Raw genomic sequence first — 224114 nt, forward strand, 5'->3', positions numbered from 1 at the left:
GAAGCAGTCGCTACCTCCGTTGAGGCGGGCGATTTCGAGCATAGATCACTCAAAGATCGTTCCGCCTCACTCTTCATCCTTATCTGAACACCGCCCCGATCGGCCGAGGAAGGTATTTGCGGCTCCATCCCATAACGATGGTACCTTGAACGACCGTTCGATCGGAGCGGCCGCGCTCGTCGCCGCCCTCCTCATCGCCACCTCGGCGCTCGCGCCGTTCGTCGGCGTCGCCGGCGCGGTGCCGGACGCCCGCGTCGCGGTGACCGACGCGACCGTCGCGCCCGCCACCCCGACCGCGGGGGCGCCGATCACCGTCGATGTCACCGTCCGCCTCTCGGCCGGCAGCGACTCCGCGGCCGATCTCGACAGGGTCGCAGTCCGCGACGCCAACGGCACCGTCCTCGGGGTCGCGACCGGTCTCGGAACGCTCTCGCCCGGCGAGACGCTCACGGTCCCGGTGACGTTCACCGTCGACGACCCCGGCGCGTACGACCTCTCGGTCGTCGCCACCGTCTCCGATTCGGATGACGAGACGGCGACGGCCAGCCGCCCGCTCTCGCTCGTCGTCGAACGGGGCGCACCGCTGGTGGAGATCGCCGCGCCCGCGGCCGTCGCCGGCGACGACTCCGCCGTCGAGGTCACCGTCTCGAACCCGACGGCCGCCGCCCTGCGTGACCTCGCGGTCACGGTCGTCTCGCCGCCCGACGGCGAGCGGCTCCGCCGGGCCGTCGCGACCCTCCCGGCGGGCGCGAGCCGGACGCTCAACTTCTCTGTGGTGCCCGCCGCTCCGGGCGAGCGGACGATCCGCGTCCGGGTCGACTACACGACCGTCGCGGGCACCCGCGCGACCGTCGCCCAAGAGCGCGGCGTCACGGTCGACCCCCTGACGGCCGACGTGGGCGTCCGGGTCGCGGCCGCCAGCGCCGACGGGGCGGGCGACGCCGCCACCGCCGGCGGCGGCGCGGCCGGCCTCGCGGGCCTCATCGGCGTCGGGGGCGGCGGCGCCCTCCAGCAGTCGACCGGCGGGAGCGGCGGGGACGCGAGCGGCGACCGCCTCGCGGTGACCGTGACCAACTTCGGTAACGCCGCGATCGAACGGGTCGTCCTCGTCCCCCGGGGCGACGACGGGACGACCGTCTCCGCGATCGGTCGCGTCGCCGTCGCGGACGCGCTCGCGCCCGGCGAGGCGGCGACCGTGACCGTCGACCTCTCGGACGTGGAGACCGCCGGCGAGGTGGCGTTCGTCGCGCGGTACGACCTCGGCGACGAGCGACGATCGGCGGTCGCCGGCTACGAGTTCAGGCCGAAGCGCGGCGCCGTCGAGCTGACCGGGCTGAACGTCAGCATCGCCGACGACGGGTACGTCACGATCGACGGCAACCTCGGCAACGTCGGCGGCGGCGAGGTGTCCGGCGTCGTCGTCGGCGTCGCCGCCGCCGAGGTCGCCGCCCCCGCGTATCCGCAGCGGAGCTACTTCGTGGGCACCGTCGGGGCCAGCGAGTTCGCCCCGTTCAGCGTGACCGGCCGCGTCGACGCCGCGAACGCGACGGCGATCCCTGTCCGGGTGGCGTACACCACCGGCGACGACCGCGTCACCGAGGTGATCGAGGTCCCGCTCCCCGCAGACCAGCCGTCCGCGAGCGGGCCGCTCGGTGCGCTCGCGGCGATCGACCCCGTCGGCGGGCTCCTGCTCGCGGTCGGGTTCGCGGTCCCGATCGCGGTCGCCGTCGCCGTCCGCAGGTACGTATGACCGGGGACGCGGACGCCGACGCGGGCGCCGCGGGCGTGTCGGACGTGGTTCCGCCGCTGCGCCTGGCGGAGGTGACGAAGCGCTACGAGGGCGGCGGCGGCACCGTGACCGCCCTGTCGGACGTGGACTTCGCGGTCGGCACCGGCGAGGTCGTCGCCGTCGTCGGGCCCTCCGGGTCGGGCAAATCGACGATGCTGAACCTCCTCGGCCTGCTCGACGATCCCACGGAGGGCCGCGTCGAGCTCCACGGCGAGCCCGTCGCCGGCCGGTCCGAGCGCGAGCGCACCGACGTGCGCCGCGAGACGATCGGGTTCGTCTTCCAGGACTTCCACCTGATCCCGACGCTGTCGGCGGTCGAGAACGTCCGGCTCCCGACGGCGTTCCTTCCGGCGGACGCCACCGACCGCGCGGTCGACCTGCTCGAACGAGTCGGCCTCGGGGAACGGCTGGAGCACACCCCCGACGAGCTGTCCGGCGGGCAGAAACAGCGCGTCGCCATCGCGCGCTCGCTGATCAACGAACCCGACGTGCTGCTCGCCGACGAGCCGACCGGCAACCTCGACCGCGACACCGGCGTCTCCGTGCTGGAGGAGGTCCGCGCGATCGCAGCCGGCGGCGTCGGCGTCGTCGCCGTCACTCACGACGACCTCGTGACCGAGTACGCCGACCGCACCGTCGAACTCGTCGACGGGGTGCTTCGAGATGCCTGACTGGTCCCGGCTCCGGGCGTGGCTCCGGGGCGCCCGTCGGCGTGCGGACCGCGGTCGCCGTGGCGTCAGCGACGCGGTCGCGGGGGCGGTCGCCGCCGCGGTCGCGGCCGCGCCGTCGACGGTCGTCGACCGGACCCGTCGGACGGCGGCCGCGCTCGGTCGTCGCTTCCCGGCGGTCTCGCTCGCGCTGCGCAACCTCTCACGTCAGCGCCTCCGCGCCGGGCTGGCCGCGCTGGGCATCGTCATCGGCGTGTTCGCGGTCGTCGCCCTGGGGATGCTCGGCACCGCGCTCCAGACAGCCGCGACCGAGGAACTCGGCGGCCTGGGGAACCAGGTGATCGTCAGCCCGGCCGCCGAGTCCGGCCGGGAGTCGCTGAACAGCCGCGACCTGGCGGCCATCGAGCGCGCCGCCGCCGGTCGCGGGACCGTGATCCCGCTGAAGTCGACCGGCGCGACCGTCAGCGGCGGCGGCGGCCGGACGGTCGCACAGGTGTACGGCACGACGAACCCCCGACCGCTGTTCGGCGACGCGCCAGGCGTCCCCGACTACCACCGTCAGGGCGCGCTCGTCGGCGCCGACGTGGCCGACGCGCTCGACCTCCGCGCCGGCTCGCAGGTCACGATCGAGTCGAACACCTACCGCGTCGTCGCGGTGCTCCCGCCGCAGTCGAGCATCACCCCGCTGCGAGCCGACTCGGCCGTCGTCCTCCCGCCCGACGAGTTCGCGACCGAGGAGTTCTCGCAGGTGGTCGTCCAGGCCGACTCGGGGAGCGACGCCGACGCCGTCGCTCGCGAGGTGCGCGAGCGGCTCAACGCCCGCGAGCGACGGGTGTCGGTGTTCTCACTGACGAGCGTGCTCGACCGGATCACGGAGTTCTTCGCGCTGCTCAACGGCTTCCTGCTCGCGGTCGCGGGCGTCTCGCTCGTCGTCGCGGGCGTGTCCATCTTCAACGTCATGCTGATGACCGTCTCCGAGCGCCGCGGGGAGATCGGCGTCCTGCGCGCGGTCGGCATCCACCGCGACCAGGTGCTGCGGACCCTGCTGGTGGAGGCGACGCTGCTCGGCGTCGCCGGCGGCGTCGTCGGCGTGCTGCTCGGAACCGCCGGCGTCGTCCTCGTGGCGCTCAACACCGAGCTCCCGATCGACGCGGTGCTCGTGGCGGCGAACGCGCTGGTGGCGCTGGGGGCGTTCGCCTTCGGCGCGACGGTCGCACTCGTGGGCGGCCTCTACCCCGCGTACCGCGCGGCGTGGGAGCCGCCGGTCGATTCGCTGCGCGGCTGAGTCGTCGCCGGTCGACGCCGACTGGCGGCGACCGACCCGAAGACACTTGCGGCCGTGTTCGCTCCTGACACCCATGTCCACCTGCGTGGGCACGATCGACGAGGACCGCGCCCCGGAGACGACGACGCTGGTCACGATCCAGGGCGCGCGCGCCGGCGAGAAGACCGCATCGCTCATGGTCGGGTTCGCGCCGAACGGCTCGGTCGTCGGCGTCCACAACGACACCGCAGCAGGCCGGTGGTGGCAGTACGACGTTGACCCGCTCCCCAACGGCGACCTGCTCGTGGCGACGACCGAGCCCGGCATCACCGTCGTCGAGCGCGTCGACCCCGCCACCGGCGAGCACGTCGAGGTGACCCGCCTGGAGCACGTCGAGGACGCCCACGACGTGGACTACCTCGGCGACGGCGAGTTCGCGACCGTCGACAAGGGCGACGAGCGCAACCGCGTCGTGATCTACGACGAGTCGGGCGAGCTCGTCTGGCAGTGGCGCTTCGGCAATCACACCGACCGATTCCCCCGCGACGGCGGCGGCCCCTACGGCAAGGACTGGACCCACGTCAACGACGTGGACCAGATCGGCGACGACACGCTGCTCGTCTCCGTGCGCAACTTCGATCAGGTGATCGCCATCGACCGCTCGACGAAGGCGGTGAAGTGGACGCTCGGGGCCGACGACGAGCACGACGTCCTGAACGAGCAGCACAACCCCGACTTCATCGAGGGCGCCGACGGCCGCGCGACGGTCCTCGTCGCCGACTCCGAGAACGACCGCGTCGTCGAGTACAGCCGGACCGCCGACGGCGAGTGGGAGCGCACGTGGTCGCTGTCGGGCGGCGGCCTCCACGAGCCGCGCGACGCCGACCGCCTCCCCAACGGCAACACGCTCGTCACCGACCGCCGCGGCCACCGCGTGCTGGAGGTCACCCCCCGCGGGGAAGTCGTCTGGGAGGTGTACACCCCGTGGCAGCCGTACGACGCCGAGCGCGTCGGCACCGCCCGCGGCTCTGACGGCCCGACGATGCGGCAGGTCGGCGCCGAGGGCGACCAGACGATGACCGGCGGCACGAGCTTCGACACCGCGGCGATCGAGGCGTGCTACGAGTACCTCACCGGCGTCGAGCGCGACCGGCTCGTCCCCGAGGACGAACTGTGGGGCACCGGCGGCGAGCTGGGCGATGCGGGGACCGTGACGCCCGGCGGAGCCGGCGCGGACGGCGACAGCGCAGGCAACGACGGGGACGCCGGCACCGACCGCGCGTGGACGACCGTCCCGGACGAGTCGATCGTCGAGACGCCCGGCCTCGGCGTCCCGGCGGCGCTGACGGCGCTCGCGGCGGCGGTCGCGCTCGCGGCGCTGGTGGCGGTCCGGCGTCGCCCCTGAGCCGACCGCCGACGGGGCTACCCGAACCGGTCCAATCCCGCCTGCCGGCGCGCGACGCCCGGCGGGTCGCGCTCCCACGGCGTCCGCGCGTCGCGAAGCGCCGCGGCGTCGTCGTCGCCGGAGGCCGGGTCTCCCGGCTGCCACCCGGAACACGACTCCCCGCAGTCGCTCGCGGGGTCGACGACGCGGTCGAAGTGGGCACAGCGTGGCCGCCCGTCGGCGGTCGCCCCGCAGTTGTCGCAACCCGGGAACGCGTACGTCCGCCACCCCTTCCCGTAGGCGCGCTCGGCGATCCGGCGGCGCTTCTCGGCCTTCTCGTCGGCGCTGACGATGGCCACGTCCGTCCGTCCGGGGTGTTCAGCGAGCAGTTCCACGCCGGGACCGTCGGTATCCAGCGGGGTCGCCTCGCGGATCACCTCGTGCTCGCCGGCGGCGGGGCGGAAGCGCCAGACGCCGACCGACTCGGGGATGCGGTTCAGGTGCGCGCCGGTGACGTGGCTCTCGGTCGCGAGCACGACGCGGTCGAACAGCGCGAGGCTGGCGTCGACTCGGAGCTGGCGCCGGAGGTCGCCCGGGCGACCGAGATCCGGCTTGTTCTCGATGGCGACCAGTTCGTCGACCCAGTCGTCGGGGTAGCGCGTCGCCTTGCGGACGTAGCGCGTCCCGCCGTGGCGCTCCTCGGTGAAGAAGCCGCGGTCGACGGCGGCGTCGGCGATGCCGCGCGCGCGGTCGGGGCGGGCGTCGACGGCCTCGGCAACGGGAACCGCCTCCCCGACGCCCGCGTCGCTCTCGACGGCCTTCGGCGGGATCGTTCGGTCGGTGATCCGCGTGCGCTCGTCGAACGCCGGACCGGGGACGAGGCCGACGATGTCGACGATGCGGCTTCCGGGGGCGGCGACGGCGCCGCCGAGCTGGCGCGCGAGCACCCAGTCGGTCGCCGCTTCGAGGTGGGCACACAGCGCCAACTCGAAGCCGAACTCCATACCGGGGCGCGGGACCGGACGGGCAAAAGCGCTCGCACGCGGCGGCGGCGGGACGGGTCGCGGCCGCGTCGCTGCGCCGCGGCGGGACCGACCGCTATCGGGGGTGATACGCGCGACGACGGGCTTTTGTGTCGGATCGACGCCTCAATCGCATGGACAGACGACGATTCCTCGCGGGCGCGGCCGCCGCCGGCGTCGCGGGACTGGCCGGCTGCGGAACCGCGTCGGGGACGGTTCGGCCGCCGTCGCTCCCCGAGGACCGACTGGACGAAGGGGGCTGGGAGCGGACGCGCACGGACACCCGGGAGGTACTCTCGCGGACGGTCGCCGGCGTCGACGTGACCGCGACGGCGGTCACCCGCGTGTACGACGACGCGGCGCTGCGCGCGGCGGTCTCGGAGAAGACGCTGGGCGCGCTCGACGCGCCGCTGTCGAACGTCTTCGCCAGCCGGATCGCCTTCTCGCCGAACCTCGCGGAGATCCCGCTGGAGTCGGCGCGGGAGGAACTCGCCGCCCGCGCGGGTGCGGTCGCGCGCGACCAGTTCGAATCGCAGCTCTCGTCGGCCGGGCTCACCGACATCTCGGCCAGCGACGCCGGGACGCTCACCGTCGAGACGGGCGAGGACGCCTCGCTCACCGAGTACAGCGCCGCCTTCTCGTTCGACGCGCTGTCGTTCGACGTGCGCGGCGAGACGGTCACCGTCGAGGGCGGCAGCGCCGCCGTCGAGGGGTTGCTCGCCTCGTGGATCCACGACGGCGGCCTCCTGATCGCGGGCGGGGCGTACCCCGCGGAGAGCTTCGCGCGGACCGTCGAGCAGGATCTCTCCGGGGCGATCACCGTCACCGTCGACGTGGATCTGGGGCTCACCCCCGACGCGTACCGCGATGAGGTCCGCGGGATCGTGACGCACGTCGAGTAGGTTCGACTCCCGTGGCCCGCCATCGCTCTCGCTTCACCCCGCGGACCGCCGGATGCACAAGCGGTTAGTCGCGCCCCGCCGAGGCGACCGGTATGCGAACCACCGACGCCTTCGTCGCGCTGCGCTGTATCGACTGCGACGCGCGCCACGACCCCGGCGAAGTCACCCACCGCTGCCCCGACTGCGGCGGCATCACCGACCCTGAGTACGACCTCGACGCGGTCGACCTCACTCGGGCGGACCTGGAGTCGCGCCCGTTCGACTCCCTGTGGCGCTACGAGGAGCTGCTCCCGTTCCCCCGCGAAATCGCCGTCTCGCTGGGCGAGGGCGCGACGCCGCTGGTCGAGTGCCCGACGCTGGCCGATCGGATGGGCGTTGGCGCCGTCTACATCAAAGACGAGGGCCGAAACCCGACGGGGACGTTCAAGGACCGCGGGCAAACGGGGGCCGTCACCGCCGCCGTCGAGCACGGAGCGAGCCAGATCGCCTTGAACAGCGCCGGCAACGCCGGGCAGGCCGCCAGCGCCTACGCCGCCCGGGCAGGGCTCGACTCGCACGTGTTCCTCCCCAACCGCGCCGGCTTCACGCAGAAGGGGATGACGGAGGTCCACGGCGGCGACCTCCGGGTCGCCGAGGGAGAGATTACCGACGCCGGCGCCGAGTACGCCGCCGCGATGGAGCCCGGAAACGAGGGCGACGAGGCGGGCTGGTACTCGACGAAGACGTTCGTGACGCCGTACCGCCACGACGTGAAGAAGACGATGGCCTCCGAGACGATCGAGCAGTTGGACTGGGACGTGCCCGACGCGGTCGTCTACCCGACCGGCGGCGGCGTCGGCCTGATCGGGATGCACAAGGCGGCGCTGGAGCTTCGCGAGCTGGGGTTCACTGACGACCTGCCAGGGATGTACGCCGCGCAGGCGGAGGGCTGCGCGCCGGTCGTCCGCGCGTGGGAAGACGGTGCGGAGGCTCACGACGCCTGGGAGGAGATCACCACCGTCTGTAACGGCATCGCCGTCCCCGACCCCGGCGCGTCGTCGTGGATCCTCGACGCGATCGAGGCGTCCGGCGGCGGCGCGGTCGCCACGAGCGACGGGGCGATCCTCGACGCCGCGATCGAGGTCGCGCAGGCGGAGGGCATCGAGGTCGGCGCGACGTGCGCCTCGGCGGTGTCGGGCGCGTTCGAACTCGCCGAGCGGGGCGATCTCGGCGCCGACGACACGGTCGTCCTGCTCAACACGGGCGCCGGGAACAAGGACGTGGACACCCTGCGGAGCCACCTCAGGTCGCGCGAGGAGGAGTCCGAGCGCGACGCGGCGGCGTAGCCGGCGAACGCGGCGCCGGCGGCGAAGGTTTTTGTCCGAAGATGGGGGCAGTCACTCGCGATGTAAACGCCACACGAGCCCCTCCGTGTACGCCACACAGCCGCGGCTCGCGGGTCGGTATCGGGCGGCTCGGGTGAATCCCTCGTCACACGGGGCTCGGTGGGGGTAACCCTCGTCACGGCCGCCCGGGCCGACGTAGCCGACCGGCGCGTATCACTCCTTCCCATCGTCGCCGCGAGCGTCCGCGTCGTCGGCGCGGTCCCACGCCGCGAGCGCGCGGTGCCGCTCGGCCGCCGCGCGGACCGCGTCGGCGTCGAGCACCCCGTCCTCGGTCACGATCGTCACGGTGTCATCGGGGGCGCAGTCGAACAGCGGCGCGTAGGGGTCCACGCCCTCGGGCGCCTCGAAGTCGGCCCGTTCGGGGTGGAACGCCGCACCGTCGGGAGCGATCTTGTCGCAGGCGGTCACCGCGTACACCGGCACGTCCTCGCGGGCGGCAGCCAGCGCCAGTCCGCGCGTGCCGACCTTGTTGGCGACGCCGCCGTCGGGCAACACCGCGTCGGCGCCGACGAGCGCGGCGTCGACGCGGCCCTCGGCGAGCAGCGACGCGACCGCCGAGTCGGGGAGCAGGGTGACACCGCGGTCGTCGTGAGCCGCGCGGTCCGTCCCGGCGTCCGCCGCCAGCGACGCGGCCACCTCGCGTCCCTCGCCGCCCGGCTCCGATTCGGCGACGAAGGCCGGACCGTTGAGGCGTTCCAGCGCCGCGGCGACGGTGCCCGAACGCGACAGCGTGAGCACCGCCGCCGACTCGCCGTCGTCGCCGTCCCCGCGATCGGCCAGCAACGCGGTCGCCTCTCGCGCCGCGCGGTCGTCGGCGTCGGCGGCCGCGTCGACCGCCCGGATCGCGCGGTCGCGAACCGCGGTGGGTGTCCGACCGGCCTCGCTTCGCTCACGGGTCACTGTGTTCCCCGTTCGTGTCGAGGCCTCCCTGCGGTCGGCCTCGCTCATCACCCGGTTCACCCGCGTCGCCAGCGCGGTCATCCCCGGCCGAGCGTCCCGCAGGGCGCGGGCGGTGTCGGCGACGCGCGCCCAGCCGTCGTCATCAGCGTTGTCGCCGTCGTCATCAGTGCTGCCGCCGTCGTCGTTCGCGAGCGTCGCCTCCGCGGCCTCGTCGCGTAGCGCCTCCAGAGCCCGCAGCGAGATTGACGCGGAGCCGTGCGTCCGGTCGCCAGCGACCGTCGCGACGGTCGGGCCGACCGCCCGGTAGGCGTCCCACAGCGACGGCACCGTCTCGCGCTCCAACATCGCGATCGGCTGGATCCACTCGGTCTCGGCGAGTTCCTCGTTCGGTCGCACGCGACGGGTCGCGCAGTCGAACAGGAACGGGTGGACGGTGAACGAGTCCTGTTCGTCGTCGACGGCGATCGGGTCGCCGCGGCGAACGGGGGAGAGGTCGCCCTCCGCGATCCCCGTCTCCTCTCGGATCTCGCGGAGCGCGTCGTCCAGGGCATCGTCGGCGTCGCCCTCGACGTAGCCCGAGATGCCGCCCCAGCGACCGCGGTACGTGCTGACGGCGTCGCTTCGTCGGACGAGTAGCACCGCGCCGCGGTTCCGGAGGAACGCGGTGACGACGTGTGCCATATCGGCGTGTCGGCCGCCTGCGACTTCGAGCTACCGGCGGTGGTGCGGCGCGAACACCGGCCACGTGTACCACCACCGGCGCGCTTTTGCGGGCGACGGCCGCAGGACGCGTATGGAGCTCTTCGCCGTCCCCGACCTGCCCGAGATCCGGGAGGGGGACGACCTCGGGGCGCTGATCGACGATCGGGTCGACCTCCGGCCCGACGACGTGGTCTGCGTCGCCTCGACGGTCGTCTCGAAGGTCGAGGGCCGCGCCTTCGACCTCGACGACTTCCCCGCCGGCCCGCGTGCCAGAGAGATCGCCGCCCGCCTCTCGGAGATCTCGGGCGACGAGAAGGACCCCCGGTTCGCGCAGGCAGTGCTGGAAGAGTCGACAGAGGTGATCATGGACGCGCCGTTCCTGCTCACGGAGTCGCGCTTCGGGCACGTCGGCGTCAACGCCGGCATCGACCGCTCGAACGTCCCCGGCCACGACCTCCTTCTGCTCCCGGAGCGCCCCTCCGACTCGGCCGAGCGCATCCGATCCGGGCTCTCCGCCGACCGCGTGCTCGTCACCGACACGTGCGGGCGGCCGTTCCGCCACGGCCAGCGCGGCGTCGCGATCGGCTGGGCCGGCATGGCCCCCGCCCGCGACTGGCGCGGCGAGGCCGACCGCGACGGCCGCGAACTCGGCGTCACCGTTGAGAGCGTCGCCGACGAGCTCGCGGCCGCCGCTAACCTCGTCGCGGGCGAGGGCGACGGGGGAACCCCGGTGGTCGTCGTCCGCGACTTCGAGTGGGGCGACCACGGCGAGCACGACGCCCACTTCCGGGACGTGGACGGCGACCTGATCCGGCAGGCGGTTCGGGGGTGGGAGTTCGATGAGTGACGAGGTCGGAGGCGGCGCTCACGCCGCCGACGCGGACGCGCCGATGATCGGCGTCGAACTCGCGCCCGAACACTCGGTCGACCGCATGGTCGAGTTGGGGACGCTCGCGGCGGATGCCGGTTTCGACTCGCTGTTCGTCTCCCACCACTACAACAACCGCGACGCGTTCTCCGTCCTCTCGCGGCTGGCGGCCGCGACGGAGACGGCCCGCCTCGGCCCCGGCGTCGTCAACCCGCTGGAGTTCCACCCGGCGACGCTCGCCTCGAAGGTGGCGACGCTCGACGAGGCCAGCGGCGGCCGCGCCGTCTTCGGCGTCGGTCCGGGCGACCCCTCCACCCTCCGGAACCTCGGGCTCGCCGACGACCGCGGGCTCCGACCGGTGCTGGAGGCGTTCAAGACCGCGCAGAAGCTGTGGGCCGGCGAGCGCGTCGACGGCGGGTCCACGTTCGACGCGGCCGACGCGGGGCTGAATTACGAGCCGCCGCAGGGCGCCGACATCCCGGTGTACGTCGGCGGCGAGGGGCCGCACATGTGCCGGATGGCGGGCAAGCACGCCGACGGCCTGCTGTTCAACGGCTCGCACCCCGACGACCTCGCGTGGGCCAGAGAGCAAGTCGAGCAGGGCACGGCCGACCGCCCGGACTCGCGCGGGGGCTTCGACCTCGCGGCCTACGCGGCCGTCAGCGTCGCCGAAGACGCGGCAGCCGCGCGGGAGGCCGCCCGCCCTCCCGTGGCGTTTATCGCCGCCGGCGCGGCCCCGCCGGTGCTGGAGCGCCACGGGGTCGACGCGGACCTCGCGGGCGACATCGGCGACCTGATCGCCGCCGGAGAGTTCTCTGAGGCGTTCGAACTGGTCACGCCCGCGATGGTCGACGCCTTCTGCATGGCCGGCGACCCCGAGGCGGTTGCCGAACGGATGGCCGCCGTGCTGGACCACGCCGACTCGCTGGTCGTCGGGTCGCCGCTGGGACCGGATCTCGACGCCGCGATCGAGCTGGCGGCCGAGGCGGCCGCCCGCGCGACGACGTGATCCGCGAGAAGTAGCGTCGATCCGACGGTTCGAGCTGTGTCGACGCCGCGCCGTTCAGCGCTGGCTGCGGGCGCGCTCGCGCCGGCTCTTCGCCGCGAGGTTGCCGATGCCGAACTCGTAGCCGAGCGCGCCGAGCGCGAGGTACCCCAGCACCAGCGACGCGCCGCCGACGAACGCGGCGCCGAACAGGAACGAGACGAACGACAGCGGGTCCCGGAGCGCCACCTCGGTCACGAAGATGACGATCAGGTCGACGACGCTGGTGACCAGCCGGACGAGGAAGTCGATGACGGTTACCATGCCTCGGGGTCGGCCCCGCGGGGACTTGAGCGTTGATGTGTCCGCGCAGCGAGGCCGGGACCCGTCGCTCGCTCCCGCCGCCGCGGGGCGCTCGCCGGAGTTAACTCCGCGGCCGCAGAGGTATCGTCCGTGCCGGAGGACCACTCGCTGGAGGAGTTCGCGTCGGCCGACCCGGGCGGTTCGACCGACTCGACCGAGCCGAACGACGACGCTGTCGATCGCGTCGACGCGGACGGCGACGGCGCCGACACCGACGCCGCCGCCGACGCGACCGCTGACGCGGTCAACCCCGCGGCCCCGACCTACGACCACTCGCCGGACGGCGCCGCCTGCGCCGCCTGCGGCGACTCGGTGACGCGCCGCTGGCGCGACGACAGCGACTACGTCTGCGCCGACTGCAAGGAGTGGTGAGGGGCGCATCGCCGCCGCCGGCGACACCGCGGTGCGCTCGCCGCGCCCGCCGCGCCTCCCGCCTCACCGCGATCCGTGGCGCTCGAATCCGTCCGCCAGCGTCGACGCCTCGACCGACAGCACCGTCGGCCGCCCGTGCGGACACGCGTACGGCTGGTCGCACTCGCCGAGCCGCTCGACCAGCCGTCCCGCCGTCTCGCGATCGAGCGCGTCGCCCGCCTTCAGCGACGGGTGACACGCCAGGTCCGCGAGCAGGGCCTCCCGGAGGGCGTCGGTGCCGCCGCGCCCGCCCGAGTCGCGGAGGTCGGCGGCGACCCCGCACAGCGCCGCCGCGTCGGCGACGCGCCCCAGCGGCGCCGGCACCGCCGTGACGCGGTAGGTGGTTCCGCCGAAGGGGTCGACCGAGAAACCGAGCGTCGCGAGGTCCTCGCGGTGCTCCTCCACGGCCGCCGCCGTCGGCGGGTCGAGCGTCACCGTCTCCGCCGGGTCCAACGCGGCCGACGGCACCGCTTCGTCCGACAGCGCCGTCCGGAGGCGCTCGAAGTTGACGCGCTCGTGGGCGGCGTGCTGGTCGACAACGAGCAGGTCATCGCCGGCCTCACAGACGACGTACAGGTCCCGGAAGACGCCCAGCACGGTCGCGTCGGCGAACTCGGAGTCGGTTCCCTCGACGGGCGCCAACGAGGAGTCCAGATCCATCGCCACCTCGCCCGACCGGCGGAGGTCGGCGGTTGTCAGTGCCTCGCACACGCCCGTTTCGACCGCGTCGGCGACGGCGTCGGCACCGCGGATCGCGACCCGCGCCTTCGCGGGGTGGACGTTCGGGTCGACCGCCCACGCGGGCAGATCGATGCGGACGACGGCGACCGGTTCGCGGCCGCTCGGGAGGAGACTTCCGTAGCCGCGGGCGACGGCGCGCCGGAGGGCGTCGTCGCGCACCGGCCGTCCGTTCACCGCGACGTGGACGTGATCGCGCGTCGATCTGGTCGTGGAGGGGTAACAGAGCCGTCCCTCGACCGCGAGGTTGGCCGCGCGGTCTGCGAGGTCGACGCCGGAGCGGTGGGTGACCGCCGTCGACTCGCCACCGGTCTCGCGGCCGTACAGCGCGACGAGCGCGTCCCTGAGTCCGGTTCCGGGCGTCGACGCCGTCTCCCGACCGTCGTGTTCGAGCGAGAACGCCACCTCGGGCCGGGCGAGCGCATACGCCGTGAGCAGTTCCGACACGCGGCCGAACTCCCGGGCGGGCGAGGCCAGCGACTCCCGGCGGGCGGGCCGGTCGCCGAACAGGTCCGTCACGACGACCGTGGTGCCGCGGGCGCGTCCGGCGTCCTCGATCCGCTTGTCCCCGTCCGTGATGGTCACGCGCGTCCCAACGGGCGAGCCGTCGCTCGTCACGAGTTCGATGTCGCCCGCGTCGGCGATCGCCGCCAGCGCCTCGCCGCGAAAGCCCATCGTGGTCGCCTCCCGGAGGTCGTCGGCCGCCCGGATCTTGCTCGTCGTGTGCGGCTCGACCGCGCGGGCGGCGTCCTCGCGGGCCATCCCGCGGCCGTCGTCGGCGACGCGGACCCGTTCGGTGCCGTCGCCGTCGACCGACACGTCGACCCGGTCGGCGCCGGCGTCGAGGGCGTTCTCCACGAGCTCGGCGACCACGCGGGCCGGGCGGGTGATCACCTCGCCGGCGGCGATGCGCTCGACGGTGGCCTCGGACAGTTCGCGGACCGCGGGGGCGTCGGTCTCGGCGTCGCGGCTCACGGTCTTCCACCGTCGAGTGTGGCGTCGTCGTCAGTGTCGTCGCGGTCACCGTCGCCGGCCTCCGCGGCGCGCCGCTGGAGGTCGTGAAGTCGGTTCAGTGCCTCCAGCGGCGTCGTCTCCGCGAGTGGGAGGTCACGGAGGTCAGCGAGGAGGTCCGCGACCGCGTCGTCGCGGACGGCGGGCGGGCCGGCGTCTTTGTCGCCGTCCCGCTCCCCGTCGCCACGATCGTGCCCGTTCGTCGCCACCTCGGCGAGCGTCCGTTGGCCGTCGCCGCCGGCCGCCTCGCCGTCGTCGGTGCCGGCGGGGTCGGGCGGTGACTCGGCGCCGTCGCCCCCGCCGCCCTCGCGGTCGGCGGCGACAAGGTCGTGTGCGCGGGCGACGACCGGGTCCGGAACGCCCGCCAGCTCCGCGACCTCGACGCCGTACGACGAGGAGGCGGCGCCCTCGCGGACCCGGTGGAGGAACGTCACCTCGCCGTCGCGCTCGGCCGCCGCGAAGTGGCGGTTCACCACGCGGTCGTACTCGTCGGCCAGGTCCGTCAGTCCGTGGTAGTGGGTCGCAAAGAGTGTCGTCGCGCCCGTCTCGTCGTGGAGGAACTCGACGGCCGCGCGGGCGATTGCCCGGCCGTCGGTCGTCGACGTGCCCCGGCCGACCTCGTCGAGTACGACCAGCGAGTCGGCGGTCGCGTCGTGGAGCACGTCCGTCAGCTCGCGCATCTCGCGCATGAACGTCGACTCGCCGCCGGCGATGTCGTCGCTGGCGCCGACGCGGGTGAACACGCGGTCGACCACGGGGAGGCGCGCGGCGTCGGCGGGCACGAAGGAGCCGGCCTGCGCGAGCACGACCGCGAGCGCCACCTGCCGCATGTACGTCGACTTCCCGCTCATGTTCGGCCCGGTGATCAGCGCGACGGTCCCGCGCGGGAGGGCAGCGTCGTTCGGGACGAACTCCGCGGCAGTCTCCTCGACCACCGGGTGTCGAGAGCGCTTCAGGCGGATCTCGTCGACGTCCGCGCCGACCTCGGGACGGACGTAGTCGCGCTCGACGGCGGCGGTCGCGAGGGCGGCGAGGGCGTCGACGCGGGCGACGGCGTCCGCGAGTGCGCCGATCCGGTCGGACTCGACGGCGACCCCCTCGCGCAGGTCGACAAACAGCTCGTACTCCAGCGCGTCGGCGCGCTCGTCGGCGCCGAGGATCTCGTCCTCACGGCGTTTCAGCTCGGGCGTGTAGAACCGCTCGGAGTTCTTCAGCGTCTGGCGGCGGGTGTAGTCGTCGGGCACCTTGTCGAGCTGGCCGTTCGTCACCTCGATGTAGTAGCCGTGGACCTGGGTGTAGCCGACCTCGAGGGTGTCGATCCCCGTGCGCTCGCGCTCGCGCTCCTCCAGCTCCGCGATCCACTCGCGCCCCTCGCGGGCGGTCGTCCGGATCTCGTCGAGCTCGTCGTCGTAGCCCGCGCGGATCACGCCGCCGTCGGTGATCTCCTGTGGCGGGTCCTCGGCGACGGCGGCGTCGATCAGCTCGCGGAGGTCGTCAAGCGGGTCGAGGTCGGCGCGCACGTCCGCGAGCGCGTCGACGCCCGCGAGCGCCTCGCGGACCGCTGGCACCGCCGCGAGCGTGTCGTGGAGCGACCGGAGGTCGCGGGCGTTCGCCCGCCCGCGGGAGACCCGACCGGCGAGGCGTTCGAGGTCGTACGCCGCCGAGAGCGCCTCGCGGACGTCCTCGCGGACGAGCGTGCGCTCGGCGAACGCCGCGACGGCGTCGTGGCGCGCCTCGATGGCCTCGCGGTCGACGAGCGGCCGGCGCAGCCACGCTCGGAGGCGCCGGCGACCCAGCGCCGAGCGCGTCTCGTCGAGTGTGTCGAACAGCGTCCGTCCGGAGCCGACGTGGTTCTCGAACAGTTCCAGTCCCCTGAGGGCGGTCGCGTCGAGGCGCAGCGACCGCCGCGGGTCATACCGGCGGACGCGGCGGACGTACTCGAGGGGGCCGTCGTCGCCCTGCGTGTACTCGGCGTACGACAGCAGCGCGCCGGCGGCGACGCGCTCGGCGGCGTCGAAGCGGTCGGGGTCGGCGTAGCGGTCGAGCACCGCGCCGGCGGCGTCGGGCGCGAACTTGCCGGCGTCTCGCTCGGTGACCATGCAGTCGGCGCCGTCGACGACGCCGGGGTCGACGCCGGGGCCGCCGAGGAGTTCCGCGGGGTCGATCCGCGCGAGTTCCTCGTCGACGGCGGCGGCGTCGCCGGCCGTGACGGCGCACTCGCCGGTCGACACGTCGACGTGGGCGACGCCGTAGGTCGGACCGTCGCGGGCGCCGTCCCCGCCGGCCTCGGCGGCGCTGTCATCGCTTCCCCCGTCCGCGGTCGCCACGCAGGCGACGTACGTGTTCGACCCCTCCGCGAGCAATTCCTCCTCGACGACCGTGCCGGGCGTGAGCACCTGCGTGACCGCTCGCTCGACCAGCCCGGAGGCCTCCTCGGGGTCCTCCACCTGGTCGGCGACGGCGACGCGGTACTCGGCGTCGAGCAGGCGCTTCAGGTACTTCGGGGCGTTGTCGACGGGGATGCCGCAGGCGGTGTAGGTGCCGGTGGAGTCCTCGCGCTCGATCCGAGTGAGCTCGCAGACGCGCGCGACCTCGTCGGCCGCCTCGCAGAACGCCTTGTAGAAGTCGCCGACGCGAAACAGGACGACCGCGTCGTCGTACCGCTCGGCGACCTCGACGTACTGCGCGAGCATCGGCGTCAGCTCCTCCCGGCGGTCGAGCATCGTCGCCGGCGCTCCAGTGATCATCGTCGTTGGTTGCCAGCGGGCGGGCGAGCGGCGAAAGGGTTTCGCACCGGGTCGGTCCGCCTTGCGGCGGTCTGCTCCGTCCCGCTCTCCGTTGGCTCTGCCGGGACGGCGTGGTGGCGCCGCGGCGCGACCGCGTCGCCGTTCAGATCCCGATCCCGTCGTCGCCGGCGGCGTCCCACTCCCAGTGTTCGCCGGTCAGGCGGGCCGACGAGCGCCGCACGCCCGCGTCGTCGAGTCCCTCGGCGTCGGTGAAGCCGTACGTCGGCGGCTCGTACTCGTTGGGGTCGGTGAACGCCTCGTTCCTGCGGAACCGCCGCGCGACCAACAGGACGGGCGTGCCGCCGGCCGCCTCGCCCGACAGCTCCCGGAGTTGCTCCAGTCGGTACCACTGCGGGACGCGCTCGCGGAGCTTCTCACCGAAGCGGGTGTCGCGGAAGCGGCCGGCGACGCGCAGCGCGAGCGTGCCGTTCTCCGCGAGCCAGTCGCTCGCGCGCTCGACGTACAGCGCGGACGTGTCGTAGGTGTAGTACGCCGCCTCGTACTCGGCGTACGCGTCGGCGACCGGGCCGTCGGCCACGTCGCGCCGCAGCGTCGCCGGGGGCGCCCCGACCACGTAGTCGTAGTCCTCGCGCGCCAGCGGGGCCGGCGCGCCGTCGCCGGCGTCGCCCTCCCGGATCAGCGGGTCGCTGCAGTACACCGGGAGCGGGTCGAGGGCCACACCCGGGTCCGTAGACCGCGCGGCCCGGTAGTCGCCGAGCAGCCGCAACAGCAGCCGCGTCTCGGTCACGCGACACGCCAGCGGGTCCGGGCTGGCGCCCGTCAGCCGCTCCCGGACGGCCCGCAGTCGCTCGACCGGCTCGGCGTCTGCGAGCCCGGACCGGAGCCGGTCGGCGGCCGCGAGCAGGTACCGGCCGTCGCCGACGGCGGGGTCGAGCAGGTCGCCGCCGAGCGGGGTCGCCTCGGCGTCCGCGTCCGCACTCCCGCCCGATCGCGCTCCGGCGTCGGCGTCCGCGGCCGCCGAGGCGCCGTAGCCGGCGGCGTCGAGCAGCGCCTCGGGCAGCGGGTCCGGCGCGGCGGGGTCGGTGTCGACGCCGTGCAGCCCCGCCACCGACAGCAGGCGGTCGTACGCGGCGACCGCGCGGCCGTGGTCGCCGTCGAACGAGAAGTGATCGAGGTAGCCGACCGTCCGTGCGAGCGCCTCGCAGACGCCGTCGTCGTCGAGCGCCCACCCGGCGAGGTCCGGCGCGCGCCGGTCGTACACCGCGGTCCGTCGCTCCCGGGCCAGCGCCAGCAGGTCGCCGGCGTCGCGGTCGACGCCGGCCTCTTCGGCGAACGCCGTCAGGCGGTCGAGCGCGTCGCCCGTCGCGGCCGCTGCGACGAGGTCCGCGCCGGCGAACACCCGGTCGAGCAGCGCCTCCTCGACCACCTGGAAGGCGACGACCCGGGCGAACGCGCGGCGGTTCTCCGAGGGCGTGAAGCCCGTCCGCCCGGCGCCGCGGACCCACGTGCCGTAGGCGGCCCGCAGCGCCCGCGCGTCGGCGTGGGCGCGCTCGTGAGCGAGCAGTCGCGCCCGGGCGGGCCCGGCGGCGGTCTCGTCGCCGTCGCCGCGCCGGGCCGCGCGGACGGCGTCCCGAAGCTCGGCCGCGCGCTCGTCGTAGCCCTCGATGTCGTCGACGAGCCGCGCCTGTGCCGCCTCGACCGCTGGCGCGAGCAGGTCGGTCAGGCAGTCGCGCAGCGTCCCCACGAGCGTGTTCAGCCCGTCGTCGTCGGCGACGGAGCGGCGCGCGGGCGCGCCGGTGTTCCCGGTTCCGGCGTCGCCGTCGGCGTCGACGGCGGACACCTCCGCCGGCCGCAGCGCCGTCAGCTTCGCAACCGCAAGCTGCTGGGCCGGGCGGAGCGTCTGCGAGAGGCGCCCGCTGCGGCCGGCGGCGACGATCCGCGCCAGCGGGATCTCGGTGTGGGTGACAGCCGTCACGCCGGCGACCGTGCGGCGCTCGTCCGCGCCCTCGCCCTTGGCCTCGTCGGGCTCGACGCGCTCGAAGACGAGCAGCCGGTCGAAGCCGCCGGCCGCGACGTACCGCACGGTCGGCTCGGCGCTGGCGGCCTCGAACGCCGCGAACACCGCGGCGCCCACGTCGTCGGCGTCGCGCCCGGCGGCGGCGAACGTCACCGCCACGTCGCCGTCGGCGTCACGGACCCGCGCGACGCGCCCGTCGAGGTCGTACGCGGTCGGGTCGTACCCGAGCACGTCGCCGAACAGCGCCGCACACAGCGTCGCCGCGACGGTCTCGGCGCCGGCGTCGGCGCCAAGCGTCGCCTCGGCCCGGTCGGCCGCCTCGACGACGCGCTCTACGAAGCCCTGTCCGTACGAACCGTGTGGGGCACCTGACATGTCTCGCACCCGAATCGGATACCCCTCCAAATCGGACCCACGTAATCCTTTCTCAGTCGACCGGCCGCGATCGGTGTGGTCATCGGGCGAGTTCCACCCGAAACGGTCGGGTTTGGTTCCCGCCGGCCCGGTCGTCCCCGGTCGGCTCCCGAGCGCTCGGTACCGCTCCGGATCGCCCTCGTCGACGGCTCGGTGTGTCCCACGTCCACATGCGGCAGAGTTAGGTCCGTCCGGCTCTTGTCATGGGCTGTGAACGGCACCCAGAGGGCCCGCATCCGGGTGTATTCTTCCGCCGGGGTGTGCGCCGCGTGAGCGACGCAGAGGCGGAGCCAGAGACCGACCGCGACGCCGCGGACCGAGACGGCGCGTCCCACGACCTCGCACCGCTGCCCGTGACGGAGGCGGCCGACCTCGTCGAGCGCGTCGCCGACAACGTCTCCCGGGTCATCGTCGGCAACGACGCCGCCGTCGAACACATCCTCGTGACAGTGCTCGGCCGGGGCCACCTCCTCTTGGAGGACGTGCCCGGCGTCGGCAAGACGATGCTCGCTCGCGCGCTCGCGACCTCGGTCGACTGCGAGTTCAAACGCGTCCAGTTCACGCCCGACCTCCTCCCGTCGGACGTGACCGGCATCAACGTGTACAACCAGAAGACCGGCGAGTTCGAGTTCCGCCCGGGGCCGGTGTTCGCGAACATCGTCCTCGGCGACGAGATCAACCGCGCGCCGCCGAAGACGCAGTCGGCGCTGCTGGAGGCGATGGAGGAGGGGCAGGTGACCGTCGACGGCGTCACCCGCCGGCTCCCGGACCCCTTCACGGTCATCGCGACGCAAAACGACGTGGAGCCGGGGCGCACCTACGAGCTCCCGCTCGCGGAGATCGACCGCTTCATGAAGAAGCTCCGGCTCGGCTACCCCGACCGGGCCGACGAGACGGAGATCCTCAGCCGAACCGCGGGCGAACACCCGATCGAGTCGCTGGAGCCGGTCGCGACCACCGAAGAACTGCGCCGCGCCCGCGCCACTGTCGGCGAGGTGGGCGTCTCCGAGCCGGTGCGCGAGTACGTCACCGACCTGGCGACGTACACCCGCGAGCACGCCCAGCTCGGCGTGAGCCCCCGCGGGAGCATCGCACTCGTTCGCGCCTCGCAGGCCCGCGCCGTCATCGACGGCCGCGACTACGTCGTCCCCGACGACGTGCAGACTGAGGCGCGGTCGGTGTTCGCCCACCGCGTCCGTCCCCGGACGGGCAGCGAGTCCGGTCTCGACGTGGTCGAGGACGCCCTCTCGTCGGTGACCGTCGAGTAGCAATGCGGCTCACCCGCCGCGGGAAGGCGGTCGTCGGCGTCGCCGCGGTCGCCGTCGCCTCGGGGCTCGCGTTCGGTCCCCGCTCGCTCAACGCCGTCGTCGTGCCCGCCGTCGTCGCGTTGAGCGCCGCGTACCTCCAACTGCGCTGGGTCGAGTCGCCCGCGGTCGCCCGCGCCGTCCCGCCCGACGACCACGTCGGGCGGACGCACCCCGTCCGGCTGTTCTTCGGCGACCGCGACGGCCCGCGCCCGAGCGCCGAGTCGGGGATGGACCGCCCGTTCGCCGGCGCCGTCCGGGAGCGGATGGGCGACGGGCTCGACACCGACCGGGTCGCCTTCGAGACGGTCGTCGGCGCGACGCCCGTCGAGTACGAGGTGACCTACGAGGCGCGCGGGCGCCACCGGCTCGGCCCCGCCGAGGTGACGGCCCGCGACGCGCTCGGCCTCGCGGCGGTCGACCTCCCGACGACGGAGACGACCGAGGTGCTCGTCTACCCCGAGGTCCACGCCATCGCCGGCTGGGCGCGGCGCGACCTGCGCGCGCTCCACGAGACGGGCGTTCACGAGGAGCGCCGCGAGTTCGACCGCCTCCGCGAGTACGACCGCGGCGACTCGCTGCGCGACGTGCACTGGAAGTCGACCGCCAAGCGCGACGACCTCATCGTGAAGGAGTTCTCCGCGGAGGCGGAGACGGAGGCGGTCTCCCTCGCCGCCGGCGCCGCCGCGGCCCCTGGCGCCGCCGACGGCATGGCCGAGGCGACCGCCAGCCTCACGCTCGCGCTCGTCGAGGACGGCGTCCCGGTCGACGTGCGCCTCCCGGACGGCACGCTCACCGTCTCCGGCGAGCGCGGCAGCCAGGTGCGCCTGCTCGAACGGCTCGCGGTGATCGGCCCCGGCCGCGTCGCCGACGCGGACGCCGACATCACCGTCTACGGCGAGGCCGACCGCGTGCGCGTCTCCGTCCCCGGCGAGGACCGCGACTTCGCCGACTTCCGCTCGGACCGCCCCACGACGTACGGCGTCTCGCGGCCCGACCCGCGCCTCGACGCCGACCGCGCGGGGCGGGAGGGCCGCGGGACCGTCGAGGACGGGGAGGTGGTCGCGTGAGCACGCCCGTCGGCGACCGCTTCGGCGCCATGGGGGATGGGAGCGCCGATCGCGGGGAGTCCTCCGGCCGACGCGGCGGCGAGGGAGGCGACGGGCGCAGTTCGGGCCGCTACTCGCTGTCCGGGGCGGTCCGGAACCCGGCTGCGCTCGGCGTTGGTCTCGCTGTCGCGTCGTTTCTCACGGTGTTCTACCATGTCGTCGACGTGGTCGGCGGCGCGACGTTCCTCCTCATGGAGGTGGCGCTCGTCGCCGCCGCGGCCGCGTGGCTCGGCGGCTTCCTCCGCGAGCGGACCGCCGTCGGCCTCACCGCCGTCGGCTTCGCGCTCGCGCTGATCGGCTACTTCCTGTCGGTGCCGCCGTCGGCGCGCGCGCTGTTCACCGTCGGCCGCGTCGCCGCCGACGTGCTCGCGCTGCTCACCGGGCTGTCGGTGCTGCGGCTGCTCAACGCCGGCGCGTGGGCGCTGTTTCTCGTCCCGGTCCCGACGTTCCTCGCGACGTACCTCCTCGTGCGCCGGCGGTACGCCCTCGCGGCGACTGTCGCCGCCGGCACGACCGGCTTCTTTCTGCTCACCGGCGACGCCGGCGTGGGCGTCGGCCTCGCGGCCGCCGTCGGCCTCACGCTCGCGGTCGGCTTCTCGGAGCTGGCCGCGGCCGGGCGCTCCGGCGTGCAGTGGGACACGATCGCGGTGGTCGTCGCCGCGATGATCGTCGTCACCTCCGTCGTCACCGTCGTCCCCGGGAGCGCGGCGAACCCGGTGCTCCCCGGCGGCGCCTCGCCGACCGTCGAGTCGAGCCTGGTCGCGAACACCGAGTCCGTGGGCGTGCTCGGCAGCATCCGCCTGTCCCCGACGGTCCGCTTCACGGTCGAGGCCGACGAGTCGGCGTACTGGCGCGTCGGCTCGTACGACCGCTACACCGGCGGTCGGTGGGTCCGGACCGGCGAGGCCAGTCCGTACACCGGCTCCGGATCGCTGGGAGCGCCCCCCGGCGAGAGCGAGCGGCTCGTCCAGCGGGTGACCGCGCGCGGGAAACTCGACGCGCTGCCGGCGGCGTGGAAGCCGGTCGAACTCCGCGGGCGCGCCGCCGACACCGCGCAGGTCACCGATCACGGCGGACTCAATCCGGGGACGACGCTACTGGCGAACGACACCTACACCGTCGTCAGCCAGCGGCCGACCGCCACGCCAGGGGAACTTCGCCGCGCGGGAACGGACTACCCGTCCGCGATCGCCTCGCGGTACACCCAGTTGCCACAGAGCACGCCCGACCGGGTCGGCGAGCGCACCGCCGCGGTGATCGACCAGGCGGGGGCGTCGAACCCCTACGAGGCGGCGGTCGCCATCGAGCGCTACCTCGAACGGACGAAAGAGTACTCGCTGCAAGTGCCGACCCCGCAAGGGAACACCGCCGACGCGTTCCTGTTCGAGATGGAGTCGGGCTACTGCGTCTACTTCGCGACGACGATGGTCGCGATGCTGCGCACGCAGGGCGTTCCCGCCCGATTCGTCACCGGCTACACGTCCGGCCAGCAGGTCAGCGAGGACACGTACGTGGTCCGCGGCCTCGACTCGCACGCGTGGGTCGAGGTGTACTTCCCCGGCCACGGGTGGATCCGCTTCGACCCGACGCCGTCGGGCCCACGCGAGCAGGCCGAGCGGGTCAGCGTCGAGGCCGCCCGCGAGGCGGGCGCTGAGGGCGTCGACGCCGCGGGTTCGGCCGACGGGACCTACGAGACACCGACGCCGACCCCGGCCCCCGGCTCCGGAACGACGACGGGGGTCGGCACGCCCGACATCGGTGCGATCCGACCCGGGGCAGACGAGTTCGGCAACGCGACCGTCACCTTCGCGGGCGGTCTCACCGCGAACGCCACGCCCGCGGGCGCCGGCGGCGGGGGCGATGACGGCCCAGAGGGGTGGACGCCCACCCGCGAGGACGTCGCCGTCGGCGCCGCGGCGCTGGTCGGACTCGTCGCCGGCGCGCGCCGCGTCGGCCTGACGGGTCGGGTCAGGCGGACGGCCTGGCTGCTCCACCAGTCGCGCGCCGACCCCGACACGGACGCCGAGCGGGCGTTCCGGCGCCTGGAGTACCTCGCGTCGGTTGTCTACCGCTCGCGCCGCCCCGGCGAGACGCCCCGGCAGTACGTCGAGGCGCTCTCTCGCGATCGGTTCGGCGAGTCCGCCCGTACCGTCGCCGACGTGTACGAGCGCGCCCGCTACGGCGGCGGCGTCGACGAGTCGGCCGCCCGCGAGGCGGTCGAGGCCGTCGACGACCTCGTCCGCCAGCACGCGCCCGTCCTCCGCCGGCTGGGCGGGGCGGGCGCGCGTGCGTGACCGGCGGTACGGCCCCACACTCGCGGCGCCGCGGTTCGCGTGCGAACACCCGACAGGATTTAATACGGCGCTCTTGTAGATTGGACCGGAAATGTCTGAGGTATGCTCGACGTGCGGTCTGCCTGAGGAACTCTGCGTCTGCGAGGACGTGGCCAAGGAGTCTCAGGAGATCTCGATCCGCATCGACGAGCGCAGGTACGGCAAGGAGGTAACAGTCATCGAAGGATTCGACCCCAAAGACGTGGACATGGACTCGCTGTCCAGCGACCTGAAGTCCAAGTTCGCCTGCGGCGGCACCGTCGAGGACGGCGCCATCGAACTGCAGGGGAACCACAGCGGCCGCGTCGAGGGCTTCCTCCGCGACAAGGGGTTCAACGTCGCGTGACCACCGGACCGACCTGACACCGCACTCGAGCAGTCGCGTTTCGTTCTCTCGTTTTCGACGCCGCGAGCGCCGGCGCCGTCGTTCGGTGGCGATTCGCCCGTTCGCGCCGCGCTGGTTCGCCCGTTCGCGCCGCCCGCGGCCGCCGCCGCCGAGACGCCAACGGCTTTAGCCGTCCCGCAGTATCGGGAGCCAATGCAGCAGCGAGGCTTCGTCGCGCTCGCGGTCGTCTGTCTGGTCTCGTCGCTCGCCGCACCCGCAGTCGCGGCCCCGACCGTGGGCGGCGCGGGCGCCGGCACCGTCGACACGCTCGCACCGTCCACGCCGTCGCCGGTGACCGCCACGACGCGCCCGTCGTCGTCGGGAGCCGCCTCTGCGTCGTCGCTGGCTGCCGCGTCGACCGCCACCGGCGGCGACATCCGGCTCACGACGACGCTCGCGCTCACGCCCGATCGGGCGGGCTCGGTCGCCGTCACGCTCCGGTTCGAGGTTCCCGACCGCGTCACCGCCGTCGAGGCGACGATCGCGGCCGACGCCGCGGCGGTGCGGACCGACGGCTTCGCTGCGACCGACGGCGACACCTACGAGTGGGACGGAGAGACCGCGACGCCGACGATCAGCTACCGGCTGCCGGCGAACCGGACCGCGTCGACCGGGCGGCTCGGCCGGTCCGTCTCCGACGGTCCGCAATCTGCGGGATCGAGTGTGGTCGACGGCTCCGGCCCGGTCGCCACGGCCGCGCTCGCGGCCGTCGCCGCCGCCGGGGACGAGGGGTACCTCTTCGTCGACCCCGGCCCGTGGGCGCTCGTGCAGCTCCCCGGAACGGGCGTCTCCTGGCGCTATCGCGGGGAGACGGTGGGCCTCTCGCGGCGGGCGGCGACCGAGGGGGCGGGCGCCGTCGGCGGGCGCGTCGCCTTCCTCGGCGAGCACGTGACTCGCGAGCGGACCGCCAACGCCCAGACGTTCCGGCTGGTCGTCCCCGCGGCGTCCGGTGGCGAGCTGGCGCCACAGCCGGAGCGGGTGCTCGACTCGCTGGCGTCCGCGTCGGGCGCGCTCCGCGTCGGCGACCGCGACGAGTCGGTGTTCCTCGTCGCCGCGCCGGCGGGCGTCGACTGGGCGGTGCGCGGGCTCCAGACGGGCGACGCCGACGCGTGGGTGCGCGCCGACGAGCCACTCACGGGCCCGCAGAGCGCGTGGCTCCACGAGTACGTCCACACGCGCCAGTCTTTCGCGACGACCGCCGAGACGCGCTGGATGGTTGAGGGGGCGGCGGACTACTACGCTGCACTGCTCGCGCTGCGACAGGGACTGACGGGGTTCTCGGCGTTCGCCGACCACCTCGAACGCGGCGCCGAGGCGCCGTACGCGGACGACGTGCTCGCGGATCCGAGCACGTGGACGACGGGCACGCCGTACCGGAAGGGTTCGCTCGTCGCCGGCGAGACCGACCGCCGGATCCGGCTGGCCAGCGACGGCGGCGCCACCCTCGCAACGGTGCTCACGCGGCTGAACGCCGAGTCCGAACCGGTGACCGCCGACCGCTTCCACGCAATCGTCGCGGCCGCGGGCAACGAGTCGGCCGCCGACGCGACCGCGCGGTTCGTCCGGACCGACGCCGCGCCCGACATGTGGTCCGCGTCGGCCCACGAGGCGGCGTTCGGGAGGCCCGTGGCCCGCATCGCGGTCGACCCGCCCTCGGCGGTCGCCGTCGAGGGCGCATACCGCAACGCGAGCCTCGACACGCCCGCGACGGTCGCCGTCGGCGAGACGCTGACTGTCCCCGTCGCCGTCTCGAACGTCGGCGGCGCCGTCGGCGACTACCGAGTCGCGCTCGCGGCGAACGACCGGACGGTCGCGGTCGCCAACGGAACCCTCGCGGCCGGCGAGAACGCCACCGTGCCGCTGTCGTGGACGCCGACCGCCCCCGGCGCGTACGCGCTGACGGTCCGGGGATGGACCTACGAGGTGTTCGTCGAAGAGCCGTCGGCGCCGACAGCCGCCTCGGTCTCGCTGAACCGGACGGCTGTCGTCGCCGGCGACGCGGTGCTCGTCACCGCCGAGGTCGTCGCCGATGGAGCGGTCCCCGCCGCCGGCGATGTCGCGGTCCGCGTTGGCGGTCGGGTCGTCGCGACCGAGCGCGTTCGCGTCGGTCCCGACGCTCCCGAGACGCTCCGGGTGGCGATCCGCGTCGACGAGCCGGGTGACCACGTCGTCTCGGTCGGCGACGCGAGCGCGTCGCTCACCGTCGAGCCGGCCGACGGCGCGAACGGAGAAGTGAGTCCCGCGGCCGACGGCTCCGGCGACATCGGCGTCTCGGCGCCGGGGTTCGGAGCCGGCGCGGCCGCGGCGTCGCTGGCACTGGCGCTCGCGGCGGCTGCCCTGGCGGGACGCCGCTCAGAAGGGTGACTGCGGGCCGTCGTCGGCCGCGGCCGACTCGTCTTCGGTGTCGCCGGCTTCCAGGTCGCCGCCCCACTCCTCGAGCCCGCCGGCCATGCTCTCGACGCGGGCGTCGGTCGTGCCCTCGAACGACTTGATGAGGTTCGCCGCTTGCACGCTAGCCTTCCCGTGCGGGCACACCGTCACGATGCGGTCGCTCCCCGTGAGCGACTCGACCCGGGTCGGAAGCTGGTTGAACGGGACGTTCTCGGAGCCGGGGATGTGGCCGCGCGCGTACGCCCCCGGCGAGCGGATGTCGACGACGCGGATGTCCGCGTCCTCGGCGAGGAGCCGCTCGACCTCCTCTGGGGTGATCTCGCCGTCCATGCCCGTGAGGTGCCGTCGCCCGGTGAAAAGCGCTCCGCCGTCGGCGACTCGGACCGCCCTCGGTCTGCCGGTCCGGCGGTCGGGGCCGCGACGGCTACAGCAGCCCCTCCTCGCGAGCGAGCAGGACTCCCTCCAGGGTCGCGTCGTTGGTCGGCGGGGACCGGACCACGTCGACGGCCTCGTCGACGGGGACGGTTCGCGGGACGAGGTACTCGTTGTCGTCGAGCGCCTGCCCGACCGGCTCCAGCCCCTCCGCGAACACGAACCCGCGGGTGTGCCGGAGCAGTCCGGTCGTGCACTGGACCTCGCCGAGCAGCGAGACGCCGGCGGCCTCGAACCCCGTCTCCTCGCGCAGCTCCCGGCGGCCCGCCTCGGTGTACGACTCCCCGCCCTCGACGATGCCCGCGGGGAGTTCCAGCTGCGTGTTGCGGACCGTCGGCCGGTACTGCTCGACCATGAGGAGGTCGTCGCCGGCGCGGGCGACGACGACCACGGCCGTCGCTAACTCCGACCAGTAGTAGCGCTTCGTCGAGCCGTCGGGGTGTTCCACCAGGTCGTAGCCGGCGGTCTGCCACCCCGTCTCGTACTCGACGACGGACTCCAGGACGGGCCACTCGGGCTCGCCCGGCCAGTCGTGGCGGCGACCGTCGCCGAAGTCGGGCTCGTCGGCGGTCCAGCTATCGCCGTCCGTGCAGTTCGCATCGTCCGCGCCGCCATGTGTGTCGTCGCTCACGGTTGCACGACGGTTACGCGGTAGCGCGTATCGTTGTACCGGACGAAGACGGCGTCGCCGTCGACGGCGCCCGCGGGCGCGAACTCCCTGAACGTCGCCACCTCGTCGAACGGCGAGTGGGTGAACTCCTCTTTCAGCCCGTAGGGTCCCTTTCGGTACGCCTCCGAGCGGCCGTCCGTCGACTCGACCGCCGAGAGGAAGTACTGGAAGCGCTGCTCTGCGATGCCGCCCTCTGTCGCGTTCAGGGTGTAGGCGGGACCGCCGGTCGGCCCGGCCGGCTCGACCGTGAGGTAGTACGGGTCGCCGGCCCCGAGAGACGAGGGGACCGCCCCGAGCGCGAGGAGGGCGACGAGCGCGGCGAGGATGCCCGCGAGGAACGTCCGGGTGACCGATCGCATGGTCGGGGTAGGGGTCGACGGCGAAAACCCGTTACGGCTGTCCCGCCCCGTCGCCGTCTCCCTCCCCGTCGACGACCGGTCGGTACGCCCGGCCGAACGCGCGCCGGCGCAGCGTCCCGATCGCGGCCTCGCGCTCGGCCTGCCACGTCGCCGCGACGACGGGCTTCGGACCGTCGCCGTCGGGCGCGAACGTCACCGGATGCCAGACGACGTTGTCGACGTTGTCGCTGCCGGCCTCGTCAGGCTCGTACTCGGGGTGGTCGTCGAGCCACGCCTCGTACTCCTCGCGCGTCCCGACGTGGACCGCCAGCAGCGACGCGAACAGCGCGTCGCGGACGGTCTCGATCACCTCGCCGGTGACGCGCTCGGCGTACTCCTCACGGTCGAACGCCATCGCCTTTGCCGCCTCGCGGACGGCGACCTTCGCGGCGGGCACGAGCGTGTCGTACTCCTCGCGGGCCTCCGCCGGCGTCGCCGGCGCGAGCATCCCTTCGGTGTCCATACCTGCGGCTGCGGGCGTCCGGTCAAAGAGTCGTTCCCTTCCGGCTCCCGAGACACCTACTCCTCGGTCGCGTCGTCGCCGCCGTCGTCCAGCCCGTACATCTCCTCGGTCAACTCTTGGGCCTCCTCCAGCACCGACTCGACGGCGTCGTCGACGACCGCCTCCGCGGCGCCGCCCGTCGGATCCCCGGTCACGTCCGCCTGTGTGGGGTCGCCGTGCGCGTGGTCGTGGTAGCCGTGCCCGCTGCCCGTCGTGTCCTCGAACACCTCGTCGTACTCGGTCTCCTCGGCGAACTCGGTCACCGTCGACGCCAGCTCTGCGGGGGTGCGGTCGCCCCAGTCGTCGACGTGTTCGTCCAGCCAGTCCTCGTGCTCGTCGCCGTGGAGCATCGCCGTGAACGCGAGGTGGTTCGCGAGGTGCTCGCCGTCGCGCTGGGGCGTCTCGCACACCGGACACGCGTATCCCATACGTCGACTGAGGGACCGGCGGTGAAAACTGCTGTCGTCCGCGGTCGCGCCGCGCCGGAGCGCCGCTGCACGCCCGCCGCCCGGCGCGACCCCCGGCTTACGACCCGTCCGCGTTGCGCTCGCGGACCCACTCGCCCACGTCGAGGCGCATCACGAACGCCGCCTCGCCGTCGCCGTAGTACCGCGGGATCCGCCGCGCCGGCCGGAACCCCTCGTCGGCGTACAGCGACTGCGCGCGGTGATTGGTCTCGCGTACCTCCAACTTCACCGCGCTCGCGCCCGCGGCCGCCAACTCCGACAGCGACGCCCGGAGCAGTCTCCGGCCGAGCCCCCGTCCCTGGGTGTCCGGGCGGACGGCGAGGTCCTTGATGTGGCCGATGTCCCGGCCGTGGTTCGGCGTCACGTCGCCGACGACGTAGCCGAGCACGTCACCGGCGTCGACACCGGTACCGTTCGCCGCCCAGCCGTCACCCTCGGCGACGAGAAAGCCCGGCGCGTCGAGCAGCCCCTCGAATGCGGCGTACGGCCACGGCTGGCTGAAGACGGCCTTCTCGATGCGGAACACGCCGAGCAGGTCGGCCCGGGCGACCGGACGGAGCCGTTCCTCGCCGGTCTCGTCATCGCCCGCGGCAGCGCCGCGCGAGGTGGTCACGATTCGCTCTTTGGAGTTCGCGGGGATAAATGAACTGGCGGACGGCCGCGCGGTTGACAGACACGTGGCTGGCGAAGAGCGTCGAAAGAGAGAAAGAGAGAAACTGTCGAGGCCGTGGCGGCTCGGTACCGCCGCGAGCGGCGAGCGGTCGTCTCGATTCGCTCGTGGACGGTTCGCTCTTCTTGACCTCGCTTCGCTCGGTCTCGCCTTAGTCGTCGGCGGGCGCCGCGCCGCTGCCGTCCGACTCGTGCTGCTGTTTCGTCCACGAGAGCTTCCCGCCGGCCGCGAGGATCTCGCGCTCGCGCTCGGAGGCGTCGAGGTGCGCCGTGGCCTCCCAGTCGTCGTTTACGCGGACGGTGAACTCGGTGGCGCCGTTTCGGACGCCCTCGCCCACGTCGTCGACGATCTCGATGTCGTCGCCCTGGTCGATGTTCTCGTACGTCTCCTCATCGATGGTGAGGGGCACGAGGCCGAAGTTGAACAGGTTCGCCTTGTGGATGCGGGCGAAGCTCTGTGCGAGCACGCCCTCCACGCCGAGGAACATCGGGCACAGAGCCGCGTGCTCACGCGAGGAGCCCTGCCCGTAGTTCTCGCCGGCCACGAGGAAGCCGCCGTCGGCGTCCAGCGCGCGCTGTGCGAACGTGTCGTCGACGCGCGAGAGCGTGAACTCCGAGAGCTTCTCGATGTTCGAGCGGAACTTGAGGATGTCCGCTGTCGCCGGGATGATGTGGTCGGTCGTGATGTTGTCCTCCATCTTGAGGAGCGCCTCGCCCTCGATGTCGGAGGCGAGCTCGTCCTTCAGGGGAACGTCGCCGATGTTCGGGCCCTTGATGAGGTCGTCGTCGACGGCCTCGTCGGGGCTGATGATGTCGGGGTCGGACTCGCCCATGCCGGGGCCGTACTTCGTGCCCATCTCGAGGCCGGGCGCCTCGAGGTCGCCGAGCTCATCGGCCAGGTCGCGCGGGTCGACGATCTCCCCGGTGATGGCCGCCGCCGTGGCGACCTCGGGCGAGCAGAGGAACACCGAGTCGTCCTCGATGCCCGAGCGGCCCTCGAAGTTGCGGTTGAAGGTGCGCAGCGAGACGGAGTCGGAGGCGGGCACGTGGCCGATGCCGATACAGGCACCACACGTCGCCTCCGAGAAGTTCACGCCCGCGGCCATCATCTCGGCTGTCCAGCCCTCGCGCGCCAGCATCTCGGAGGCCTGCTTTGAGCCGGGCGCGACGATCATCTCGGTCTTCTTGGCGACCTCGCGGCCCTTCAGCATCTTCGCGCCAGGGAGGATGTCCTCGTAGGCGCCGTTCGTACAGGAGCCGATGATGACCTGCTCGACGTCCTCGCCCGCGACCTCGCGGACGGGCACGACGTTGTCAGGCATCGACGGCGTCGCGATGAGCGGTTCGAGGTCGGAGAGGTCGACCTCGATGGTGTCGGCGTACTCGGCGTCCTCGTCGGGCGACAACTCGACGTACTCCTCCTCGCGGTCCTGGCGCGCCAGCCAGTCCTCGGTCTTCTCGTCGGTGCCGAAGATTGAGGACGTGGCGCCCAGCTCGGTGCCGAGGTTCGTGATGGTCGTCCGCTCGGGGATGGTGAGCGTCTCGACGCCGGGGCCGGTGTACTCCAGCACCTTGCCGACGCCGCCCTTGACGGTCAGCTCGCCCAGCAGATGGAGCGCGACGTCCTTCGCGGTCGCCCACTCGGGGAGCTCGCCGGTCAGCTCGACGTTCACGATCTCGGGCATCTCGACGTAGTAGGGGCCGCCGCCCATGGCGACCGCGATGTCGAGTCCGCCCGCGCCGATCGCCAGCTGGCCGAGGCCGCCGGGGGTCGGCGTGTGCGAGTCGGAGCCCAGCAGCGTCTTGCCGGGGGCCGCGAAGTTCTCCTTGTGGACCTGGTGGCAGATGCCGTTGCCGGGCCGGGAGAAGTATGCGCCGAAGGTGCCCGCCGCCGAGCGGAGAAAGCGGTGGTCGTCCGTGTTCTTGAAGTCGAACTGGTACGTCTGGTGGTCACAGTACTGCGCGGCCAGTTCGGTCTGGACCTCGTCGAGGTCGAGCGCCTCGAACTGCAGCCACACCATCGTCCCCGTGGTGTCCTGCGTGAGGACCTGGTCGATCTCGATCCCGATCTCCTCGCCGGGTGTCAGCTCGCCCTCGACGAGATGCTCGTCGAGAATCTGCTCCGTAATCGTCTGTCCCATATCGTCCGCGTATCTTCGCTCAGCGGATATAAATCCGGCGAGTTTCCACCCCGACGTTCGTGATAGACCGCCGCTCCGTCCGGTAATTCTTGCACGGTCGATGCGATTCTTGCCCGCAATTCTGGGCGAATGATCTGCTAGTGCGGAGATACCTCGACGGTCTCCCCCGCCTCGTCGCGGTCGGTTACGGACCGGCGGGCTTTTCGGTCGGCCTGTATCTCCCTCGGGTATGTTCGAATCGGGCGCCGTCGTCGCCGACAACGTCGAGCCGGTCACCGACGAGCAGATCCAGCCGAACGGCGTTGACCTGACCGTCGACGCGCTGTACGAACAGGCGCAGCCGGGCCGGATCACCCGCGACGGCAAGCGCGTGGGCGACCGGATCGAGATCGACCCCGAGGGCGGATTCTACCGCCTCGACCCGGGCGCGTACGTCCTCCGGTACGGCGAGCGACTCCGGATCCCCGACGGGCACGTCGGCTTCGTCTACCCGCGGTCGACGCTGCTGCGCAACTCCTGCATGCTGAACACCGCGGTGTGGGACGCCGGCTACGAGGGCCGCGGCGAGGGGCTGTTGCAGGTCGGACACCGGATCGAGATCGAACCCGGCGCCCGCGTCGCGCAGTTCGTCCTCGCCGAGGCCGACCACGAGGGGAACTACGACGGGACGTACCACGGCGAGGGGTAGCGTCGTCGCCGTACCGCGTTCCCGACATCACGCAGAAGCGGGCTGGGAGGGATTCGAACCACGCCGACGGCTCGCTTCGCTCCTCGCCGTCTACTTCGGATCCCTCGGACAGCGTTCGTGCGCCGCGGCTCCTCGCTTCGCTCGTCGCGGTGCGGCGCACAGAAGCGGGCTGGGAGGGATTCGAACCACGGTCGTTCCGCTCGCTCCCGCTCGCTTCACTCCCTGATTCGAACCCTCCAGCGAACGCTGTTCACCCTCGCTTCGCTCGCGAGAACAGCGGGCTGGGAGGGATTCGAACCCCCGACCGTCCGGTGACTTCCCCGAACGCACACGCCGTCCGAACGGGCTAAAAGCCGGACGCTCTCCCTAACTGAGCTACCAGCCCTCATCCAATCTTACCGACGTGCGTGCATAAGCGTTTACGAACGACGGCGGCGACTCCAACCGCCGCCACCCACACGGCCTTACCCCTCCCCGGCGACAACTACCCATGGCCCTTCCCGGCCTGCGTGACCTCGCGACCAGGCTGTGTTCGTTCGACACGACCGACGGCGACGAGGCGGCCGCCGCGGAGTGGCTCCGCGATCGCCTCGACGACGCGGGCTTCGAGACGTACACCTGGGAAGCGAACCCCGACCGACTCGCCGAGCATCCCTCGTTCCCGGACGACCCCGCCGACATCGACGCGGCGGGTCGCCCCAGCATCGCGGGCGTGCTCGAACTGGGCGACCCAGACGCGGGCCGAACGATCGTGCTCAACGGCCACCTCGACGTGGTGCCCGCGGACGACGACCTCTGGACGAGCGACCCGTTCGACCCCGTGTGGGGCGAGGCCGACGACGGCGCCGAGACGCTGACCTGCCGGGGCGCCGTCGACATGAAACCGGCCGTCGCCGCCTGCGTCCACGCCGCCGTGGACCTCCGGGAGGCGGTCGAGTCCGGCGGCCTCGATCTCGACGGCCGGGTCGTCGTCGAGGCGGTCGCCGGCGAGGAGGATGGTGGCATCGGGGCGGCCGCGGCGGCGCTCGACTCGCCGTACCCGTTCGACCGCGACGCCGCGCTCATCGCGGAGCCGACGGAACTGCGCGCCGTCACGGCGACCGAGGGGACCGTCATGAAGCGCCTGCAGATCGCGGGCCGGAGCGCCCACGCCGCGACGCGGTTGGAGGGTATCGACACGATCCCGCTGTTCGAGGAGATCCGACGAGCGTTCACCGATCTTGAGGCCGAGCGGTGCGAGCGCGTCACCCATCCGATGTACGACGAATTCGCGGTGCCGTGGCCGGTCGTCTGCGGCCGCGTGGAGGCGGGGTCGTGGGCGTCGACCGTGCCGGGGACGCTGACCGCCGAATGGCGGATCGGCGTCGCGCCCGGCGAGACGGTCGACGAGGTCGAAGCCGAGTTCGAGGAGCGCCTCGCCGAGGTGGTCGCGGACGACGACTGGCTGTGCGAGCACCCGCCCGCGTTCGACCGCTTCTCGATCTTGTTCGAACCCGCCGAGGTCGACGCCGACGAGCCGGTCGTCCGATCGTTGCAGGCGGCGATGTCCGACGCGGGACTGTCGAACACTGATCCAACGGGCGCGACGTACGGCGCAGATAACCGCCACTACGTCGCCGCCGGGATTCCGACGGTCGTGTTCGGTCCCGGCAGCATCGACCGCGCGCACTTCCCCGACGAGACGGTCCGCTGGGGAGCGGTGGAGACGGCTCGCGAGGTGATCCGCGACGCCGCCGCGCAGTTCCTCGCAGGCGATGCGATCGACTGACGACACGACCGACTGAGACGCGATCGACTGACGACGCGGCCGCGCCGTGGGGCGAGCGCTGGATCCGGTCAGCGGTCTCGCGACGCGTCGAGCGCGTCGGCGATTACGTCGCCGGGCTCCCTGTTCTCCAGCGATGCGCGGTCCCGAAGCCGCCGGTACACGTCCAGCGGGAGAGCAACGCTGAGGGTTCCGGGAGTGACGCCCTCGGCTCGGAGCGCGGCCTCGGTGGACGCGCCGTCGTTGACCGCGCTGGCCGCGCGCCGGACCTCGCGGACGGTGAGATCGGCGTCGAGGACCGCCCATGCGAGGTCGAAGCGCGCCTCGCCGGCGACGCGCGCGATGTGCTTGGCGGCCGTCGGCGCGATGTGGCCGCGGGCGACGTGCCGGCGGATGGACTCCGGAAGGTCGTGCACGCGCGCCCACTTGCGGATGAACGACACCTGCACGCCATCGCCGGCGGCCTCGGCGGCGGCCTTGTACGAGCCGTGGCCGCGAACGAGCGCGGCGCAGGCGGCCGCTCCGCGCAGCATGACGACGTTGTCGTCGCCGGCGACGGCCTCGCTGGCGAACCGGCGGACCGTGTCTGCGGCCTCGGCGAGACTCTCGGGGTCGTCGGGGTCGAAGCGGGCCGCGCGCTCGGCGCGCTCGCCGGTGACGGCCGGGTCGCCGCGGACGACCGGCTCGCCGACCTCGGCCTCCCGGTCGGCGCGACGGCGGTCCCCGCGAGACGCTCGGCGTTGGTCGTCACGGTCGTCGCCGGGCCGCTCGTGACTCATCACAGAACCATGTGACCCGGCGGGGCAAAAGCGTCTCGGGGGTGGTCCTTCTCGCCGTGATCTGTGACGCGACCGATCTGCGGCCGATTGCGTCGCCGCCGGCTGCGTCGCACCCCGCGCCCGGCGTATCGACGCGGCTTTGCCCGGGCCGCCCCGAGCGCGGGTGTGCTCCGCTACGTCACGACGAACCCCGGGAAGGTCCGCGAGGCCCGCGAGTACCTCGGCGACGAGGTGTCCCAGCTCGACTTCGACTACACGGAGATCCAGGCCAACGACCTGGAACCGATCGCCGCCCGCGGCGCCCGCGAGGCGTACCGTCACGCCGGCGAGCCGGTGCTCGTCGACGACGCCGGGCTGTTCGTGCGGGGGTTCGACGGGTTTCCCGGCCCGTACTCCGCGTACGTCGAGGACACGCTCGGCGTCGAGGCGGTCCGCCGGCTCGTCGACGCCGAACTCGACGACCCTCGCGCGTCGTTCCGCTGCGTGCTCGCGTACTGCGACGGCGAGCCGTTCGACGCCTCTCCCGACCCGGTCGACCGCGACGACCGCGTCGCTGCGGCCGCCACCGGCGCCGACCGCGACGACGCGGAGACCGAACCGCTCCCCGTGAAGCTGTTCGATGGCGTCGTCCGCGGCGAGATCGTCGACCCGCGCGGCGACGGCGGCTTCGGCTACGACCCGATCTTCGAGTACGACGGCGCGACCCTCGCCGAGATGGGCGCCGCCGAGAAGAACGCGGTCTCCCACCGCGGACGGGCGCTGGAGAAGTTCGCCGAGTGGGTCGCCGAGCGGTAGTGCCGCCGCCTCGGACCGCCGCTACGCTGTCGCCGCCGCTACGCTGTCGCCTCCGCTACGCTGTCGCCGCCGCTAAGCCGTCGCCGCCGCAACCCGGTCGTATGCCCCGTGCGGTCGCCATCAACGTCGCCGCTAACACGAACCTCCCGGGTCGTCGCGGGCCGGTGTACCCGGACGGCTCGTTCGTCTACGTGCCGATTCCCGAGCGCGAGCCGACCGCCGAGGCGATCCCCACCTACGCCGATCTCGACCTCGCCGCGCACGTCCCCGACGACGCGGTCGATTCGCCCGTCCACCTCGATCCCGAGTTCGCGGGCACGCTCGGCCGGGAGGCGTACACGTACGGGGACCCCCACGGCGTGAAGGCCGGACCGCTCTCGCGGCTGGACTCGGGCGACTGGCTCCTCTTCTACGCGACGCTGACCGTCCGGGACGGTGACGACGACCACGGGATTGCCGACGACGACCACGGGATTGCCGACGACGACCGCGCCGACGGCCACCGTGCTGACGGCGCCGACCGCGCGGACTGGCTCCCGCCCGAGTGGGGGTGTTTCCTGATCGGCGAGTTCCGGGTCGCGGAAGTGCTCACCGGGGACGAGTACCGCGAGGCTGACGCGGCGACACGCGAGCGGTTCGCCTCGAACGCCCACGTCCGTCGGGATTCGTTCGACGCCGCCGCGCTCGTCCGCGGCGACTCCGGCGGCTCTCGGCTGTTCGACCGCGCGGTCCCGCTGTCGACGCCCGCCGCCGGCGCCGACGCGAACCGGCTGGTCACCGAGCTCTCGAACGACTCCGGGAACGGGCCGTGGTGGCGCCGCGTCCTCCGGTACGACGCCGACGCGACCGCGACGCTGCGCGATCGGATCGACACGGACCCGGACGGGTGTCCGACCTGATCACCCGATGACGCTGTGGTGGTACGCCCACCCCCACACGAACGTGAGGGCCACGAGGAGCGCGGCTGCGGCACCGCCGGCGATCGTGTCCGTCGCGCTCGCAACGCCGACCTGACCGACGAGGTGGACGCCGGCCGCGTTGGCGTACGCGACGAGTTCGCGCGCGCTCACCACGTGTTTCAGGACATCTTTCAGATACGAGGCCGACACCATCGCCGCAAGCGCGGCGATCGCGTGGGAGGCACCGGTCTTGTGGGGCATATCTCGCTGTGGTCGCGTCGGGGTGATATATGTTGGCGCCGGTGAACGACGCCGGCGGTCGGCGTCGCGGGCGCTCTCGGCCCATGCGGACGGCGGCCGGGCGTCTACGGGCGGATGTACGCCCAGCCGCCCCCCTGAAGCCGGGTGAGTTCGCCGACGCCGGAGGAGGCAGCCTCGACCCTCGCCGGCAGGTCGGTGAGCGTCGCCGTCGCGCCCCGGAGTGCGTTCGAGCAGACGCGGAACGCGGTCTCCGCCCCGCTGTCGCCGGCGGTCTCGCCGTCGCCGGCGGCGAGGATGGCCTCGACGCGCTCGCGCCCGTCGCCCTCCGCCGCCGCGTCGACGACCGCGGGGCTGTCGACGACGACCACGACGGCGCGCACGTCGACGGCGTCGTCGGCGAGGAGGTTGGTGACCTTCGCGTCGACGTACGAGAGCTGGTCCACCGTGGAGACGTGGAAGACGGTTCGCATACCGGGTATCGCGGTCGGCGGCGCCGTGGCTGTTTCGTTCGAAGTCGGGGGATGTGCGCCGGCGGCGACGGGTCTCGCCGGCGTTCGAGACAGTCATGCGCCGTCCGGGAATTGAACCACGCCCAGACGTGCTCGCTGTGCTGCGCGCGACTAGTCTACTTCAATTCCTGTCGGCGATGATGTCTCTCACTGGCGTTCGAGACAGTCATGCGCCGTCCGGGAATTGAACCCGGGCTATTAGCTTGGGAAGCTAATGTCCTACCACTGGACCAACGGCGCTCACGTACTCCGTGCGTTCGCCCCATGGCTCGCGATTCCCGCAGAATCGCTCGCAAACGGCGCACTCGACCGGAGTCACCTCAACGTATCCCACCGCAACACTTCAACTAATCGGTCGCCGGCGTCGCCGCGGAACTGGACGCGCGTCCACGATCCGCGGACACGAGGGAGCTATTTGTCGGTCGACGCCCTACGTGTGTCCGATGAGCGAATCCGTCCTGTTGGACGAGGGATCGACGCCGCTGGATCTGCGCTTCTCCGACGCCGAACTCGACCGGGTGCACGACCACGTCACCGACTTCATCGCCGAGCAGGTCGACGCCGCGGGCGCCGAGGGGGCGGTGATCGGACTCTCCGGCGGGATCGACTCGACAACAGTCGCGCACCTCGCGGTCGACGCCCTCGGCGCCGACGGCCTGCGGGGATTGGTGATGCCGGGGTCGGTCAACACCGACGAGAACATGAGCGACGCCGAGCGCGTCGCCGAGGACGTAGGGATCGAGTACGACGTGATCGAGATCGAACCCGTCGCCGAGGCGTTCTACGACGCGCTCCCGGGGGCGGCCGACGACAGGATGGCCGAAAGCAACGTCCGCGTGCGCGTGCGGGCCGTCCTCAACTACTTCGCGGCGAACGCCGACGACCGGATCGTCCTCGGCACGGGTAACCGCAGCGAGGCGCTCACCGGCTACTTCACGAAGTACGGCGACGGGGCGGTCGACTGCAACCCGATCGGGACCCTCTACAAACAGCAGGTTCGCCAGCTCGCCGCCCACGTCGGCGTCCCGCGCGACCTCGTGATGAAGACGCCCTCCGCCGAGATGTGGCGCGGGCAGACCGACGAGGAGGAACTGGGGCTCGACTACGACACGCTCGACGCCGTGCTCGCGCTCCACGTCGACGGACCGCTGTCCACGGCCGCGACCGTCCGCGCGCTCGGCGTCACCGAAGCGCAGGTCGCCCGCGTCGAGGAACTGTACGAGTCCTCGAAGCACAAGCGCGCGATGCCGCCTGCACCCGCCGAGTTGTCGCTGTAGCGCCGCCCGACGCGGCCGGCTCGCGTCGGTCTCTGCTCGCCCACCGGGCCTCGACTGGCCGGTCTTCCGGGAGAAAGGATTTACCGCCGTGAGCGGACCTGTCTGGTGTGTCTCGCTTCCGTTCTTCCTCCCTCCGTTCGGCCGTTGCGCTCGCGCTGGCGATCCTCCTGGTCGCCGGCGGCGCGGCCCTCCCAGCGCTCGCCAGCCCCGCACCCGTCTCCGCGTGTCCGCCTTGTGACGAGGGCTTTGTCCACGCAGCCGCCGAGCACGGCCTCGACACCGGGGTCGCCGAGAGCGAGGCGACCGTCCGCGTCCACCGCAACGACTCCGCGACGTGGCGGGTCCGCGTCGTCCCGACGAACGAATCCGCGCTGGACCGTCTCGCCGAGAACGCGTCGCTCGCCCGCGCCGTCGCCGGCGACAGCTTCGGCGTCCGCTACGGCGACGGGATCGACCACCGGTTGCTGGCGGCCGACGTGCGCGACGGCGCGTTCGTGATCCGCTACCACACGCTCGGCGTCGTTGAGGACGGGCCGCTCGGCACGAGCCTGCTCACCTACTCCGCGACGACCTCGGCGCGTACGTCTACACGGATCTGGGCGCGGACGAACTGACCGTCGTCGGCCCCGAGAGAACGACCGTCGCCTGCGGCTTCGGCGAGGTCGACGGCCACCGGATGACCGCGACCGCGCTCCCGGACGTGCGCGACGGCCCGTTCGTCGTCCTCGCTCCCGCGGGAATGCCCGTCCCGGACTCGTCAGGAGCCTCGCGGTTCTGGGGACACTCGCCGGCGTCGTCGCCCGCAACCTCCTCGCGTTCGTCCTCGTCCCCGGCGGCGTCGTGGTCGGGGGGCTGGCCGCGCTCCGCCGGGTCGCCGACCCCGCTCGCGACCGCGACCCGCGGCGTCTCGGCTGGGGCGTCGCCGTCGCCGGGGCCGTCATCGTCGTCGCGACGCTCGTCGCTGAGGGCGATACACTCCCCGGTGCGACCGGGACTCTCCTCCTCGGCGTCGCCGTCGGAACCGTCGCGCTGGGACTCGGCTCGGCCGTTGCCGTCCCCGCGGCACGGCGGACGCTCACCGTCCGTCGGCTGCTCGGCGTCAGCATCGTCCTCGGCGCGCTTGTCGCGGCGGCCGGCGCCCGCGCGCTCGACGGCGACGTCCACGCCGTGCTCGCGCTGGGCGGGGCGCTCCTTCCGGCGGTCGCGGCCCTCGGTCGTGCGGACGCGGGCGGGGGCGACGGCACCCGAACGGTCGTCGGGCTGGCTGCGGCGCTGTTCGTGGCGCTGCTCGCGCTCGCCCCGCTGACGGCACTGGGCGGGACGCTGTTCCTGATCGTTCCCGTCCTGCTGACGCTCGCGGCCGTCGCGTTCGTCGTCGCGGCGGTCCCGCTGTACCTCCTCGGCGGAGCCAGCGTCAGGCCGGATCAGGGAGCGCCGACCCCGGAGCGTCGACCCACAGCGTGAGCGGTCGGGTCGCCGAATCGCCCTCTCGACCCCGTTATCGAACCGGGTTCTCGGGACCGCGCCCGAGGTACTCCGCCGTGAACGCTCGCACGACGTCGGCGTCGTACTCGTTCATCCCGAGCAGGTGGCGCCACGCGGTGAGCGCGTACGGGGTTTCCGGCTGCTCGTAGGGGTACGGCATCGCGACGAAGCTCTGCCACGTCCCGGTGTGGGCGTTCGCCCACGATCGGAGGCTCGACCGGGCCTTCTCGGTCAGCGCCTCGGGCGCGTAGTACGCGACGACGGCGCCGTGTTCGAGGGTGTGAACCACGTCTCCGAGCGGCTGCGGCTCCTCGTAGAAGCCCGCCTCGACGACGCCACCGTAGTGCGGACCGGAGGTGGGCGGCCGGGTGCTGTAGTCGACGTCGGTGCCGCGCTGGACGTGCTCGGTCCCCTGGTTCGGGAACGACCGCACGTCCGCGAGGAGTTCGGGATCGCCGGATTCGGGCAGCGAGGTGTCGCCGCCGCCGAGACAGCCGGCGAGTGCGCCGACCGCGCCGGCACCGACGACGGCGAGCGCGCGGCGGCGGGAGGGCGAGCGGCGATCCGCGAAGTCGTGTCCGTCGGTCATACCCGAAGTACACGGCCGCGAGGATTCAACTGTTGTGGTGCCGGGTCACTCCCCGAAGCGCTCGCCGTGAAGCCGGGCGAACGCCTCCCGCTCGTCGGGCTCGGTCTGCGCGCCCCGGGCGCCCGCGCGGACGAGCCGCTTCACGGTCGCGAGAGCCTCGGGATCGTTGGCTGCGACCTCCCGCGCGACGGTCGACGGATCGGAGACGACTCGAGAGACGAGTCCGACCGCTCGCGCCTCCTCGGCGTCGACGACGCGCGCGGAGCAGGCGATGTCGAGGGCGACGCCCTCCCCGACCACCCGGGGGAGCCTGGCGGTGCCGCCCCACGCGCCGAACAGTCCAAAGGAGACGCCGGATTCCGCGAACGTCGCCTCGAGGGTCGCGACCCGGAGGTCGCACGCGAGCGCCAGTTCCACGCCGCCGCCGCGGGCCGCGCCGTCGACCCCGGCGACGACGACCGCGTCCGCCGACTCGATGGCGTCGGCGACGCGCTGGCCGTGCCCGGCGAACGCGGCGGGATCGTCGAGGGCTTCGACGGCGTCGAGGTCGGCGCCGGCGCAGAACGCCGAGCCGGCGCCCCGAAGCAGCACGACCGGCTCGTCGGCGTCGGCGACGGCGGCCTCCAGCGCGTCGAGGTCGTACGGTGTGAGCGCGTTTCGGACCTCGGGGCGGTCGATCGTCACGGTTCGGTACTCCCCGTCGGCGGCCCGTTCGGTTCGAATCACGCGACGGGATAGCCCCCCGTTTCCAAAGGTCTTTGCGTGTGCCCGGCCTACCGAACGTCGATGGATGACGCCGTCCGGACTCGGACCGCCGCGGAGCGGGCGGTCGGCGATGTCGAGCCGGCGGCGCTCCGGAGCGCGCTCACCGATCGGTTCGACGACGCGGAGATGACGCCCGGAGCCCTCACGCTCTTGTCCGCCCGCGCGCTCGACCCCAACGTTGATCTCGCCGGCGTCGAGGACCACGCCGCCGGCGTCCAGCTCATCTACGAGGGCCTGCGGCTCACCCGCGAACTCTCACAGACGGAACCGTGGGCCACTGCCGACCTCGACGCCGCCGGCGACATCGACGCCGACCTCGACGTGCTCGCGGCCGACGTGTCCGTCTCGCGCGGCTTCTACCTGCTCGCCCGTACGGCGGCCGCCGAGAAGGCCGTCGAGACGGTCCGCGCGTTCGGCCGCGACCAGACCCGCCGCCGCGACGCGGCCCCCGCCGACGCCGCGGCGCTGGACCGCAACCTCGAGGCGGACGTGTTCGAACTCGCGGTCGTCGCCGGCACCGCCGCCGTCGGCGCCAGCGCTCCCGCCGACCTGCTGTCGTACGCCGCGGAGCTGGCCGCCGGCGACGACGACCGAATGCCCCCCGTCGGGTCGCTGCCGGACTCCACCGGCGACCGGATCGCAGCCCTCGCCGACGAGGACCGCGTGGCGTCGTCGGCGGACACCTGAGCCGTCGGCACGACTCCCGCGCCGGACGACCGGCCGGGCCGACCCGGTCGTCGTCCCGTGATACCGCGTGTCTCTCGCGACGCCTGATCGTAACGCCTAAAGACGACTCCCGGCTATCCCTATTCGCGCCTGGGTAGCTTAGCGGTAAAGCGCGTCCTTGGTAAGGACGAGAGCCCGGGTTCAAATCCCGGCCTAGGCTTGCTCCTTCGTCGCAGGCTGTAATTGGCACACAGCGCCCTTCTAGCATAACTCTGTCGCCGATTAGCGCGAGAAGGCCACCCGTTTCTCGGCGTGTTTCACCGCAAACAACACCAGTGAAGGACTCCCGCAAGCGCAGTCCGGCGACTGCGTGCGGCGATTCTGCAAAAGGACGCCGAGCGCGGCGAGTCGAACGCGGCGGGAACGCCCCGTTCATTCCGGGAGGTCGATAACTCTCGGGTATCCCCTATGGGGGCGGTTTGTAGAACTTGTAAGGGCCCTTCCAGAGTGGCAGAAACGTAGACCCCTCCTCATCTCCCATGACGCCGCCGTAGTACGGTTTCATCGGAACCGGCGATACAGGTATATACTCCGAATAAGTCGTGATGGGGGATACGGACGAGAGGTACTCGTTCTCCTCGTAACTACCTATGAGCGAAGCAGACACGAGTCATACGTATAGCGATCTGCACCACTGCGACACAAACTATGCGACCAAGTTCTACCCGTGGGAGAAAGGGGTTGATGAGTATTGGAACGGCGATGAGACGTGGATGAACCCCGATGCGTTCCGCTTCTCGAACAAGAAAGCACAACTCACCTATATGGAGCAACTTCATCGGGGTATCCGAAACGGCAAGCGGACGAACAAGCCCTACTTTACCCGCGCGGACAACGTCGATCTCATCGAGAACGTCGCGTTCCAAATCGGGCTCACGTCCGCACAGGCGTCCCGTGCCAAGTCTGGGTACTTCTACGTCCATCCCGACCGAATCAAGGGGGAACGTAAGGATGTGACTGCTGTGGCCGTCTGCTTGTACGTGGCTGTCAAAGCAGGCCGGCCTTTCCATCCACAGAAACATGATGAAAACGGCGTTCCACTGGCCAATCGCTATGCTCGGATGTTCGTCTGTGACCCGAGCGACATCGTAAGCCGATACGGGAAGGTACAACACCACCTCCGAAACGGAATCCCCAACTTTGCGGAGGAAGCCGAGCGCGAGCCTAAGTCAATGCTCTTGATCGACGAAGACCCCTTCCACGATGAAGCAGGCATCGGGGAAGGGGGTATATATGGGTTTGACCATTCCTCTTGGTGAGGACAAGGGGAAGTCGGTGGAGCCCCCGAAACTTCTTCTCACGTAACGCCCAAATCTGCGAGAACGCGCTCCTTCAATCGGAAATTCACCGGATTGGAAGTTCAAAGGCTGCAAGAACGCGCCTTTCGGCTTGGAGGCCCCGATCAAAGTCAGGGCTTCCCGCCGTTTTGGATTCGAGAGGGCGAGACAGATTAGTACTCTCGTCGCTGACTCATCCTCGAATGACCATCCAAATCGTTCCCGAGGACTACCGTTGGCGAAGTGAGACAGTTCGTGTCGGGGAGCGATTTACCCTCCCATACCACTCTACCGGCATCTCGATTCTTCCTGCTGACGACACTGGCGAGGTTGTGACCGTGACGTATCTCAAAAAGTCTGGTGAGAATGACGATGAAGGAAACTGCTTCACGGTTAAGCGGGACTCTCTCAACTCTCATGAAGCCGTTATCGGCCTGCCTCACTATTCTACGGGCGAGACAGTTTGTCCCGAGCTCGACGGTGAAAAGGCGACAGTCTATTGGCTCGGATAAGGCCCCTTTCGCGCTCGGCAAAATGACCCATTTTCTCGAACGGAGTTACGTACTTCCTCTGCTAATGGCCGGATTGATGTGATAACCGCCGTTGAGTAGCGCGTTCCTGCTGTATGTGGCGACCTCACGACTAATCGAACAACTCTGCCGAGTTCACATCGAGAGCCGCTTCGTCCATCTTCTCACCAATCTTGTCTATACTCAACCCTGTCTTCTCGGCCAAATCCATGTATGCGACGACGGATGCGCCCATGAATCGGCGTGCTTCAGCCACTACGTCTTTCGGATGGTCAAACTCCTCGTCTAATACCTTCAAACGGTTATTTTGGTCTAACACATCTGCGAGATACTGGTTCTCGTGAACGATGTCTCCCCTAAGCGAGTAGATGTCTTGTAGGAACTTCTGGATGTACTCTCTTTCGTAGGGGAGTCTATCCTGCAATATCTGACCTCCACGCAATTTGAGTCGAAGGGTGATTGAACTCCCTGACCCGACTCCTTGGAGAAGGAGCCCTTCCAGCCCGATTAGACAATCAAGGAGTTGGTCTTCGTAGAACCTCTTCGACCAGATCTCGTTGAACCTCTGAATTGAACGGGTGAACTGACCGTCCTTATCGAGACGAATCCGTTGGCAGTGACGCTCCCAGAACTCAGTAAACTCTTCAACCGAGTCTGGATACAACAGGTATGCTTCTTGCCGTTGTGTTCGGTCTTTATGTGCGTCTCCGATCACCGTGAAATCCGGAATACCCTCTCTGAATTCTAGCCAGTTTGGCTCTCGCCGGAAGGTAGTGCCAACGACTAGATCACCTGTTTCTGGGTCAGGGTCAAAGAGCCGAAGTGCTGTCGCTAATCGCTCTCCAACTTCTTCACCGGGGTCATAGAGTGTTCCTTCAGGTTCTCGTGCCGCTATTTCTGCATGGATTTTGTACTCACAGGCGTCAACAGGGTTTAGATTGAACTGCTCCCCTCCACCTGCTGATGACGTATGGATTCCCCGCCTTTCCGAATCAGTAATAGGGCAGATACGAAGAGACTCAACTCGATAGTAATTGTGCCGTCTTCGACGGAGTTCAAATTCTGGAGATAATTCGATAACTGCCTCGTCGTCTCTTGGGATATTGAATAGGTGGAGTGGAATGATAATTTCGAATGTTTCCAGCCCGGTCTCATACTTCGGAAGCCAGTGCTCCTCGTATGCCCGATTGAACCCTTCATCTGTGACCACGTAACCTCCTGAATAATCCATCACTGTGCCAGCGAAGTTGAAAAGTGCGTTAACGTAGGGGAATAGATTAGGTTCCTCCGGGGGCTCGTAGTCCTCCGGTGCACCAAGAAATACTACGTCTTCGTCGTGGTCAGCAGGCTCATTAAGACCAAATCCGTTCCCGGTCGTGTGCATCCACTCTGCGGTCTCTTTGAAGAACTCCTGCTGGCGTGAGGAATAGAACGTAATAATCCGGGAGGGCTCATCGATAGTCGTCTCTTTTCTGTCCATCCGATCTCCTGCGGCAATCCGGAGTTTGGGAACGAAATCCTGCTCCTCACGGACAGTCTTGGCAAAATCCTCTACGCACCCTCTTACCCGCTTCTTCAATTCATCTTGACTGTCCATAATAGGACGAGTGTACCTCGTTGTCTTCAAATTGTGGCTCTATTGATAAAGTGAAGTCCAACTTAGACAATTCAGGCTCTGTTGAAATCCTTCAGAGTTGACATTGGGAAGAGCGACTCTCCCCACCGGTTTTCGTCGGTACGGTTGGAAACTAGCCTCTCAGCAAATCGCAAGACGTGAAGAGGATTTCAACAGAGCCACAATTCACGGTTGAAGACGCTGGTTTCGGGTTTCTGCTTTCTCGATGAGACTGTCATTTAATTCGTCTCCGTGCTGTCCGTTGTGGACTTCCCGATGGCAGTTCGGGCAGATGGCAATTACGTTTTCAGGGTCGTCTACTCCCCCATCGCTGACCCGGTAGAGGTGATGAACTTCCAGAAACGGCTCACCGGCCTTAGAAATAAATGGTGCATCCTCCATACACGCTTGACAAACCCCTTCCGACATACGAAGAGCGAAGTCTCGAACAAGATCGCTCCGCGTATACGATGTTCTTGTACCGCTTGTGGATGAAACTGACTTCCCTGGTGCGCTCTCTTTGGCCCGTTTGAACAACTCTTCTTTAGAGAGATTATTCACTTCTGACTCGTCTAAGTCCGTATCAAGACCCCCTTTCGGACTCAATTTGAATCGAACAGCGTCACGCATCTCATCGTTGTCGTCCGGGGCACGTTCCCAGTAGTGGTCTACGTACTCGTACTCTCCATCATAAGTCACTACGTCGGCTCCGTTCTGCTCACCTACCTTTTCGAAGACGAGTAGAGAATCCCCATTCTCTTTGTGATTGAGAATACGTCCGTTCCCGCCGTCTAGAGTCATATCACCGACTCGCCCTTCACCAGAATAGACAAAGAGTCCGTTATCGAGGAATCGATCACTATATCCATGTTCCTCGGAGTCTGGGTCAGTGAAGACGAATATGAATGACTCCGAAGAAGGGGTTGAGATTCCATACTGGCGTTGTCCCCTGAATTGATCGTGGAGTTCTTTTCGGAGGTACTGATTCCCCACTGTAAAATTGGGATTCAGGGGGACGTCACTAATCTCCATGTGGACATAGAACAACTAATGGATAATTATTCTATTCAATGTGTTTTAACTACCGGGACTCAAAATAATCAATTGTGCAATCCCCTCCTGCGTATCGACGAGGAGACCGGCACTAATGAATATAGAAGCCAACGAGACAATTTTTAAACCTCGCTGTTAATCTCCCGAACAAATGGATAATTCCGACGACCGATGCAGGTTCTCTCTAGATTCAGAGGACTTACCTGAGGGACTTGGCGGTTTTTGTTGCTGGCGCCCCACCTGGAGGGAGACAGATCAGTGTATCTGGCATGCAGATGTTGAAGATAAGCCGAGTGAAGAACTAGAAGATAGCCGATCTGAGTATCCTGAGCGCTTAGATGGAGCGCGATTAGTCGGTGCAGACTTGTCATGGATTTCGTTTTATGAATGCTCATTAGCGAAGGCAATACTGAACAGAGCTGTTCTAGATAATACCAACCTCGCCGATGCGAACTTAGTAGAGGCAAATCTCTCAAGAGCAGGGCTATCCTCCATCAATCTTAGAGGCGCTAATCTATCTGATGCAATCATAAACCAAGCTGATTTACACAGCGCCGATCTTTCTATGTCGAATTTAGCTACTTCTGATTTTTCGGGGTCTGAGTTGATACATGCTGACCTGGCTGGAGCAGATATTTCGGGAGCTAACTTCAGTGATACTCGATTACCATTCGCCGACCTTGTCGATACCAACATCAGAGGTGCTCAATTTAGTCGTGCAAATTTGCAAGGTGCAGACCTTTCTCGATCAACGGGCGGATGGGAAGATCTCACAGAATCCGATATACGTAATTGGAATATCTCTGAATCTGAACTCGGTAGAGTTGATTTCTCTGAGGCGTTATTAAAAGGCGTTGCTGGGAGAAAAGCTGATCTTAGTGGTGCAAAATTCACAAATGCCAATCTATCTGATTCTGACTTTGTCGGGTCAAGCTTCAATAACGCAGATTTCAGCCAATCTAATTTAATCGAAGGAAATTTTTCAGGAGTAGACTTCTCGTCAGCTGATTTTTCTGAGGCAGATTTAACAAACGCCGATTTGTCAAGGAGTAAATTAATAAACTCTACTATTCACAATACTAAGATTCGTGAGGTTAACCTGTCCTATGCCGATCTCACTGATGCAGATGTTTCCAATTCTGATTTCTCAGGTGCTAATTTCGAGAGCACTATCTTACAGAATATCGATCTCTCGAATAGTAACCTGTCTGCGGTCAATATACGATCAGCCAATCTCTCGAACACCACTCTGCCCCGGGGACTTACCATCAAAAGATTCCTTCCAATTGCGATAGGGGCCACTACGATACTTCTGACATCTGCTTTGGTTACATCCCTCTACTTCAATTTATATAAGGGAATGTATCTTTCTTACCTTGTCATACTTTTCGCCCTTGCTTCTTCTTTGTTATCTTTCTATAGCTTTCTATCAAATGAGGGGATTCGATGAGTTTATTTGGGTTATCTACTCGGGCTTGGAGAATTTGGGGGTTAGTGAATGGTGGGTTTGCTGGTCTTTTTTACCTTACATACGAGGTTATCGGTATTGTTTCCCCTTCTTTAACCCTGTTAATGTTAGAAAATTTGATTCTATCTGGACTTTTCGGAGGTTTAGCAGCAATATGCGTGTTTATAGCAGAAACACCACATAGAACTGCTCAAGATAGAGGTCAAACATCTCAACAAGAATCGACTATGGAAAGTAGCCAAGACGTTGGCACATCATCACAAGATGGAGAAGAGGCTGTGGAACTAGAAGAAAGTTAAATAATATTAGTATAATATGGTAGAATATAACTTCAATTGGTAAAGTTAAGTAAAGTCCAAAATTATTATGATTAGAACTCAAATGTCTCTTATGTAGCTTCGTCGTCTCTCGGCTTTCTCCGCACTCGACCCCTTATCGTAGTGCTTATCAAGCACTTTCCCGCTCATGTTGACCCGTTCCCCGGTAACGTCCTTGGGTTGCCCTGCGTTCCGCGCCGCCGTGACGTAGCCCCGGCGAAGGGCGTGAGGGCTGACCGAACCGGGACATTTGCAAGAGGCGTTCCACGACATAGCCTCACACTCTTCGGGATTTCGGTCGAACGGACAGCTTCCGCCGTTGTAGTAGCATGGACGGGTCGCCGTGTAGACGTACCGCTGTATGGTCGTCTCAACGATGCGCCCGCTCTTGGACGTCAGTAGCGGCTCTCTGCCGTGATCGTCGGTGACGTCCTTCCGGTTCATATCGACGTAGTCACGGACGACCTCGGCCACCTCTGGGGTTATCAGCACGTCCCGCTCGCTTCGCTCCTTGTTTTTGAGCGGCGTTCCCTCAGTTGGACGGTGACGGAGTTCCAGCGCCGGGCGGCCTTCGTCAAAGTCTCCGAGGTCGAGCGCCCGGAGACCGCTGAGACGCATCCCGGTCTTCCAGAGGAGTAGTAGAGTGACGTGTCGATTGCTGGCGTACTCGAACTTATCGAGGAAGTTCAACAACTCGGAGGCTTCGTCCCGCGTGAGAAGGTCGTCACAGATTTCGTCGTTCTCGCTGACTGCGGGTATCCGAACCATATCAGCCATCCCCCGTGGGACAGCCGCGATATGCCCGCAGAACTCGATGAACTGCTTGATGGTCATCATATCCTGACGAGCCGTGATGACCTTGACCTTGGATAGCCGGAACTCCTTGTACCGCTGGATGAGTTCGCTGTCGAGGTCGTTCAGGTTCGTGAGTTGCTGGTCGTCCAGCCAGTCGCAGAACTGCCGGAGACAGGTGCGGTAGTTCTTGAGCGTCTTCCGCGTGACGCCCGGCTTCTTGTCGTTGAGGAATCGGTTCTTGGCTTCGTGCGGCGGCGTCGGTTTCAGGCTCATAGGCTATCTGGGTACAGCCTGCGTAAACGGGTCGTCCGGGTACACAGGGCGTGAAACGCCCGGCGGACGAGAGCCCGGGTTCAAATCCCGGCCTAGGCTTTTTTTGCGTTCACACCGACCGCGTCCGTCCCTCCCTCGTCACTCCTGTTGTCACTCCTCCACCGGCGCCAGCCGCGGCACGCGCACCGTCACCACGGTGCCGCCGCCCTCCCGGTCGTCGATCTCCAGGTCGCCGTCGGCCATCTCAGCTCCCCAGGCGATGAGCCACAGTCCGAGTCCGCTCCCGTGATCGAGCGGGGTCTCGTTGCCCCGTTCGAGTGCGGTCCGCTCGTGGTCGCTGATCCCGGGGCCGTTGTCGGCGACGCTGATCTCGACAGTCTCCTCGGCGCAGGTCGCCCGGATTCGGACCCACGGGTCGGCCGCGTCGTTGTGCTCGGCGGCGTTCTCGACGACGTTCTTCACGACGGAGGTGAGCACCGGAGACACCGCGGCGCCGGAGGCGTCCACGGAGTCGACCGCCGACTCGATCTCGAGGTCGACCGTGACCGACGGGTACTCCTCGCGCAGCGTCGCGACACACTCCTCGAGGACGCCCGACAGCGTCAGCGACCGGCCGGACTGGCGGCCGCGCTCGAAGATATCGATCACGTCGCGGGCCTTGTCGCTGATCTCCTCGATCCGCATCGCGCCCGCCTTGATCGCGTCGACGTGGTCGCCCTCCGCGTCGATGAGGTCCGCGTTGCCGTAGATGAGGTTCGTCTCCGTGCGGATGTTGTGTCGGAGCACGCGGTTGAGCACCTCGAGGCGCTGCTGCCGGCGGAGGTGGTCGCTCACGTCGTGAAACGAGATGACGCCCCCCAGCGAGCGGCCGTGGAAGTCGTCGACAGCGGTCACCGTCGCGTCGTACTGGCGGGTCTGAATCCCCTCGCCGAGCGTCAGGTGTCGGGAGGCGCGCCCCTCCTCCGGCAGGTGCTCGTACCGGGGGATCACCTCGGTGGCCGGGTCCCCCAGCACGTCCCGTGGGTCGATGTCGAGGATCTCGGCGGCCTGCTCGTTCATGTCGACGACGTAGTCGTGGCGGTCGACGACGACCGCGCCCTCGCGCATCCGCTCGAACACCAACCGGCGCGCCCGGTGGTTCGCGGACGGGCTCGTTCCCAACAGGCGAAAGCGGGTGATGGCGCCGAGGTACGCCACCCCGGAGACCGCGAAGAACACCGGCGTCGGGTCGAGATTCGGCACCGGAACCGCCCCGACCAGGAACAGCACGTTGCTCGCCCACGGCGCGAGCGTCCCGACAAGCAGGCCGAGGCTCTGCCCCCGGAACGGGACCGCGTCGCTGCGCACCAGCCCCAGCAGCGGGATCGACCCGAGCAGCCCGAGGAGATAGGTGTAGCCGGTGATCACCCAGTACCAGGGTCCGCCGACGCGGTCGAGCACCACCCGACCGCCCTCGGTGACGAGCCGGGTGTCGAGGTACAGGAGGTCGTGGTAGTCGTTCGTCGCCGCGAGGACGACCGTGACGGCCGGAACGAGCGACAAGAGCGCGATGTATCGCGGGCGGACGTAGCGATCGCGGCCCGTGTACTCCAGGGCGAACAGGAGCCAGGCGACCGGGATGACGACGACGCCGACCCACTGAACGTCCGAGTAGAACACCTTCTCGGCGAGCGTGGGCGCGTGGTACTCGAAGATGAAGAACACCGACCACCAGACCTGCCCGGCCAGCATGGCCGTCAGTGGCACCGCTCCCGGTTCCTGGCGCTCGCGCCACGCAAGCAGCGCGGCGGTCATCCCCACGACGACGGCGACCAGCATCACTGCCGTCAGCGTTCCAGACGGGAGCACGTACCCTCTGCTGTGGAGAGCACCGTAATAAATTCCGCCGTCGCGCAGCGCGCGACGATATGACAGATCGACCGACGGCCCGCCTACGCCACCAGGAGCGGTCCCACCAGCGCGGCGGCGACGACGAGATACTCACACTCCGACGCCAGCTCGAGCGCGTCGGTGTCGACGCGGCCGAGCAGCCCCGTGACGACCAGCGAGTACGCCACCCCGGCGCCGAGCGCGACCGCGGGGCCGGTCGCCAGCACGCCCGTGACTACCGCAGCGGCGACGAGCACGACCGTGAGCAGGTCGACGGCGTACAGCGCCCGCCGCGTCGCCGGGACGCCGAACGCGACCGGGAGCGTCGCAACGCCGATCGCGCGGTCGGCCTCGATGTCGCCGACGTTCGGGATCTCCGTGTCCACGAACGAGCGCAGCAGGAAGTACGCGAACACGACCGCCGTCCCCGGCGTGATCGCCGCGTCGGTGAACGCGACCGGGAGCGCGGTCAGCGTCGTCGCCCACGCGAGCGCGACGACGAGGGAGTTGACGACGAGCACCTCCTTTAGCCGGCGGACGTGGGGGCTGACGTTCGGGATCCAGTCGGCGGCGTACGCGACCCAAAATACGCCCGGCAGCAGCGTCACCGCGAGCGCGACCGGTCCCCCGAGCACCGATATCGCGACCGCGAGCCCGTAGGCGATCGAGGCCAGCAGATACAGCGCGTCGCGGTGCCGGCGGACGAACGCCGCCCGCTCGGGGTCGGAGACGGCGTCGGTGTCCGCGTCGGCGACGCGGTCGTTGGTGTACACCGCGAACGTCACCAGCCCGACGACCACGGGCGCCGGGTTCGGCGACAACGACAGCAACGCCATCGCGATCGCCACCTCGACCGTCGCGATCGCCGCCAGATACGCGGAGCTGTACACGAGCGCGGTTCCGGCGCGCTCGCCCGTACTGGTCAGCAGTTCGACGATCCGCTCGGTCCGGCCGTTCGCGCCGCGCTCGTCCGACGCGTAGGTGGGTTCTTGAGACATGTGTGATTGCTGGACTCGCCGGCCGTCGTGCCGCCGGCAGACCCCTGGAGGAACCATCTTCGCACTCTGATAAAAATTCTGGTGTTTGTGACACTGAATTGAATCGGGTTCGGACGGATATAAAAACCCTCGGCGATACCCAACGTACGTATACTCGGTCGCCCGGTCGAAGTGAGGGTCGTCGGCGTCAGCCGTCGATGCCGGTTCCGGTCGCGGCGTCGGGGACCTCGTTTTTCACCACGTCGAGGCCCAGCTCCTCGATGGCGGCCGCCATGTGTTCGTCGTCGACGTAGTCGTCGCCGGCGGCGACGCGCTTCGACTGCGCGAGCGCCATCACCTCGCCACGGCGGTCGTCGGGGAGCTCGTACTTGTCGACGACGAGCTCGATGGTGAGACCGTTGTGGTCGCGGGTGTACAACGAGTGGAACGCGCCGCGGTCGAACTCGCTGAAGCGGTGGCCGTGTTCGGAGAGCGCCTCCTTGATGTCGGGTAGCTCCTCGGCCTCGATGCTGAACGCGAGGTGGTGAACCGCGCCGATCCCGGGGCGCTGGCCGGGCGCGTTCTCGCGCCCCTCCTCGACGAAGAACGTGATGATGCGGCCGTCGCCGCTGTCGAAGAACAGGTGCGTCACCTCCGGCGCGTCGAGATTCGGCTGGCGCATCACCAGCGGCATCCCGAGCACGTCGCGGTAGAACGCCACCGTCTCCTCCTTGTTGCTCCCGATGAGCGTGATGTGGTCGGTGCCCGTGGTCCGCAGCACGCTGTCGTCGGGGCGCTCGGCGGTCACGGGGACGTCTGACTGGTCGGCGGGTACCTCGGTGTTGCTGTCGTCCGTTGCCATACTCCGGCTACGGTCGCCGGCCACTTAGCCGCTCGCTGACATCGGTGTCACCGGCTCCCCTCTGCGTCCCCGTCGTCGGCCGTCCCGTCGGGAGCGCCGGCGCCGCCGCTCGCGACCCGCCCGCGGCTCACGCCGGTCGCCAACTCGGTCACGTCGTTGGTCCGACCGTCCCCGGTGTCGCCGGCGTCGCCGGTGTTCTCGGTGCCGGCCGGCTCGAACAGCGCCACCTTCGCCGCCTCGCGCGCCACGGGGCGGTGTTCGACGCCCGCGGGGACGACGAGCAGCTCGCCGGGCACGAGGGTCTCGGTCGGGGCGTCGCGGAACTCAACGTCCAGCGGACCGCCCTCGACGACCCAGAACAACTCGTCCGCGTCGGGGTGGCTGTGCCAGACGAACTCGCCGTCGAGGCGGGCGAGCTTCACCGCCTGTCCGTTCAACTCGGCGGCGAGGCGTGGGGACCACGGTTCCTCGAAAGAGTCGAAGCCCTCAGTGAGGGTCACCGTCTGCATACCCGGTCGTCGTCGTCGGAGGGCGAAAAGGCGTCGGCGGCGCGGCGGCTTCCCGGCCGGCGACGGTCGGATCTCGGCGGCCGCGCGCTATCGCAGGTCCTCGACGAGCGTCTCCGGCACGACCGTGAGCACCGACTCCGGCACGGCCGCGACGATGCGCTCTCCCGCGTCCACGAGCGACCGGCGCGCGAGCGTGTACACCGCGGAGACGACGACGAGTCCGACGATCGCCGCCCGCGCCGGGCCGTCGAGGGTCGCCGCCGCCGGGAGCGCGAGCGCGAGGCCGACGAGGAAGTCTTCCGGCGCGCCGTCGTAGCGGATCCATCGGCGGGGCGGGTGCCACCGCCCGCGGAGGTGCTCGTACACCGCCCGGTCGCCCGTCGCCTCCCACGGCCGGAGCGTGAGGTCCCCGCCGAGGATGTCCGAGACCGCATGCAGCGCGGCCGCGACGAGGAACGCCGCGAGCGACAGCGTCGCCGGCGACGGCGCGACCGCGGCGACGGCGACCGCCAGCGCAGCCGCGAACGTGCCGTACCCCGGGAAGTGGAGGTCCTTCCGGTGGTCGCCGAGCAGGTCGAGGTCGGGCGCGATCCCGCCCAGCGCTCCCGCCAGCACGACGGGTCCGGCCTCCGGCGCGAGCGCGAGCGTCCCGAGCCCGACGACCACGCCGAGGAGGGCGTGGGTCGTTGCCATCATGGCCGAAATCAGGCGGCCGAGGCTGAAAAGCTGGACGTGTTCCGTGCTAGCGCGCCGATGCTACCGACGTGCGCGGCTGCGTCCGGGTCGTCCCCGAGCTGAGGCTGCGGCGTCGGCGATAGCGCTTTGTGCCATGACGTGTCATACCACAGCATGAACATCGTCATTGTGGGATACGGTCGGGTCGGCGCCCGGACCACGCGAGTGCTCGACGAGGAGGGCCACGACGTGACCGTCGTCGACAACGACCACACGAAAGTCGAGCGCGCGCGGGACCGCGGGCTGCGGGTCGTCGAGGGTGACGGCTCGAATCCGGCGGTGTTGGCCGAGGCGGACGCGGCGGCGGCCGACGCGGTCGGCGCGATCACGGGCGACCCGAAGCTGAACTTCGAGATCTGCATGGAGGCGAGGGAGCTGGTCGACTGTCGGACCGTGATGCGCGTCTCCGAGGACTTCCACGAGGAGATCTACGACGAGTTCGAGGGCGCGGTCGACGAGATCATCTACCCGGAGCGTCTCGGCGCCGCGGGCGCGAAGACCGCCATGCTCGGGGGGAACTTCAACGCCATCGGCGACCTCACCGAGCAACTCCAACTCGTGACGATCGCGGTCGAAGACGACTCTCCCGTGATCGGCGGGCACGTCAACGACCTCTCCGTCGATGGCGGTCGTGTGTACGCCCACGGTCGAGCCAGAGAGCCGCTCACGATCCCGCTTCCCGGGATCACTGTCGAGGCGGGCGACCGGCTCGCCGTGCTCGCCGAGACCGAGCGGGTCTCCGACGTGCGCGCGGCGCTGCTCGGCGAGTGAGGGTGGGGAAAAAGACAGGGCGAGGCCCTGGCAGGCGGATCCGGGTCCGCGGGCCTGCGACGCGGATTTCGGGTGAGCGTGTGCGGCGCTCGACGCCGACGCGTCCTCGCGAGCCGACTCGCGGTCGACGGTCGAGAAACGACGGACGGTCTCGCGCCCGTTCGCCGGGTTCGGGTCTCGGTTCATAAAGCCGCGTCAGACGGGACCCGTCCGTCAGACGCCCGGACGACCCGATTTCGGTGGCCGCGCACTTCGCCGTTCCCTCCTCTCGGCGATCGACGGGAACGCTCTTGACCCCGGCTGTCGACGCACCCCCCATGCACGGAACCGGACCGCCGCTCGTCACGCCGTTCGACGCCGACGCCGACCTCGATGAGGACGCCCTGCGCGACCTCGTCGGCTGGGTCGAAGCCCGCGGCGTCGACTTCCTCGTCCCCTGCGGGTCGAACAGCGAGGCCGAACTCATGACCGCCGAAGAGCGGGCCCGCGCGATCGAGATCGTCGCCGCGGAGGCGTCGGTGCCGGTGCTCGCGGGCACGGGTAGTCCCGGGAAGCGGGAGACGCTCGTGGCGACGGAGGCCGCGGCCGACGCCGGCGCCGACGCCGCGTTCGTGGTGACGCCGTTCTACTACGGTCACGACCAGTCGACCCTGGCCGCGTACTACCGTGAGGTCGCCGACGCGGCGGCGATCCCGGTGTATCTCTACTCGGTGCCGGTGTTCACCGACGTGACGCTGGAACCGGAGACGGTCGGCCGACTCGCCGAGCATCCGAACGTCGCGGGCATGAAGGACTCGTCGGGCGACATCGCGGCGTTCCAGCGGATCCGCGAGCGCACCGCCGACGCCGACTTCGACCTCATGGTCGGCGCCGGCGGCGTCCTCGGGCAGGCGCTCGCGGCCGGCGGGACCGGCGGCGTGCTCGCGCTCGCCAACGTCGCGCCGGAGGCGACGACCGCGGTCTACGAGGCGAGCGAGGCGGGCGACGACGAGCACGCCCGCGAGCTCACCGCCGCCTGCGTCGAGTTGAACCACGCGGTTACCGCCGACTACGGCATCCCCGGGCTGAAGTACGCGATGCGCCAGCGCGGCGCGCCTGCGGGCCACGCCCGCTCGCCGCACCGCCCGGTCGACGAGGACGCACGGGCGGCGCTCGACGACCTGCTCGACGAACTCGCGGACCTGCGCATCGACCGCTGAGGCTCGGTCCGCCCCCGCTGCTCCCCCGTTCCGTCGTTCCGTCGCTACCGCTCCCGAGCGGCCGCTCCGTCGCCGGCGCCCGTGCGGGTCGCCCGCGTCGCCGTCGCCTTGAATGACGCGACCACCTCGCTCCCCTCGCGCAGTCCGAGGCGGTCGGCGCTGTCGACCGTCACCAGCGCCGCCAGCGGGTCGCCCGCGCCCACGTCGACCCGGACATCGACGACGGCGTCCCCGCGGTCGACCGCCGAGGCAACGCCCGAGAAGCGGTTGCGCGCGCTCGTCGCGTCCGGGGAGGGGGTCTCGCTCGGGTCGTGCAGCGTCACGGCGTCGGCGCGGACGCTCACCTGCACCGCGTCGCCGGAGCCCGGCTCCGAGTCGCCCACCGCGAGCGCCCGCAGCGTCCCGGCGCCGGTGTCGACGACCGCGAGTTCTCCCTCGCGCCCAGTCACGGTCCCGTCGAACACCGACTCGGCGGCGCCGGCAGTCCCCGCCAGCGCGGCTGTCAGCCGCGCGAACCGCGCCAACAGCGCCTCGGCGTTCCCGGTGAGTCGGCTCCCCCCGCCGTCGGCGCCGCCGCGGCGCCGCTCGACCAGGTCGCCGAAGGCGGCCTCCAGCGCCTCCAGCCGCGAGAGTGCCCGCGCCCGCGAGCGACCAAGGTCGCTCGCGGCGCCGCTGACCGACCCCGCGGCAGCGATGGCGCGCAGGAGGGCGGCGTCGCGGCCGTCGAACGTCGCCTCCCCGGCGGTGAGGCTCGCCTCGAACCCGGCGGTGCCCTCGCCGTCGCCCGATCCCGCGTTCCCGTGCGATCCCATCGGTCTCGGGTTCGACGACCCGCCGGAAAACCGTTGCGCGCCGCGATCAGTTGCGCGCCGCTATCCGCCGCCTGCCCGGTCCATCGTCGTCGGCGGAACGAGAACCGGTTCCGCGAAACCGCGCTCACGCGCCGGGCGTAACCGATTCCCACAACTATATACGTCAGTGGCCGATCGTTGTTCCCATGTCGAAACAACGGAACGGCGACGGGACCGGTGCGACCGACAGGCGATCGTTCCTGGCGACCGCGGGCGCGACGGCGGCGGCGGTCGGTCTCGCGGGCTGCACCGGCGGCGGTGGCGGATCCGGAGACTCGACGGCCACGTCGGCGTCCGGGGGGATGAACACCGGTGGCGGCGACGCCACCACGTCCGGCTCGGGGATGGACCTGGAGGACTCGATGACGATCTTCCACGCGGGCTCGCTCGCGCCGCCGTTCTCGGCGGCCGAGCCCCAGTTCGAGGAGGAGTACGGCGTCGACGTGACCCGCGAAGCGCAGGGGTCGGTCGCCTCGACCCAGAAGATCACCCAGCAGGGTCGCGTCGCGTCGGTGCTGGGCGTCTCGGACTTCCGCCTCATCCGCAACCGGGTGCTGCCGGAGTACGGGAACTGGTACGCGATCTTCACGACGAACGCAATGTCGATCCAGTACCGCGAGGACTCCCCCGGCGCCGACGAGATCTCGAAGGATAACTGGTGGGACGTGCTCTCGCGCGACGGGGTCACCATCGGCCACTCGGACCCCGCGATCGACCCCGGCGGCTACCGCGCGGTGATGTCGCTCCAACTGGGCGCCGAGGAGTTCCAGGGCGAGCGGCTGTACGACGACGCCACCCGGGAGGCGCTCATGAGCAACACCGTCGTTCCGACGGGCACCGAGACGAACCTGGAGGGACAGCTCGAATCCGGCGAACTGGACTACGCGATCTACTACCAGTCGATCTCCAGCACCTCCGGGCTCCCGTTCATCGACCTCCAGCCGGCGGTCGACCTCTCGCGGGCGACCAGCGAGTACGCCCAACACTACGCGAAGGCGACCGTCGAGACGGACTCGGGGACGTTCACGGGCGCGCCGATCGCCTACGGGATCACCGTCCCGAGCGTCGCGCCGTCGCCCAACGCGGGCGCCAAGTGGGTCGAGTACTTCGGCACCGAGCCGGGTCGACAGATCCTCCGGGATCAGGGGCTTCAGCCGGTGGATCCCATCGTCGTCCCCGCCAGCGGCGAGGACGCCGTGCCGGAGAACGTCATGCAGGTCGCGAGCGCGCAGGAGACGCTCGGCCCGCTGGAGCTGTAGGCGCAGCGAAGGACATCGTATTTCATGACTCACACCCACAGGGGATTCCATGGCGACCGGAACTGAGACCGACGTTCGAACGGGGCGACTCGGCCGCGCGCCGATAGTCGTCGCGTTCGCAGCGGTGCAGCTGGCAGCGTTCGCGGCCGCCTACGCGTCCGGAAGCCCGACGCTGTACGCGTACTTTGTCGTCGGCAGCGTCGCCGTCGCCGCCTACGCGCTCGACGGCAGCGCGTTCGTCGTCGGCGCCGCGACGCTCGGGAGCGTCCTGCTGGTCGCGCTCGGGCTCCCGCTCGCGCTGTTCGTCGCCCGACAGCAGCCGGGCCTGATCGTCCAGAAGGCGTTGAACCCGGACGTGCACCGCGTGCTGTACCTGGGAGTGTACGGCCCGCTGTTGGCGGCGCTCGCGAGCCTGCTGTTCGGGGTCCCGCTCGCGCGGTTGCTCGCGGACGGCTTCCCCGGCCAGCAGGTGATCGAGAGCCTCGTCGACCTCCCGCTGGTCGTCCCGCACTCGGTCGCGGGGATCATCATCCTGTTCGGGTTCGGGCAGGGCGGCGCGTTCCCGTCGGTGTCGGTGCTGGGCACGATGACGGGGATGGTGCTGGCGATGTCGTTCGTCTCCGCGCCGTACGCGGTCAACGCCGCCCGCGAGGCGTTCGAGTCGATCGACGACCGCCTGGAGTACGCCTCGCGGATCCACGGCGCCTCGCGGTTCCAGACGTTCCGCCGCGTCACCGCCCCCCTCGCCGTGCGGGGGATCGTCACCGGCGGCGTGCTCGCGTGGGCGCGGGCCGTCTCCGAGTTCGGCGCCGTCGCCGTCGTCGCCTACACCGTCGAGTTCTTCTACCTGCCGGCGGGCGAGTCGGTCCGCGCCCAGCACGCGCCCGTGTTCGTCTACAACACCTACCTCACGGGCGGGCTGGAGGAGAGCGGCGCGGTCGCCTTTCTCCTGCTGGCGGTGTCTGCGGTCATCTTCCTCATCGTGCGGTACCTGACCAGCGACACCGCGACCACCGGAGGTGTCGTCTGATGGGGCTCTCGGCCGACGTGACCGCCACGTTCACCGCCGACGGCGCCGACGCGTTCGTCGTCGACGCCACCGTCGAGGTCGAGCGCGGCGAGAGCCTCGTCGTGCTCGGCCCCAGCGGAAGCGGGAAGACCCTCCTGCTGGAGACGGTCGCCGGCTTTCACGACCACGAGGGAGTCGTCTCGCTCGACGGTGAGGCGCTCAACGGCCTGGACCCGGAGGACCGCGGCTTCGGCTTCGTCTTCCAGGACTACGCGCTGTTCCCGCACCTCACCGTCACGGAGAACGCCGCCTACGGCACCCGCTACCGCGACGACCACCGTGACCCCGACGACCTGCTCGCGGAGCTGGGCGTCGCAGACCTGTGCGACCGCTACCCGCCGACGCTGTCGGGCGGGGAGAAGCAGCGCGTCGCGCTGGCGCGGGCGCTCGCGGTTCGCCCGAAGGTCATGCTGCTGGACGAACCGCTCGCCGCCCTCGACGTGCCGACCCGGCAGGCGCTGCGCGACGACCTCGCGGCGGTCCTCGACGACGTGACGGCGGTGTACGTCACGCACAACCGGACGACCGCGCGCGCCGTCGCCGACCGGATCGCCGTGATGCGGGACGGGCAGATCGTGCAGACCGGCACGCCCGAGGCCGTGTTCGAGCGCCCTGCCTCTCCCATGGTCGCGGCGTTCACCGGCTCCAACGTGATCGCCGCCGACGCCCTCCGGGGTGTCGTCGACGTGCCGGCTGACGCGATGACGGCGGCCGTCCGCCCCGAGCACGTCGCGCTCGTCGACGGCACCGGGGATGGCGGCGACCTCACTGGCGAGGTCGCGCGCTCGGTCCGCGAGGACGCCGCTCACCGGATCACCGTCGACCTCGACGCCGACGATCCCCGAGCGGAGCTGTCGACGGGCGCCGTCGCCGACGGCGGCGACGCCCGCCTCTCGCTGTTCGTCGCCGACGATCCCCCGGCGCCGGGCGAGCGCGTCGGCGTGTCGGTGCCGCCCGAGCGCGTGACGCTGTTCGCCGCCGCCGAGTAACTAAAAATGGTTTCTCACCGGCGGTCGGTGGATCGGGATCGGTTTCTGGACACGCTCAAGTGTGACCGGATGAATCCGGATGTAGTGGCGTTTTCAGAACAGTTCGCGTCGACACGCTCGGTCCGGATCGCCGCCGGCGAGGTCACCGGCGCGATCGGGGATTCGGTTACGGTACTCCCGATCGTCGTCGGCCTCGCGGCGCTCACGCCGGTGTCGCTGGCGCACGCGCTGCTGTTCTTCGGCGTCTTTCAGGTCGTGTGGGGCCTCGTCTACGGTCTCCCCCTCTCCGTGGAGCCGATGAAGGCGTTGGCGGGACTGGCGCTGGCGGGCACGCTCACCGCCGGCGAGTACGCGGCCGCGGGTCTCCTCGCGGGCGTCGTGCTCGTCGTCGCCGCGGCGACGGGCGCGCTCTCTCGCGTGCAGCGGTACGTCGGGGAGCCGGTGATCCGCGGCATCCAACTGGCGGTCGCGCTGCTGTTGCTCGAGGCGGGCATCGACCTGGGCGCCGCTGACCCGACGCTCGCGCTGGCGGCCGCCGGCGTCGCGGGCGTCGCCGCGTTGGCGGGGTTCCGACGGGGCGCGGCGCTCGCGGTGCTGGGCGTCGGCCTCGCGCTGGCGCTCGCCGACGCTGGCGTCCCCGCCTTCGACCTCCCGGCGCTCGCGCCCTTCCCGGCCGGCGCCCCCGCGCTCACGGCGAACGCGCTGTCGGCGACGACCGGACAGCTCGCGATGACCGTCGGCAACGCCGCGGTCGCGACGAGCCTCCTCCTGTCGGACCTGTTCGACGCCGACGTGTCGCCCGACCGGCTTTCGGGCAGCATGGGCGCGATGTGCCTGTCGGCGATCCCCCTCGGCGGCGTGCCGATGTGTCACGGCTCCGGGGGCCTCGCCGGCAAGCACGCCTTCGGCGCGCGCACCGGCGGCGCGAACCTCGTGCTCGGCGGCCTGTATCTCGCGGCCGTCCCGTTCGCCGGCGTCGTCGCCGCCTTCCCGATGGCGGTGCTCGGCGTGCTGCTCGTCGTCGTCGCGGTCCACCTCGCTCGCCGCGCGGTCGACGTGGGCGGCCGCCGGGCGCTCGCGCTCGTCGGCGTCGTCGGCGTCGTCGGCCTCCTGTGGAACGTCGGCGCGGCGTTCCTCGTCGGCGTCGCCGTCGACGGCGTCCGCAAGCGGCTGGCGGCAGACGCGGCCGACGCGACGAACTGACCGGCTTTTTGCGCGCCGGCCCCCTTCCCGACGACATGGAGACGTGGGCGACGCTGTTCGACCGGGCGGAGGCGTTCGGCGTCGACGCCGACGGGATCGAGACGGCGCTGTCGGAGCGACGGGCGACGGACCGCGGCGACGCCGGTGACACGGGGGACCGGGACCCGCCGAGCGACCGCGCGGACCCCTCGCCGGCCCGCGTCGTCGCCGACGCGGACGTGCTCGCGGCGGACCTGCTCGTCGGCGGCGACGCCCGCGACGCCCTGGACGGCCTTCGCTCGCACTCGTGGACGACACTCGTCGCCAGCGACGACCTCGTCGCCGACGCGGAGGCGGTGATCGCCGCCCTCGCGGACGCCGCCCTCGCGGCCGACTGGCGCGAGCGCGTGGGGGCGTGGCGCGAACCGGTCGTCCAGCCGGCTGGCGATCACCCGGCGCTGGCGTCGGCCTACCGCGGCGGCGCGATGCACGTGCTGTCGTTCGACGAGCGACTGACAGCGGCGGGTGTCGGAGCGGGCCTCACCGACCGCCTCCCCGTGAGCGTGCGCGAGCCGCGGGCGTTCGCGGCGCTGTTCGACGCCGAGCGGCTGTACCCGGAGGTCGCCGAGGGGGCGTATCCGGGACCGGATCGCGATCCGCGGGCGTGACACCCGTCCGCTAATTCGGAGCCAAATTACTTTACCTCCGCCGACCTCAGATCAGGTATGTCGGGTGTCGAAGACGAGACGACGGTCAACGACAGCTTCTCCGTGACGGTGCCGGCCGCGGTTCGACGCGAGGCCGGGATCGAGGCGGGCGACAAGATCAGGTGGCGCGTCGGCGACGACGGCGAGTTGTCGATCGAAGTCGTCAAACAGCGGTACGGTGCCTTTTCGTCGCTTGACCCGATCGACACGGGAGCCGAAACCGACGTGGCCGAGGACCACGACCTCGTCGCCGGCGACTCCTGATGGCGCGCGTCGTCGTCGACTCGAACGTGCTCATCGCGGCACGACTCTCCCGCGATCAGAACCACGACCGAGCGGTTCCGATCGTCGGCGCCGTCGATCGCGGCGAGCTTCCGACCGCCTACGTTCCGAGCGATATCCTCGTCGAAGTGTGTAACTACATCCGAGCGAAGGCCACACAGGATGCCGCGGTGGCGACGCTCGACGCGCTCGTCGAGAGCGAGGGCTTCGAACTCGCGTACACGCCGAAGGCGGATCTCGACGCGGGTCGATCGCTGTTCCGGCGCCACGAGGGGCTCTCGCTCACCGATTCAGTGATCGCCGCATCGATGCGTCGCGAGGGTATCGAGTTCCTCTATTCCTTCGATGACGACCTCGACGCGGTAGAAGATATCACGCGGCTCACGACGGCCGAAGATCCGTTCGAGTGACCGCTCACAGGGTCGCCGTCCGGGTATGGGCGCGGACTACTCCGCGTCGGGGGCGTCGACGCCGTCCGGCGGCGTGAGGTCGCGCTGGAACTCGTCGAAGGCGTCGAGGTCGTCGGGGAGATTGGACTCGATCGCTCGCTCCTCGGCGCGGTTCGTCAGTTTGTCCTCGACGGGGTCGGCGACCGACTCCCAGCCGGGTTTCACGCGGATGCTGCGGGCGGGCGATCCGACCGCGATGTGGTGGTCGGGCACGTCGCCTTGGACGGTGGACTTCGCGCCGACGACGGCGTTCTTGCCGACGCGGCAGCCGGCGGCGACCATCGAGTCGTAGGTGACGCGCGCGTCGTCGTCGACGACGGTGTGGTAGTTGTCGACGTGCGTCTGGTCCACCACGTCGTGGTCGTGGCTGTACAGGTGTGCGGAGTCGGAGATGGAGACGCGGTCGCCGATCGTCAGCTTGCCGCGGTCGTCGAGGTGCACGTCGTCGTGGACGACGGTGTTGTCGCCCATCTCGATGTTGTGGCCGTAGGTGAACGTGATCCCCTTGAACAGCCGGAGGTCGTCGCCGGCGTCGGCGAACAGGTGGTCTGCGAGCATCTGGCGGAAGCGCAGCGCGAACGCGATGTTGTCGGCCATCGGCGTCGCGTCGAACTGGCGCCACAGCCACTGGAGGTGCTTCGATCGGGTGTACCGCTCCTCGTCCTTCTCGGCGTAGTACTCCGACTCCAGGGTCGCGTTGCACGGGTCGTACCCCTGGAGCCGGACCCGTTCGGCGGGCGTCACGTCGCCGCCGTCTCGCCACCGCTCGTAGGCGTCGCGGTCGCCAAACAGGTCCACGAGCGTGTCGCGGACCACCTCGCAGGTGTCCTCGTCCGACGACAGCCGGTCGTCCACCTGCTCGATGAAGGCCGTGACCCCCTCGTCCGCCTCTTCGGGGAGGGACACGTGGCGCTTGGTCATACCGCCACGATTCGCCGCGACGAGTCAAATGGGTTCGGATATGCGAAGTCGGCACCACTCCGCCGCGCTCGCGGCACCTCCCGCCGCGGCACGCCGAAGCGACAGCGGTTAGGCCCCGCCTTCCCTGCGACCGACAATGACTGATCTCGACAACACGACCAACCCCGGGACGGGGCACGACGCGGAAGCGATCCGGTCGCGGACTCCGGCGTGGACGCCCGAGCGCGCGGATCGACTCGCGCGCGTCGACGACGCGGTGAAGCCGGTGATATACCCGCCTGCAGAGTCCGTCAGCGACGAGGTGTACCTGTGGGACACCTGGCTGCTGCGCGAGCGCGACGGCTCCATCGCCGACGTGGGCGGCTACCGCGTCGCCTTTGCGCTCACCGCCCCGCGCGACCTGCTCCCCGGCAAGCGACACGACGTGGCGACCATCCGCTGTTTCTACTCTGCCGACGGCGAGTCGTGGGAGAGCGCCGGCCCGGTGTTCGAGGGAAGCGAGCCGCTCGGCTCGCGCCAGTGGGCCGGCTGCGCGCTGTGGGACCCAGACGGCACCGGCCCCGCGGACCTGTACTGTTACTACACCGCCGCCGGCGAGGCCGGCGAGGAGGAACTGAGCTACACGCAGCACCTCGCGCTCGCGACCGGCGGCACCCTGACGGTCGACGGCGACGCCGGCGAGGCGCAGAGCGCCTCGAACGGAGGCGGCCTCAGCGTCGAGGGCACCTTCACCCACGAGTCGCTGTTGCGGCCCGACGGCGTCCGCTACGAGACCAAAGACCAGTCACGGGGGATGATCTACACCTTCCGGGACCCGTGGTTCTTCGAAGACCCCGCGACCGGCGAGACGCACCTGCTGTTCGAGGCGAACCTTCCCGTCCCGGAGGGGAGCGACGCCTGCGACGGCGACCCGGTCGGCCAGGAGTTCAACGGCGCTGTCGGCGTCGCCGACTCTCCGACGGGCGATCCGACCGAGTGGGAGCTTCGCGATCCGCTGTTACACTCCACGTGCGTCAACCAGGAGCTCGAACGCCCGCACGTCGTCGTCCGTGACGGCCGCTACTACCTGTTCGTCTCCAGCCACGAGCACACCTTCGCCCCCGGAATCGAGGGGTTCGACGCGCTGTACGGCTTCGTCGCCGACTCGCTGCACGGCGAGTATCGGCCGCTCAACGACACGGGTCTCGTCCTCACGAACCCCGGGAACGCGCCGTTCCAGACGTACTCCTGGCTCGCGTTCCTCCACGAGGAGGAGCTGCTCGTCACCTCCTTTTTCAACTACTACAACCTGGAGGGCCGCACCCTCGATCAGGTCGCGGAGCTCCCGCCCGCAGAGCAGTTCCGCCGCTTCGGGGGCACGCTCTCGCCGACGATCCGGATCGACCTCGACGGCGACCGCACGCGGGTGCTCGGGAAGCTCGCGCACGGCCACATCCCGCTCCCGAGCGAGCCGTTGCCGTCGCTCCCGATGCGCGACCTGGACGCCGGTCGCGGCGGCTACGGCTCCCCGTACTGAGAACCGGGAGCGAGACGCAGCGCCCGTTTACCGCCCGGTCGACGTGGGCCACGTTCCCGCCATCGTCCACGCGTCGATCGCGATCTCCGCGTCGCCGCCGACCGCGAACGCCGACACGCGGTCGGCGTCCCGCCGGGTCGGGTACACGCGCGTGGTGAGACAGCGGCGCTCGTTCGCGAACAGCTCCAGCGTCGACCCGTCGACGAAGACTCGAAGCGACAGATTGGCGTCGGCGTCGTCACCGGCCTCGTCGCCGTCATCAGGAGCGGTCGCGCCGGTCGCACCGGCCGCGTCGCCGACCGGCATCCCGCGCGGCGCGCGGTTCACGCGCTCGTCGCCGCCGCTCTCGCTCCGGTCGATGGTCACCGTCTCGCCGTCGTAGCGGACCGCGGTGCGCTCGGTCGCGGCGGGCGACTCCAGCACCGACAGCCCGACCGCGTCGGCGGCGCCGAGACGAAGCGTGCAGTCGAGTTCGAGCGCGGCGCCGCGAACGTCCAGCAGCCGCTCCGCCGAGTCGAGCGCGAGCCTCGTCGACAGCGCCCGCTCCTCGCGGGCGTCCGCCACCTCCGGCGCGGGGCGCTGCCGGAGGCGCCCCTCGTCGTCGGTGTCGATCACCCGCGGGACCGACATCGTCCCGGACCAGCCGGCGTCCCACTGGGCGCTCCCGTCGCGCGTCTCGGGGAGCCACCCCCACGTGAGGTAGCGCTCGTGCTCGTCGTCCCACAGCGACTGCGGCGCGTAGAAGTCGCCGTGGTCGAGCACCCCGGCCTCGCGCACGTCGAACGCGGGCGCGGCGGCGTCGCTGCCGGCGGGCGCGTCGGGGTCGCCCAGGTCGGCGTCGCCGAGGTAGTACGCGACGCGGTCGTCGTCAGAGACGTGCAGCAGGCGTGTGTCGCCCTCGTCGAACGTCAGCAGCTCTGGACACTCCCAGACCGGCTCGCCTCGGGGCCCCTCGCCCGCGTGGAACACGCCGACGTACTCCCACTCGTCGAGGGTGTCGCCGCGGTACAACAGCGCGGCCCCGTCGCCCTCGCGGGCGTCGTCGCCCGCGCCGGACAGATCCCCCTCCGAGCCCGCGCTCGCGCCCCCGGCGTCGCCGGTGACGCCGGAGCCGATCAGGTGGTACCAGACGCCGTTCTCGCGCCAGACGTTGTGGTCTCGGAACTCGGCGGCCCAGTCGGCCGTCTCGTACACGTCCAGCCCCTCGGGCGCCGACTCGATCACGGGGTTGCCGTCGTGTTTGTTCCACGAGTCGAGCCGGGGGTCGTCGGTCGTCGCCAGGCAGGGGAGCTGGTCGCGGCCGCGCCCGCCGGTGTACAGCAGCGTCGGCGTGCCGTCGTCGTCGATCACGGTGCAGCCGGACCAGCAGCCGTCGCGGTCCGGGCCGTCGGGGTCGGGCGCGAGCGCGACGGGCCTGTCCGTCCAGTTGACGAGGTCGTCGCTGACGGCGTGGCCCCAGTGGATCGCGTTGTGGAACGGCCCGCCGGGGTTGTACTGGTAGAAGACGTGATACTCGCCGCCGTAGGCGATCAGCCCGTTCGGGTCGTTGAGCCAGTTCGCCGGCGGCGAGAGGTGGTACGCCGGGCGGTGGTGGTCGTCAGCGAGGCGTTCCCGGAGCGCGGCGAACCCCGCGGGCGTCGTCGGGCGTCCGGTGAACGCCGGCAGCGTCCCTCGGGCGAGCGTCGCGAAGGCGTTTCCGAGCAGCCGCTCGCGCTCGTGGCCGTGGCCGTCGTCGGGGCCGTCGAACCGGAGGGTGCCGCCGAGGCCGAAGACGGCGCCGTCGCCGACGCGCCACTCGATCGCCGCTGTCTCCGGGTGGATGTCGTGGCCGCCGTGGGTGGCGCACGCGAGCACGTCGCCGTTCGCCGGCAACAGGTCGTCGTACCGGGCGTACGCCGCCTCGCCGCCCGGGCCGACCAGCGGGATCCGCGGCGGGCCGGCGTCGTCGTCGCCGACCCCCTCGAACAGCGGGTGGTCGCGGTGGATCTCCCGGACGCGGTAGCCGGCCACATCGTCCGAGTGGGTCGCGCCGGTCGCGTCCGGCGCGACCGAGTCGATTCCGAGCGGCACGATCGCGGGGAGCGCCCGTGCGCTGAGGACGAGCCCGCCGCCGGCGTCGAGGTACGCGCGGATCGCGGGTCCCGCGTCGGCGGCGGGGGCGTCGCAGTCGTCGAACGGGGCGTCGCGGTGCCACCAGAGCGCGTCGAACGCGTCGAGGTCGACTTCACCGGCGGCGACGGCCGAAACCGACACCGACTCGACGGACGCGACGACCCGCTCAGCGACCGATCGGGCGGACCGACGCTCCGCGCTTCGCTCGTCGGCAGCGAGCATCCCCACGTGAACCGGGGCCGTGTGCATGCTCTGTGAATTCACTCGGCGGCGAAAAAGCGTTCGCGTCGCGGCCGGCGGCCGCTCGCGACGCCGCCGATCGGCGCGGCAACCGGGTCCGATAAGTGGCGGCGGCGCCAAGCGCGCGCTATGCAGTACCGAGAACTCGGCAGCTCGGGCGTCGAAGTGAGCGAGGTCGCCTTCGGTGCGTGGGTCGTCGGCACTGACTGGTGGGGCGACCGCTCTGACGAAGACGCCGTCGACATGGTTCAGCACGCGCTGAACGAGGGCGTCACGTTCTTTGATACGGGCGACGTGTACGGGCACGGCCGCTCGGAGGAGCTCATCGGGGAGGCACTCGGCGAGTATCGCGACGAGGTGACCGTCGCCACGAAGGTCGGCTACGACTTCTACAACAACGCGCAGGCGGGCCACGGCGAGATCCCGAAGGACCTCTCGCCGGAGTACCTCCGCGACGCCGTCGAGGGGAGCCTCGACCGCCTCGACATGGAGTACCTTGACGTGCTGTTCCTCCACAACGCCAACGTCGACGAGGTGACCGACGAGGCGCTGGAGGAGCTGTACGCCATGCGCGAGGAGGGGCTGTACGACGCGCTCGGCTGGGCGCTGGGCCCCTCGATCGGCTGGCTCGCCGAGGGCGACCGCGCGGTCGAACTCGACTTCGACGCGGTCCAGACCGTCTACAACCTCTTCGAGCAGACGCCCGGCCGCCACTTCCTCGACACGATCCGCGAGGAGCGCGCCGACACGAGCCTCATCGCGCGCGTCCCGCACTCGTCGGGGCTGCTCAACAAGCAGGTGACCCCCGACACCGAACTCGGCACGGGCGACCACCGGGCGCACCGTCCGGACGCGTGGTTCGAGACCGGCTGGGAGAAGGTCGAGGCCATCGAGTTCCTCGAACGGAACGGCGAGCGGACGATGGGGCAGGCGTCGATCCAGTACCTCCTCGACGACGAGGAGGTGGCGAGCGTCGTCCCCACGTTCCGCTCGGTCGACGACATCGACGAGTGGGCCGCCACCCCCGACACGCCCCGCCTCGGCGACGAGGAGCGCCGCCGCGTCGACGAGCTGTACGCCGAGAACTTCGGGATCGACCGCGACGACGGGATGACCCCCGAGGACTTCCGCACGTCCGTCGGCGGCGACGACCTCCGGGGCGCCGGCGTGCTCCCGTCGGAGCCGGCCGACTGAGGGCGCTCCCGTGAGAGACGACCGCACTCGGACGTACGCGCGCCGGCTCGCCAGACTCGCCGGCGTCACCGCCGTCGTCCACGCCGTGCTCGCGTGGCTCGTCTACCGCGACGCCGCCGCCCGCGACGTGTCGGGTCCCCGGTGGGCCGCGCTCACGCTGGTCGGGGGGCTGTTCGGGCTGGCCGGCTACCTCCGGCGGCGCTGACGCGACGCCCGCGTCCGGCGTCGGCGCCCGGGCGCGTCCTGGGACGACGGCCCCATCGTCTACCCCTCTCTTTCGCCTCGAAACCGCAAGACTGCGCGCCCGAAGACGCCGGGTCCGTTCACTTTCACTCCGCACTCGCGAGCGCCGGGCTCGCCGGCGCCGATCACCCGTCGATGACGACCTCGAACCGCGCACCGCCGCCGGCGGCGTCGGTCGCCCGGACTGACCAGCCGTGGGCGCCGGCGATCTCCGAGACGATAGCGAGCCCGAAGCCGGTGCCGTCCTCCGCGGTCGTGTGGCCGCGCTCGAACACCGCGTCTCGGCCCTCCGGAGAGATGCCGGGGCCGTCGTCGGCGACGTAAAATCCCGCGGGACCGTCCCCTTGGTCGACCCCGCCGCGGATCCGGCCGTCGATACGGGGGGGCCGTTCGCCGCGTGCGTCGCCACCGTCACCGCGGTCGCTGTCGTCGCTCCGGCCGCGGTCGAGCGGTCCGACGGTGACGCACACGTCGTCGCCGGCGTGCTCGACCGCGTTGCCGAAGAGGTTCTCGAACAGCTCCCGGAGCCTGGAGGGGTCGGCGTTCACGGCCCCGATCTCGTCGGCAACCGACAGCGACGCGCCGCCCTCGATTGTCCCCCACACGTCCACCACCGTCCGCTCGACCGACACCGGTTCGGTCTCGCCCACCGACCGACCGGTGCGCGCGAGCGCGAGCAGATCCTCGATGAGCGCCTCCATCCGCTCGTGAGCGGTCTCAAGATGCCCGATATGCGGGCTGTCGCAGTCGTCGCCGAGCAGCTCGAGTCGGCCCTGCGCGACGTTGAGCGGATTGCGGAGGTCGTGGGAGACGACGCTCGCGAACTCGTCCAGGCGCTCGTTCTGTCTCGACAGTTCCTGCTCACGGCTGCGGACGAGCGCCTCCCGCTGCGCGCGGTCGAGCGCCGCCTCGACCGTGTCGGCGAACAGCTGCGCCAACGCCACGTCGGCGTCGTCGAACCGGCCGGGGCGCTGGCTGGCGGCCAGAAACACGCCGTGGTCGCCCAGCGGCATCGCCAGCAGGCTTCGGATCGCCGACGTCCGGCGGTCGGCGTGCGACGACCGCCGAACGTCCGGGATCACCCGCTGCTCGTCGGCGTCGTACGCCGTCCAGCCGACGGTTCCGGGGGTGATATCGGGTACGTCACCGTACAGCTCCCTGGCCTCGCTCGTCACGCTCACGGGGACGAGCCGGTCCCCGTCGCTCGCCCGGAGATACACGGTGTTCAGGCGGAGACCGAGCACCTCGTGGGCGGTGTTCGTCGCCGAGGCCGCGACGGCGGCGCTGTCGCGCGCCCCCATCAGCTCCCGCGTCGTCTCGTGGAGGCCGTTCAGCCGGGACTCGTGTTCGAGCCTGTCGAGCGCGACGGCGGCGTGCTCGCCCAGCGTCTCCACGAGGTCGAGGGGGACCCCCTCCGGGTCGTTCGACGCCTCGGTCCCCGCGATCAACACGCCGTGACCCGGGATCGGAACCACGACCCCCCGGTGGCTCGCGGACGGTCGATCGGCCACCGCGCCCAACCGGAGCGGATCCTCCTGTTCGTATACGTCGTACACCTCGTCGTCGGGCGCATACGTCGGCGGGTCGCCCTCGAACCGCTCGCGGACCGACGGGGGGTACGCCATCGGGACGAGCCCGTGCCCGTCGCCGCTCTCGCCGCCCTGGAGGTGGACGCCGGTCAGCGTGTAGCCGAGCACGCGATCGGTCACGTCGACGACGACGCGACACAGCTCCGCTCTGGTCGTCGCGGTCATGATCTCCCGCGTCGCCGCGTACAGCGACCGGAGCCGGTCGTCGCTGTCGGCGCCCGCGGCGTCGTCGGCCGTCATTGCTGACGGGTTCCGAGACGGGTGAAATAAATCCCGCTCCGCAGGCATCAACTCAGATATTCGGACGGCCGTCGAGACCCACCACTGTCTGTCGGTTCTTCGCCCGCGAACGGGGACGGAATCGCCGGCGAGGATTGGACCCCGACGGCGAGCGCCACTGCGCCTGTGCCTTCGACCCGCGTTCAGGCCAGGAACACGTGGCGCGGGCGGTCGGCGAGCACGTCGCGGCCCCACGAGACGGTGTCGCGGAAGTCGTCCGACCGGAAGAAGGCCATCGCGTCGTCGCGGGAGGCCCACTGGCTGGCGATGAACATATCGTTCTCGTCCTCGCGGTTCACCATCAGGTCCGTCTCGTAGTGCCCGTCCATCCCGTCGAGGGTGTCCCCCACGACGTCGAATTTTTCGACGAAGTCACCGCGGTGCTCGGGTTTGACGGTGTAGAACATCCCCATCGTTCCGAAGCCGGACTCCTCGCCGGCGCGCTCGACGATGCCCGGGAGCTCCGAGAGGAATCCGGCGGCCGTCTCGGCGGCGCTGGCGGTCTCCCAGATGCTCACGACCGCGGCGCGGTCCACCTCGTTCCCCTCGTACACGGCCGTCTTCACGTGGGTGCCGTAGTGTTCGAAGTTCTTCCGCAGGCCGTCGACCTCCTCGAAGAGCTCGTCGGCGTCCGCCTCGGAGTAGAGGACGGTCGCGAACACGTCCTCGCCGTGGGGCTTGCCCGCGTAGATGTCGAGGTCCTCCAGCTCCGACCGGATGCTCTCCCCCTCCTCGGTGGCGTCTTCGCCCGCGTCGTCGCCGTCCCCGTCGCCGCCGTGGTGCCCGGCCTCGCCGCCGTGATGGCCGTCGTCGCCGTCGCCGTGGCCGCCGTGGTGGTGTTCGCCCTCGCTGTGGGCGTCCGCGTCGTCGTGGGGGTGCCCGCCGGACCCGTGCTCGCTCGTCGGCACCCGCTCGCCGTCGAGGTACGCCCCCAGGTCTGTCGGCGGGAAGCGTCGGCCGACGTAGAACGGGCCGAACTCCCCGTACTCGGCCGAGGCATCGTCGAAACGCATCTCGTAGACGATATCCTTGATGTCGGCGGGGTCGCCGCCGAACAGGGTGACGCCCCACTCGTAGTCGTCGAAGCCGACCGAAGAGGCGATCACTTGCTTGATCTTGCCGGCGTACTCGCGACCGATCTCGCCGTGGGCCGACAGCAGGTCCGCGCGCTCTTCGTACTCGAGGGTGTACCAGTTCTGCTCGGCCGCTCGCTTGCGGTTCATCGGGTAGAAGGAGACGTACTCCGTGTCCGGGATGTCCGGCTTCAGCTTCCCCTCGATGTACCGGCGGATCCCCTCGTCGGTCTCTTCCTCGTCGTCGTCGAAGTAGCTGTCCGAGACGTAGTCGGACACCTCAGTCACCGACACGTACGAGGTCGGCTGCTCGGTGAACTCCGCCAACGCCGTCGACTCGAAGCGGCGCTCGGCCGCCGACAGCGCATCGAGCGTCGGCCGGAAGTGGACGACCATGAGGTCGGCCTTGTGGCCGAGCACGGAGAACACGGCCGAGGCGCCCTCCTCGGCGTCGACGACGCGCTCGTGCTCCTCGAGGTACGCGACGCCCTCCTCGACGGCCAACTCGCGCTCGCGCTCCGGCGCCGCGCGCCACGCGTCCCAGTCGACGGTTCGGAAGTCGTGCAGCGCGTACCAACCTTCTTCGGTGCGTGGGGGCTTCGCCATGCGCGCAGTTCGAGTGCAAGGGGCTTGTGGCTTGCGTCACCGCGGCGGCGACGCGGTCGCCGCGACCGATCGCCGGCGGCGGCGCCCCCATCGCCATCCGCTCTCGTCCGACTCGGCCGGGTCCCCGTCCGCGACCGAGTCCGCGATCCGCGCGACGGTGGGATCGAAGTGCCGACGGCGCGGGAGACCCGAACCCCTTTGGCCGCCGATGACCTGTCCCCGATAATGAACACGCTCCTGTGGGTCCTCGTGGGAGCCCTCGCGTACTCCGTCGTCCTCATGGCGCTGTACACGAGGGGCTATCTCCCGGACGCCGTGCGCGTCCAGGGGCCGCTGACGACGATCCACACCCAACGCGGTCGCGCGTTCCTCAACTGGCTCTCGGGTCCACGGCGGTTCTGGCGGGCCTGGAGCAACCTCGGCGTCGGCATCGCCGTCGTCGTCATGGTCGGGATGTTCGCCTTCCTCGTGTGGTCGGCGCTCGCCACCCTCCAGAGCCCGGTGCAGACGCAGGCGAACCAGCCCTCGAACTTCCTCATCATCCCCGGCGTCAACGACTTTCTCCCGCTGGCGGTCGCGCCCGAGATCGTCTTCGGCCTGCTGATCGCCCTCGTCGTCCACGAGGGGGGTCACGGGCTGTTGTGCCGCGTCGAGGACATCGACATCGACTCGCTCGGGCTCGTCCTCCTCACTGTTGTCCCCGTCGGCGCGTTCGTCGAGCCCGACGAGGAGAGCCAGGCGAACGCCGACCGGGGCGCCAGAAGCCGGATGTTCGCCGCCGGCGTCACGAACAACTTCGCCGTCACCGCCGTCGCGTTCGCGCTGCTGTTCGGTCCGGTCATCGCCTCGATCACCCCCGCAGCCGGCCTCGCGGTCGGCGGCGCGTACGCGGGAGCGCCGGCGGCCGAGGCCGGCATCGAGGGCGGTGACCGCATCACCGCCGTCGGCGGGACGCCGGTGTCGGGCCCCGACGAGTTCCGCGCGGTGCTGTCGGAGGCGCCGGCGACCGTCGAGGTGACGATCGACGGCGAGCGGACGGTCTCCCTCAAGCGCCGGGTCACCGTGGTCGGCGCCGTCGAGGGCAACCCCCTCGGGCTCTCGGTCGACGCCGGGGACGGCGCCACGACGATCACCGCGATTAACGGGACTGGCGTCCGGACGATCGCCGAGTTCCGCGAGCTCGCTCGCGAGCACGAGATTGCGCGGGTCGCCACCTCCGAGGGCGAGGCTGTCGCGCCGCTGGGGGCGTACGTCACGAACGTCTCCGAGACCGGCCCGCTGGCCAACCAGACGAACCTCTCGGGACCGCTCACCGTCACCCGGATCGACGGGCAGCGGGTCCTCGATTACGGCGACCTCGACAGGGCCCTCTCGGGCGACACCCGCGACGCCGGCGACACGGTGACGCTGCGGGTGTACGCCGACGGGCAGTTCCGCGAGGTCGACGTGACGCTCGGCGGCACCGACGCCGACCCGCGCGTGGGGATCGTCGTCACCCGCGGCGTCTCCGGCGTCGTCGTCGACGACCTCGGGATCCAGCGCTACCCAGCCGAGGCGTACCTCGCCCTGCTCGGGGGCGACGGCAAGCTCCCGCCCGGCCTTGGCGGGCTCGCCGGCACGCCCCTCGGGCTGGTGTACGCCGCGCTGTTGCTCCCGCTCGCCAGCGCCGTCTCCGCGGCGCTCCCGTACAACTTCGCGGGCTTCTACGGCGAGTTCGCGGGCTTCTACGACGTGACCGGACCGCTCGGCGCGCTCGGCGAGGGGCCGGTGTTCCTCCTCGCGAACGTGCTGTTCTGGACCGGCTGGATCAACATCCAGCTGGGGATCTTCAACTGCATCCCCGGCTACCCGCTCGACGGGGGGCGGATCCTCCGCATGGGCGCCGAGGGGCTCGTCTCCCGGCTCCCGGTCGCGAACCGCAATCGGATGGTGACGACGCTCACCACGTCGATCGGCGTCACGATGCTGGCGGCGCTGCTGGTCATCGTGTTCGCCCCGCAGTTCCTCTAGTCGATGGAACGCGCGCCGCGTCGCCGACGCCGCGACGCTACGCGTCTGTTCCGCCGTCGGCGGCCGTCTCCTCGGCCCGCGTTCCGTCGACGCCGTCGTCCTCCGTCCGGTCGTCCTCGTCCTCGTTCCCGGGAGCGTCCGCGTCGCCCCGGCGCGCGTGGAACTCCTCGGGCGTGTCGGGGACGCGCTCGAACTCGCCGAAGTCCCGCTCGTGGTGGCGGATCACCTGCTCGGCGATCCAGCCGGAGTACTCGCCATCGAAACACCAGTCGTCGTCGGACGGGTCGACGTGGAAGCGGTCGTCGGTGGCGAACGCGACGTACATGTGATAGAAGCCGAGGATCACGTCCGCGAAGTCGCGCGCCTTCCCGCCCACCTCGCTGCGCTTCTCCGCGAGGTGCCCGTGTCCTTCGTCGGTGAGTGCGAAGTACTTCCTATCCGGTTCGTCCTCGCGCTCGATCCGCTCTGCGTACCCCTCTTCCTCGAACTTGTAGAGGATCGGGTAGACGGAGCCGTAGGACGGCTCCCAGTGGCCGCCGCTGATGTCGGTGATCTCCTTGAGGATCTCGTAGCCGTAGCGCGGCTTCTCTTCGAGGAGCTCTAGCACGATGTACGAGATGAGGCCACGCGGCGGGCCGCTCTTCCGCATCACCTCACGTTTCCGGCGTCGTCCACTAAGGGTTTCGGTCGCCGAAACCGCCGCTCACTCCCCGGTCAGTTCGTCTCGCGGCCGATCGCGATTCACCGCGTTTCGAACGCACGTGGGGTCGCCGCGGGCGACGCCGCTACGCTTCGCGGCGCAGCCGCCCGACGACGAACTCGCGCTCCAACTCGCCGAGGAACTCGCCCAGCCGCGGGCCCTGCGTCTCGTCGAAGAACAGCCGGTAGCCGGCGGCGAAGAAGTCGCCGACCGCCACGTCGTGGCGGCGCGCGGTCTCGTAGATCTCGCCTTGGATCTCCTCGCCGTCGTGGCCCTGTTCGACGAACGCCGCGAGGTCGTCGAGCGCGGCCTCGACGGCCGGCTCGAAGTCGTGGTCGGGAAGCGCCGACTGGAGCCGGTAGTTGTACTCGTTGTCACAGCGCTGTGCCCACCGGCGAGCGCGCTCGACGCGGTCGAGCGCGTCCTCGATGGCCCACTCGGGCGTGTCCTCGGTGAAGTGCCCCTCGTCTTTGGCCAACTGGATGCGGAACTCGCGGTCGTCGACCATCCCCAGCACCGCCGCGAAGGTGTACGGAAGGCGAACGCGTCCCTCGCGCACCTCGTCGACGACGAACGGGTACGCCCGCTCGGCGAACGCCGCGAAGCGCTCGTCGGGATCAGCCTCTCCGAAGTACGCCCGCTCGAAGCGGTCGAACTCGTTGACCAACTGGTCCAGCCGCTCGACGTCGAAGTCCTTCGCCTTCTTCGGGTTCCGGACGAAAAAGTAGCGCAGCACCTCCGGCTCGATCAGGTCGAGCACCTCCTGGACGGTGACGACGTGGCCCTCCGAGGAGGACAGCGATTCGCCGTTGAGCGTGAACCACTCGTACACCATCGGGACGGGCGGCTCGGTCCCGAGCACCTCCCGGGCAATGTCGACGCCGCTGGGCCACGACCCCTCGGCGTGGTCCTTCCCGAACGGCTCGAAGTCGACGCCCAGCACCTCCCACTGGGCGGGCCACTCGAAGCGCCACGGGAGCTTCCCCTCGCGGAACGAGGCGACGCCCCCGTGGCCACAGCCCTCCATGAAGCGGTCGCCGGCCTCGATTCCCGAACAGCGGTAGTGGACCTCGCGGGCCTCGAGGTCGACTTCGGTCACGTCCTGCGTCAGCATGCCGCACTCGGAGCACTGCGGCATGAACGGGACGTAGTCCTCGTCGACCTTGTCCTGGTACGTGCCGAGCGTCTCGCGTGCGGCGTCGGCGTTACGGAGCACGCGCTCGACCACGTCGTCGAACGTGCCGTCGGCGTACAGATCCGTGTTTGACACCATCTCGACGGGGATGTCGAGCGCCTGGGCGTCGGCCTCCAACAGCGCCGCGAAGTGCGCGGCGTAGGAGTCGTGACCGTCCTCGAAGGGGTCCGGGATGTCCGTGTACGGCTTCCCGAGGTTCTGGCCGAGCGCGCCGGCGTTCACGTCGCCCAGTTCCACGACGTTGCCGTCGGTGTCGGCCAGCTTCCGGGGGAGCTTGCGGAGGGCGTCCTTGTCGTCGCTGGTGAACACCTGCCGGACCTCGTGGCCGCGCTCGCGCAGCACCTCGGCGACGAAGTAGCCCCGGATGATCTCGTTGAAGTTCCCAATGTGGGCGATGCCCGAGGGAGAGACGCCGCCCTTGATCACAATCGGCTCGTCGGGGTCGCGCGCCTCGACGGCGTCCGCGACCTCGTCGGCCCAGAAGGCGCGGTGCTCGCCCCCGTCGTCGTCGTCGCCGTCGCCGCCGCGACTCCCGACGGCGTGCGGGTCGACGCCGGGGTCGTCGCCGCGTCCGGTCCTGCTGCTCATCGTTGCGCCCAGTAGGACGGCTCTGCGCCGCCGGCGGGAACCACGTCGGTTCCGGTGTGCTCGCCGCGCAGTACCGCGTTCTCGACGGCTTCGGGATCGTGGCCGTCGAGCACGACCGCCCGCATTCCGGCCCGCTGGATGAGCTTCGCCGCCAGCAGGTCGACCGGGGCGGAGGCGCCGGCGTCGCGGCTCATCGGCACGATGACCTCCACGAGTTCCTCGGGCGTCAGCTCGGCGAACTGCTCGGCCGTCTCGTCGACGTTCGGGTCGGCGTCGTAGATACCGTTCGCGCCCGTCGCGTACACGAGGAGGTCGGCGTCGACGTACTCCGCGAGCGCCGCCGCGACGGCGTCGGTCGTCTGCCCCGGCGTCACCCCACCCATCACCGACACGTCGCCGCGGCGGATGGCGTCGGCCGCCTCGTCGTAGTCGTGTGCCGGCGACGGGTCGACCGACGACCCCAGCGCCGTGATGAGCAGGCGCGCGTTCACCCGCGTCACGTCGATGCCGAGCTGGTCGAGCTGGACCTCGTTGGCGTCGAGATCGCGGGCCGCGCCGATGTAGTCGCGCGCGACGCCGCCCCCGCCGACGACGACCCCCAGCTCACAGCCCTCGTCGACCAACCGCTCGATGGCGTTCGCGTACGCCGCCACGCGTCCGGCGTCAAGCTCCGGCGCGAGGACGCTCCCGCCGAGCGATAAAACGACTCTCATTGCTCCCGCCTACCCCCGTTTCGCTCTTAAGGCTCCCGGAGCGGTCCCGGCTCGGTACCGACTGTCAGGCGCCGAACCGCCCGAACCACGCGCCCGGACCGAAGGACTAAGCCGGTCGCTGGCCCTCCCTGAGACATGCGCACGCTCTCGCTGGTCGGCCCCGGTACGGCCGACCTCCTCGACCCGCTGGCCGCGCGCCTCGACGGTCGCGTTGCGACCGTCCGACGCGACGACGGGATCCCCACCGGCACCGAGACCGGCGAAGACGCGGCCGACACCGACTACCGGCTCGGCGACGACGGCGCCTGGACCGCCGCCGGGACGGACGACTCGTTCGACGACGTGCTCGACCGGCTCGCCCCCGACTACGACTACGCGCTCGTCACGGGGTTCTCCCGGCTCCGCCTCCCCACCGTCGTCGTCGGCGACGAGGCGGTTCCGGGCGACGAGATCCGCCGCGCCGCCGACGCGAGCGACCTGTCCCTCGACGACCTCGTAGACGCCGTCGAGACGGCCGAACCGCACGTCACCCTCGAAGCGCTCGTCGACGAGGCGAAAGCGAGCGAGTACGCCGACCGATCGGGCGCGATCGCAACGTTCACCGGCCGCGTCCGCGCCAAAGACGACGCCGACGACGAGCGAACGGAGGTGCTGGAGTTCGAGAAGTACGAGGGCGTCGCGGCCGACCGGATGGCCCGCATCGAGCGGGAGCTCGAGGCGCGCGAGGGCGTCTTCGACGTGCGGATGCACCACCGAGTCGGCGTCGTCGCCGACGGCGAGGATATCGTCTTCGTCGTCGTGCTCGCGGGCCACCGGACCGAGGCGTTCCGGACCGTCGAGGACGGGATCAACCGCCTCAAAGACGAGGTGCCGATTTTCAAGAAGGAGACGACCGAGGCCGACGAATTCTGGGTGCACGAGCGGTCGCAGTAGCGTCCCGGTCCGATTCAGTGACGATCCGCCGGCGGCGCGCGCTGGCGTGCTGTCAGTTAAATTCGCGAGAATAACTGAGAATTAATCGTCATACGACTGCACTCGGATGCCAGTTGAACGAATCGAGATAGCGAGCTTAGAAGATAGAATAAAATTTCTAAGGGTCTCTAAAAGATTCGTAAAACGTCCTTCAAACGACGTTTCACGGCAGAAATCCCCTGAATGGAGCCGAATCGCGGTCAACGGACTCGACTTTATATACCCTCCGACGGCCGTAGGGAGAAGCGAGGTGACACAATGAGCGCAACCGTGCAACCCTCCGACACCGACCGCGCCTCGACTGACGGCCCCACCAAGGAGGAACGCCTCGCGGCGTTCCTGCGCGAGAAGGCCGAGAACGGTGAACTCTACTTCAAGAGCAAGTTCATCGCCGACGAGGTCGGCCTCTCGCCGAAGGAGATCGGCGCCCTGATGGTGAAACTCAAAGACTCCGCGTGCGGCTTCTCCATCGAGAAGTGGTCGTACACGTCCGCGACCACGTGGCGGATCGAGCCCGCGAACTGACGCCCGGACCCGACGCACCGATCCGCACGCCCTGATCGGTCCCCCTCCGAGGCACGGGCGGTCCCCGCACCGGTGTTTTCGGCGCTGTCCGTTCGGACGTGGTCCTTCCAGTCTATCGGGTGGGCGCCGAGGACTTATCCCCTTTCGCCGCAAACCGCCGCCGATGAGCGAGGCGGCCACCGACGACTATCCCCGCCCTCCGGAACTCGACGCCGTCTTCCACTGTTCGGAGATCCGGCGGGACGGCGATCGGGTGCTCTACTACGGGGTCAGCGACGTGAGCGAGCGGGAGTTGGTTCGCCGCGTCTGGCCCGCGTTCCGCGAGGCCGGCTACGAGGTGCAGGTCGTCGCCGGCGACGGGGGACTCGACGTCGTCGTCGCCCGGCCGTACTCCGACGGGATCGACGGCGTCCCGTGGGTGAACGTCGCGTTGCTGGTCACGACGATCGCGTCGACGCTGCTCGTGGGCGCCACCGCGTGGTACTACGTTCCGTTCTCCACGATCCAGAAGAACCCGCTCGCGGTCCTGCAGGCGTGGCCGTTCACCGCGGCCGTCCTCGGGGTCCTGCTAACGCACGAACTCGGCCACTACGCGCTCGGCCGGTACCACGGCGTCGACGTGTCGCTGCCGTACGTCATCCCGTTCATCCTCCCGTTCGGAACGATGGGCGCGATCATCCGGATGCGCGGGCAGATGCCCGACCGCGAGGCGCTGTTCGACATCGGCGTCGCGGGGCCGCTCGCGGGACTCGCCGCCACGATCGTCGTCACTGTCGTCGGGCTCTCGCTGGGGCCGTTCACCGTCCCCGAGTCGGTGCTCGGCGGCGGGCAGGTGATCGTGTTCAACAACCCGCCGCTGCTGGACCTGATCGCCGCGGCGCTGAACCAGCCGACCGGCTACACTGACCCCACGAAGACGGCGCACCCGGTGATCATGGGGGCGTGGGTCGGGATGTTCTTCACCGTGCTCAACCTCTTGCCAGTCGGGCAGTTGGACGGCGGCCACATCGTCCGCGCGATGGTCGGCCGCCGCCAGGAGACCGTCGCCGCGCTCGTGCCCGTCGCGCTGTTCGGGCTCTCGGCGTACCTCTATGTCGTCCGCGACCTCGGGCTCAACGAGTCGGTCGGACTGTGGGCGTTCTGGGGGCTGTTCTCGGCGTTCATCGCCTATCGCGGCCCGGCGAACCCCGTCGACGACTCGGCGCTGGGTCCGACGCGGATGGCGATCGGCGTGGTCACGTTCGCGCTGGGACTGCTGTGTTTCATGCTCGTCCCGATCCAGGTGACGACGCTGTGACCCCGTGATCGGTCGCCGGCGCCGTGGCCGGAGCAGGCAGTGGATACCCGACTCACTCCTCGCCGTGGCCGTACCCCCGATCGGGGAGCGGTTCGCCGTCCATCCGGACCCCGTCCCAGGTCACGTTCCCGATCACGGTGATCAGCGTCGGTGAGGCCGCCCGCGCCGCCTCCACATCATCGCTCGCGAGCGTGAACACCAGCTCGAAGTCCTCGCCGAAGTACAGCGCCGCCGACCGCCGCTCCTCGGGGTCGTCGAACGCCTCGCGGACCGCATCGTCGACGGGGACGTACGACTCGATGATATCCATCCCGAGATCCGCCACGTCGCTCGCCTCCACGAGCTGGTGCAGCGACCGCGCGAGCCCGTCGCTGGAGTCCATCATCGCCGTCGCGTACGGCCGAAGCGCGACCCCGGCGGCGACGCGGGGGGTGAACCGAAACAGCTCGGTTCCGCGCTCCGCGTCGCCCGTCTCGAACGCGCGGATGGCGGCGGCGCTGCGGCCGAACGCACCGGTGACGCACACCGCGTCGCCGCGCTCGGCGCCGCCGCGGCCCACCGGGTCGTCGGTCGATCCGAGCGCGGTCGTGGCGACGGTGAACTCGTCGTGGCGGTCGAGGTCGCCGCCGACGTACTCGGCGTCGACCGCCTCGCACACCGCCCGGGCGCCGCGCACGAAGTCGTCGACATCGTCGGGGTCGAACCGCGGCGCGCCGTAGGCGGCCACGGCCGCGTCCGCGTCGGCCCCCATCGCGGCCACGTCCGACAGCGAGGCGCCGACCGCCCGCCAGCCCGCCGTGTAGCGGTCGACACCCGTGGGGAAGTCGGTCGTCTCGTGGAGCATGTCGGTCGTGAGCACCCGGTCGCCGACGACCGCGCAGTCGTCGCCCGCGCCCGGGAGGGTCTCCGACAGCCGAGCGAGCGCCTCGCGTTCGTCCATTGAGCGTTCGTTTTCGCCCCGACTCCTACGGTGTTTCCCTTCGCGGTGACCGCGTCGAACCCGGAACGCCAGCCGACATCGGCACTCGGTCGCGCCTCCCGGTTTCGGAGGCTTGAAGCGGCCGCCCGGCGACCATCGAGACATGGATTCGGACCAGCTCCGCGCCACGGTCGTCGGCTTTCTCGGCGCGTTTGCGGTCCTCGGTGCGCTCCTGTCTCTCGTCGGTGTCGGTGACCTCGTGGACGTTCTTCAGAGCGCATCGCTCGAGATCGTCGCGCTTGTCGTCGTCGTCACCGTTGGCTGGCTCACCGCGTGGTCGGTCGCGCTCAGGACCGTGCTCGGAGTGTTGGGGATCCGGCTGTCAGTCGTCCGCTCGTTTCTGGTGTTCAGCGGCGCGATGTTCTCCAACAACATCACGCCGTTCGGCCAGGCCGGCGGCGAGCCCGTCGCCGCGCTGCTCATCGCGAAGGTCGCCGACACCGAGTACGAACGCGGACTCGCCGCCATCGCCAGCGTGGACACCCTCAATTTCGTTCCCTCCATCACGCTTGCGCTCGTCGGCGCGGCGTACTTCGCCACCGAGACGACCTTCGGAGCGCGGCTCCGGTTCGCGACCGCGGTCGTCGTCGCGCTGGCGCTGCTCGTCCCGGGGCTCGTCTATCTGGGCTGGCGAAACCGCTACGCGCTCGAATCGCGCGTCGTCAGCACGGTCGTGCCGGTGATCAGTCGGGTCACGGACGTCCTGCCGGTGATCTCCGCTCCGACCGAGGAGTCGATCGAGTCGCGGATCGGCCACTTCTTCGGCGCCATCGAGCGGGTCGCAACCGACCGCACCGGCATCGCGGTCTCGCTGGCGGCCTCGTCGCTCGGGTGGGTGTTCCAGATGATCGGACTGTACCTCGCGTTTCAGGCGATCGACCAGCCCGTGCCGTTCTCGGCGATGCTGTTCGTCGTTCCCATGGGTGCCATCGCGGGCATCACGCCACTGCCGGGCGGCGCTGGCGGCATCGAGGCGGTGCTCGTCGCCGTGCTCGTGGCGCTCCCCTCCGTGTCGGTCTCCGCGACGGCCGCCCTCGGCGCGGTCGTCATCTATCGGGCCGCCGTCTACTGGGTGCCGGTGATAATCGGCGGCACCGTCGTGAGCGTGATCGGCGCCGACAGCATCGGATGACATCCTCATCGCAGTTGTACCCGGTAGTTGCTGGGGATCCCCGCACTGGCTGGTAGTTGCTGGGGATCCCCGCACCGGATGGGTCCTCCCACCGGCTGTGCGATCAGCGGGTCGCGATCGGGATCGGAGACGCGGGTCGGACCTCGTGGACGCCTCACACGCGGCGGGTGATACGACGGCTTTAAACGGAACGACGGTGAAATCGCCCGTATGGTTACCCTCTACGACGTCCCGACGGCGGACCTCAACGACGAGGTCGCCGCTCGACTGGAGGATCGCATCGAGCAGCCGGAGTGGGTGCAGTTCACCAAGTCCGGTCAGGACCGCGAGCTCCCGCCCCAGCAGGAAGACTTCTGGTTCCGCCGCGCGGCCTCGCTGCTGCGCAAGGTCGCCGACCGCGGCCCCGTCGGCGTCGAGCGCCTCGCCACCGAGTACGGTGGCGCCAAGCGCGGCTCGAACCGCTACGTCGTCTCTCCGCCGAACCACGAGGGCGGCTCGCGGAAGATCATCCGCGTCGCGCTCCAGCAGCTCGAAGAGGAGGAGTTCGTCGAGACCGCGCAAGGCGAGGGCCGCCGCGTCACCGACGAGGGTCGCTCGTTCCTCGACGAGGCCGCCGGCGACGTGCTCGAGGAGCTCGACCGCCCCGAGCTCGAACGCTACGCGTAAGCCGACGGTCGCACACGAGGTGTTCGATCGCCGGCCGTGTCACCAGCGATTCGCGACCCGGCGTCGACCGCCTCGTCGCGGTCACTGCGTCCGCTGGACGCCGCCGTCGCCCGCGTACCCACAATTGTTTTGCCCGCGCACCGGCAACGTTCCGTCGACATGAGCGAGAACCCCGACGACGAGCGACTGGAGGAGCTGCGCGAGCAGAAGATGCAGGAGCTCCAAGAGCAGGCGCAGGGACAGGGACAAGACCAGGAGGCCCAACAGGCAGCCCAGGAACAGGCCGAGCGCCAGCAGGAGGCGCTGCTCAAGCAGTACCTCACCGACGGCGCGCGCCAGCGACTCAACGCAGTCGAGATGAGCAAGCCCGACTTCGCCGCGCAGGTGAAACAACAGGTCACGGCGCTGGCGAAGAGCGGCCGAGTGAACGGCCGCATCGACGAGGACCAGATGAAGGAGCTGCTGCGCGAACTGCAGCCGGACCAGAAGAGCTTCGACATCCGCCGCCGCTGACGCACGCGTGGACCTCGCGCTCTGCTACAGCGGCGGGAAAGACTCCTCGCTCGCCGCGCTCGTCCTCGACCGCTTCTATGACGTGACGTTGGTCACGGCCCACTTCGGCGTCACCGATGACCACGAACACGCGCGCCGGGCCGCCGAGGCGCTCGGCTTTCCGTTCGAGACCCACGACCTCGACCGCGAAGTCGCCCGCGAGGCCGTCGACCGGATGCGCGCGGACGGCTTCCCCCGTAACGGGATCCAGCGCGTCCACGAGCACGCACTGGAGTCGGTCGCCGGCCGCGACGTGGACGCCGTCGCCGACGGCACCCGCCGCGACGACCGCGTCCCCTCGATCTCCCGGGCGTTCGCCCAGAGCCTGGAGGACCGCCACGGCGTCGACTACATCTCCCCCCTCTCGGGGTTCGGCCGCGGCGCCGTCGACCGCCTCGTCGACGCCACGCTTGACGTGGAATCGGGGCCATCCGAGGAGGTACCCAAGGCCGATTACGAGGGCGAACTGCGCGCGCTCTTGCGCGAGGAGGCCGGCGACTCGGCGGTCGCCGAGGTGTTCCCCGACCACGAGCAGACGTACGTGCGCGGGACGCGCTGACCGGCAAGCGGCGGGGTTATCAGGCCGCCGAGCCGACTCCGCGCCGTGTCCGCACTCGTCACCCCCGGCATCGCCGTCGCCGTCGCCGCGGCGGTGCTGTGGGGGGTCTACCTCTTCGCGCTGAAGCGCTATGTCGCCGGCGTCCCCGCGACCGTGCTCACGGTGCTCGTCAACGTCTGCGCGCTGACGTGGTACGCCCCGATTGCCGTCACCCGGCTATCGGCGGACGTGCTTCCCGACCCCGCGACTCTCGGCGCGCCCGCCGTGCTCGCGCTCGCCGGAGCCGTCCTCGGTGTCGGCGTCGGTTTCGTCCTGTTCGTGAACGCGCTCGCGCTCGGCGAGGTGTCGTACGTCACGCCGATCAACAAGGTCGTCCCCGTGTTCGTCCTCCCGCTGGAGCTGCTCTTGTTGGGGGCCGACCTCCCGCCGCTGGCGTTCGTCGGCGTCGCCGTCGTCACCGCGGCGGTGTACGTCGCCAACTACCGCGGCGGCGACCCGCTTGAACCCCTCCGGCGGGCGGTCTCGGCTCAGCCCGCGCAGCTCGCGCTGCTGTCGGCGGTCGCGTACGCCGTCGGCGACGTGGCCAAGCGCGCCGTCCTCGACCGGGTCGGCCTCCCGCCGGAGGCGCTCGTCGTCGTCGTGCTCGGCGGGGTGCTCCTCCTCTTGTTCCCGCTTGCGGTCCGCGATTGGGAGGCCGACCGGTCGTGGGAGACGCCTGCGCCGACGTTCCTCGCGCTGGGGCTGGTCGTCGCGACGGCCGAACACCTCACGAGCGTCGCGTTCGCCGCGCTCCCCGCGAGCATCGCCTCGCCGGTGATCAACACGCAGGCGGTCGTCGCGGTCGTGCTCGGCGGCGTGTTCCTCGGGGAGCGCCGGCTCGGCGCCCGCCTCGTCGCCGCCGCGCTTGCGGTCGTCGGCGTCGGGCTGCTCGCGGTTTGAGCGCGGAACGGCCGGGGGACCGCTCCGACCGCGACGGCGAACCACGGGGTTAAACTCCCGGACGCGCGAGGTACCCGGTAATGCCAACGTACGAGCGCCTGAAGGGGTTCCGCGACTTCTATCCCCCCGAGATGGCCGTCCGTCGCGAGGTGACCGACACACTGGAGTCGGTCGCGCGCGGTTACGGCTTCCGCGAGATCGACACGCCCCGGCTGGAGCCGGCGGAGATGTGGACCGACAAGTCCGGCGACGACATCGTCGACGAGCTGTACGCCTTCGAGGATCACGGCGGCCGCCACGTCACGCTCTCGCCGGAGTTGACGCCCACTGTCGCGCGGATGTACGCCGCGAAGGCCCAGGCGCTGTCCAAGCCGGTGAAGTGGTTCTCGACGCGTCCGTTCTGGCGCTATGAGGCCGTCCAGCAGGGTCGGTTTCGCGAGTTCTCCCAGACGAACATCGACATCTTCGGCTCGGCGGAGCCGGAGGCGGACGCCGAGGTGCTCGCGACCGCGGCAGACGCGCTCACCGAGCTCGGCCTGTCGGCCGACGACTTCGAGTTCCGCGTCAGCCACCGCGACATCCTCGGGTCGCTGCTGCGCTCGTTCGACTCGGACGTGGACGTGCGCGCGGCCATCCGCGCGGTCGACAAGTCCGAGAAGGTCGACGAGGCGGAGTACCTCGACCTGCTCCACGACGCCGGCCTCGCCTTCGACGAGGCGCGGGAGTTCGACGACCTGCTCGGCGTCGGCGACCCCGCCGACCTCGACGGGCTCACCGACTTTGCGCCCGACTCCGCGGAGCTCGCGGCCGCCGTCGACAACCTCCGGGCGGTCCTCGCGGCCGCCGACGACTTCGGCGTCGGCGAGCACTGCGACCTCTCGCTGCGCACCGCCCGCGGGCTCGACTACTACACCGGCGCGGTCTTCGAGTGCTTCGACGCGACCGGCGAGATCGGTCGCTCCGTCTTCGGCGGCGGCCGCTACGACGACCTCATCGAAGAGTTCGGCGGCCAGCCCACGCCCGCGGTCGGCGTCGCCCCCGGGCACGCGCCGATGGGGCTCCTTCTGGAACGTGCGGGCGTCGCCCCGGAGGCGGCCATCGAGACGGACTACTACGTGCTGCAGGTCGGCGATACCCGGGCGACGGCCGCCCGGATCGCCCGCGACCTCCGGAGCCGGGGCCACGTCGTCGAGTCGGACGTGTCGGACCGCAGCTTCGGCGCACAACTGAACTACGCCGACTCGATCAACGCTGAGACGGTCGTCATCGTCGGCGAGCAGGACCTCGCGAACGACGAGGTGACGCTGAAGGACATGGCCTCCGGCGACCAGACGACCGCGCCGGTCGACGAGTTCCCGGGCGGGTTCGACCGGCCGACGTTCGACGACTTCGCGTAATGGCGACCCGCCGGGCGTACCGCGTCGCCTACGACGGCCGCCCCTTCTTCGGCTTCCAGCGCCAGCCCGACGTGCCGACCGTCGAGGACGCGCTGCTGGACGCGCTCCGGGCGCTCGATGTCCTCGGGCACGACGCCGACACCCCGCCGGGGTACGCCGCCGCCGGCCGCACCGACCGCGGCGTCTCGGCGGTCCGCCAGACCGTCGCCTTCGACGCCCCGGCGTGGCTCACTCCGCGGGCGTTCTCCAGCGAACTCCCCGCAGCCGTGCGGGTGTGGGCTGCCGCCGACGCGCCCGTCGACTTCCACGCGACCCACGACGCCGTCCGCCGGACGTACCGCTATCACCTCCACGCGCCGGGCGCCAACCTCGCCCGCGCCCGCGCGGCGGCCGAAGCCCTGTCGGGCGAGCACGACGTGCACAACCTCACCAGCGACCCCCGCGGGCCGAAGACCCGCCGAGACCTCTCGCTGTCGGTCGATGCCGGGCGGGGCGAGGGGGCGCTCGCCGTCGGCGACCCGGAGCCCGTCGACGCCGGCGACGACTTCCTGACCCTCACCGTCGCCGCCGGGGGCTTCCCGCGTGAGTTCGTCCGCCGGGTCGCCGCGGTCGTCCGGGGCGTCGCCGTCGACAACACCGGACTCGACCGGATCGAGGAGCTCCTCGGCGACGAGGCGCTGTCGGGACCGCGCGGCGTCGCGCCCGCGCCCCCCGAACCCCTCGTGCTCGCCGACGTTACCTACCCCGACCTCGACTTCGTGCCGGACCCCGAGGCGGTCGCGGCGCTGCGGGCCGTGTTCGGTGAGCGCCGGGTCGCCGCGATCGCCCGGAGCCGAGCGCTCGGCGACGTGGTGGACGCCGTCGACGCCGCGAGCGACGCCGCGTCGGAGGCTGCGAGCGACGCGGTCGAGTGATCGTCGGTCGGCGCGACCGCGGTCACTCCCACCCCTCGGGCCAGAGGCCAGCCGCCTTCATCCCCGGTTCGAACTCCGCGTTCCGGAACGCCTCCTCGAGTTCGTAGGGATCGAGCACCGGCACGTCGGTCGCCTCGTCGGCCAGCTCTCGGACGAGGAGCGCCGCGAGGACGCCGTGCTCGCGGATGCAGCGGTCGTCGACCTTGTCTCGCGTGTCGGCGTGCGTGTGGCCCCACCCCCGGCCGCGCTCGCCGCTGTCGGAGTGGAACTGCAGCGACGCGACGCCCCGGCGGACGAACGGCCACTGGTCGGAGAACGGGTGCGGCTCCTCGTGCACCGCGATCGGCTGGCGGGTCCGGTCTGCCACCCGCCGGGCCGTCCGCGCGGTCGCCTCGGAGGTGTGCGTCATCGCGACGAGATCGCGGAAGCGACCCGCCCCGTCGAGGTTGACGACTGCCTTCACCGTGTCCAGGTCCGTCGTCGCCGCGAGGTGCTCGGAGCCGAGCAGCCCCGTCTCCTCGCAGCCGACGGCGGCGAACCGGACGCCGATGTCGAGGTCGGCGGCCGAGAGCACCGACGCCGCCGCAAGCAGCGTCGCGACGCCGCAGCCGTTGTCCAGCGCCCCTTCGGCGATGTCGTGGCCGTCGTAGTGCGCGAGGACGAGCACGTACTCGTCGGTCCGCGGGCCGGTGTGCGCGAGCACGTTCTGCGACTCGTCGGGGACCGTCTCGGCGTCGACCGACAGGTCGATTTCCCCGCCCTCGTCCGCGTACTCGGTGAGCCACGCGCCCGTCTCCTTGCTCACCCCGACCGCCGGGATCGCGGCCTCCTCGCCGAAGGTGAGCGACCCCGTCGGCGGTAACTGGCCGGGCACGTGGTTGACGAAGACGAACGCGTCCGCGCCCGCCTCCGCCGCAGTCCCGAACTTCTCCATCCGGTGGATGAACCGCGACTCGCTGGGCGTCGTCGTCGACGCGACGGCGACTTTCCCTTCCACGTCGACCGCGTCGATCTCTTCGGGCGTGCCGTACCCCACGTCGACGAGCTCGCCGGCGGCGTCGCCGGCGGGGCTGTACGGCAGCGCGATCGCGTCGAACGCGCGCTCGGCCGGGGCGGTCACGCGCAGTTCGGTCCCCCCGCGGCGCCACGCGGGCGCGTCAAACGACTGCCGGCGCACGCGCTCCAGTCCGCGCTCGTCGAACGCGTCGGCGACGAGGTCGGCGGCGCGTTCCTCCCCCGCGCTGGCGCCCATTCGGCCGCCCAGCGCGGTCAGCTCAGTGATGAACTCCCACGGCGCGGTGTCGGTCCAGACGCGTCCGACCGCCGCGGCGAGGTCGTCGTCGAGGTTCATAGACGAGACGCTCGCCGGCCGCGGGCTAAAAGCCGCGGGTGTTGGCGGGTGCCGCGGGCCGTCGGTAGTCCGATCGGAACGCGGATCGAGCCGCGAGAAATTTACGTATTGTAAAAACGAATTTGTCTGTGGTAAACGGTACTCTCGAAAGTAGGAAATCTTATCACTCGACGGCGGCGATCATTTGGTGATGAACAGGTCCGACCAGGACTGGTGGCCAGAACAGCTGAGCTTGGATATCCTCGACCAGAACGCCCGCACGTCGGACCCGATAGGCGAGGAGTTCGACTACGCCGAGGCGTTCGAGACGCTCGACCTCGACGAGGTCAAGGCGGACATCGAGGACGCGTTGACCACCTCCCAGGAGTGGTGGCCCGCAGACTACGGCCACTACGGTCCGCTGATGATCCGGATGGCGTGGCACAGCGCCGGGACGTACCGGACGGTCGACGGCCGCGGCGGCGCGGGCGGCGGCCGCCAGCGGTTCGCCCCCCTCAACAGCTGGCCCGACAATGCGAACCTCGACAAGGCGCGCCGCCTGCTGTGGCCGGTCAAACAGAAGTACGGCAAGAGGCTCTCCTGGGCGGACCTGATGGTCCTGACCGGGAACGTGGCGCTGGAGTCGATGGGCTTCGAGACGTTCGGCTTCGCCGGCGGCCGCGAGGACGCGTACGAGCCGGACCACGCCGTCGACTGGGGGCCGGAAAACGAGATGGAGACGTGGGACCGCTTCGACGAGAACGACGAGCTCAACGAACCCCTCGGCGCCTCCGTCATGGGGCTCATTTATGTCAACCCTGAGGGCCCGGAGGGCGAGCCGGACCCCGAGTGGTCGGCCGAACGCATCCGCACGACGTTCAGTCGGATGGCGATGAACGACAAGGAGACCGCCGCCCTCATCGCCGGCGGCCACACCTTCGGGAAGGTCCACGGCGCGGACGACCCGGAGAACCTCGGCCCCGAGCCCGAGGCGGCGCCGATCGAATCCCAGGGGCTGGGCTGGGAGAACGACCACGAGTCCGGCAAGGGCGCCGACACCATCACCAGCGGCATCGAGGGCCCGTGGACGCAATCGCCCACCGAGTGGGACATGGGCTACCTGAACAATCTGCTCGAGTACGAGTGGGAGCCCCACAAGGGCCCCGGCGGCGCGTGGCAGTGGGAGCCGACCGACGAGTCGCTCCACGGCTCCGCGGAGCCGGCCCACGACGAGGGCGAGGCGACGCCGATGATGCTGACCACGGACGTGGCGCTCAAGCGCGACCCCGACTACCGCGAGATCATCGAGGGGTTCCAGGACAACCCGATGGAGTTCGGGATGACGTTCGCGAAGGCGTGGTACAAGCTGACGCACCGCGACATGGGTCCGCCCGAGCGCTTCCACGGCCCCGAGGTGCCCGACGAGGTGATGATCTGGCAGGACCCAGTCCCGGACGCCGACTACGACCTGATCGACGACGACCAGGCGGCCGAGCTCAAAGCGGAAATCCTCGACGCGGACCTGCCGGTCCCGCAGCTCGTCAAGACCGCGTGGGCGTCGGCGTCGACCTACCGCAACAGCGACAAGCGCGGGGGAGCCAACGGCGCACGGATCCGGCTCCGCCCGCAGCGTGACTGGGAGGTGAACAACCCGGAGGAGCTGGCGACCGTGCTGGACGCCCTCGAGGAGGTCCAGACGGCGTTCAACGAGGCCCAGTCCGGCGACACCCGTGTCTCGCTCGCGGACACCATCGTGCTGGCCGGTAACGCCGCCGTCGAGGAGGCCGCACGGCGCGCGGGCCACGACATCGAGGTGCCGTTCGAGCCCGGACGGACCGACGCCAGCCAGGAGCAGACCGACGCCGAGTCGTTCGAGGCGCTCAAGCCGCGTGCGGACGGCTTCCGCAACTACCAGGCCGACCACGACGACCGGCCGGCCGAGGAGGCGCTGGTCGACAAGGCCGACCTGCTCGGGCTGACGCCGACGGAGATGACGGCGCTGGTCGGCGGCATGCGCGTGCTCGACGCGAACTACGACGGCTCGGACCTGGGCGTTTTCACTGAGGAACCGGGGACCCTCACGAACGACTTCTTCGTGAATCTCCTCAGCATGGACGCCGAGTGGGAGTCCGCCGACGAGGAGGGGGTGTACCAGGCCTGCGACCGCGACACCGGTGAGGTCGTGTGGACCGGCACCCGCGCGGACCTGATCTTCGGGTCGCACTCCCGCCTGCGCGCTATCAGCGAGGTGTACGGCGCCGCCGACGCCGAGGAGAAGCTCGTCGAGGACTTCGTCGACGCGTGGCACGCGGTCATGCGCAACGACCGCTTCGACCTCGAGCAAAAATAACAATACTGGCGGGCGGGTCCGCCACCTGACGCGCCGCTGTGGGGCGCCCCGCCCTCGACGCTCGTCTGCGGTCTCACTCGCGGTCCCTCCTCCCGTTTTGCGGCTCTGCTCACACCGAGAGCGGTGACGGCGTCCGTCGCCAGATCCGATTCGCTATCGCATTATCCGATTTATGAAATCTGCGCGGCGGTTATCTCGTCCGATCTCGACCGTCCGACATGGCGGTCCACGCGCAGGTGATCGGCTGATGCCAGTCGCGCCCAGCTTGCTGGAGCGGCTCGCGTTCCGCGCGAATCTCGCGCCGCCGGCGATCCTCGACGTTCACGGCGCGGCGTCGCTGCACGCGCTCGCGCTCGCCGACGACCTCGGCGTGTTCGGCGCCCTCGACGAGCCGCGCCCGTTGGCGGCGACGGCGGACGCTTTCGGGTGCGACGCGGAGGGCCTGCGAAGCCTGCTCGACGCGCCCGTCGCCGTCGGCTACCTCGGTCGCTCGGGCGACGAGTACTGGCGGACGCGGACGACCGACCGGTGGCTCACGCCCGACGCCGTGAACCGCTCGCTCGGCGACGCCGGACTGGCCACGGTCGAGACGGCTTCCTTCCGTCGCGCACCCGGCGTTCGGCTCCTGCTGGCCGAGCGACCGTACCGTGCCCACGCGCGTCGGCCGTAGAACGGAGGAGCCGTTCGAGCGAAGCGCTTGCGGGCGATTCTGCCGGCTTTGGTTGGCAAGACTTACCACCGCGCACGGGCGAGGACAGAGCATGAGTTCGGTTCCCGAGCGCTCGGAGATCGACGAGGAGTACAAATGGAGCATCGACTCCATCTACGCGGACGACGAGGAGTGGGAGGCGGCCTACGAGGAGGTAGAGGAACGGCTCGACGACCTCCGCGCGTACGAGGGCCGCGCCGCCGAGAGCGCGGCGACCCTTCGCGACCTGCTCGCCACGTACGAGGAGGTGTTCCGCGAGGTGGCGAAGGTGACCTCCTACGCGCGACTGCGCTCGAACGAGGACACCCGCGATCAGGAGTATCAGGCGATGTCCTCGAAGGCGCAGGCGCTGTCGGCGGAGGCGTCCAGCGCGTCGAGCTACCTCGAACCCGAACTGCAGGAACTGGACTGGAGCGACGTGGAGGAGCTGATCGACGAGGAGCCCGCGCTCGCGGAGTACGAGCAGTACCTCGACGACGTGCTGCGGATGAAGCCGCACACACGCTCGGCCGAGGTCGAGGAACTGCTCGCCGACCTGAGCGAGGTCACCGGCGCCGCCGGCGAGGCGTACTCGATGCTGTCGAACGCCGATATGATGTTCCCGACCGTCGAGGACCCCGACGGCGACGACATCGAGATTTCCCAGGGGAACTTTACCACCCTCCTTCAGAAGCCGGACCGCGAGTTCCGTCAGCGCGTCCACGAGGCGTTCTACGGCGAGTGGGAGACGGTCCGAAACACCGTCGGCACGACGCTCGCCAAGAGCGTGAAGAAGGACGTGAAGCTGGCCGAGGCGCGCGACTACGACACCGCCCGTGAGGCGGCGCTCGACGGCCCGAACGTCCCGGTCGAAGTGTACGACACGCTCGTCGACACCGTCCGCGACAACCTCGACTCGCTGGGCCGGCACGCCGACCTGAAGCGGAAGGCACTCGACGTGGACACGCTGGAGATGTGGGACCTGTACATGTCGCTGACGGGCGACGAGGGCCCTGACATCAGCTACGAGGAGGCCAAGGAGCACGTGGTCGAGGCGGTCGCGCCGCTGGGCAAGGAGTACCAGCGGCGGATGGCCGAGGGGCTGGAGTCGCGCTGGGTCGATGTGTACGAGAACCGCGGGAAGCGCTCGGGTGCCTACTCGGCGGGGACGTACGACACCCAGCCGTTCATCATGATGAACTACCAGGACGACGTGTCCTCGATGTACACGCTGGCTCACGAACTGGGCCACTCGCTGCACTCCGAGCTGGCGAAGGAGGCCCAGCCGTGGCAGTACGCCGACTACGAGATCTTCGTCGCCGAGGTCGCCTCCACGGTCAACGAGACGCTGCTCACGAAGCACCTGCTCGAGAACGCCGAGGACGACGAACTCCGGATCCACGCGCTCGACCAGTACCTCGAACGCTTCCGCTCGACCCTCTTCCGCCAGACGATGTTCGCGGCGTTCGAGCAGGCGATCCACGAGCACGACGAGGCCGGCAAGCCGCTCACCCCCGACGTCTTCGACGAGCTGTACGGCGACCTGAAGGCGGAGTTCTACGCCCACACCGACGCGACCGTCGACGACCACATCCGCCGCGAGTGGATGCGCATCCCGCACTTCTACTACAACTTCTACGTCTACCAGTACTCGACGGGCATCTCGGCGGCCGCCGCCATCGTCGACCGGATCGAGAGCGAGGGCGAGGTCGCCGCCGGGGAGTACCGCACGGCGCTGCGCGCGGGCGGCTCGGAGTACCCGATCGACGTGCTCGACATCGCCGGGATCGACATGACCGACAGCGAGCCGATCGAGTCGGCCATCGGCGTGTACGACGACTACCTCGACGAGGCCGAGGCGCTGCTGGAGTTGTAAGCCGCCGCCGTACCCGACCCGCCGCCGGCGCCGCAGCTCGATCGCGCCGTGCTGCGGGCGCCGATCTCCGGCGGAGGCGAACGCTCCCGCCACCCAAAGCCCCTTTACGGGCGGTACCTAAGCACGGGCGAGAAATGTCTCGGAGTCCGTCCCTCCCCGACCGGCCACGCCTCGATCTGGATCCCGACATGAACGAGGCCGAACGGCTGGAGGCGCTTCGCAAGCACTTCGAGCGGATCGTCCAGGTCAACGACGAACTAGACGACCGCCTCGAGGAAGCCCAGGGCCGCCGCGCCGACCTCCGTGAGGAAGTCGACGAGCTCAAGCGCCGCAACGAGGCGCTGAAGACGGCGTCGCTGTACATCGCGACCGTCGAGGAGCTCACCGACGACGGCGCAGTGATCAAACAGCACGGCAACAACCAGGAGGTGCTCACCGACCTCTCGCCACAGCTCGAAGACGAGTTGGAGGCGGGCGACCGCGTCGCCATCAACGACTCCTTCAGCGTGCAGACGGTGCTCGACGACGAGACCGACGCCCGCGCGCAGGCGATGGAGGTCGACGCCGATCCCGAGGTCACCTACGACGACATCGGCGGCATCGACGAGCAGGTGCGCGAGGTGCGCGAGGCCGTCGAGGACCCGCTCGTCAACGCCGACGCCTTCCGCGAGGTCGGCATCACGCCGCCGAGCGGCGTGCTGCTGCACGGCCCGCCGGGCACGGGGAAGACGATGCTCGCGAAGGCCGTCGCCAACGAGACTGACGCCACCTTCATCAAAATGGCCGGCTCCGAGCTGGTCCGGAAGTTCATCGGCGAGGGGGCGCGCCTCGTGCGCGACCTGTTCGACCTCGCGGGCGAGCGCGAGCCGGCGGTCATCTTCATCGACGAGATCGACGCCGTCGCCGCCAAGCGCACGGACTCGAAGACCTCCGGCGACGCCGAGGTCCAGCGCACGATGATGCAGCTCCTGAGCGAGATGGACGGCTTCGACGACCGCGGCGAGGTGCGGATCATCGCGGCGACGAACCGATTCGACATGCTCGACGAGGCTATCCTCCGCCCGGGCCGCTTCGACCGCCTCATCGAGGTGCCCAAGCCCGGGCCCGAGGGTCGCGAGCGCATCCTCGAGATCCACACGGCGGATATGGCGGTCGCCGACGACGTGTCGTTCGCCGACCTCGCCGAGGACCTCGACGACTACTCCGGCGCCGACATCGCCGCACTCACCACCGAGGCTGGGATGTTCGCCATCCGCGACGAGCGGACGACCGTCCGCCGCGCGGACTTCGACGACGCCCGCGAGAAGATCGAGACGAGCAACGAGGGGCCGGTGTTCAACGACGGCGAGTTCGGTCGCTACCAGTACTGACTCGGACTCCGATCCGCGGTCGAGTCTGGCGGTTTTACGCACCGACACGACGACCCGGCAGCGCCGCCGATTGCCGAGGCGGTCGGTTGGTCGCTTCGCTCACTCCCTCACGCCTCGCTTTCGACACCCACTTCTCCGCGACACCACGAGACCGGATATGGATATTCATGTCGCCAATGGCGTCGGCCGGGGGCCGACCGAGTTGGCCGCCTACGACGCCGCGCTCGCCGACGCAGGCGTCGGCGACTTCAACCTCGTCACCGTCTCGTCGGTCGTCCCCGCCGACGCGACCGTCCGCGCCGTCGACACCGCGCCGGACCTCGGCCCCGCGGGAGACCGCCTCACGGTCGTGCAGGCGCAGGCGGCCGCCTCGCCGGAGGACGCCCACGAGACCGACAGCGTCACCGCCTGCCTCGGGTGGGCCACCGGCCCCGGTCCGGGGCTGTTCTACGAGGGCGACGGCAGCGACGCCGCGGCGGTCCGCGAGACCGTGACGACCGGCCTCGACGCCGGTCGCGACCTGCGCGACTGGACGTTCGAGACCGAACGGACGCGCTGTGCGACCGTCGAGACGGACGACTCGGCGTACGTCTCCGCGGTCGTCGTCGCCGCCTACGGCAAGAGCGAACCGATCGTGTGATCCCCGGCGGTGCCTGCCCCGGCACCGCTCGTCCGGCCGCCGCGGTAGTGTGGTCATCCGACAGGTCGCCGACGCCTTTTTACGCGGACCGCGCATATTACCGCCGACCCTAATGAACGGCAACAACCCCTATGCGGGGGCGCCTGGCGTCGTCGAGGCGGGCCGTCCCGAGGAGGTCGACCTCACCACCGACCAGAAGGACGCGCTCCGACAGGCGGTCGCCACCATCGTCACGCGAACCGAGTCGTATCTCCCCGACGGCTACGCCGTCGGCTCCGAACTCTCCTACGGCGCGAACGGACCGCAGGCGACCGTCGCGGTCCAGCCGCCGATCGGTCACGCCGTCAGCGCGGGCTTCTCGCCGGACCTGGAAGACATCGAGGCGGGCCTCGACGACGAGGACCGCGAGGAGGTCGCCCGGGGCCTCGCCGCCAGCGCGGCCGACCAGGTCATGTCCGCCGTCGGCGACGACCTCGAACCGACCGCGCGATAGCCGCGCGCGCACCGCTCGTCTCCGCGCTGGCTGCCGCCCGCGTTCTCGAGAGCGCGGTCGCCGACCCCGCGGTCGTGCGCCGCTTGTTCTCTCCGCGGATTCGCTCCGATTCGTACTGCAGTCTTCGGATTTCTCCTGTCGCCGGTATATAATGAAACCGCGTGAGATAGCTTCGGATCGGAGAAGACGCTTCGCGCCGATCCGGTCGGCACGTCGTCCCCGCGGTCAGGCACCGCGTCCGCCCATCGGCGGTTCGACGAACAGCCCGTAGCCGACGAGCAGCGCCGCCAGCAGCGAGCCGAGACCCGTTCCGACTGACGGCGGCAGCGCCAGTCGCGTGCCCGCGACGGCGCCCGCGACGAGCAGGGCCGGCACGACCGCGAGCAACAGGTCGTACTTCGACGGCGATAGGAGGCGGGCGGGGTCGGCCCCGGAAACGAGATCGTTGCTGGAAGGGTCTCGGACATTCATCTACTCTCACCACCGTAGCGATTCTCCTCGGTCCGTAAAATCTGTTACGGATGAAATAATACGACGATATTTCGTGTGGGAGCTGCGTGTGATTCATCTGGCCGTCGAGTGACCACGAAGTCACGTCGACCGACTCAACCGGCGGTGTCGCGGGGTCCGAGCGCCGCGCTACTTCCCCCAGAAGGGATCCGTCTTCCGGCGCTTCTCCAGGTACGCCTTCAGCGCCTCGATCTCGTCGGCGCGGATCTCCGAGGCCAACTCCTGTTCGAGAATCTTCGCGTGCTTCTCGGGCAGTTCGATCCACAGCTCATCGCCCTCCTCGATCTGGCGGCCGACGGTCGGACCGTCGATGGCGACGGAGACGCGCTCGCCCGCCTGTGCGGTATCCACGTCGTCGCCCTGGTGCTGGATCCCCGAGAGGGTGCCGACGCGGTTCGGCTCGCTGCCCTCGAACTTCGCGACCGATCGGTTGTTCTGGACGGTTCCCGAGACGATCTCGACGCCGACGACTGCGGGGTCGTTCTGGCGGAAGGTGTGGTCCTGGAGGATGCGGAAGCGCGCGGGCTTGGTGATCTTGTCGAGCACCGTCTCCTGCTGGGCGCGCTCCAGCTCCTCGACGTACGCCTCGTACTCCTCGACGAGCTGGTAGATCACGTCGTCGTCGAACAGGCGCACGTCGGTGTGTTCGATCGCCTCCTCGGCGTCGGGGAGCACGTCGACGTTGAACCCGAGGATGACCTTGTGGACGTCCTCCTTGGCGGTCTGGGCGACCGTCACGTCGCGCGGGGCCACGTCGCCGACCTCCGCGCGGAGGATCGGGATCTCCGCCTCGTCGAGGGCGTTCGCCATCGCCTCGAGGCTCCCGAGCGTGTCGGCCTTCACGACGACGCCGTCCTCGGCGGTGTCGACCTCGATCTTGGCGAGCTCCTCGCGTACCTCCTGCGTGACCGTCTCCAGCGCCGCTTCGTCGTCGCCGCGGACGACGCGGATCGGCGCGCCCGACATCGCGTCGTCGAGGTCCGGGGCCGCGATCTTCACACCCGCGGCCGCGCGGACCTCTTCGACGCGCTCGAACTGCTTCTCGGCGCGGATCTCGGCGTTCGGGCGCGGCTGGAGTAGCGCGCGCACCTCCGTCACGATCGGCTCGTCGCGCCCGCCGACGACGACGGTGTCGCCCTCGCGGACGACACCGTCGTACAGCACCACGTCCAGCGTCGCGCCGAAGCCCTGCTCGTCTTTCACCTCCAGCACCGTCCCGACGCCGGGGCCGGTCACGTCGACGGACATTTCTTCTTTCATGTAGCGCTGGGATAGGCCCATGAGGACGGTGAGCAGGTCGGGGATCCCCTCGCCGGTCATCGCCGAGAGGGGGACGACGCCGATGTTGGACTGGAAGTCTTGCACGCGCCAGTAGAAGTCCGCCGAGAACCCCTCATCCGAGAGGTCGCCGATGAGCTCGTAGAGGTTCTCGTTGAGGCGGGAGGTCGCGCGCTCGGACTGCTGCTCCAGCGACTGCTGGATCGGCTGACCCTCCTGCGGGTTCCACCCCGGCGTCGTGTCGACCTTGTTGGCGGCGACGACGAACGGCGTGCCGGTGCGCTTGAGGATGTTGATCGCCTCTTCGGTCTGCGGCTGGAAGCCGTCGTTCACGTCGACGACCAGCACCGCGATGTCGGCGAGCGCGCCGCCGCGCGAGCGCAGCGTCGAGAAGGAGTGGTGGCCGGGCGTGTCGATGAACAGCAGCCCCGGCAGGTCGAAGTCGGTCGGGTCGACGAGCGCGCCCGCCATCTCGGAGATGGTCGACAGCGGCACGGCGGTCGCGCCGATGTGCTGGGTGATGGCGCCCGCCTCCCCCTCCTGGACGGCGGAGCCGCGGATGCGGTCGAGCAGCGTCGTCTTCCCGTGGTCGACGTGGCCAAGCACCGCGACGATGGGCGTGCGGAGCGAGCCGGCGTCGAGCGTCCCCTCGGAGTCGGCGTCGGAATTCGTGTCTGACATGGCTGAGATCCTCCCTGCGGCGAAGAACGGGTCTTGTCAGTAGTGGCAGGTGGCGTGAGGTAAGGGCTTCGACTCCCGCCACGGCCCGCTCGCGGCGGTGACGTTGAGCGCTCCGATCCTCGCCGCTGTCGTCGGGTTTCTCTCGCCGGGCACATCCCGCCCCGTGCGGCGTGTCCGCCCCGCGTCGGACGCCAGCGTGGCGTTTATGCCCGTTGCGTCAGTGAGCGCAGGTATGGCAGACATCCTCGCCGAGAACCTCTCGGGGAAGGCCGTCATGGGCTCGGACGGCACCGAGCTGGGCATGCTGTACAACATCACGATGGACCTGAAGACGGGCTCGCTGTCGGACCTGCTCGTCACGCCGAACGAGGAACTCTCGCCGGCGCAGGTGCCGTTCGACCGCGATGAGTCGGGGCGCTTCCACGTCCCGGTCGCGGACGTGCAGGCGGTGAAAGACTACATTGTCGTTCGCACGTAATGGAAGTCCTCGATTCGTCCGCGTTCATCCACGGCTACGACAGCGACGACCGGACCGCCTCCATCCCCGCGGTCCAGGCCGAACTCACCGGCGAGACCGCCCTCCGGTTCGACGCCGAGGAGGGCGCCGGGATGCACATCCATGTCCCGGGCGAGGGCGCTATCGACCGCGTCCGCAACGCCGCCGAGGAGACTGGCGACCTCGCGGAGCTGTCCGACACCGACCTCCGACTGCTCGCGGCGGCGTTCGAACTCGACGCGACGCTCGTCACCGACGACTACGCGATGCAGAACGTCGCCGAGCGCATGGACGTTCGCGTCCGCGTCATCGCCCGCGAGGGCATCGCCGAGGAGCGCGACTGGCAGTTTCAGTGTGCCGGCTGCGGCCGCACCTTCGACGAGAACCGCGACCGCTGTCCGATCTGCGGGAGCGATCTGACCCGTAAGAACCCCGCGTAGTCGACACACGGGCCTGCGCTTTCCGTCCTCTCCGATTCCCGACGCCCGCCAGCGATCGCCGGTCGACCGACCGGTCGGCTACCCGCCGGTCACTTCGAGGTACTGCAGCACGTACTGGACGGCGTTGTACGCGCCGTGGACCGCGATCGGGACGACGATGTTGTCCGTGTACTCGTACAGGGCGCCGAGCCCGATCCCCAGCGTCGCGGCGACGACGACGTACACCGTCTTCTCCGCCGGTGTCCCGATCCCAGCGACGTAGTGCAGCAGGCCGAACAGTAGCGACGCGCCGCCGACGGCGCCGGCCGGCCCGAGCGCCCGCCGCAACTCCCCTTGGATGACGCCCCGAAAGAGCAGTTCCTCGCCGACGGCGACCGTGAGAAACGACAGCGGGATCATCGCGAGGAAGTACCCCGGCGGGTTCGTGAGCGCCTGGTTGGTGCTCGGCGACAGCCCCGCGGCGGCGAACGCGAGCAGGATCCCGTAGCCGGCGACGACGAGACCGATCGAGCCGCCGAGGGCGATCGCGGCGTCGCGGGCCGTCGGTCGCCGGACCCGCAGCACGTCGAGGTCGCCGGCGTACGCCAGGAACAGCAGCGCCGCGCCGGCGTAGGCGACGGCCGTGCCGACGGTCGCGAACACGCTTGTCGCCGCCGACTCCGACCCGAACCCCAGCGCCACGGCCGCGGACTCGAACGCCGGCACGAGCGCGCTGACGGCGACGACGGCCGCGATGACGGCCAAAAGCGCCTGCGCCGTCCGGATCGCGACCGCGCGGGCTTCGATCCGCCCGCCCGGGGGCCCGAGTTCCGTCGCCACGTCACTCCACCTCCAACCGGCGCTTCTCGCTCACGGCGTCGGCCTCGGCGAAGTCGCCGCCGCCGAGCAGCCCGCGGGCTGCCTTCTTCCCCCACTCGACGGCGGGCTGCGTGAACGTCGAGACGCCCGCCAGCTCGCCGTAGAGGACGCAGGCGGCCTCCATCCCGTACAGCAGTTCGCCGATCCCTCGCTCGTCGACGCGATCGATCTCGATCCGGACGTTCTCGCGGCCGGCGGCCGCGAGGCTCGCCTCGGTCGCGCGGAACTCCGCGTCCAGCAGTTCCCCCAGCGACGAGCCGCCGAGGTACGACAGTCCCTCCAGATCCGTCTCCGGGATGGGGGTGTCGGCGGACCCGCGGGGGCGAACGAGGGTGACGAGCTTGTCCGCGGGGCCGGCGCGGTACAGCTGGAGCTGGCTGTGCTGGTCGGTCGCGCCCAGCGCCCGCGCCGGCGTCTGCCCGCCGCCGTCCTTCCCGAGCGACTCGGCCCACAGCTGGGCGAACCACTCGGCGAACCGCTCCAGCGACTCGGCGTACGGCATCACCGCGTTCGTCGCCGCGCCGCGCTCGGCCAGCGCGTACGCCGTCGCGCCGTAGGCGTAGGCGGGCGACTCGAACAGCGACCCGGCGAGGCGGTCGGCCTCGGCGGCCGCGCCCGCGAGCAGCTCGTCGAGGTCGACGCCGGCGACCGCGGCCGCGAACAGCCCCACCGTCGACAGCGCGGAGAAGCGACCCGGGACGCCCTCGGGCACGTCGAGCGCGGGGAGGTCGTGCTCGTCGGCCATCGCCCGGAGGTTCCCTTCCCCGCCGGTCGTCACCACGGTCCGCTCGGTCCAGTCGACGCCAGCCGACTCCATCGCCCGGCGGACGACGAGGAAGTTCGAGAGCGTCTCCGCGGTCGTCCCCGACCGCGAGACGACATTGACGACGGTGTTCGAGAGGGCCACGTCGTCGAGCGTCGCCCGGACCCACGCGGGGTCGACGTTGTCGAGGTAGCGGCAGTCGACGCCCGAGCCGAGCGCGTCGGTGAGCGTCGCGGCGCCCAGCGCGCTCCCGCCGATGCCGACGGTGAGGAGGTGGTCCGGGTCGAAGCCGGACGCCGCCCGCCGGATCGGCTCCGGGTCGCATGTCTCGGGGAGGTTCAACGCGGCGTAGCCGTGTTCGGCCTCGGCGCGCCCGCGCTCGATGCGTTCGTGGGCGTCGCCGACGCGGTCGTCCAGGGCGTCGAGGTCCGCGCGCGCGAGTCCGAGGTCGCCGTCGAGGGCGTTTCCGATGTCGACGTTCATGCCCGAGACGCCGTCCGCCGCCGGCAAAACCCTGCCGTCCGCGCGGCGCCGCGACCGACCGCCCGTCGCGGTCGCCGGCCGCGACGACCTGCCAGCGCCGTCACGCCGCCGGACGCGAGGCTTAACCCCCTCCCGGCCCAACGGCGGGCGATGACCGACGGCGACGACGGCTACGGCGGCGTGTTCGGGGCGTTCCCGTACGCGTTTCGTGCGACGGACTCGTTGCTTTGTAAGTCATACGTCGCGCTCGGCGGGCTCGCCGCGCTGCTGCTCACGCTGCTGTTCGGGCTCGCGCTGGTGACGCTGTTCGGTGCGACGGCGCAGGCGCGCTTCTCGATCGTCCGCGCGTTCTACGTACTGGTCGGCCTCGGCGCCGTCGGCCCGACGATCGTGCCGGTCCTCCTTGTCGCCCGGTCGCGCCGCCGCAAGCAGTCCCGAAAACCGGGATACGAGGCCGGCCTCGCGCTGGCTGGCTACGCGTTTCTCGCCTCGCTGTATGCGGGCGCAGTCGTCGGCGCCGAGGCCACGCCGCTCCCGCCGGTGGCGGGCCTCGCGTTCCCCCTCACCGGCGGCCTGCTGATCGTCGCCGCGCACTACGTCCGCCGATAGCGATCCCCGCCGTCGCCGATAGCGATCCCCGCCGTCGAACCCCGACGCCGCCGATCGCCCAAGCGACACGGGGAAAAGCCTCGCTCTCGTACTCCGATCCATGACCGACCGCGACTCCGACGGACCCGAGATGGACGCCATCCGCGACGCGCTCGCGCAGGCCGCCGGCGACGCCGGCCCCGCGGACGCCGCGGACGGCGAGACGGACGGCACGTTCCTCGTCACCCACGCAGACGACGGCTCGGCGGTGCTCCGCGACGCCGCCTCGGGGCAGGTGCACACGCTCTCGTCGAACCCCGGCGTCGCCGAGGGTGAGGCGGTCGAGGGGGTCGTCGCTCCGGACCCGCCGATGAACGTCTCCTGGCAGCTCGTCGAGGTCCGCGAGCGTCGCCAGATCGCCGTCGAGGAGAGCGAGGAGCCCCCGACTCAGCACTCGCTCGACCTCGCGGCCGACCAGCCAGTCGGCGAGCTCACCCGGACCGAGCGCGCCGGCACCGGCGAGATCCACGTCATCTCCGTCCCCGAGGACGACACCGACCAGGCCGTCGCCGACGTGCTCGACGACGCCGAGACCAGCCGGACCCGCGCGGCCCGCCTCGGCGTGAACCGGGTCGAGATCCGCTCGGCCCCCGGCGTCGTCGTGGTGCGGTACATGCCCTGAAACGGCGCTCATACGACGTTTCGGCGTGAACCTCCGATCCGACCCGGCTCCAGCTCCGACGCGGATAAACTGCTTGACGCGATATCGAATCCACTGCACTGAAAGTTGAGACTACACCGGGTTTAGCGGGGCTGTGATGCGTGGTTTCGACCGAATCGATAAGTAGAGACCGCTTCAGAACCCTCTCTAAACGACTCTTCTTTTGAAGTTCCTACCATATGGGCGATTTTCCGCAACTTTTGGTAGCGTTGCCACTCAGACAACGCTCTAACACGAGTAGAGAACCGTACTACCCAATTCCTGTCTCCTTCTTCAACAGCGTAAGCGTATTATCGGCAGTCACCATCGGTGCGTGTTCGTACTCACCCGTCAACTCGACTTGGACGAGTAGATCGACCGCTCGCCAAATCGAGTACAACAAACAGGCGAACGCGAAGTAGAAGAACCGCAACCCGAAATCCGTAGACGTCGTCGCAGCCATGAATCGCTTAATCGACCGATAGCCACTCTCAATCTCCCACCGATGGCCGTACTCACTGAGAAAGCCGCCACCTCGGTTCGACATGAACACCGAGTACTGCCGGTGATCGTCGTGTTCAGAGTTCTCTTTGCGTCGGTAGATCAGCGTCGTCTCGTGCCACTCGTTCTTCCCGAGATGGAGCTTCCGGTCGGTCTCGTACCGATCTTGATCGCGCTGGAGCAATCGTTTTGCCTGGGCTTTCTCGCTCGTCTGCATCCGCTTCGGCACGACGTAGGAAAGCCCCCGCTGGCTGATCATCTCCAGGACGTGCTGGCTATCGAACTCTCGGTCCATCAGCACGTTATCGACGTGAACCATCTCCTCGGCAGAATCCAAGAGGTCCTCGACAATTTCTAAGCGGGGCTCACCCTTCCGAACTGGCCGCGCGTCTAGAACGATCGGAACGGCATTCCCGACTAACTGGACTGTCGCCCACTGGTAGGCGTATTCGTCGTTCTTCTGCTTCGTTCCGATGATCTCATCCTCGTAGCCAGTTCTATCGCCTGTGAAGGGGTCAGCTTCGGTAATGTCGATCGCGACGATTCCGGCTCGAAAGAACTGCTCTGTCTCGGCAACTTCGTTTAGGAGACGAGTGATGGCCTGCCGGTACATCTCTCGCACTTGATCAACCGAGAGGTCCCGGATCTGTTCCCGATGGGCGTGGCCCAGCGGTGTCCGATCCCGACTCGATTCGTAGACAAAACTGCGAGCCCCTTCGTTCGCAGCCAGCCGCTCGCGAAGTCCAAGATACGTCTGTAAGTCCCAGTAGGCGTTCTCGTGTATCTCACAGCCCTCGCCACGTTCCAGCGAAAACGCTGGGAACACGATGCGGCTGACGTGTCCGGTGATCTTTTTTTTTTTTCCTGCTCCAACGTAGTTTGATCATTCGGGTCTGACTCACCAGACTCGTTCCCGTGGTATCGGAGCTTTCGTGCCGGCTCACGCGGAACCGCGACACCTGCATTCTGTGCTTTGATGAGAATCGTTCGAGCCGCTGTCTCGACAGTCTCTCGGAGGTCAGGGGTGAACCGCTCGTGCCAGCTTCGCCACAGTGTCGATTGGTACGGGATCGTCTCGAACCCCAGTTTATCGCGGAGTTCAGGGCGGTTCCTGAGGTAGCCAACGAGTGCGGTTTCGTGCTCCCACCCGTGGCATTCTTGCAGAACGAACACCCGGAAGAGAGTGGCCATCTGGTAGCGTGTCGACCCCGCATACTGATCATGGGCGCTAAATCGAAAGTAGGCTAGCGGGAGTGCACAGACAAACTCCTCGATAGAGTCGTGACTATCGTGATCGAACCACGTCTCCGAGACTGTCCGGATATCTGATTCCAGTCCAGCGAGCGACGTTCGATCGTACAGTGGTGTCGAATTGTACGCCGGCCACTCACTATATTGTCGTTGGGCGATCCGTCGAAACACAGTCCGACAGGACTGACTGGTGTAGGGCATCAGTCTATAGAAAGTAGAACGAACTCAAAACGCGTGTTATATTTAATTAAACGGGGGGGTGGGGTGGGTGTGCCTCTGACGCTTCGCTGGATACCAGTTTGAGAGGTATCCGGTTCGATTATTATTGAGGAAGAACATAATTCTGAACCCAATAGATGTACCTGATCAATATTGTCAACGTCTAAGTATTGGCCTTACTATCTATAATCCGGCTTTGAGGGGTGAACGGGGCTATGTATAGTGTAACTCGTGGATTGTCTCTGCTAATAGGTGCCAATACTCTATCCAGTTTTAATCCGTGAATTTCCGCAGGGTTAAGCCATCCTCCTATACCGTTTATAAAGTGAGGGTTTGGAGCTTCATTGCAGAAATTAAAGCAGAGAAAGCAGCATAGCAAATGATATAATTAACACAATTGAAACATATAATAATACGCCGACAAACTCGATCAATCTCATATCCAAATGAGTACCATATTATGAAGCGACACAGCGCTCCATACGACCAAAGCTGAAAGGTATGCTACATTGCTCCACAGATCGATATTATGTCTCGATTGTCCGACCCAGGGAAGCAGGTATTCACCAAGAAAGAATAATAACACTAGTGACACCGACGAGAGAAAGAATAGGCCGGGGATGATTCCGAGAGTCTCAACAATAAGTACGACAATCGGATTGGCTTCTCGCAGTCCGATGCTTAGCCCATAGTACGTGAGACTCGCATCTATAGCTCGTACGAAGACCAATCCGATGAGCAGTGGATATTTATTTTCTGCGAGTACTTCGATACTGCTGCTGGTAGCACAATTAGTGGATGCCACGGCTCCTCGCACCATATCAGAACTGCTCTACAGGTTGGGATCCGATACGCTGGTCTCTGACCAGCATATCGATCTGATAATCTGTCTCGAGACGCTGGAGTGTCGTATCAGCTTCTTCCTCCAACTCTCGTATTCTCTGGAGGAGATCGCCGTATCGGTCGTCCTTTTCTAGCTCTGTCTTGTCGAGGTTCGCTTCTAACGTGGCTTTCCTCGCGGTGAGTGAGAGAAGCTCTGTGAGTGAATCTTCGTATGTTAGAACCAGCTCCGCAGCTTCCACAGCTCGAAGAAGCTTCGTCCGGTCGATTGGTTTGAGAAGATAGTCATCCACATCGATGGAAGCTAGGTCTTCCGTTGGCTGAACAGCTGTTACCATGATCACCTGCTGGGCATCGCCGCCTTCACGAATTGATTGTAGCACCTCCGTGCCAGAGAGGCCCGGCATTCGACGATCTAAAAGGACAATATCAATCGGTTCCTCAGCGAAGATTTCCAGTGCATCTTCCCCGGAATAGGCCACATGAACCTCGAACTGCTCCTGTAGCCAAATGCCAAACAAGTCAGCGAGATTCTCTTCGTCTTCGACGATCAGAACGGTACTGGAATGGGTCATCTATTCTCACTCACGCATCTCGTTCGACGATGACACGCACCGTTGATGCGTACATGACCGTCACAAGTGCGTCCTGAAAGAGAAACTCCACAGAGGGCATATGACTGGTCTCCTCGACTGTACGAGTTTTGAACAAGCCATCTAATTTGTCTGCATCAACAAATTCGAACACCGGAGGTGATCTACTGAGTTCCGGCCAGTCTTCGACAGCTTCCATAAGTGTCTCAATGACCGCATCCGAAACACGGACAGGTCTATCAAATTCACGCACTATTTGGGAATCTGTACTCCATCCCGTAGGTTCAGACTCTCGGTGCGGAGAGTTTTGGGCCATAAAGAATACATCTATTCTACAATCAAACGTCTTCTACCCTCTAATATCGGGTTGCCAAATTTGATGCCTATATGGAAAGGCCCACTATTTGGAGCCAGTTTTCCGAATGTCGATAAGCAGGACAGCCCGAGTACTGTAGAACGTGATACTGAGGCAGGTCACGGCTCGGTTGAATCCTGATAGAGAGTCGTCAGCAGATTAGACTCAGCAGCTCGAAGATGTTGGTTGAACGTTGACTGTGCGATATCGAGAGTCTTGGCAATCGACGTCGAATCGGCATCCCGCGGCCAATTAAAATACCCTGCGTAGAGCGCCGTCTGTAAGACTTCTTCTTGCCGGGCGGTAAGAGCTCCATCAAGACGTGCTGAGAGAGAGGTATTAGTTTCTCCTCGCTCACTATCCAGTTTGGATAACAGGGTGAGATCGCTGTAGTCTTCCCGGAGTGAACTCAGATATTCCCCGACGTCGACGGTGAATGGCACGGTTACTGAAACCACGATCTCATTGGACTCGGAAGCGTTTGTGATTTGATTTATCGCAACTCCTTGGTCGGTCAGTTTCTCGCAAAAGCTGCTGTTCCGCACCGGGACTTTACAGTAGATACCATTTCGAGAGTCGCTCAAAATGACCGTCTCTGGATCGAAACCAGCGGCTTCGAACGCCTCGGGGGTCACGTTTTCACCGGTCACTCGCGCGAACAGGAGGTGATCTGGACTCTCAGTCACTACATTCAACACTTCGAGATCCGTCTCCATATCCGAAACAAGAGTTGCAAGGCCAGTATCGTCCTCGAACTGGATTTCGAGAATTGTGCCCCCACCGGATAGAAGCGCCGCCTTTTGCCGGAGTGCTGATATCCCGTGACCTATTATTTGACCGAGCTCTGTGAGGGCTGTCACCTCTTCTTCAGCGAAGGCGTTTGGCAGTTTGGAGTGGACTTCTAATACGCCAAGGATCGAAGCCTCGCTCTGTAGTGGTACAGCCACAATCGAGTTGGTGCCATTTTTCAGTGCGTCTTGTTCCCACTCCGTTTCGGAGCGAGCGGTCATTAAGTCGTTCTCCACGACCGAATGTTCAATCTTGTATGCCCGTTCAGCAGGTGGCAATTTAGAGTGATTCCGTTGGGTATTGTCATCTGCTGGAGTGTCGTTCGCCCCCACTTTTTGATATTGGAGCGACTCCGTTTTGGCTCTGACCTCGATCGTATTCGTATTAATATCTTTTTTACCGATCCACGCCCCGCTAATCAGATTCAGATGAGCTAAAGCATTACAGACCTCTTGCTCCAGTTCTTCTCGTGTATTTGCACTGATAACCGTGGCACTTATCGACCGTATCAGTGTGTTGATGCGATCCAGTCGTGTCAGCCGTTCGTTTTGCTCGTTTAATCGCTGGTCACGTTCCCGAAGGGCCGCCTCTTGGGCTGTTCGTTCGAATGCGCTTGCTGCGTTCGCTGCTAACGTCTTTGCCAATTTGTTCTTTCTCGAGGGAATCTCTGGCGTCGTGGTCATACCCACCAACAGAACCCCCTCTGATTCTAGTGAGTAGAGTCGCCACGACGAGAACTCCTCTGCCAACCACTGGCTCGACTGGGTATCTGTAACGTCTTCGTCTTCGGGACACAACTGTTCTGTTCGGGTCACGTAGGCTGTCCAGACTGGTGTGTCTCCTTCAGAGATGGAAGGAAGTTCGATTTCAGTAATATCCTCCGTGGATGCGTGTGCGAGTGGGATCAAGCGTCCCGTGTGCTCTTCTCGTGTATATATCGCAGCAAACTCGAATCCGAGTTCCCCGACTGCGGCAGTTGTCACGGTCTCGCCGATGCTACGTTCCGAGTCCGCTGTCATTAGATCGCGAGAAACCGCATGCAGATCCTCAAGCTGTTGTTCATACGCGTACCTCTCAGTAATATTGTGGTAGTGTTCAATCCGCCCACCGGCATAAAGACCAGTTTCGATCGGTCCGCTCCAGTACTCCAACCACTGCTGCTCTTTCGAAGCCGTTTCAGGGATACGGACGACGGCTTCGACTTCGGAATTCATATTCTCTAGAGAATGAGTTACGAGGTCAGACAGTGTTTGCTCACCTGAGAGATATTCCTTGTACGATTCAGAAGCAATGCGACTGTAGTCAGCCCCTTGGATATCGTCTCTGTCAACTCCGAGTAATTCTTCCGTAGTTTCGTTTGCCCACACCACCAGTCCGTCGCGATCTACTACAACGATCCCTTCCTCTGATGTGTCCAGGACGTCTTCAGTGAGGGACTGGTACTGCTGCTGTTCCCTGCGCTCTGCTGCTGTTCGTTGCAGGCACTCAATAGCCACTCGAAAATCCCTGTCTGGCAGGTTCTGGAGGTACCGTTCGACTTTATCCTCGAGTTCTGTGATTTGGTCCGTGAGTGCCTGGTATTTCGGGCTCGTTTCGAGGGTATCTGGGTCCATGACCGCTTCCAAGGTCGATTGGCGTTCTATCAGCGAGAACAGCTCTTGCAGATCTTCGTTGTACTCGGCTCGAGTAAGCATCTGGGAGATAACGTCTTCGAGGTCGTCAGCTTCAACGGGCTTTTCGAGATACGCATCGAATCCCATTTTGACGATATCGAAGTCCGGTGTCACCGCAGAGACGATAACCACCTGGCAGTTCGACTCATATTGTCTGAGTCGCGTAAGAACCTCTCCGCCGGATAACCCAGGCATCATCCGATCCAGAAGGACGATATCGACAGTCGCATCAAACGCTTCTAAGGCTTCTTCGCCAGAGTACGCGGTTTCGACAACATAACGGTCTGCGAGCCACTCTGCATACAGCTCAGCCAAACTCTGGTCATCCTCGACGACCAGGATTTTTGTGTTTCCGTTTTGGGTCATAGTTTACGACACGATGCCCGGTTTTTCTGAGTCCTCTCGAGCCGGTTGGGTGGGGACTTCCAGTCTGATCTCACTCCCATCGCCCGAGGTGTCGACTGAAATCGATCCCCCAGCACGAGTCACCAGTGCCCGCACCATCCACAATCCGAGCCCCTGACCGTGACTTAGCGGTGTTTCTTCGCCAGTTTCGAGGAGATTTTTCTCCATTTCCGGGAGTCCAGGCCCAGTATCGGACACACAAACCTCTACCCACCGTTCATCGGGTTGCGAGACACTGATCTGTACGGATGGATGCTCAGTATCGTTCGCTGTGATGGCGTTCTCAACGAGCTCAGAAATCGCCTTCTCAAGGTCACTCGGTATTTGTGATTCTATATCGTGGTCGGCTGTGATAGTGATATTCGCATTAGCATGCTCGTCTTCTTTTTTGGCTTGAATATCCTCAGCTATTTGCTGAGCACTCTGGTGGGAAGCGAGAGCGCTCTCGCTCGTGAGTATATTCTGGAGCTCTTGGGTCTTGTTTGCCATTCTTTCCCACTTGTCGAGAATGTCTCGGATCGTCGCAGCGCGCTGTTCACGAGTGTCTGTCTCTGTGTCCGACGCAAGCAGATCGACATACCCTCTCAGTTTCGTCAGATCATTTCGGATATTGTGCCGCATAATCCGGTGTAAGACCTGGACGTGTCGCCGACGCTGCTCCTGAGCTGTAACATCTCGTGCCTCGAATACCAGGAAGCTAAGCTCCCCGCGCTGGCTTGAGATCGGCTTGACCGAGAAGTCGAAGCTGGCGAGTCCATCAACGCCTTCTGCTTCCACGTTGAACCGAACGAATGAACCCGAAGATGCTTCAGTAACTGCTTGTCTGATTTGAGTTTGCACTTCAGACGAATGCGCGAACAGAGGACACTCCCAGAGTGGTGTGCCTCTGCTCTCTTCGACACCTGTGCCGCCGAACTCCGTGAGGGGGTCGTTTAGCTCGAGGATTTCACCACTCTGGGTCAGCAGTCCCGTCAATTGGAACGTTTGATTGAATACGGATTCGAATTTTTTCGTCTGTTCTCTTATATTACTGATGTCACGTATATATAACAGAAACCCACCAACTGCTTCATCGTCAAAGAGATTCCGTCCACGTGCCTCTACAGTAATCCACTCCTCATCCGCATCCATTGCTTGGAACTCTAGCTGAACGCTTGAATCGGAATCCTCCACGGCGGCGAAAAACGCTTCCATTACACGTTCCCGATCCTCAGGATGGATAATATCAAAGACACTCTCTTGATTTAGCTGAGTTGGATCATATCCAAGAACCCGTTCAGCAGAGCCACTAAGATAGGTGAAACACCCGTCGCGATCTAAGATAGACACGACGTCGACTGATTCCTCAACGAACCGCTCTGTTCTACGCCGCTGTTGACGCTGGTTAGTAAGATCTCTGATGACCATCCCGTATCCCAGGAACACTCCATCTTCAGTTTGAAGCGGGACGTATGAGACTTCTGCAGGAAACGACGATCCATCCTGACGGACTCGCTGTCCTTCGTGAGTACTTTCTCCTGCGAGTGATGCCTGTTTTAGTAACCGATCAGCAATCCCACGTTTTTGATCCTGTTCAGGGTGTAACTCTGCTGCTGGCATACCAATTGCAGCTTCTTCGTCATATCCAAAGATGTCGGCTGCTCCATCGTTCCAGCTGTCGATCTGTCCATCGTCATCGAGAAGTACAAAGGCGTATTCCTCGAGACTTTCCGAGAGGATATCGAATCGCTTCCGCTCCTGTTGAATCTGCCGAATCCGTCGTTTTTGATCCGTTATGTCCGTGGCAATCGCGACAAGTCTCTCTCCAGTTTCGTCATCGGGTATCAGAACAGCATCTGTGTGTATCCATCGCGTTTGTTCGTTGGCATCAATAACTCTGAAATCCGCAGACAAGTCGTTGGTCTCGCCGACTTGTTCTAGTGACTCACGAACACGGTCCCGATCTTCCGGCGCGACGATCTGTACGAACTCTTCATAATTGTCCGGATCATGGCCAAGTAAATCGACAAGCGTGTCGTCGAATGATATCTGATCCGTCTCAAGACTCCACTCTGCAATACCAGTGTCCGTTCCAGAAAGAACCAATTCGAGTTTCCGGTTCTGTTCTGCCAGGCTCCGAGTCCGTTGCCTCCGACCTGTTACGTCCTGCTGTATGCCAATAAACTTCGAAAGCGTCCCATCTACATCAGTGACTGGCGTGACGGACAATCGATTCCAGTATTCACTCCCGTCTTTTCGGTAGTTTTTCAATTCTACTGTCACCGGTTCACCGGCCGCAATCGCCTCTCGGAGCTTCGATATTTCGTCTGGGTCTGTCTCGGGTCCCTGGAGGAAACGTGGATTACGACCCAACGCGTCGTCCTCTTCGTAGCCAGTAATGTCGGTAAATCCTTTATTTACGTACTCGATTGGGTTGCCTTCTCGCTGTGGGTCGGTGATCATAACCCCAACATTCGAGGAGTCAATCGCTTGCTCCTTGAGTTCGAGTTCACGTTCCCGTTGCTGTCTTTCAGTTTCATCGCGCACAGTACACACAAGGGGACCATCATCGATGATAGTCAGAGAGATCTCTGCCGGGAACGTCGTTCCGTCTGGTTGGGATCCGGTTACTTTGCCCCGCCAGTGCCCCTCCGACTCAAGAACAGGGAAGGCTTCCGACTCAAGGCGCTCTACCTCATCTTCGTCATAGAGCATCCGCCAAGAGTTCCCGATGAGTTGGTCAGTATCATCGAATCCATACATATCCACGTGTGTCTCGTCGATGTAGGTGTATTCTCCATCTTCGAGGATGGCGAAGCCGTCTTTCGCATCCTCGACAGCTTGTTGGAACGTCTCCAATTCGCGACGGCGCTGCTCGCGGGGCGTGATATCCCGACTGGAAATAACGAGTGATTCGACGCCTGATTCCCCTGTAACCGGACGGATTGTGCCCGTAACGAACCGCATATTACCGTCCCGATCCGGATGTTCCGCCTGGAAACTGACGTACTTGCCAGCAGCCGCTCGTTCGATCCAGCCTTTAAGATCTTCTTGTAGGTCCGAGGAATGCGACCACCAGTCTCCTTCCCAGAACGGTTCCCCCAAGATATCGGATTTGTCGTTCGAAACGTAGTCTAGCGCTGTTTCATTGACCTCAATCGTCTCACCATCAGTTTCTAATAACGCCACCAGCATTTCGGGGTCTTCGAACACCGACTCGAAACGCCGCTCATTCTCCCGAAGTTCCGCTTGACGCCGATATTTTTCAGACACGTCACGGACAACACAGACAATTCGATCGTCTTCCAAGCGTGTCAGCGATAGTTCAGTCGGAAATTCTTCCTTGCCTTCTGGAGAGGCAGTTACAGTGCCTCTCCACTCACCATCAGATCGGAGCGCTGAAAGCGCCTCATCCTCCATTCGCTCGATTTCAACGGGATCAGTATACAAATCACGCCAAGTCTGCCCGAGTAACTCATCTTGGTCCTCGAACCCGTACATTTCGGCATGCGTTTGATCAACGTACGTGTACTCCTCGTTCTCCAAAATAGCAATCCCATCACTCGCGTTCTCGATGGCCGACTTAAATGACTCTGGGCGACGCCGGCGTTCCCGCTGTTCCGTCACATCTCTCGCAACGGTATGCATATAGGCCGCCCCATCGCGCTCGATCCGACGGTTCGAGAACTCGACATCGATTTTACTGTCGTCGCTCCGAAGTAGTTTCGCTTCAGTGGTTGCTGGTTCGCCGGCTAAAATTTGGTCGTGGTAATCCTCATAGGCATGTAAGTCGACCTCTTCGTGAAGATCGGGAATACGCATCGAGAGGAGTTCCTCTCGCGCATAGCCAGTTAACTGGCAAGCAGCCTGATTCACTTGGACGAAATTCGCATCTGAATCACTAATGAAAATGGCATCGTTGGAGCCTTCAAACAACTTATGTGTCCAATCACGCTCAGCCTGTAACTCCTCGAGGTGTCGGATTCGTGAAATTGCAGGTTCGAGATTCGAAGCGACGAGTTTCGCCAGTTCTGCGTCTTTCTGAGTAAAGGCATCGAGTTCAGTAGCTCCGACACTCAAGACGCCGAAATCTGAAATTGGCACAAGAATTTCGCTCCGAATCGGGGTGTCTGAATTATACGTGCCGTCGGCCTCGTGGACATCGTCGAACACTTCCGGACGATTCTGTCTGTACACACGCCCGGCGAGAGAATCAAGTGGAAGGATAGGTGCATCGCCAATCACCTCTTGTGCCTCAGTTGATTCGGCGATTGGGCGGAGTTCGTTTCCCTCTTCATCGTACTCCCAGATCGCCGAAAGAGGCGCATCAAAATTGAGATTCAACATTCGGACCGCAACGACAGAGACGTCCTCGATAGAACCAGCTTGATTCAGTTCCGAAGACAACTCGAGAAGTCCTGCGGGGGTATGTTCCGTGTACGCGTCTCCATCGCTCATACATCCGATGTTGTTGTTCCGCTGTATTATGTTTTCGCTTAGAGAACCATTTCATATCGGCCCCAATAGAATTGGTTCGATAAATATAGGATACAGTTATTCACCCTTGAGAATCAATTGTGGTAACAAGATGTCGACGGAAGCAGTTGCGGTACTCGGGCGGAAATACAGCGTAGATATACTGCGGGCGGCAAGGGAACCGCGATCAGTCAGCTGGCTGAGTCAAGAGCTAGATATTCCGATTGCCACTTGTTACAGACGTGTGAAGGAACTCTCTGAGAATCTGTATTTAGAAGAGGTCACTGCGGACGAAAGCAGGGATAAAACACAGTACTGTCGAACGGCGGATAGTATTGAACTCAACCTTGCATCTGACGTATTACTTAGCGGCTCTCGATCTTGGGAAACTCGAGAAATACCAAGGGATACAATACCGTTAGATTCCGTTACGCTTGATGAGTTCTCCCAAACGATTGATACTGTCGAAGACTACTTCGGGAGTTTGATCGACGATGTTGCTGTTCATGCAGCCATTTCACGCCGGCAACTTGTGGCGGTGCTGGCACGCGCCCAGCTCTCGGGTCGCCAACTCGACATCGAGGGACTGACCGATAACGGCGACATCGTCCACCAGTCGAACGATGAGACACTGTTTTGGCTTGACGATGATTTCTGGACGGAGCTGGGCGGGCTCCACTACTTGAGCCCAGACGAGGGACGAGCAGCCAGAGAAGTTCATCGCCGACTCATCGAGGCGGTCGCCGGAGACGTCGCCGACTACAATCGCGAGCGCGATCCGTTTATTCTCATCACGCAAACTCCTGGGTGTTGATATCGTTTTATTTGCTCCGTTCAATATCCAGTGTCTATTGTGAGCTTCGGCCGCTACCGACCGTAGTATGTCGGACGGAAGAAGTCCTCGGTCGGGTATCATCGTTCTCGCTTCTTGACGGGTTGATTGGCGTTACTTGTGGAAGCGTCGGACTCACTGTTTGAAAAAAGCCCCTCCGTGCGGCTTGACCAAATTCGAGCCGTGTCTCTCGAGAACCGAATCCATTCGGTGGCTGGCAGTCTCGACGACTCGACAATGGCCGAGATCGACGACGCGCTTAAATTAAGTCACGGGTTCGGCTGATCGAGAGATCCTGTACAAAGAAATCAGTGTCAGATCCGTATGCATTGAGACGACCAGTCTCAACTTTTGAAGATAATGACTCCGAGTACGAGACGCGTTCTGCTGGTCGAGGATAACGACAGCGACGCGCAGTTGTACGCGGCAATGTTACAGGAGCTGCAGGCAGACACAGTCGACAATCCGACTGCGACTCCGACGGACGTCGAGCGAGTCACAGCGCTCGAACCCGGGCTTGCAGAACTCGCCGACCGGGAGCAGACCTACGACGCCGTCCTGTTGGACCTGAACCTTCCCGACTCGACGGGGCTGGAAACCGTCGACCGGGTTGTCGACGCCGACTCTGACGTCGCTATCGTCGTTCTCACCAGCGTCGGTGATCAACGCCTCGGTACCGAAGCCGTCGACAAGGGCGCACAGGACTTTCTGATCAAGGACCACGTCACGCCTCGGGTGCTGGCCAAGACCGTTACCTACGCGCAGACACGGAAGGCCCAGACGAAACAAATCGAAAGGCAGCGAAACGAGCTGAGCGTCCTCAACTGGCTCATCCGCCACGAGATCAGAAACGACGCCTCGATCATCCTCGGCTGGGCGAGTGCGCTGGAGGCGGACTCTCCGAGCGAACAGCGCTCACTCGACCGTATCGAAGACGCCAGCAATCACATTGTGACCCTCACCGAGTCCGTCGGAGAGCTAATCAGCACACTCGAAGACGAGCGAACGGAACTCGACGCCGTTCGACTCGGCGCGGTACTGGACGCCGAAGTCACTCGTTTCAGAGAAAACTACGAGTCGGCGTCCGTCTCGCTCACTGGCGGTGTACCAGACGTGTCGGTGAAAGCCAACCAGTTCCTCGGAACAGTGGTACGGAACGTCCTGCTGAACGCCGTCGATCACAACGACACCGATACTCCGAGCATCGAAATCGATATTCACCTCCCAGCCGCTGGTGACACCGATGCCGAAACGACAACGGCCGAGGGGGGTGCCGAGCAGGAGTACGTATGGGTCGACATCGCGGATAACGGCCCAGGCATCCCTGCTGAGACGAAAGCAAGCGTGACGGAGAAAGCGTATTCGGGCGATGCAGACGGAACAGGAATCGGGTTGTATCTTGTAAACAAGTTTATGCAACAGTACGAGGGTGAGATTCGAATCGAGGACAACTCGCCCCGTGGGACGGTCGTCAAGCTCGGATTTATTCCGGCTGCTTGATCCAAGCAGCGCGCTGTGTGAATGCTTACAGCCGACTCGGCGCGATGCCCCCGGCTAAAAAATATGCTGGACTGATACTGTCGGCTATCGTCGCATGACGGATTTCGACACCCCGGGGTATGGAAAATCGTCACGTAGGTATAGCCGACAGTATCAGGACGAGCATCGACTCTAACACATAGCCGATGGAAGCAGGTTGGCCCAGTATCTCACGTGACTATTTGATGATAACTACTATACTGCACGCGAGCGTTGGCTGACGTATTCATGACTGAGACGCCCGGGACCTCAGTTCTGCACGTTGATGATGACCCTGCCCTCGCGGAGCTGACGGCTGAGATGCTCTCGGGACACAAGGCTCAGTTCACCGTCGAGACGGCAACAAACGCCAGTGAGGGGAGAGATCGACTTGCCACACGTAGCTTCGACTGTATCGTGAGCGACTACGATATGCCCGGCCAGAACGGCATCGAGTTCCTCGAAACCGTACGCGAGAAGCATCCCAACCTGCCGTTTATACTGTACACTGGGAAAGGGAGCGAAGCGGTTGCGAGCGACGCGATCGCTGCTGGTGTGACGGACTACCTGCAAAAAGAATCCGGGACGAGCCAGTATACCGTCCTCGCGAACAAAATTCGCAACGCTGTCGAGAGATACCGCCAACAGGAGCGTGCCCAGGCGACTCGCGACCGGTTGCGCCAGATCATCGATTTGCTTCCACAGCTCGTCTTCGTCAAAGACGAGGGCGGCGAGTTCCTGCTGGCAAACGAGGCTACTGCCGAGGCGTACGGGACCACCGTCAGCGACCTCGAAGGAGCCACAGATGCCGACTTCGCCGACTCCGAGGCGGAAATCGAACAGTTCCGCGCCGATGACCAGGCCGTCATCGAGTCCGGCGAGCCCAAACACGTTCCCGAGGAGTCGTTGACGACCGAAGACGGTGAAACACGGCTTTTGGAGACGACGAAGATTCCCTACGATCCGGTCGAGACGACCGGCGACGCCGTGCTCGGTATCTCGATGGATATTACCGAGCGTAAAGAGCGAGAAAACATGCTTCGGCGGTACCAGTATGCATTTGAGTCGGCTCTCAGCGGAATTGCGATAACTGATCTCGACGGCGAACTGATCGATGTGAACTCTGCGTTCGTTGACATGTGGGGGTACGACAGTACAGAGGATGCAATCGGGCGTCCGGCCGTAAATATGTGGAAGCATCCCGAGCAGGCGCAGTCCGTACTGGAGACGATCATAGAACGGGGGCGTCGGGAGGACGAACTCGAAGCCCTCCGGGCGGACGGGTCGACGTTCTACGCCCGCGGGGTGAACAGCTACCTAACAGACAGCGACGGTGACCCAATCGGGGTGATAGCGTCCTTTTTCGATATTACCGACCGCAAGGAACGGGAGGCCGAATTAGAACGGAAACAGGAGTTCCTCGAACAGACCCAGAACGTCGCAGACGTCGGCGGCTGGGAGCTTGACCTCCGCACTGACTCACTCCGATGGACCGACGAAGTCTATCGGATTCACGGTGTTGGCCCGGAGTTTGAACCGACGGTCGAAGATGCACTCGCGTTTTACCATCCCGAAGATCAGGCGGCAATCCGAGATGCCGTCGAGCGAGTGACAACTGCGGGCGAACCGTACGACTTGGAACTGCGAATCGTCACGGCCGACGACGAGGTGCGATGGGTCTCTACCCGTGGCGAGCCTCGGTACGAGGATGGTGAAATTGTCGGCGTCCGCGGCACGTTTCAGGACATCACCGAACGGATAGAACGCGAACAGGAACTGGAAGAAAAAACTGCAAAGCTGGACCAACTGGCAACCAAGTACGAACGCCAGTACCGAACGCTGTTCGAGGAAGCTCCAGTGATGACCGCACTCACCCGCCCCGAGAACGGCCAACCGATCATCGAGGACTGTAACAGCCAGTTCGCCGAGACCCTTGGATACGATGCGGAGGCAATGATCGGTCGTGGCCTCGCCGAGTTCTACACGCCCGAAGCGGCGGAAAGAATGCTGTCACAAGGGTACAGCCAGGCGCTCGACGGACAGTTCACCAGAGAAAAACGCGAGCTACTAACTATGGATGGAGAGCGTATCGAAACGCTCCTGCGTGCGGTTCCGCGCCGGAGGGCCGACGGCGAGATCATCGGAACGCTAGCGATGTATATCGACATCAGCGAACGTGAGTCGGTCAAGCGCGCGAACGAGCGGCTCGAGGAGTTCGCGAGCGTTGTCTCACATGATCTCCGGAACCCGCTAAACGTCGCCACCGGCCGACTTGAGTTGGTAGCTGAGGAGTGTGACAGTGACCACCTCAGCGATCTCGAAGCGGCGCTCGACAGGATGGAGACGCTGATCGATGATCTCCTGACGTTAGCCCGGGAGGGCAAAGACGTAACCGATGCTCAGCCGGTCGACCTCTCCACGGTGGTCAACGGATGCTGGGAGAACGTCGAGACGAACCAGGCACGCTTGATAACCGATATCGACCGAAACGTCTACGCCGACAAGAATCGCCTCAAGCAGGTCTTCGAGAACCTGTTTCGGAACAGTGTGGAACACGGCAGGGCAGATGTGACTGTGACAGTTGGAAGACTAGATGACGGGTTCTACATCGAGGATGATGGTCCGGGAATTCCATCGGACGAGCGCGACACCGTCTTCGAGCCTGGCTACTCTCAGTCGACGGACGGAACGGGGTTCGGACTGAGTATCGTCAAGCGGATTATCACTGCCCACGGCTGGCAGATTCGTATTGCAGACGGAACCAACGGCGGAGCGCGCTTCGAGATCACGAACGTCGAGTTCGTAACTGTACAGGGCCCCCCGTCCAGTGCGGATCCAGCTGCAGACGAGTGAACTACCCCACCCTGCTCGCGCTGACGCGCTCGCTGAGGGTGGGGCTTCCTGCTTCTACGACGCGCTTTGCAGACACCGGAGAGGTGTCCGTAGGGAGCGCAGTCTCCACAGGCGTTCTTTCGGAGTGTCCCACTCCTAGTGGCTCGACGGGGTAGTTCCGTGGGACAGCGCACGCTTCTTGTCGCGTTCTAACGCTGTCCGTGACTGGAGACTTCGCAAGGAACGAGCCGTTCCACGTGGCACGGCGAGTGAGTCGAAGCCCACAGGTCGGAACGCCCATCTTACACTCTGGTTGGGCGTTCCCCGATAAAAATGCTTGCGTGGGCCTGTGAGACAGCTACCAGTGCATGTAGGAAATATAAAGACGGCGCTGTATCCCCGCCCTACTGCGCTTCTTGTCCGCTTGCGCGCACTGTGATGCTCGTTGAGGACGGGGGCTTAGCGCCTGCTATCAGCTAAACCACCCTCAGCCGTGTCCGGTTACCACTGAGGACCGTCGAACGGACTATCACGCTCGTAGCCTGTATTCTGCCTCTTCATATCGATACTATGTGAACAGTCAGACATTACGAAATCTCCCACGAGATGCTGGATAGTACTACCGATATCAGGCGGAGGCAGCCGTCCGTTCACCCGACAACACGCGAATTCTCACCACTCGTCTCCGCTGTTCAGCGTCAGTGACCGTCAGCCGGACCGGGGACGCAGCGATACCCGCTATCGCGGTCCCGAGCAGCGACAGCGCGGGGTCGCTTCCCTCGTCTCCGGGCAGAGACCCGGAACACGTCAACCGGATATTGAAGACGGACTCCGAGTGGTGTCCAGTCGTGCGGGCCTCCGTCTCCCACGCGGTAACGAGGCCGGTTCGTCGACAGATGGTGAGCGCCTCCTCAATCGCTGTGCTGGCCTGCTCCGACGGGAGTTCCGCATCGGTCTGCTCTAAGAGCGCCCATCCGATGGTGGGCATCGAGACACCGGCTATCTCGTCGTCGTGGAACGCTCCTGTCGGGAGCGGATCAGGTGGATACGTGGCGCTTACCTCGGTCGAAGGATGCCAGCGCCGGACCGTGCCTCCCTCGGTCGGTACGTACCAGCCGTCGCTGTCGAGATGCAGTTCGCGTTCGATGTCGGCTATCAGGTCGGCCTGGGCGGTCATCGCTGCCGCAGACAGCGAGTGTTCCGAGCCGCGCATTGCATAATCGAAGACGACGAACAGCAGACAGACCGCGGCGACGGCAAGCAAGAGCGTCCGTTGCTCCGCAAGCACAACGGCAGCGAGCAACGAAAGCACCGTGAGGAATCCGAGAGCCACTTGGAGGCTGGACGCCTGCGCAAGCAGACGCTCCCGACGGGACGCCATCGTGCGAGCGTCTACGTCGGGACTCATATCGGCACCGTGTACCAGTAGACAGCAATCCCTGCAGCCAGTAGTATCACGAGGACGACGACGGTGGCTGGCCAGACGGTACCCGTAGTCAGCACGATGAACAGTATCGGAAGTACGATACTGACCACACCAACCAACAGGTAGCGGTGGGTCCGAGAGAAGCCGCCCTCCGAAGGCAACACCAGCGGCGAGAGGACGACAACGATACCTGCGATCGACGTGAGTGCCGACGGACGGGAGCCTCCCAGCAGTATCACTATGCCGGTCAAGATACCGACCAGCACTGGCGTCGAGAACTGTCGATCACCGACCAGTAGCACAACACCGATCAGAAGGCCACCGATGCCGAACCCGGAGAGTGCAACACCGGTTACGAGCGCTACGCTCAGCGTGTACGGTGATGGCCGTGTGAGTCCGCGACGCTGCTGGTGTGTTCCACTCATAGGTATCAGCCCCTGAGCTGACGGGTCAGTGCGTACTCCGGTCGGTGCTGCCTGCCGCTCCGAACGGCGCCACGCCGGTACAGTCGACGCTCGGTGATCGAGACACCGGTTTCAGCCGAAAGGGTGGCGGCGAGCGACTCGCTCGCATCGCTCTGCTCGGGGGGAGACAGCAGGTGCACGTCGATACGCCCACGGCTTGCTACTGATCGAACTCCAGCGATCGTACGGGCTGTCGTTCTGGAGCCGGTGATGAGTGAGATGTGAGTGGTGCCACCGGTCTGTCGGTACGCTCGTTGGAGCGCCGTCAGCAGTGAGTTATCCGCCACACCTGCGTGACGTCGGAACGCGGCGACCGTCTTGCCGACCTGCGTTGTCTGCCGGAGCGGGCGACCTGATGGATCGTTGACCTCCTTGCTAGGCAGAGCCGTTGCAGTCTCGGACACGTCTTCGACAGTGCGAGTAACGTGTTCGATCTCTGCCTCCGCGGTCTGATGTTCCTGCTGGGTGAACACCAGCTCTCCCGACGGGGAGACGATAGCGACAGCTGCTCGATGGGGGCCGTCGTCTTGATCGAGTTGCTCACGACAGACGCTCACCGCGGCATTCCAAGCCGACCGTGACAGACTGCGGAGATCGATCACGATCACCTGTCGCATAGACTGCTGACGCGCCCACTCCCGGACGTGGGGTGTGCCCTGCCGCGCGGTGGCCTTCCAGTCGATGTGTGAGAGCGGGTCACCGGCGACGTACTCCCTGAGGCCGTCGTATTCGACCCCGGATACGCTCGATTCCGATTCGGAACGATACTGCTCGGGAGACGCGACGCCGCTGTGGCCCTCCCTGCTCGTGGCATACAGTTCCGCCAGTGGCACGTCGGCATCAACGACGGTGAGTTCGGCCACGTAGGTGTGCCCCGGACTGCTGACGGAGCTCATGAGCGTGATCTCGACTCGGTCGTCTTGTGGTGTGATGGGGACCGAAAGTGTCTGCGGGGTTGGTCCATCGAACGAGTCAGCATTCGTCGCTGTCCGCCCGGTGAGGCTGACGTGATCTACATCTGTGGAGTCCGATACGGACCCGAGAGAGATGCGGACAGCCGACTCTGTGGTGGTGTCCCGAGATCTCGGAGTCACAGTGACCTCGGCACGCTCGGTAAACTCGCGCAACTGCAGAGTGACGGTGTAGAATTCGCCGAGCAGAAACAACCCGAGCGCTCCCCCAAGCGCGAGGACGAATCCGTTGTTCGAGATGACACTCAACAGGAACGCACCTCCCATCGCCCCCAAGAGAAGATACCCGCGTCGAGAAACGCGCAGCACCAACTTCGAGGGATACGCCGAAAGCACCACGTGATTCGTCATTGGGAGTCACCACTAGCCGGCGACTGGACGGTCACCAACAGCCGCGTCTCACGGTACGGACTGGGAAGCTCTTCGAAGTTGTCCGTCGATACGATGGATTCTGTCCGATACAGGCGGTAGGTGAATCGCACCTCACCGGGAGTCTTCGGGGCGACGAGCGTCGTCCGAAGCCGCTTCGTCTCACCGTCCGCAAGCTCGATCTGCTCTGTCCCCAGGATCACCCCCGCACCGTTCGCCTGCTCGCGCGTCACGACGAGGGTGTACGCTTGTGTCGTGTCCTCCTCGTTGTGTACCGTCGCCACGACAGTGGCAGACGTCCCCGGAGTGAGCGTCTCCGGATAGTCGTCGGCGGTGAGTCGCCCCTGCTCCGTCTCCGACAGCAGACTCAGCTCCGTGTAGGTCTGCTCCGGCGCCGGTGCCGCCAGTAGACCGATAAACAGTATCGTTACCACGCCGACCAGCGCCCACTGCTTCCGGGAATCCCGATTGAGAGCGGTCGAAAGCGTCGGTCTCGGTAGACGGTCGGTAACCCGTCGCTTCGGAGTCCATCCGCCGTCAGCCGTCGGCTTCGGCGCTTGCTGGCCTGTGCTGAGGGTCTGGAGTAACGACATGCCGAGGAGTGCGCCGGTCAGTAACACCAACGCCGTGAGCAGCCGACCGAACGTGATCCGCCCCGTGAACTCGTTGATAATCAGCGCGACCACGGCGACGATAGCTGGTGACGTACCGATGGACACCGCGAGACGCGTCCGGGGCGAAAGGCTCTCGTCGCCGGTCGACTGGAACAGCACCGTCTGGAGTGCGTAGCCGGGAAGCAAGAACACCAGTAGTGTCGCCGCAACGAGGCGGACCGACGATCCGGATAAATACGGCTGGAATGTCACTGCCGCCGCGACACTCAGCAGTACCAAGCCACCGGCCTGCACGTATGTCAGCGCACGAGTCCCGCCCACCCTCACTCACCACCGTCAGTAGCGAGCGATGCGTCGGGTGTCGACGGCGTTGTGGGGAGCGTCGTCGCGTCTACGACCTCGTTGAGTACGTTCCGTGCCGCCTCGGTGTCACCGTTTGTGGCCTGTTCGACGGTGATCCGGTGACAGAGTGCGTCGACAGCCACCTGCTCGACATCCTCGGGGAGGACGTACGACCGCCGCTCGATCGCGGCCCGTGCCTTGGCGGCTCGCTGGACGCCGATGAGCGCACGCGGCGACGGTGCCGCAGTGACGCGGCTGTCCGTCTCGAGTGACCGCAAGAGCGCGACGAGATACTGCTTGATCGGGGCAGAGACGTGAATCGCATCGACGAGTCGCTGCGCGCTGCGCACCGCCGCCGGCGTCAACGGGTACTCTGATGCCTGGCGACGGCGACGTTCCTCACCCCGCCCGCGCTGGTCGGCAGTGGCTAGGATGTCCACCAGCGCGTCGTCACTGCTCGGCGCCGAGACGGTGAGATGGAACATAAACCGGTCGAGTTGCGACTCGGGTAGTGGATACGTTCCTGCCATCTCGAGCGGATTCCGTGTTGCTACTATGAAAAACGGAGTCGGGAGCGAACGCGTCTCGCCGTCGGTTGAGACGTGTCCTTCTTCCATCGCTTCAAGCAGGGCCGCCTGTGCCTTCGGCATCGCCCGGTTGATCTCGTCAGCGATGACGGCGTTGCTGAACACGGGTCCACGGCGGAACTCGAACGCCCCCGCCTGCTCGTTGTAGAGTTGCGTGCCAGTGATGTCTGCAGGCAGGGTATCCGGTGTGAGCTGAATACGGGCGGCCGGGAGTCCGGCCGCGGTTGCAACTCGCGTGGCGATGGTGGTCTTTGCAACACCGGGTGCCCCTTCGAGTAGCACGTGTCCGCCAGCGAGAAGCGCCGTCGTTAGCTGCGTGACGACCGCCTCCTGTCCCACGACTGCCTCGCCGACAGTTTGTTGAAGCCGCTCGTGGAGCGTTGCTGGTGTGAGGTCAGCGGAGGCAGGTGACAGCGCACGCTCCTCGGACATCGGGTAGACGAACGGGTCTCTGCCTACGTCGCGGCGAGACGTTCGAGGCGAGGTGTTCTCGGGCATCGGGTAGGGGTATCTCTGCTTACAGTAGGTGACGTGGTATACCCTGCGTCACTCGCAGGTGGGTGCGGAAGGTTACCTCAAAGTGAACTTGAGCACCGCACTATCCGAACCGGACTCTCCGTCCCGGGTGGAGATCCACGCACCGAGCCAGACGAGCACGACACCTCCACCGCAGAATAGCGATAACCCGAACAGCGTCCCGCGCGGTGTGTTCAGACCGAGGCGGAGTTGCGTGACAGGGGGAAAGCCGGCCGTCTGCGGGTAGACGAGCATCGCGCCGTCCTCGGTCAACGTGCGAGCCAGTTGTCGGTTGCCTTCGACCTGCCACTGGCCGTTGGTGAGCAAACTCGCATCGCCCACGACAATTACCTGCCCCACTCCAACCGGCTCCGCGACCGCGACCGGGTAACTCCCTCGTGGCTCGGCCGCTCCGAGTTGCCCGTCGCCGTTGAGGTCACGCCCGGCCGGAACCGACCACGCGAGAACCCGTCTCGTCGTGCTGTCGCTGGAGTCGGTGACGCCGAGCGGCTTCGCAGCGTTGACTTGGACACTGGTGAATCCGAGGGCGTCGTCACCCCTATCTGCTACGACAAACTGTGTGGGACTCGCTGATTCTTGCTCGGTCGCGAGGAGATAGCCAGCCGCGATTCGCGTTTCCACGTCCAGTGCCGCGAGCAACTGGTTCGACCGCTCGTCCTCGGTGAGTATCACGACCTGTCCTCCGCTATCGAGATGACGGGTGAGCGCAGCCACATCGGCGGTCGTCACGTCACCACCGCCTCCGACGACGATTACGGTTTCCGGCGTCGCCCCGCCGTCTACACTGGTGTAGGATAGTATGACGCCCGCACGGCTGGCATCGACGAGCCGACTCGTTCCTGCGTCACCGTGGTTGTACGGATCAAGCGGTGCGTCCGTCGCGGTCAGTGTTCCGACGAGTAATATGAGCACGACGACGGCGAGCCCGACGACGAGCAGTGCAACCCACCGCTCGGTTCTGTATCGACTCATCCGAGTACTCCGGACTCTCGGACGAGTCGCACTACCTCACTTGTCAACACGATGGCGACAACGATACCTGCGCCCTGTATCACGCGCCAGACGCGCCGCTCCCACCCGCGCGCTGTTTCCGTCGGGAGATGGAGTTCCGCCACTACTGCACTCAGCACGTACACTACGAGGAGATACGCCGGGAGAGACTCGACGCCCACTGCAGCTAACGCGAGCAGCGCGCACCCGGACACGAGGAACTGAGCGAACAGAAACGACTCCTGTGACCTCGTGTAGCCGTCTGAGCTCCGTCCTCGATTCAGCATCTACCAGTAGTGACACCGCACTCAATCCCAACGAGTAGGTATCCTCGAGGTAACACGCACGGATAGGGTCGAGCCAACTCCTTGGCTACTACTATTCCTCCTCATGGAGGTGTATGAACAGGTCGCAACGTCGACTTCCCGATATTGGTGGCTTCCTTCGCGAGACGGCTACCACGGTTCGTCGGGAGGGGGTGGCCGGACTCTCAGTGCCGGCCCGTGCATTCTACCACAAACTCCTCCAGCAGGGCTCTCGAATCACCCCTCCCGGTCGCTCGATATACGAGAAAGACTGGGACGTACTCGTCGTCCTCGACGCCTGTCGGTACGACCTCTTCGCCGCCGCCGTATCGTCACCCGACACGGACTTTGCGTTCGTCGACCGCGGCTCGCTCGCGGCAACCCGCTCGGTGGAGAGTGCGACTCGCCCCTGGATGCGCCGGACGTTCGGCCCCGGGGTCGAGGGGGTCGAACAGACGCACTACGTCGTCGGGAGCCCGTGGTCGTCACTGCAACTCGATGAGTCGTGGTTCGCATCGCTCGACCCCGTCTGGCAGGATGCGTGGGACGACGACCACGGGACGCTCCTGCCTGAAACAGTGACGGACCGGGCACTCGCTGCCAGCCGCGAGGTGGACTTCGACGCCGGAGAGCGGCTCCTCGTCCACTATATGCAGCCACACTGTCCGTTCATCGATAGTCCGGACATCGCGACGCCGAAGGCGGCCGACGGCTTCACCGATGCGGCCGAGCGTGACGTCTGGACGCGGTTACAGGCAGGCGAGGTGAGCCTCGATGAAGTCCGGGACGGCTACCGGGCCAACCTCGACCTCGCGCTGGTCGAGGTTGAGCGACTCCTGCACGGCATCGACAGCGAGCGGGTGATCATCACCTCGGATCACGGCAATGCAACCGGGGAGTACGGCCTGTACGGTCACCCCGAGTCGATGCCGTTCGACTGTCTGCGAGAGGTTCCGTGGTTCGAGACGACCGCCATCGACACGGGAGAACGCCCATCGAGCGGACGTGTGCGATCGGACCCCACGTCGGCGGAGCCGACCGATGATGACATCGAGACTCGGCTGCGGGCACTCGGTTACCGGTGACACACGATGAGTGAAATCCAGCCCCACACCGACGCGGCGACGTTCGACGGCCAACACATCTGCTTCATTACCAACCTCTATCCACCGGAGACGATTGGTGGGGCCGAAACCTCCGTCCGAACGGTCGCAGAAGCACTCGTCGAACGGGACTACGAGGTGTCGGTCATCACGACAGCTACCAGCGACGATGCTCGGGCCGGCGATGGGTCGTTCCGTGAGCGACAGAACGGCGTCTCCGTCCACCGGTTCACGCCATGGAACCTCTACACGCCGTTCGAGTACCGCGAGCAACCCGGCTGGAAGAAGCCACTGATGCACCTGATCGACCTCTGGAACCCACAGGCTAGCCGGACAGTGAACCACCTGCTCGGTGACCTTGCGCCCGATATCGTCCACGTCCACAACTTCGGTGGGCTCTCACCAGCCGTGTTCAGCGCAGCAGCCGCTCACGCCCCCGTTGTCCAGACGCTCCACGACTACCGTCTGCTCCACGTCGATCCTGGGATGTTCGTGGGTGGCGCACAGCGGGAACTCAACGTGTTGATGCGCCCGTTCCGGGCGTACAACCGTCGGACTGTCGAACCCTATCTCGATCGGGTGTTGGCGCCTTCTCGGTTTATGATCGACCAACACGAGGAGGCGGGGTTCTTTGCGGACACCCCGACGGCCGTGCTTCGCCTCGGGGTGCCCCGTGACGACCGTACGACGCCCGGAGCCGTGGCCGACCCACCGCGGATTCTCTTCGTCGGCCAACTCGCTCGCCCCAAAGGTGTGGATGTGCTGCTTGATGCGCTGGCACATCTCGACTCGGACATCCGGGTGGACATCGTGGGGCGTGGAGAGGCCAGAGAGCAACTCGAAGCACAGGCAGCCGGAGACGAGCGGGTGACGTTCCACGGGTTCGTGAGCGAGACCGACCTCGCAGCGTTCTACCGGGAGGCAACCGTCACCGTCGTCCCGTCTCGCTGGAACGACAACTCCCCGATGGTTATCTATGAATCGCTGGCCCGGGCCACACCGGTCGTCGGCAGCGATATGGGTGGGATTCCCGAACTCATCGACACGCCAGGCGACGACGCATCAACGACGGGACGCGTCGTTCCGCCCGAAGACCCGGTCGCGTTGGCTACCGCTATCGAATCGGTCTGCCGGACGGCGCCGCACGTCGAGAGTCAGGCGGCATATGCACGGGCCGAGGACTACACGCTGAGTACCCACCTCGACCGCCTGCTTGCCCACTACGCGGCCTGTTCCGATGAGTCGAGAGTCGTGCCCGACACAACGGACGGCAGGAGCGAGCGCACAGTACCGCAGAACGGGCCACCAGCGTCGATCCGCTGATGACGAACGAGCGACCGCCCGAGGCAGAGACGGTACCCCCCTCACTCGGAGCCGTCGCGCTGTACCTCGGGCTGTATCTACTCACCACTGTCGTCGTCTTTCGTGCCGGTTCGTTCGTTCCGGAGGGTACCGGATACGTACTTTTGATGGCACTGTTTGTCATCCCGCTCGGACTGGCCGAGCGGGGCCACCTCACGCCGGCGTGGGAGGTGTTCTTCCTGTTTGCGACGCCGCTGCTCCCTATCCTCGTCGTGATCGACCCGTTCGAGGCGGGACTGTTCGGCTACGATGCGTACTCGTTCACCATCCCGGCGCTCGAGTACCTTCGGAACGGTACCTCGATCGGGGCGTTCGTCAACGCCGACGGTGACTGGCCGGCGTTCTATGCCGTTGCCCTCGCCTTCCAGCAACTCGCCGGCGTCGATACCGGGTTCCTGTCCAAGTATTTCCCGCTGTTCGTCGTCGCCATCCCGTTCGTCGTCTATGCCGGGGTCGACCTCCTCGCATCCAGACGCATCGCGTTCTACACCGGGATGGCCGTCGCCTCGACCCGCACACTCGTCCTGTTCGAAGTGAAGTTCGTCGACGAGACGATTGCGGTGCTGTTGTTCTTTACCGCCATCCTCTACCTCGCACTCGCCACACGCGAGCGGCGAGCAGTCGTCGGGCTGGCCGTGGTGATCGCCGCGCTGGCGCTGACACACCACGCCACCTCGGCCTTCTTCGGTATCCTGCTGGCGTGTATGCTCGGTGCGAGTCTCATCGAGCGGGTGCCACTTCCGGGTGTGCTTGCCCGCCGCCTCTACCCACGACGGGGGAGACCGATCGACATCGGAATCACCGGCACCGTCGTCGTGGCGTTCGGCGTCGGGGCCGTGTTCTTCTTTCTCGCCCCACAGGTGACGACAGAGCTGGTGAACACGGCCTACGGAGCACTCTTCGAGGGACAACAGACGGCAGCGCCGGTCCAGTCTAGCGGCGGTGGCGGTATCTTCTCGGTGAGCGGGGTTCCTCCGCGGCAACTCGTTTCTCGCGCGGCGATTTTGGTGTTCGCGCTGATGGCCGGGGTGACGGCATTCGGCGTCCTGACGCGGTACGATGCGGCCTACTGGGAGGTCGGATGGGTCGGGGCAGCCGGTATCTTCGCGATGCTGTACTTCGCCTCCCTCGTCGGCGGTCGGGTCGTCCCACTCGATCCGATCCGGATTCTGTTGTTTCTCGTGGCGACTATTACACCGCCAACGCTGAGTGTCATCTCGCGGGCCCAGCTACCGTCCAGACTGTCCCGATTGGCGTCTGAACGACGCGTTTTCTCTGTCATTCGGAGTGTCGTCGCAGTTCTCATCGTGAGCGCCCTGATCCTGACCCAAGTCGCTGCGTTCGATCCACATATCCTCTACACGAACCCCGACGAGACGGTGATCGGAGAGGGCCATCATACGAGCGCCCAATTCGGGGCGAGTCAGTGGACGGAGCGCCACTACTCCGGCGCGGTGCTCGGTGCCGAGCGGAGTCTCTGGGTCGCGTACGACAACAACTATCGCAACCCGGTACACGGTGAGGGTGCCTGTAAGTCGCTTCTAACCGTGTGGCGACCGGAGACTGGTGACGCTCGCCCGTCGAACGTGTCGGTAGTCTTTGACAGTACAGGCGTCTCGCTAACGCGGGCTGACACCGAGCCGTACATCCCCGGGAAAGCATCGAACACGCAGGCATCACCGAACTACAACTCCGGGCCACCGGAGTGTGGAACGTTCGTCCGCTCGAAGTTCGTAAAGGGAGAACACTCGGGAACGTCCCGATGAACAGCTCTAAGAGCGTACTGACCGTCAGTCCAATATCGTCAATGATTGTGTGTGTCGTCGGTGTCACCACTATCTCGATAGCTCTCTGCCACGCGCCCGGCGAGTACGGTACGTGCCGTCCACGTCAGTGATATGTTCCCGATAGAACACTTCCTCGTCGCTTTCCTCCCCGTCCTGATGTATGTCCTCGTAATCGACAGACGTCTCCCGACTGTTCGTCTCGTGGCCGTTGCGTTCATCGGGAGTCAGTTTCCCGACCTGGTCGACAAACCCCTTGCGTATCAGTTCGGCCTGATTCCGTCCGGACGCGTCTTCATGCACTCATTACCGATCGCGCTGCCGTTCTTGATTGGTACTGTCATCTACGGGTGGCAGACGGAGCGAAATCGCCTGAGTGTGGGTTTTGCCTTCGCGTACGTGTCTCATCTTGTGGCCGACAACTACGGCCCACTGTTCGGGCCGCACCCACGGATTCGACCGGATCTTCTGTGGCCGTTTGCCGATCCGGTCTCGCGACCCGACGTTCCATCGTGGGCCGGCGTTGGCGGGATACATATAAGACTCTGGACAGGGTTCTCACTTCTCGTCTTGTTGGTAACTGGAACACTAGTTCTCGCCGACCTGTGGCGAAGACTCCGGGGAAACCCACACGTATCCGAGACAGGCGACTGATCGGCAGACAACTCGATTTCGCCGATCGTGTCCATGCGGCAGTCCGGTAGGACTGTACTCCGCTTTGCTACCACCCAGGTAACCTGCGGGTAACACTACGCGGTCTCCTGTATCGTACCGCGTGGCTGTGACACTTCTAACGTATCATTCACTCATAGTGGTGGTCTTGGACGCCGTCGTTTCGATCGTTTTGTGGGTTGTGACCAGCTTCTATATCGCCGGTAACATGTACTGGGTCTATCAGTTGTTGGCCGGGGTTGTAACGTACACCTCCCCGGCGCCATTGCACGGCGGATACGCGGTTGAAGTCCGGATTGTGACAATCGGCAACGAGTCGGCTGTCACCGAGACGGTTCGCAACCTTCCGCCCGAGTTGGACCGTCGATATGTTATTTCCGAGGAGCCAATTGAGGTTCCGGGAGCGGAAGTGCTGGTTGTTCCCGACGAGTTTGAGTCCAAGGCTGTAAATAAGGGAAGAGCATTAGAGTGGGCACGTCAAGCGGTGCCGTGTCAGCGCGAATACGTCCTGTACCTGGATGAGGATAGCCATATGGACGGGTTTAGTGGCCTCCCTGACAGCGACATCGTACAGTTCACCGAACAGCCACGGCGGACGACGAGCCTCCTTGCCCACCTCTGTGAGATAAACCGTATGGGGTTCCAGATCGAACAGCGAGGATTCCAGTCGGCCACTGTCCCACTTTACACGTGGGGTGGTGGCGTGGCCATTCGCAGTTCCATCGAGGATGCGGTGACGTGGGACTATTCCACGCTGATCGAGGATACGGTGTTCACGTGGCGGGCGTTCGTCGAACTACCTGAGCAGCCGTCGTTCAGTGTGTTGTCCGAAACGATATCGGGTCAGTCTCCCCCGAGCCTTTTTGATATGATACGCCAGCGCCGTCGGTGGATCAGTGGGAGCCGAGAGAACAATACGATCCTCTCGCTTGATCGGGTCATTATGTACGGACTACGCGATCTGTCGTGGTCGGTTACGGCAGCCGTCCCGCTGTTTTTGTTCTTAGGAAATCTCCCTGGCGTAGACGTGTTCGCGTGGCAGATACATCAGGGGATTTCAGTCGTGTTGCTCTCGTTCGTGTTTGTCTGGGTTGGTATCGGTATCTGGCAGGTGCGTCCGACGCCTGCTATTGCGGGCCTCAGCCTTGTACTGGCGCCTGTTACGAGTGTTCTCCACTCGGTTGGCGCGTTGTGGGGACTCGTCTCGCCTCCCGACTCGTTCGACGTGACCACGAAGGCTGACGAGGTGACCAATCAGCCACCGCAGCACTACCGCACAACCACGGACGAACACCCACCACGACATCATTACAGGGACGCGAACGATGACTAAACGCGTCGGCCAGTCGGATCATAGTGACGTGTTACTCGGCGTATTTCCCGGCGAATCGGAGCGTCTTCGGACGATTCGCGCCTTTCAGGCGTGGCTCAGCCGTCCACTTGATGTTGTGACGACGTTCATCAGGACCGACGTCCCGGCGTCGTATCGACGGGAGTTCGTCACGCGGTATCTCTCAGCCATCGTTGATGCGGGACTCGTACCACTCCTCACGTGGGAGCCTTTCGGTTTCGAGATCAGTTCGGACGCGTCTCCTGTTCGATCGATCAACGAAGGCCGCGTGGACGACGAGATACATCAGTGGGCGGAGTTGCTACGAAGGTGGCTCTCCGAGTCGTCCGACCGTACAGTGATCTTTCGGCCCGCTCACGAGATGAACGGTACGTGGTATCCGTGGAGTGCCGGTCACGGCACCACCCCCGAGGAGTATACCCGAATGTGGCGTCGCCTCTTCGAGGCGTTTGCGGACGCCGGTGTGCCGAGAGAGCGGGTTGATTGGATGTGGTGTATCAACGTCACCGACGGAACGTGTGTACCCCCGTTCGAGTATTTCCCGGGCGAGCAGTACGTCGACTGGATCGGGGTCGACGGGTACAATTTCGGTGACAGCCAGCCGTGGAGCTCGTGGCAATCACCGGAAGCAGTGTTCGAGCAGACGTTAGCGGCGGTGAATGCCGAGACGAACCTGCCACTCGCGATCCCAGAGACCGGATGCTCGTCAGCCTACAATAGCAAGCGCCGGCCGCTCCGAAAGTCACAGTGGCTTGTCGACGCGTTCGAACTGTTCAACGAGTACGGAGTGGAACTGGTCGGGTGGTTCAATATGTCGAAAGAGACGGACTGGACGGTACTCGAACCGGTTTCATCGGACACGGCAACAATCCGCAAACAAATAGAATTGAACGGTCGACAGTACGATTGTTACCCACGATTTAACCAGGTCTCTGCGCGCATCTGTGGCAAGGACTGAGCAAAAGAAGTGCCGGATACTGACACTCCTAGCAAATCCGCTGCTGACCGGACATCCGAAGACTCACGCAATGTGTACAATGTAGCCTGTTATAAGATATCTCAGTGACTCTTGAGCCCAAACTGCTCCCGATGCGGCCGTATGCATTGAGATGGCCAGTCTCAACTATTCCACTGCACACCACCGTCCACAACCTCGGAGGATGGCTTTGATGTGTGCCTTCTGTTCATATGGAGGACCTGTGAAACAGGAGCTGTCTTGCGGTTCCGTAATTTTATCACTCAGAAAACTTTTCTGAGCGACATACTCCGCGACTGCAGCCTAATCGCCGGACGAAAGACTATCCATCCACAGACCACGTGAAAATAAGGCACGCATCAAAATCCAAACTCCGAAACTCTGACCGTCCACAACCTCGGAGGATGGTTTTGATGTGTGCCTTCTATTCGTGCAAAAATACTGTGAAAATAGAGCTTTCATGCGGTTCTCATTTTATATCAGCAAGAAAACTTTTCTGAGTGGTATATTCTGTGACTGTCTACTAATCGCCAGACACAAGCCCGCCCATCCGCAGAAAGCGTAAAAATAAGCCACGCATCAGATCCCATCCTCCGAAACTCTGCACCGTGCCTACCGCTGCGACCCGCGGAGAATAAGCGGCCCGATCGCGAGCGTGCGCTTGGCGACGGTGGCGATCCGCGCGATGTACGACACGAGCAGGAGGAACGGGAGCACCGAAACGGTGAACGCGGCGGCGACCAGCCAGAGCACGTTCGCGACACCCAGGGTATCGCCGGGGACGGGTCCGCTCCCGAAGAACGCGAGCGTGCCCCCGGCGACGACGAGCGCGGGAATCGCGACGTAGAGGATGAGCTGCGAGAGGTCGATCAGCGCCCACTGGAAGTAGAGCGTCTTGATGTGCTCGCGCGCGGGGCCGAACATCGACAGCGCAGTCCGGAGCTCGGTGAGGAGCCGGTCGGTGTCCTCGTCCATTGCTGCCGCGTGGTCGGCGGCGATCCGTTCCACCTGAAAGATCTTCCAGCCGTAGTTGAAATCGAGGGCGGCGAACAGCACGTCGAACTCCCCGAAGGTCGCGCCGTCGAGGCGGTCTCCGACGGTGTCGGCATTGCCGGTGAGGCTCTCGGTGAACTCGTCGACCTCCTCGCGTAGGTCGTCGTCGTCGCTGTCGGATACCGAGTCACGCAGCGCTTCCGCGAGCTGCTTGGTCTCGTCCACCAGCCCCTGAAGGAACGCGGAGGGATCCACTGGCGTCGGACCGTCGTACGCGTCGTTGACGAACGCGCGGAAATCCATCGTGTTGCTCATCCGTCGGTGCTGGTCGCCGAGGGGGCCGTTCTCCTGGGAGATGACCAGCTGACTGATCGTGACGACGAGCGTCGTCCCCGTGATGATCGCCCCGAGGAGCGTCGAGAACATGGTCCCCTTCGTGTCGCCAGTCCCGAGGTTCGCCGAGACGCCGAGGACCGTCCCGATCCCGACGAAGGCGGCGAACACTCCGACGGCGAGCGCGCCGGTTATCAACAGCCGGTTCGCCTTGAGCAGCACCCACAGCTTGACGCGCCGTTCGTTCGCCCGTTCGCGCATCGTGTTCGCCGTCGAAATCTCCGTGTCGCCCGCGGTATCGATCTCCGTGTCGGCCCCGGCGTCCGCGTCGACCCCGGCGTCGGGATCGACGCTCATCGCTCGGTGGGTCGCTTGAACACGAGGTACTTGGTCCCACCGCCGACGTAATCGACGGTGTCGACCAGTTCCCATCCCTCCTCACCGAGCTCGTTCAGCTCGGTCTTCGGATCTGTCGCCTCCTTCTGGGTCGCCCCGCGCGGCGGCTGTAACGTCTCGTATTCCCACGCTCCGGATGTCATGGTCGTACATCCGGAGCGAGTGTAAAAAGCGCACCCGTCGGTCGACGCGGCGTCGACTCACTCCGTCGGGCCGGCCGCCGACTGCACGCGCCACCCGCCTTCAACCGTCCCCGAGCGCTCGACCAACTCCACGACCGTCTCGTCGCCGACGCGGGTTCCGCCCTCGACGGCCTCGACGCGGACGGTGAGGTCCAGTGAGTCGCCGCAACAGCCGATGTCGACGAACTCCTCGCGCTCGTCGCCGACGCTCGGTTTGTTGAGCATCCGCCGGAGGTAGTTCCGGTAGCGGTCCGTCCGGATCTGGTCGCGGCCCCACTCGCTCAGGCCGTCCGGAAACGAGAGGACCACGCGCGCGGCGTCGTTCATACGGACTGGAGGCACGCTGTCTACATCGACCTGTCGCCGCTGTGTTCGGCCGGCGTCACTCCGCCGACAACGACGGCCGCCCGTCGAGCCGGTCGTCGGGAGCCGCTCGCGTGACGGGCCGACTGCCGCGAATCAGATTTCGTATCGTATGATACGGTGTATATTTGGGTGCGATACCGACGGCTCGCCCGGCCGGCGGCGAGCGGGGAGCGAGGGTGGCGGTAGTGTCGCCGCGCCGCAGCCTCGGTATCGGTGCGGAATCCGCTCGAAACCGGCTGAAACGGCGGTAGTCGTGAAAAAGAAGGCTTATTCGGGGCGCGGGGGGACCGAAACGCATGGCTCGATTCGAGGTACCGGAAGTCGATTACACCCGGTACTCCAACCGGCAACTCGCCGCGATACCGCTCGTGGTGTTGACCGCGGCCCTCCTCGTCATCGGCGGCGCGTACGCGACGACGGGCGCGCCGGTCGACCCCGGGCTCGACTTCACCGGCGGGACGGAGCTGCGGGTCGCCGTCGACGCTCCGAGCGACGCACAGGCACGCGAACGGATCGACGAGGCGTTCGCCGCGACGCCCGACTCCGTCCAACAGGTCGGCGGCGGCGACGTGTACGTCATCACGTTCGAGTCGACCGAGGCGGAGCCCGGCCAGTTGGAGGCGCAAGCCGAGGAAGCCGGCTTCACTATCCGCTCGATCGATTCGGTCTCGGCGAGCTTCGGGTCGGACACGCAGCGGCTCGCACTGCTGGGCGTCGGCGTCGCGTTCGCCGGGATGGCCGCGTTGGTGTTCGCGCTGTTCCGGACGTTCGTGCCGAGCGTCGCGGTCGTCGTGTCTGCGTTCTCCGACATCGTGATCCCCGTCGCGCTGATGAACCTCCTCGGTATCGAACTCACGCTCGGGACCGTCGCCGCGCTGCTCATGCTCATCGGTTACTCCGTCGACTCCGACATCCTCCTGAACAACAGCGTGCTCCGCCGCTCGGGCGATTTCTACGAGTCCACCTACCGCGCGATGCGCACGGGCGTCACGATGACGGTCACGTCGCTGGCGGCGATGGCCGTGATGGCCGTGGTCGCCGGCGTGTACGGGATCGGCCTGCTCGCCAGCATCGGGACCATCCTCGTGTTCGGGCTGGCCGCCGACCTGATGAACACGTACCTGCTCAACGTGTCGCTGCTTCGCTGGTACAAATTCGAGGGGGTGGCGAGATGAGCGCGTGGGAGACGGTCAAGGACAACTGGCGCGTCGTCCTGCTGGTGTTCATGCTGGTGCTCTCGACCGTATTCCTCTTCGCGCCGGCGTTCGACAGCACGGCGAACGCGGCCGCGGCGCAGGAGAACCCGACGAACCTGAAGTACGGCCTCCAGCTGTCGGGCGGGACGCGCATCCGCGCGCCGCTCGTCGGCGTCACGGCGGAGGGCGTCCAGTTCGGCAACCAGTCGACGGCCGAGGTCGAACGCGCCGTCGCCGCCGAACTCCCGAACGCCGACAGCGCCGACGTGATCGCGCGGCGGACGGCCGGGAGCGCGACCGGCACGGTCGAACTCGTCGCGGACAACGCGACCCAACAGCGGCTCGCGAACGCGCTCGACGCCGCAGGCTTCGAGTACGAGACGGTTCGCGACGGCGTCACGGAGGCGACCCGCGAGCAGACGGTCGCCGTGTTGCGCTCGAAGATCAACGCCGCGGGGCTCTCCGGCGGGACGGTCCAGACGGTTGAGACGATCAGCAACGAGCACTTCGTGCTCATCGAGGTGCCGAACCAGGACCGCAGCGAGGTGGTCGACATCGTGAACTCTCGCGGGACCGTCCAGATCGCCGCGTACCACCGGGTCACGCGCAACAACACGACCCGGTACGTGAACACGACCGTCATCACGCAGGAGGACTTCCAGACGGTCGGGACCGCCCAGCAGGGCGGGCAGGGGACGGGTCCGCACGTCCCGGTCTCGATCAAGCCGAGCGAGGCCGAGCGCGTCCAGCGGCTGTTCGTCCAGACGGGCGTCGCGGGACAGGGCGGCACCGACTGCAGCTACCGGCAGAGCCCGCAGTCGACGGAGCCGTGTATCCTCGTCATCCGCGACGGGAACGTCGTCTCCTCGTTCGGGATGAACCCCTCGCTGGCGCAGTCGATGCACAACGACGAGTGGGCTCAAGACCCGCAGTTCATCCTCGTCACCGGCTCGTTCGAGCGGGCGCAGGCGGTCAGCATCGACCTCCGCGCCGGTGCGCTCCCGGCGGCGCTGGCGCTTGACGAGGGAACCACCTCCTCGATCAGCGCCGCACAGGGTGAGAACTTCAAGCGCGACTCGCTCATCATCGGCCTCCTCGCGGTGCTCACGGTCGCGGGCGTCGTCTTCGCCCGCTACAGCCGGCCGCAGGTCGCCGCGCCGATGGTCGTCACCGCGCTCTCGGAGGTCGTCATCCTCCTCGGGTTCGCGGCATTCATCCAGTACCCGCTGGACCTGTCGGTCATCGCCGGGTTCATCGCCGTCATCGGGACCGGGGTCGACGACCTCGTGATCATCGCCGACGAGGTGATGGCGGAGGGCGCCGTGAACTCCCGGCGCGTCTTCGAGTCGCGCTTCCGCAAGGCGTTCTGGGTCATCGGCGCCGCCGCCGCGACGACGATCGTCGCGATGTCGCCGCTGGCGTTCCTCTCGCTCGGCGACCTCCAGGGCTTCGCCATCTTCACGATCCTCGGCGTGCTCGTCGGCGTGCTCGTCACCCGGCCGGCCTACGGCGACATCCTCCGGGCGCTGCTGACCGACCGCTGAGGTCGGCCCGGCACGGGCCGGCCCGACCGTCGCGGCGAACCGCTTTTCATCCGCCGCCGTGATTCGCCGCCTGTGCCCTCCGAGCCAGCCGATCGCTCCGACAGCGGCGACGGCCCGCCGACCGAGGACGAACTCGAGCGCGTCGTTCGCCGCGTCGTCCGCGAGGAACTCGACGCGCGCGCCGACCGACCCGGCTCCGTGTGGACGCTCCTGGCCGGAGCGATCGCCGGCCTGTTCGTGCTGGTTCCGCTCTCCGGGGTCGTCCTCGGGACGCTGGCGGACGCGGGCGTCCCCCTTCCCGTCCTCGCGGTCGCGTCGTTGCTCGCCGCGGGCGCGCTCGTCGCCTACGGCTGGCGGCTGCCGCCGTTTCGCTGATTCCGCCGCTTCCGATCCGCGTCGCTGTCGGGCGATTCAGAGCGCGACGGTCGATCGCGCGAGACCGACGACCGCACGCGCGAGTCAGAACTCGTCGAGGGCTGACTGCTCGTTCGCGGCGAGCACGTCCTCGCAGGTGCTCCACGACCGGCGCGCGCACTCCGGCAGGTCGCCCTCGCGGGCAACGAACTCCCGCAGGAACTCGCGGGTGGTCGGATCGGAGGGGTAGCCGCTGCCGATGCCGTCGTAGCCGCGGTCGCGGTAGGCGGCGTCCAACTCGGCGACAATCCGGTCGCGTTCCACCTTCGCGATCACGCTCGCGGCGGCGACGACCGGGAACGACTCGTCGGCGCCGTGTTCGGCCGTCACGTCGATGTCGGCTCCCGCGGCCGCATCGGCGACGGCGTCCTCGTCGGGCGCGTTCTCGTCGCTTCCGCCGGCAGCGACCGCGTCGGCGACGCGGTCGGCGAACCGCGACTCGCGCACGTCGCCGGCGTCGACGACCGCGCGGTCGCCGCCCCGGGCGACCCGCGCGAGTGCCTCGGCCTGCCCCACGACGGTGAGAGAGTTCATGTCCGCTGCGGGGTCGTCGATGCGGTCGACCGAGATCACGGAGACCGCGACGGCAACGCGGTCGTCGCCGCGGAGGGCGGTGTCGAGTGCCTCGCGCCTCGCCGGCGAGAGGCGCTTGGAGTCGTCAACGTCCGCGGGGATCGCCGTGGGATCGGCGCGGACCGCCGCGGCGACCATCGGTCCCAGCACCGGTCCCTTCCCCGCCTCGTCTGCGCCGAGCATGGCTCACTCCCCGTCGGCGTCGGTGTCGGGATGCCCGTCCTCGCCGTCCAGAAAGAAGCCGGGGCGCTCGAACGGCTCCTCGGCCCCTTCGACGGCGAGCACGTCGAGCGCCGTCACCGTGGCGTCGACGCCGAGCAGGCCCGCGAGGCTCGGTTCGGTCCGGCCCTCGTCGCCGGAGATCAGCTCCTTGATGTAGAGGCCGCCGGCGCCGTGGACCTCGACGGTCGCGTGGCGGGCGTCCTCCAACTCGCCCGTGACCTCGTGGGCGACGCGGGTCCGCGTCTTCGCGGCGCGGCGGTGGTCGACGCGGTTCGGCGTGTACTGCTCGATGGTCTCCCCGTCGAGGTCGTCGACGGCGTCGACCAGCTCGCCGGCGGTCACGTCGCCCCCGAACTCCACCTGTGCGCGGTAGCGCTTGGTCGCGTCGAGCTCCTTCACGCGCTCGACCATGTCGTGGGTGCAGCGGCGCAGGCCCTCAACCTCGACGTTCCCGTCGGCGAAGGCGTTGATGTCGCCCTCCAGCCGATCCGCGTCGATCTCGCGGCGCCGTGGCTCGTCCACCTCGATCACGAACGGACGCCCGGTGCCGAGCATCAGGGCGTCCACGTCCTCGCGGCCCGCGCCGTGGAACGTCGAATCGACGCCCTCCATTACGTCCTCGACGACGGGGGCAGTGAGCTGTTCGACGCTCTCGTCGTACAGGTAGCCTGAGCCGCCGCAGGTGTCGCACTGTTCGCGCCCCTGGCGGCCGGAGCCGCGGCAGTCAGAACAGGGCCACTCTGTCTGGGGAATGTCCCGCTCCAGTTTGCGGTAGCGGCCGTACACGTGCGCGGAGTTGACCGTCGCCTCGACGCGGTCGGCGTCCACGTCGAGGAGGAACTGGACGTGCGGGCGCTCGAAGTCGACCTCGGTGTCGGTGACGTGGCCGACGCGTTTGCCGACCTCGCGGTTGAGCTCCTTGCGGAGCGGTTCGCCCGCGTCGGGGTCCATGCCGGCGTCCTCGCGGAGCAGTCGGTCGTTCTCCTCGGCCAGCGGCGGCACGCGGGTGCCGACCTGGTAGGTGGCGTACTCGTAGTCTGCGACCGCGTCGGCGGCGCGCTCGGCGAATTCGTCGAGGCGCTCGAACACCCCCTCGCACACCCAGCAGTCGCCGTCGGCGCCGCCCTCGTAGTCGGTGTCGTCCGCGAGCGCGACGGCGACGCGGAGGCCGCGGCCGCGCTCGTGGTTGCCGAGGCCGAACGAGCGCTCGGCGAACGGGCGGCCGAGGCAGTGGTCACACAGCGGGCCCGTCGCGAGGAGCGCTCGGGCGGTGTCGAGCACGTCGGAAGCTGCGCGCTCCCCGGTGGCGTCGGCGTCGACGGCTTCGTCCGCGTCGGGGTCCGCGTCGACGGCTTCGTCCGCGTCGGGGTCGGACGCGTCCGGGGGAGCGTCGGAGTCGGTCATACCCGCCCTCGTTGCGGCGGGCGGTAGGCCCTTTCGGTCGCGAGCGGAGGCGCCGATGGTCGGGCGGCCGATCACAGTCGAACCGCCACGCGGATCGGAGGTTACGAGCAGGTCTGGGCGCCGAACAGGGATTTCAGGAAGTCGGGGACGGGCAGCGAGCCGATCAGGTCGGAGACGAAGTCGGGGACGACGGAGTCGAGGAGGCCGCCGACGAACCCGGGCGGCCCGGCGTCGCCGCTCGGGCCCGCCTCGGCGTTCTCGCAGTCGTCGATCTGTTTGTCGGTGCCGCCGGGCTGGGCCGCGGCCGCCGCCGGGGCGAGCGCGAGGCCCGCCACGACGAGCAGCGCGGTCAGGAGCCGGACGGCGCTCGTGTTCGGTCTCATCACGGTCGATCCCACGTCCTGATCGGACAAGAACGCGCACGGCCGAAAACCCGGATTCCGACGGAATGAATCCGGATTAAGCCGGCTGTGCGGTCATTCGCCGGCGACGGCGGCGCCGTCGGTGCCGTTGCCGGCACGCTCCGCGTTCCGGCCCGCCCGAGAATCGCCACGCGATTCTCGAACATCGGGCGGGACCGAGCGGACGGCCGTCACCGAGACGTCCGTCACGCCGAACTGCTCGGCGAGCGCGTCGGCGACAGCCTCGCGGTCCTCGCCGGCGTCGCCGGCGAGCGCGACGGTGGCGTCGGCCTCGACGGTGAGGTCGTTGAGGCCGGGTTGGAGGCCGCGGATGTCGAGGGACTCGACGGCGTCGACCGCGTCGGCGCGGCGGAGCTTCGATTCGGCACCCTCGGCGAGATTGCCGGGTGCGGCTCTGGACACTGCGATGGTCATGCTGGCGTCGGCCAGTCGATGTCGGTGGACCGACATAGACTCCCTGCGCGGCTCGAACGCGACTGCGGGCCTTCCCGGGGAGCGGGTCGGCCGCGCGAGCCGGCTGACGGGGTCACGGGGGTCTGAACGGTAGGTGGAAAACGGCGTCCGCCTCCGCTCGGGTGCGCCCCGAGACGCGTCGCCGGATCACGCGGCGATGGAGACGGACGGTCCGTACACGGAGGCGATGTTCCCCGCGGCTGCACCCGCACCGATCCCCGCCACATTCGCCTTCGGCGCGGCGAACGCGACACGGACGGCGGCGGGGGCGCCGGCGACCGACCACCCGCTCCCGTCGCTACCGTGTCGCGAACGGGGTGTGAGGGTGGTGTGGTCGGTCATCGGGAGCCTCCGTGGTTCGTCGTATCATCGCCGATGCGGGCGTAATTATTAATAGTTACTCCGCAGTGACAGCTGTTGGCAAGGGAGCCTCAGCGGGCGAGATTTTCGGCGGAACGTTTATCATAAACACCTCGTTGAAAGTAATCGAAATGCCGGCACGTACGCAGCGGTCCGGGACCGATCAGACCCAGTCGCCCGCCGCAGACCGCGGGGGTACAACTCGGTCGAACGCGGCTGCCGTGATCCCGGAAACGGGTTCGACGCGAGCGAGTCAGTGACGACCAGGCGACGCGAGCGCGAGCGTCAAGCCGATCGCGATCTCGAGACGGTCGACCCCGACGAGGTCGACGAGGACGAACTCATTCGCACCGACGACGGCGAGGTGATGCATGAGCCAACGGGACTCATCGTCGACGAGGACACCGTCGACCGCGGGCCGGAGTGGCGGGCGTTCAACGCCACCGAGCGCGACCGCAAGAGCCGGGTCGGCTCGCCGATGACCCAGACGATGCACGACAAGGGGCTGACGACGAGCATCGACTGGCGCAACCGCGACGCCAGCGGCCGACAGCTCTCGGCGGAGAAGCGCTCCCAGATGGAGCGGCTCCGCACGTGGCAAGAGCGGATCCGCACGCAGGACGCCGGCGAGCGCAACCTCCAGTTCGCGCTCTCGGAGGTCGAGCGGATGTCCTCCGCGCAGGGCGTGCCGAAGTCGGTCCGCGAGGTCGCGTCGATGATCTACCGCCGCGCGCTGGAGGAGGATCTGATCCGCGGGCGGTCGATCGAGGCGATGGCGACGGCGAGCCTCTACGCCGCCTGCCGGCAGGAGGGGATCCCCCGCTCGCTCGATGACTTCGTCGGCGTCGCACGCGTCGAGCGTCGGGAGATCGCCCGGGCATACCGCTACATCTCCGGCGAACTCCGCCTCGCGCTGAAGCCGGTCGACCCCGCCGGGCACGTCCCGCGGTTCTGCTCGGAGCTGTCGCTGCCCGAGGAGGTGAAGCGCCGCGCTACCCGCATCGTCGACGAGACGACCGCGCAGGGGCTGCACGCCGGGAAGTCGCCGACGGGGTTCGCCGCGGCGGCGATCTACCTCGCGTCGATGCTCTCGGACGAGAAGCGGACCCAGTCGGAGATCGCGGACGTGGCCGACGTGACCGTCGTCACGGTCCGGAACCGGTACAAAGAACAGATGGACGCCGTCGAACTCGGCACGCTCTGACGGCGGCGCAGACGCTCCCGTTCCTGCCCTACTCGCCGTTCATCGGCGACCCGCCGTCGGCCGCGGCCTCTCCCGTCGCGTCGGCCGACGCCGCGGCGTCGCCGGCGAGCGCGCGCGCTCCGCGGTCGGTGATCCGATAGATCCGCTCGGCGGTCGCCGCCTCAACGAATTCGCGCTGCTCCAGCGTCGCGATCCGCCGCTCCACGAGCGGGATGTGAAGGCCGGTGTTCGCGGCGATGAGCGCGGGGTAATCGACGCCGCCGTCCCGCAGGTGGCGCAACACGCGCTCGTCCGCGTCGGAGAGATCCGTCGGTGTTCGCATCCTCTATGGTATTAGTTACCACAATACATGAACCTGTCGGGGCGGTCCCGGACGGTCCTGCGGAATCGCCAGCCTGTTGGGCCGGGACCCGGTGACTCAAGGGGGTCGCAGCGAACTCACGGCCAATGCGACTGTCGAACGCGGCCGTGGGAGACGCACAGACGAGCGGGTTCGCGTGGGACGTGCTCACCGATCTGGTCGACGTGGGCAACCGGATGGCCGGACAGGCGGGCGAACGACGGGGCGCTGAGGTCGTGCGCGACGCCTTCGAGCGCGCCGGCGCCCGCGAGACCCGGCTCAAGGTGTTCGAGATCCCCGGCTGGTGGCGCGGGTCCTCGTCGCTGACGGTCCACGACCCGCACGAGCGAACCCATGACGGGCAGCAGGACGTGCTCGCGCTCCCCGGCTGCCCGGCGGGCGAGGCGACGGGGCGCGTCGTCGACGTGGGCGACGGCACCTACGAGGAGTTCGAGGAGAAGGCCGACGAGCTCGACGGCGCCGTCGCGATGGCCTCCTCGGCGACGCCGGAGTCGGTGGACCGGTGGATCCACCGGATGGAGAAGTACGTCAACGCCGCCGACCACGGCGCCGTCGCGTTCGTCTTCCGCAACCACGTCGAGGGGTCGGTCCCCCCGACCGGCGAGGTCGGCTACCACGAGCGCCCGGGGCCGATCCCCGCCGTCGGCGTCTCCCGGGAGGTCGGCGAGCGGCTCGCCCGGTACGCCGAGGAGGACTGCGAGGCGACCGTCTCGGTCGAGTGCCGCAACGAGCCAACGACCTCGGTCAACGCCGAGGCGGAGGTCGGCCCCGACACCGACGAACACGTGCTCGTCACCGCGCACGTCGACGCCCACGACATCGCCGACGGCGCCAACGACAACGGCGCGGGCTCGGCGCTGGTCGCGGAGGTGGCTCGGCTCCTCTCGCGCGAGGACGTTGACCTCGACACCCGCGTGCGGCTCATCACCTTCGGCTCCGAGGAGATCGGGCTGTGGGGCGCGTACCACTGCGCGGAGACCACCGACCTCGACGACCTGCGGTGCGTCGTCAACCTCGACGGCGCGTGTAGCTCCCGGAACCTCAGGGTGGGGACGAACGGCTTCGAGGCGATGGGCGCGGTGTTCGAGGCGGTGACCGACGACCTCGACGCCACGCTCTCGACCGACGACACGATCTCTCCGCACGGCGACCAGTGGGCGTTCGTGCAGGAGGGCGTCCCCGCCGTGATCACTTCGACCACGTCCGAGCGGTCCGGCCGCGGCTGGGGACACACCCACGCCGACACGCTGGATAAGCTCGACTCCCGCGATCTGCGCGACGTGGCCGTCCAAGTCGCCGAGGCCGCCGCGCGGTTCGCGTCCGACGATGTTGACACGCAACACAAGAGCCGTCAGGAACTGCGTGACGCCATCGACCAGGGGTACGAACAGGAGCTGCGGATGGGCGGCCGCTGGCCGTACGACGACTTGGAATAGCCCACACTGGCGGCCCGTTCGGGCCGCGTGCTCCGGTCGCCGCGTCCCTACTGCGGCCCGGCGTCGAGAAACTCGCCGAGGTCGTCCATCACCTTCCCCTCGGCGCGCGCGAGGTGCTCCCACGCCGTCGTCGTCCCGACGCCGAGTTCGTCGGCGACGTCCTCCACGCCGGCGTCCTTCTCGTGGCCGTAATACCCCGCCCTGATCGCCGTCGCGAGCGCCTCGCGCTGGCGTTGGGTGAGGTCGTGGAGGGCCCCGACCTGCTCGAACCGCGACGAGGGTTCGAGTTCGCGGGTGTCGACCTGCCGGACGAGTCGCACGTCGTTGCCGCGCGATTCGAGCGCCTCGATGATCGTCGAGAGATCGTCGCCTTCCTCCAGGTACAGCGTCCAGCGTTCCCACCCGCCGGTGATCACCGTTCCCGTGCGGTAGTGCACGCCGAGTTCGGCGAACTGCTCTGCGATGCTGTCCCACTCGCGGGCGTTGAACGTCAGCGCGACGAAGACGGTCGGCTCGCCTAACGGAGTCACCGGCTCGGCGGCGACGATCGGGTCGCCGTCGCGGAAGTCGTCGATGAACTTCGGCACGGTCTCGGGGTCGCCGCTCACCTCGATTATCCGCTTGCGTTCGGTCGTTCGGCCCGTCATCGACGACACCGACCGCATCGTCACGCTGGGGTAGCGCTCGGACACTCGGCACTCCGGTTGCCCGTTGTGTTTGACCTTCAGCGTCACCTCTCGCATTCGGTCGCTCATCCGCTCGGTTCCAGTCTCCTCGGCCATGGCCCAAATCTATTCGGGGTCATCTTGAACCCGTCGACTGTGCTTGTGTGTCACATGGATCCGGAACCGGAAAACGAAGAAGAGTTCACTGACGAAGCACTGAGTGGGCCGGTCGTCGACCGGCGCACGACCACCGCCCTGCTGAGCGCGGCGGGGCTGGGAGCACTGGCCGGCTGTACGAGCGGTGACTCGGGCCAGTCGACCACTACCAGCGGGTCTGGTGACGGCACCGCTGGAGAGACGGACACGCCCAAGCCGGAGACGAAGCAAGGCGGCCGCCTGAAGGCCGGCTGGTTCACGGGCAGTATCGACGTGCTGGACCCGCCGTACATCAGCGTCGGCCAGTACTTCCAGGTGGCGGCGAACATCTTCAACGGCCTCGTCACGCTGAAGAAGGACCTCACCGTCCGCGGCGACCTCGCCAAGGACTGGGAGGTCACGAACGGCGGGAAGACGTTCACCTTCCAACTGCGCGAGGGCGTCACCTTCCACAACGGGACGGAGTTCACCGCCGAGGACGTGCGCTACACGATCAACCGCACCATCTCGAAGGAGACGCCCGCCGCGCCGAAGCTGTCGACGCTGGAACCCGTCGACGAGGGCGGCGTCGTCGTCGAGGACGACTACACGGTGACGCTCAACTTCGAGAAGGCGATGGCCCCGGCGCTCATCTACCTCACCCGGGGTCCCGGCCGTGCGGCGACTATCGTCTGCAAGGAGGCGATCGAAGAGATGGGCGCGGAGGCGTACAAGACCTCCCCGGTCGGCACCGGTCCGTTCAAAGTCGCCAACCACGACGTGGGGTCGGAGCTGAAACTCGACGCCTACGACGACTACTTCGCCACCGACGAGGAGGGGACGCAGCTCCCCTACCTCGACGGGGTCGACATCACGCCGATCCCGGAGGCGGCCCAGGTCGTCAACGCGCTGAAGGCGGGCGACATCCACTTCTCGAACCTCGTGCCCCTGCAGAACGTCTCGCAGGTCGAGAAGGCGAACGAGGTGAAGAAGCTGCAGGCACCCGGTGTCAACTGGCTCGGACTGGCGATGAACCAGAAGCGCGAACCGTTCGCCTCGAAGAAAGCGCGTCGGGGGATCGCGAAGGTGATCGACAACGAGGCCTACGTCGACACCGCCTACTTCGGCAACGCGCTCCCGGCGAAGGGCCCGATCAACAAGGCGACCGGCTGGGTCTGGCGCGAGGACAAGCCGGACGACCAGGCGTACGCCCCGGAGGAGGGCAAACAGCTCCTCGAGGAGGCGGGTGCCGACGGTGCCAGCTTCTCCATCCTGACGACGAAGGGGAGCCTCCGCGCGGCGAAGGCGATGCGCCAGCAGTTCACCAGCGCCGGCCTGGACGTCGACATCGAACAGGTCACTTCCTCGACGTACTGGGACCGCTACGCCAAACTGGACTACGACGTGACTATCTCCGGCTCCGTCGGCGACCCCGACCCCGACCAGTCGCTGTGGAACTTCTACCGGTCGGACGGCCCCTGGAACTGGGTCGCATACGAGGACGAGGACGTGAACCAGTGGCTCGCCGACCAGCGCCGGGCGCTGGATCGGGACAAGCGCGCTGACATCCTCCACAAGATCGAAGACCGCCTCATCGCGGACGTCCCGCACGTGTACCTCTCGCACCGCGACGACATCGCTGCCCGCCGGCCGACGGTGAAGGGGTTCACTCACATCCCCTACATGCGTAACTTCCACACCGTCTACCTCGACGAGTGATGTGGCGGTACATCGCGAAGCGCGTCGCCCATGCCGTCTTCGTGATGTGGCTAGTGGCGACGACGGTGTTCTTCGGGCTCCGGTTCGTGCCGGGCGGACCGGTACGGGCGATGCTCGGACAGGAGGCGACCCCGGAAGCGGTCGCGGCGTTGCGCGCGGAACTCGGGCTCGACCGTCCGCTCCCAGTCCAATACATCGACTGGATGACCGACCTCGTCGTGCTCGACCTCGGTCGGAGCATCACGTCGAGCACCAAGGTTTCCGCGCTCATCGCCGAAGCCGCGCCAAAGACGCTCTCAATCGCGTTCATCGGCGTCATGCTCGGGCTCGCAATCGCCATCCCCGCGGGTGTGCTCGGCGCGACTCGTCGCAACGAGCTGGCGGACTACGCGGCGACGCTCGCGGCGTTCGTCGGCATCTCGATGCCCGCGTTCTTCGTGGGGATCCTGCTGGCCATCGTCTTCGGCGTCTGGCTCGGGTGGCTCCCGGTCCTGGGATACGTCCCGATCTCGGAGGGCGTCGTCCCCTGGCTCGAACACCTGCTGTTGCCAAGCATCGCCGTTGGGCTGCCGTACGCCGCGGGGGTCACCCGGATGATGCGATCGTCGCTCATCGAGACGCTTGACGAGGGGTACATGCGCACCGCGCTCGCCAAGGGCGTCTCTTCCCGGACGCAACTGTACAAGCACGCGATGCAGAACGCGCTCATCCCCGTCGTCACGATCGCGGGTATCCAACTCGCGCTCGTGCTCGGGGGGAGCGTCACCGTCGAGATCGTCTTCGGTATCCAGGGGCTCGGTCGGTTGCTCGTCAACTCGATCCTCGAACGCAACTACCCGGTGACGCAGGTCACTATCTTGCTGATCTCCGGGGTCTTCGTCTTCATGAACCTGCTCGTCGACATCGTCTACACCGCGATCGACCCGCGCATCCGCTACGGGGGTGAGGCGGCGTGACCGAACGCGACGCCGACGCCCGTCCCGAGGCGGACGCGTCCGCACAGCCGACCGACCACCCGCCCCGCGCCGACGGCGGGACCGAGACGTCCGACGGGGGCGTCGCCGACACGACCTTCGGCACCCGCCGCGGAGAGTTCGGCGTCGGCGAGGTCCCTCCGGAGTACGAGACCGAATCGACCGTTGAAGAACACCGATCGACGCTCGAGCGGATCGTCCGGACGCTCCGGCGAGACCGGCTCGCGCTCGCGGGCGCTATCTTCGTGCTCCTGTTCGTCGTCGTCGCCGTGTTCGCGCCGTACGTCGCGCCGCACGGCCCCGAGGAGACCTTCGGGCTCATGAAGCCGCCGCTGAGCGAGTCCGTCGGCGACTTCGACGGCGACGGGCAGACCGAGACGGTGACGCACTACCTCGGCACCGACTCCTTCGGCCACGACCTGCTCACGCGGATCATCTACGGGGCGCGCGTCTCGCTTCTCGTCGCGCTGGCGACCGTCGGAGTCGCGTTCTCCATCGGGACGACGCTCGGCATCGTCGCCGGCTACTACGGGGGCTGGATCGACAGCGTGATCATGCGGTACGTCGACTTCCAGTGGGCGTTCCCGGAGATCATCCTCGGGGTCGGCATCATCGCGGTGATGGGCGGCCTCGGCGTCGTGAACGTGGTGCTTGCAATCGGTATCGCGTTCATCGACGACTTCGCCCGGATAATTCGCGGGGAGGTGCTCTCGATACGCGAGGAAGAGTACATCACCGCCGCCCGGGCCGTCGGGATGGGCGACCTCCGCATCATGTTCAAGGAGATGGTTCCGAACGCGATCGCCCCCCTGATCGTCCAGGCGACGCTGATGATCCCGCTCGCCATCCTCGCGGAGGCGGGCCTCTCGTTCCTGGGGCTGGGCGTGAAGCCCACGACCCCGACGTGGGGTCTGCTCATCTCCGACGGGCGGCAGTTCATCTCGCGAGCCCCGTGGATCTCCGTGATACCCGGGCTGGCGATCATGCTCGTCGTGCTCGCGTTCAACACGCTCGGGGACGGCCTGCGCGACGCGTTCGACATCAGCCAGTCGGAGGTGGAGTGACGTGGCCACCGAACCGCCAGTCGAACGACCGAATCGGGCGGGCGGTCGCGACCCGCTGCTCGAGGTCGGCGGCCTGCAGACCCAGTTCCCCGTCGAGCGGGGAACCGTCGAGGCGGTCGCGACTGCGGACCTCTCGATCGAACCCGGTGAGATCGTCGGACTCGTCGGCGAATCCGGCTCCGGCAAGTCCGTGCTCGCCCAAAGCCTCATGGGCATGGTCGAAGCGCCCGGCGAGGTCGTCGGCGGCGTCGTCGCGCTCCGCGACAGCGACCTCGTCCGCGAGTTCGCCGCGGCGTTCCCCGACGCCGTCACCGACGTGAGCGAGGAGGACCTCGCGCTGGTTCGGGCGGACGAACCCGCGATCACCTCCGACGCGGAAGCGGCGGCGACGCTCGCCGGCCCCGGCGAGTTCGTGTTCGTCGAATCGCGCGACGCGGACGGCGATCCCGAGGCGGGCTTCGTCGACGTGCGCCGCGCGCCCGAGGCGGCGCTCCAGCGCCTCCGCGGCGGTCGGATCTCGATGGTGTTCCAGGACCCGATGAACTCGATGAACCCGACGCTCACCGTCGGCGAGCAGATCGCAGAGACCGTCCGACTCCACCAGGACGTCGGCGAGTCGGTGTCGCTGCCGGCGGAACTCAAGCGGAAGATCGTCGGTGCCGCCAAGAACGGCGAGGCGTGGCGACGCGCCATCGAGATGCTCGAGGCCGTCGAGATCCCGGAGGCCGAGGCGCGAGCGGACGACTTCCCGCACGAGTTCTCGGGCGGGATGCGCCAGCGCGCCATGATCGCCATGGCGCTGTCGTGTGAGCCGGACCTGCTCATCGCGGACGAGCCCACGACGGCGCTCGACGTGACGATCCAGGCGCAGATCCTCGACGAACTCACGGCGCTGAAGGACGCGTTCGACACGTCGATCCTGCTCATCACGCACGACCTCGCCGTCGTCGCGGAGACGTGCGACCGCGTGAACGTGATGTACGCGGGGGAGATCGTCGAACGCGCGCCGGCCGACGAACTGTTCGCCAACCCGCAACACCCCTACACGCAGGGCCTCATCGCGAGCACGCCCCGTGTCTCGAACCCGGACGACGAGATCGAACCCATCCAGGGGAACGTCCCCGACCTCATCGACGTCCCGTACGCGTGCCACTTCGCGCCCCGGTGTCCCGAGTCAGAGCGCGAGTGCTTCGAGCGGGAGCCGGACTTCCGGGAGGTGGGCGAGTCCCACGAAGCGGCCTGCCTGCGGCGCGGTCCGCCGGGTGATCGGCTATGAGCGCCGACGGCGACCAGGCTCCGGCGGCCGGCTCCACCGGGAAGTCGGCGAACGCGTCGACCGGCGACTTCGCAGACGCGGAGACGGTGCTGGAGGCCGACGGCCTGGAGAAGTACTTCAGCCAATCCGACAGCATATTCGACCGCCTCCTCGGTGGCGGCGGGAAGGTGCGTGCGGTCGACGGCGTCGACCTCGAATTGCGAACCGGAGAGACGCTCGCCGTCGTCGGCGAGTCCGGCTGCGGCAAGTCGACGCTTGGACAGGCGCTGCTCAACCTCCACAAGCCGACCGGCGGGGCCGTCCGCTACCGCGGCGAGGACATCACCGGCCTCTCCGGCCGCGACATGCGGCCGTATCGGGCGGAGATCCAGATGATCTTCCAGGACCCGTTGGCGTCGCTCAATCCGCGCCAGACGGTCGGGGAGATCCTCACCGCTCCCATGGAGGTCCACGGGATCGGCGACTCGAAGGCGGACCGTCGCGACCGCGCCCGCGACCTGCTCGAGCGGGTCGGTCTGGAGGCCCGCCACGTCGACCGCTATCCTCAGCAGTTCTCCGGCGGGCAACAGCAGCGCGTCGGCATCGCCCGCGCGCTCGCGGTCGAACCCGACGTGATCGTCGCCGACGAGCCCGTGTCGGCGCTGGACGTGAGCGTCCAGGCGCAGATCCTGCAACTCCTGGAGGACCTCCAGGCGGAGTTCGACCTCTCGTTACTGTTCATCACGCACGACCTCTCTGTCGTCCGGCACGTGGCCGACCGGGTCGCGGTGATGTACCTCGGCGAGATCGTCGAGACCGCGCCGACTGACGCCCTGTTCGAGACGCAACACCACCCCTACTCGGAGGCGCTGCTGTCTGCCGTCCCGCGGATCGACCCCGACGCCCGCGGCGGGCGTATCGTGCTCGAAGGGAACGTTCCCTCGCCGATCAACCCTCCCGAAGGCTGTCGGTTCCACACCCGGTGTCATCGGGTGATCCCGCCGGCCGACTGGGAGGCCGACCAGGCGGCGTTCCGACGGGCGTTCACCTTCCGCAACCGCGTCGAGTCGGGCGCGGTCGACCCCGAGGCCGCCCGCCGCCGCCTCGAGGCGGAGGGCGAACCGAGCGACGACGACGCGGTCGCGGCGCACCTCCTCGAGACGTCGCTCCCGGGATCGCCGTCGGACCTCCCGTCGGCGACCCGCGAGGCCCTCGAGGAGGCGGCCGACCTGCTCGTCGCCGGCGACGAGGCGGACGCGGTCGATCGGCTCGCGTCCGTGCTCTCGTCCCCGTGTCAAGACGAGACGCCGGCGGTCGTCGAACCGGATCCGGACCGGACGGCGGCGTGTCACCGCACAGACCCGGACGCGCCGGGATCGCCGCCTGCGGACGACTGAAGTCCTGTACGGCAGAACCGACGCGACCGGTCGAGGCGCGACCGGTCGCGACTCCGTTTTCGTGGTGGACGGCTTCGACTCGTCGCCGTCGCCTCACTCCCGTCGACTCACTTCCGTCGACTCACTTCCGTCGACTCACCGCCTTCGAGCCGCCGCCTCGGCTCCAGTCAGTCGAAGATCCGCGACTTCTTCTCCTCGGTGAACTCGCCGCTCGCGGCTTCGGCGGCCTCGTAGACCCGCCGGAGTTCCGCGAGCGGATCGCCGTGTTCGTCGACGCGGAGGTCGTGGTAGGCCGTCGTCTTCGGCGCTTTCACGGCGACCGCCGCCGAGGAGTGGCCGCGCTTGTCGCCGCCGCCGTCGCGCCCGGCGTCGAGCGCGTCGAGCAACCGCGGGACGAGATCGGCGTCGGGGACGGGGTCGTTCGACGCCGCCTCGGCCCCGTCGAGGAACGCGTCCGCGGCGGCGTCGAGCGTCTCCCCGTTCGCGAGCATGTTGCCGGCGGCCGTGACGCCCGCGTCTCGACGGACGAGGTCGCCGGACCACTCCTCGCAGCCGTCGCCGGTGAACGCGAAGGCCCCGCCGTCGGCGTCGACGCCGTGGAGTTGTCGGAGGTCGCTGTCCTCGTCGCGAGCCAGCAGTCCGGGAAGCGCGTCCTCGACGCCGATGTCGTCGAGGAGGGCGATCCCGCGCCGGCCGAGTCGGACGTTCACGAAACTCTGGGTGCTGACGGCCCCGCGGTGACTCACGTACGGTGCGAGCGCCCCCACCGCGGGCGCGTCGGTCGCGACGCCGACGCCGAACGCCGGCCCCTCTGGTGTTTCTGCGCGGACGCAGACTGAGAACGTCATATCCGGGAGTCTGACCGGTGGCGGATAGGCGAACCGCCGAAAGTATTCGGTAACACGCTTTCAGGACCGCGGGGGATTCTTTCGGTATGAACGGCCCAGATATCGATCAGTTTTCGTCTCGACGCTCGACGGTGTACGGGCAGCGAGGCGTGGTCGCGACCAGCCAGCCGCTCGCCTCCCAAGCCGGCGTCTCCGTGCTCGAGGACGGCGGCAACGCCTTCGACGCGGCCGTCGCGACCGCCGCGGCGCTGAACGTCGTCGAACCCACATCCACGGGGCTGGGCGGCGACGTGTTCGCGCTGTACCGCACGGCCGACGGCGAGGTCGGCGCGATGCGCTCCTGTGGCCCGGCGCCCGCCGAGGCGACAATCGAGAACATGCGCGAGGCGGTCGCGGCGGAGGAGGACGTCGCCCCGGCGGACGCCGAGATGCCGGACACGGGAGCGCACGCGGTGACGGTGCCCGGAACCGCCCGGGGGTGGGAGGTCACTGCCGAGCGGTTCGGCGAGAAGTCGCTCGGCGAGCTGCTCCGACCGGCGATCCGCTACGCGACAGAGGGCTACCCCGTCTCGGAGGTCGTCTCCGCGCAGTGGCACCACGGCGAGGACCTCTTCGAGACCGACAACGCCCGCGAGGCGTTTCTCTTCGACGGCGAGGCGCCCGACGTGGGCCAACACGTCACGCTCCCGAAGCTGGGGGCGTCGATGGAGCTGATCGCTCAGGAGGGCGCCGACGTGGTGTACGAGGGTGAGATCGCCGAACAGATCGCCGCCGAGGTGCAAGCGCAGGGCGGCCTCCTCACCGTCGACGACCTCGCCGAGTTCGAGCCGGAGTTCCCCGACCCGGTCTCGACGACGTACAACGGCACCGAGGTGTACGAACTGCCGCCGAACAACCAGGGGCTCATCGCGCTGGAGGCGCTCAACATCGCCGAGGAGCTCGGGGCCGGCGAGTACGACTACGACTCTCCGGAGCGCGTCCACTACTTCTCGGAGGCGCTGAAGCTGGCGTTCCACGACGGCCACCGGTACATCACCGATCCGGAGTTCGAAGAGCACCCGCCGCTGGCGTCGAAGGAGTGGGCCGCCACGCGCGCCGAGGAGGTCGGTGAGGAGTGCAACGACGACGTCAGCTTCGGCGTCCCGGACGCCAACGCCGAGGACGCGGACACGGTGCTGCTTTGCGTCGCCGACGACGAGGGCAACGTCGTCTCGTTCATCAACTCCCGGTTCGCCGGTTTCGGCTCGGGACTCGTCGCGGGCGACACGGGTATCGCGCTCCAGAACCGCGGGTCGTCGTTCTCGCTCGACGAGGAGCACCCGAACGCGCTCCGGCCCGGCAAGCGTCCGTTCCACACGCTGATTCCGGGGCTCGTCGACTTCGCGCCGGCGGAGGACGCCCGCGACGACTGGGCCGCCTTCGGCGTCATGGGCGGCTACATGCAACCGCAGGGGCACGTCCAGGTCGTCTCCAACATCGTCGATTACGGGATGCCGCTGCAGGCGTCGCTCGACGGCGCACGCTGGCGCTACCGGGAGGAGGGGAGCCTTGCGCTCGAACCGCAGTTCGACTCGCACGTCGCCGCAAAACTCGTCCGCAAGGGCCACGACGTGAAGACGCTCCCGCCGGCGCTGTTCGGCGGCGCGCAGATCGTCCGGAACGAGGACGGCGTCCTGTCGGGGGCGACGGAGCCCCGCAAGGACGGCAACGCGCAGGGGTACTGAAACGGAGCGCGCCCCGCATCGGCGAGCCGCACCGATGCAATGAGGGTTTATCAGCCGTCGCCGCCAACCTCGGGCCATGCGAGACCCGCTCACACGCCGCGACGCCCTCCGCGCGATGACCGCCGCAGGGCTGACCGGACTGACCGCTGTCGCCGGTTGCGCCGGAGCGCCCGCCGCTTCGTCTGCCTGTCCCGTCCTTCGCCCGTCTGTTCCGTTCGGCCTGCTTTCCTCCGTTCGTTCGGCGGTCGAACCGCGGCGGATCTCTGGAAGTCGCAGGCGCGGTCGCGGCGGCAGTGCGGCGACGTCGCGGCGGCGGTGCGGCGACGTCGCTGCGGCGGTGTGGCGACGTCGCGGGCGCGGGATTTAATCCCGCGCGCCCCCTCTCGCCGGTCATGCGGCGCATCTACGAGTCGGAGGCCCTCCGGCGGGACGACGACGACCCCTTCTCGCCCAACGAGAGCGACACGGCTGACGGCTCACACGTCAACTGGACGAACGTGAGCCACGCGCTGTTCCCGTCGAGCCTGCGAGCCCGCGCCATCGCCGTCGACGTGGAGACGGACAAGTCGCGGTACGCCCCCGACGAGCCGGTCCGGTTCCAGGCGACCTTCCGCAACCGCCTGCCGCTGCCCGTCTCGCTGGTGACGGAGACGCCCCTTCGGTGGACCTGGACCGTGGACGGCCTGCCGGAGGCGTCCGAGGTGTACGAGCCGCCGGAGCCGAAGCGGACCCGGTTCGATTTCGCCCGGAGCGAGCGCAAGCGGTTCCACCGCCGGTGGCCCCAGCGGATCCGCGAGCGCGAGGACGAGTGGCGGGCCGCCGACCCCGGCGAGCACACCATCACGGTGCGGATCGGTGCCGTCGACGGGGCCGACCACCTCGTCGCCGAGGAGACGTTCACGGTCGAGCGGTAGCCCGCGGACGGTCGCGAGCGTCGACAGTTGCGTGCGTCGTCGCCGCGAGCGCGGTCGTCGCTGTCACCGTGGCTGTTGTCGCCGTGGCTGTTGTCGCCGCGGCTGTCGTCGTCGCGGCTGCCGTCGCCGTGGCTGTCGTCGTCGCGGCTGCCGTCGCCGTGGCTGTCGTCGTCGCGGCTACCGTCGCCGCGGCTGTCGTCGTCGCGGCTACCGTCGCCGCGGCTGTCGTCGTCGCGGCTGCCGTCGCTCATCGAACGGTCTCGTCGCTCCTTCCTCGCCGAGTCGGCGGAGCTAAGCCGTCCGCCTCCGCCCCTTGGACCATGCGCCAGTTCGTCGTCTGCGGCCACGACGCGCCGACGACCCCCGACTTCAGCCTCGACGACCTCGCGGGCGGCGCGGGCCGCCTCGATCTCCTCTGCCGGTGCGTGAACGCCGGCCTGTTCCTCTCGCACGGCATCCGCGAGGACAGCCGCGTTCACCTCGTGCTCGCCGACGAGTACACCGTCCGCTTCGAGGGCGCGACGGCCCGGGGGCTCCACCCCGACGAGCGCACGACGGCTGCGCGGGTCCGTGACGCGCTCGACGCGCGCGAGGACGCGATCGGCCACATGCCCGCGGAGGTCTCGCCCGGTGTGGAGCTGTACCGAATGGGCCTCTCGGAGATCCTCGGTGCGCTCGACGGCACGCTTATTCACCTACATGAAGACGGCGACCCGGTCGCGTCGGTCGAACCGCCCGAGGGCGCCGTGTTCGTCCTCTCGGACCACTCCGACTTCACAGCGGGCGAAGCGGATCTGCTCGCCGAGCGCGCGGACGAACGCGTCCGCCTTGGGCCCGAGGCGATCCACGCCGACCACGCGATCGCGGTCGCGAACAACTACCTGGACACCGACGGCTACGAGCGGTACTGAGGGCTCGACGGCGGATCTCCTCCCTGCGTCGCTCGGGGCCGAGACCCGGCGGCTGCCCGGGGTTCGGAAGCCTTAACAGAGCGGCTCGCGTCCCTTCGTGTGCGGGCCGGTGGGGTAGCTTGGTATCCTTCGGCCTTCGGGTGGCCGTAACCGCGATTCAAATTCGCGCCGGCCCACTACCCCTATATATTATTTGGAGAGTTACCTGACAGGTAGCCGCCGCTGTGCGGGGTGGTCCGCGCGAGCGCTCCCGCCGCGTCGCCGGTTATCTCGCTGGACTCCTCCGGCTCGTCGAGGATCTCGCTGACCTCGTCCTCGGAGTAGCCGCAGGCGTTCTAGAGGTACTCGCAGGCGTCTGGGTCGCCGTGCTCGCAGTGGTCGTGCGCGTGGTTGCAGCCCTCTTTCTGCTCGCGAGCGGCCGCGTTCGCCTGTCGCTCGGCGTCGCGCCCGTCGGGTTCGCATGGGGCGCCGCCGCCCTCGCGTCCGGACTCGCGCATCACCTGGCGGTGTTCGTCGACGGTGAGCGACGGATCGAAGTGCGCCGTCCAGTCGCTCACGCCGTGCTTCTGTGCCAGCGCCTTGATCGAGCGCGCATACGGCACGTTCACGCCGTCTTTCGAGAAATCGATCCGGTCGCGCTCGGCGTCAGTGAGCGGCACCTGGCCGGCCTCGTCCTCGCGCAGCGCCAGCCCCTCGTCCGATTCGGCGCGGGCCTGCTCGATCAGGTGGTCGGGCGCGTCGCTCACGAAGTGGACCGTCCGCATCCGGGCGTCGTCGTCGACGGGGCAGACGTACTCGTCCCCGTTCTCGCGGAAGCGGTCGGCCGTCGCCTTCTCGGCGAACTCGATCCCGATGCTCACGCTTCACCTGGGCAGCGGTAGCGGCACACCTCGCGCCCGTCGGCGTCGGTGGTGCACACCAGCTCGTGCTCGGCGTTCGACCGACCGCAGTCCGGGCAGGTGGCCCCGACGCGCAGGGGGTTCCGCTCGTCGGGTTCAGGCATTGTCGAGCGACTCGCCCGTGTACGCTTCGAGCGCCTCGACGGCCGACGCGGGCACGTCGTCGTGCTCCTCGAGATTCCCCGGTTCGCCCGCGCCGCGGTACTCGATCCCGTCGGCGGTCTCCTCGAAGGGGTGCGGGTACGCCTCGCCGGTCGCGTCCTCGACGGGGACGATGTGGTAGGTGTGCTGTCCGTCCGATTCCTTCCGGTGTAGGGTAGAAACGCATATACGGCTCGTGAAGGTCGCTCGTGGGGGATAACGGCGTCTTGCGACAGTAGGAGAGCGCCCCGGTGTGGACGGTACGCGAGCGTACCGAACGACCGGGAGGTTATCATCTCGGGGTCGTTATTTCCGCTCGCGATGAGCGAGACACAATCGGGTAGTGATGATAGAGCCGAGCGGACGGCGCACACCGACCGCACGGCCGAGGCGGCGACGGAGACCGGGATGACCTGGTACGAGCAGGACGCGAGCGCGCAGGACTACAACGGGAGCGTGCGTACGGTGTGGCCTCAGCCGTGGGCGCGGGCGGCGGGCGTCGGACACAAGACAGACGTGACGGCAGTCGTCCACGTGCCGACCGGGGCGATGGTGTCCCTGCCGCCGGGGCTGTCGCTGGATGAGTTCCTCTCGACGGTCCAGCAGTAGGACGCCCCCCGAAAAGTTCTCCACCGTGTATGCAGTACGCATACGCATGAGTACCAGCATCCGAGTGACCGACGAGACGAAGCGGAAGCTGTCGAAGTTGAAACGGGACGACGAAACATGGGACGAGTTCCTCGATCGGCTCGCGAACAACGAGGAGCCGATCAACGTCGGTGCGTGGTCCGACGAAGAAGCGGAGCGTGCGCGTGACGCGGTCGATCGCTCGCGGGAGAGTTTCGAGCGGTGACGTTCCTCGACTCCTCGGTCATCATCGACATGCTCGCCGGCGTCGACGAGACGGTCGCGTTCGTCGAGGACCAAGGCGGCCCGTATCTCACGTCTACTATCTGTGTGTACGAGGTGCTGGAGGGGAAGCTCGGTGCGGGATCGACGGACGTGGCGGCCGCCCGCGAGGACTTCGGTGGTGTCACCGCACTCGACCTGACGGAGGCGCTCTCACTCGAAGCGGCCCGGCTTCAGGATCAGCTCCTCGACGACGGACAGCCCATGGCCGCCCGAGATCTTCTCATCGCCGCGACAGCACGCTCGACCGGCGACCACCTCGTCGTCGCAGATAGCGACTTCCAGACGGACGTGCTGGAGTCGTACCTCACCGTGACGAACCTGCGCGAGTAACGAGCAGCGTTTCACGGAGTACAAGACCGGAACGCGTTGAATAGATCCTGCCCACCCACCTTTTGCTGCGCTCGGAGCCTCCGGCTCCTCGCTTGCAAAATGTGGATCAAAAGCACTGCGTCACCCCCTCAGCGCGGCGAAGCCGCGCTTCGAGGGTTCCTTGGCCCGCTCGCTCGCTGCGCTCGCTCGCGGTGGGTGAACGACCTATATCTAACACCAACTCTTCGCTGACCGCAGTTTCACAGAGGTACAAGCCTGTCAAATCCAGCCCGCCAGCACCCCGGCTGGGGACAGTTTCTAGGTCGTCCATGTCAAACGGCTTTCCAGCGAGACATGAGTTGGAAACGCGATCCCCTCACCGAGGACGAGTTGGACGATCTCCTGGCGGCCGCCGACGAGTTCGATCTCACCGATCAGTCGTCATCCTCGTCATCGTCTTTCTCATCGTCCTCATCATCTTCTTCCCGATCGTTGGCCCCGTCGTCATCGCCGTCTCCGGTCTCCTCATTCTCCGCATCTTCCTCCTCGTCTTCGTCGTCGCTCTCGCCGTCCTCCTCACGGTCGCCCTCGTGTCCGTCGTCACCGGACGGCCCGGCGTCTTCGAGCGGGCCAGCATCCTCTGGCGCCCCAGAATCTTCGGGTGGCCCGGCGTCTTCGGGCGGCCCGGCATCGTCTGGCGGCCCGGCGTCCTCGGAGGGGGTCTCGTCGCCATCGGCGCCGCCGCTCTCGCCGTCGTTTCCGCCGGAACCGCCGATATCGTTGGCGCGTTCACCGCATCTCCCGCTTCTGATGCGGATCGGCTCGCCGAGTGCGAGCGACACGCGCTTGACGCCGCGGTCGGTGGCCGAGAGGAACTGCCAGTCGGTCACGCTTCCGTTGTAGTGGACTCCGAAGAGGTCGGCGGCCTCGTTGAACGCGGGATCGATCGTCACGTCGGCGTCGCTTTCGAGCGGCCGAAAGACGCCGCCGTCCGTGCGGCCGGCCGCCCAGGTCCAACTGACGCGCTGCGGATCGCCGCCGAGGGACCACTCGTCGTAGTTAGACGGGGCCTGGTACAGATCGTCCTTGATGACCCACGCGCCGTCGGCCGGCAGTCCGCCGATCGCGAACGTGACCGACCCACCGTCCCGGCTGCCGTCGCCGCCGTGAACGAGGACCAGGCTCACCCCGTGCGGCCCCTCGTACAGGAATCCGATACTGGTGTCGGCGCGCTGGAGGTCGCTCGTTCCAGCGGAGCTGTACCGATCCCCGTCGCCGGCGACCGCGCCGTTCGCCTCGGAGACGTACTCCGGCGGGAGTTGATACTCGTAGAACTGCTCGGCGGTGAGCGTCCCGCGGATCGGCCGCAGCGGGACACACGTCGACCCCTGTTCGAGGACGTACGACGCGTCCGACTCCGCGGCGGCCGACCGCCGGCCGAGCGCGGTCGTCGCGCCGATCGTTGCCAGCGCCGTCAGCACGTGGCGCCTGCTCCATCCTCGATCGCGTTCCTCGCCGTCCTCTCTCATCACCCGCGACGCTACGCGAACCTGACGGTTCGTTATCCAGTGCCTGCGCCGTCTGCGGCCGCGGGCGGCGATGGGTCAGCGATACGTGTCTCGCCCATTCAGCGCCGACCGGCGTCGCCACTCCCGATGAAGCGAACCGAGAGAAGAGAGGAGCCGGCTTACAGCTCGACGGCTTCCTTGTTCCCGAGCGACTCGGGCACGGTGAACCGGATGCTGGTCGTCGCCCCAGCCATCGTGTTGATCTTGATCGTCACTTCGGAGCCCTCCTCGAGGTTGCCCGCGGCGAAGTCGTTGACGTCGAAGATGTACTGCAGGCGGTCGTCGTTGTCGTTGAGGACGGGCGCGCTCGCGTCGCTGTCCTTGACGACATCGTAGGTGAACACGTCACCGCTGGCGGCCGACGTGTTGTCGAAGTCGCTCGCGGCGATGAGCTGGTACGTTCCGCTCGGACCGATCCACGTCACCGTCGTGTTCTGCAGGTCGATCTCCCCGGCGCCGGCACCCGGCGTGACCGTCACGTTGACGAAGTCGACGGTGTCGCCGCTGACGTTCCCGACGGTCGCGACCTCCTGCACGCGGTCGCTGACCTGTTTACTGCTCTGTTGGCCCGTTTCCTGCGACTTGCTCTGAAGGAAGCCGGCGGTGTTGATCAGGACGCCGGCGGCGATCGCCGCCACCAGCACCATTGCGATGAACACGATGAGCGTCCCGATGCCCACCTGCCCGCGCTCTTCTTCGTCCGTAATGAACTCGAACATTGGTTGGTTGTCCACTCCCAGTATCGGAGTGTCTCGGCGTACCGATACCGTACATTAATCGCTACTGCTCTAATTATTAGAATAGATACTTATGCTGTACGGAGATGCACGTCGGATCGACGGACAGTTGTGTCCCCTAGGCGCACCCCGACCCGAGCGAGATGTCCGACGCCACGCGGCTCGTCGTCGTCTGCGGTCTTCTGGGTGCGGGCAAGACCACGGTCGCGGAGGCGGTCACCGACCGCGTCGACGCGACGATGATCCGGACCGATATCGTCCGAAAGGACCTGTTCTCCGACCCCGAGTACACGAGCGATGAATCGCAGCGGACCTACGACGCAGTGTTCGATCGCGCGTCGTCGACGCTCGCCGACGGAACGTCGCTCGTCCTTGACAGGACGTTCCGCCACGCGGCCCGGCGGGACCGGGCGCGCTCGGTCGCCGCCGGCGCCGCCGGCGCCGACGCGCCGCTCGACCTGCTCCGGGTCGCCTGCGACGAGCCGACCACGAAGACCCGGATCGGATCGCGGGAGGGCGACGCCTCCGACGCCGACGTGGCGGTGTACGACCTCCTCAGTGAGGAGTTCGAACCGATCGACGACCCGCTCGTCGTCGACAACTCGGGCGATCTCGACGCGACCCTCGCGCGCGTCAGAGAGCTGTTCTGAGTCCGGACGGTGCCGTCGGGACCGACCCGGATCATCGACCGGAGTCCGTCGACGACACCGCGAGACCGAAGGCTTTTGCTCGGTGCACGGCTGGCGTTCACCGATGAGCACACGCGCGGTCGAGTTGGTCCTCGCGGGCGTCCTCCTGTTCGGGCTCACTGTCGCCGGCAGCGCGCTGGCCGCGCCGGATCGCTCGACCGCCCCCGCGGCCGCTGACGGGACCGAGCGCGCGACGCTCGTGGGGTCGCAGGGCGGCGGGACGGGTTGGCACGAGTACGGCAGCGTCTACCTCCTCAACGGCACCGACGTGGAGTGGCGCGAGGGCTCCGCGAACAGCTACTTCGACGTGCAGCGCCTCCCCGACGGCCGCGTGCTCGCGGGGTTCATGGACGGGGGGTACGAGGAGTGCGGCCCCTACCAAGCGCCGTGTACCCGAACCGGCTTCCGGATCATCGACCCCGACGCCGACGGCGGCCCGAGGGTCGTCGAGGAGTACAGCTTCCCCGTGCGCTCACAGTCGAACAGCGAGGTCCACGACGCCGAGCCCCTCCCAGGCGGCCGGTTCGTCATGACCGACATGGACCACGAGCGGATCCTGGTCGTCGAGGACAGCGCGGTGACGTGGACGTGGAACGCCTCCACGCTCTACGACGCGCCCGCCGACCCGACGCGCACCGACTGGCTCCACATCAACGACGTCGACCGCATCGGCGAGGACCGGTTCCTCGTGTCTGTCCGCAACGCGAACCAGTTGGCGATCGTCGAGCGCACCGACGACGGCGGCAGCGAGGTCGTCGAGATCATCAACGAGGACGCCGAGGGCTCCTCGGACGACTCCTGCACCGGGAACGGGCAGCTGCGCGACACCGACGGCGACGGCGACGTTCGCTGCGGCGACCCGGCGATTTTGAACCACCAGCACAACCCGCAGTGGCTGGGCGACGGCGCGGTGCTCGTGGCGGACTCCGACAACGACCGCGTGGTCGAACTCCACCGGAGCGACGACGGCGACTGGGAGGTCGCGTGGGTCGTCGGGAGCGTCGACGGCCGATCGCTCCACTGGCCGCGCGATGCCGACCGCCTCGCGAACGGACACACGCTGATCACGGACACGCTGAACAAGCGGATCGTCGAGATCGACGAGAACGGCACCGCCGTCTGGTCGTACCCGACCGAGCGGATCCCGTACGAGGCCGACCGCGTCCCGCGAGAGTACCAGGGGAGCGAGCGCGACCTCCCGCTGGCGACCGGCGACGGCGTGACCCTCGACGGCGGGGAGGCGAGCGAGTCTGGCGTCCCCGTGCTGTCGACGCTCGTCGTCGGCGTCCGCGCGGCCGCGCCGTGGGCGCCCGTCTGGTTCGGCGAGACGCAGGTCGGGCTCACGCTCGTGTCGCTCGCGCTCGTGCTCGCGGGCGGCGCCACCGCGGTTCGAGCCCGGCTGCGCGGCTGAGACTGCGACGGCGCGACTTCTGTCACGCTTTTCCCGACGGCGCACCGACCCGACCCCGATGACCGACGACAGCGACGCCGGCCGCGGAGGTGCCGCCGGCGGCGACGGAGCTAGGGACGACCTCGCGTGGGAGACGTTCGGCGGCGACACCGACTACTCGTGTCCCGGGTTCGACGTGCGCCGCGACGACGTTCGCCTGCCCGACGGCACCGAGACCGACTTCCACTACGTCGACGAGCCGCCGGCGGTGGTGATCCTCCCGTTCACACCCGACGGCGACGTGGTGCTCGTCGAGGAGTGGCGACAGGCCGTCGGGCGGGTGAACCGCGGGCTCCCGGCCGGAACCGTCGAGGACGACGACGCGGACCTCGCGGCCGCGGCGCGGCGGGAGCTGCGCGAGGAGACCGGCCACGAGGCCGCGTCGGTCGAGCGACTCCTGACGGTCGAGCCGGCGAACGGCTTCGCCAACTCCGTTCACCATTACTTCCTCGCGCGCGAGTGCACCCAGGCCGCTGAGGCGGACCTCGATCTCGACTTCAACGAGAGCATCCGGCCGGTGACGACCGACTACGAGGGCTTCCGCGACGCGGTGTTCGCCGGCGAGGTCCGCGACGGGCGGGCAGTCATCGGCGTGTCGGCGTACGAGAACGGGGACGGGTAGCCGCCCCGAGCGGCCGCGCCCGGGACGCCCGCCGGCGGCGTTGGGAGCATCGAAGCGGCGAGGGCGCGGCCCCCGAGCGGCAAGGGTCTTGACGCCCCCGGCCGTACCGGGGGTATGGTCACAGTTCCCGCGAACGTCCGCGCCGTCGCGAGCGGCTACGGCCTCGGTATCGGCGGCGCGGTGCTCGCGCTCGCGCTCTCGCTGGTCGGCGTCCTCGCGCTCACGCTCGCGGGGGTCGCGTCGCTGCCGGCCCGGCTCGGCGTGCTGCTGGTGCTCGGTCAGTACGTCCCGTTCATCGGCTTCCCCCTCGCGTACCTCCGCTGGCGCGGCTTCGACTGGGCCGGCGTCCGCGAGTACTTCGGGATCGAGGTGCCCTCGCTGCGCGAACTCGCACTCGTCGTCGTCGGCTTTCTCGCCGTGCTCACGCTCACCCTCGGCACCGCCATCGTCGTGACCGAGGTGCTCGGGCTGACGCCGGCGAGCAACTCCGCCGGCGAGCTCGCCCAGGACGTGCCCTCGCTGGTGCCGGTGCTCGTCCTCGCCTCGCTGCTCGTCATCGGCCCCAGCGAGGAGACGCTGTTCCGCGGCACCGTCCAGAACCGCCTGCGCGAGACGCTCCCGGCGCCGGCCGCGATCGTGTTGACGGCCGCGCTGTTCGCCGCGGTCCACGTCACCGCGCTCACGGGGTCGCTCGGCGCCCGCGCGACGACGATCGTAATCTTGTTCATCCCCAGCCTCGTGTTCGGTCTCGTCTACGAGCACACGCGAAACCTCGTCGTGCCAGCGCTGATCCACGGGATCTGGAACTCGTTCGTCTTCCTCTCCATCTACGCGAGCGTCGCGCTCGGCGACGGGACGGGCTCGGGCGCGGCCGCCGTGGTCCCGCTCGTGTGAGGCTCGTCGGCGGGTGACGCGTCTCCGGGTCGCGGGACCGCGATCCCGCCGCGGTCGTCGCGACCGTCGAGCGATACCCTTACTCGCGTCCCCGGACACTCCCGGACGTGCGCGACCACTTCGAGATCCGGGACCACGACGCCGCCGGCCGCATCGGGGAGTTGACCGTCCCCCGCGCCGGCGTCACCGTCGAGACCCCCGCTCTCCTCCCGGTGATCAACCCCAACATCGAGACGATCGACCCGGGCCGCCTCCGCTCGGAGTTCGGCGCGGACATGCTGATCACCAACTCCTACATCATCCGCACGACCGACGACGTGCGCGAACAGGCGCTGGAGGAGGGGCTCCACGAGCTGCTGGGCTTCGACGGGGCGATCATGACCGACTCGGGAAGCTTCCAGTTGGCCGAGTACGGCGAGATCGACACGACGACGACGGAGATTCTGGAATTCCAGCGCGACATCGGCAGCGACATCGGCACGCCCGTCGACATTCCCACGCCGCCGGACGCGAGTCGCGAGCGGGCCGAGTCCGACCTCGAGGTCACCCGTCGGGCGCTCGCGGACGCCGAGGCCGTCGACGCCGGCGACATGCTGGTCAACGCACCGGTGCAGGGCAGCACGTACCCGGATCTCCGCGAGCGGGCCGGACGGGAGGCCGCTGCGACGGACCTCGACGTGTTCCCGGTCGGCGCGGTCGTCCCGATGATGAACGGCTACCGCTACGACGCCATGGTCGACGCCGTCGCCGCCGCGAAGCGCGGCCTCGCGGAGGACTGCCCCGTCCACCTGTTCGGCGCGGGCCACCCGATGATGTTCGCGCTGGCGGTCGCGCTCGGCTGTGACCTGTTCGACTCCGCGGCGTACGCGCTGATGGCGCGCGACGGGCGCTACCTCACGGTGTCCGGCACGGAGCAGTTGGACGACCTCGACTACCTCCCGTGTTCGTGTCCAATCTGCCACGAGCATACGCCCGATGAACTCCGTGATACGGAGGGTGACAAGCAGGAGCGACTGCTCGCCGAGCACAACCTCCACGTCACCTTCGAGGAACTCCGGCGCGTGAAGCAGGCCATCCGCGACGGCGACCTGCTGGAGCTCGTCGAGAAGCGCGCCCGCGGCCACCCCGCGATGCTCGACGGCTACCGCGCGCTGCTGGCGCACGCCGACCAACTGGAACGTATCGACAGCGCCTCGAAGGGCACGTTCTTCGACGTCTCTCACGAGTCGGCCGACCGACCCGAGGTCCGTCGCCACCACGACCGCCTCGCGCGCCTGTCGGTGCCCGACTCGCTGCTGTGTTCGGAGTACGGCGAGCCCTCGGAGCACGACTACGACGCGGTGTGGCGGGTCGTCCCGCCCTTCGGCCCATTCCCGCGCGCGCTCTCGGAGACGTACCCGCTCACCGCAGAGGTGCCCGACCGCACCGACGCCGCCGCCGAACGCGCCGCCGCCGAGGGCATCGCGGCGCTCGCGGCGGCGAACCCCGACGCCGAGATCACCCTCGCTCACCGCGACTGGGGCGCCGAGGCGCTGGGGGTCGTTCCCGAGTCGGTGACGCTGGAGGACCTGCACGCGGGCCCCGACGGCGAGCACGCGCCTGCGAGCGAGGGTACGGCCGAATCCCGAAGCGAAAGCGAATAACGGCCCGACCGCGGATACCGGGCCATGACCGACTACTTCGAGGTCCACGAGCGGGACGGGGCCGCCCGAATCGGGGAACTCCGCCTCGATTCGCCCCTGCGGACCCCGGCGCTCGCGGACGACGTGGTCCGCGACGCCGGGTCGCTGTGGAACCGCGAGCGCGACCTCCTGGACGGGGACGACGCCGCGCTCACGATCCTCCCGCACCGCGCGTACCCGGCCGGCACGCGCGAGGAGGTCATAGACGCGTTCGCCCCCGACTACGCCGATTCGGCCGCCGCCGTCGACGGCCCGACCGCCGCCGTGATCACGAGCGACGCGCCCGCCGCCGGCGACGCCGCCGACGCGGGGGTCGACGCCTACGTACTCTCGAACGCACAGGGCGTCGTCGGCCACGCCTCGGCGTTCGTCGACGCGGTCGTCGACGTGCGCGAGACGGTCCCCGCCGACACCGCGCTGTACCTCTCCGGGGTCGCCACGCCGCTGAACGTCGCCACGCTCGCGTACGCCGGCGTCGACCTCGTCGACGCCAAGCGCGCGCGGGTGAAGGGAAGCCAGGGGAAGTACCTCACCGACGAGGGCGAACGCTTCCTGGAGGACCTGGACGAACTGCCGTGCTCGTGTCCCGTCTGTCAGGTGCCCCGCGAGGAGTTCGACCGCGCCGCCTGCGAGGAACACAACGTGAACGCGCTGGAGGCGGAACTGCGTCGCGTCCGCCGACGCATCCGCGAGGGTCGCCTCCGCGACTACGTCGAGGGGCAGGCCCGACACGAGCAGTGGCTCACGGCGACGTTCCGGGAGTTCGACCAGCAGTACGGCTACACCGAGGCGCGCGCGCCGGTCGCCCGCAACAACGAACTCACGGCCGCCACCGGCGACACCATCCGCCGGCCGGAGATCCAGCGGTTCGCCCAGCGCGTCTCCGAGCGCTACGTCAACCGCTTCCGCAACCCCCTCGTGCTGGTGCCGTGTTCGGCCAGGAAGCCGTACTCCGAGAGCCAGAGCCACGGGCAGTTCCACGACGCGATCCAGTTCCGCGCACATCTCGCGTCGATGACCTCGCCCATCGGCGTCGTCCCGCAGGAACTCGAACTCACCTACCCCGCCCAGCACTACGACACCGTCGTGACGGGGCGCTGGAGCGAGGACGAAAAGGAGTTCGTCGCCGAGGTCCTGCGCCGCTACCTCGAACGCAACGAGTACCCGCGCGTCATCGCGCACGTCCCCGAGGACGGCTACCGCGACATCTGCGAGCGCGTCGAGAAAGCGGTCGACGTGCCCTTCGAGTACACCGTCGAGGACCACCCGACGACGACCGAGTCCATCGGGAACCTCATGTCGACGCTCGACGGCGAACTGAAGTACTCGAAACGCGAGCGCCAGCACAACACCGTCCGGGCCATCGCCGACTACATGCTCGGCGACGGCGCCGGCGACGACCTGTTCGACGAACTGAACACGCGCTCGCGGTACCCCAAGCTTCAGGTCCGCGACGACGACGAGGAACTGCTTGCGACGATGGTCCCCACCTACGGCGCGCTGGCGTTCACCCTCGCGGGCGCCCGCCGGTGGGTCGACAGCGACGCGCCGACCAAGACCGTCGAGATCGACGCGTTCGTCCCGCAGGGGAGCGTACTCGCGCCCGGCGTCGTCGACGCGGACGACGGCATCCGCGTCGGCGACGAGGTCGTCGTCGAGGGACCGGCGGCGTTCGCCGTCGGCCGCGCGGAGATGCACGGCGCGGAGATGCGGTCGTCGACCCGCGGCGTCGCCGTCGACGTTCGCCACAGCGAGGAGCTGTAGGGCGGGCGGTCCGGCACCACCCACGCCCCTGTCGTTGCCGCGTCGCCTCCGGCCGCCCCGCCCGCGAAGCGAACGCATACAACGCTCCCCCCGAATCCTCGCGTATGACAGACGACGACGCGACGGCGGGAACGCGCGTCGGCGTCGACGTGGGCGGCACGTTCACGGACCTCGTGACGGTCCGGGACGGCCGGGTCCGCGTCGACAAGACGCCGTCGACGCCCGCAGCACCCGACGAGGGCGTGGTGACCGGCCTCCGCGGGGTCGACGCCCCGCTTTCGGAGGTGGGCTTTCTCGGCCACGGGACGACCGTCGCGACGAACGCCGTGCTGGAGGGCGAGTGGGCCGACACCGCGCTGGTCACGACCGAGGGCTTCCGCGACGCCCTGGAGATCGGCCGCCAGACGCGCCCGGACATCTACGACTTCGAGGCGACCAAGCCCGACCCGGTGGTCCCGCGCGACCGCCGGTTCGAGGTGCCAGAGCGGGTCGACGAGCGCGGCGAGGTGCTCCGCCACCTCGACGAGGCCGCCGTCCGCGACCGCGCCCGCGACCTCCGGGAGTCGGGCGTTGACTCCGTCGCCGTCTCCCTGCTGTTCTCCTTCGAGCACCCCGCCCACGAGCGTCGCGTCCGCGAGATCCTGCGCGAGGAGGGCGTCGACGCCAGCGTCTCGCTCTCCTCTGACGTGCTCCCGGAGATCCGCGAGTACGAGCGTACCCTGACGACCGCGATGAACGCCGCGCTCAAGCCCGTGATTGACGCGTACCTCGGGTCGCTTGCGGACGCGGTCGCGGACCTCGGGATCGACGCGCCCCTCCGGGTGATGGGGTCGAACGGCGGGCTGATGGCGGCCGACGCCGCCCGCGAACGCCCCGTCGACACCCTCCTCTCGGGCCCCGCGGCGGGCGTCCGCAGCGCCACCCACGTCGCCGAGCGCCGCGGCGTCGACGACCTGATCACGATAGACATGGGCGGCACCTCCTGTGACGTGAGCCTCGTGCGCGACGGCGACCCGCTGGTCACGACAGACACCGAGGTCGGCGACTACCCCGTCTCGGTGCCGACCGTCGACATCCACACCGTCGGCGCCGGCGGCGGCTCGATCGGCCACGTCGACGCGGGCGGCGCCCTGCGGGTCGGCCCGCGCTCGGCGGGCGCACAGCCCGGCCCCGTCTGCTACAACCGCGGCGGCACCGAGCCGACCGTCACCGACGCCCACCTCGTGCTCGGCCGGATCGACCCCTCGGGCTTCCTCCCGGACGCGCTCGGCCGCGACGCCGACGCCGTCCGCGACGCCTTCGCCCCGCTGGCGGAGGCCGTCGCCGGCGACTCCGACGCGACCGAGGCCGCCGCACGCGGCCTGCTCGACGTGGCGAACGCGAACATGCGCCGGGCGCTGCGCGTCGTCAGCGTCGAGCGCGGCTACGACCCCCGCGAGTTCGCGCTCGTCGCCTTCGGCGGCGCGGGGCCGCTACACGCGACCGCGCTCGCGGACGCGCTGGAGGTTCCCGAGGTCGTCGTCCCGCGGGCCGCGGGCGTCCTCTCGGCGCTCGGGCTGCTCATCAGCGACGTGGTGTACGACTACTCCACGTCGATGGTGCGCCGCTGGGACGACGTGGATCCGGCGGCCCTCCGCGACGCCTACGGCGAGTTCGAGGCCGAGGGCCGGGCGGAACTGCGCGACGCCGGCCGCGCGGACGACGCGATGGCGTTCGAGCGCACGCTCGACCTGCGCTACGCCGGGCAGTCGTTCGACCTGTCGGTGCCCGTCGAGGGCGACCTCGCGGGCGACGAACTCGACGCGGTCACCGAGCGCTTCCACGCGGCCCACGAGCGCCGGTACGGCCACGCCTCGCCCGAGGAGCCCGTGGAACTGGTGACCGTCAGACTCCGCGCCCGTGGGCTCGTCGAACCGCCCGAACTCGCGGTCGAGGAGCGCGACGGCGACCCCGACGACGCGATCCGGACGACCCGTCGGGTCGGCTTCGGCGACGGCGACCGCGACACGCCGGTGTACGACCGCCGGCGCCTGCCGACGGACGCGGCGTTCGACGGGCCCGCCGTCGTCGAGGGGAAAGAGAGCACCGTCGTCGTCCACCCCGGCCAGCGGGCGCGCGTGGACGGCGACGCGAACCTGGTCGTCGAGACCGGGGGTGACGGCGCATGAGCGACGACGGAGCCGGCGGCGGCGCCGCCGACGGCGCGGACGCGGGCGACGCCAGCGGCGTCGACTCGGTCACCCTCGAGGTGATCCGCAACGGCTGTGAGGCGGTCGCCGAGGAGATGAACGCGACGCTCGTGCGGACGGGCTACTCGCCCAACATCAAGGAGCGCCGGGACTGCTCGACGGCGCTGTTCGACGCCGACGGCGAGATGATCGCGCAGGCGGAGACGATGCCGGTCCACCTCGGCGCGATGCCGTACTCGGTCGCTGCGGCGGTCGAGGCGTTCCCGCCGGAGTCGCTCTCGCCGGGCGACTCGGTGCTGCTGAACGACCCGTTCCGCGGCGGCGCGCACCTCCCGGACCTGACGCTGGTGACGCCGATATTCGGCGACGGGGCGACCGGCGAGGGAGAGGCCGGCGAGGGAGGGGCCGGCGAGGTGGCGAACGAGGTGATCGCCTTCGCCGCGAACCGCGCACACCACGCCGACATCGGCGGGTCGACCGCCGGGTCGGTCGCCGCGGACTCGACGGAGATCTACCAGGAGGGGCTACGCATCCCGCCGGTGAAGTTCGAGGAGGGGACCGGGGAGGTCGCCGAGGACGGAACACCCGAGGGCGAGGTGCGCGAGGACATGTTGTCGATGATCCTCGCGAACGTCAGGACGCCCGAGGAGCGCCGCGGCGACCTCCGCGCGCAGGTGGCCGCCAACGCGACCGGGCGGCGTCGATTCCGGGAGTTGGCGGCCGAACACGGCGACGACCTCGCGCCCGCGCTGGCGGAGATCAAGGACTACTCCGAGCGCCGGATGCGCGCCGAACTCTCAGAGCTGCCGGACGGCAGCTACGAGTTCGCCGACGCGCTCGACGACGACGGCCGCGGCAACGAGGACCTGGTCGTCGACGTGACACTCACCGTCGCCGGCGACGAGGTGACCGTCGACTTCACCGGGACGGCCGACCAGACCGAGGGACCGATAAACGCGGTCCTCGCGGTGACCGCGTCGGCGACGTACTACGCCGTCCGCTGCGTGACGGACCCGGACATCCCGCCGAACCACGGCTGTTACCGCCCGATCGAGGTCGTCGCGCCCGAGGGGACCATCGTGAACCCGAGGCTCCCCGCGGCGGTCGTCGGCGGCAACCTGGAGACGAGCCAGCGCGTCACCGACGTGGTGTTGGGCGCGCTCGCGAAGGCGGACCCAGAGGGCGTCGTCGCCGCCTGCCAGGGCACGATGAACAACGTCACGCTCGGCGGCACCGACCCGCGGGGCGACGACCCGACGCCGTACGCCTTCTACGAGACGCAGGGCGGCGGCTTCGGCGGTCGCGCGGGCGGGGACGGGATGGACGGCGTCCACGTCCACATGAGCAACACGCTGAACACGCCCGCCGAAGTGCTGGAGACGGCCTACCCCCTCCGGATCGAGCGCTACGAACTCCGCACCGACTCCGCCGGCGCGGGCGCACACCGCGGCGGCCTCGGCCTCCGGCGCGACATCCGCGTCCGCGACCACACCGCCCGCTTCAGCCTGCTCGCCGAGCGCCACGAGTCGCACCCGTACGGCCTCGCCGGCGGCGGCGAGGGGGCGAACGGCGCGGCGTACCTGGTGGACAGCGCGGGCGACGAACTCGAACGGCTGCCCGCAAAGCACACCCGCGACCTCCCCGCCGGCTCCGTCGTCAGCGTGCGCACGCCCGGCGGCGGCGGCTACGGTGACCCCGCCGAGCGCGACGCCGACGCGATCCGGCGCGACCTCCGCCTCGGGAAATTGACCTCTGAGGCGGCGCGCGAGCGGTACGGGTACGAGGTCGACGGAGATCGTGACGGTGACACGGACGACCGAGACTGACCTGCCGCGGATCAACTCTCCCTCGCCTTCTGATGGCTTCCGGCGTGGGCTGAGACGGACGGCGTGAGTCGAAATAAGGGCTACTGGGAGTGAGAACGTTGTATACAGCCGGTTCGCCGGAGCTCGATCGGCTCGGTCAGGTGAGTCCCCAGAAGAACGCGATCCCGAGGATCGTGACGACCGAAAGGAGGAGTTGTAGCGGGGCACCGACGCGGGCGTAATCCGAGAACTTGTAGCCGCCGGGGCCGTAGACGAAGAGGTTCGTCTGGTAGCCCACGGGCGTGATGAACGCGGTGGACGCGGCGAAGGTGACCGCGAGGATGAACGCGAAGGGATTGCCGCCGACCTCCTGTGCGGTCTTGACGGCGACGGGGATCATGAGGACGACGCTGGCGTTGTTCGAGATGACGCTCGTGATGAGGCCGGTCGCGATGTAGAACACCCACAGAACGCCGATGACGGGCAGGAATGTTCCCGTGAGGGCGATGATCGACCCGATGTACGTCGCTGCGCCCGTCTGTTCAAGCGCGATGCCGAGCGGGATGACTCCCGCCAGGAGGAGAATGACGCTCCAGTCCACCCCGTCGTAGATCTCTCCGGGCTTGATGACGCCGGTGACGACCATGGCGACGACGCCGGCGAGTGCGGTCTGGACGATGCTCACGTCGACAGCGGCGAACGCGTCGATCCCGGTGGCCGAGGCGAGGGGCCCCCAGGGCATACCGACGAGGCCGACGACGGCGATGATGATCCCGACGGCCCACGGGATCTTCTCCGTGCGGTAGTCCGCGGTCTCCGATTCGTGTGCGACGATGAAGTCCGGGTTCGACGAGAGCCGGTCGATGCTGTCGGACGGGGCCTGGACGAGGAGGGTGTCGCCGACGCGGAGTTTGACGTTGTCGAGTCGACTCCGGATCGTCTCACCGCCCGAGCGGAACGCGAGGACGCTCGCGTCGTACCGCTCGCGGAACGAGGAGGTCGTGAGCGTCTCCCCGAGAAGCGAGGAGCCGGACTGGATGACGATCTCGACGAGCGCCTGTGTCTCATCGTCGGTCTCGAGTTCCGAGTCGGTGGGCGGAGTGCCGACGAGATTGAGTCCTTCGAGTTCGCGGAGGGACCCGAGCGTCTCGCGGTCGGTTCGGATCGTGAGGATGTCGCCGGCGCGGATCCGCTTGCCGCCGATCCCCTCGAAGTACGTCTCGCCGTCGCGGAGGATCTGCATGATGTCCGCGTCGAACTGGGACTCGTCGATGGCGTCTGCGACCGTCTTCCCCACGATGGAGGCGTCATCTCGGACGACGACCTCGGTGACGTAGTTCTGGAGTTCGTACTCCTCGATGTAATCCTCTCTGGCGGGGACGCGTTCAGGGAGGAGTCGATGGCCGATCGTCATGAGGTAGATTGACCCGGTGACGAGCACGACGACACCGAGGCCGGTGAAGGTGAACATCGAGAACGACCGACCGATGAGCCGCTCGGAGACGCTCGAGGCGAGAAGGTTCGTGGACGTTCCGATGAGCGTGAGCATCCCGCCGAACATGGAGGCAAACGAGAGCGGGATGAGCAGTTTGGAGGGAGAGGTGTTCCCCTTGTGTGCGAGATCGGAGATGACGGGAACGAGGATCGCGACGACCGGCGTGTTGTTGATGAATCCCGAGACCGGGCCGGCGACGGCGATCGTCGCCCCGAGTTGCTTGCGCTGGCTGTTCCCGGCGAACGTCGCCATCTTCCGCCCGAGGATCTGGACGATGCCGGTCTGACTGATGCCGGTGCTGAGGATGAGCATCGCCAGTACGGCGACGGTCGCAGTGCTGGAGAAGCCGGAGATCCCCTCCGTGACGGAGACGTTCGTCCACGGAGACAGGAGGGTAAGCAAGACGATGGTGAATATCGCCGTGACGTCGATCGGGAGGAGTTCCGTGACGAAAAGAAACAGCACGAGCAGGACGATACCGAACACGACGAGCATGCCCGTCGTAACCGGCGGGATCGTCTCGGCCTGCGCTGGAAGCGCTGCGAGACTCATATCTCGGTTTTCAGATATATGTTCATACGGTAGCTATGAATTCTATATGCATAAGTTATGGTATTCCATCCAGCGCGTTCCCAGCCGTGCATCCGAACGAGTGTCGCGCTCCCGCCGGCTCGGCGTAACGGGTACATCACCGACACCCGTGCACGGCCTTCGCGATCGATGCAGGCACCGGCGCTATCGATCGTCGCGACAGCTACCGGACTCTGCCACGGGGTGAGATATAAATAAAAATGCACAGCACTTCGACATCTGTTCAGGCGCAGGCGTTTCGTATGTCCCCTTTAATTATCATTGTTGTGACGTTGGAGTTCGTCACTTGGTAGACCACGGTTGTTTCTAGACCGTCGACCGCTCCGCTGGAACCGCCATCGCAACTGTACTCATACGAATACGGCATGTTCACTCGAACGTTGACTCCCGAGTTATTGTCGTTCACAACGACCGCATCCGGTTCCCCATAGGTGCTGACGCTACTGCTGGTGATGTAGCTCGCGTTCTCCAGTGTCTGAGTCACACGCGCCTTTTCGGCGCTGAGCGCCCGTTCTCTCGCTTCTTCGTCAGTAACGGGGTCGGTACTACCAATCCCCGCACAGCCAGCACAGGCGATTAGCAGGGAAATTCCTATCAGGGAACCAATTTGCGACGTCACGAGCCACACAGCCGAGAGAACGATTAAATATTTTCTGACAGCTACTGGCTATTACAAAAGAGCAACACCGATCAGTTTGCACACCTTCGTTCCTACCTGCCGGTCGTTTCACGCTGGATTGCCTACGAGGGCTGCGTGCCCAGACAACCGTCACCACACGGGCGAAGACCCTGTGCGCCCGCGACGGGACCGTCCGAGAGCCGATCCCCACACCGTGCACGCGGGCAGCACGGGGCAGGTCCGAATCGGACCGTCGGCGGCACGAAGAGATTTAGCCGCCGGCGCTGGAGGAAGCGAACATGCTCGACGTAGGCGACGACGCTCCCGACGTGACCGCACCGATGGCGACCCCCGAGGCGGCCGCAACCACCGACCGCGGCAGTTACACCAGCGACGACGTGGCCGAGTTCTCCCTCGCGACTGCCCTCGCCGACGGTCCGGTCGTCCTCGCGTTCTATCCCGGCGTGTTCTCGCGCACCTGCACGAAAGAGCTGTGTCAGCTCCGAGATTGGAAGGCCGACCTCTCGGCGCTCGACGCGCCGGTGTACGGCGTCAGCGCCGACACCCCGTGGTCGCTGCTCGCGTTCGTCGACGAGTATGACATCGCGTACCCGCTCGTCTCGGGGTTCAACAACTCGGTGATCGCCGACTTCGGGGTGCGCCGGGAAAGCGGGCTCATGGCGGGAATCGCCGACCGCGCGGTGTTCGTGGTCGCCCCCGACGGAACCGTGACGTACACGTGGCGGGCGACCGAGCCGCTGACGTTCCCGGACACCGACGAGGTGGAGGGGGCGGTCGCGGCGGCCGCCGAGTAGGTCGCCGCCGGCGGCGTCTCGCCGACTCTCGCCCGTGGCGCAAGCTACTCGGTTCCCGACCCGAACTGACTAGTATGCCTCTCGCACCCGAGGACACCCTCCCGACTGAGGGCCTCGTCTGCGTCGTCGGCGCCGGCGGCAAGAAGACGACCCTGTACGCGCTCGCGAACCGGATCGACCGCGCGGTCGTCACCGCGACGGTCCGGATCCCGATCTTCGACGATCACGTCGCGCGCGTCGCGGTGAGCGAGGACCCGCTCGACGCGCTCGACGAGGCGGCGGCATCGGACTTCCCGCTCGGGCTCGTCCCCGAGCGCGAGCGCGACGACCGCTACCTCGGGTACGACCGGGGAGCCGTCGCCGACCTCGCGGCCACCCACGACGGCCCCGTCCTCGTGAAGGCCGACGGCGCGCGGATGCGCGAGTTCAAAGCGCCCAGCGACCGCGAGCCGCAGATCCCCGCGAGCGCCGACGCGGTCGTGCCGATCGCCGCCGCGCACGTCGTCGGCGAACCCCTCACGGACGAGCGGGTCCACCGCCCCGAGCAGGTCGCCGCGATCGCGGGAATCGACGAGGGCGACGAGGTCACGGCCGAAGCGGTCGGAGCGGTGCTCGCGTCGCCAGCGGGCGGGCTGAAGGCCGTCCCCGACGGTGCCGAGGCGGTCGCGCTGGTGAACAAGGTCGACGACGCGGAAGACGAGGCCGTCGCCCGCGAGATCGCCGCCGCGTCGCTCGACGCCGACGCGGCGGGGCGACTCGACCGGGTCGTGCTCGCGGCGCTCGGTGAGGGGCGAATCGTCGACGTGATCGAGGCGTGAGCCGTCCGTCCGGCCCCGCGAGGGATCGGCCGGCTACGACAGCGACGCCGCGGCCGCCTCGAGCTCCTCGACGGTGTTGAGGTTCTCGAAGGTCCGGTCGTCGACGCCGAGCGCGTCGAGGTCGTCGGCGCCCACCTCGGCGTAGTCAAGTTCGAACAGCGGCGCGATGATCTTTCGGTCGCCGCGTTCGAGCGCGGCGTCGCAGGCGTCGGCCATCAGCCCCGCGCGGTACGCCGCGTGGGTCGTCTGGAACCACTGGTCTTCGACGCGGGGGACGACGGCGTTGAGGCGGTCCCCGTCGGCGTTCCCGCGTCCGAACCCGTCGCGCTCGCCGGTGCGCTCGGCGTCGGCGCCGCCCGCCAGCCGGTCGAACAGCGCGTCGACGAGCGACGGGTCGACGAACGGCATATCGCAGGCGACGACGAACGCAGGGGCGTCGGTCCCGCCCCACCCCTCGACGCCGCGGAGAGCGGTCCGGATGCCGGCCATGGGCCCCTCGTCCGGTTCGGGGTCCTCGGCGTAGCGGACGGGGTTCGGGTATCCCTCCATGGCGTCGGCGATCGCCGCGCGCTGGTCCGCGCGGCAGTTGACGACCAGCCGGTCGGTCGCGTCCGCGAGCCGGTCGGCGACGCGCCGGATCATCGGGATGCCCGCGAGGTCGGTCACGGCCTTGTCGCGGTCGCCGAACCGGGTCGAGCGCCCGCCGGCGATGACGGCGGCGTAGCGGATCACGAGTGCACCTGCATCGCGCCGGGTAAAAAGGCCTGCGGGGGGACGGGCGGCGAGCCAGCGGGGCTCGCCCCCTGGCAAACCCTTATCGGCGTCGACCGTTTCCACGCTGACGATGACACGGACCCGGGTGCTTCGCGTCGATCTCTCGGCGGGAGCGCTCGCCTTCGAGGCGGTCCCCGAGGAACGACGCCGCCGTTACCTGGGCGGCAAGGGGCTCGGCGCCCGGTACCTGTACGACGAGCTGTCGCCCGGGGCGGACCCGCGCGGCCCCGAGAACCTGCTCGGGTTCATGCTCGGTCCGCTCTCGGGGGCACTCCCCGGCGAGTCGCGCTACGCCGCGGTGACGAAGTCGCCGCTGACGGGCGCGTTCCTCGACTCCTACTCCGGAGGGACGTTCCCCGACCGCCTCGCCGGATCGCTTCCCGACTGCCTCGGCGTGCTGGTGACGGGCGCAGCCGACGAGCCGACGGCGCTGGTCGTCGGCGACGGCGAGCCGCGACTGGAGTCGGCGGCCGACCTCACGGGCGCCGACACCGTCGAGACGGCCGAGGCGTACCCCGACGCGGCGGTCGCGTGCGTCGGCCCCGCCGGCGAGCGCGAGGTGGCGTACGCGACCATCGCGTCCGACGCCGGCGACCACCACGCGGGCCGCGGCGGCGCCGGCGCGGTGATGGGCTCGAAGCACCTCAAGGCGGTCGTCGCGCACGGCGAGGCGACGGCGGTGCCAGACGAACTCGCCGATCTGCACGCCGAGTACGCCGACGCGTTCGCCGCCGACGACGCCGGCAAGTGGCAGACCGCCGGCGAGACGCTGGAGTCGATCGACTTCGCCGCCGAGGTGGGCGTGTTGCCCGCGAACGGCTGGCGAGACACCGCGAACGAGGTCGGCGACATCGGCATCGAGGCGGCCGCCGAGGCCGCAGTCGAGCGCGAACATCCAGAGGACGACGTGCCCGGGGGCTTTCGCGTCGAGACCGACGACGGCGAGACGGTCCCCCGCGGGGCCGCGCCGATGACGCTCGGCGCGGGGCTGGGGATGGACGACTTCGACGCCGTCGCGGCGCTGGGTGAGGCGTGCGACCGCCTCGGCGTCGACGTGATCACCGCCGGCAACGCCGTCGCGTGGGCGGTCCGCGCGGGCGAGGTCGACTTCGAGTTCGGCGACGAGGAGGGCGCCCGGCGGCTGATCGGGCGGATCGCCCGACGACCGGACGGCGACGAGCTGGCGGACGCGCTCGCGGAGGGCGTCGACGCCGCCGCCGAGCGCTACGGCGCGGGCGACTACGTGCCGACGGTGAAGTCGATGGAGCTGCCCGCGTACGACCCCCGCGGCGCGCTCGGGATGGCGTTGGCGTACGCGACCGCCGACCGCGGGGGCTGTCACCGCCGCGCGCGCCCCATCGAGGAGGAGGTGTTCCGCGAGGACTGGGACACCGCCCGCCGGGTCGAGGCGGTCGTGGGCGCGCAGAACGCCCGCGCGGTGCTGTGGAGCCTCGTCGTCGACGACTTCGCCGGCGAGACGCTGTGGGACGATCTGGGCGCCGAATGGCTCGACGCCCTCGGCGTCCCGCACGACGACCTCCGCCGCGTCGGCGACCGCGTGTGGACGCTCGTGCGCCTGTTCAACGCTCGCGAGGGGTTCGACCGCGCGGCCGACACGCTCCCGCCGCAGTTCGCCGAGCCCCTGCCCGAGGGCGAGGCGCCGGCGGCGGGGCGCGCCGTCGATCCCGAGTCGTTCGAGCGCCTGCTCAACGCTTACTACGCCGCCCGCGGGTGGGACAACCGCGGGCTCCCGACGGCCGACCGGTGTTCGAGGCTGGACCTTCCGACCGACGCGCTCGACCGCCCCGCCGACCGCCCGCAAGCCGACGACTGAGACACCTCAGCGATGCCAGACAAGATCGACCTCGACGAACTCGACGTACAGCCCGACGACGACGACGAGCGGCCCAACCGCGGCGACTGGTTCTGGGGCGACGACGACGGTGACGCCTCTGGGGACCCGAGCGACTCGGAGGACGGACCCAGCGACCTGGAGGACGAACCCAGCGGCGGCGATGGTGACGCGTCGCCGGCAGCCGCCCCGACTGCGGGCGGCGCGGGAGGGACCGACGACGGCGACGGCGGCGGCACTGGCGGCTGGCGCTCGGGCGCCGCCCGCGCGGAGGAGTTGGGCGCCGACGAGCCGGAGCCGACGGAGTACGACGACGACCTGGGCGCGGACCTCTCGTCGTCGACGCCGCGGGTGCCGTACGCGGACGACGACAGGCCCGTCGGCATCCCCCGCGAGGGCGGGGGCGGCGGCGGCGTCTCCGCGGACGCGCGCGAGGAAGAGACGCAACAACAACCTGAGGCGACCGGTCCGCACGGCGAGACGAAAAGCGAGATGACGATGGCGCTGTCGTACCGCGCGGTGCGTTCGCTCGCGAACCTCCACGCCGCGCTCGCGGACGCCGAGACGTGGACCGACTACGTCGGCATCGTCGGCGACGTGGACGCCCACGTGATCAACAAGTTCCAGCGCGACAACCGGCTCGACCTCGACTTCTTCAACGGGACCGGCACCGGGCCGGGCGAGCGGCTGGAGGAGGTCGGACCGAACTCGATGTTCCACGCCGAGCGGATGGTGCTCGTCGGCGTCGAGGCCGCCGGCGAGCGCGCGTGGGCCGAGCGGGCCGACTGGGAGTTCGTTCCGCTCTCGGAGGCCGCGGAGGCGTCGGGGTGGGCGCTCGCAGACGACGCCGAGGCGGGGGCCGGCGACGACGCCGTCGGCGACGATGAGGGCGCGAGCGGGGCCGACGCCACCGGCGGCGACGACGAGGACGGCGACGCCGCGAACTGACGGTCGCGGCGGCCGAGACGCTCGGCGGTCGATCCGGAGATACACTTTTTGCGATGCCCGTGCGATGGTGTCGCTATGGGACTTCGAACCGCCGTTTCACAGAGCTGGGTGCTGACCGCGATGGCCACCGGGATCGGCCTGTGGTGCGCCTACACCGCCGTCCAGGCGTTCGCAGCGATCGAGAGCCTCTGGACGTTCACGGGGTCGTACGTGGGGCAAAACGCCGTCGGCGGTCTCGCGGGCGTCGCGGTGCTCGCCGGCATCGTCGCGCTGCTGCTCGTCTTCTTCGGCGAGCTGGGTCAGACGGATCCGGCGCCGCAGACGTGGCCGCCCGAGGAGTGACGCTGCGCCCGAACGGCGCCGCGTTCGTCCGTCGTTCGGCGCTGTGTCCCGAACCGGCGAGTGACCCCGCCGAGGGACAAGGCTAACAGGCCTGATTCCGTTCGTCCGTCCATGCAGTACGAGTGCGTCGACTGCGGCACGATGACTCGCGTCGGCTGCCCGGAGGGGACGGTACAGCGTGAATGTCCCGTCTGCGAGACCGTGACGGCCTGGGAGCCCGCGTTCGAGGGAGAGGGGGTGTCGTTCTGATGGCGATCACGTTCGAGCCCAGCGACCGCCTCGTCGCGGCCGCCGGCGAGTGGGCCGACCAGCGCATGATGGACGACGAGGAGGCCCTGGAGGTGAAACTCGAGCAGGCGCTCCTGGAGATCGAGCACCTGGTCTCCGGAGGAACCGAGGTCACCTTCGAGGTGGAAGACGGCGGCGAGCGGGTCCGGTTCGCCCCGAGCGACGACCTCGCGACGTTCCTCTCGCGCCAGGCCGAGGAGTCGGGGCTGTCGACCGAACGTCTGCTCCGCCTCCACGTCGACCTGTTCGCGAACGTGTTCCTCGACGAGGACGGCCAGCGCCCGGACAACGCGCCGCCGACCGAGTAGCGGCCCCGGATTCCGAACGAGTGACTGCCTCGCCGGGTTCGACGGTTCCCGCGGTCCGGGAACGACTCCGCGACTGCGGGAACCGCCCCACCCTGGTTTTTCACGCCACCCCGTACGTCCACGTGGGTGACAACCGATGCCTGCGACACCGACGAAACCCGCGACGATCGCCCGGCAGGATCGCCTCGGAACCGCCGCAGAAGCGCTCGCGACCGCGCTCGCGCTGGCCGGCGTCGCCGGCCACGTGGCGCTCGCGCTCGCCGCGATCACGTTTCTCGCAGGCGTGATCCCGGCGCTTCTGTGACCGACGGACGTACATCGACGCCGGCGACGGGACAACAGCTAAGTTCTCGGCTTCTGATCGTCAGTGCATGGCGACCGAGGACACCGGCTGGCGGCCGACGGGCGGACTGCAGCAGTACAAGGGCTACGAGGTCTGGGAGTACGACCACGGCCCCCAAGAGGAGAACCAAGGCGAGACCGACGGCGAGGTCGATCTTGACGGCACCGAGCGACTCGACGACGAGTAACGGTATCGGACGGGACAACGCGACGACGCGCTGTATCCCGCTGCGGCCGACGCGCCGACTCAGGTGACCGTCAGTGGAAACGCCCGTTTCTCGCGCGGCGGCACGACGAAGTTCGCTCGCTTCGTCGTCGAGATGACGTTGAGGATGCCGTTGTTCTCGCGGTCGGTGATGTTGGGGTGGTCGTCGCGTAGGTACCAGCCGTTCATCGACTTGCGCGTCCGCCGGAAGTGGTCGAGGATCCGCTGGTAGCTGAGGAAGTGGACGCCGGTCACGCCGCCGTCGACGGTGTTGAAGTCGCGTCGGAGCAGCAGCGGCTTCCCGTCGCGGCGGACGCGCGCGACCTTTTCGTGGTGGCCGACGCTGCCGTGCTCGCGGGCGTGTTCGCGGACCTCGTCGGCGAACGGAACGTCCGTCGTCAACTCGGCCACGTCCTCGGGGGAGAACTCCGACGAGAACATCTTGTGCACGCGGTCGGCCTCGTCGAAGTCGAACCACGTCGGGAGGTCGAAACTGATGTGCGAGAGGTGGGCGGTCGTGCCGCCCGCGAGCGGGCCGTCGGGGATGGCGATCGCGTCCTCAGTCGCCTGGCTCCCCTCGCGTCCGGAAAAGAACCCCGAGAACATCGGAGCGTCCGCCTCCAACCCCTCGACGTCGACGTGCTCGGCCGGAAGCCCCTCGCCGAGGAAGCCCGTCCGGCGGTCGCGGCGGACGAACACGTCAGCGAGGGTGTGGTCGACCGGTTCGCCGTTCAGCTCGTTGCGCGCCCCGAACAGCGCGCTCTCGGCGGCCGGGAGGTGGGAGGGCACGTCGGATTCGAGCACGAGCAGCGCATCGAACCGCTGAAGCTCCTCGTCGTCGGTGCGGGTGAGCACTGTCGGGTGCTCGATCGGGACGCGTCCGAGCGCGTCGTTGTCCGCAAAGTACTTCGACCCCCATGCGAGCGCGTGGAACAGCCCGTCCGGCGCCCAGTCGAAGGCGCGCTCGACCCCGCGGAGGGCGCGCTCGACCGTCTCGGCGGCCCGCTGAGACGGCGACGCCTTGAGGTCGAGCAGGAGGAGCCGTCGATGGCGCGCCTGCAACACGTTGCCGTCGGTGTCGCGACGGAGGACATCGTGCTGGGCGTACTGCCTGCTCGGAACCGGGTGCGGGTTGGCATCGAGCGGGAGCCCCGGCGGAGAACCGGTGGCGCAGCCCGCGACGCCGACCCCCGCGGTGGCGGCGAGCTTCCCGAGCATGCTCCGTCTGGACGGCATTCGTGGATGTACAAGAGATACGCGAGCAAAAGGGTTCGGTCGGTCGAGAACCGCGGTCGATCGCGATCGGACTCTCGCCTGCACGGGCTCGGCACAAACGCTATGGGTTCACGGACCGACCCGTCTCCTATCATGGGCGGAATCCACGCCAACCTCCCGCTCGCGCTGGAGCCCGCGTTCCTGCTGCTCGGGGTGGGGCTCGTGGTGCTCGCGCTAGCGACGTACGATGCGTACCGGTCGTACGGCGCGACCGGGGGTGAGATGGATGAGTAGCCCCGCGGCGAAGGCGGACGACGCGGCCCACTCGGTCGGTTCCGGGGGAGACGAGGAGGGACCGACTGGACTGGCTCGGACGCTGTACTGGGTTCGAGTCGGGGCGTACTCGCTGGCGTCGCTGGTGGCGCTGTCGCTCCTCATGGTCGGCACCGTCGCCGTCATCGCCGAGGTCAAGGGGACGTGGCACTGGGCGATCCACCTCGAATCGACGATCAGCTACATGGGCGTCTTCACGGGCGGACTGCTCGCGCTGCTGGTGCCGCTGCTGGCCGTCTCGCTGGCCGCGCGGGTGGTGTACGATGTCTGAGGCAGCCGGGTCCGACCGACCCAGCGCGCGGTGGGTCGCTCGGGCGTTCGCGGCCCTGTCGGTCGTCGGACTCCTCGTCACCGTCGCCGGTGTCGCCGCGGTGGCGATCGCCGCGGAGTCGATCGGGCGGAAGACGTGGGGCGCGTACTTCGCGATGGAACAGGCAATGGCGCTTGGGACGCCGGTCGCGGTGACGTTCGCGGGGCTGTCGGTGCTGGGCGGCTTCGCGGTCGTGTACACCGCCGCCGACGGGGAGCGATTGATGGATTCCGTCGACGATTGACGACGGCTTGACTACTCTCTGCGGAGGCTCCCGGTCGGTTCAGGCAACCTGTGCGACGATCTCGTCCTCGAACTCGACGAGCCCGAGCAGGATCTCCGCGGCCGCGAGGAACAGGTCGTTGTCCGTCTCCTCGTGCACGTCGTCGACGGCGGCCTCAACCCACGTCGTCAGGTGGGTGTCGAGGAACACGCGCTCGTAGCCGAACGCCTCCTCCATCCCCTGCCGCTGCTTGTCGACGAGCCACCGCAGGAACGCCAACTCGACGGCGACGAAGTCGTTCTCCTCGCCGTACTCCTCGGGGGGCTGCCAGCCGGCCGCGGAGTAGCTCGACTCCACCTCCGCGAGTCCCTGCCCGATGAAATCGGTGTCGTCGCGGTAGTACGTCTCGTGCAGCAGCACGGGCGGGCGGGGGCCGACGAAGACGGTGGTGTACTTCTGTTTCACGTCGGCGTACAGCTCGTCGCGGTCGGCGTCCGCGTTCGCCTCGACGAACGCGCGCACGTGGTCGAACCCGGCGTCGAGGTGGTCGTTCACGTGGTCCTCCGGGACCCGAACGTCGCCCGACAGCAGCCGGTCGAGGAACTCCCGCGACGGCGTGTCATGGAAGACCTCGATGGGGAAGTCGATCAGCTCGATCCGGGCGTCGTAGACGGCGAGTTCGTCGGTGCTCATGGTGTGTCTCGTCGGGTCGCTTATCTGTTGTCGAACAGCAGGGCGGCGCGGCAGTCGCCGCAGTACTCGAAGACGCTGTGCTCGGAGTCGGGGGCGACCCCGGAGACGAGGTCGCCGACCTCGGACTCGATGTGCTCGGCGGAGGCGGCGGAGGTGAAAGGCGTCCCGCAGCGGACGCACTTCAGCATCTCCCCCTCGTGGACCGTCTCCCAGCGCGGATCGTCGCCGGCGGCGGCGCCCTCGCCCGCGGTCCGGTTCTCTGGCAGCCGCGAGAGGTCGAGCCCCCGATCCATCGTGATCGCCGTCTCGGGACACCCCTCCTCGCAGAGGCCGCAGTTGACGCAGTCCTCGTGGGCGAACTGGAGGTCTCCGTCGTCGGTCCGACGGATGGCGTCGGTCGGGCACAGCGTCGAACATGTCGGGGTGAGGTTGCAGGCGTCCGAGACCGACATCACGCCGAAGTCCTTCAGCCCGCGGATCGCGTCGCGCTCGGGATCGGTGAACTCGACGATCCGCCGGACCGATTCGAGCGTCCAGTCGTGGCTGTTGTACTCGGGGTTGGGCTTGTCCGCGCGGACGACGCCGGTGGAGCGGTGCTCGCCCTCCGGCACCGGGTTCGGGTCGAGCGTCAGCTCCGTGAACTGGGACAGCTCCTCCGCGAACGCGCCGGGGTCGTCCGGATCCGGCGCGAAGAAGGCGACGCGCTCGCCGAGGCCCAGGTCGCTCGTCGCGCGGTTGAGGCGCTCGACCAGCTCGGCCTTCGGGTCCGGACCGGAGTGGAGGCAGTCGCCGCCGCAGCCGACGATCGCGACGCCGGCGGCGCCCGCGGCGAGGGCGTGCATGACGTGCCCCTCGCCGACGGTGTCGGTGCAGTTCACCTCGACGGGGAGCACCGGCGGGTAGGCGATGTCCTCGCCGGCGGCGGCGCGGCGGCCGTACTCGTCGAGCGCGGCCGCGGCGCGCTCGTCGCAGGTGAACGCGACCACCGGCGTCTCGATGCCGCCGTCGCCGCCGGTGAACGGCCAGATGCCGCCGTCGTCGGTCTCGCGGCTGAGCAGCGCCTCGACCTCGCGGGCGATCCGCTCGTTCGAGGGCTCCCGGAGCGAGACCGCGCCCGTGGGACACGAGGAGGTGCACGCCCCGCAGTTCTTGCAGGCCGCGAGGTCGAACGCGACCTCGTCGACGGCGGGGCGCTCGACGGCCTCGTGGGGACACGCGTCGACGCAGGCGGTGCAGCCCTGTTGGCCCGACTCGCCCGCGGCGCACACGTCCATCTCCAGATCGAGGTACTTCGGCTTCGTGACCCCGCCCAACAGCGACTCGACGGCGGCGACGGTGCCGGCGTCGACCGGGCCGGTGTAGTAGCCGATGCGCCCCCCGCGGGCCGTCGACGTGCCGGCGGGGTCGATCACCTGGTCGGCGTCGACGGTTCGCGTGACGCCCGACAGGTCGATCGCGTCCGTCGGGCAGCACTCGGTCCACTCCCCGTCCGGGGCGTCGGGGTGGATGTCGACGGGGCGGCGGGTGATCATCCCGTCTGGACCCTCCTGCACGCACTTCATGCAAGAGATGCAGTCCTCGGTGACGCGGGCCTCGACCTGCACCTCGAACTCGCCGAAGCGCCCCTCGACGGCGACGAGGCGACCCCGCTCGACGGTCACGTCCGAGAGATCCGCTTCCGCATCGGCGTACTCGGCGCCGTCGGCGAGCAGTGTCACCTCGGCGGAATCGGCCAGCGCGGCCGCGCTCTCGGCGTCGCCGACGACCAGCACGTGCTCGCCGGCCTCGCGCTCGACGGTCCGCTCGCCGGCCTCGTGTTCGAGACCGGTCCGGCGCGCGTTTATCAGCCGCGCCGTCTTGTCGGTGGCGTCGTCGCGCTCGTGGACCCAGCCGGCGCGCTCGCGGTGGTCCACGAACGCCGCGGCCTCCGGATGGAGCCCCTTCGACTCGACGAGGTCGTCGAACTTCGCCTTACAGCCGTCGTCGCACGCGCCGACGACGAGCTGGTCGAGGTCGTACTCGTCGATCAGCCCGTCGACGGCGGGCAGCGCGTCCCGGCACAGCAGCTCCGAGGATGCCACGACCTCGACGTCGCGGACCCCGTCGCGCACCGCCTCGAGATCCACGTCGCAGGTCCCGCCGCACGAGCAGACGAATGCCCCGACGTTCATCGTCGGAGTCAACGCGGTCACGGGTATATACCTTGCGTCGGGAAACCAACTGACAGCGATATTGCGGGTGATCTTTCCGGTTGGTTTAGGATGCCCAAAAAATTTCAACTACTCTTTCACCGAACATTAAAGGGAGATGCTTTCGTTAGCGCGTATGATAGTCCACCAACCAGTGGTGAATGTCAACATAACACAATGAGCACGGAACCGGTCTCACTGGACCTAGACAGACGGTCGTTCCTGAAGGCGAGCGCGTTGGCCGGCGCGGTCGCCCTCGGGGGCGGTGGCGCGGGACAAGCACTCGCCCAAAGCGGCGGCGAGGCGGATGGAGCAGACACCGATCACACGGAGTTGACGAAGACGATCTGCAACTTCTGTGCGGTCGGCTGCGGATTCCACGGCGAACGCGACGGCAACGCGTTCGTCGGGCAGGAGTCGTGGAGCGATCACCCGGTCAATCAGGGGTCACTCTGTTCGAAGGGCGCGTCCATCTACGGGAGCGAACACTCCGAGAAACGCCTGAAGTCGCCGATGCGACGGACGGCCGACGGCAACTGGGAGAAGCTCTCGTGGAACGATGCCTACGACATCGTCGGCGGCGAACTCGCGCGGATCAAAGACGAGTACGGCGCCGACTCGACGATGTGGCTCGGGAGCGCGCACCACTCCAACGAGGAGTCGTACGCGTTCCGGAAGCTCGCGTCGTTCTACGGGACGAACAACGTCGACCACCAGGCGCGCATCTGCCACTCGACGACGGTCGCCGGCCTCGCGAACACGTGGGGCTACGGGGCGATGACCAACACGATCAACGACTATCGGAACTTCGATATGGACTTGATCATCGGTCAGAACCCGGCCGAAGCCCACCCGATCGCGATGCAGCACATCCTGGAGGGGCAAAAGCGCGGGGGGAAGATCGTCGTCGTGGACCCGCGGTTCACGAAGACCGCGGCCCACGCCGACTACTACTACCGCCTGCGCCCCGGCACCGACGTGGCGCTGATGATGGGCGTGATCAAGTGGCTCCGAGACAACGGCGAGCTCGACGACGAGATGCTCACCGAGCGCGTCCAGGCGTGGCCCGATGTCGAGAACGACCTCGACGACTACGACCTGGAGACGGTCTCGGACATCACGTGGCTCTCGGTCGAGGAGATCGAGGAGCTGGCCGGCCTCGTGGCCGAGCACAGCCCCAAGATGCAGATCGAGTGGGCGATGGGCGGGACCCAGCACAACAACGGGACCCAGAACATCCGCTCGTACGCGATGCTGTCGCTGGCCTCCGGGTCGGCCGCGCAGTCCGGCGGCGGTCTGCAGGTCATGCGCGGGCACGCCAACGTCCAGGGCGCGACCGACCTCGCGGTCGCGAGCCACATCCTGCCGGGGTACTACTCGGTCGGTTCGCCCGGCTCCTGGCAGTACTGGTGTGACGTGTGGTCCGAGAGCCCGTTCACCTCGGGCACCGTCGAGTTCGAGGAGCTGTATCAAGAGTACGACCAGATGCCGTCCGAGAAGTACGTCCGGCAGTCGCCGAACACCGAGAACGCCGACGACATCGACGAGTCGTTCCCGGCGGAGAACTCGATGATGTTCCAGAAGGGCCTCACCGTGGCCCGGTGGTTCGAGGCGGGCCTCCCGCAGGAGGAACGGCTCAACCAGACGCCGATCTACCAGCCGAACAGGCTGAAAGCGGCAATCATCTGGGGCCACTCGGTCAACTCCATCTCGGAGATGCAGAAGCAGCGCGACGCGATGGGGAACCTCGACTTGGTCGTCATCGTCGACGTGTTCCCGTCGACCGCGTCGGTGCTGCCCGAACTCGACATCGACGCCGAAGTCGTGCTGCTGTCGGCGTCGAGCCAGTACGAGCACCCCCGGTCGCTGACGAACTCCCACCGCTCGGTGCAGTGGTCGGAGGCCGTCCGCCCGCCGAGCCACAACACCCGCCCCGACATGCAGATCATGCAGGAGCTGGCGAACTACCTGGGCTTCGGCGACCACTTCGACTGGGGCAGCGGCCCCGAGATGTACAACGGGAAGTCGACGTACGAGGAGTGTCTGCGGGAGGTGAACCTCGGCGTCCGGACGATCGGCTACTGTCAGGACCCCGAACGGCTCCAGCAGCACCTCGAGTACGACTACGCGTTCTCCTCGGAGAACCTGCAGGCCGACTCGCCGGGCACGCCGGTCCACGGCGACTACTGGATGCTCCCGTGGCCGTGCTGGGGTGAGGGGCACCCGGGCACGCCGATCATCTGGAACGACGACAAGGACCCGCGAAACGGTGGACAGGACTTCCGCGCCCGCTGGGGCGTGCAGGCGCCGACGCCGGAGGAGTGGGAACAGATGAGCGACAAGCCGTACCCGATGCAGGCGACCTACGACCAGGGCGGCGAGGAGGCGCTCAACATGTTGCGGGACCCGTTCACGCCGGATAACTGGGAGTCGGACTGGTCCGGCGAGATCAACGGCGTCCCCCAGTACCCAGGCTTCGCGACGACGATGCCGGACGACAAGACGAACCCGGACGCGCTGACGCTCCCGTACGAGTACGCGCTCCGGGAGGACACGTCCGTGTACGACACGGCCGTCGCGATGAACGAGCAGTACGACGCCGGCTTCGACGAGGAGTTCTACCAGCAGTACGACTACAAGCAGCCCGACGCGCCGACGGGACGCGGCCGGGCGCGCGGCGTCGTCTGGGGGTTCCTCGACACCACGCCGGTTCACCGCGAGCCGATCGAGAGCCCGCGCTCGGACCTGGTCCAGCAGTGGCCCGCGAACGGCCAGCAGCGGAACTTCTACCGCCTCGACCAGAACAACGCGGTGACACAGGAGAAGGCGATGCAGAAGCTGGTCGACCAGGGGCTGGACAACCAGAACAGCGACTGGACGATCATGACCACCGGGCGCCAGGTCGAACACCAGGGCGGCGGGGCCGAATCGCGGTCCATCGAGTACACGGCGGACCTGCAGCCGCACATGTACGCGGAGATCCATCCGAACATGGCCGACCGCCTCGGCGTCGACGGCGGCGACATGCTCGTCATCTCGACGACCGACCGCGGCTCGATCATGGTCAAAGCGCGGGTGACGTACCGCCCGAACGAAGAGGAGACGTTCCTCCCGTTCCACTGGGGCGGCATCTTCCGCGGCGAGTCCCTCGAGGAGAAGTACCCTGAGGGAACGGTGCCGTACGCGATCGGCGACTCCGTGAACATCATCACCTCGAAGGGGTACGACGTGGAGACCCAGATGCAGGAGACGAAGCCCGCGATGGTGCGGGTCCAGAAGGCGACGCAGTCGCTCGTCAACGAGCTCTCGATGCGCGGCGTCGACGAGGGCGGGCTCTCCGACGAGCCGATCGACCTCGACAGCTACGAGTTCCCGCAGGACCGCAACGGCTTCGGCCAGCAGAAGGACTTCGACGTCCGCGACAACACGACGGTGCAATAACCAATGGCAACTAACGACACCAGCAAGCAGGTCATGGGTCAGGGGGTGATGAGTACCGGCGAGGGTACTCGGATCTTCCCCGACGTGGAGGCCTGCATCGACTGCGGCGGCTGCGTCGTCGCGTGCAAGCGCACGTGGGACGTGCCCCGCGACGAACAACGGATCAGCATCTCCACGATGCTGGAGGGACAGCCGGCCGAGCCGATGCAGCGGTACAACACCGACAGCGCGGCCGCGCTCGGAACCGACGGCTCGCCCGGCGAGACGTCGATCCCGATGCAGTGTTACCACTGCGAGGAGGCGCCGTGCGTCTCGGTGTGTCCGACCGACTCGCTGATCAAGAAAGACAACGGGTTCGTCGACGTGCGCGACAACCTCTGCGTCGGCTGCCAGTACTGCCTGTCCGCGTGCCCGTTCGGCGCGCCGCAGTTCCCCGGCTCCGACGAGGGCGCCGCGCGGCTGTTCGGCAACGGCGGCACGATGGACAAGTGTACGATGTGCGAGGAGCGCCAGGACGTCGGCAAGGGGCCGGCCTGCGCCGAGGAGTGCGCGACCGACGCGCTGCTGGTCGGCGAGGCGAACGAGATCGCCGACGAGCTGGAGAAGCGCGGCTCCGGATCGTTCTTCAACGACGTCGCCATGGGGATCATCTTCGGCGACGACGCTGACCAGTTCGAGGGGAGCAACGCATGAGTTACCGCGAACACCTTCCAGAGACCGAGGGCTACCCGCGCGCGGCGATCGCGATCAACGCGGTCATCGCGATTGCGGTGACGGCGCTGATCCTCTGGTGGGCCTCGGAGTTCGCGGTCTTCTACGAGAACCTCTTCCGCATCCAGCCCGTCGCCGAGGGCGCCAACGCGGGCGTCGGCTCCGACTGGACCTCGGGCAACCAGATCGCCTGGCTCGACTTCCTGATCGCGATCACGCACGCGGCGGACGTGCTGATGGGCGTGTTCATCCTGTTCATGATGTTCCTGCACTGGGGCGCGTTCCGCCGGCTCGCCGCACGGATGCGCCAGCCCGGCGACTCGGGCTCCAGCGCGGTCGCCGCCGACGGCGGGCGCGTCGACGACGAGGCAAGCGCCGGGACCGACGGCGACACCGCCGCAGACGGAGGTGAGCGCGCATGACGCAACTGGATCACGGGAAGTTCAGCAAGATGACGACCACGTTCCACACGCTGCTGGCGCTGGACGTGTTCGTCCTGTTCTTCTCGGGCTACAGCCTGATGTTCAACGACGAGCTGTGGTGGATGGTCGGCCTCATGGGCGGCGCAAGCGGCGTTTCGGCGGTCCACCGCGTCGCCGGCGGCGGCCTGCTGGCGCTCATCGTCTTCTGGATGCTGATGATGGTGACGACCGACACCGGCCGCGGGAACTTCCGGGAGATCCTCCCGTCGAAGGGGGACTTCGACGCGTTCATCCAAGACGTGCAGTTCCTCCTCGGCAACGTCGACGAGCGACACCCGAACGCCCGTCAGTTCGCCGGCGGCACAGCCGACGAGATCCCGCTGCTCACCTACATCGGGAAGGGCGTCGTGTTCATCTTCGCCGCCGAACTGACGCTGCTGTCGATCTCGGGGGTCCTCATCTGGTCGAAGACCGGCGTCATCTCGCTGCTGGCGACGAAGACCGCCGCGGCGGCGTTCGTCACGTTCCACGGTCTGCTGGGCGTCATCATGCTGATGGGGGTCATCTTCCACATCTTCGAGCACGGCTTCCACCCGGCGCTGTACCCGGTGGAAGTGAAGGCGTTCATCCCGCGCTCGATGATCCCGGAGGAGCACGACGACTCGACTGAGGGAACCGGCATCGAGCGGCTCGAACTCGCGCCCTCGTGGAACATGGCCTCGACGGTCGTCGGCGCGATGGCGGTCATCGGCATCGTGTCGGTGCTGCTCGGGAGCCTGTTCGACGAAGGCTATCCCGTGCCGCGCGAACTCGCGATCGGCGGCGGGCCGACCGACGTCCTGCTGACTGTCGGTATCAACATGGGCGTGTTCGTGCTGCTGCTCGGACTCGTCCTCCAGATGTACGGCAACCTCCTGCGCGTCCGCTGGCAGAAGCAGTTGGAGCAGGAGGCGTCCGAGCCGACGGCCGCCGCGGACGGCGGTCGCGTCGAATCCGACGACTGAGGCGACCGAGCGCCTCACGGCCCGGCGTTCGTTTGTTGTCGGGACGCGTTCGCTGAAGTCACGCGGGCGCCCGCGACGGCACGGGTCGGGCGCGCCGTCAGGCTTCGACGCCGAGACTCAGCGCCTCGTCGCTGAGTTCGACGGTCACGTCGTTGCTCGTGTGCGTGTTGATCTGCTGGACGTTGCGCGTGAGCACTTCGAGGATATCCTTCGGCTCGGGGTACACTAGCATGTTGCCGTCGTCGTCCTCCATCACGAGCTGCGTGTCCGACAGCTGGATCTGGTTGCCCTCGATGCTGGCGACGACCGCGGGCAGCGCCTGCGCGGCGCCGCTGTCGCCCTCGCTCACCTTCGTGATGTAGATGCTGTCCAGGCCGATGAGGTCCTTGTACTCGCGGACGGTCTCGGCGCACTCGATCATATCCTTCGATACCTCGGTCTTCGAGGCGTTGCCGTGTTCGCCCGCCAGACAGTGCTTGCAGACGCGTAGCTCCATTCGCATACCCCGCCGTCGGCGGCCCGACGGGATATATATTCGCCCCGCGGCACCCCGGTTCCTCACCGAGGTTTAATAGGCGTCGGCGTCACCGAGGGGACATGGCTTCGACGCTCCTGAACACGGTGTACAGCCTCCTGGTGCTGGTCGTCGCGCTCGGCGGCCTGGCGGTCGTTCTCAGGGCCAGCGGCGCGGACCCCGAGGGAACGACGCGCATGGAGCTGACGGTGGTCGCGGTGGCGTTGTTCGTCATCGGACTCGTCGCAAGCACGCTGGGATATCTCTGAGCCGGAGCGTGCGGTGGCGTCGCCCGCGCGGGCGGTGGTGAAACGGTGCTGCGACGCGAACATGCCTGCGACCGCTGCGGCGACCCGATCCGCCCGGGCGAGGAGTACGCCGCCATCGACGGGATCACGCCCGATGGCGACCTCCGGGCGCTGTTGTGCGTCTCCTGTGCCGCTGGACTGTCTCGATTTCTCGACGGGGAGTGAGTCGGCGTCTCGCGGGGCGACCGACTCGCACGGTGCGCACCGCGACCGGAGCGCCCGCCCGACCCCGGTTCGCTCGACGGAAGCCTTTACTCGCGCCCGCCGAACGCGGATGCATGGACGTGGATCTGGATCTCGGTATCCCTCGCGGTGTGCTCGACTCGCTCCCCGACGACGACGGCGCCGCAGAGCAAGACATCCGGCGCGCGGTCGCCGGCTACCGACAGGCGCTGGAGGAGGGCTTCGCAGCCGCCGACGACGAGGCCGAGGCCGCCTCGGTCGCGGTCGACTTCCTCGAATACGCCGAGGAGCGCGCGGACATCTACGACGAATTCGTGCCCGAACTGCGCGCGTGGGGGCAGTCGCCCATCTACGCCATCGCGTGGCGCGATCTGTATATCGAGTTGGCCGCGCAGGTGCACGAAGTCGACTGGCTGGCCGAGCGCATCGACCGCGAACGCAACTACCGGCTGGTCGACGACGGGATCCGGTTCGGGCAGGACTAGTTCGGTACGTTGTCGCGCTCGCCGAAGGCGCGCGCCGTTCACCCTCGTCTCAGTCGTCCGCCGTTGCGCCGCCCTCTCCTCCGCGCTCGCTCAAGAGCGGGGTGCCGTCGGCCTTCGGACCGAGCGACGGGCCAAAGGGTGGGCCGTCGTCGGGGTCGATCCGGCGGCGCTCGCGGTAGTCGGTCGACCGCTCGACGGGGATCCGGCCCACGGCGGTGATCAACTCGACGTAGTCGTCGAAGCTGCGGAACTCGCCGTAGGAGCCGCCCGCGCGCTTGGTGATCTCCTCGGAGAGGATGGTGCCCATGAAGTCGTTCGCGCCACACGAGAGCGTCTTCAGGGCCTTCTCGTCGCCGTACTTCACCCACGAGGTCTGGACGTTCTCGACGTTGTCGAGAAAGAGCCGGGAGACGGCGATCAGCAGTTCGTCCTCGGCGTCCGTGGCGCCGCCCGAGACGACGCCGTGCTCGTACAGCGGTGTGCGCTCGTGGACGAACGAGAGGGGGACGAACTCGGTGATGCCGCCGGTGCGGTCCTGGAGGTCGCGCACCCGCTTCAGGTGCATCGCGCGGTGCATCTCGTTGTCGACGTGGCCGTACATGATCGTCGCGGTGGTGTCGAGCCCGGCGGCCATCGCCCCCTCCATCGCCTCGACCCAGCCGTCGGTGTCGATCTTTCCGGGGCAGATCACGTCCCTGACCTCGTCGACGAGGATCTCCGCGGCGGTGCCGGGAGCGGAGTCGAGGCCGGCGTCTGCGAGTTCCCGGTACACCGCCTCGTAGCTCCAGTCGGTGCCCCGTCGGGCGTGGTACGCCTCCTCGGGCGTCATCGAGTGGAGGTGGACGCCGTCGACGCTCATCGCCCGCAGCTGCTCGACGTAGGTGCCCGGATCGGTGGCGTACGTCTCCGGCGGCTTGTAGTTCGCCACGCTCGCGGCGTCGTCGATCCCGCGGAGGATCTCGTGGTGCTCCTCGTTCAGCGCGAACGCCGGGTGCAGTCCCGAGACGGACGTGACCTCGTAGACGCCGCGCTCGACGGCCGCCCGGACCGCTGCGCGCGACTCGGCGGGCGTCTTGGTGAAGCCGGCGTGCTCGCCGTCGTGGTCGGCCTCGAACTGGTGGGCGGTGTCCTTGAAGTTGCAGAACAGACAGCCCGTGTTGCAGGCGGTGGTGACGTTATTGTTGAGGTTGGCGACGAACGTCACCTCGTCGCCGACGACCTCGGCGCGGCGACGGTCGGCGGCGACGAGGACCCGCTCCTTCCGCTTGCGGTCGATACCGGCGGTGCCGCTGCCGGTGGTGAGCAGCTCGACCGCGTCGTCGACCGTCAGCCTGCGCCCGTCGCGCGCCTTCGCCAGCGCGTTCTCGAACGACTGGTCGGTTTCGGGCACGTGCTCGAACCCGAGGTCGTCCGGATCGAGGTCCGCCGCAGACGGTCGCGTCATCGTCGGAAGGTATCGGTGCGACGTGAAAAACTGGGCGGTAGCGGCCACCGACGGCCGGGACTCTGGATCCCCGAACCGTCGCTTTCACTCCGAACCGTCGCTCTCACTCCGAACCGTCGACGGGCACGCTCGTTCACCGGTGCGTTGATGACCGTGCCGACGAGTATGTGTGATAATGACATCCTCGATCGGCGCCGACGCGGATCCGCCGCGCCACGACGTGTCGTTTCTGGCCGATCTCGGCTTGGACGGCGAAGTGAGTCTCGGCGAGTCCGACCGCGACGAGCACGCGACCGACTACACCACTGACGAGGCCGACGCGGTGCGACCCGACGCCGTCGTCTACCCGGCGTCGACCGCGGACGTGTCGGCCGTCGTCGCCGCCGCGGACGAGCGCGGGATTCCGGTGACCGCCTACGCCGCCGGTACCGGGCTGGAGGACGGCGCGGTCCCGGCACACGCGGGGATCAGCCTCGATATGACTCGGATGGACGCCATCCGCGAGATCCGCCCGGACGACCTTCAGGTCGACGTGGGGCCGGGCGCGATCGGCGCCGACGTGGACGAGGCGGTCGCGAAACACGGTCTCTTTTTCCCGCCGCTCCCCTCCTCGGGCGATATCTCCACGATCGGCGGGATGATCGCCACCGACGCCTCTGGTATGGGGACGGTGAAGTACGGCGAGGTGGCCGACTGGGTGCTCGAACTGGAGGTCGTCCTCGCGGACGGCTCCGTGACGACCGTGGGATCGAAGGCCGCGAAGTCGTCCTCCGGCTACAACCTGAAGGAACTGATCGTCGGCAGCGAGGGGACGCTCGGCATCGTCACACGCGCGACGCTCGAACTCGCTGGCAGACCCGAGCAGATCCGCGGCGGCCGCGCCGTGTTCCCGACGCTCGACGACGCGACCGCCGCCATCTCCGACGCCGTCACCGCCGGCGTCGACGTGGCGAAGATCGAGCTGTTCGACGCCGAGACGGCGATGCTCGCCAACGACTACAGCGACGCCGACCTCCCCGAGCGCCCGATGGTGTTCGTCGAGTTCCACGCGAACCACGGGATCGACGAGGAGATCGACTTCTGTCGGGCCGTCTTCGAGGCGCACGACGTGGCACAGTTCGAGATTGCGAGCGGCGACCGGATGGACGACCTGTGGCGGGCGCGAAAGGACATCACCTACGCGGCGGAGGCGTACGACCCCCAGCGCGAGATGGGCCAGCCGGGCGACGTGACCGTCCCGATCGGCTCGTACCCCGAGATGATCCGGGCGGTGAAGGAGGTCGCCGACGAGTACGACCTCTTCGTCCCCTGCTTTGGCCACGCCGGCGACGGGAATCTCCACTACTTCGTCCTGCAGAACCCGGACGACCCCGAGGAGGTCGCGCGCGCGGAGGCGGTCTACGGCGAGTTGGTCGAGCGCGCCCTGGAGTTGAGCGGCACCGCCACCGGCGAACACGGCATCGGCGCGGGGAAACGGACGTACCTCGAACGGGAGCACGGCGAGACCGCCGTCGGGGCGATGCGGGCGATCAAGGAGGCGCTCGACCCGAACGGGACGCTCAACCCCGGAACCGTCGTGCCGGAGGAGTAGCGGCCACGGATAGCCCACAACCGTGGATCAATCTGCGTGTGGTACCCCCGAGATACGCACGTGAGTGGAAGGATTCTTGCCCCCCGCGCACGCCCCCACGACCATGACGAGCGTCAAGGAGTTCGTCGTCGAGCGCGAGCCGACCGCCGACGACCTCGGCGCGGGGCGGTTCGCCTTCACCGACGACTACTCCGTCTTCGACTGGGGGAAGATGCCCGACCCGATCCCGGGAAAGGGGGCGTCGTTGTGCACGATGGGCGCGTACAACTTCGAGCTGCTGGAGGAATCCGGCGTCCCCACGCACTACCGCGGCGTCGGGCCGGACGCCGAGCCGTTGTCGGCGGTCGCGGAGCCGCCGCGCGAACTCGCCATCGAGCTGGCGACGGTGCCGGACCTCCCGTTCGCCGACGGCGCGTACGACTACGACGCCTTCCACGCCGAGGCCCGCGAGGCGGCCGGCTTCGTCGTCCCCCTCGAGATCGTCTTCCGCAACACCGTCCCCGTCGGCTCCAGCCTCCGCTCGCGGACCGCGCCGCGAGAGGTGGGGCTCGACTGCGACGAGTGGCCCGACGAGGTCGTCGACCTCCCGGAGCCGATCGTGGAGTTCTCGACGAAGTACGAGGAGCAGGATCGGTACCTCGACGAGGCGGAAGCCGACCGGATCGCCGGCGCGGCGCCGCTGTCGGAGCTGGAGTCGGTCGCCCGCGAGGTGAACGACCTCGTCACCGAGCGCGCCGCCGAGGCCGGGTTCGTCCACGAGGACGGAAAGATCGAGTGCGTGTACGCGGACGGCGAGGTCCGCGTCGCCGACGTGGTCGGCACGTTCGACGAGAACCGCTTCGCCTACGACGGTCAGGAGGTGTCCAAGGAGGTCGTCCGCCAGCACTACAAGCGGGTCGCGCCGGAGTGGGTCGACGCGGTCGGCGACGCGAAGGCGCGCGCCGACGCCGAGGGGGTCGCTGACTGGCGGCCGCTGTGTGAGCTGTCGCCGCCGTCGCTCGACCTCGCGGTCGTGGAGACGGTGGCGGACATGTACGCCGCGGGGACGAACGCCTACACCGGCGCCGACTGGTTCGACGCCCCGCCGGTCGCCGACGCGGTCGACGCTGTCCGCGACCTGTAGGTCGTCGCCGACGCGGTCGACGCTGTCCGCGACCTGTAGGTCGTCGCCGACGCGGTCGACGCCGTGCGCGACCGCGCTCCTCCCGGTTCGCGGGTGTTAGTCCGCGCCCGCGACGACGCCGCCCAGATCGTACGCCTCGGGATCGACGCCCTCGCGGAAGTGCGTGCGTCCGCGGCGGACGACGACCGCGTCGTCGAGGTGCGCTCGAAGCCCGGCGACGAGCGCCTCCGCCTCCAGCGGCTGGCCCCGCTCTTTCAGGTCGTCGGGATCGTCGTCGGGGGCGACCGAGAACGCCCGCTGGGCGATGATCGGTCCCTGGTCGAGGTCGGTCGTCACGTAGTGCGCCGTCGCGCCGTGGACGCGCGCGCCGCCCTCGACGGCCTGTCGGTACGCCTCCGCGCCGGGGTACGCCGGCAGCAGCGACGGGTGGACGTTGATGATTCGGCCTTCGTAGCGGAAGACGACCTCCGGCGAGAGGATGCGCATGAACCGCGCGAGCACGAGGCAGTCCACGTCGTACTCGTCGAGCACGCGCAGCAGCTCGCGCTCGTCGTGGGAGCCGCCGGAATCGCCCACGTCGACGAACGGCACGTCGTACTCGTCGGCCAGCGGCGAGAGTGTGCTGTGGTTGCCGATCACCACCGGCACCTCCGCGTCGAGCGTGCCGTCCTCGCACGCCTCCAACACGGCGCGCGGGGCGTGGTCCTCTTTCGTCACGAGCAGCGCGGCCTTGCGCGCAGCCTCCGCGTCGGCGAGGCGAACCCGGATGTCGACGCCGAGCTCGTCGCCGAGGTCGGCGAGGTCCTCCTCCAGCGTCGCCGGCTTGCACACCATCCCGTCGGTGTCGGCGTGCAGGCGCATCCGGAACACGCCGTCGCGCACGTCCTGGTCGAGGTCTTCGATGTTGCATCCCCGCTCGAACAACAGCGAGGTGACGCGGGCGACCAGTCCGGTCGCGTCGTCCCCGACGACGACGATCTCGGTGTCCCAGCGCCTCGGATTCGGACGGTCGGCCGCTACCATACCCACGTTTGCTCACCCGCGAGTAAACCGGTGTCGCTCCGCACGACGACTGCCATCCACGAACGTGGATATCGAATCGGTCCCGAAACGGATTTTGCGCATGAACTCGCAGAGTCCGACGATGACCGGCTACACCGCCACGGTGACGGTCCGCCTGAAACACGGCGTGCTCGATCCGGAGGCAGAGACGACCCAGCGCGCGCTGGAACGCCTCGGCTTCGAGTTGGACGATCTGCGCTCGGCAGACCGCTTCGAGATCGACCTTGACGCCGCCGACGCCGACGAAGCGGGCGAGCGCGCCGGCGAGATGGCCGACCGCCTGCTGGCGAACCCGACCATCCACGACTACGAGGTCGAGGTCGCGGAGCGCGAATGACCGTTTCAGTGATCCAGTTCGGCGGCTCCAACTGCGACCGCGACGCCGTGCGGGCGCTCTCGCACCTCGGCGTCGACGCCGAGCGCGTCTGGCACGCCGACGGCCTCCCGACAGACACCGACGGGATCGTGATCCCCGGCGGCTTCTCGTACGGCGACTACCTCCGCGCCGGCGCGATGGCCGCGCGCCAGCCGATCATGGGCGAGGTGCGTGAGGCGGCCGCGGACGGCACGCCAGTGCTCGGCGTCTGTAACGGCGCGCAGATCGGCTGTGAAACCGGCCTCACCGACGGCGCGTTCACGACGAACCGCTCGGCGCGCTTCCAGTGCGAGCACGTCCACCTCCGGATCGAGCGCGCGGACACGCCGTGGACCGCCGCCTACGACGAGGGCGACGTGATCGAGGTGCCCATCGCCCACGGCGAGGGCCGCTTCGAGATCCGTGAGGACCGTCTCGACACGCTGGAGGCGGAGGACCGCGTCCTCTTCCGCTACTGCGACGCCGACGGCGACGCCACCCAGGGGGCCAACCCGAACGGCTCGACGGCGAACGTCGCGGGCATCCTCGGCGCGCGCGAGACAGTCGCCGTGATGATGCCCCACCCCGAGCGGGCGACCCTGCCCGACATCGGCGGCACCGACGGGCAGGGCGTGCTGCGGGCGTTCGCGGAGTAACGGTCCGCGTCGCCCCGGAGGCGGTCCGCCCCACCGGGCGCTGGGTGGTGCGGCGACACCGGCGTCCGGAGGAACGGCACAGTGAGTCGAGGCGGGAGGCAACGCTCCCACCGACTGCCGGCCCTCCTCGAACGAGACCCGAGCAGCGTCCGCCGATCGCGGGTCAGACGGACGCGACGACGGGCTACCGCGCGGTCGCCGACTTCTCGCCGAGACGCCGGCGCGCCAGCGGCCCGACCGCGGTCTCACATCTCGGGCACACCGGGTACCCGAGGGTGTCGTACTCGATCCCGAACGACGGCGCCGACGCGCCACAGTCGTCGCAGGTGAAGACCGCTCGGTCGACTATCTCCATATACATGTCAAACGGTGTCAAGATACATAACTGTATGCCAGCCGTCTGACGCGAGCGGAACGGACGCGTGCGGTGCGCAACGGGACGGGATCGACAGAAATCGGCGGAGTCGGCCGACACGGAGCGATCGTCAGAGTCGTGCGGTCGGCGGCGACGGGTCGGTCTTCAACGAGCCAGCGGTTGGTTGAACGCGGTTTCCTCCGCCAGTACCAGCTCCCAGGTCCGCTCGCACTCACAGGACACCTGCTCGAACACCGAGGGGTCCTGCCGGAGGTCGAAGTCCTTGATCGCCGTCTGGACGCGGTCGTCGCACTCGCCGCAGTTGTGCGGGCCGCGGTCGCTCCCGTGGCCGACGGGGTCGGAGACGACGATGGCGTCGGCGTCGACGGTGCGTTCGAGGACCGCCGCGACCGACCAGAGCCACGGCGGGCGGTAGCCCCCGCGGAAGTGGAGTTCGTCCACCATCGTGTACCGCTGGACGTTGCAGGGGTTCATCGACACCGTGTGGCAGTTGTCGACGGCCGCACAGCGCTCGACCGACGAGACCATGTCGTCGAGGGCCTCGGATTCGGCGAGAAACGGCGGCTTCATCAGGAGGTACGCCTTCACCCCCGCGCCGGCCTCGGCGGCCTCTGTGCAGGCGTCCTCGAAGTCAGAGAAGGCGAAGTACTTGTTCACGCAGTCGTGGCGGACGCGGTCGGTGGCGGTCTCCAGCCCGATCGCCACGTCGGTTTCGAGGCCGCGCTCGGTGAACTCCGAGAGCTTCGCCGCGGAGACGAAGTCGGGGAGCGACTCGACGACCATGCGCTCGCGGTCGGCGAACGTCTCGGCGATCGCCCGCCGGCTCTCGGCGGGCACCTCGCGCTCGTCGAGGAACGAGCCGGAGGTGTAGATCTTGATCAGCTCCGCCGGCTCGTCGGCGTTGTCGCGCTCGTGCTCCAGGCAGGCGTCGATCTGGTCCATGAGCGCCTCGTGGGAGACGCTGCCGCCCTCGACGGACTCGGCGACGTAGCCGCACATTGTGCAGCCGCCGGCGCGGGCCCACCGGCAGCCGCCGGTGTTGAGGATGATCGTAAGACTCGTCTTGACGCCGTCGGGCGTGTTGTCCTCGTCGAGCCACACGCGGGTGGGCTCGTGGGCGTCGTACGTCTCGTCGCGCTCGGCTCGGATGTCGCGCATCACCGCGTTGTGGGCGTCCATCCCGCGGTCCCGCTCGTAGACCTCGGGGCTCGGCTGACTCATTGTCCCCTCTGGGCGACAGCCGCGGAAAACCGCTTCGCTCACGCGTCGTCGGCGCGAGCGGCTCCGTCGACGCGCCACCGCCAGGCGAGCGCGCCGACGACCGCGCCGACCGCGTTGACGACGCCGTCCAGCGCCGAGGGATCGCGGCCGGGGACGACGCCCTGCGCCACCTCGACGCCCGCGCCCAGCGCCGTCGCCGCGGCGGCGACACCCGCCAGCGCGACGAGCGGCGGGGCTCCCCCGCCGCGCCGCCACCGCGCCGGGAGCGCCCGCCCCATCGTGTACGCGACGGCGGCGTAGCCGGCGGCGTGGGCCGACTTGTCGCTCCCGGGCGGCAGCACGTCGGTCGGAGACGCCTGATCCGGCGTCGCGGGGACGGGGATGAGCGACGAGGTAACGACGATGACCGTCACCGCGGCAAATACCGCGAGCCGTCGAGCGTCGGTGTGCATCGATCGGAATCGGTGACTGCACGGCAAAAGCTCTCCTCCTGTAGCCGCGGCCAGCGCCCAGGAAGAGAAACTGGAAACGGTTACATCTGCGTGACAACGGCTAACAGAATTCAGACCCATATAACTAATGTAGATTAACCATGACAGACCTCGGCGGATTCCGGGACCACGTCGCGCACGTGGACCTCTCGGCGGGCGACGTATCGTACGCGGGCATCGACGACGAGGATGCCAAGAAATACATCGGCGCGCGCGGTCTCGGCGTGAAGTACGTCTTCGACGCGGGTCCGGACGTGGAGCCGCTGGAGCCGGAGAACCGACTGTGCTTCATGAACGGGCCGCTCACGGGCACCCAAACCGTGATGAGCGGCCGGATCGCGGTGGTGACGAAGTCGCCCCTTACGGGCACCGTCACCGACAGTCACCACGGCGGCTGGTCGGGCGCGCGCCTGAAGTGGTCGGGCTTCGACGGCCTGGTGTTCGACGGCGCGAGCGACGATCCGGTGTACGCGTTCGTTGAGGACGGCGAGGTGGAACTGCGCGACGCCTCCCACGTCGCGGGTAAGGGCGTCCACGACACCATCGACGCCCTCGGTGAGGAGGTCGACGGCACCGTCGGACGCAACGTCTCCGTGATGGCGATCGGCCCCGGCGGCGAGAACGGCGTGAAGTACGCCTGCATCGTCAACGAGGACGACCGGGCCTCCGGCCGCGGCGGCACGGGCGCGGTGATGGGCTCGAAGAACCTCAAGGCGGTCGTCGTCAAGTCGGGCACCAAGATGCCCAAGCCGGAGAAGCCCGACGTGTTCCAGGAGGGGTACCAGCAGGCGATGGAAGTCATCCAGGAGTCCGACGTGACCGCGCCCAACGAGGGCGGCCTCTCGCTGTACGGGACGAACGTCCTGATGAACGCCGGCGAGGAGATGGACGGCCTCCCGACGAAGAACGGGAAGTACACCTCGACGGCCGCGATGCGCGACGCCGAGGGCGCCGATGTCGACGCCGAGCGCGTCTCCGGCGAGAACGTCCGCGAGAACATCCTCGTCGACGAGCCGACGTGTCACTCCTGTCCGGTCGCCTGCAAGAAGGAGGTCGAGGTGTCGGTGATGCACAAGGGCGAGGAGCTGAACGTTCGCACCGAGTCGTACGAGTACGAGTCGGCGTACGCGCTGGGCCCCAACTCCGCGCACACCGAGCGCGACGAGATCGCCGTCATGATCGAGCGCTGCAACGACATGGGCCTCGACACCATCGAGATGGGCAACATGATGGCCATGGCGATGGAGATGTCCGAGGAGGGTAAGCTCGACGGCCTCGACGAGCAGCTCGACTGGGGCGACACCGAGCGCATGATCGACCTCATCGACGAGGTCGCCCACCGGGACGGCGAGCTTCCCGACGCGCTCGCGGAGGGCGCAAACGGCCTCGCCGAGCGCTTCGACGCGCACGACAACTCCCTGGCGGTCAAGGGCCAGACGATCCCCGCGTACGACCCGCGCTGCATGAAGGGAATGGGCATCGCGTACGCCACCTCCAACCGCGGCGCGTGCCACCTGCGCGCGTACACGCCGTCGGCTGAGATCCTCGGCATCCCGCAGAAGGTCGACCCCTACGAGCACGAGGGCAAAGGCGAGCTGACGGTCACCTTCCAGGACCTGCACGCCATCTCGGACTCGTTCGACATCTGCAAGTTCAACGCCTTCGCCGAGGGGATCGAGGAGTACGTCATGCAGTACAGCGGCATGACGGGCCTCGACGTGACCGAGGACGACCTCATCGAGGCCGGCAAGCGGATCTACACCCTCGAGCGCTACTACAACAACCTCAACGGCTTCGACGGCGAGGACGACTCGCTGCCCGCGCGGTTCCTCGAAGGCGGCATCCCCGGGCAGGGCGCCTCCGAGGGTGAGTATTGCGAGCTCCCCGAGATGAAAGCGGAGTACTACGAGACCCGCGGCTGGGTCGACGGCGTCGTCCCGGACGAGCGCCTCGACGAGCTCGACATCGACGTCGGGCCGGGCACGGGCGTCTCCTCGGGCGACTCGGGCGTCGCGCCCGCTGACGACTAGGACGAGACGCGAGCGTAGCGAGCGTCTCGGCAGAACGGCGGCGAGGTGTGTGCGGCCGACCGGAGGTCGGCCGCACGGCCCGAGCCGCCCACGAACGACCACTTTTGCGGGGGCATGTCCTCGCGCGCCTCCGGAAGACTCGCTCCGCTCGTCTTCCGTGTTCTCGTTCGCTCCGCTCACGAGAACTCCGGCGCGCTGCGGCCAGAACCCGCAAAAATCCGTCGATGATCAAAAGGCCGCTCGCTCGCCAGCCTCACGGCTGGCTCGCTCGCGGTACAACTGCTAGTGATCAGTGGATTCTCAGCTTCGTCGATCGCTCTCTCGTCTCCCGTTCGCACCTACCGCCCAGATTTTTCACCTCCCCGTGAGGATGGCGGCCCGTGTCCAGCGAGTCCCCGCTCACCCTCCGACAGTCGCTGAGCTCCCGAACCGGGATCGCGGTCGTCGTCCTGGTCGTCCTGTTCACCCTCTATGCCGTCCTGATTCAGGCGCAGGTGCTGGTGGTCGTGTACCTGCTCTCGGTCGCGTTCCTGCTGTGGCTGCTGTCTCGATTCGTCCGCGCCCACGAGCGCATCGCGGTCGCGCAGGAACGCCGCGCTGCGGTCGCCACCGACGACAGTGCGGGCGACGTTGACCGGTCGGGTACCGCCGGCGACGCGACCGCCGACACGGCACCGGCGGACGCCGACGGCGTGGACCGCCCCGCCTCAGGCGTCGCTGAACCGGGCGATCAGCCAGACGGTGAGGACGACCGCGAGGAGTGAGACGCCGGCGACCGCGAGGAACGCCGCCCGTCGGCCGGCCGTCTCGATGAGGTAGCCGAACGCCGGCGGCGCCACGGCGTTGCCCAGCATCACCCCGATAGTCGTGATCGCGAAGCTGGTTCCGGTCGTCCCGTCGGGCGCGAACGCGTCGGTGAGCTTCGAGCGCGCCGGTCCGGCGATCGACCGCGCCTCGCCGACGAGCAGCACGAGCACGACGGCGACGAGCGGGCCGACCGTGCCGAGCGCGAACAGACCGACGAGCCCGGCGACCGCGGCGAAGCTGGCGACCATCACCGGCCCGGCGCTGATCCGGTCGGAGAGGTCGCCGCCGACGGCGGCGGACTCGTCGTCGTTCCCCTCGCGGTTCGGCGCCGTCACCGCGCCGTCGACGCGGGCGGCGAACAGCCACGTGAGGTTCGGGGAGGCGACGAGGCCGCCGGCGCCGATGAGGCCGACGCCGACGCGCCAGGAGTAGCCCGCGGCGACGACGCCCGCGATGAGCACCGGCGGCGTCGCGAAGCCGAGCGACCCCCGAAGCCGTAGAGGCTGTACGCGCGACCCATCAGGTCGTCGGGCGTGGAATCGGAGATGAGGGGGTAGTGCGCCGGGTGATGCCCCGCGACGCCGATCCCGATGACCGCCTGCGCGACGAGGAGCCACTCGTAGGTGGGCGCCGCGGCGGCCGCGAGCACGCCGACGGCCCTGACCACCGACGAGAGCCCGAACGCGAGCGTGCGGTCGTAGCGGTCCGCGAGTCGGCCGAAGGGGAGCTGAAACGCCGTGTTGGTCGCCCCTTGCACGCCGAGCGCGACGCCCAGTGCGGCGAGCCCGACTTCGAACTCGCCGGACAGCACCGCGAGGATCGGCGGGAACAACACGAGGTACGCGTGGTTGAGGTACTGCGAGGCCGAGACGGCGCTCACGACGACCCACGTCTCTCGGGGGGCGCGGCGCGCGGCGGCCAGCGGCGACTCCGTTATCGTCCGATCCTCCGGTCGGTCGCTCCTCTGCTCGCGGGCGTCGGCAAGCGCCGCCGCCTCCGGGTCTGGGTGCGGTCACTTCGACCAGTGGGCATCGGGTCGATCACAGGAGGAAGCGCGCGAGGTGGAGCCCGGCCATTCCGGCGGCGACCGTCCACAGCACGTCCTCGGTCTGCCACGCCGCCGCGACCGCGGCGGCGCCGCCGACGATCTCCGGGGACACGAGCGCCCCGATGGTCGCGCCCGCCGGCGTGAAGTCCGGAACGACCAGCGCGGCCAGCACCGCCGCGGGGACGTACACGAGCGCGCGCTCCAGCCACCCGGGAACCTCATCGACGCGGCCGAACAGGTGGATGAACGACAGGCGGATGGCGAACGTGGCCAGCCCCCCGGCGACGATGACCGCCCAGACCGACAGCGGGCCGTAGCTCGTCGCCATCAGCGTCCCCCCGCCCGGTCGCTCTGGCCGTCGTGGTCGCCCCCGCCGTCGGCGTCGGTGTCGTCGCTGTCGACCCCGTCGTTGCCGTCGACCCCGTCGCCACCGATCCCGTCGTCGTCGCCCTCGCCGGCAGCCCCGAGGCCCGCTTCGTCGACGGCGATCCCGGTCGCGACGCCGCCGACGGCGCCGACGATCAGCCCGGCGTTGAACGGGAGTCCCGCGCCCGCCACCGCGACCGCGGCGGCGACGAGGGCGGCCGCGAGACTCGGGGCGTCGGAGACGGCGGGGACGAGCAGCGCGAGGAACACGAGCGGCACGGCGAAGCCGAGGCGCCACCCGTCGGGGACGGCGGCGCCGAAGACGACGCCGACGACGGTGCCGACCTGCCAGACGACCCACAGCGTGAGCGCGACGCCGAGGTAGTAGTAGGGGCGGCGGGTGGTGCCCTCGCGGTCGCGGTCGCTCGCGTAGCGGGCCAGCGCCAGCGCGTACGCCTGGTCGGTGAGCAGGTACGCACAGCCGGCTCGCACGCGCGCCGAGAGGTCGCGGAAGTACGGCGCGATCGACGCCGAGTACATCAGCATTCGGAGGTTCACGACGACGACGGTGAGCACGACGACGCCGAGTGCGGCGTCCTGTCCGAGCAGCTCGATGGCTGCGAGCTGGGAGGCGCCGGCGAAGACGACGACGGAGAGGCCGGCGGTCTGCAGCGGCGTGAGGCCCGCCTCGACGCCCGCGACGCCGGCGACGAGCGCGAACGGCACGATCCCGAGCAGCAGCGGGAGCGTGTCGCGGACCCCAGCGCGCAGGTCCGGTGGGAAGCGGCTGTCCATGGGTCACGGCCGGCGCGCGCACTCAAGGCGGCAGCGATCTCGGCAGCGGCGTGGGAGTCGGAGAGTTATCGCCCGACGACGACCGCCTCGCGCAGTTCGAGCGCGGACTCGAATTCCCGGCGTCGCCGCCGCTGCGTCCCGACCCGGAGGAGGTGCTGCTCGTGGGCGCGGCGGAGGGCGTCGACCTCGCGGCGGTTCACGCCGAGTTCGTCGCCGATCTCCTTCCAGTGCCCCTCCGGCACGAGGAACGTCACGGCGCCGCGGTCGGCGCCCTCATCGACGCACTCGTAGGCCCGCTCGTACTCGTCGAGGTGCCCGCGGAGGTGCTCGTCGGCCGCCCGGAGGAGTTCGGGGAGCCGGCCGGCGCCGACGCTCGCCTTCGCCGCAGCGATCATGAGCGCGTTCGGGTCGATCGGGTGGCCCATCGCCCGCGTCTCGGGGTCGTACGACGGGTCCGCGTCGCCCGCGCGGTCGGTGCCGTCCCCGTCCTCGCGGTCGGTGCCGTCCTCGTCCTCGCGGTCGGTGCCGTCCCCGTCCTCGCGGTCGCGCCCGGGCATCACCCGCCGGCGCGCATCGCCTTCTGTCCGAACCGGTCGATCAGGTCGTCGAGGACGGCGGGGTCGCCCTCGAAAGTGACCGTCACTTCGGTGAGCGTGATGGCGCCCGCGGCGGCGACCTTCTCGGCGGCGACGGAGGCGCGCCAGCCGTCGCCGACGACCTCGGTCACCGCCTCGTCGGGACCGTCCGCGTCGCCGCCGAGGTTCCGGAGGTAGTGAACCGCGAGGCGTCGGGAAATCCCGCGGTAGGCCTCAGTTCGGGTCTCCGAGGAGACTGCGGTCGCCGCGCCGTCGTCGCCCTCGCCGTCGCAATCGCCGTCAGACGCCGCTTCGGCGTCTCCGCCGTCGGTCCGCACGGCGGCCGACGCCGGTCGGTCGCGGTCGACGCTGCCGCCGGCGACGGGGGGGAACACCGCGAGCGTGTCGCCGTCGTCGACCGCCGTCTCGATTCCGTCCATGTGCAGGACCTCGCGGCCGTTGAGCAGGACGTTGATCTGCGGCTTGAGGTCGCCGTTCTGGAGGAGGTTGCCCGCGAGGCCGTCGTACTCGGCCTCCAGTGCCTCCAGCACGTCTCCGACGGTGCTGGCGTCGGGGAACGATCGGTCGACGGTCTTCGAGCCGACCGCCTCCCGGAACGTGGCGAAGAACTTCAGCGTGAGCTCCATGATCGAATGTGGGTGGAGACAGATAAAAAGGTGCACGGGGAGCGTGAGGCCGACCGGAGTGCGGTCTCGACACGACGGCGACGAGCTCGCGGGCGAGTCGCCCACGCGACGCGCGGCTGACCGGCGGGGGCCTCGAACGTGCGAACGGGGAGCGTCGCGACGCCGACGCGGAAACCGTCATCCGTATCACTCTGCTGGACCGACGAGTCGACATGTCGGACCCCATCGACACGGACCTCTACGAGCGGACGAAGGCGCTGTTGGAACCCGGCGATATCGAACTGCTCGGCATGGTCGTTCACACCGACCTGGGCGGTCAGGAAGACCTGGAGATGCAGGAGCTGACCGTCGACCTCAACGAGGTCATCGCCGAACACGCCGGCAAGGGCGAGTCGTACATCCACGCCGGCAACGAGGACACGGACTTCTCGTCGAACCAGTTTCAGGGGCGCACGCTCGACGACGAGGAGTTCGTCTGGGAGTGCCAGCAGCTGCTGCGGGAGGGTACTTTCGACCTCGTGTTCTACTACGAGGCCGGCGTCGACCAGGCGTCCCTGGGCGATGACGTGCGCGCGCTCGACGCCGTCCGCGACGTGACGCTCGTCCCCTGACCGCGCGGACAAGCTCGCCGGCACCGTATGTGAGAACCCACCACGAACGCGACGCTTATCCTCGCGGCGTTCGCAGCGTCGGTATGGACCAAGTCGGGACGGATGTCGACCTCTCGACGCTCGAACGCGCCGTCGTCAACGCCTTCCAGGGCGGCTTCCCTGTCGTCGAACGGCCGTGGGAGCCGGCTGCGGCGGCGCTCTCGGAGCGCGGGGTCGACGTGGACGCCGACGAACTGCTCGCGACCGTCCGTGACCTGGACGAGCGCGGCGTGCTCTCGCGGTTCGGCGCGCTGGTGAACGCCGAGGAGATCGGCGGCACCGCGACGCTCGTGGCGATGCACGCCCCAGAGGACCGCTACGACGAAATCGCCGAGACGGTCAACGGCTTTCGCGAGGTGGCGCACAACTACGAGCGCGAACACCCGCACCTCAACATGTGGTTCGTGGTCTCGGTCGCCAGCGAGGACGAGGTAGAGCGCGTCCTCGGCGACATCGAGGCGGCGACCGGCCAGGAGACGTACAACCTCCCGAAGCAAGAGGAGTTCCACGTCGGCGCGACGTTCCTGCTCGACGGCCCTGTGAGCGACGGCGACCTCGACCTCTCACACCTCGGGCCCGAGGTCACGCCCGCCGAGGAGCGCGGCATCACCGCCCGCGAGCGCGACCTCGTCGTCGAGATCCAGGGCGGCCTCCCGGTGACGGAGACGCCGTACGCGGATGTGGCTGACGCGGTCGGTCAGCCCGTCGAGTGGGTCGTCGAGACGCTCACGCGCTTCAACGAGGAGGGGAAGGTGCGCCGCGTCGGCGTCATCCCGAACCACTACGCGCTCGGCTACACCGAGAACGGGATGACCGTCTGGGACGTGCCCGACGAGCTGCTCGGTGAGGTCGGCCCCGCCGTGGCGTCGCTGGGGTTCGTCACCCACTGCTACCACCGGCCGCGACACGAGGGCGTGTGGCCGTACAACTTCTTCGCGATGACCCACGGTCGCGACGAGGCGGAGTCCGAGCGTCGCATCGAACAGGTGCGCGAGGTGATGGCGGAGTTCTGGGACGTGGGCGACGACGAGTGGGACTCGCTGTTCTCCACGCGCATCCTGAAGAAAACCGGGATCCGGCTCGACGAGCGCGCCGACGCGCAGGTGCGCCACGAGGGTGCGGGTCCCACGGACGCGTGACCGTGGTCGGCACGCGGTCGCAGAGCGCGCCGGGCGACCGGCGAGCGCGGCCGCTGCTCCGACCCGAACGCGTTCGCTCACGGTCCACGGATCGTGGTCCGGCGGCCAAGAACTATCACCCCCGGATGGAATCGTCGACCGATGCGGAGGGAGTACCGTGATACCGCTGCTGCACGACTTCACGGACGAAACGGTGCTCGTCGTCGGCGGCGGCCCAGTCGGCGCGCGCAAGGCGCGCACGTTCGCGCGAGAGTCGCGGACCGTCGTCGTCAGCCCCGCGTTTGGCGAGCGAGAGTTCGGCGACGCAGAACTGGTGCGGGCGGCACCCGGCCCCGGGGAGGTGGCCGACTGGGTCGACCGCCTCGACCCGGCGCTGGTCGTCGCCGCGACGAGCGACGAGGCCGTGAACGAGGCGGTCGAGCGGGCCGCGCGGGAGGCGGGCGCGCTCGTCAACCGGGCGGACCGCTCGGGCGGTCGCGACGCCGGCAGTGTCGTCGTGCCGGCGACGGTTCGCGACGATCCCGTCGTCGCGGCCGTCGCGACCGGCGGGGCCGCGCCCGCGCTCTCGAAGGAACTGCGTCGGCGGATCGAATCGGAGATCGATGGCGCGGGGCCGATGGCCGACCTGCTGGCGGAGATCCGCGCCGACCTGAAGGCGGCAAACGTCGATCCAACCGACCGACGGGATGCGGTTCGCGCGGTGGTCGGATCGTCGGCGGTTTGGAAGGCTTTACAAGAGGGACTCTCCAAGGCACGACAGGAAGCGGATCGAATCATGGAGGCGACCGATGATTGACACCGGCGTCATTGCGGGCGTGAGCGTCAGCCACGCGAACGCGTCCGTCGAGGAGATCGAAGCCGCCCAGACCGCGGATTCGACGACGCTCGTGTCAGCCCTGCTCGCTCGCGAGGGGGTCGAGGAGGCGTTCGCCATCCAGACGTGCAACCGGGCGGAGGCGTTCGTCGCGGCCGACGACGCCGCCGCCGCGCGCGCGGCCGTCGAGGAGTTCGCCCCCGAGGTGCGCGAGGGAGCGATCGTCCACTTCGACCACGAGGCCAGCCTGCGGCACCTCATGCGCGTCGCCGCGGGGCTGGAGTCGCTCGTGCTCGGCGAGGATCAGATCCTCGGGCAGGTGAGCGACGCCGCCGAGGCGGCCCGCGGCGTCGGCGGGCTTCGCGGCGGCGTGCTCGACGACGCGCTCTCGAAGGCCCAGCACGTCGGCAAGCGCGCTCGCGCGGAGACGGCGATTAACGAGGGGTCGCTGTCGCTCGGCTCGGCGGCGGTCGAACTCGCCGAGCGCGAGACCGACCTCGCCGGCGCCTCCGCGCTGGTCGTCGGCGCCGGCGAGATGGGGCTGCTCTCGGCGCGAGCCTTGGACGCCTCGCCGGTCTCGCGGATCGTCGTCGCGAACAGGACCCTCCGAACCGCCGAGCACATCGCCTCGGATCTCGACACCGACTCGGCAGCGATCAACCTCGACGCGCTGTCGGCGGAGGCGGCCGCAGCGGACCTCATCATCGCCGCCACCGGCGCCGTCGATCACACCGTCACCGACGAGATGGTCGCCGGCGCCGGCGAGACGCTGTGCATCGACCTGGGACAGCCGCGCGATGTTGTCCCCGACGCCGGCGACGAGCGCGTCGCCGTCCGCGACATCGACGACCTCGAGACCGTCACCGACGAGGCGCGCGAGCGTCGCTCGAGCGCCGCCGAGGCAGTCGAAGAGATGATCGATGCGGAGTTCGACCGACTCCTCGAGGAGTTCAAGCGCAAGCGCGCCGACGACGCGGTCTCCGCGATGTACGAGTCCGCCGAGCGGACGAAACAGCGCGAACTCCGCGAGGCGATGGCGAAGCTGGAGGCGCAGGGCGACCTCACCGACGACCAGCGCGAGACGGTCGCCGGCCTCGCGGACGCGCTCGTCGGCCAGCTCCTCGCGGCGCCGACGAAGAGCCTCCGGGAGGCGGCCGCCGAAGACGACTGGACGACGATCCACACCGCGATGCAGCTGTTCGACCCCGGGTTCGACAGTCCGCCGGCGGAGATCGACTCGGCGCATTCGGCGGACGACGCCACCGATGCCACAGACGGCGGGCTCGAACACCTCCCGGAAGACTAAGTCGCAGTCCGGTAGTTTTCGGTTGGTCGATGTTGAAAATTCCGTCGGATCTCTCGATAGGGGAAATGGTGATGTGCGATGCCGTCGCATGTGTGCGTATGCGTGGAGCGAGTCACGGCGTCGGTCGGCTCTCGATCGAGCCGGTCGAACTGGGAGTGGAGGCGATGTGCCGGGCGACCGCGTGCGATCATCCGGACCTCGCCATCGGGCTCGCCGTGCTGGGTGTGACGGCCGCGTTCCTGCTCGTCGCGGGGGCGGTGATCTCGCGGCTCGACGGCGCGCGCGAGGCGCTCGCACGCGAAGCGACGCGAACGCGCGCCGAGCGCGACGCGTTCGCACGGTTCCGTCGTCGGGTCGCGAAGCTCGAACCGGGCGAGCGCGCGTGGCCGTCGCCGACCGGCGGGGGGACGAACGTGTTGACGGTGCCGGCCGGAAGCGGCGCCGGCTCTGACGACGCGTTGGCGAGCGCCCGCCAGGCGTACCGGGAGACCGTAATGTCGACGCCCCACTACGAGGAGGAGTACGGCGAACCCATCGCGGTGAACGTCGCCGAGGAGTTCTCCGGACCGGTCGCGAGCGCGCTCGTCGAGGACGGCGCGACGCTGACACCGTCGCTTCGGGCGACGCTCGCGGACGGCGCACGGCGGGCCTGCGAGGATCGGACGGAGCTGCTCTCCCGGCTCGAAACGGAACGCTCGGCGGTTTCGGACGCCGAATCGACGCTCGCTCCGGCGGCGGAGGCCGGAGAGCGGATCGTCGACCGCGACCTCTCGACGGCGAGCTACACCGACATCGTCAGCGAGTACGAGCGCCTCGAGTGGCACGAGGGACGCGTCGAGACACTGCTGACGGACCGACAGGGTCGGATCCACGACGAGGAGGGCGACAGTCGCTACTGGTTCGAGTACCTCTATCGCTCGCTTCCGGCGACGTACCCCGTCCTCTCGGCCGGTGCGGACGCGCTCTCGACGATCGACGAGGCGAAAGGACGGCTCGCGTCGGCCGCGGGCGGGCGCTGAGCGTCGGCTCCCCCCGACAGCAGCCTCCCGGTTACCTGCGACGGTTCTCGCGCCCCGCCACCCTGGGGTACGTTTTTCCCCAGGGCGGCCGTCCGTGTGCGCGTGAGCGACGTACTCGATGCCGACGAGATCGCGGCAGAACTGCCCGACGGCTGGCACCACGACGCCGAGGCCGACGAGATCGCACGCACCTTCGAGTTCGACTCCTATCTCGAGGGCGTCGGCTTCGCCGCCGGCGCGGGCGGCCTCGCGGAGGAGGCGTTTCACCACCCGACGATGACCGTCGAGTGGCGCGAGGTCGAGGTGCGCCTCACCACCCACGACGCCGGCGGCGTCACCGCGAAGGACATCGACTTGGCCGAGCGGCTGAACGGGCTCGTGGAGTGAGCGGGGCGGGCAGGTGGACGCGTCGTACGTGTTTCGGGTGCGGTTCACGCTCTCGCCGCGGCGCGCGCGGATCGACCCGGACGCCTTCGAAACGGTGGTTCGGATCCCCGCGCCGCCGCCGGGCGAGGAGGGGTGGCTGCTGTTTCGCGACGCCCTGTGGCGCGGGGAGGCCTCCGACGCGGAGCACGCGCGGCGCCTCTGCGGCGACCGGCTGCCGGCGGGCGTCGAGGTACTGTCAGCGACGTTCGCTGAGTTCGAGACCGACGAGACGTATCTCGAGGCGCTGCGCGCGGCGATCGACGAGGACCCCGCGGCGTTCCGCGCCGACTCGGCGCGCGAGGCGCTGCACAAGTACTTCGGCTCCTCGATCCGCGTGGGCTCGGGCGAGGAGGCGTCGGCCGGGGGGTCGAAGGGGGAGTGACGCCGCGGGCGGGTCCGTTCGCGACGCCGAGCCCGGACTCGCCAGACAGCGTCGGGCTAGGCGGTGACAAACCGGGGAGTAGGGTGCGAAGATATAACAGCGGGAACGACCTACTCCAGACCCCGCTGATGGTCCCCGACACGTACGACTTCTGGCTGTTCGACCTCGACGGCACGCTCGTCGACGCCGAGTGGTCGTACATCCGCGAGGTGTTCGACCGGGTCGGCTCCCGCATCGGCTACGAGTTCTCCGACCGGCAGGCCGAGGTGCTGTGGCACGGCCTCTCCGGCGCGCGCGACCCCCTCCTGCGCGAGTGGGGGCTCGACCCCGAGACGTTCTGGCCGGCGTTCCACGCCGTCGAGGACCCGCAGGCGCGCGCCGAGGCGACGCACCTCCACGATGACGCCGCGCGGCTGCTCGCCGACCTCCACGAGCGGGACGTGCCGCTGGGGCTCGTCACTCACTGCGCGGAGTTCCTCGCGCGCCCGGTCGCCGACCGCCTCAGTCTGACCGGCCACTTCGACACCTTCCTCTCGTGCTCCGACGACACCGGGTGGAAGCCCGCGCCCGACCCCCTCCACGCCGCGATAAACGACATCGGCGTCGACCCGGCGGCCCAGCGGGGGGTCTACCTCGGCGACGGCGCGAGCGACGTGGGCGCCGCCTGGAACGCCGGCCTCGACGCCATCCACGTGGAGCGCCACGGCCACGAGCAGCGCGGGCGCTGCGTCAGGGCCGACCACCGGGTGTGGAGCTTCGACGACCTCCCCCGGACGGGCGTCGCCGGCGCCGACTGGGCGACGAGCACCGCCCGCGCGGACGGCTCCGGATTCGACGGCGACGCGACCGACTGATCGGGAGCGTCGGCGGCGTCGGTCAGTCGTCCGCGCTCACCCCGGCGTCCGAGGGCTCTGCGTCCTCCGCGGCGTCCACCCGCTCCCCGCGCAACAGTCGCGCGGCGATGGAAAACGTCTGCTCGCGCGAGCGGCGCGTCGGGTAGTTGGCGGCCATGTAGCGCGCGGCGGCGACGAGGCAGTCGCGTTGGTCGTCGGTAACGCCTTCACCGCTGCCGGCGCTGCCGGCGTCCGCCGCGCGTCGGTCGAACTGCCGACACGCCGCCTCGTACGCCTGGAACGTGTGGAAGTTCGTATCCTCGACGAGCAGCGCGTTCCCGAGTTCGGCTTTCAGCCGGTCGGGGTCGCCGCCGGCGGCGAGGAAGTCGGCGACGGCGTCGCCGGCCTGCTGCACCCTCCCTTGTTGTTCGAACGCCATCCGGAGCGACTCCAGCGCCGCCTCGGGATCGGCGTCGGGGTCGCCCGTCGCCTCGGGCGCCGGCGGCGTGTTGAGGAAGCGGTCGAGGTAGACGTTCACCGCGGCGTCGAACACGCCCCGGTACAGCGCCGTCGCGTCCGTCCGCTCGGCCGCGCGGTGGACCGCGTTCGCGAACGTGAACGTGTGGTGGACCGTGTTCCAGTCGGCGAACTCGTTGCTGGTGGCGAACAGCGCCACCCGCTTGGCGGCCGCGAACGACACCGCGCTCGCGAGTTGTTCGACCGTCGCTCCCGAGCGGATGGCCCCCTCCAGCGCGTCGAACACCATCTCCGGGTCGGCCGCGTGTAGTCGTTCGGTGAAGTCGTCGGGCTCGGTCCACGTCTCCCCCTCGCCGGCGGCGACGAGGTCGTCGAGGCGGCCGAACGTCTCCGCGCACATCGCCGCGAGGTCGTCCGGCTGGCGCCACGAGGCGGTCTCCTCGGCGCGGTCGGCGGTCGCGAGCCCGCGCACGAGCGAGGAGAGCACCTCGGCGGTCCGTTCCTCGTCGTCCCAGCCGACCAGGTCCAGCGCCTCGGTCGCCTTGTTCACGTAGTCGAACGCGTGGCCCGTGTCGAGGTAGCGGTGGTCGGTGGCCGCGGCGACGAGCAGTTCGGTGAGCTTCTCGGGGTCATACCCGGCGGCGACGGCGGTGCGGAGGACGCGCTCGGCGCCGTCGGCGTCGCGCACCTCGACGTTCTCGCGGAACCACGAGCGAAGGCGCTCGACCGACACGTCCGTCGCGGCGAACGCCTCCTGATCGAACTTCGGCGCCTCTCCGTCGCAGTCGCCGGCGACCTCCGTGAGCCCCTGGTAGAGCGCGCGCTTGCGATCCTGCTCGTCCAGGTCGGGGAGGCGGTTCGCCAGCGCCGTGAGGATCGTGAGCCCGGAGCTCCAGCCGTCGGCGCGGTTTCGGACGCCGAACGTGACGCCCCGCTCGACGATCTCGGCGGGATCGACCCCGCTGTCGAGGAGCGCGACGGCCGACTTCGCGAGCACGAGCCGGAGGTTCTGTTCGAGACCGTCATCGAGGCGGTCTCGCCAGTGGATCTCGGGCGGTTCAGCGCGTTGCGGTTCGGGCGAGACGTAGACGACCCCATCTCGCACCTCCGTCGGGTACGTGTCCACGTCGTCGGCCCAGGGGTCGAACGTGTCGCCGCAGGAGAGTTCGAATCGGGCGTGGTGCCAGTGACAGGTGAGTACGCCCTCCTCGACGCTCCCCTCGGTGAGCGGGAAGCCCATGTGGGGGCAGCGGTTGTTCACCGCCCGCACCTCGCCCTCGTGGTAGAACAGCGCGATCGGCGTCCCGTCGACGGCAGTCAGCGTCCGACCCTCCTCGCGGAGGTCCGCGAGGTCGACCGCCTCGGTGAAGCCCTCTGCTGTGTCATCGACTGCCATGGCTGACGGGACGACGCCAGCTGGGAAGTAGCTTCTCGGAAGCCAAGTTATGTAAGAATGAGAACGTTTTTGGCGCCCGCTAATCGGCGGTGGCCGGGGTCCGCGATCCGTTCTCGGCCATCTCCAGCACGTCGTCGAAGAAGCTGAGCGAGTCGTGCGGGCCGGGGTTCGCCTCGGGGTGGTACTGCCGGGTGACGACCGCGCACTCGTCGCTCTCGAGCCCCTCGGCGGTGTCGTCGTTCACGTTCACCTGCGTCACCTCGAGGTCGCCGGGGTCGGCGACGCTGTAGCCGTGGTTCTGCGTCGTCATGACGACCTGCCCCGTCTCGAGGTCGCGCACGGGCTGGTTGACGCCGTGGTGGCCGAACGCCATCTTCTCGGTGTCGCCGCCGAACGCGCGGGCGACGATCTGCTGGCCGAGGCAGATGCCGGCCAGCGGGATCTCCCCGGCGAACTCCTCGACGAGCGCCTGCGCCGATTCGAAGTTCGCGGGGTCGCCGGGGCCGTTCGAGATGAACAGCACGTCCGGGTCCAGCTCCGCGACGGTCTCGGCGTCCACGTCGTACGGGAGCACGTGCACGTCGGCGCCGCGCTCGGTCAGCGAACTCGGGATGGAGCCTTTCATGCCGCAGTCGACGAGCGCCACGTCGTGCTCGCCGTCGCCCTCGACGGTGTACGGTTCGTCGGTCGATACCTGCTTGCCGATGTCGAGGTGGTCCGACATCTCGACGCACTGCCCCAGTTCCTCCTTCGCGGCTTCCGGAGTCGCGTCCGGGCCGGCGGCGATGCCGCAGGCCATCGCGCCCTCTTCGCGCACGCTCGTGACGATGTCGCGGGTGTCGAGGTGGTCGACCGCGGGCACGCCCTCCGACTCGAGCCACTCGGCCACGTCGTCGGTGAACTCGCGGGCGATCGCAGCGTTCGGGTGGACGCGATCGGACTCAAATCGCTCTTCTCGGACGCCGTAGTTGCCGATCAGCGGGTAGGAGAAGGTGAGGACCTGCTCCTCGTAGGAGGGGTCCGTCAGCGACTCCTCGTACCCGGTGTACGCGGTCGTAAAGACCAATTCACCACGTGTCCGGCCCGGCGCGCGGGCGCGTGCCTCGAAGACACGGCCGTCGGCCAGGGCGACGTAGGCGTCCGCCATTACGAGATACACATCGTTGGGCGGCACATAAGTGCGTCGTTCGAAGATTCGTTACGAAATTCGCAATCTCTTTGGCGCACCTCCGGCAAGGGCGTGCATGGACGATCTGGACCGGCGCATCCTGAACCTCCTTCGACGGGACGCCCGGACGCCGTACACGGAGATCGCCGAGGAGGTCGGCACGAGCGAGGGGACGGTGCGCAACCGCGTCGATCGGATGACCGACGAGGGAGTGATCGAGCGGTTCACCGTCACTACGCGCACGGGGAACGTGAAGGCGATGGTGGAGATCAGCGTCGACATGAACGTCAACACGAGCGCCGTCTCCGACCGGTTGGCAGACTGGGAGGAGGTCGACTTCGTCTGGCAGGTCTCGGGGCAAGAGGACATCGTGCTCATTGTCGACTGCGTGGACACCCGCGCGGTGAACGAACTCATCACGCGCGCCCGTGAATTGGAAGAGATTGAGGGGACGAAAACGCGGCTCATTCTGGACGAGCGGCTCGGCTGACCGACCGTCGGCGCTACTCCCACTCGGCGTCGACGCGCCGTCTTCTCGCGTGTATCGCGGTGTACGCCCGATCGACGACGCGCTGGAGGCCGTCGTATCGGAGCACCGGTTCGGTTCGACCGGCCCGAACCGCGTCGGCGACCGCCCGGGGCGTCGGTTCGTCGCCGTCGACCTCGACGACCGTGTACGCCCGCCCGACCTCGATCGGGTAGTGCGCGTCGCTCCCGCCGACCAGCGGGAGGTCGAGTCGGTCGGCGAGCCGGCGGGTTCGCTCCGCGTGCTCGGGGTTCTTCCCGTTAATTTCGATGGCGTCGAAGCTCGCACCGCTCTTGCGGGCCGTGCTCCCGCGGAACGGGTGCGCGAGGATCGCCGCACAGTCACGCTCGTGTGCGAGCGCGACGGCCTCCGCGGGGGTGTGCTCCCCGGGCGTCGTCCGCGCCTGTGGGTTCGGCCCGACGATCAGCACGTGTCCCCGCGTCGTCGACACCTCGATCCCCGGCACCGTCGGGAACGTCGTTTCCGCGGAGTAGGCGTAGTCGTGATTCGTCACGGCGAGGGCGTCGAGGCCGCGTCGGCGGGCCATCGCCGTCTGGAGGCGCAGCCCGATCGGATCGTAGGCGGTCGGGCGGCCGCGTCGGCCGTGGAAGAAGCGGGTGTGGCTGTGGAGGTCGACGGCGAACCGGGTCACGCCGGCGATGCTCGCCCCGAGGGCTTCGGTGTTGCGGCTGCCGGCAGAGCCTTTGTCTGTGACACCGACGACACGTCCATGCGCGTCCTCGTCAGGAACCCCAACAGCGGCGACGGAAAACGAAGCGCCCGCGCCGCCGATCTCGCCCGCGACCGCGGGTTCGACGTCCGCGACTCGACGAGGGCCGGCGAGACGTACGACCTCGCACGGGAGGCCGCCGCCGAGGGCGCCGAGCTCGTCGCGGCCTGCGGCGGGGACGGCACGCTCAACGAGGTGGTTCACGGCGTCGACGACGCCGACCGCCTGGACGACACCGAACTCGGCGTGGTCCCCGCCGGCACCGGCAACGACTTCGCCGACAACGTCGGGATCCGCGGGGTCGACCACGCCTTCGAGGTGCTGGCGTCGGGCGAGCGCCGCCGGATCGACTTGGGGAGCGTCGACCTGCCGGGGGATCCGGAGATCGACCGGGATGATCCGCTCCCGCCGCGACCGTTCCTCAACTCCTGTGTCGGCGGGCTGACCGCCGAGTCGAGCGCGCGGACGAAGCCGGCGTCCAAGCGGCGACTCGGCGTGCTCGCGTACGTCCTCACGACGCTGGCGCACACGCGGAGCTTCGAGGGACTGGAACTGGAGGTCCGCGTGGGGTCCGAGCGCGACCCGACGTGGGAGGGGACGGCCGCGATGCTGCTCGTCGGCAACGGCCGACGGTTCCCGGGGGAGCAGCGCCGGCAGGCGAACATGGAGGACGGCAAGCTCAACGTCGTCGTGGTCGAGGACGCGCCCGCGATCGATTACCTCGCCCGCGGTGCAGCCGACCGGTTCCTGCGGCGCGTCCCACCTCACGCGGGTGAAGGCGTCGTCGCTCGTCGTCGATGCCGCCAGGCCGCGGCAGTTCTCGCTCGACGGCGAGCTCGTCGAGCGCCGCCACGTCGAGTTCGGGTGTCGACCGCGCGCGATGCAGTTCGCCGTCGGCGAGGCGTACGACACCCACCCGGAGGAGAACCCGCCGGACATCTCCTGACACGTCGAGCCGCCCGTCCGGTCGCGCGGACGCTGCCCGACCGCCCCCCGCGTCGCGGTCGACCGAAGCGGTCATGGTCTACCCTGACGCAGAACGCGCTATGAGCACCGAGGACGCCGGCGCGAGCGACGCCGCGGCGACCGCGAGTGAGGAACCGGAACACGAGAACGCGATGCAGGAGGTGATCGCCGTCGACAGCGACGACGAGCCGCAGGGAACGGTGAACCGACTGGACGCCCACACCGGCGACGGCGTCCGCCACCGCGCGTTCACCTGCCTCGTCTTCGACTCGAACGGTCGGCTCCTGCTGGGCCAACGCGCGCCCGGAAAGCGGCTGTGGGGCACCTACTGGGACGGCACAGTCGCCTCCCACCCCGTCGAGGGACAGACGCAGAAGGAGGCCACCCGACAGCGGCTGGAGGAGGAGCTCGGCATCACCCCGGACCAGTACGGCGACGTGTCGCTCACCGACCGCTTCGAGTACAAGCGATACTTCGAGAACGCGGGCCTGGAGTGGGAGGTCTGCGCCGTCCTGAAGGTCACCTTGGAAGACGACGCGCTCGCCCCCGACGAGGAGGAGATCGCCGGCCTCCTGTGGGTCGACTACGAGCACCTCCACGACCACCCCGAGTGGTACCGCCAACTGCGCCTGTGCCCGTGGTTCGAGATCGCCATGCGGCGCGACTCCGAGTGAGGCCGCGGAGCTGACCTCCGTGCCGGCGGACCGACTGCGCCTCCCGGCCGATGTTCGCGACGCGCTCCACGAGCGCCGCGACGCGGGCGCGCCCGCGGAGGTGTGCGGCGTCCTCTTGGGCGACCGCGCGGGCGACGCGGGCGCGGCCGCGGAGACACCCGCCGCCGGTCGCGTCGCCGAGGCCGTCCCCGTCGACAACGTCGCCGACGACCCCGAGCGCTTCTACGAACTCGACCCCGCCGAGACCGTCGCCGCCATCGAGGACGGCGAGGACCGGGGACTCGACGTGATCGGCTTCTACCACAGCCACCCGCGTGGCCCGGCCGCGCCCTCGGAGACCGACCGCGACCGCGCGACGTGGACGGGGTACGTCTACGCGATCGTCGCGCCCGAGACCGTCGTCGCGTACCGCTGGACCCGCGAGGCGTTCCGGCGGCTCCGGGTCGAAACGCCGTAATGTCGTGACTCCGTACACCGGGTATGACCGACGCCGACGCCGACGCGGGCGCCCCCGACGCCGCCGCTCGCGGCGCCGATCTCTCCGCCGAGCCGGACCTGTACGACGACCTCTCGGGCCAGGCCGCGCTCGTCACGGGCGCCAACCGCGGCATCGGCGCCGAGATCGCGGGCAACCTCGCCGAGCTGGGCGCGACCGTCTACGCGGGCGTGCGCAGCGTCACCTACGACCTCCCCGACGAGTACGAGCGCGTCACCCTCGACGTGAGTCAGGAGGGCGACATTCAGGACGCGCTCAACCGGATCGGGGAGTCCGAGGACGGCCTCGACATCCTCGTCAACAACGCCGGCGTCGGCCACTTCGGGGCGGCGCTCCACGAGGAGCAGACGCACCACCTCGACCACTCCATCTCGGTGAATCTCCGCGGGCCGATGCTGCTGTGTAAGTACGCGCTCCCGCCGATGCTGAACACCGAGTCCCCGCGGATCGTCAACGTCTCCTCGGGGATGGGCACGCTCGGCGAGGAACAGTCCGGCGGGTCGCCCGCCTACCGCGTGACGAAGACGGGGATAAACGGCCTCACGAAGTACCTCCACGGCGAGTACGCCGAGGAGGGACTGATCGCCAACTCGGTGTGTCCCGGCTGGGTCCACACGGAGCTTGGCGGCGAAGAGGCACCGCGCACGCCCGCCCAGGGCGCCGAGACGCCGACGTGGCTCGCGCGATTCCGCGACGGTCCCGGGGGGCGGTTCTGGCGCGACCGCGAGGTCATCGACTGGTGACGGCGGCGCGGGCGGCTCTGGCGTCGCGGGCGGCTCTGGCGTCGCGGGCGGCGCTGGAGGGCGGCGCCGTCGCAGATGGTTCTGCCGCCGCGCCTCACAGCGGGAGCAGATCGCGGAACTCCCGTGTCTCCCCGTCCATGACGCCGTAGGCGGCGACGCGCCTGCCGTTGTGCGAGAAGGCGGTGTACCGCGGGCTGCGAACGCCGACGATCCGGTCGATCGGGATCGAGACGTAGTCGTAGCCGTCGGTGCCGGCCTGGTCGAAGCCGACGACCCACGGCCAGTCCTCGATGACGAACGCCGCCGCGAGCATCACCGGCTCGCCGTCCTCGTAGTACACCTTCGCCACCGGCGTTTCGTCGTCGGGCACGGGGTCGGACGCCGCCGCGCTCGCCTCGCCGATCGTTCCCGGAACGGCCTCGGTGTCGTCCCGGACGACCTCGTCGCCGTCTTCGGATCGGGTACGTGCGTCGTCGGTCGGCGTCTCCGTGTCGTCGGTCATGATACCCCGTTCGTCGTGGCGGGAGATAATCACGTAGTGAGCCGTGCTCGCTCGCCGCAGCGCGTGGCGGATCTCCCGCGCCTCCGGCGCTATCAAACCGTTTATACCGTCCGGACGGGAACCGCGTGGTATGCCGAGAGAGCAGAAGCAGGTCCGCGAACTGCAAGAGGGGAGCTACGTCATGATGGAGGACTCTCCCTGCAAGATC

General features: G+C 68.3%; 215 protein-coding genes, 4 tRNA genes and 8 pseudogenes (1 of these 227 running past the window's edge). 134 read left to right on the forward strand and 93 right to left on the reverse strand.

The genetic code is table 11. From position 1 onward, the window contains the following. Window positions 1-145 precede the first annotated feature (145 nt). From BUE16_RS03570 to BUE16_RS03585, 4 genes are all read left to right on the forward strand, one after another. Window positions 146-1750: a CARDB domain-containing protein gene (locus tag BUE16_RS03570; protein ID WP_073307076.1), complete on the forward strand. Its 1605-nt coding sequence runs from the start codon at window positions 146-148 to the stop codon at window positions 1748-1750. Beyond that, window positions 1747-2460: an ABC transporter ATP-binding protein gene (locus BUE16_RS03575; protein WP_073307077.1), complete on the forward strand. Its 714-nt coding sequence runs from the start codon at window positions 1747-1749 to the stop codon at window positions 2458-2460. The genes BUE16_RS03570 and BUE16_RS03575 overlap by 4 nt, the downstream gene beginning before the upstream one ends. Further along, window positions 2453-3742 (forward strand): ABC transporter permease, encoded by a 1290-nt coding sequence (locus tag BUE16_RS03580; RefSeq protein ID WP_079991477.1) that lies wholly within the window; start codon window positions 2453-2455, stop codon window positions 3740-3742. The genes BUE16_RS03575 and BUE16_RS03580 overlap by 8 nt, the downstream gene beginning before the upstream one ends. A gap of 73 nt (window positions 3743-3815) precedes the next feature. Then, window positions 3816-5126 (forward strand): aryl-sulfate sulfotransferase, encoded by a 1311-nt coding sequence (locus BUE16_RS03585; protein ID WP_073307078.1) that lies wholly within the window; start codon window positions 3816-3818, stop codon window positions 5124-5126. A 17-nt stretch (window positions 5127-5143) separates the two neighbouring features. Here the strand turns inward: BUE16_RS03585 and BUE16_RS03590 are convergent, their stop codons facing one another. Beyond that, window positions 5144-6109: a DUF5787 family protein gene (locus BUE16_RS03590; RefSeq protein WP_073307079.1), complete on the reverse strand. Its 966-nt coding sequence runs from the start codon at window positions 6107-6109 to the stop codon at window positions 5144-5146. A gap of 152 nt (window positions 6110-6261) precedes the next feature. Here BUE16_RS03590 and BUE16_RS03595 point away from each other — a divergent pair, with 152 nt between their 5' ends. Further along, window positions 6262-7029 (forward strand): twin-arginine translocation signal domain-containing protein, encoded by a 768-nt coding sequence (locus BUE16_RS03595; protein ID WP_073307080.1) that lies wholly within the window; start codon window positions 6262-6264, stop codon window positions 7027-7029. 92 nt (window positions 7030-7121) lie between these two features. Next, window positions 7122-8354 (forward strand): threonine synthase, encoded by a 1233-nt coding sequence (locus BUE16_RS03600; RefSeq protein ID WP_073307081.1) that lies wholly within the window; start codon window positions 7122-7124, stop codon window positions 8352-8354. Window positions 8355-8567: 213 nt separating this feature from the next. Here BUE16_RS03600 and BUE16_RS03605 read toward each other — a convergent pair whose 3' ends face one another. Further along, window positions 8568-9995 carry an NUDIX domain-containing protein gene (locus BUE16_RS03605; RefSeq protein ID WP_073307082.1) on the reverse strand — a complete coding sequence of 476 codons (1428 nt, stop codon included), beginning with the start codon at window positions 9993-9995 and terminating at the stop codon, window positions 8568-8570. Window positions 9996-10107: 112 nt separating this feature from the next. On the opposite strand from BUE16_RS03605, the gene BUE16_RS03610 reads away from it, so the two are divergent. After that, window positions 10108-10863 (forward strand): coenzyme F420-0:L-glutamate ligase, encoded by a 756-nt coding sequence (locus tag BUE16_RS03610; protein ID WP_073307083.1) that lies wholly within the window; start codon window positions 10108-10110, stop codon window positions 10861-10863. Between the two features lie 43 nt (window positions 10864-10906). Beyond that, window positions 10907-11893: a 5,10-methylenetetrahydromethanopterin reductase gene (locus BUE16_RS03615; protein WP_073307603.1), complete on the forward strand. Its 987-nt coding sequence runs from the start codon at window positions 10907-10909 to the stop codon at window positions 11891-11893. A gap of 54 nt (window positions 11894-11947) precedes the next feature. Here BUE16_RS03615 and BUE16_RS03620 read toward each other — a convergent pair whose 3' ends face one another. After that, complete coding sequence (locus tag BUE16_RS03620; RefSeq protein ID WP_073307084.1) at window positions 11948-12193, reverse strand: hypothetical protein; 246 nt, start codon at window positions 12191-12193, stop codon at window positions 11948-11950. Between the two features lie 129 nt (window positions 12194-12322). On the opposite strand from BUE16_RS03620, the gene BUE16_RS03625 reads away from it, so the two are divergent. Then, window positions 12323-12604 (forward strand): DUF7573 domain-containing protein, encoded by a 282-nt coding sequence (locus BUE16_RS03625; RefSeq protein WP_073307085.1) that lies wholly within the window; start codon window positions 12323-12325, stop codon window positions 12602-12604. A gap of 63 nt (window positions 12605-12667) precedes the next feature. On the opposite strand, the gene mutL is transcribed toward BUE16_RS03625, so the two are convergent. The 3 genes from mutL to BUE16_RS03640 all read right to left on the reverse strand — a co-directional run bounded on the left by mutL (window position 12668) and on the right by BUE16_RS03640 (window position 19531). Next, on the reverse strand, window positions 12668-14356 hold the full coding sequence (mutL, locus tag BUE16_RS03630) for a DNA mismatch repair endonuclease MutL (protein WP_073307086.1): 1689 nt from the start codon (window positions 14354-14356) through the stop codon (window positions 12668-12670). Continuing rightward, window positions 14353-17115 (reverse strand): DNA mismatch repair protein MutS, encoded by a 2763-nt coding sequence (gene mutS, locus BUE16_RS03635; RefSeq protein WP_321166964.1) that lies wholly within the window; start codon window positions 17113-17115, stop codon window positions 14353-14355. The genes mutL and mutS overlap by 4 nt, the downstream gene beginning before the upstream one ends. A gap of 166 nt (window positions 17116-17281) precedes the next feature. Then, on the reverse strand, window positions 17282-19531 hold the full coding sequence (locus BUE16_RS03640) for a hypothetical protein (protein WP_073307088.1): 2250 nt from the start codon (window positions 19529-19531) through the stop codon (window positions 17282-17284). A 308-nt stretch (window positions 19532-19839) separates the two neighbouring features. On the opposite strand from BUE16_RS03640, the gene BUE16_RS03645 reads away from it, so the two are divergent. From BUE16_RS03645 to BUE16_RS03665, 5 genes are all read left to right on the forward strand, one after another. Next, entirely contained in the window at window positions 19840-20838 is a 999-nt protein-coding gene (locus tag BUE16_RS03645) for an AAA family ATPase (RefSeq protein WP_073307089.1), read from the forward strand. A 2-nt stretch (window positions 20839-20840) separates the two neighbouring features. Further along, window positions 20841-21944: a DUF58 domain-containing protein gene (locus BUE16_RS03650; protein ID WP_073307090.1), complete on the forward strand. Its 1104-nt coding sequence runs from the start codon at window positions 20841-20843 to the stop codon at window positions 21942-21944. Continuing rightward, window positions 21941-24277, forward strand: coding sequence for a DUF3488 and transglutaminase-like domain-containing protein (locus BUE16_RS03655; RefSeq protein ID WP_234972322.1), 2337 nt, complete (start codon window positions 21941-21943; stop codon window positions 24275-24277). Before BUE16_RS03650 ends, BUE16_RS03655 begins: the two co-directional genes overlap by 4 nt. A 91-nt stretch (window positions 24278-24368) precedes the next feature. Beyond that, window positions 24369-24662: a stress response translation initiation inhibitor YciH gene (gene yciH, locus BUE16_RS03660; protein ID WP_073307091.1), complete on the forward strand. Its 294-nt coding sequence runs from the start codon at window positions 24369-24371 to the stop codon at window positions 24660-24662. Between the two features lie 192 nt (window positions 24663-24854). Beyond that, complete coding sequence (locus BUE16_RS03665; RefSeq protein WP_073307092.1) at window positions 24855-27065, forward strand: CARDB domain-containing protein; 2211 nt, start codon at window positions 24855-24857, stop codon at window positions 27063-27065. Here BUE16_RS03665 and BUE16_RS03670 read toward each other — a convergent pair. The 7 genes from BUE16_RS03670 to BUE16_RS03700 form a co-directional block, all read right to left on the reverse strand. Beyond that, window positions 27054-27422, reverse strand: coding sequence for a rhodanese-like domain-containing protein (locus tag BUE16_RS03670; RefSeq protein WP_073307093.1), 369 nt, complete (start codon window positions 27420-27422; stop codon window positions 27054-27056). The genes BUE16_RS03665 and BUE16_RS03670 overlap by 12 nt on opposite strands. 94 nt (window positions 27423-27516) lie before the next feature. Next, window positions 27517-28155, reverse strand: a complete 639-nt coding sequence (locus BUE16_RS03675; RefSeq protein ID WP_079991478.1) for an NUDIX hydrolase — start codon at window positions 28153-28155, stop codon at window positions 27517-27519. Beyond that, window positions 28152-28553 carry a hypothetical protein gene (locus BUE16_RS03680; RefSeq protein ID WP_073307094.1) on the reverse strand — a complete coding sequence of 134 codons (402 nt, stop codon included), beginning with the start codon at window positions 28551-28553 and terminating at the stop codon, window positions 28152-28154. The genes BUE16_RS03675 and BUE16_RS03680 overlap by 4 nt, the downstream gene beginning before the upstream one ends. Before the next feature lie 31 nt (window positions 28554-28584). Next, window positions 28585-29055: a DUF5809 family protein gene (locus BUE16_RS03685; protein ID WP_073307095.1), complete on the reverse strand. Its 471-nt coding sequence runs from the start codon at window positions 29053-29055 to the stop codon at window positions 28585-28587. A gap of 56 nt (window positions 29056-29111) precedes the next feature. Continuing rightward, complete coding sequence (locus BUE16_RS03690; RefSeq protein WP_073307096.1) at window positions 29112-29522, reverse strand: DUF5810 domain-containing protein; 411 nt, start codon at window positions 29520-29522, stop codon at window positions 29112-29114. Between the two features lie 97 nt (window positions 29523-29619). Continuing rightward, window positions 29620-30174, reverse strand: a complete 555-nt coding sequence (locus tag BUE16_RS03695) for a GNAT family N-acetyltransferase (protein ID WP_073307097.1) — start codon at window positions 30172-30174, stop codon at window positions 29620-29622. Window positions 30175-30382: 208 nt separating this feature from the next. Continuing rightward, window positions 30383-32371 (reverse strand): aconitate hydratase, encoded by a 1989-nt coding sequence (locus tag BUE16_RS03700; protein WP_073307098.1) that lies wholly within the window; start codon window positions 32369-32371, stop codon window positions 30383-30385. Between the two features lie 229 nt (window positions 32372-32600). On the opposite strand from BUE16_RS03700, the gene BUE16_RS03705 reads away from it, so the two are divergent. Then, the gene (locus tag BUE16_RS03705; protein WP_073307099.1) at window positions 32601-33059 is read left to right on the forward strand and encodes a deoxyuridine 5'-triphosphate nucleotidohydrolase; all 459 of its coding nucleotides are present in this window, start codon (window positions 32601-32603) and stop codon (window positions 33057-33059) included. 277 nt (window positions 33060-33336) lie between these two features. On the opposite strand, the gene BUE16_RS03710 is transcribed toward BUE16_RS03705, so the two are convergent. Further along, window positions 33337-33444 (reverse strand) — tRNA-Lys (locus tag BUE16_RS03710). 105 nt (window positions 33445-33549) lie between these two features. Between BUE16_RS03710 and BUE16_RS03715 the strand changes: the two genes are divergently transcribed. Next, a complete protein-coding gene (locus tag BUE16_RS03715) occupies window positions 33550-34827 on the forward strand; it encodes a M20/M25/M40 family metallo-hydrolase (protein WP_073307100.1) in 1278 nt (425 codons plus the stop codon). A 68-nt stretch (window positions 34828-34895) separates the two neighbouring features. Here BUE16_RS03715 and BUE16_RS03720 read toward each other — a convergent pair whose 3' ends face one another. After that, the gene (locus BUE16_RS03720; RefSeq protein ID WP_073307101.1) at window positions 34896-35603 is read right to left on the reverse strand and encodes a DUF7119 family protein; all 708 of its coding nucleotides are present in this window, start codon (window positions 35601-35603) and stop codon (window positions 34896-34898) included. A 165-nt stretch (window positions 35604-35768) separates the two neighbouring features. On the opposite strand from BUE16_RS03720, the gene BUE16_RS03725 reads away from it, so the two are divergent. After that, window positions 35769-36398 (forward strand): non-canonical purine NTP pyrophosphatase, encoded by a 630-nt coding sequence (locus tag BUE16_RS03725; protein ID WP_073307102.1) that lies wholly within the window; start codon window positions 35769-35771, stop codon window positions 36396-36398. 101 nt (window positions 36399-36499) lie between these two features. Beyond that, window positions 36500-37297, forward strand: coding sequence for an Nmad3 family putative nucleotide modification protein (locus BUE16_RS03730; protein WP_073307103.1), 798 nt, complete (start codon window positions 36500-36502; stop codon window positions 37295-37297). On the opposite strand, the gene BUE16_RS03735 is transcribed toward BUE16_RS03730, so the two are convergent. From BUE16_RS03735 to BUE16_RS03745, 3 genes are all read right to left on the reverse strand, one after another. After that, complete coding sequence (locus tag BUE16_RS03735) at window positions 37298-37558, reverse strand: hypothetical protein (RefSeq protein ID WP_073307104.1); 261 nt, start codon at window positions 37556-37558, stop codon at window positions 37298-37300. 104 nt (window positions 37559-37662) lie between these two features. Further along, window positions 37663-38028 (reverse strand): DsrE family protein, encoded by a 366-nt coding sequence (locus tag BUE16_RS03740; protein ID WP_073307105.1) that lies wholly within the window; start codon window positions 38026-38028, stop codon window positions 37663-37665. 208 nt (window positions 38029-38236) lie between these two features. Next, window positions 38237-38307: transfer RNA gene (locus BUE16_RS03745), tRNA-Gly, on the reverse strand. A 203-nt stretch (window positions 38308-38510) separates the two neighbouring features. Between BUE16_RS03745 and BUE16_RS03750 the strand changes: the two genes are divergently transcribed. From BUE16_RS03750 to BUE16_RS16210, 3 genes are all read left to right on the forward strand, one after another. Then, on the forward strand, window positions 38511-39344 hold the full coding sequence (locus tag BUE16_RS03750) for an NAD+ synthase (protein WP_073307106.1): 834 nt from the start codon (window positions 38511-38513) through the stop codon (window positions 39342-39344). A 107-nt stretch (window positions 39345-39451) separates the two neighbouring features. Continuing rightward, a complete protein-coding gene (locus BUE16_RS03755; RefSeq protein ID WP_073307107.1) occupies window positions 39452-39958 on the forward strand; it encodes a hypothetical protein in 507 nt (168 codons plus the stop codon). 226 nt (window positions 39959-40184) lie between these two features. Next, window positions 40185-40808, forward strand: coding sequence for a hypothetical protein (locus BUE16_RS16210; RefSeq protein ID WP_143165354.1), 624 nt, complete (start codon window positions 40185-40187; stop codon window positions 40806-40808). Between the two features lie 34 nt (window positions 40809-40842). Here the strand turns inward: BUE16_RS16210 and BUE16_RS03770 are convergent, their stop codons facing one another. Together BUE16_RS03770 and BUE16_RS03775 are read right to left on the reverse strand one after the other, a co-directional pair. Continuing rightward, complete coding sequence (locus BUE16_RS03770) at window positions 40843-41418, reverse strand: DUF3105 domain-containing protein (protein WP_073307110.1); 576 nt, start codon at window positions 41416-41418, stop codon at window positions 40843-40845. 45 nt (window positions 41419-41463) lie between these two features. Next, on the reverse strand, window positions 41464-42144 hold the full coding sequence (locus BUE16_RS03775) for an enoyl-CoA hydratase/isomerase family protein (RefSeq protein ID WP_073307111.1): 681 nt from the start codon (window positions 42142-42144) through the stop codon (window positions 41464-41466). A 60-nt stretch (window positions 42145-42204) separates the two neighbouring features. On the opposite strand from BUE16_RS03775, the gene BUE16_RS03780 reads away from it, so the two are divergent. From BUE16_RS03780 to BUE16_RS16215, 4 genes are all read left to right on the forward strand, one after another. Continuing rightward, a complete protein-coding gene (locus tag BUE16_RS03780) occupies window positions 42205-42870 on the forward strand; it encodes a DUF7114 family protein (protein WP_073307112.1) in 666 nt (221 codons plus the stop codon). Between the two features lie 127 nt (window positions 42871-42997). After that, window positions 42998-43069: transfer RNA gene (locus BUE16_RS03785), tRNA-Thr, on the forward strand. A 430-nt stretch (window positions 43070-43499) separates the two neighbouring features. Beyond that, window positions 43500-44168, forward strand: a complete 669-nt coding sequence (locus tag BUE16_RS03790) for a hypothetical protein (protein ID WP_073307113.1) — start codon at window positions 43500-43502, stop codon at window positions 44166-44168. 221 nt (window positions 44169-44389) lie between these two features. Next, the gene (locus tag BUE16_RS16215; RefSeq protein ID WP_143165355.1) at window positions 44390-44698 is read left to right on the forward strand and encodes a hypothetical protein; all 309 of its coding nucleotides are present in this window, start codon (window positions 44390-44392) and stop codon (window positions 44696-44698) included. A gap of 130 nt (window positions 44699-44828) precedes the next feature. Here the strand turns inward: BUE16_RS16215 and BUE16_RS16220 are convergent, their stop codons facing one another. Beyond that, window positions 44829-46313: a HEPN domain-containing protein gene (locus tag BUE16_RS16220; RefSeq protein ID WP_143165356.1), complete on the reverse strand. Its 1485-nt coding sequence runs from the start codon at window positions 46311-46313 to the stop codon at window positions 44829-44831. A gap of 204 nt (window positions 46314-46517) precedes the next feature. Beyond that, a complete protein-coding gene (locus BUE16_RS03800) occupies window positions 46518-47363 on the reverse strand; it encodes an HNH endonuclease (protein WP_073307115.1) in 846 nt (281 codons plus the stop codon). A 172-nt stretch (window positions 47364-47535) separates the two neighbouring features. Between BUE16_RS03800 and BUE16_RS16225 the strand changes: the two genes are divergently transcribed. After that, the gene (locus tag BUE16_RS16225; protein ID WP_143165357.1) at window positions 47536-48834 is read left to right on the forward strand and encodes a pentapeptide repeat-containing protein; all 1299 of its coding nucleotides are present in this window, start codon (window positions 47536-47538) and stop codon (window positions 48832-48834) included. Next, window positions 48831-49151: a hypothetical protein gene (locus tag BUE16_RS16230; protein ID WP_143165358.1), complete on the forward strand. Its 321-nt coding sequence runs from the start codon at window positions 48831-48833 to the stop codon at window positions 49149-49151. Before BUE16_RS16225 ends, BUE16_RS16230 begins: the two co-directional genes overlap by 4 nt. Before the next feature lie 78 nt (window positions 49152-49229). On the opposite strand, the gene BUE16_RS03815 is transcribed toward BUE16_RS16230, so the two are convergent. The 6 genes and pseudogenes from BUE16_RS03815 to BUE16_RS03840 form a co-directional block, all read right to left on the reverse strand. Then, window positions 49230-50237, reverse strand: a complete 1008-nt coding sequence (locus BUE16_RS03815) for a tyrosine-type recombinase/integrase (protein ID WP_073307116.1) — start codon at window positions 50235-50237, stop codon at window positions 49230-49232. A gap of 150 nt (window positions 50238-50387) precedes the next feature. Continuing rightward, window positions 50388-52085, reverse strand: a complete 1698-nt coding sequence (locus BUE16_RS03820) for a histidine kinase N-terminal 7TM domain-containing protein (protein ID WP_073307117.1) — start codon at window positions 52083-52085, stop codon at window positions 50388-50390. A gap of 83 nt (window positions 52086-52168) precedes the next feature. Next, a complete protein-coding gene (locus BUE16_RS03825; RefSeq protein WP_073307118.1) occupies window positions 52169-53104 on the reverse strand; it encodes a UbiA family prenyltransferase in 936 nt (311 codons plus the stop codon). A 187-nt stretch (window positions 53105-53291) separates the two neighbouring features. Continuing rightward, window positions 53292-53945, reverse strand: a complete 654-nt coding sequence (locus BUE16_RS03830) for a VOC family protein (RefSeq protein WP_073307119.1) — start codon at window positions 53943-53945, stop codon at window positions 53292-53294. A 185-nt stretch (window positions 53946-54130) separates the two neighbouring features. Next, window positions 54131-54454 (reverse strand): annotated as a pseudogene (locus BUE16_RS03835) (cupin domain-containing protein); the annotation flags it as partial. A gap of 87 nt (window positions 54455-54541) precedes the next feature. Continuing rightward, window positions 54542-55150, reverse strand: a complete 609-nt coding sequence (locus BUE16_RS03840; protein WP_143165359.1) for a metal-dependent hydrolase — start codon at window positions 55148-55150, stop codon at window positions 54542-54544. A 153-nt stretch (window positions 55151-55303) separates the two neighbouring features. Here BUE16_RS03840 and BUE16_RS03845 point away from each other — a divergent pair, with 153 nt between their 5' ends. Both BUE16_RS03845 and BUE16_RS03850 read left to right on the forward strand, forming a co-directional pair. Continuing rightward, a complete protein-coding gene (locus BUE16_RS03845) occupies window positions 55304-55960 on the forward strand; it encodes a potassium channel family protein (protein WP_073307121.1) in 657 nt (218 codons plus the stop codon). Window positions 55961-56277: 317 nt separating this feature from the next. Next, entirely contained in the window at window positions 56278-57159 is an 882-nt protein-coding gene (locus tag BUE16_RS03850; RefSeq protein WP_073307122.1) for a dihydrodipicolinate synthase family protein, read from the forward strand. 44 nt (window positions 57160-57203) lie between these two features. Here BUE16_RS03850 and BUE16_RS03855 read toward each other — a convergent pair whose 3' ends face one another. Continuing rightward, the gene (locus BUE16_RS03855) at window positions 57204-57971 is read right to left on the reverse strand and encodes a TOBE domain-containing protein (RefSeq protein WP_073307123.1); all 768 of its coding nucleotides are present in this window, start codon (window positions 57969-57971) and stop codon (window positions 57204-57206) included. A 185-nt stretch (window positions 57972-58156) separates the two neighbouring features. Between BUE16_RS03855 and BUE16_RS03860 the strand changes: the two genes are divergently transcribed. The 7 genes from BUE16_RS03860 to BUE16_RS03890 all read left to right on the forward strand — a co-directional run bounded on the left by BUE16_RS03860 (window position 58157) and on the right by BUE16_RS03890 (window position 63908). After that, window positions 58157-59269, forward strand: coding sequence for an extracellular solute-binding protein (locus BUE16_RS03860; RefSeq protein WP_079991479.1), 1113 nt, complete (start codon window positions 58157-58159; stop codon window positions 59267-59269). 49 nt (window positions 59270-59318) lie between these two features. Continuing rightward, window positions 59319-60299 carry an ABC transporter permease gene (locus BUE16_RS03865; RefSeq protein WP_073307124.1) on the forward strand — a complete coding sequence of 327 codons (981 nt, stop codon included), beginning with the start codon at window positions 59319-59321 and terminating at the stop codon, window positions 60297-60299. Next, window positions 60299-61327, forward strand: a complete 1029-nt coding sequence (locus tag BUE16_RS03870; protein ID WP_073307125.1) for an ABC transporter ATP-binding protein — start codon at window positions 60299-60301, stop codon at window positions 61325-61327. Before BUE16_RS03865 ends, BUE16_RS03870 begins: the two co-directional genes overlap by 1 nt. A gap of 84 nt (window positions 61328-61411) precedes the next feature. Continuing rightward, on the forward strand, window positions 61412-62530 hold the full coding sequence (locus tag BUE16_RS03875) for a putative sulfate/molybdate transporter (RefSeq protein WP_073307614.1): 1119 nt from the start codon (window positions 61412-61414) through the stop codon (window positions 62528-62530). Window positions 62531-62565: 35 nt separating this feature from the next. Next, on the forward strand, window positions 62566-63177 hold the full coding sequence (locus BUE16_RS03880) for a DUF7384 family protein (protein ID WP_073307126.1): 612 nt from the start codon (window positions 62566-62568) through the stop codon (window positions 63175-63177). 57 nt (window positions 63178-63234) lie between these two features. After that, on the forward strand, window positions 63235-63480 hold the full coding sequence (locus BUE16_RS03885) for an AbrB/MazE/SpoVT family DNA-binding domain-containing protein (protein WP_073307127.1): 246 nt from the start codon (window positions 63235-63237) through the stop codon (window positions 63478-63480). Continuing rightward, on the forward strand, window positions 63480-63908 hold the full coding sequence (locus tag BUE16_RS03890; protein WP_073307128.1) for a type II toxin-antitoxin system VapC family toxin: 429 nt from the start codon (window positions 63480-63482) through the stop codon (window positions 63906-63908). The genes BUE16_RS03885 and BUE16_RS03890 overlap by 1 nt, the downstream gene beginning before the upstream one ends. A 36-nt stretch (window positions 63909-63944) precedes the next feature. Here BUE16_RS03890 and BUE16_RS03895 read toward each other — a convergent pair whose 3' ends face one another. Then, entirely contained in the window at window positions 63945-64868 is a 924-nt protein-coding gene (locus BUE16_RS03895) for an acyltransferase (protein WP_073307129.1), read from the reverse strand. 136 nt (window positions 64869-65004) lie between these two features. On the opposite strand from BUE16_RS03895, the gene BUE16_RS03900 reads away from it, so the two are divergent. After that, the gene (locus BUE16_RS03900; protein WP_079991480.1) at window positions 65005-66384 is read left to right on the forward strand and encodes a glycoside hydrolase family 68 protein; all 1380 of its coding nucleotides are present in this window, start codon (window positions 65005-65007) and stop codon (window positions 66382-66384) included. Between the two features lie 27 nt (window positions 66385-66411). Here the strand turns inward: BUE16_RS03900 and BUE16_RS03905 are convergent, their stop codons facing one another. Further along, entirely contained in the window at window positions 66412-68745 is a 2334-nt protein-coding gene (locus BUE16_RS03905) for a glycoside hydrolase family 32 protein (RefSeq protein ID WP_073307130.1), read from the reverse strand. A 120-nt stretch (window positions 68746-68865) separates the two neighbouring features. On the opposite strand from BUE16_RS03905, the gene BUE16_RS03910 reads away from it, so the two are divergent. Both BUE16_RS03910 and BUE16_RS03915 read left to right on the forward strand, forming a co-directional pair. Then, window positions 68866-69930, forward strand: a complete 1065-nt coding sequence (locus BUE16_RS03910) for an aldo/keto reductase (RefSeq protein WP_073307131.1) — start codon at window positions 68866-68868, stop codon at window positions 69928-69930. A 10-nt stretch (window positions 69931-69940) separates the two neighbouring features. Next, on the forward strand, window positions 69941-70135 hold the full coding sequence (locus BUE16_RS03915) for a hypothetical protein (RefSeq protein ID WP_073307132.1): 195 nt from the start codon (window positions 69941-69943) through the stop codon (window positions 70133-70135). 163 nt (window positions 70136-70298) lie between these two features. On the opposite strand, the pseudogene BUE16_RS17540 reads toward BUE16_RS03915, so the two are convergent. The 3 genes and pseudogenes from BUE16_RS17540 to BUE16_RS03925 form a co-directional block, all read right to left on the reverse strand. Further along, window positions 70299-70715: pseudogene (locus BUE16_RS17540) on the reverse strand (sensor histidine kinase); the annotation flags it as partial. Window positions 70716-70895: 180 nt separating this feature from the next. Beyond that, window positions 70896-72050 (reverse strand): annotated as a pseudogene (locus BUE16_RS17545) (GAF domain-containing protein); the annotation flags it as partial. Window positions 72051-72184: 134 nt separating this feature from the next. Beyond that, entirely contained in the window at window positions 72185-73720 is a 1536-nt protein-coding gene (locus tag BUE16_RS03925) for a heme-binding protein (protein ID WP_073307134.1), read from the reverse strand. Between the two features lie 225 nt (window positions 73721-73945). Here BUE16_RS03925 and BUE16_RS03930 point away from each other — a divergent pair, with 225 nt between their 5' ends. After that, window positions 73946-75730 (forward strand): site-2 protease family protein, encoded by a 1785-nt coding sequence (locus tag BUE16_RS03930; protein WP_073307135.1) that lies wholly within the window; start codon window positions 73946-73948, stop codon window positions 75728-75730. 37 nt (window positions 75731-75767) lie between these two features. On the opposite strand, the gene BUE16_RS03935 is transcribed toward BUE16_RS03930, so the two are convergent. The 3 genes from BUE16_RS03935 to pyrH form a co-directional block, all read right to left on the reverse strand. Further along, entirely contained in the window at window positions 75768-76379 is a 612-nt protein-coding gene (locus tag BUE16_RS03935; protein WP_073307136.1) for a PadR family transcriptional regulator, read from the reverse strand. Window positions 76380-76515: 136 nt separating this feature from the next. Continuing rightward, window positions 76516-78213 carry a lysine--tRNA ligase gene (gene lysS, locus BUE16_RS03940; RefSeq protein ID WP_073307137.1) on the reverse strand — a complete coding sequence of 566 codons (1698 nt, stop codon included), beginning with the start codon at window positions 78211-78213 and terminating at the stop codon, window positions 76516-76518. Beyond that, window positions 78210-78926, reverse strand: coding sequence for a UMP kinase (pyrH, locus tag BUE16_RS03945; protein ID WP_073307138.1), 717 nt, complete (start codon window positions 78924-78926; stop codon window positions 78210-78212). The genes lysS and pyrH overlap by 4 nt, the downstream gene beginning before the upstream one ends. Before the next feature lie 135 nt (window positions 78927-79061). Between pyrH and BUE16_RS03950 the strand changes: the two genes are divergently transcribed. The 3 genes from BUE16_RS03950 to BUE16_RS03960 all read left to right on the forward strand — a co-directional run bounded on the left by BUE16_RS03950 (window position 79062) and on the right by BUE16_RS03960 (window position 81720). Further along, complete coding sequence (locus tag BUE16_RS03950; RefSeq protein WP_073307139.1) at window positions 79062-79859, forward strand: molybdopterin synthase; 798 nt, start codon at window positions 79062-79064, stop codon at window positions 79857-79859. Between the two features lie 297 nt (window positions 79860-80156). Beyond that, complete coding sequence (locus BUE16_RS03955) at window positions 80157-80423, forward strand: DUF7123 family protein (protein WP_073307140.1); 267 nt, start codon at window positions 80157-80159, stop codon at window positions 80421-80423. A 163-nt stretch (window positions 80424-80586) separates the two neighbouring features. Beyond that, the gene (locus BUE16_RS03960; protein WP_073307141.1) at window positions 80587-81720 is read left to right on the forward strand and encodes a site-2 protease family protein; all 1134 of its coding nucleotides are present in this window, start codon (window positions 80587-80589) and stop codon (window positions 81718-81720) included. A gap of 52 nt (window positions 81721-81772) precedes the next feature. On the opposite strand, the gene thiL is transcribed toward BUE16_RS03960, so the two are convergent. Continuing rightward, window positions 81773-82660: a thiamine-phosphate kinase gene (gene thiL / locus BUE16_RS03965; protein ID WP_073307142.1), complete on the reverse strand. Its 888-nt coding sequence runs from the start codon at window positions 82658-82660 to the stop codon at window positions 81773-81775. Window positions 82661-82802: 142 nt separating this feature from the next. Here thiL and BUE16_RS03970 point away from each other — a divergent pair, with 142 nt between their 5' ends. From BUE16_RS03970 to truA, 7 genes are all read left to right on the forward strand, one after another. Beyond that, window positions 82803-83831 (forward strand): lysylphosphatidylglycerol synthase transmembrane domain-containing protein, encoded by a 1029-nt coding sequence (locus BUE16_RS03970; RefSeq protein WP_073307143.1) that lies wholly within the window; start codon window positions 82803-82805, stop codon window positions 83829-83831. 210 nt (window positions 83832-84041) lie between these two features. Then, window positions 84042-84497, forward strand: a complete 456-nt coding sequence (locus BUE16_RS03975; protein WP_073307144.1) for a 30S ribosomal protein S19e — start codon at window positions 84042-84044, stop codon at window positions 84495-84497. A gap of 159 nt (window positions 84498-84656) precedes the next feature. Beyond that, window positions 84657-85010, forward strand: a complete 354-nt coding sequence (locus BUE16_RS03980) for a DNA-binding protein (protein ID WP_073307145.1) — start codon at window positions 84657-84659, stop codon at window positions 85008-85010. A 7-nt stretch (window positions 85011-85017) separates the two neighbouring features. Then, entirely contained in the window at window positions 85018-85608 is a 591-nt protein-coding gene (locus tag BUE16_RS03985; RefSeq protein ID WP_073307146.1) for a DUF7411 family protein, read from the forward strand. Window positions 85609-85653: 45 nt separating this feature from the next. Continuing rightward, window positions 85654-86547, forward strand: coding sequence for an EamA family transporter (locus BUE16_RS03990; RefSeq protein WP_073307147.1), 894 nt, complete (start codon window positions 85654-85656; stop codon window positions 86545-86547). Between the two features lie 80 nt (window positions 86548-86627). Beyond that, entirely contained in the window at window positions 86628-87944 is a 1317-nt protein-coding gene (hisS, locus tag BUE16_RS03995; RefSeq protein ID WP_073307148.1) for a histidine--tRNA ligase, read from the forward strand. Beyond that, window positions 87944-88858, forward strand: a complete 915-nt coding sequence (truA, locus tag BUE16_RS04000) for a tRNA pseudouridine(38-40) synthase TruA (RefSeq protein ID WP_073307149.1) — start codon at window positions 87944-87946, stop codon at window positions 88856-88858. Before hisS ends, truA begins: the two co-directional genes overlap by 1 nt. Before the next feature lie 22 nt (window positions 88859-88880). Here the strand turns inward: truA and BUE16_RS04005 are convergent, their stop codons facing one another. Next, on the reverse strand, window positions 88881-90209 hold the full coding sequence (locus BUE16_RS04005; protein WP_073307150.1) for a M28 family peptidase: 1329 nt from the start codon (window positions 90207-90209) through the stop codon (window positions 88881-88883). Window positions 90210-90399: 190 nt separating this feature from the next. On the opposite strand from BUE16_RS04005, the gene katG reads away from it, so the two are divergent. From katG to BUE16_RS04035, 6 genes are all read left to right on the forward strand, one after another. Then, window positions 90400-92538: a catalase/peroxidase HPI gene (gene katG / locus BUE16_RS04010; protein WP_073307151.1), complete on the forward strand. Its 2139-nt coding sequence runs from the start codon at window positions 90400-90402 to the stop codon at window positions 92536-92538. A 247-nt stretch (window positions 92539-92785) separates the two neighbouring features. Beyond that, window positions 92786-93208 carry a methyltransferase dimerization domain-containing protein gene (locus tag BUE16_RS04015; protein ID WP_073307152.1) on the forward strand — a complete coding sequence of 141 codons (423 nt, stop codon included), beginning with the start codon at window positions 92786-92788 and terminating at the stop codon, window positions 93206-93208. 91 nt (window positions 93209-93299) lie between these two features. Continuing rightward, window positions 93300-95102 (forward strand): oligoendopeptidase F, encoded by a 1803-nt coding sequence (gene pepF, locus BUE16_RS04020; RefSeq protein ID WP_073307153.1) that lies wholly within the window; start codon window positions 93300-93302, stop codon window positions 95100-95102. Window positions 95103-95236: 134 nt separating this feature from the next. Beyond that, complete coding sequence (gene pan2, locus BUE16_RS04025) at window positions 95237-96472, forward strand: proteasome-activating nucleotidase Pan2 (RefSeq protein ID WP_073307154.1); 1236 nt, start codon at window positions 95237-95239, stop codon at window positions 96470-96472. Between the two features lie 157 nt (window positions 96473-96629). Continuing rightward, window positions 96630-97112, forward strand: a complete 483-nt coding sequence (locus BUE16_RS04030; protein ID WP_073307155.1) for a pyruvoyl-dependent arginine decarboxylase — start codon at window positions 96630-96632, stop codon at window positions 97110-97112. A 112-nt stretch (window positions 97113-97224) separates the two neighbouring features. Next, the gene (locus tag BUE16_RS04035) at window positions 97225-97605 is read left to right on the forward strand and encodes a DUF5811 family protein (RefSeq protein WP_073307156.1); all 381 of its coding nucleotides are present in this window, start codon (window positions 97225-97227) and stop codon (window positions 97603-97605) included. 225 nt (window positions 97606-97830) lie between these two features. Here BUE16_RS04035 and BUE16_RS04040 read toward each other — a convergent pair whose 3' ends face one another. Then, complete coding sequence (locus BUE16_RS04040; protein WP_073307157.1) at window positions 97831-98076, reverse strand: hypothetical protein; 246 nt, start codon at window positions 98074-98076, stop codon at window positions 97831-97833. 168 nt (window positions 98077-98244) lie between these two features. Then, a complete protein-coding gene (gene infB, locus BUE16_RS04045) occupies window positions 98245-100074 on the reverse strand; it encodes a translation initiation factor IF-2 (RefSeq protein WP_073307158.1) in 1830 nt (609 codons plus the stop codon). 232 nt (window positions 100075-100306) lie between these two features. On the opposite strand from infB, the gene BUE16_RS04050 reads away from it, so the two are divergent. After that, a complete protein-coding gene (locus BUE16_RS04050) occupies window positions 100307-100552 on the forward strand; it encodes a PRC-barrel domain-containing protein (protein WP_073307159.1) in 246 nt (81 codons plus the stop codon). After that, window positions 100552-101010: an NOB1 family endonuclease gene (locus tag BUE16_RS04055; RefSeq protein ID WP_073307160.1), complete on the forward strand. Its 459-nt coding sequence runs from the start codon at window positions 100552-100554 to the stop codon at window positions 101008-101010. Before BUE16_RS04050 ends, BUE16_RS04055 begins: the two co-directional genes overlap by 1 nt. A 78-nt stretch (window positions 101011-101088) precedes the next feature. On the opposite strand, the gene BUE16_RS04060 is transcribed toward BUE16_RS04055, so the two are convergent. Next, window positions 101089-101829, reverse strand: coding sequence for a CPBP family intramembrane glutamic endopeptidase (locus tag BUE16_RS04060; RefSeq protein ID WP_079991483.1), 741 nt, complete (start codon window positions 101827-101829; stop codon window positions 101089-101091). A 1-nt stretch (window position 101830) separates the two neighbouring features. Then, the gene (locus BUE16_RS04065; protein WP_073307161.1) at window positions 101831-103114 is read right to left on the reverse strand and encodes a glucose-6-phosphate isomerase; all 1284 of its coding nucleotides are present in this window, start codon (window positions 103112-103114) and stop codon (window positions 101831-101833) included. A 150-nt stretch (window positions 103115-103264) separates the two neighbouring features. Between BUE16_RS04065 and BUE16_RS04070 the strand changes: the two genes are divergently transcribed. Together BUE16_RS04070 and BUE16_RS04075 are read left to right on the forward strand one after the other, a co-directional pair. Further along, window positions 103265-103723 carry a hypothetical protein gene (locus tag BUE16_RS04070; RefSeq protein WP_073307162.1) on the forward strand — a complete coding sequence of 153 codons (459 nt, stop codon included), beginning with the start codon at window positions 103265-103267 and terminating at the stop codon, window positions 103721-103723. A 130-nt stretch (window positions 103724-103853) separates the two neighbouring features. After that, on the forward strand, window positions 103854-104384 hold the full coding sequence (locus BUE16_RS04075; protein ID WP_200778382.1) for a DUF5812 family protein: 531 nt from the start codon (window positions 103854-103856) through the stop codon (window positions 104382-104384). Window positions 104385-104673: 289 nt separating this feature from the next. Here BUE16_RS04075 and BUE16_RS17110 read toward each other — a convergent pair. The 6 genes and pseudogenes from BUE16_RS17110 to BUE16_RS04095 form a co-directional block, all read right to left on the reverse strand. After that, window positions 104674-106355: pseudogene (locus BUE16_RS17110) on the reverse strand (transposase). A gap of 454 nt (window positions 106356-106809) precedes the next feature. Beyond that, window positions 106810-107193: a DUF5658 family protein gene (locus BUE16_RS17460; protein ID WP_369333759.1), complete on the reverse strand. Its 384-nt coding sequence runs from the start codon at window positions 107191-107193 to the stop codon at window positions 106810-106812. Between the two features lies 1 nt (window position 107194). After that, complete coding sequence (locus BUE16_RS04085) at window positions 107195-107788, reverse strand: response regulator (RefSeq protein ID WP_073307163.1); 594 nt, start codon at window positions 107786-107788, stop codon at window positions 107195-107197. A 10-nt stretch (window positions 107789-107798) separates the two neighbouring features. Then, window positions 107799-108122 carry a HalOD1 output domain-containing protein gene (locus tag BUE16_RS17465; RefSeq protein WP_159435718.1) on the reverse strand — a complete coding sequence of 108 codons (324 nt, stop codon included), beginning with the start codon at window positions 108120-108122 and terminating at the stop codon, window positions 107799-107801. A 158-nt stretch (window positions 108123-108280) separates the two neighbouring features. Further along, window positions 108281-110989 (reverse strand): response regulator, encoded by a 2709-nt coding sequence (locus tag BUE16_RS04090; RefSeq protein ID WP_073307164.1) that lies wholly within the window; start codon window positions 110987-110989, stop codon window positions 108281-108283. A gap of 3 nt (window positions 110990-110992) precedes the next feature. Beyond that, entirely contained in the window at window positions 110993-115465 is a 4473-nt protein-coding gene (locus BUE16_RS04095; RefSeq protein WP_079991484.1) for a PAS domain S-box protein, read from the reverse strand. 430 nt (window positions 115466-115895) lie between these two features. On the opposite strand from BUE16_RS04095, the gene BUE16_RS17470 reads away from it, so the two are divergent. The 4 genes and pseudogenes from BUE16_RS17470 (at window position 115896) to BUE16_RS04115 (ending at window position 120686) form a co-directional block, all read left to right on the forward strand. Then, the gene (locus BUE16_RS17470; RefSeq protein WP_073307622.1) at window positions 115896-116297 is read left to right on the forward strand and encodes a hypothetical protein; all 402 of its coding nucleotides are present in this window, start codon (window positions 115896-115898) and stop codon (window positions 116295-116297) included. Window positions 116298-116429: 132 nt separating this feature from the next. After that, a pseudogene (locus tag BUE16_RS04105) lies at window positions 116430-116600 on the forward strand (type II toxin-antitoxin system PemK/MazF family toxin); the annotation flags it as partial. 75 nt (window positions 116601-116675) lie between these two features. Beyond that, on the forward strand, window positions 116676-117815 hold the full coding sequence (locus BUE16_RS04110) for an ATP-binding response regulator (protein ID WP_073307166.1): 1140 nt from the start codon (window positions 116676-116678) through the stop codon (window positions 117813-117815). Between the two features lie 267 nt (window positions 117816-118082). Next, window positions 118083-120686, forward strand: a complete 2604-nt coding sequence (locus tag BUE16_RS04115; protein ID WP_073307167.1) for a PAS domain S-box protein — start codon at window positions 118083-118085, stop codon at window positions 120684-120686. A gap of 1 nt (window position 120687) precedes the next feature. On the opposite strand, the pseudogene BUE16_RS17115 reads toward BUE16_RS04115, so the two are convergent. The 7 genes and pseudogenes from BUE16_RS17115 to BUE16_RS04150 all read right to left on the reverse strand — a co-directional run. Continuing rightward, a pseudogene (locus tag BUE16_RS17115) lies at window positions 120688-120834 on the reverse strand (RNA-guided endonuclease TnpB family protein); the annotation flags it as partial. Window positions 120835-121293: 459 nt separating this feature from the next. Beyond that, window positions 121294-122073 carry a hypothetical protein gene (locus BUE16_RS04125; protein WP_143165361.1) on the reverse strand — a complete coding sequence of 260 codons (780 nt, stop codon included), beginning with the start codon at window positions 122071-122073 and terminating at the stop codon, window positions 121294-121296. After that, window positions 122070-122516 (reverse strand): hypothetical protein, encoded by a 447-nt coding sequence (locus BUE16_RS16235; protein WP_143165362.1) that lies wholly within the window; start codon window positions 122514-122516, stop codon window positions 122070-122072. Before BUE16_RS16235 ends, BUE16_RS04125 begins: the two co-directional genes overlap by 4 nt. 5 nt (window positions 122517-122521) lie before the next feature. Then, on the reverse strand, window positions 122522-123877 hold the full coding sequence (locus tag BUE16_RS04135; protein WP_079991486.1) for a DUF58 domain-containing protein: 1356 nt from the start codon (window positions 123875-123877) through the stop codon (window positions 122522-122524). After that, window positions 123874-124803 carry a DUF1616 domain-containing protein gene (locus BUE16_RS04140; protein WP_159435720.1) on the reverse strand — a complete coding sequence of 310 codons (930 nt, stop codon included), beginning with the start codon at window positions 124801-124803 and terminating at the stop codon, window positions 123874-123876. Before BUE16_RS04140 ends, BUE16_RS04135 begins: the two co-directional genes overlap by 4 nt. A gap of 29 nt (window positions 124804-124832) precedes the next feature. Then, on the reverse strand, window positions 124833-125936 hold the full coding sequence (locus BUE16_RS04145) for an AAA family ATPase (protein WP_079991487.1): 1104 nt from the start codon (window positions 125934-125936) through the stop codon (window positions 124833-124835). A 72-nt stretch (window positions 125937-126008) separates the two neighbouring features. Beyond that, window positions 126009-126947 (reverse strand): DUF4350 domain-containing protein, encoded by a 939-nt coding sequence (locus BUE16_RS04150; protein ID WP_073307173.1) that lies wholly within the window; start codon window positions 126945-126947, stop codon window positions 126009-126011. A 418-nt stretch (window positions 126948-127365) separates the two neighbouring features. On the opposite strand from BUE16_RS04150, the gene BUE16_RS04155 reads away from it, so the two are divergent. The 6 genes from BUE16_RS04155 (at window position 127366) to BUE16_RS04180 (ending at window position 134500) form a co-directional block, all read left to right on the forward strand. Next, the gene (locus tag BUE16_RS04155; protein WP_073307174.1) at window positions 127366-128355 is read left to right on the forward strand and encodes an alkaline phosphatase family protein; all 990 of its coding nucleotides are present in this window, start codon (window positions 127366-127368) and stop codon (window positions 128353-128355) included. A 6-nt stretch (window positions 128356-128361) separates the two neighbouring features. Continuing rightward, a complete protein-coding gene (locus tag BUE16_RS04160; RefSeq protein ID WP_073307175.1) occupies window positions 128362-129696 on the forward strand; it encodes a glycosyltransferase family 4 protein in 1335 nt (444 codons plus the stop codon). Next, window positions 129696-131501 (forward strand): hypothetical protein, encoded by a 1806-nt coding sequence (locus tag BUE16_RS04165; protein ID WP_073307176.1) that lies wholly within the window; start codon window positions 129696-129698, stop codon window positions 131499-131501. Before BUE16_RS04160 ends, BUE16_RS04165 begins: the two co-directional genes overlap by 1 nt. Window positions 131502-131678: 177 nt before the next feature. Next, the gene (locus tag BUE16_RS04170; RefSeq protein ID WP_234972334.1) at window positions 131679-132173 is read left to right on the forward strand and encodes a metal-dependent hydrolase; all 495 of its coding nucleotides are present in this window, start codon (window positions 131679-131681) and stop codon (window positions 132171-132173) included. A gap of 127 nt (window positions 132174-132300) precedes the next feature. Further along, window positions 132301-133524, forward strand: coding sequence for a glycosyltransferase family 2 protein (locus BUE16_RS04175; RefSeq protein WP_234972323.1), 1224 nt, complete (start codon window positions 132301-132303; stop codon window positions 133522-133524). Then, window positions 133517-134500: a glycoside hydrolase family 26 protein gene (locus BUE16_RS04180; RefSeq protein ID WP_079991489.1), complete on the forward strand. Its 984-nt coding sequence runs from the start codon at window positions 133517-133519 to the stop codon at window positions 134498-134500. Before BUE16_RS04175 ends, BUE16_RS04180 begins: the two co-directional genes overlap by 8 nt. A 630-nt stretch (window positions 134501-135130) precedes the next feature. Here BUE16_RS04180 and BUE16_RS04185 read toward each other — a convergent pair. From BUE16_RS04185 to BUE16_RS04195, 3 genes are read right to left on the reverse strand one after another with little or no spacing between them, the layout of a single operon-like run. Further along, window positions 135131-136201 carry a hypothetical protein gene (locus BUE16_RS04185; RefSeq protein WP_073307180.1) on the reverse strand — a complete coding sequence of 357 codons (1071 nt, stop codon included), beginning with the start codon at window positions 136199-136201 and terminating at the stop codon, window positions 135131-135133. After that, on the reverse strand, window positions 136198-136383 hold the full coding sequence (locus BUE16_RS04190) for a DUF4177 domain-containing protein (protein WP_073307181.1): 186 nt from the start codon (window positions 136381-136383) through the stop codon (window positions 136198-136200). Before BUE16_RS04190 ends, BUE16_RS04185 begins: the two co-directional genes overlap by 4 nt. Window positions 136384-136440: 57 nt before the next feature. Further along, the gene (locus tag BUE16_RS04195) at window positions 136441-136749 is read right to left on the reverse strand and encodes a hypothetical protein (RefSeq protein WP_073307182.1); all 309 of its coding nucleotides are present in this window, start codon (window positions 136747-136749) and stop codon (window positions 136441-136443) included. 335 nt (window positions 136750-137084) lie between these two features. Here BUE16_RS04195 and secF point away from each other — a divergent pair, with 335 nt between their 5' ends. The 3 genes from secF (at window position 137085) to BUE16_RS04210 (ending at window position 139903) form a co-directional block, all read left to right on the forward strand. Further along, window positions 137085-137963: a protein translocase subunit SecF gene (secF, locus tag BUE16_RS04200; protein WP_073307183.1), complete on the forward strand. Its 879-nt coding sequence runs from the start codon at window positions 137085-137087 to the stop codon at window positions 137961-137963. Beyond that, on the forward strand, window positions 137960-139528 hold the full coding sequence (locus BUE16_RS04205) for a preprotein translocase subunit SecD (RefSeq protein WP_073307184.1): 1569 nt from the start codon (window positions 137960-137962) through the stop codon (window positions 139526-139528). Before secF ends, BUE16_RS04205 begins: the two co-directional genes overlap by 4 nt. 72 nt (window positions 139529-139600) lie before the next feature. Continuing rightward, entirely contained in the window at window positions 139601-139903 is a 303-nt protein-coding gene (locus tag BUE16_RS04210) for a hypothetical protein (RefSeq protein WP_073307185.1), read from the forward strand. An 84-nt stretch (window positions 139904-139987) separates the two neighbouring features. On the opposite strand, the gene rnhB is transcribed toward BUE16_RS04210, so the two are convergent. The 5 genes from rnhB to BUE16_RS04235 all read right to left on the reverse strand — a co-directional run bounded on the left by rnhB (window position 139988) and on the right by BUE16_RS04235 (window position 143358). Further along, on the reverse strand, window positions 139988-140698 hold the full coding sequence (gene rnhB / locus BUE16_RS04215; RefSeq protein ID WP_073307186.1) for a ribonuclease HII: 711 nt from the start codon (window positions 140696-140698) through the stop codon (window positions 139988-139990). A gap of 3 nt (window positions 140699-140701) precedes the next feature. Beyond that, a complete protein-coding gene (locus BUE16_RS04220) occupies window positions 140702-142141 on the reverse strand; it encodes a tRNA pseudouridine(54/55) synthase Pus10 (protein ID WP_079991490.1) in 1440 nt (479 codons plus the stop codon). Between the two features lie 101 nt (window positions 142142-142242). Further along, window positions 142243-142524, reverse strand: coding sequence for a hypothetical protein (locus tag BUE16_RS04225; protein ID WP_073307626.1), 282 nt, complete (start codon window positions 142522-142524; stop codon window positions 142243-142245). A 93-nt stretch (window positions 142525-142617) separates the two neighbouring features. After that, window positions 142618-142977 carry a hypothetical protein gene (locus BUE16_RS16845; RefSeq protein ID WP_073307187.1) on the reverse strand — a complete coding sequence of 120 codons (360 nt, stop codon included), beginning with the start codon at window positions 142975-142977 and terminating at the stop codon, window positions 142618-142620. Between the two features lie 186 nt (window positions 142978-143163). Further along, window positions 143164-143358: a hypothetical protein gene (locus tag BUE16_RS04235; RefSeq protein WP_073307188.1), complete on the reverse strand. Its 195-nt coding sequence runs from the start codon at window positions 143356-143358 to the stop codon at window positions 143164-143166. Window positions 143359-143632: 274 nt separating this feature from the next. Here BUE16_RS04235 and BUE16_RS04240 point away from each other — a divergent pair, with 274 nt between their 5' ends. Continuing rightward, window positions 143633-144580 (forward strand): transcription initiation factor IIB, encoded by a 948-nt coding sequence (locus BUE16_RS04240; RefSeq protein ID WP_073307189.1) that lies wholly within the window; start codon window positions 143633-143635, stop codon window positions 144578-144580. 28 nt (window positions 144581-144608) lie between these two features. Here the strand turns inward: BUE16_RS04240 and BUE16_RS04245 are convergent, their stop codons facing one another. Further along, complete coding sequence (locus tag BUE16_RS04245) at window positions 144609-144902, reverse strand: hypothetical protein (RefSeq protein ID WP_073307190.1); 294 nt, start codon at window positions 144900-144902, stop codon at window positions 144609-144611. Between the two features lie 125 nt (window positions 144903-145027). Here BUE16_RS04245 and BUE16_RS04250 point away from each other — a divergent pair, with 125 nt between their 5' ends. Further along, window positions 145028-146377, forward strand: coding sequence for a M28 family metallopeptidase (locus BUE16_RS04250; RefSeq protein WP_073307191.1), 1350 nt, complete (start codon window positions 145028-145030; stop codon window positions 146375-146377). A gap of 47 nt (window positions 146378-146424) precedes the next feature. On the opposite strand, the gene BUE16_RS04255 is transcribed toward BUE16_RS04250, so the two are convergent. Continuing rightward, the gene (locus BUE16_RS04255) at window positions 146425-147159 is read right to left on the reverse strand and encodes a helix-turn-helix domain-containing protein (protein WP_234972324.1); all 735 of its coding nucleotides are present in this window, start codon (window positions 147157-147159) and stop codon (window positions 146425-146427) included. 54 nt (window positions 147160-147213) lie between these two features. On the opposite strand from BUE16_RS04255, the gene BUE16_RS04260 reads away from it, so the two are divergent. The 5 genes from BUE16_RS04260 to BUE16_RS04280 are packed head-to-tail and all read left to right on the forward strand — an operon-like array spanning window position 147214 to window position 153586. Beyond that, a complete protein-coding gene (locus BUE16_RS04260; protein ID WP_073307192.1) occupies window positions 147214-148896 on the forward strand; it encodes an ABC transporter substrate-binding protein in 1683 nt (560 codons plus the stop codon). Further along, complete coding sequence (locus BUE16_RS04265) at window positions 148896-149852, forward strand: ABC transporter permease (protein WP_073307193.1); 957 nt, start codon at window positions 148896-148898, stop codon at window positions 149850-149852. Before BUE16_RS04260 ends, BUE16_RS04265 begins: the two co-directional genes overlap by 1 nt. Then, entirely contained in the window at window positions 149849-150934 is a 1086-nt protein-coding gene (locus BUE16_RS04270) for an ABC transporter permease (RefSeq protein ID WP_079991491.1), read from the forward strand. Before BUE16_RS04265 ends, BUE16_RS04270 begins: the two co-directional genes overlap by 4 nt. Before the next feature lies 1 nt (window position 150935). After that, window positions 150936-152210 (forward strand): ABC transporter ATP-binding protein, encoded by a 1275-nt coding sequence (locus BUE16_RS15985; protein ID WP_079991492.1) that lies wholly within the window; start codon window positions 150936-150938, stop codon window positions 152208-152210. Continuing rightward, window positions 152207-153586: an ABC transporter ATP-binding protein gene (locus BUE16_RS04280; protein WP_073307194.1), complete on the forward strand. Its 1380-nt coding sequence runs from the start codon at window positions 152207-152209 to the stop codon at window positions 153584-153586. The genes BUE16_RS15985 and BUE16_RS04280 overlap by 4 nt, the downstream gene beginning before the upstream one ends. Window positions 153587-153753: 167 nt before the next feature. On the opposite strand, the gene BUE16_RS04285 is transcribed toward BUE16_RS04280, so the two are convergent. Continuing rightward, window positions 153754-154434 carry a DUF1028 domain-containing protein gene (locus BUE16_RS04285; RefSeq protein WP_073307195.1) on the reverse strand — a complete coding sequence of 227 codons (681 nt, stop codon included), beginning with the start codon at window positions 154432-154434 and terminating at the stop codon, window positions 153754-153756. 86 nt (window positions 154435-154520) lie between these two features. On the opposite strand from BUE16_RS04285, the gene BUE16_RS04290 reads away from it, so the two are divergent. From BUE16_RS04290 to BUE16_RS04305, 4 genes are all read left to right on the forward strand, one after another. Further along, window positions 154521-156158: a gamma-glutamyltransferase family protein gene (locus tag BUE16_RS04290; RefSeq protein WP_073307196.1), complete on the forward strand. Its 1638-nt coding sequence runs from the start codon at window positions 154521-154523 to the stop codon at window positions 156156-156158. Between the two features lie 392 nt (window positions 156159-156550). Next, window positions 156551-157072, forward strand: coding sequence for a hypothetical protein (locus BUE16_RS04295; protein WP_073307197.1), 522 nt, complete (start codon window positions 156551-156553; stop codon window positions 157070-157072). Between the two features lie 320 nt (window positions 157073-157392). Continuing rightward, the gene (trmY, locus tag BUE16_RS04300) at window positions 157393-157983 is read left to right on the forward strand and encodes a tRNA (pseudouridine(54)-N(1))-methyltransferase TrmY (RefSeq protein ID WP_073307631.1); all 591 of its coding nucleotides are present in this window, start codon (window positions 157393-157395) and stop codon (window positions 157981-157983) included. Between the two features lie 103 nt (window positions 157984-158086). Continuing rightward, a tRNA-Pro gene (locus BUE16_RS04305) sits at window positions 158087-158159 on the forward strand. A 159-nt stretch (window positions 158160-158318) separates the two neighbouring features. On the opposite strand, the gene BUE16_RS04310 is transcribed toward BUE16_RS04305, so the two are convergent. Both BUE16_RS04310 and BUE16_RS16585 read right to left on the reverse strand, forming a co-directional pair. Further along, a complete protein-coding gene (locus BUE16_RS04310; protein WP_073307198.1) occupies window positions 158319-158843 on the reverse strand; it encodes a hypothetical protein in 525 nt (174 codons plus the stop codon). Continuing rightward, complete coding sequence (locus BUE16_RS16585) at window positions 158840-158986, reverse strand: hypothetical protein (RefSeq protein WP_159435723.1); 147 nt, start codon at window positions 158984-158986, stop codon at window positions 158840-158842. Before BUE16_RS16585 ends, BUE16_RS04310 begins: the two co-directional genes overlap by 4 nt. Before the next feature lie 358 nt (window positions 158987-159344). Between BUE16_RS16585 and BUE16_RS04320 the strand changes: the two genes are divergently transcribed. The 3 genes from BUE16_RS04320 to BUE16_RS04330 are packed head-to-tail and all read left to right on the forward strand — an operon-like array spanning window position 159345 to window position 160265. Beyond that, on the forward strand, window positions 159345-159632 hold the full coding sequence (locus BUE16_RS04320) for a hypothetical protein (protein ID WP_073307200.1): 288 nt from the start codon (window positions 159345-159347) through the stop codon (window positions 159630-159632). Window positions 159633-159678: 46 nt separating this feature from the next. Then, complete coding sequence (locus BUE16_RS04325) at window positions 159679-159876, forward strand: DUF7557 family protein (RefSeq protein ID WP_073307201.1); 198 nt, start codon at window positions 159679-159681, stop codon at window positions 159874-159876. Continuing rightward, window positions 159873-160265 (forward strand): PIN domain-containing protein, encoded by a 393-nt coding sequence (locus BUE16_RS04330; RefSeq protein ID WP_073307202.1) that lies wholly within the window; start codon window positions 159873-159875, stop codon window positions 160263-160265. Before BUE16_RS04325 ends, BUE16_RS04330 begins: the two co-directional genes overlap by 4 nt. A gap of 413 nt (window positions 160266-160678) precedes the next feature. On the opposite strand, the gene BUE16_RS04335 is transcribed toward BUE16_RS04330, so the two are convergent. Together BUE16_RS04335 and BUE16_RS04340 are read right to left on the reverse strand one after the other, a co-directional pair. After that, entirely contained in the window at window positions 160679-161773 is a 1095-nt protein-coding gene (locus tag BUE16_RS04335) for a hypothetical protein (RefSeq protein WP_073307203.1), read from the reverse strand. Window positions 161774-161931: 158 nt separating this feature from the next. Continuing rightward, on the reverse strand, window positions 161932-162531 hold the full coding sequence (locus BUE16_RS04340) for an archaellin/type IV pilin N-terminal domain-containing protein (RefSeq protein WP_073307204.1): 600 nt from the start codon (window positions 162529-162531) through the stop codon (window positions 161932-161934). A gap of 161 nt (window positions 162532-162692) precedes the next feature. On the opposite strand from BUE16_RS04340, the gene BUE16_RS04345 reads away from it, so the two are divergent. The 8 genes from BUE16_RS04345 (at window position 162693) to BUE16_RS04380 (ending at window position 173665) form a co-directional block, all read left to right on the forward strand. Continuing rightward, window positions 162693-163199, forward strand: coding sequence for an AAA family ATPase (locus tag BUE16_RS04345; RefSeq protein WP_073307205.1), 507 nt, complete (start codon window positions 162693-162695; stop codon window positions 163197-163199). Between the two features lie 103 nt (window positions 163200-163302). Next, entirely contained in the window at window positions 163303-164649 is a 1347-nt protein-coding gene (locus BUE16_RS04350) for an aryl-sulfate sulfotransferase (RefSeq protein WP_073307206.1), read from the forward strand. 58 nt (window positions 164650-164707) lie between these two features. Beyond that, window positions 164708-165310, forward strand: coding sequence for an NUDIX hydrolase (locus BUE16_RS04355; RefSeq protein ID WP_073307207.1), 603 nt, complete (start codon window positions 164708-164710; stop codon window positions 165308-165310). 114 nt (window positions 165311-165424) lie between these two features. Beyond that, a complete protein-coding gene (locus BUE16_RS04360; protein WP_079991493.1) occupies window positions 165425-166204 on the forward strand; it encodes a CPBP family intramembrane glutamic endopeptidase in 780 nt (259 codons plus the stop codon). Window positions 166205-166311: 107 nt separating this feature from the next. Beyond that, window positions 166312-167847 carry a tRNA guanosine(15) transglycosylase TgtA gene (gene tgtA, locus BUE16_RS04365; protein WP_073307209.1) on the forward strand — a complete coding sequence of 512 codons (1536 nt, stop codon included), beginning with the start codon at window positions 166312-166314 and terminating at the stop codon, window positions 167845-167847. Between the two features lie 24 nt (window positions 167848-167871). Beyond that, entirely contained in the window at window positions 167872-169650 is a 1779-nt protein-coding gene (gene arcS / locus BUE16_RS04370) for an archaeosine synthase subunit alpha (protein WP_073307210.1), read from the forward strand. Window positions 169651-169754: 104 nt separating this feature from the next. Next, window positions 169755-171818: a hydantoinase/oxoprolinase family protein gene (locus tag BUE16_RS04375; protein ID WP_073307211.1), complete on the forward strand. Its 2064-nt coding sequence runs from the start codon at window positions 169755-169757 to the stop codon at window positions 171816-171818. Next, the gene (locus BUE16_RS04380) at window positions 171815-173665 is read left to right on the forward strand and encodes a hydantoinase B/oxoprolinase family protein (RefSeq protein WP_079991494.1); all 1851 of its coding nucleotides are present in this window, start codon (window positions 171815-171817) and stop codon (window positions 173663-173665) included. Before BUE16_RS04375 ends, BUE16_RS04380 begins: the two co-directional genes overlap by 4 nt. Before the next feature lie 136 nt (window positions 173666-173801). On the opposite strand, the gene BUE16_RS04385 is transcribed toward BUE16_RS04380, so the two are convergent. Together BUE16_RS04385 and BUE16_RS16240 are read right to left on the reverse strand one after the other, a co-directional pair. Continuing rightward, on the reverse strand, window positions 173802-175691 hold the full coding sequence (locus BUE16_RS04385; protein WP_200778370.1) for an SLC13 family permease: 1890 nt from the start codon (window positions 175689-175691) through the stop codon (window positions 173802-173804). 262 nt (window positions 175692-175953) lie between these two features. After that, window positions 175954-176349 carry a hypothetical protein gene (locus BUE16_RS16240; RefSeq protein ID WP_143165363.1) on the reverse strand — a complete coding sequence of 132 codons (396 nt, stop codon included), beginning with the start codon at window positions 176347-176349 and terminating at the stop codon, window positions 175954-175956. A 299-nt stretch (window positions 176350-176648) separates the two neighbouring features. Between BUE16_RS16240 and BUE16_RS04390 the strand changes: the two genes are divergently transcribed. Next, entirely contained in the window at window positions 176649-177164 is a 516-nt protein-coding gene (locus BUE16_RS04390) for a redoxin domain-containing protein (RefSeq protein WP_073307212.1), read from the forward strand. Window positions 177165-177238: 74 nt separating this feature from the next. Then, entirely contained in the window at window positions 177239-177982 is a 744-nt protein-coding gene (yqeC, locus tag BUE16_RS04395; RefSeq protein WP_073307213.1) for a selenium cofactor biosynthesis protein YqeC, read from the forward strand. Window positions 177983-178015: 33 nt separating this feature from the next. On the opposite strand, the gene mobA is transcribed toward yqeC, so the two are convergent. Continuing rightward, complete coding sequence (gene mobA / locus BUE16_RS04400) at window positions 178016-178711, reverse strand: molybdenum cofactor guanylyltransferase (RefSeq protein ID WP_073307637.1); 696 nt, start codon at window positions 178709-178711, stop codon at window positions 178016-178018. A 115-nt stretch (window positions 178712-178826) separates the two neighbouring features. On the opposite strand from mobA, the gene BUE16_RS04405 reads away from it, so the two are divergent. The 7 genes from BUE16_RS04405 to BUE16_RS16855 all read left to right on the forward strand — a co-directional run bounded on the left by BUE16_RS04405 (window position 178827) and on the right by BUE16_RS16855 (window position 183024). Further along, a complete protein-coding gene (locus tag BUE16_RS04405) occupies window positions 178827-180590 on the forward strand; it encodes an aldehyde ferredoxin oxidoreductase family protein (protein ID WP_073307214.1) in 1764 nt (587 codons plus the stop codon). Between the two features lie 12 nt (window positions 180591-180602). Further along, complete coding sequence (locus BUE16_RS04410) at window positions 180603-181556, forward strand: DUF7124 domain-containing protein (RefSeq protein ID WP_073307215.1); 954 nt, start codon at window positions 180603-180605, stop codon at window positions 181554-181556. A gap of 75 nt (window positions 181557-181631) precedes the next feature. Beyond that, entirely contained in the window at window positions 181632-181898 is a 267-nt protein-coding gene (locus tag BUE16_RS04415) for a hypothetical protein (RefSeq protein WP_073307216.1), read from the forward strand. Between the two features lie 111 nt (window positions 181899-182009). Next, a complete protein-coding gene (locus BUE16_RS16850) occupies window positions 182010-182147 on the forward strand; it encodes a hypothetical protein (RefSeq protein ID WP_200778371.1) in 138 nt (45 codons plus the stop codon). Next, window positions 182147-182494 (forward strand): hypothetical protein, encoded by a 348-nt coding sequence (locus BUE16_RS04420; protein ID WP_073307217.1) that lies wholly within the window; start codon window positions 182147-182149, stop codon window positions 182492-182494. The genes BUE16_RS16850 and BUE16_RS04420 overlap by 1 nt, the downstream gene beginning before the upstream one ends. A gap of 136 nt (window positions 182495-182630) precedes the next feature. Then, the gene (locus BUE16_RS16590; protein WP_159435725.1) at window positions 182631-182798 is read left to right on the forward strand and encodes a hypothetical protein; all 168 of its coding nucleotides are present in this window, start codon (window positions 182631-182633) and stop codon (window positions 182796-182798) included. Window positions 182799-182865: 67 nt separating this feature from the next. Beyond that, the gene (locus BUE16_RS16855) at window positions 182866-183024 is read left to right on the forward strand and encodes a hypothetical protein (protein ID WP_200778372.1); all 159 of its coding nucleotides are present in this window, start codon (window positions 182866-182868) and stop codon (window positions 183022-183024) included. A gap of 59 nt (window positions 183025-183083) precedes the next feature. Here the strand turns inward: BUE16_RS16855 and BUE16_RS04425 are convergent, their stop codons facing one another. Continuing rightward, window positions 183084-184277: a DUF7405 family protein gene (locus BUE16_RS04425; RefSeq protein WP_073307218.1), complete on the reverse strand. Its 1194-nt coding sequence runs from the start codon at window positions 184275-184277 to the stop codon at window positions 183084-183086. Window positions 184278-184409: 132 nt separating this feature from the next. Between BUE16_RS04425 and BUE16_RS16595 the strand changes: the two genes are divergently transcribed. Genes BUE16_RS16595 through BUE16_RS04435 form a run of 3 tightly spaced genes read left to right on the forward strand, consistent with a single transcriptional unit; the run spans window position 184410 to window position 185143 of the window. Further along, window positions 184410-184550, forward strand: coding sequence for a hypothetical protein (locus BUE16_RS16595; protein ID WP_159435727.1), 141 nt, complete (start codon window positions 184410-184412; stop codon window positions 184548-184550). Further along, window positions 184543-184860 carry a hypothetical protein gene (locus BUE16_RS04430; RefSeq protein WP_200778373.1) on the forward strand — a complete coding sequence of 106 codons (318 nt, stop codon included), beginning with the start codon at window positions 184543-184545 and terminating at the stop codon, window positions 184858-184860. Before BUE16_RS16595 ends, BUE16_RS04430 begins: the two co-directional genes overlap by 8 nt. Then, window positions 184853-185143 carry a hypothetical protein gene (locus BUE16_RS04435; RefSeq protein ID WP_073307219.1) on the forward strand — a complete coding sequence of 97 codons (291 nt, stop codon included), beginning with the start codon at window positions 184853-184855 and terminating at the stop codon, window positions 185141-185143. The genes BUE16_RS04430 and BUE16_RS04435 overlap by 8 nt, the downstream gene beginning before the upstream one ends. Before the next feature lie 39 nt (window positions 185144-185182). On the opposite strand, the gene BUE16_RS04440 is transcribed toward BUE16_RS04435, so the two are convergent. Together BUE16_RS04440 and BUE16_RS04445 are read right to left on the reverse strand one after the other, a co-directional pair. Next, window positions 185183-185815: a TorD/DmsD family molecular chaperone gene (locus BUE16_RS04440; RefSeq protein WP_073307220.1), complete on the reverse strand. Its 633-nt coding sequence runs from the start codon at window positions 185813-185815 to the stop codon at window positions 185183-185185. A gap of 20 nt (window positions 185816-185835) precedes the next feature. Further along, entirely contained in the window at window positions 185836-187986 is a 2151-nt protein-coding gene (locus tag BUE16_RS04445; RefSeq protein WP_073307221.1) for a hydrogenase iron-sulfur subunit, read from the reverse strand. Between the two features lie 195 nt (window positions 187987-188181). Here BUE16_RS04445 and BUE16_RS04450 point away from each other — a divergent pair, with 195 nt between their 5' ends. From BUE16_RS04450 to BUE16_RS04465, 4 genes are read left to right on the forward strand one after another with little or no spacing between them, the layout of a single operon-like run. Beyond that, window positions 188182-191445 carry a molybdopterin-dependent oxidoreductase gene (locus tag BUE16_RS04450; protein WP_073307222.1) on the forward strand — a complete coding sequence of 1088 codons (3264 nt, stop codon included), beginning with the start codon at window positions 188182-188184 and terminating at the stop codon, window positions 191443-191445. A 33-nt stretch (window positions 191446-191478) separates the two neighbouring features. Continuing rightward, a complete protein-coding gene (locus BUE16_RS04455; protein ID WP_079991495.1) occupies window positions 191479-192138 on the forward strand; it encodes a 4Fe-4S dicluster domain-containing protein in 660 nt (219 codons plus the stop codon). Next, a complete protein-coding gene (locus tag BUE16_RS04460) occupies window positions 192135-192578 on the forward strand; it encodes a hypothetical protein (protein WP_073307224.1) in 444 nt (147 codons plus the stop codon). Before BUE16_RS04455 ends, BUE16_RS04460 begins: the two co-directional genes overlap by 4 nt. Next, window positions 192575-193582: a cytochrome b/b6 domain-containing protein gene (locus BUE16_RS04465; RefSeq protein WP_073307225.1), complete on the forward strand. Its 1008-nt coding sequence runs from the start codon at window positions 192575-192577 to the stop codon at window positions 193580-193582. The genes BUE16_RS04460 and BUE16_RS04465 overlap by 4 nt, the downstream gene beginning before the upstream one ends. Before the next feature lie 97 nt (window positions 193583-193679). On the opposite strand, the gene BUE16_RS04470 is transcribed toward BUE16_RS04465, so the two are convergent. Beyond that, window positions 193680-194084, reverse strand: a complete 405-nt coding sequence (locus BUE16_RS04470; protein ID WP_073307226.1) for a hypothetical protein — start codon at window positions 194082-194084, stop codon at window positions 193680-193682. A 95-nt stretch (window positions 194085-194179) separates the two neighbouring features. On the opposite strand from BUE16_RS04470, the gene BUE16_RS04475 reads away from it, so the two are divergent. The 3 genes from BUE16_RS04475 (at window position 194180) to BUE16_RS04480 (ending at window position 195072) form a co-directional block, all read left to right on the forward strand. Then, window positions 194180-194365 (forward strand): hypothetical protein, encoded by a 186-nt coding sequence (locus tag BUE16_RS04475; protein ID WP_073307227.1) that lies wholly within the window; start codon window positions 194180-194182, stop codon window positions 194363-194365. Window positions 194366-194410: 45 nt separating this feature from the next. Continuing rightward, window positions 194411-194569: a hypothetical protein gene (locus tag BUE16_RS16600; protein WP_159435729.1), complete on the forward strand. Its 159-nt coding sequence runs from the start codon at window positions 194411-194413 to the stop codon at window positions 194567-194569. Between the two features lie 113 nt (window positions 194570-194682). After that, entirely contained in the window at window positions 194683-195072 is a 390-nt protein-coding gene (locus tag BUE16_RS04480) for a hypothetical protein (RefSeq protein ID WP_073307228.1), read from the forward strand. A gap of 49 nt (window positions 195073-195121) precedes the next feature. Here BUE16_RS04480 and cofH read toward each other — a convergent pair whose 3' ends face one another. After that, window positions 195122-196516: a 7,8-didemethyl-8-hydroxy-5-deazariboflavin synthase subunit CofH gene (cofH, locus tag BUE16_RS04485; protein ID WP_073307229.1), complete on the reverse strand. Its 1395-nt coding sequence runs from the start codon at window positions 196514-196516 to the stop codon at window positions 195122-195124. 175 nt (window positions 196517-196691) lie between these two features. Here cofH and BUE16_RS04490 point away from each other — a divergent pair, with 175 nt between their 5' ends. Together BUE16_RS04490 and BUE16_RS04495 are read left to right on the forward strand one after the other, a co-directional pair. Then, window positions 196692-198107, forward strand: coding sequence for an FAD-binding oxidoreductase (locus tag BUE16_RS04490; RefSeq protein ID WP_073307230.1), 1416 nt, complete (start codon window positions 196692-196694; stop codon window positions 198105-198107). A gap of 103 nt (window positions 198108-198210) precedes the next feature. After that, window positions 198211-199230, forward strand: coding sequence for a phosphoribosylaminoimidazolesuccinocarboxamide synthase (locus BUE16_RS04495; RefSeq protein WP_073307231.1), 1020 nt, complete (start codon window positions 198211-198213; stop codon window positions 199228-199230). Between the two features lie 96 nt (window positions 199231-199326). Here the strand turns inward: BUE16_RS04495 and BUE16_RS04500 are convergent, their stop codons facing one another. Beyond that, window positions 199327-200253, reverse strand: coding sequence for a formyltetrahydrofolate deformylase (locus BUE16_RS04500; RefSeq protein ID WP_073307232.1), 927 nt, complete (start codon window positions 200251-200253; stop codon window positions 199327-199329). Between the two features lie 121 nt (window positions 200254-200374). Between BUE16_RS04500 and purS the strand changes: the two genes are divergently transcribed. Together purS and purQ are read left to right on the forward strand one after the other, a co-directional pair. After that, a complete protein-coding gene (gene purS, locus BUE16_RS04505) occupies window positions 200375-200629 on the forward strand; it encodes a phosphoribosylformylglycinamidine synthase subunit PurS (protein ID WP_073307641.1) in 255 nt (84 codons plus the stop codon). Beyond that, on the forward strand, window positions 200626-201303 hold the full coding sequence (gene purQ, locus BUE16_RS04510) for a phosphoribosylformylglycinamidine synthase I (RefSeq protein ID WP_073307233.1): 678 nt from the start codon (window positions 200626-200628) through the stop codon (window positions 201301-201303). The genes purS and purQ overlap by 4 nt, the downstream gene beginning before the upstream one ends. 184 nt (window positions 201304-201487) lie before the next feature. Here purQ and BUE16_RS16605 read toward each other — a convergent pair whose 3' ends face one another. The 3 genes from BUE16_RS16605 to BUE16_RS04520 form a co-directional block, all read right to left on the reverse strand. After that, window positions 201488-201658, reverse strand: coding sequence for a hypothetical protein (locus tag BUE16_RS16605; RefSeq protein WP_159435731.1), 171 nt, complete (start codon window positions 201656-201658; stop codon window positions 201488-201490). Window positions 201659-201823: 165 nt separating this feature from the next. Beyond that, window positions 201824-202900 (reverse strand): archaeosine biosynthesis radical SAM protein RaSEA, encoded by a 1077-nt coding sequence (locus BUE16_RS04515; protein ID WP_073307234.1) that lies wholly within the window; start codon window positions 202898-202900, stop codon window positions 201824-201826. A 38-nt stretch (window positions 202901-202938) separates the two neighbouring features. Next, window positions 202939-203352 carry a hypothetical protein gene (locus tag BUE16_RS04520; protein WP_073307235.1) on the reverse strand — a complete coding sequence of 138 codons (414 nt, stop codon included), beginning with the start codon at window positions 203350-203352 and terminating at the stop codon, window positions 202939-202941. 140 nt (window positions 203353-203492) lie between these two features. Here BUE16_RS04520 and BUE16_RS04525 point away from each other — a divergent pair, with 140 nt between their 5' ends. Then, on the forward strand, window positions 203493-205421 hold the full coding sequence (locus BUE16_RS04525) for an aldehyde ferredoxin oxidoreductase family protein (protein WP_073307236.1): 1929 nt from the start codon (window positions 203493-203495) through the stop codon (window positions 205419-205421). Between the two features lie 380 nt (window positions 205422-205801). Beyond that, window positions 205802-206185: a hypothetical protein gene (locus BUE16_RS16860; protein ID WP_073307237.1), complete on the forward strand. Its 384-nt coding sequence runs from the start codon at window positions 205802-205804 to the stop codon at window positions 206183-206185. Here the strand turns inward: BUE16_RS16860 and BUE16_RS17435 are convergent. The 6 genes and pseudogenes from BUE16_RS17435 to BUE16_RS17125 all read right to left on the reverse strand — a co-directional run. Beyond that, complete coding sequence (locus BUE16_RS17435) at window positions 206129-206476, reverse strand: hypothetical protein (protein ID WP_343123981.1); 348 nt, start codon at window positions 206474-206476, stop codon at window positions 206129-206131. The two genes, BUE16_RS16860 and BUE16_RS17435, sit on opposite strands and share 57 nt — an antisense overlap. Before the next feature lie 83 nt (window positions 206477-206559). Further along, a complete protein-coding gene (locus tag BUE16_RS04540; RefSeq protein WP_073307239.1) occupies window positions 206560-207108 on the reverse strand; it encodes an MFS transporter in 549 nt (182 codons plus the stop codon). Between the two features lie 160 nt (window positions 207109-207268). Continuing rightward, window positions 207269-207604, reverse strand: coding sequence for an AzlD domain-containing protein (locus tag BUE16_RS04545; protein WP_073307240.1), 336 nt, complete (start codon window positions 207602-207604; stop codon window positions 207269-207271). A gap of 149 nt (window positions 207605-207753) precedes the next feature. Beyond that, window positions 207754-208437 (reverse strand): annotated as a pseudogene (locus BUE16_RS04550) (AzlC family ABC transporter permease); the annotation flags it as partial. Between the two features lie 65 nt (window positions 208438-208502). Beyond that, window positions 208503-208994 (reverse strand): hypothetical protein, encoded by a 492-nt coding sequence (locus BUE16_RS04555; protein WP_234972325.1) that lies wholly within the window; start codon window positions 208992-208994, stop codon window positions 208503-208505. A gap of 386 nt (window positions 208995-209380) precedes the next feature. Further along, a pseudogene (locus tag BUE16_RS17125) lies at window positions 209381-209659 on the reverse strand (ubiquitin-like small modifier protein 1); the annotation flags it as partial. Window positions 209660-209871: 212 nt separating this feature from the next. Here BUE16_RS17125 and BUE16_RS04565 point away from each other — a divergent pair. From BUE16_RS04565 to BUE16_RS04600, 8 genes are all read left to right on the forward strand, one after another. Beyond that, window positions 209872-210270: a DUF5778 family protein gene (locus BUE16_RS04565; protein WP_073307242.1), complete on the forward strand. Its 399-nt coding sequence runs from the start codon at window positions 209872-209874 to the stop codon at window positions 210268-210270. An 83-nt stretch (window positions 210271-210353) separates the two neighbouring features. Further along, window positions 210354-211448: a siroheme decarboxylase subunit beta gene (ahbB, locus tag BUE16_RS04570; protein WP_073307243.1), complete on the forward strand. Its 1095-nt coding sequence runs from the start codon at window positions 210354-210356 to the stop codon at window positions 211446-211448. A gap of 157 nt (window positions 211449-211605) precedes the next feature. Further along, on the forward strand, window positions 211606-212244 hold the full coding sequence (locus BUE16_RS04575) for a precorrin-2 dehydrogenase/sirohydrochlorin ferrochelatase family protein (RefSeq protein ID WP_073307244.1): 639 nt from the start codon (window positions 211606-211608) through the stop codon (window positions 212242-212244). Continuing rightward, window positions 212237-213568: a glutamyl-tRNA reductase gene (gene hemA, locus BUE16_RS04580; protein WP_073307245.1), complete on the forward strand. Its 1332-nt coding sequence runs from the start codon at window positions 212237-212239 to the stop codon at window positions 213566-213568. Before BUE16_RS04575 ends, hemA begins: the two co-directional genes overlap by 8 nt. A gap of 98 nt (window positions 213569-213666) precedes the next feature. After that, on the forward strand, window positions 213667-214587 hold the full coding sequence (locus tag BUE16_RS04585; protein ID WP_073307246.1) for a DUF7260 family protein: 921 nt from the start codon (window positions 213667-213669) through the stop codon (window positions 214585-214587). A 102-nt stretch (window positions 214588-214689) separates the two neighbouring features. Then, on the forward strand, window positions 214690-214974 hold the full coding sequence (locus BUE16_RS04590) for a 4a-hydroxytetrahydrobiopterin dehydratase (protein ID WP_073307247.1): 285 nt from the start codon (window positions 214690-214692) through the stop codon (window positions 214972-214974). Window positions 214975-214987: 13 nt separating this feature from the next. Beyond that, entirely contained in the window at window positions 214988-215395 is a 408-nt protein-coding gene (lwrS, locus tag BUE16_RS04595; protein ID WP_073307248.1) for an LWR-salt protein, read from the forward strand. A gap of 128 nt (window positions 215396-215523) precedes the next feature. Beyond that, window positions 215524-216249: an HAD family hydrolase gene (locus tag BUE16_RS04600; RefSeq protein WP_073307249.1), complete on the forward strand. Its 726-nt coding sequence runs from the start codon at window positions 215524-215526 to the stop codon at window positions 216247-216249. A gap of 22 nt (window positions 216250-216271) precedes the next feature. Here BUE16_RS04600 and BUE16_RS04605 read toward each other — a convergent pair whose 3' ends face one another. Next, window positions 216272-218101, reverse strand: a complete 1830-nt coding sequence (locus BUE16_RS04605; protein ID WP_073307250.1) for a Rieske (2Fe-2S) protein — start codon at window positions 218099-218101, stop codon at window positions 216272-216274. A 79-nt stretch (window positions 218102-218180) separates the two neighbouring features. After that, a complete protein-coding gene (gene carA, locus BUE16_RS04610; protein WP_073307251.1) occupies window positions 218181-219248 on the reverse strand; it encodes a glutamine-hydrolyzing carbamoyl-phosphate synthase small subunit in 1068 nt (355 codons plus the stop codon). A 97-nt stretch (window positions 219249-219345) separates the two neighbouring features. Between carA and BUE16_RS04615 the strand changes: the two genes are divergently transcribed. After that, the gene (locus tag BUE16_RS04615) at window positions 219346-219759 is read left to right on the forward strand and encodes an Lrp/AsnC family transcriptional regulator (protein ID WP_073307252.1); all 414 of its coding nucleotides are present in this window, start codon (window positions 219346-219348) and stop codon (window positions 219757-219759) included. A gap of 13 nt (window positions 219760-219772) precedes the next feature. Here BUE16_RS04615 and BUE16_RS04620 read toward each other — a convergent pair whose 3' ends face one another. Next, complete coding sequence (locus BUE16_RS04620; RefSeq protein WP_073307253.1) at window positions 219773-220447, reverse strand: PHP-associated domain-containing protein; 675 nt, start codon at window positions 220445-220447, stop codon at window positions 219773-219775. 78 nt (window positions 220448-220525) lie between these two features. Here BUE16_RS04620 and BUE16_RS04625 point away from each other — a divergent pair, with 78 nt between their 5' ends. Genes BUE16_RS04625 through BUE16_RS04640 form a run of 4 tightly spaced genes read left to right on the forward strand, consistent with a single transcriptional unit; the run spans window position 220526 to window position 223404 of the window. Next, the gene (locus tag BUE16_RS04625) at window positions 220526-221575 is read left to right on the forward strand and encodes a diacylglycerol/lipid kinase family protein (protein WP_234972326.1); all 1050 of its coding nucleotides are present in this window, start codon (window positions 220526-220528) and stop codon (window positions 221573-221575) included. Continuing rightward, on the forward strand, window positions 221572-222165 hold the full coding sequence (locus BUE16_RS04630) for an NUDIX hydrolase (protein WP_073307254.1): 594 nt from the start codon (window positions 221572-221574) through the stop codon (window positions 222163-222165). Before BUE16_RS04625 ends, BUE16_RS04630 begins: the two co-directional genes overlap by 4 nt. A gap of 19 nt (window positions 222166-222184) precedes the next feature. After that, window positions 222185-222622 carry a desampylase gene (locus BUE16_RS04635; RefSeq protein ID WP_073307255.1) on the forward strand — a complete coding sequence of 146 codons (438 nt, stop codon included), beginning with the start codon at window positions 222185-222187 and terminating at the stop codon, window positions 222620-222622. Window positions 222623-222645: 23 nt separating this feature from the next. Next, complete coding sequence (locus tag BUE16_RS04640; protein WP_079991497.1) at window positions 222646-223404, forward strand: SDR family NAD(P)-dependent oxidoreductase; 759 nt, start codon at window positions 222646-222648, stop codon at window positions 223402-223404. A 94-nt stretch (window positions 223405-223498) separates the two neighbouring features. Here the strand turns inward: BUE16_RS04640 and BUE16_RS16610 are convergent, their stop codons facing one another. Next, on the reverse strand, window positions 223499-223906 hold the full coding sequence (locus BUE16_RS16610) for a hypothetical protein (RefSeq protein ID WP_073307256.1): 408 nt from the start codon (window positions 223904-223906) through the stop codon (window positions 223499-223501). A gap of 130 nt (window positions 223907-224036) precedes the next feature. Between BUE16_RS16610 and BUE16_RS04650 the strand changes: the two genes are divergently transcribed. Then, window positions 224037-224114, forward strand: the beginning of a protein-coding gene (locus tag BUE16_RS04650) for a translation initiation factor IF-5A (protein WP_073307257.1). Its footprint extends 300 nt past the window's final position; 78 of the gene's 378 nt are visible here — the first part of the coding sequence; its start codon is at window positions 224037-224039; its stop codon lies beyond the right edge, outside the window.

It is taken from the genome of Halobaculum gomorrense, assembly GCF_900129775.1.
Lineage (GTDB): Archaea > Halobacteriota > Halobacteria > Halobacteriales > Haloferacaceae > Halobaculum > Halobaculum gomorrense.

Coding starts and splice junctions, on each gene's coding strand:
- BUE16_RS03575 (WP_073307077.1), top strand. CDS start 1,747: ATGACCGGGGACGCGGACGCCGACGCGGGCGCCGCGGGCGTGTCGGAC.
- BUE16_RS03580 (WP_079991477.1), top strand. CDS start 2,453: ATGCCTGACTGGTCCCGGCTCCGGGCGTGGCTCCGGGGCGCCCGTCGG.
- BUE16_RS03585 (WP_073307078.1), top strand. CDS start 3,816: ATGTCCACCTGCGTGGGCACGATCGACGAGGACCGCGCCCCGGAGACG.
- BUE16_RS03590 (WP_073307079.1), bottom strand. CDS start 6,109: ATGGAGTTCGGCTTCGAGTTGGCGCTGTGTGCCCACCTCGAAGCGGCG.
- BUE16_RS03595 (WP_073307080.1), top strand. CDS start 6,262: ATGGACAGACGACGATTCCTCGCGGGCGCGGCCGCCGCCGGCGTCGCG.
- BUE16_RS03600 (WP_073307081.1), top strand. CDS start 7,122: ATGCGAACCACCGACGCCTTCGTCGCGCTGCGCTGTATCGACTGCGAC.
- BUE16_RS03605 (WP_073307082.1), bottom strand. CDS start 9,995: ATGGCACACGTCGTCACCGCGTTCCTCCGGAACCGCGGCGCGGTGCTA.
- BUE16_RS03610 (WP_073307083.1), top strand. CDS start 10,108: ATGGAGCTCTTCGCCGTCCCCGACCTGCCCGAGATCCGGGAGGGGGAC.
- BUE16_RS03615 (WP_073307603.1), top strand. CDS start 10,907: ATGATCGGCGTCGAACTCGCGCCCGAACACTCGGTCGACCGCATGGTC.
- BUE16_RS03620 (WP_073307084.1), bottom strand. CDS start 12,193: ATGGTAACCGTCATCGACTTCCTCGTCCGGCTGGTCACCAGCGTCGTC.
- mutS (WP_321166964.1), bottom strand. CDS start 17,115: ATGCTCGACCGCCGGGAGGAGCTGACGCCGATGCTCGCGCAGTACGTC.
- BUE16_RS03640 (WP_073307088.1), bottom strand. CDS start 19,531: ATGTCAGGTGCCCCACACGGTTCGTACGGACAGGGCTTCGTAGAGCGC.
- BUE16_RS03650 (WP_073307090.1), top strand. CDS start 20,841: ATGCGGCTCACCCGCCGCGGGAAGGCGGTCGTCGGCGTCGCCGCGGTC.
- yciH (WP_073307091.1), top strand. CDS start 24,369: ATGTCTGAGGTATGCTCGACGTGCGGTCTGCCTGAGGAACTCTGCGTC.
- BUE16_RS03665 (WP_073307092.1), top strand. CDS start 24,855: ATGCAGCAGCGAGGCTTCGTCGCGCTCGCGGTCGTCTGTCTGGTCTCG.
- BUE16_RS03670 (WP_073307093.1), bottom strand. CDS start 27,422: ATGGACGGCGAGATCACCCCAGAGGAGGTCGAGCGGCTCCTCGCCGAG.
- BUE16_RS03680 (WP_073307094.1), bottom strand. CDS start 28,553: ATGCGATCGGTCACCCGGACGTTCCTCGCGGGCATCCTCGCCGCGCTC.
- BUE16_RS03685 (WP_073307095.1), bottom strand. CDS start 29,055: ATGGACACCGAAGGGATGCTCGCGCCGGCGACGCCGGCGGAGGCCCGC.
- BUE16_RS03690 (WP_073307096.1), bottom strand. CDS start 29,522: ATGGGATACGCGTGTCCGGTGTGCGAGACGCCCCAGCGCGACGGCGAG.
- BUE16_RS03700 (WP_073307098.1), bottom strand. CDS start 32,371: ATGGGACAGACGATTACGGAGCAGATTCTCGACGAGCATCTCGTCGAG.
- BUE16_RS03705 (WP_073307099.1), top strand. CDS start 32,601: ATGTTCGAATCGGGCGCCGTCGTCGCCGACAACGTCGAGCCGGTCACC.
- BUE16_RS03715 (WP_073307100.1), top strand. CDS start 33,550: ATGGCCCTTCCCGGCCTGCGTGACCTCGCGACCAGGCTGTGTTCGTTC.
- BUE16_RS03720 (WP_073307101.1), bottom strand. CDS start 35,603: ATGAGTCACGAGCGGCCCGGCGACGACCGTGACGACCAACGCCGAGCG.
- BUE16_RS03730 (WP_073307103.1), top strand. CDS start 36,500: ATGCCCCGTGCGGTCGCCATCAACGTCGCCGCTAACACGAACCTCCCG.
- BUE16_RS03735 (WP_073307104.1), bottom strand. CDS start 37,558: ATGCCCCACAAGACCGGTGCCTCCCACGCGATCGCCGCGCTTGCGGCG.
- BUE16_RS03740 (WP_073307105.1), bottom strand. CDS start 38,028: ATGCGAACCGTCTTCCACGTCTCCACGGTGGACCAGCTCTCGTACGTC.
- BUE16_RS03750 (WP_073307106.1), top strand. CDS start 38,511: ATGAGCGAATCCGTCCTGTTGGACGAGGGATCGACGCCGCTGGATCTG.
- BUE16_RS03770 (WP_073307110.1), bottom strand. CDS start 41,418: ATGACCGACGGACACGACTTCGCGGATCGCCGCTCGCCCTCCCGCCGC.
- BUE16_RS03780 (WP_073307112.1), top strand. CDS start 42,205: ATGGATGACGCCGTCCGGACTCGGACCGCCGCGGAGCGGGCGGTCGGC.
- BUE16_RS03790 (WP_073307113.1), top strand. CDS start 43,500: ATGAGCGAAGCAGACACGAGTCATACGTATAGCGATCTGCACCACTGC.
- BUE16_RS16215 (WP_143165355.1), top strand. CDS start 44,390: ATGACCATCCAAATCGTTCCCGAGGACTACCGTTGGCGAAGTGAGACA.
- BUE16_RS16220 (WP_143165356.1), bottom strand. CDS start 46,313: ATGGACAGTCAAGATGAATTGAAGAAGCGGGTAAGAGGGTGCGTAGAG.
- BUE16_RS03800 (WP_073307115.1), bottom strand. CDS start 47,363: ATGGAGATTAGTGACGTCCCCCTGAATCCCAATTTTACAGTGGGGAAT.
- BUE16_RS16225 (WP_143165357.1), top strand. CDS start 47,536: ATGGATAATTCCGACGACCGATGCAGGTTCTCTCTAGATTCAGAGGAC.
- BUE16_RS16230 (WP_143165358.1), top strand. CDS start 48,831: ATGAGTTTATTTGGGTTATCTACTCGGGCTTGGAGAATTTGGGGGTTA.
- BUE16_RS03815 (WP_073307116.1), bottom strand. CDS start 50,237: ATGAGCCTGAAACCGACGCCGCCGCACGAAGCCAAGAACCGATTCCTC.
- BUE16_RS03825 (WP_073307118.1), bottom strand. CDS start 53,104: ATGTCTCAAGAACCCACCTACGCGTCGGACGAGCGCGGCGCGAACGGC.
- BUE16_RS03830 (WP_073307119.1), bottom strand. CDS start 53,945: ATGGCAACGGACGACAGCAACACCGAGGTACCCGCCGACCAGTCAGAC.
- BUE16_RS03840 (WP_143165359.1), bottom strand. CDS start 55,150: ATGATGGCAACGACCCACGCCCTCCTCGGCGTGGTCGTCGGGCTCGGG.
- BUE16_RS03845 (WP_073307121.1), top strand. CDS start 55,304: ATGAACATCGTCATTGTGGGATACGGTCGGGTCGGCGCCCGGACCACG.
- BUE16_RS03850 (WP_073307122.1), top strand. CDS start 56,278: ATGCACGGAACCGGACCGCCGCTCGTCACGCCGTTCGACGCCGACGCC.
- BUE16_RS03855 (WP_073307123.1), bottom strand. CDS start 57,971: ATGGGATCGCACGGGAACGCGGGATCGGGCGACGGCGAGGGCACCGCC.
- BUE16_RS03860 (WP_079991479.1), top strand. CDS start 58,157: ATGTCGAAACAACGGAACGGCGACGGGACCGGTGCGACCGACAGGCGA.
- BUE16_RS03865 (WP_073307124.1), top strand. CDS start 59,319: ATGGCGACCGGAACTGAGACCGACGTTCGAACGGGGCGACTCGGCCGC.
- BUE16_RS03870 (WP_073307125.1), top strand. CDS start 60,299: ATGGGGCTCTCGGCCGACGTGACCGCCACGTTCACCGCCGACGGCGCC.
- BUE16_RS03880 (WP_073307126.1), top strand. CDS start 62,566: ATGGAGACGTGGGCGACGCTGTTCGACCGGGCGGAGGCGTTCGGCGTC.
- BUE16_RS03885 (WP_073307127.1), top strand. CDS start 63,235: ATGTCGGGTGTCGAAGACGAGACGACGGTCAACGACAGCTTCTCCGTG.
- BUE16_RS03890 (WP_073307128.1), top strand. CDS start 63,480: ATGGCGCGCGTCGTCGTCGACTCGAACGTGCTCATCGCGGCACGACTC.
- BUE16_RS03895 (WP_073307129.1), bottom strand. CDS start 64,868: ATGACCAAGCGCCACGTGTCCCTCCCCGAAGAGGCGGACGAGGGGGTC.
- BUE16_RS03900 (WP_079991480.1), top strand. CDS start 65,005: ATGACTGATCTCGACAACACGACCAACCCCGGGACGGGGCACGACGCG.
- BUE16_RS03905 (WP_073307130.1), bottom strand. CDS start 68,745: ATGCACACGGCCCCGGTTCACGTGGGGATGCTCGCTGCCGACGAGCGA.
- BUE16_RS03910 (WP_073307131.1), top strand. CDS start 68,866: ATGCAGTACCGAGAACTCGGCAGCTCGGGCGTCGAAGTGAGCGAGGTC.
- BUE16_RS03925 (WP_073307134.1), bottom strand. CDS start 73,720: ATGGCGAAGCCCCCACGCACCGAAGAAGGTTGGTACGCGCTGCACGAC.
- BUE16_RS03930 (WP_073307135.1), top strand. CDS start 73,946: ATGAACACGCTCCTGTGGGTCCTCGTGGGAGCCCTCGCGTACTCCGTC.
- BUE16_RS03935 (WP_073307136.1), bottom strand. CDS start 76,379: ATGCGGAAGAGCGGCCCGCCGCGTGGCCTCATCTCGTACATCGTGCTA.
- lysS (WP_073307137.1), bottom strand. CDS start 78,213: ATGAGCAGCAGGACCGGACGCGGCGACGACCCCGGCGTCGACCCGCAC.
- pyrH (WP_073307138.1), bottom strand. CDS start 78,926: ATGAGAGTCGTTTTATCGCTCGGCGGGAGCGTCCTCGCGCCGGAGCTT.
- BUE16_RS03950 (WP_073307139.1), top strand. CDS start 79,062: ATGCGCACGCTCTCGCTGGTCGGCCCCGGTACGGCCGACCTCCTCGAC.
- BUE16_RS03955 (WP_073307140.1), top strand. CDS start 80,157: ATGAGCGCAACCGTGCAACCCTCCGACACCGACCGCGCCTCGACTGAC.
- BUE16_RS03960 (WP_073307141.1), top strand. CDS start 80,587: ATGAGCGAGGCGGCCACCGACGACTATCCCCGCCCTCCGGAACTCGAC.
- thiL (WP_073307142.1), bottom strand. CDS start 82,660: ATGGACGAACGCGAGGCGCTCGCTCGGCTGTCGGAGACCCTCCCGGGC.
- BUE16_RS03970 (WP_073307143.1), top strand. CDS start 82,803: ATGGATTCGGACCAGCTCCGCGCCACGGTCGTCGGCTTTCTCGGCGCG.
- BUE16_RS03975 (WP_073307144.1), top strand. CDS start 84,042: ATGGTTACCCTCTACGACGTCCCGACGGCGGACCTCAACGACGAGGTC.
- BUE16_RS03980 (WP_073307145.1), top strand. CDS start 84,657: ATGAGCGAGAACCCCGACGACGAGCGACTGGAGGAGCTGCGCGAGCAG.
- hisS (WP_073307148.1), top strand. CDS start 86,628: ATGCCAACGTACGAGCGCCTGAAGGGGTTCCGCGACTTCTATCCCCCC.
- truA (WP_073307149.1), top strand. CDS start 87,944: ATGGCGACCCGCCGGGCGTACCGCGTCGCCTACGACGGCCGCCCCTTC.
- BUE16_RS04005 (WP_073307150.1), bottom strand. CDS start 90,209: ATGAACCTCGACGACGACCTCGCCGCGGCGGTCGGACGCGTCTGGACC.
- katG (WP_073307151.1), top strand. CDS start 90,400: ATGAACAGGTCCGACCAGGACTGGTGGCCAGAACAGCTGAGCTTGGAT.
- BUE16_RS04015 (WP_073307152.1), top strand. CDS start 92,786: ATGCCAGTCGCGCCCAGCTTGCTGGAGCGGCTCGCGTTCCGCGCGAAT.
- pepF (WP_073307153.1), top strand. CDS start 93,300: ATGAGTTCGGTTCCCGAGCGCTCGGAGATCGACGAGGAGTACAAATGG.
- pan2 (WP_073307154.1), top strand. CDS start 95,237: ATGTCTCGGAGTCCGTCCCTCCCCGACCGGCCACGCCTCGATCTGGAT.
- BUE16_RS04030 (WP_073307155.1), top strand. CDS start 96,630: ATGGATATTCATGTCGCCAATGGCGTCGGCCGGGGGCCGACCGAGTTG.
- BUE16_RS04035 (WP_073307156.1), top strand. CDS start 97,225: ATGAACGGCAACAACCCCTATGCGGGGGCGCCTGGCGTCGTCGAGGCG.
- BUE16_RS04040 (WP_073307157.1), bottom strand. CDS start 98,076: ATGAATGTCCGAGACCCTTCCAGCAACGATCTCGTTTCCGGGGCCGAC.
- infB (WP_073307158.1), bottom strand. CDS start 100,074: ATGTCAGACACGAATTCCGACGCCGACTCCGAGGGGACGCTCGACGCC.
- BUE16_RS04050 (WP_073307159.1), top strand. CDS start 100,307: ATGGCAGACATCCTCGCCGAGAACCTCTCGGGGAAGGCCGTCATGGGC.
- BUE16_RS04055 (WP_073307160.1), top strand. CDS start 100,552: ATGGAAGTCCTCGATTCGTCCGCGTTCATCCACGGCTACGACAGCGAC.
- BUE16_RS04065 (WP_073307161.1), bottom strand. CDS start 103,114: ATGAACGTCGACATCGGAAACGCCCTCGACGGCGACCTCGGACTCGCG.
- BUE16_RS04070 (WP_073307162.1), top strand. CDS start 103,265: ATGACCGACGGCGACGACGGCTACGGCGGCGTGTTCGGGGCGTTCCCG.
- BUE16_RS04075 (WP_200778382.1), top strand. CDS start 103,854: ATGGACGCCATCCGCGACGCGCTCGCGCAGGCCGCCGGCGACGCCGGC.
- BUE16_RS17460 (WP_369333759.1), bottom strand. CDS start 107,193: ATGGTGCGAGGAGCCGTGGCATCCACTAATTGTGCTACCAGCAGCAGT.
- BUE16_RS04085 (WP_073307163.1), bottom strand. CDS start 107,788: ATGACCCATTCCAGTACCGTTCTGATCGTCGAAGACGAAGAGAATCTC.
- BUE16_RS17465 (WP_159435718.1), bottom strand. CDS start 108,122: ATGGCCCAAAACTCTCCGCACCGAGAGTCTGAACCTACGGGATGGAGT.
- BUE16_RS04090 (WP_073307164.1), bottom strand. CDS start 110,989: ATGACCCAAAACGGAAACACAAAAATCCTGGTCGTCGAGGATGACCAG.
- BUE16_RS04095 (WP_079991484.1), bottom strand. CDS start 115,465: ATGAGCGATGGAGACGCGTACACGGAACATACCCCCGCAGGACTTCTC.
- BUE16_RS04110 (WP_073307166.1), top strand. CDS start 116,676: ATGACTCCGAGTACGAGACGCGTTCTGCTGGTCGAGGATAACGACAGC.
- BUE16_RS04115 (WP_073307167.1), top strand. CDS start 118,083: ATGACTGAGACGCCCGGGACCTCAGTTCTGCACGTTGATGATGACCCT.
- BUE16_RS04125 (WP_143165361.1), bottom strand. CDS start 122,073: ATGAGTCCCGACGTAGACGCTCGCACGATGGCGTCCCGTCGGGAGCGT.
- BUE16_RS16235 (WP_143165362.1), bottom strand. CDS start 122,516: ATGAGTGGAACACACCAGCAGCGTCGCGGACTCACACGGCCATCACCG.
- BUE16_RS04135 (WP_079991486.1), bottom strand. CDS start 123,877: ATGACGAATCACGTGGTGCTTTCGGCGTATCCCTCGAAGTTGGTGCTG.
- BUE16_RS04145 (WP_079991487.1), bottom strand. CDS start 125,936: ATGCCCGAGAACACCTCGCCTCGAACGTCTCGCCGCGACGTAGGCAGA.
- BUE16_RS04150 (WP_073307173.1), bottom strand. CDS start 126,947: ATGAGTCGATACAGAACCGAGCGGTGGGTTGCACTGCTCGTCGTCGGG.
- BUE16_RS04155 (WP_073307174.1), top strand. CDS start 127,366: ATGAACAGGTCGCAACGTCGACTTCCCGATATTGGTGGCTTCCTTCGC.
- BUE16_RS04160 (WP_073307175.1), top strand. CDS start 128,362: ATGAGTGAAATCCAGCCCCACACCGACGCGGCGACGTTCGACGGCCAA.
- BUE16_RS04165 (WP_073307176.1), top strand. CDS start 129,696: ATGACGAACGAGCGACCGCCCGAGGCAGAGACGGTACCCCCCTCACTC.
- BUE16_RS04170 (WP_234972334.1), top strand. CDS start 131,679: ATGTATGTCCTCGTAATCGACAGACGTCTCCCGACTGTTCGTCTCGTG.
- BUE16_RS04180 (WP_079991489.1), top strand. CDS start 133,517: ATGACTAAACGCGTCGGCCAGTCGGATCATAGTGACGTGTTACTCGGC.
- BUE16_RS04185 (WP_073307180.1), bottom strand. CDS start 136,201: ATGAGCGTCGATCCCGACGCCGGGGTCGACGCGGACGCCGGGGCCGAC.
- BUE16_RS04190 (WP_073307181.1), bottom strand. CDS start 136,383: ATGACATCCGGAGCGTGGGAATACGAGACGTTACAGCCGCCGCGCGGG.
- BUE16_RS04195 (WP_073307182.1), bottom strand. CDS start 136,749: ATGAACGACGCCGCGCGCGTGGTCCTCTCGTTTCCGGACGGCCTGAGC.
- secF (WP_073307183.1), top strand. CDS start 137,085: ATGGCTCGATTCGAGGTACCGGAAGTCGATTACACCCGGTACTCCAAC.
- BUE16_RS04205 (WP_073307184.1), top strand. CDS start 137,960: ATGAGCGCGTGGGAGACGGTCAAGGACAACTGGCGCGTCGTCCTGCTG.
- rnhB (WP_073307186.1), bottom strand. CDS start 140,698: ATGCTCGGCGCAGACGAGGCGGGGAAGGGACCGGTGCTGGGACCGATG.
- BUE16_RS04220 (WP_079991490.1), bottom strand. CDS start 142,141: ATGACCGACTCCGACGCTCCCCCGGACGCGTCCGACCCCGACGCGGAC.
- BUE16_RS04225 (WP_073307626.1), bottom strand. CDS start 142,524: ATGAGACCGAACACGAGCGCCGTCCGGCTCCTGACCGCGCTGCTCGTC.
- BUE16_RS16845 (WP_073307187.1), bottom strand. CDS start 142,977: ATGACCATCGCAGTGTCCAGAGCCGCACCCGGCAATCTCGCCGAGGGT.
- BUE16_RS04235 (WP_073307188.1), bottom strand. CDS start 143,358: ATGACCGACCACACCACCCTCACACCCCGTTCGCGACACGGTAGCGAC.
- BUE16_RS04245 (WP_073307190.1), bottom strand. CDS start 144,902: ATGCGAACACCGACGGATCTCTCCGACGCGGACGAGCGCGTGTTGCGC.
- BUE16_RS04250 (WP_073307191.1), top strand. CDS start 145,028: ATGCGACTGTCGAACGCGGCCGTGGGAGACGCACAGACGAGCGGGTTC.
- BUE16_RS04255 (WP_234972324.1), bottom strand. CDS start 147,159: ATGGCCGAGGAGACTGGAACCGAGCGGATGAGCGACCGAATGCGAGAG.
- BUE16_RS04260 (WP_073307192.1), top strand. CDS start 147,214: ATGGATCCGGAACCGGAAAACGAAGAAGAGTTCACTGACGAAGCACTG.
- BUE16_RS04265 (WP_073307193.1), top strand. CDS start 148,896: ATGTGGCGGTACATCGCGAAGCGCGTCGCCCATGCCGTCTTCGTGATG.
- BUE16_RS04280 (WP_073307194.1), top strand. CDS start 152,207: ATGAGCGCCGACGGCGACCAGGCTCCGGCGGCCGGCTCCACCGGGAAG.
- BUE16_RS04285 (WP_073307195.1), bottom strand. CDS start 154,434: ATGACGTTCTCAGTCTGCGTCCGCGCAGAAACACCAGAGGGGCCGGCG.
- BUE16_RS04290 (WP_073307196.1), top strand. CDS start 154,521: ATGAACGGCCCAGATATCGATCAGTTTTCGTCTCGACGCTCGACGGTG.
- BUE16_RS04295 (WP_073307197.1), top strand. CDS start 156,551: ATGCGGCGCATCTACGAGTCGGAGGCCCTCCGGCGGGACGACGACGAC.
- trmY (WP_073307631.1), top strand. CDS start 157,393: ATGCGCCAGTTCGTCGTCTGCGGCCACGACGCGCCGACGACCCCCGAC.
- BUE16_RS16585 (WP_159435723.1), bottom strand. CDS start 158,986: ATGCCTGAACCCGACGAGCGGAACCCCCTGCGCGTCGGGGCCACCTGC.
- BUE16_RS04320 (WP_073307200.1), top strand. CDS start 159,345: ATGAGCGAGACACAATCGGGTAGTGATGATAGAGCCGAGCGGACGGCG.
- BUE16_RS04325 (WP_073307201.1), top strand. CDS start 159,679: ATGAGTACCAGCATCCGAGTGACCGACGAGACGAAGCGGAAGCTGTCG.
- BUE16_RS04335 (WP_073307203.1), bottom strand. CDS start 161,773: ATGAGAGAGGACGGCGAGGAACGCGATCGAGGATGGAGCAGGCGCCAC.
- BUE16_RS04340 (WP_073307204.1), bottom strand. CDS start 162,531: ATGTTCGAGTTCATTACGGACGAAGAAGAGCGCGGGCAGGTGGGCATC.
- BUE16_RS04345 (WP_073307205.1), top strand. CDS start 162,693: ATGTCCGACGCCACGCGGCTCGTCGTCGTCTGCGGTCTTCTGGGTGCG.
- BUE16_RS04350 (WP_073307206.1), top strand. CDS start 163,303: ATGAGCACACGCGCGGTCGAGTTGGTCCTCGCGGGCGTCCTCCTGTTC.
- BUE16_RS04355 (WP_073307207.1), top strand. CDS start 164,708: ATGACCGACGACAGCGACGCCGGCCGCGGAGGTGCCGCCGGCGGCGAC.
- BUE16_RS04360 (WP_079991493.1), top strand. CDS start 165,425: ATGGTCACAGTTCCCGCGAACGTCCGCGCCGTCGCGAGCGGCTACGGC.
- arcS (WP_073307210.1), top strand. CDS start 167,872: ATGACCGACTACTTCGAGGTCCACGAGCGGGACGGGGCCGCCCGAATC.
- BUE16_RS04375 (WP_073307211.1), top strand. CDS start 169,755: ATGACAGACGACGACGCGACGGCGGGAACGCGCGTCGGCGTCGACGTG.
- BUE16_RS04380 (WP_079991494.1), top strand. CDS start 171,815: ATGAGCGACGACGGAGCCGGCGGCGGCGCCGCCGACGGCGCGGACGCG.
- BUE16_RS04385 (WP_200778370.1), bottom strand. CDS start 175,691: ATGAGTCTCGCAGCGCTTCCAGCGCAGGCCGAGACGATCCCGCCGGTT.
- BUE16_RS04390 (WP_073307212.1), top strand. CDS start 176,649: ATGCTCGACGTAGGCGACGACGCTCCCGACGTGACCGCACCGATGGCG.
- yqeC (WP_073307213.1), top strand. CDS start 177,239: ATGCCTCTCGCACCCGAGGACACCCTCCCGACTGAGGGCCTCGTCTGC.
- BUE16_RS04405 (WP_073307214.1), top strand. CDS start 178,827: ATGACACGGACCCGGGTGCTTCGCGTCGATCTCTCGGCGGGAGCGCTC.
- BUE16_RS04410 (WP_073307215.1), top strand. CDS start 180,603: ATGCCAGACAAGATCGACCTCGACGAACTCGACGTACAGCCCGACGAC.
- BUE16_RS04415 (WP_073307216.1), top strand. CDS start 181,632: ATGGGACTTCGAACCGCCGTTTCACAGAGCTGGGTGCTGACCGCGATG.
- BUE16_RS16850 (WP_200778371.1), top strand. CDS start 182,010: ATGCAGTACGAGTGCGTCGACTGCGGCACGATGACTCGCGTCGGCTGC.
- BUE16_RS04420 (WP_073307217.1), top strand. CDS start 182,147: ATGGCGATCACGTTCGAGCCCAGCGACCGCCTCGTCGCGGCCGCCGGC.
- BUE16_RS16590 (WP_159435725.1), top strand. CDS start 182,631: ATGCCTGCGACACCGACGAAACCCGCGACGATCGCCCGGCAGGATCGC.
- BUE16_RS16855 (WP_200778372.1), top strand. CDS start 182,866: ATGGCGACCGAGGACACCGGCTGGCGGCCGACGGGCGGACTGCAGCAG.
- BUE16_RS04425 (WP_073307218.1), bottom strand. CDS start 184,277: ATGCCGTCCAGACGGAGCATGCTCGGGAAGCTCGCCGCCACCGCGGGG.
- BUE16_RS16595 (WP_159435727.1), top strand. CDS start 184,410: ATGGGCGGAATCCACGCCAACCTCCCGCTCGCGCTGGAGCCCGCGTTC.
- BUE16_RS04430 (WP_200778373.1), top strand. CDS start 184,543: ATGAGTAGCCCCGCGGCGAAGGCGGACGACGCGGCCCACTCGGTCGGT.
- BUE16_RS04435 (WP_073307219.1), top strand. CDS start 184,853: ATGTCTGAGGCAGCCGGGTCCGACCGACCCAGCGCGCGGTGGGTCGCT.
- BUE16_RS04440 (WP_073307220.1), bottom strand. CDS start 185,815: ATGAGCACCGACGAACTCGCCGTCTACGACGCCCGGATCGAGCTGATC.
- BUE16_RS04445 (WP_073307221.1), bottom strand. CDS start 187,986: ATGAACGTCGGGGCATTCGTCTGCTCGTGCGGCGGGACCTGCGACGTG.
- BUE16_RS04450 (WP_073307222.1), top strand. CDS start 188,182: ATGAGCACGGAACCGGTCTCACTGGACCTAGACAGACGGTCGTTCCTG.
- BUE16_RS04455 (WP_079991495.1), top strand. CDS start 191,479: ATGGGTCAGGGGGTGATGAGTACCGGCGAGGGTACTCGGATCTTCCCC.
- BUE16_RS04460 (WP_073307224.1), top strand. CDS start 192,135: ATGAGTTACCGCGAACACCTTCCAGAGACCGAGGGCTACCCGCGCGCG.
- BUE16_RS04465 (WP_073307225.1), top strand. CDS start 192,575: ATGACGCAACTGGATCACGGGAAGTTCAGCAAGATGACGACCACGTTC.
- BUE16_RS04470 (WP_073307226.1), bottom strand. CDS start 194,084: ATGCGAATGGAGCTACGCGTCTGCAAGCACTGTCTGGCGGGCGAACAC.
- BUE16_RS04475 (WP_073307227.1), top strand. CDS start 194,180: ATGGCTTCGACGCTCCTGAACACGGTGTACAGCCTCCTGGTGCTGGTC.
- BUE16_RS04480 (WP_073307228.1), top strand. CDS start 194,683: ATGGACGTGGATCTGGATCTCGGTATCCCTCGCGGTGTGCTCGACTCG.
- cofH (WP_073307229.1), bottom strand. CDS start 196,516: ATGACGCGACCGTCTGCGGCGGACCTCGATCCGGACGACCTCGGGTTC.
- BUE16_RS04490 (WP_073307230.1), top strand. CDS start 196,692: ATGACATCCTCGATCGGCGCCGACGCGGATCCGCCGCGCCACGACGTG.
- BUE16_RS04495 (WP_073307231.1), top strand. CDS start 198,211: ATGACGAGCGTCAAGGAGTTCGTCGTCGAGCGCGAGCCGACCGCCGAC.
- BUE16_RS04500 (WP_073307232.1), bottom strand. CDS start 200,253: ATGGTAGCGGCCGACCGTCCGAATCCGAGGCGCTGGGACACCGAGATC.
- purS (WP_073307641.1), top strand. CDS start 200,375: ATGACCGGCTACACCGCCACGGTGACGGTCCGCCTGAAACACGGCGTG.
- purQ (WP_073307233.1), top strand. CDS start 200,626: ATGACCGTTTCAGTGATCCAGTTCGGCGGCTCCAACTGCGACCGCGAC.
- BUE16_RS16605 (WP_159435731.1), bottom strand. CDS start 201,658: ATGGAGATAGTCGACCGAGCGGTCTTCACCTGCGACGACTGTGGCGCG.
- BUE16_RS04515 (WP_073307234.1), bottom strand. CDS start 202,900: ATGAGTCAGCCGAGCCCCGAGGTCTACGAGCGGGACCGCGGGATGGAC.
- BUE16_RS04520 (WP_073307235.1), bottom strand. CDS start 203,352: ATGCACACCGACGCTCGACGGCTCGCGGTATTTGCCGCGGTGACGGTC.
- BUE16_RS04525 (WP_073307236.1), top strand. CDS start 203,493: ATGACAGACCTCGGCGGATTCCGGGACCACGTCGCGCACGTGGACCTC.
- BUE16_RS17435 (WP_343123981.1), bottom strand. CDS start 206,476: ATGGTCGCCAGCTTCGCCGCGGTCGCCGGGCTCGTCGGTCTGTTCGCG.
- BUE16_RS04545 (WP_073307240.1), bottom strand. CDS start 207,604: ATGGCGACGAGCTACGGCCCGCTGTCGGTCTGGGCGGTCATCGTCGCC.
- BUE16_RS04555 (WP_234972325.1), bottom strand. CDS start 208,994: ATGCCCGGGCGCGACCGCGAGGACGGGGACGGCACCGACCGCGAGGAC.
- BUE16_RS04565 (WP_073307242.1), top strand. CDS start 209,872: ATGTCGGACCCCATCGACACGGACCTCTACGAGCGGACGAAGGCGCTG.
- ahbB (WP_073307243.1), top strand. CDS start 210,354: ATGGACCAAGTCGGGACGGATGTCGACCTCTCGACGCTCGAACGCGCC.
- hemA (WP_073307245.1), top strand. CDS start 212,237: ATGATTGACACCGGCGTCATTGCGGGCGTGAGCGTCAGCCACGCGAAC.
- BUE16_RS04585 (WP_073307246.1), top strand. CDS start 213,667: ATGCGTGGAGCGAGTCACGGCGTCGGTCGGCTCTCGATCGAGCCGGTC.
- BUE16_RS04600 (WP_073307249.1), top strand. CDS start 215,524: ATGGTCCCCGACACGTACGACTTCTGGCTGTTCGACCTCGACGGCACG.
- BUE16_RS04605 (WP_073307250.1), bottom strand. CDS start 218,101: ATGGCAGTCGATGACACAGCAGAGGGCTTCACCGAGGCGGTCGACCTC.
- carA (WP_073307251.1), bottom strand. CDS start 219,248: ATGGCGGACGCCTACGTCGCCCTGGCCGACGGCCGTGTCTTCGAGGCA.
- BUE16_RS04615 (WP_073307252.1), top strand. CDS start 219,346: ATGGACGATCTGGACCGGCGCATCCTGAACCTCCTTCGACGGGACGCC.
- BUE16_RS04625 (WP_234972326.1), top strand. CDS start 220,526: ATGCGCGTCCTCGTCAGGAACCCCAACAGCGGCGACGGAAAACGAAGC.
- BUE16_RS04630 (WP_073307254.1), top strand. CDS start 221,572: ATGAGCACCGAGGACGCCGGCGCGAGCGACGCCGCGGCGACCGCGAGT.
- BUE16_RS04640 (WP_079991497.1), top strand. CDS start 222,646: ATGACCGACGCCGACGCCGACGCGGGCGCCCCCGACGCCGCCGCTCGC.
- BUE16_RS16610 (WP_073307256.1), bottom strand. CDS start 223,906: ATGACCGACGACACGGAGACGCCGACCGACGACGCACGTACCCGATCC.